Origin of the sequence: Alcaligenes sp. CHO6 (genome assembly GCF_037120595.1) — a bacterium.
Taxonomy (GTDB): domain Bacteria; phylum Pseudomonadota; class Gammaproteobacteria; order Burkholderiales; family Burkholderiaceae_B; genus Alcaligenes; species Alcaligenes ammonioxydans.
The window spans coordinates 1-230,686 of sequence record NZ_JBANCI010000005.1 but is presented as its reverse complement, the minus strand read 5'-3'; the positions used below and the strand labels follow the sequence as shown (position 1 = coordinate 230,686).

The 230,686-nt window shown below is 56.4% G+C and carries 209 protein-coding genes, 2 tRNA genes and 1 pseudogene (1 of these 212 cut by a window edge); 99 read left to right on the top strand and 113 right to left on the bottom strand.

Going from position 1 to position 230,686, the window contains the following annotated elements:
* The 5 genes from zapD to V6936_RS16320 all read left to right on the top strand — a co-directional run.
* Positions 1-720, top strand: the 3' portion of a protein-coding gene (gene zapD, locus V6936_RS16340) for a cell division protein ZapD (protein ID WP_039943397.1). It extends 36 nt beyond the left edge of the window; the window shows 720 of its 756 coding nt (coding positions 37-756); its start codon lies beyond the left edge, outside the window; it ends in the stop codon at positions 718-720.
* A 202-nt stretch (positions 721-922) separates the two neighbouring features.
* Positions 923-2,191, top strand: coding sequence for an efflux RND transporter periplasmic adaptor subunit (locus V6936_RS16335; protein WP_003802031.1), 1,269 nt, complete (start codon positions 923-925; stop codon positions 2,189-2,191).
* 3 nt (positions 2,192-2,194) lie between these two features.
* A complete protein-coding gene (locus tag V6936_RS16330; RefSeq protein WP_336580129.1) occupies positions 2,195-5,281 on the top strand; it encodes a multidrug efflux RND transporter permease subunit in 3,087 nt (1,028 codons plus the stop codon).
* The gene (locus V6936_RS16325) at positions 5,278-8,382 is read left to right on the top strand and encodes an efflux RND transporter permease subunit (protein WP_336580128.1); all 3,105 of its coding nucleotides are present in this window, start codon (positions 5,278-5,280) and stop codon (positions 8,380-8,382) included. The genes V6936_RS16330 and V6936_RS16325 overlap by 4 nt, the downstream gene beginning before the upstream one ends.
* A 6-nt stretch (positions 8,383-8,388) precedes the next feature.
* On the top strand, positions 8,389-9,897 hold the full coding sequence (locus tag V6936_RS16320; protein ID WP_003802023.1) for an efflux transporter outer membrane subunit: 1,509 nt from the start codon (positions 8,389-8,391) through the stop codon (positions 9,895-9,897).
* Between the two features lie 77 nt (positions 9,898-9,974).
* On the opposite strand, the gene V6936_RS16315 is transcribed toward V6936_RS16320, so the two are convergent.
* The 3 genes from V6936_RS16315 to V6936_RS16305 are packed head-to-tail and all read right to left on the bottom strand — an operon-like array spanning position 9,975 to position 12,557.
* Positions 9,975-10,700: a spermidine synthase gene (locus tag V6936_RS16315; protein WP_336580127.1), complete on the bottom strand. Its 726-nt coding sequence runs from the start codon at positions 10,698-10,700 to the stop codon at positions 9,975-9,977.
* Positions 10,697-11,698 (bottom strand): Nudix family hydrolase, encoded by a 1,002-nt coding sequence (locus V6936_RS16310; protein WP_059318229.1) that lies wholly within the window; start codon positions 11,696-11,698, stop codon positions 10,697-10,699. Before V6936_RS16310 ends, V6936_RS16315 begins: the two co-directional genes overlap by 4 nt.
* Entirely contained in the window at positions 11,691-12,557 is an 867-nt protein-coding gene (locus tag V6936_RS16305; protein WP_003802018.1) for an ATP-binding protein, read from the bottom strand. The genes V6936_RS16310 and V6936_RS16305 overlap by 8 nt, the downstream gene beginning before the upstream one ends.
* A 173-nt stretch (positions 12,558-12,730) precedes the next feature.
* Here V6936_RS16305 and ispB point away from each other — a divergent pair, with 173 nt between their 5' ends.
* Both ispB and gltS read left to right on the top strand, forming a co-directional pair.
* Complete coding sequence (ispB, locus tag V6936_RS16300) at positions 12,731-13,696, top strand: octaprenyl diphosphate synthase (RefSeq protein WP_003802015.1); 966 nt, start codon at positions 12,731-12,733, stop codon at positions 13,694-13,696.
* A 253-nt stretch (positions 13,697-13,949) separates the two neighbouring features.
* Complete coding sequence (gltS, locus tag V6936_RS16295; protein WP_003802010.1) at positions 13,950-15,179, top strand: sodium/glutamate symporter; 1,230 nt, start codon at positions 13,950-13,952, stop codon at positions 15,177-15,179.
* Positions 15,180-15,274: 95 nt separating this feature from the next.
* Here gltS and V6936_RS16290 read toward each other — a convergent pair whose 3' ends face one another.
* The 10 genes from V6936_RS16290 to V6936_RS16245 are packed head-to-tail and all read right to left on the bottom strand — an operon-like array spanning position 15,275 to position 25,099.
* Positions 15,275-16,177 (bottom strand): TIGR01777 family oxidoreductase, encoded by a 903-nt coding sequence (locus V6936_RS16290; RefSeq protein WP_059318230.1) that lies wholly within the window; start codon positions 16,175-16,177, stop codon positions 15,275-15,277.
* A 33-nt stretch (positions 16,178-16,210) separates the two neighbouring features.
* Positions 16,211-16,909 carry an SDR family NAD(P)-dependent oxidoreductase gene (locus V6936_RS16285; protein ID WP_131070932.1) on the bottom strand — a complete coding sequence of 233 codons (699 nt, stop codon included), beginning with the start codon at positions 16,907-16,909 and terminating at the stop codon, positions 16,211-16,213.
* Positions 16,910-16,935: 26 nt separating this feature from the next.
* On the bottom strand, positions 16,936-18,495 hold the full coding sequence (locus V6936_RS16280; RefSeq protein WP_131070931.1) for a cryptochrome/photolyase family protein: 1,560 nt from the start codon (positions 18,493-18,495) through the stop codon (positions 16,936-16,938).
* A gap of 12 nt (positions 18,496-18,507) precedes the next feature.
* Positions 18,508-19,299, bottom strand: a complete 792-nt coding sequence (locus V6936_RS16275) for an SDR family NAD(P)-dependent oxidoreductase (RefSeq protein WP_131070930.1) — start codon at positions 19,297-19,299, stop codon at positions 18,508-18,510.
* A gap of 5 nt (positions 19,300-19,304) precedes the next feature.
* A complete protein-coding gene (locus V6936_RS16270) occupies positions 19,305-19,865 on the bottom strand; it encodes a DUF3833 domain-containing protein (RefSeq protein WP_131070929.1) in 561 nt (186 codons plus the stop codon).
* Positions 19,862-21,157, bottom strand: coding sequence for an MFS transporter (locus V6936_RS16265; RefSeq protein ID WP_003801990.1), 1,296 nt, complete (start codon positions 21,155-21,157; stop codon positions 19,862-19,864). Before V6936_RS16265 ends, V6936_RS16270 begins: the two co-directional genes overlap by 4 nt.
* 13 nt (positions 21,158-21,170) lie before the next feature.
* Complete coding sequence (locus tag V6936_RS16260; protein WP_336580126.1) at positions 21,171-21,740, bottom strand: chalcone isomerase family protein; 570 nt, start codon at positions 21,738-21,740, stop codon at positions 21,171-21,173.
* Complete coding sequence (locus V6936_RS16255; RefSeq protein ID WP_131070928.1) at positions 21,733-23,004, bottom strand: SAM-dependent methyltransferase; 1,272 nt, start codon at positions 23,002-23,004, stop codon at positions 21,733-21,735. The genes V6936_RS16260 and V6936_RS16255 overlap by 8 nt, the downstream gene beginning before the upstream one ends.
* Positions 23,001-23,753 carry a DUF1365 domain-containing protein gene (locus V6936_RS16250; protein ID WP_131070927.1) on the bottom strand — a complete coding sequence of 251 codons (753 nt, stop codon included), beginning with the start codon at positions 23,751-23,753 and terminating at the stop codon, positions 23,001-23,003. The genes V6936_RS16255 and V6936_RS16250 overlap by 4 nt, the downstream gene beginning before the upstream one ends.
* The gene (locus V6936_RS16245) at positions 23,750-25,099 is read right to left on the bottom strand and encodes an NAD(P)/FAD-dependent oxidoreductase (RefSeq protein ID WP_131070926.1); all 1,350 of its coding nucleotides are present in this window, start codon (positions 25,097-25,099) and stop codon (positions 23,750-23,752) included. The genes V6936_RS16250 and V6936_RS16245 overlap by 4 nt, the downstream gene beginning before the upstream one ends.
* A gap of 144 nt (positions 25,100-25,243) precedes the next feature.
* Between V6936_RS16245 and V6936_RS16240 the strand changes: the two genes are divergently transcribed.
* A complete protein-coding gene (locus V6936_RS16240; RefSeq protein WP_039943394.1) occupies positions 25,244-25,900 on the top strand; it encodes a TetR/AcrR family transcriptional regulator in 657 nt (218 codons plus the stop codon).
* 141 nt (positions 25,901-26,041) lie between these two features.
* On the opposite strand, the gene V6936_RS16235 is transcribed toward V6936_RS16240, so the two are convergent.
* A complete protein-coding gene (locus V6936_RS16235) occupies positions 26,042-26,512 on the bottom strand; it encodes a nuclear transport factor 2 family protein (protein ID WP_131070925.1) in 471 nt (156 codons plus the stop codon).
* A gap of 174 nt (positions 26,513-26,686) precedes the next feature.
* On the opposite strand from V6936_RS16235, the gene V6936_RS16230 reads away from it, so the two are divergent.
* Positions 26,687-27,490, top strand: coding sequence for a formylglycine-generating enzyme family protein (locus V6936_RS16230; RefSeq protein WP_003801976.1), 804 nt, complete (start codon positions 26,687-26,689; stop codon positions 27,488-27,490).
* A 6-nt stretch (positions 27,491-27,496) separates the two neighbouring features.
* On the opposite strand, the gene V6936_RS16225 is transcribed toward V6936_RS16230, so the two are convergent.
* Both V6936_RS16225 and norR read right to left on the bottom strand, forming a co-directional pair.
* Complete coding sequence (locus V6936_RS16225) at positions 27,497-28,195, bottom strand: Crp/Fnr family transcriptional regulator (protein ID WP_003801973.1); 699 nt, start codon at positions 28,193-28,195, stop codon at positions 27,497-27,499.
* Complete coding sequence (gene norR / locus V6936_RS16220; RefSeq protein ID WP_003801971.1) at positions 28,188-29,729, bottom strand: nitric oxide reductase transcriptional regulator NorR; 1,542 nt, start codon at positions 29,727-29,729, stop codon at positions 28,188-28,190. Before norR ends, V6936_RS16225 begins: the two co-directional genes overlap by 8 nt.
* 531 nt (positions 29,730-30,260) lie before the next feature.
* On the opposite strand from norR, the gene V6936_RS16215 reads away from it, so the two are divergent.
* From V6936_RS16215 to V6936_RS16205, 3 genes are all read left to right on the top strand, one after another.
* Positions 30,261-32,543 (top strand): nitric-oxide reductase large subunit, encoded by a 2,283-nt coding sequence (locus V6936_RS16215; protein WP_003801969.1) that lies wholly within the window; start codon positions 30,261-30,263, stop codon positions 32,541-32,543.
* 206 nt (positions 32,544-32,749) lie between these two features.
* On the top strand, positions 32,750-33,895 hold the full coding sequence (nirK, locus tag V6936_RS16210) for a copper-containing nitrite reductase (protein ID WP_003801966.1): 1,146 nt from the start codon (positions 32,750-32,752) through the stop codon (positions 33,893-33,895).
* 198 nt (positions 33,896-34,093) lie between these two features.
* Positions 34,094-34,423 carry a c-type cytochrome gene (locus tag V6936_RS16205; protein ID WP_003801964.1) on the top strand — a complete coding sequence of 110 codons (330 nt, stop codon included), beginning with the start codon at positions 34,094-34,096 and terminating at the stop codon, positions 34,421-34,423.
* 23 nt (positions 34,424-34,446) lie between these two features.
* On the opposite strand, the gene V6936_RS16200 is transcribed toward V6936_RS16205, so the two are convergent.
* The 3 genes from V6936_RS16200 to V6936_RS16190 all read right to left on the bottom strand — a co-directional run bounded on the left by V6936_RS16200 (position 34,447) and on the right by V6936_RS16190 (position 36,584).
* Complete coding sequence (locus tag V6936_RS16200) at positions 34,447-35,241, bottom strand: exodeoxyribonuclease III (RefSeq protein ID WP_003801962.1); 795 nt, start codon at positions 35,239-35,241, stop codon at positions 34,447-34,449.
* An 81-nt stretch (positions 35,242-35,322) separates the two neighbouring features.
* Positions 35,323-36,123: a DODA-type extradiol aromatic ring-opening family dioxygenase gene (locus V6936_RS16195; protein ID WP_301606000.1), complete on the bottom strand. Its 801-nt coding sequence runs from the start codon at positions 36,121-36,123 to the stop codon at positions 35,323-35,325.
* A 59-nt stretch (positions 36,124-36,182) separates the two neighbouring features.
* Positions 36,183-36,584, bottom strand: a complete 402-nt coding sequence (locus V6936_RS16190; protein ID WP_336580125.1) for a DoxX family protein — start codon at positions 36,582-36,584, stop codon at positions 36,183-36,185.
* Positions 36,585-36,786: 202 nt separating this feature from the next.
* Here V6936_RS16190 and V6936_RS16185 point away from each other — a divergent pair, with 202 nt between their 5' ends.
* On the top strand, positions 36,787-37,677 hold the full coding sequence (locus V6936_RS16185; protein ID WP_336580124.1) for a LysR family transcriptional regulator: 891 nt from the start codon (positions 36,787-36,789) through the stop codon (positions 37,675-37,677).
* Positions 37,678-37,729: 52 nt separating this feature from the next.
* Positions 37,730-38,404, top strand: a complete 675-nt coding sequence (gene pyrE / locus V6936_RS16180) for an orotate phosphoribosyltransferase (RefSeq protein ID WP_003801955.1) — start codon at positions 37,730-37,732, stop codon at positions 38,402-38,404.
* Positions 38,405-38,494: 90 nt separating this feature from the next.
* Here pyrE and gatB read toward each other — a convergent pair whose 3' ends face one another.
* Genes gatB through gatC form a run of 3 tightly spaced genes read right to left on the bottom strand, consistent with a single transcriptional unit; the run spans position 38,495 to position 41,790 of the window.
* On the bottom strand, positions 38,495-39,952 hold the full coding sequence (gene gatB / locus V6936_RS16175) for an Asp-tRNA(Asn)/Glu-tRNA(Gln) amidotransferase subunit GatB (protein WP_003801953.1): 1,458 nt from the start codon (positions 39,950-39,952) through the stop codon (positions 38,495-38,497).
* A complete protein-coding gene (gatA, locus tag V6936_RS16170; RefSeq protein ID WP_003801950.1) occupies positions 39,952-41,472 on the bottom strand; it encodes an Asp-tRNA(Asn)/Glu-tRNA(Gln) amidotransferase subunit GatA in 1,521 nt (506 codons plus the stop codon). Before gatA ends, gatB begins: the two co-directional genes overlap by 1 nt.
* Positions 41,473-41,481: 9 nt before the next feature.
* The gene (gene gatC, locus V6936_RS16165; RefSeq protein ID WP_003801948.1) at positions 41,482-41,790 is read right to left on the bottom strand and encodes an Asp-tRNA(Asn)/Glu-tRNA(Gln) amidotransferase subunit GatC; all 309 of its coding nucleotides are present in this window, start codon (positions 41,788-41,790) and stop codon (positions 41,482-41,484) included.
* A gap of 272 nt (positions 41,791-42,062) precedes the next feature.
* On the opposite strand from gatC, the gene V6936_RS16160 reads away from it, so the two are divergent.
* From V6936_RS16160 to rodA, 5 genes are all read left to right on the top strand, one after another.
* The gene (locus V6936_RS16160; RefSeq protein ID WP_003801946.1) at positions 42,063-43,106 is read left to right on the top strand and encodes a rod shape-determining protein; all 1,044 of its coding nucleotides are present in this window, start codon (positions 42,063-42,065) and stop codon (positions 43,104-43,106) included.
* Between the two features lie 62 nt (positions 43,107-43,168).
* Entirely contained in the window at positions 43,169-44,050 is an 882-nt protein-coding gene (gene mreC, locus V6936_RS16155; RefSeq protein WP_131070922.1) for a rod shape-determining protein MreC, read from the top strand.
* A complete protein-coding gene (gene mreD, locus V6936_RS16150) occupies positions 44,034-44,615 on the top strand; it encodes a rod shape-determining protein MreD (protein WP_081050064.1) in 582 nt (193 codons plus the stop codon). Before mreC ends, mreD begins: the two co-directional genes overlap by 17 nt.
* Positions 44,616-44,629: 14 nt before the next feature.
* Positions 44,630-46,489: a penicillin-binding protein 2 gene (gene mrdA / locus V6936_RS16145; RefSeq protein ID WP_003801940.1), complete on the top strand. Its 1,860-nt coding sequence runs from the start codon at positions 44,630-44,632 to the stop codon at positions 46,487-46,489.
* Positions 46,486-47,628, top strand: coding sequence for a rod shape-determining protein RodA (gene rodA / locus V6936_RS16140; protein WP_003801938.1), 1,143 nt, complete (start codon positions 46,486-46,488; stop codon positions 47,626-47,628). Before mrdA ends, rodA begins: the two co-directional genes overlap by 4 nt.
* Before the next feature lie 63 nt (positions 47,629-47,691).
* Here the strand turns inward: rodA and mutY are convergent, their stop codons facing one another.
* The 3 genes from mutY to V6936_RS16125 are packed head-to-tail and all read right to left on the bottom strand — an operon-like array spanning position 47,692 to position 50,359.
* Entirely contained in the window at positions 47,692-48,783 is a 1,092-nt protein-coding gene (gene mutY / locus V6936_RS16135; protein ID WP_336580123.1) for an A/G-specific adenine glycosylase, read from the bottom strand.
* Complete coding sequence (locus tag V6936_RS16130; RefSeq protein ID WP_003801933.1) at positions 48,783-49,691, bottom strand: cell division protein FtsX; 909 nt, start codon at positions 49,689-49,691, stop codon at positions 48,783-48,785. The genes mutY and V6936_RS16130 overlap by 1 nt, the downstream gene beginning before the upstream one ends.
* Positions 49,688-50,359, bottom strand: a complete 672-nt coding sequence (locus tag V6936_RS16125; protein WP_003801931.1) for a cell division ATP-binding protein FtsE — start codon at positions 50,357-50,359, stop codon at positions 49,688-49,690. The genes V6936_RS16130 and V6936_RS16125 overlap by 4 nt, the downstream gene beginning before the upstream one ends.
* 220 nt (positions 50,360-50,579) lie before the next feature.
* On the opposite strand from V6936_RS16125, the gene V6936_RS16120 reads away from it, so the two are divergent.
* The 6 genes from V6936_RS16120 (at position 50,580) to V6936_RS16095 (ending at position 56,679) form a co-directional block, all read left to right on the top strand.
* A complete protein-coding gene (locus V6936_RS16120; RefSeq protein WP_003801927.1) occupies positions 50,580-51,596 on the top strand; it encodes an amino acid ABC transporter substrate-binding protein in 1,017 nt (338 codons plus the stop codon).
* A gap of 98 nt (positions 51,597-51,694) precedes the next feature.
* Positions 51,695-52,882, top strand: a complete 1,188-nt coding sequence (locus V6936_RS16115) for an amino acid ABC transporter permease (protein WP_131070919.1) — start codon at positions 51,695-51,697, stop codon at positions 52,880-52,882.
* Positions 52,883-53,977, top strand: a complete 1,095-nt coding sequence (locus V6936_RS16110) for an amino acid ABC transporter permease (RefSeq protein WP_336580122.1) — start codon at positions 52,883-52,885, stop codon at positions 53,975-53,977. It abuts the gene before it with no gap.
* A gap of 60 nt (positions 53,978-54,037) precedes the next feature.
* Entirely contained in the window at positions 54,038-54,775 is a 738-nt protein-coding gene (locus V6936_RS16105; RefSeq protein WP_003801924.1) for an amino acid ABC transporter ATP-binding protein, read from the top strand.
* Positions 54,776-54,844: 69 nt separating this feature from the next.
* On the top strand, positions 54,845-55,834 hold the full coding sequence (locus V6936_RS16100; protein WP_003801922.1) for a Bug family tripartite tricarboxylate transporter substrate binding protein: 990 nt from the start codon (positions 54,845-54,847) through the stop codon (positions 55,832-55,834).
* A gap of 266 nt (positions 55,835-56,100) precedes the next feature.
* On the top strand, positions 56,101-56,679 hold the full coding sequence (locus V6936_RS16095; protein WP_003801921.1) for an OmpA family protein: 579 nt from the start codon (positions 56,101-56,103) through the stop codon (positions 56,677-56,679).
* A gap of 1,121 nt (positions 56,680-57,800) precedes the next feature.
* Here the strand turns inward: V6936_RS16095 and thiC are convergent.
* From thiC to V6936_RS16080, 3 genes are all read right to left on the bottom strand, one after another.
* The gene (gene thiC / locus V6936_RS16090; protein WP_131070917.1) at positions 57,801-59,717 is read right to left on the bottom strand and encodes a phosphomethylpyrimidine synthase ThiC; all 1,917 of its coding nucleotides are present in this window, start codon (positions 59,715-59,717) and stop codon (positions 57,801-57,803) included.
* 190 nt (positions 59,718-59,907) lie between these two features.
* The gene (locus V6936_RS16085) at positions 59,908-60,285 is read right to left on the bottom strand and encodes a helix-turn-helix domain-containing protein (protein WP_003801916.1); all 378 of its coding nucleotides are present in this window, start codon (positions 60,283-60,285) and stop codon (positions 59,908-59,910) included.
* 110 nt (positions 60,286-60,395) lie between these two features.
* On the bottom strand, positions 60,396-60,770 hold the full coding sequence (locus V6936_RS16080) for a helix-turn-helix domain-containing protein (RefSeq protein WP_003801914.1): 375 nt from the start codon (positions 60,768-60,770) through the stop codon (positions 60,396-60,398).
* Between the two features lie 112 nt (positions 60,771-60,882).
* Between V6936_RS16080 and V6936_RS16075 the strand changes: the two genes are divergently transcribed.
* Positions 60,883-61,659, top strand: a complete 777-nt coding sequence (locus V6936_RS16075; protein WP_003801912.1) for a response regulator transcription factor — start codon at positions 60,883-60,885, stop codon at positions 61,657-61,659.
* 72 nt (positions 61,660-61,731) lie between these two features.
* Here V6936_RS16075 and V6936_RS16070 read toward each other — a convergent pair whose 3' ends face one another.
* From V6936_RS16070 to rplU, 5 genes are all read right to left on the bottom strand, one after another.
* Positions 61,732-62,985, bottom strand: coding sequence for a D-amino acid dehydrogenase (locus tag V6936_RS16070; RefSeq protein WP_336580121.1), 1,254 nt, complete (start codon positions 62,983-62,985; stop codon positions 61,732-61,734).
* A gap of 129 nt (positions 62,986-63,114) precedes the next feature.
* Entirely contained in the window at positions 63,115-64,272 is a 1,158-nt protein-coding gene (gene proB / locus V6936_RS16065; protein WP_003801907.1) for a glutamate 5-kinase, read from the bottom strand.
* A 133-nt stretch (positions 64,273-64,405) separates the two neighbouring features.
* On the bottom strand, positions 64,406-65,494 hold the full coding sequence (obgE, locus tag V6936_RS16060) for a GTPase ObgE (protein ID WP_003801905.1): 1,089 nt from the start codon (positions 65,492-65,494) through the stop codon (positions 64,406-64,408).
* Positions 65,495-65,778: 284 nt separating this feature from the next.
* Entirely contained in the window at positions 65,779-66,039 is a 261-nt protein-coding gene (gene rpmA / locus V6936_RS16055; protein ID WP_003801903.1) for a 50S ribosomal protein L27, read from the bottom strand.
* Positions 66,040-66,089: 50 nt separating this feature from the next.
* Positions 66,090-66,401: a 50S ribosomal protein L21 gene (gene rplU, locus V6936_RS16050; RefSeq protein WP_003801901.1), complete on the bottom strand. Its 312-nt coding sequence runs from the start codon at positions 66,399-66,401 to the stop codon at positions 66,090-66,092.
* Between the two features lie 395 nt (positions 66,402-66,796).
* Between rplU and V6936_RS16045 the strand changes: the two genes are divergently transcribed.
* On the top strand, positions 66,797-67,000 hold the full coding sequence (locus V6936_RS16045) for a CsbD family protein (RefSeq protein ID WP_003801900.1): 204 nt from the start codon (positions 66,797-66,799) through the stop codon (positions 66,998-67,000).
* Between the two features lie 103 nt (positions 67,001-67,103).
* Positions 67,104-67,265 (top strand): DUF1328 domain-containing protein, encoded by a 162-nt coding sequence (locus V6936_RS16040; RefSeq protein ID WP_003801899.1) that lies wholly within the window; start codon positions 67,104-67,106, stop codon positions 67,263-67,265.
* A 74-nt stretch (positions 67,266-67,339) separates the two neighbouring features.
* Here the strand turns inward: V6936_RS16040 and argJ are convergent, their stop codons facing one another.
* Entirely contained in the window at positions 67,340-68,566 is a 1,227-nt protein-coding gene (argJ, locus tag V6936_RS16035) for a bifunctional glutamate N-acetyltransferase/amino-acid acetyltransferase ArgJ (RefSeq protein ID WP_003801898.1), read from the bottom strand.
* Positions 68,567-68,659: 93 nt separating this feature from the next.
* The gene (locus V6936_RS16030; RefSeq protein ID WP_003801897.1) at positions 68,660-69,190 is read right to left on the bottom strand and encodes a MarR family winged helix-turn-helix transcriptional regulator; all 531 of its coding nucleotides are present in this window, start codon (positions 69,188-69,190) and stop codon (positions 68,660-68,662) included.
* Positions 69,191-69,921: 731 nt separating this feature from the next.
* Here V6936_RS16030 and V6936_RS16025 point away from each other — a divergent pair.
* Positions 69,922-71,571, top strand: a complete 1,650-nt coding sequence (locus tag V6936_RS16025; protein ID WP_059318250.1) for an AMP-binding protein — start codon at positions 69,922-69,924, stop codon at positions 71,569-71,571.
* 52 nt (positions 71,572-71,623) lie between these two features.
* On the opposite strand, the gene hemL is transcribed toward V6936_RS16025, so the two are convergent.
* Genes hemL through V6936_RS16010 form a run of 3 tightly spaced genes read right to left on the bottom strand, consistent with a single transcriptional unit; the run spans position 71,624 to position 74,439 of the window.
* Positions 71,624-72,907, bottom strand: a complete 1,284-nt coding sequence (gene hemL, locus V6936_RS16020; protein ID WP_059318251.1) for a glutamate-1-semialdehyde 2,1-aminomutase — start codon at positions 72,905-72,907, stop codon at positions 71,624-71,626.
* A 43-nt stretch (positions 72,908-72,950) separates the two neighbouring features.
* The gene (thiE, locus tag V6936_RS16015) at positions 72,951-73,637 is read right to left on the bottom strand and encodes a thiamine phosphate synthase (RefSeq protein ID WP_336580120.1); all 687 of its coding nucleotides are present in this window, start codon (positions 73,635-73,637) and stop codon (positions 72,951-72,953) included.
* On the bottom strand, positions 73,630-74,439 hold the full coding sequence (locus tag V6936_RS16010) for a bifunctional hydroxymethylpyrimidine kinase/phosphomethylpyrimidine kinase (RefSeq protein ID WP_003801893.1): 810 nt from the start codon (positions 74,437-74,439) through the stop codon (positions 73,630-73,632). The genes thiE and V6936_RS16010 overlap by 8 nt, the downstream gene beginning before the upstream one ends.
* A 141-nt stretch (positions 74,440-74,580) precedes the next feature.
* Here V6936_RS16010 and V6936_RS16005 point away from each other — a divergent pair, with 141 nt between their 5' ends.
* From V6936_RS16005 to V6936_RS15990, 4 genes are all read left to right on the top strand, one after another.
* Complete coding sequence (locus V6936_RS16005; RefSeq protein WP_003801892.1) at positions 74,581-74,745, top strand: rubredoxin; 165 nt, start codon at positions 74,581-74,583, stop codon at positions 74,743-74,745.
* A gap of 112 nt (positions 74,746-74,857) precedes the next feature.
* Positions 74,858-75,379, top strand: coding sequence for a YqgE/AlgH family protein (locus V6936_RS16000; protein ID WP_003801891.1), 522 nt, complete (start codon positions 74,858-74,860; stop codon positions 75,377-75,379).
* Between the two features lie 16 nt (positions 75,380-75,395).
* Positions 75,396-75,803 (top strand): Holliday junction resolvase RuvX, encoded by a 408-nt coding sequence (gene ruvX, locus V6936_RS15995; RefSeq protein ID WP_003801890.1) that lies wholly within the window; start codon positions 75,396-75,398, stop codon positions 75,801-75,803.
* A gap of 23 nt (positions 75,804-75,826) precedes the next feature.
* The gene (locus V6936_RS15990; RefSeq protein WP_100214841.1) at positions 75,827-76,600 is read left to right on the top strand and encodes a lysophospholipid acyltransferase family protein; all 774 of its coding nucleotides are present in this window, start codon (positions 75,827-75,829) and stop codon (positions 76,598-76,600) included.
* Here the strand turns inward: V6936_RS15990 and V6936_RS15985 are convergent.
* From V6936_RS15985 to mpl, 8 genes are all read right to left on the bottom strand, one after another.
* On the bottom strand, positions 76,597-77,433 hold the full coding sequence (locus V6936_RS15985; RefSeq protein ID WP_003801888.1) for a symmetrical bis(5'-nucleosyl)-tetraphosphatase: 837 nt from the start codon (positions 77,431-77,433) through the stop codon (positions 76,597-76,599). The two genes, V6936_RS15990 and V6936_RS15985, sit on opposite strands and share 4 nt — an antisense overlap.
* A 3-nt stretch (positions 77,434-77,436) precedes the next feature.
* The gene (gene lptG, locus V6936_RS15980; protein ID WP_240209267.1) at positions 77,437-78,597 is read right to left on the bottom strand and encodes an LPS export ABC transporter permease LptG; all 1,161 of its coding nucleotides are present in this window, start codon (positions 78,595-78,597) and stop codon (positions 77,437-77,439) included.
* A gap of 53 nt (positions 78,598-78,650) precedes the next feature.
* Complete coding sequence (gene mtgA, locus V6936_RS15975) at positions 78,651-79,370, bottom strand: monofunctional biosynthetic peptidoglycan transglycosylase (protein WP_059318253.1); 720 nt, start codon at positions 79,368-79,370, stop codon at positions 78,651-78,653.
* 1 nt (position 79,371) lies between these two features.
* Complete coding sequence (gene aroE / locus V6936_RS15970) at positions 79,372-80,223, bottom strand: shikimate dehydrogenase (RefSeq protein ID WP_003801885.1); 852 nt, start codon at positions 80,221-80,223, stop codon at positions 79,372-79,374.
* 106 nt (positions 80,224-80,329) lie between these two features.
* The gene (locus V6936_RS15965) at positions 80,330-81,199 is read right to left on the bottom strand and encodes an energy transducer TonB (protein ID WP_301605994.1); all 870 of its coding nucleotides are present in this window, start codon (positions 81,197-81,199) and stop codon (positions 80,330-80,332) included.
* Positions 81,200-81,204: 5 nt separating this feature from the next.
* Positions 81,205-83,094 carry a ribonuclease catalytic domain-containing protein gene (locus tag V6936_RS15960; RefSeq protein ID WP_301605993.1) on the bottom strand — a complete coding sequence of 630 codons (1,890 nt, stop codon included), beginning with the start codon at positions 83,092-83,094 and terminating at the stop codon, positions 81,205-81,207.
* Between the two features lie 41 nt (positions 83,095-83,135).
* Entirely contained in the window at positions 83,136-83,723 is a 588-nt protein-coding gene (locus V6936_RS15955; protein ID WP_003801882.1) for a YqiA/YcfP family alpha/beta fold hydrolase, read from the bottom strand.
* A 28-nt stretch (positions 83,724-83,751) separates the two neighbouring features.
* Positions 83,752-85,116: a UDP-N-acetylmuramate:L-alanyl-gamma-D-glutamyl-meso-diaminopimelate ligase gene (gene mpl / locus V6936_RS15950; RefSeq protein WP_219235117.1), complete on the bottom strand. Its 1,365-nt coding sequence runs from the start codon at positions 85,114-85,116 to the stop codon at positions 83,752-83,754.
* A gap of 108 nt (positions 85,117-85,224) precedes the next feature.
* On the opposite strand from mpl, the gene V6936_RS15945 reads away from it, so the two are divergent.
* The 8 genes from V6936_RS15945 (at position 85,225) to V6936_RS15910 (ending at position 91,924) form a co-directional block, all read left to right on the top strand.
* The gene (locus V6936_RS15945; RefSeq protein WP_003801880.1) at positions 85,225-85,722 is read left to right on the top strand and encodes a TlpA family protein disulfide reductase; all 498 of its coding nucleotides are present in this window, start codon (positions 85,225-85,227) and stop codon (positions 85,720-85,722) included.
* Between the two features lie 161 nt (positions 85,723-85,883).
* Positions 85,884-86,318, top strand: coding sequence for a type II 3-dehydroquinate dehydratase (gene aroQ / locus V6936_RS15940; protein ID WP_003801879.1), 435 nt, complete (start codon positions 85,884-85,886; stop codon positions 86,316-86,318).
* Positions 86,319-86,404: 86 nt separating this feature from the next.
* Complete coding sequence (gene accB, locus V6936_RS15935; RefSeq protein WP_003801878.1) at positions 86,405-86,851, top strand: acetyl-CoA carboxylase biotin carboxyl carrier protein; 447 nt, start codon at positions 86,405-86,407, stop codon at positions 86,849-86,851.
* A gap of 4 nt (positions 86,852-86,855) precedes the next feature.
* Positions 86,856-88,205 carry an acetyl-CoA carboxylase biotin carboxylase subunit gene (gene accC, locus V6936_RS15930; protein WP_003801877.1) on the top strand — a complete coding sequence of 450 codons (1,350 nt, stop codon included), beginning with the start codon at positions 86,856-86,858 and terminating at the stop codon, positions 88,203-88,205.
* A 96-nt stretch (positions 88,206-88,301) separates the two neighbouring features.
* Entirely contained in the window at positions 88,302-89,222 is a 921-nt protein-coding gene (gene prmA, locus V6936_RS15925; RefSeq protein ID WP_003801876.1) for a 50S ribosomal protein L11 methyltransferase, read from the top strand.
* A 24-nt stretch (positions 89,223-89,246) separates the two neighbouring features.
* Positions 89,247-90,425 carry a zinc-ribbon and DUF3426 domain-containing protein gene (locus tag V6936_RS15920; RefSeq protein WP_336580119.1) on the top strand — a complete coding sequence of 393 codons (1,179 nt, stop codon included), beginning with the start codon at positions 89,247-89,249 and terminating at the stop codon, positions 90,423-90,425.
* Positions 90,426-90,433: 8 nt separating this feature from the next.
* A complete protein-coding gene (locus V6936_RS15915) occupies positions 90,434-91,375 on the top strand; it encodes a carbohydrate kinase family protein (protein ID WP_059318259.1) in 942 nt (313 codons plus the stop codon).
* Positions 91,376-91,432: 57 nt separating this feature from the next.
* Positions 91,433-91,924 (top strand): glycine zipper 2TM domain-containing protein, encoded by a 492-nt coding sequence (locus tag V6936_RS15910; protein ID WP_003801873.1) that lies wholly within the window; start codon positions 91,433-91,435, stop codon positions 91,922-91,924.
* 53 nt (positions 91,925-91,977) lie between these two features.
* Here V6936_RS15910 and V6936_RS15905 read toward each other — a convergent pair whose 3' ends face one another.
* The 3 genes and pseudogenes from V6936_RS15905 to V6936_RS15895 all read right to left on the bottom strand — a co-directional run bounded on the left by V6936_RS15905 (position 91,978) and on the right by V6936_RS15895 (position 94,031).
* Complete coding sequence (locus V6936_RS15905; protein ID WP_407927751.1) at positions 91,978-92,457, bottom strand: methylated-DNA--[protein]-cysteine S-methyltransferase; 480 nt, start codon at positions 92,455-92,457, stop codon at positions 91,978-91,980.
* 135 nt (positions 92,458-92,592) lie between these two features.
* Positions 92,593-93,228 (bottom strand): annotated as a pseudogene (locus tag V6936_RS15900) (DNA-3-methyladenine glycosylase family protein); the annotation flags it as partial.
* Between the two features lie 239 nt (positions 93,229-93,467).
* The gene (locus tag V6936_RS15895) at positions 93,468-94,031 is read right to left on the bottom strand and encodes a YggT family protein (RefSeq protein ID WP_059318260.1); all 564 of its coding nucleotides are present in this window, start codon (positions 94,029-94,031) and stop codon (positions 93,468-93,470) included.
* Between the two features lie 197 nt (positions 94,032-94,228).
* Here V6936_RS15895 and V6936_RS15890 point away from each other — a divergent pair, with 197 nt between their 5' ends.
* The 3 genes from V6936_RS15890 (at position 94,229) to V6936_RS15880 (ending at position 97,393) form a co-directional block, all read left to right on the top strand.
* A complete protein-coding gene (locus V6936_RS15890; protein WP_336580118.1) occupies positions 94,229-95,065 on the top strand; it encodes a hypothetical protein in 837 nt (278 codons plus the stop codon).
* A gap of 645 nt (positions 95,066-95,710) precedes the next feature.
* On the top strand, positions 95,711-96,109 hold the full coding sequence (locus V6936_RS15885) for a hypothetical protein (RefSeq protein ID WP_003801867.1): 399 nt from the start codon (positions 95,711-95,713) through the stop codon (positions 96,107-96,109).
* A 21-nt stretch (positions 96,110-96,130) separates the two neighbouring features.
* Positions 96,131-97,393, top strand: coding sequence for a hypothetical protein (locus V6936_RS15880; RefSeq protein WP_003801865.1), 1,263 nt, complete (start codon positions 96,131-96,133; stop codon positions 97,391-97,393).
* Between the two features lie 147 nt (positions 97,394-97,540).
* Here the strand turns inward: V6936_RS15880 and V6936_RS15875 are convergent, their stop codons facing one another.
* Positions 97,541-101,008, bottom strand: a complete 3,468-nt coding sequence (locus V6936_RS15875; protein WP_336580117.1) for an indolepyruvate ferredoxin oxidoreductase family protein — start codon at positions 101,006-101,008, stop codon at positions 97,541-97,543.
* Positions 101,009-101,120: 112 nt separating this feature from the next.
* Here V6936_RS15875 and V6936_RS15870 point away from each other — a divergent pair, with 112 nt between their 5' ends.
* The 3 genes from V6936_RS15870 (at position 101,121) to V6936_RS15860 (ending at position 102,816) form a co-directional block, all read left to right on the top strand.
* Positions 101,121-101,579 (top strand): Lrp/AsnC family transcriptional regulator, encoded by a 459-nt coding sequence (locus V6936_RS15870; protein WP_003801862.1) that lies wholly within the window; start codon positions 101,121-101,123, stop codon positions 101,577-101,579.
* Between the two features lie 99 nt (positions 101,580-101,678).
* Entirely contained in the window at positions 101,679-102,191 is a 513-nt protein-coding gene (locus tag V6936_RS15865) for a hypothetical protein (RefSeq protein WP_336580116.1), read from the top strand.
* A 76-nt stretch (positions 102,192-102,267) separates the two neighbouring features.
* The gene (locus V6936_RS15860; RefSeq protein ID WP_003801858.1) at positions 102,268-102,816 is read left to right on the top strand and encodes a YaeQ family protein; all 549 of its coding nucleotides are present in this window, start codon (positions 102,268-102,270) and stop codon (positions 102,814-102,816) included.
* A 121-nt stretch (positions 102,817-102,937) separates the two neighbouring features.
* Here V6936_RS15860 and gltX read toward each other — a convergent pair whose 3' ends face one another.
* The 4 genes from gltX to mgtA all read right to left on the bottom strand — a co-directional run bounded on the left by gltX (position 102,938) and on the right by mgtA (position 109,001).
* Positions 102,938-104,347 (bottom strand): glutamate--tRNA ligase, encoded by a 1,410-nt coding sequence (gene gltX, locus V6936_RS15855; protein ID WP_003801856.1) that lies wholly within the window; start codon positions 104,345-104,347, stop codon positions 102,938-102,940.
* Positions 104,348-104,450: 103 nt separating this feature from the next.
* Complete coding sequence (locus V6936_RS15850) at positions 104,451-105,092, bottom strand: response regulator transcription factor (protein ID WP_003801854.1); 642 nt, start codon at positions 105,090-105,092, stop codon at positions 104,451-104,453.
* The gene (locus V6936_RS15845; RefSeq protein WP_336580115.1) at positions 105,089-106,168 is read right to left on the bottom strand and encodes a sensor histidine kinase; all 1,080 of its coding nucleotides are present in this window, start codon (positions 106,166-106,168) and stop codon (positions 105,089-105,091) included. Before V6936_RS15845 ends, V6936_RS15850 begins: the two co-directional genes overlap by 4 nt.
* 130 nt (positions 106,169-106,298) lie before the next feature.
* On the bottom strand, positions 106,299-109,001 hold the full coding sequence (mgtA, locus tag V6936_RS15840) for a magnesium-translocating P-type ATPase (protein ID WP_336580114.1): 2,703 nt from the start codon (positions 108,999-109,001) through the stop codon (positions 106,299-106,301).
* A 745-nt stretch (positions 109,002-109,746) separates the two neighbouring features.
* On the opposite strand from mgtA, the gene V6936_RS15835 reads away from it, so the two are divergent.
* Positions 109,747-112,218: a bifunctional acetate--CoA ligase family protein/GNAT family N-acetyltransferase gene (locus V6936_RS15835; protein ID WP_003801847.1), complete on the top strand. Its 2,472-nt coding sequence runs from the start codon at positions 109,747-109,749 to the stop codon at positions 112,216-112,218.
* Positions 112,219-112,402: 184 nt separating this feature from the next.
* Positions 112,403-114,481 carry a CocE/NonD family hydrolase gene (locus V6936_RS15830; protein WP_336580113.1) on the top strand — a complete coding sequence of 693 codons (2,079 nt, stop codon included), beginning with the start codon at positions 112,403-112,405 and terminating at the stop codon, positions 114,479-114,481.
* A 61-nt stretch (positions 114,482-114,542) separates the two neighbouring features.
* Here V6936_RS15830 and V6936_RS15825 read toward each other — a convergent pair whose 3' ends face one another.
* Together V6936_RS15825 and yjgA are read right to left on the bottom strand one after the other, a co-directional pair.
* On the bottom strand, positions 114,543-115,211 hold the full coding sequence (locus V6936_RS15825; RefSeq protein ID WP_003801843.1) for an alpha/beta hydrolase: 669 nt from the start codon (positions 115,209-115,211) through the stop codon (positions 114,543-114,545).
* Positions 115,208-115,762 carry a ribosome biogenesis factor YjgA gene (yjgA, locus tag V6936_RS15820; RefSeq protein WP_003801841.1) on the bottom strand — a complete coding sequence of 185 codons (555 nt, stop codon included), beginning with the start codon at positions 115,760-115,762 and terminating at the stop codon, positions 115,208-115,210. The genes V6936_RS15825 and yjgA overlap by 4 nt, the downstream gene beginning before the upstream one ends.
* A 67-nt stretch (positions 115,763-115,829) precedes the next feature.
* Here yjgA and pmbA point away from each other — a divergent pair, with 67 nt between their 5' ends.
* The 7 genes from pmbA (at position 115,830) to erpA (ending at position 122,315) form a co-directional block, all read left to right on the top strand.
* Positions 115,830-117,197: a metalloprotease PmbA gene (pmbA, locus tag V6936_RS15815; RefSeq protein ID WP_003801840.1), complete on the top strand. Its 1,368-nt coding sequence runs from the start codon at positions 115,830-115,832 to the stop codon at positions 117,195-117,197.
* Positions 117,198-117,461: 264 nt separating this feature from the next.
* Positions 117,462-118,565, top strand: a complete 1,104-nt coding sequence (locus V6936_RS15810; protein ID WP_003801838.1) for a TRAP transporter substrate-binding protein — start codon at positions 117,462-117,464, stop codon at positions 118,563-118,565.
* A 473-nt stretch (positions 118,566-119,038) separates the two neighbouring features.
* Complete coding sequence (gene rplM / locus V6936_RS15805) at positions 119,039-119,467, top strand: 50S ribosomal protein L13 (RefSeq protein ID WP_003801836.1); 429 nt, start codon at positions 119,039-119,041, stop codon at positions 119,465-119,467.
* Positions 119,468-119,476: 9 nt separating this feature from the next.
* A complete protein-coding gene (gene rpsI, locus V6936_RS15800) occupies positions 119,477-119,869 on the top strand; it encodes a 30S ribosomal protein S9 (RefSeq protein WP_003801832.1) in 393 nt (130 codons plus the stop codon).
* Between the two features lie 159 nt (positions 119,870-120,028).
* Positions 120,029-121,093: an N-acetyl-gamma-glutamyl-phosphate reductase gene (gene argC / locus V6936_RS15795; RefSeq protein ID WP_336580112.1), complete on the top strand. Its 1,065-nt coding sequence runs from the start codon at positions 120,029-120,031 to the stop codon at positions 121,091-121,093.
* Positions 121,094-121,128: 35 nt separating this feature from the next.
* Positions 121,129-121,866 (top strand): DUF6776 family protein, encoded by a 738-nt coding sequence (locus V6936_RS15790; protein WP_003801828.1) that lies wholly within the window; start codon positions 121,129-121,131, stop codon positions 121,864-121,866.
* Positions 121,867-121,946: 80 nt separating this feature from the next.
* Positions 121,947-122,315, top strand: coding sequence for an iron-sulfur cluster insertion protein ErpA (gene erpA / locus V6936_RS15785; protein WP_003801826.1), 369 nt, complete (start codon positions 121,947-121,949; stop codon positions 122,313-122,315).
* Between the two features lie 350 nt (positions 122,316-122,665).
* Here the strand turns inward: erpA and V6936_RS15780 are convergent, their stop codons facing one another.
* Together V6936_RS15780 and V6936_RS15775 are read right to left on the bottom strand one after the other, a co-directional pair.
* On the bottom strand, positions 122,666-123,763 hold the full coding sequence (locus tag V6936_RS15780) for an anhydro-N-acetylmuramic acid kinase (RefSeq protein ID WP_336580111.1): 1,098 nt from the start codon (positions 123,761-123,763) through the stop codon (positions 122,666-122,668).
* A gap of 5 nt (positions 123,764-123,768) precedes the next feature.
* Entirely contained in the window at positions 123,769-125,136 is a 1,368-nt protein-coding gene (locus tag V6936_RS15775; RefSeq protein WP_219235096.1) for a M23 family metallopeptidase, read from the bottom strand.
* A gap of 242 nt (positions 125,137-125,378) precedes the next feature.
* Between V6936_RS15775 and tyrS the strand changes: the two genes are divergently transcribed.
* From tyrS to V6936_RS15745, 6 genes are all read left to right on the top strand, one after another.
* Complete coding sequence (gene tyrS, locus V6936_RS15770; RefSeq protein ID WP_003801820.1) at positions 125,379-126,605, top strand: tyrosine--tRNA ligase; 1,227 nt, start codon at positions 125,379-125,381, stop codon at positions 126,603-126,605.
* 19 nt (positions 126,606-126,624) lie between these two features.
* On the top strand, positions 126,625-127,260 hold the full coding sequence (locus V6936_RS15765; RefSeq protein ID WP_003801818.1) for a YbhB/YbcL family Raf kinase inhibitor-like protein: 636 nt from the start codon (positions 126,625-126,627) through the stop codon (positions 127,258-127,260).
* A 185-nt stretch (positions 127,261-127,445) separates the two neighbouring features.
* A complete protein-coding gene (glyA, locus tag V6936_RS15760; protein WP_003801816.1) occupies positions 127,446-128,696 on the top strand; it encodes a serine hydroxymethyltransferase in 1,251 nt (416 codons plus the stop codon).
* Positions 128,697-128,732: 36 nt separating this feature from the next.
* Positions 128,733-129,194 (top strand): transcriptional regulator NrdR, encoded by a 462-nt coding sequence (nrdR, locus tag V6936_RS15755; RefSeq protein ID WP_336580110.1) that lies wholly within the window; start codon positions 128,733-128,735, stop codon positions 129,192-129,194.
* A 5-nt stretch (positions 129,195-129,199) separates the two neighbouring features.
* Complete coding sequence (gene ribD / locus V6936_RS15750) at positions 129,200-130,348, top strand: bifunctional diaminohydroxyphosphoribosylaminopyrimidine deaminase/5-amino-6-(5-phosphoribosylamino)uracil reductase RibD (RefSeq protein WP_336580109.1); 1,149 nt, start codon at positions 129,200-129,202, stop codon at positions 130,346-130,348.
* A 257-nt stretch (positions 130,349-130,605) separates the two neighbouring features.
* A tRNA-Ser gene (locus tag V6936_RS15745) sits at positions 130,606-130,696 on the top strand.
* 55 nt (positions 130,697-130,751) lie between these two features.
* Here the strand turns inward: V6936_RS15745 and V6936_RS15740 are convergent.
* Positions 130,752-131,957, bottom strand: coding sequence for an Arm DNA-binding domain-containing protein (locus V6936_RS15740; protein WP_336580108.1), 1,206 nt, complete (start codon positions 131,955-131,957; stop codon positions 130,752-130,754).
* Positions 131,958-132,454: 497 nt separating this feature from the next.
* Here V6936_RS15740 and V6936_RS15735 point away from each other — a divergent pair, with 497 nt between their 5' ends.
* A complete protein-coding gene (locus V6936_RS15735; protein WP_336580107.1) occupies positions 132,455-132,733 on the top strand; it encodes a transcriptional regulator in 279 nt (92 codons plus the stop codon).
* 372 nt (positions 132,734-133,105) lie between these two features.
* The gene (locus V6936_RS15730) at positions 133,106-133,975 is read left to right on the top strand and encodes an N-6 DNA methylase (protein WP_336580106.1); all 870 of its coding nucleotides are present in this window, start codon (positions 133,106-133,108) and stop codon (positions 133,973-133,975) included.
* 727 nt (positions 133,976-134,702) lie between these two features.
* On the opposite strand, the gene V6936_RS15725 is transcribed toward V6936_RS15730, so the two are convergent.
* Together V6936_RS15725 and V6936_RS15720 are read right to left on the bottom strand one after the other, a co-directional pair.
* Positions 134,703-136,460: an EAL domain-containing protein gene (locus V6936_RS15725; RefSeq protein ID WP_336580105.1), complete on the bottom strand. Its 1,758-nt coding sequence runs from the start codon at positions 136,458-136,460 to the stop codon at positions 134,703-134,705.
* A 30-nt stretch (positions 136,461-136,490) separates the two neighbouring features.
* Positions 136,491-136,937 (bottom strand): methyl-accepting chemotaxis protein, encoded by a 447-nt coding sequence (locus V6936_RS15720; RefSeq protein ID WP_336580104.1) that lies wholly within the window; start codon positions 136,935-136,937, stop codon positions 136,491-136,493.
* A 373-nt stretch (positions 136,938-137,310) separates the two neighbouring features.
* On the opposite strand from V6936_RS15720, the gene V6936_RS15715 reads away from it, so the two are divergent.
* Positions 137,311-137,733 (top strand): LexA family protein, encoded by a 423-nt coding sequence (locus V6936_RS15715; protein WP_336580103.1) that lies wholly within the window; start codon positions 137,311-137,313, stop codon positions 137,731-137,733.
* Positions 137,703-139,010: a Y-family DNA polymerase gene (locus V6936_RS15710; RefSeq protein WP_336580102.1), complete on the top strand. Its 1,308-nt coding sequence runs from the start codon at positions 137,703-137,705 to the stop codon at positions 139,008-139,010. The genes V6936_RS15715 and V6936_RS15710 overlap by 31 nt, the downstream gene beginning before the upstream one ends.
* A gap of 26 nt (positions 139,011-139,036) precedes the next feature.
* Here V6936_RS15710 and V6936_RS15705 read toward each other — a convergent pair whose 3' ends face one another.
* A complete protein-coding gene (locus V6936_RS15705) occupies positions 139,037-139,312 on the bottom strand; it encodes a hypothetical protein (protein WP_336580101.1) in 276 nt (91 codons plus the stop codon).
* A 782-nt stretch (positions 139,313-140,094) separates the two neighbouring features.
* On the opposite strand from V6936_RS15705, the gene V6936_RS15700 reads away from it, so the two are divergent.
* From V6936_RS15700 to V6936_RS15675, 6 genes are all read left to right on the top strand, one after another.
* Entirely contained in the window at positions 140,095-140,253 is a 159-nt protein-coding gene (locus V6936_RS15700) for a hypothetical protein (RefSeq protein ID WP_336580100.1), read from the top strand.
* A gap of 19 nt (positions 140,254-140,272) precedes the next feature.
* Positions 140,273-142,159, top strand: coding sequence for a ParB/RepB/Spo0J family partition protein (locus tag V6936_RS15695; protein ID WP_336580099.1), 1,887 nt, complete (start codon positions 140,273-140,275; stop codon positions 142,157-142,159).
* Positions 142,160-142,231: 72 nt separating this feature from the next.
* The gene (locus V6936_RS15690; RefSeq protein ID WP_336580098.1) at positions 142,232-142,540 is read left to right on the top strand and encodes a hypothetical protein; all 309 of its coding nucleotides are present in this window, start codon (positions 142,232-142,234) and stop codon (positions 142,538-142,540) included.
* 571 nt (positions 142,541-143,111) lie between these two features.
* On the top strand, positions 143,112-143,600 hold the full coding sequence (gene ssb, locus V6936_RS15685) for a single-stranded DNA-binding protein (protein WP_336580097.1): 489 nt from the start codon (positions 143,112-143,114) through the stop codon (positions 143,598-143,600).
* 121 nt (positions 143,601-143,721) lie between these two features.
* Positions 143,722-144,000, top strand: coding sequence for a type II toxin-antitoxin system RelE/ParE family toxin (locus V6936_RS15680; protein WP_336580096.1), 279 nt, complete (start codon positions 143,722-143,724; stop codon positions 143,998-144,000).
* Between the two features lie 15 nt (positions 144,001-144,015).
* A complete protein-coding gene (locus tag V6936_RS15675; RefSeq protein WP_336580095.1) occupies positions 144,016-144,309 on the top strand; it encodes a HigA family addiction module antitoxin in 294 nt (97 codons plus the stop codon).
* An 84-nt stretch (positions 144,310-144,393) separates the two neighbouring features.
* Here V6936_RS15675 and V6936_RS15670 read toward each other — a convergent pair whose 3' ends face one another.
* The 6 genes from V6936_RS15670 to V6936_RS15645 form a co-directional block, all read right to left on the bottom strand.
* Positions 144,394-144,987 (bottom strand): hypothetical protein, encoded by a 594-nt coding sequence (locus V6936_RS15670; protein WP_336580094.1) that lies wholly within the window; start codon positions 144,985-144,987, stop codon positions 144,394-144,396.
* A gap of 550 nt (positions 144,988-145,537) precedes the next feature.
* Entirely contained in the window at positions 145,538-148,462 is a 2,925-nt protein-coding gene (gene mobF, locus V6936_RS15665; RefSeq protein ID WP_336580093.1) for a MobF family relaxase, read from the bottom strand.
* Positions 148,463-148,500: 38 nt separating this feature from the next.
* Positions 148,501-150,090 carry a helicase HerA-like domain-containing protein gene (locus V6936_RS15660; protein WP_336580092.1) on the bottom strand — a complete coding sequence of 530 codons (1,590 nt, stop codon included), beginning with the start codon at positions 150,088-150,090 and terminating at the stop codon, positions 148,501-148,503.
* A 63-nt stretch (positions 150,091-150,153) separates the two neighbouring features.
* Complete coding sequence (locus tag V6936_RS15655) at positions 150,154-150,588, bottom strand: hypothetical protein (RefSeq protein ID WP_336580091.1); 435 nt, start codon at positions 150,586-150,588, stop codon at positions 150,154-150,156.
* Complete coding sequence (gene stbB / locus V6936_RS15650; protein ID WP_336580090.1) at positions 150,581-151,324, bottom strand: StbB family protein; 744 nt, start codon at positions 151,322-151,324, stop codon at positions 150,581-150,583. Before stbB ends, V6936_RS15655 begins: the two co-directional genes overlap by 8 nt.
* A 42-nt stretch (positions 151,325-151,366) precedes the next feature.
* A complete protein-coding gene (locus V6936_RS15645; protein WP_336580089.1) occupies positions 151,367-151,831 on the bottom strand; it encodes a hypothetical protein in 465 nt (154 codons plus the stop codon).
* Positions 151,832-152,284: 453 nt separating this feature from the next.
* Here V6936_RS15645 and V6936_RS15640 point away from each other — a divergent pair, with 453 nt between their 5' ends.
* Positions 152,285-152,473 (top strand): hypothetical protein, encoded by a 189-nt coding sequence (locus V6936_RS15640; RefSeq protein ID WP_336580088.1) that lies wholly within the window; start codon positions 152,285-152,287, stop codon positions 152,471-152,473.
* On the opposite strand, the gene V6936_RS15635 is transcribed toward V6936_RS15640, so the two are convergent.
* The 18 genes from V6936_RS15635 to V6936_RS15550 form a co-directional block, all read right to left on the bottom strand.
* Positions 152,454-153,425: a TrfA gene (locus tag V6936_RS15635; RefSeq protein ID WP_336580087.1), complete on the bottom strand. Its 972-nt coding sequence runs from the start codon at positions 153,423-153,425 to the stop codon at positions 152,454-152,456. The two genes, V6936_RS15640 and V6936_RS15635, sit on opposite strands and share 20 nt — an antisense overlap.
* A 134-nt stretch (positions 153,426-153,559) precedes the next feature.
* Positions 153,560-153,826 carry a hypothetical protein gene (locus V6936_RS15630; RefSeq protein ID WP_336580086.1) on the bottom strand — a complete coding sequence of 89 codons (267 nt, stop codon included), beginning with the start codon at positions 153,824-153,826 and terminating at the stop codon, positions 153,560-153,562.
* A gap of 20 nt (positions 153,827-153,846) precedes the next feature.
* Positions 153,847-154,848, bottom strand: a complete 1,002-nt coding sequence (gene virB11, locus V6936_RS15625) for a P-type DNA transfer ATPase VirB11 (protein WP_336580085.1) — start codon at positions 154,846-154,848, stop codon at positions 153,847-153,849.
* 7 nt (positions 154,849-154,855) lie between these two features.
* Complete coding sequence (gene virB10 / locus V6936_RS15620) at positions 154,856-155,974, bottom strand: type IV secretion system protein VirB10 (protein WP_336580084.1); 1,119 nt, start codon at positions 155,972-155,974, stop codon at positions 154,856-154,858.
* Positions 155,971-157,092: a TrbG/VirB9 family P-type conjugative transfer protein gene (locus V6936_RS15615; protein ID WP_336580083.1), complete on the bottom strand. Its 1,122-nt coding sequence runs from the start codon at positions 157,090-157,092 to the stop codon at positions 155,971-155,973. The genes virB10 and V6936_RS15615 overlap by 4 nt, the downstream gene beginning before the upstream one ends.
* Positions 157,093-157,111: 19 nt before the next feature.
* Positions 157,112-157,798, bottom strand: coding sequence for a virB8 family protein (locus V6936_RS15610; protein ID WP_336580082.1), 687 nt, complete (start codon positions 157,796-157,798; stop codon positions 157,112-157,114).
* Positions 157,799-158,033: 235 nt separating this feature from the next.
* A complete protein-coding gene (locus tag V6936_RS15605; protein ID WP_336580081.1) occupies positions 158,034-158,975 on the bottom strand; it encodes a type IV secretion system protein in 942 nt (313 codons plus the stop codon).
* 8 nt (positions 158,976-158,983) lie between these two features.
* Positions 158,984-159,670, bottom strand: coding sequence for a type IV secretion system protein (locus V6936_RS15600; RefSeq protein WP_336580080.1), 687 nt, complete (start codon positions 159,668-159,670; stop codon positions 158,984-158,986).
* Between the two features lie 103 nt (positions 159,671-159,773).
* Entirely contained in the window at positions 159,774-160,145 is a 372-nt protein-coding gene (locus tag V6936_RS15595) for a hypothetical protein (RefSeq protein ID WP_336580079.1), read from the bottom strand.
* A gap of 128 nt (positions 160,146-160,273) precedes the next feature.
* Entirely contained in the window at positions 160,274-160,588 is a 315-nt protein-coding gene (locus tag V6936_RS15590) for a hypothetical protein (RefSeq protein WP_336580078.1), read from the bottom strand.
* 201 nt (positions 160,589-160,789) lie between these two features.
* Entirely contained in the window at positions 160,790-163,264 is a 2,475-nt protein-coding gene (locus tag V6936_RS15585; RefSeq protein WP_336580077.1) for a TraG/VirB4 family ATPase, read from the bottom strand.
* Positions 163,265-163,275: 11 nt separating this feature from the next.
* Positions 163,276-163,635 carry a type IV secretion system protein VirB3 gene (locus V6936_RS15580; RefSeq protein ID WP_336580076.1) on the bottom strand — a complete coding sequence of 120 codons (360 nt, stop codon included), beginning with the start codon at positions 163,633-163,635 and terminating at the stop codon, positions 163,276-163,278.
* A 2-nt stretch (positions 163,636-163,637) separates the two neighbouring features.
* On the bottom strand, positions 163,638-163,955 hold the full coding sequence (locus V6936_RS15575) for a conjugal transfer protein (protein ID WP_336580075.1): 318 nt from the start codon (positions 163,953-163,955) through the stop codon (positions 163,638-163,640).
* A gap of 638 nt (positions 163,956-164,593) precedes the next feature.
* On the bottom strand, positions 164,594-164,962 hold the full coding sequence (locus V6936_RS15570) for a hypothetical protein (protein ID WP_336580073.1): 369 nt from the start codon (positions 164,960-164,962) through the stop codon (positions 164,594-164,596).
* A 28-nt stretch (positions 164,963-164,990) separates the two neighbouring features.
* On the bottom strand, positions 164,991-165,653 hold the full coding sequence (locus V6936_RS15565) for a lytic transglycosylase domain-containing protein (RefSeq protein WP_336580072.1): 663 nt from the start codon (positions 165,651-165,653) through the stop codon (positions 164,991-164,993).
* A gap of 9 nt (positions 165,654-165,662) precedes the next feature.
* The gene (locus V6936_RS15560; RefSeq protein ID WP_336580071.1) at positions 165,663-166,340 is read right to left on the bottom strand and encodes a TrbM/KikA/MpfK family conjugal transfer protein; all 678 of its coding nucleotides are present in this window, start codon (positions 166,338-166,340) and stop codon (positions 165,663-165,665) included.
* 90 nt (positions 166,341-166,430) lie between these two features.
* Positions 166,431-166,760: an H-NS histone family protein gene (locus tag V6936_RS15555; RefSeq protein WP_336580070.1), complete on the bottom strand. Its 330-nt coding sequence runs from the start codon at positions 166,758-166,760 to the stop codon at positions 166,431-166,433.
* A gap of 252 nt (positions 166,761-167,012) precedes the next feature.
* Positions 167,013-167,321: a plasmid mobilization protein gene (locus V6936_RS15550; protein ID WP_336580069.1), complete on the bottom strand. Its 309-nt coding sequence runs from the start codon at positions 167,319-167,321 to the stop codon at positions 167,013-167,015.
* Between the two features lie 807 nt (positions 167,322-168,128).
* On the opposite strand from V6936_RS15550, the gene V6936_RS15545 reads away from it, so the two are divergent.
* A complete protein-coding gene (locus V6936_RS15545) occupies positions 168,129-168,791 on the top strand; it encodes a hypothetical protein (protein ID WP_003801808.1) in 663 nt (220 codons plus the stop codon).
* A 159-nt stretch (positions 168,792-168,950) separates the two neighbouring features.
* Here V6936_RS15545 and arsH read toward each other — a convergent pair whose 3' ends face one another.
* The 5 genes from arsH to V6936_RS15520 form a co-directional block, all read right to left on the bottom strand.
* A complete protein-coding gene (arsH, locus tag V6936_RS15540; protein ID WP_059318268.1) occupies positions 168,951-169,685 on the bottom strand; it encodes an arsenical resistance protein ArsH in 735 nt (244 codons plus the stop codon).
* Positions 169,660-170,085 carry an arsenate reductase (glutaredoxin) gene (gene arsC, locus V6936_RS15535; protein WP_003801804.1) on the bottom strand — a complete coding sequence of 142 codons (426 nt, stop codon included), beginning with the start codon at positions 170,083-170,085 and terminating at the stop codon, positions 169,660-169,662. Before arsC ends, arsH begins: the two co-directional genes overlap by 26 nt.
* Positions 170,086-170,107: 22 nt before the next feature.
* Positions 170,108-171,397, bottom strand: a complete 1,290-nt coding sequence (locus V6936_RS15530; protein ID WP_336580068.1) for an arsenic transporter — start codon at positions 171,395-171,397, stop codon at positions 170,108-170,110.
* A gap of 22 nt (positions 171,398-171,419) precedes the next feature.
* Positions 171,420-171,743, bottom strand: coding sequence for an ArsR/SmtB family transcription factor (locus V6936_RS15525; protein WP_336580067.1), 324 nt, complete (start codon positions 171,741-171,743; stop codon positions 171,420-171,422).
* Positions 171,744-172,395: 652 nt separating this feature from the next.
* Positions 172,396-173,253 carry a LysR substrate-binding domain-containing protein gene (locus V6936_RS15520; RefSeq protein WP_059318270.1) on the bottom strand — a complete coding sequence of 286 codons (858 nt, stop codon included), beginning with the start codon at positions 173,251-173,253 and terminating at the stop codon, positions 172,396-172,398.
* Between the two features lie 351 nt (positions 173,254-173,604).
* On the opposite strand from V6936_RS15520, the gene V6936_RS15515 reads away from it, so the two are divergent.
* Entirely contained in the window at positions 173,605-174,222 is a 618-nt protein-coding gene (locus V6936_RS15515; protein WP_003801794.1) for a LysE family translocator, read from the top strand.
* Between the two features lie 252 nt (positions 174,223-174,474).
* Here V6936_RS15515 and V6936_RS15510 read toward each other — a convergent pair whose 3' ends face one another.
* Positions 174,475-176,121 (bottom strand): 3-(methylthio)propionyl-CoA ligase, encoded by a 1,647-nt coding sequence (locus V6936_RS15510; RefSeq protein ID WP_003801793.1) that lies wholly within the window; start codon positions 176,119-176,121, stop codon positions 174,475-174,477.
* A gap of 368 nt (positions 176,122-176,489) precedes the next feature.
* On the opposite strand from V6936_RS15510, the gene V6936_RS15505 reads away from it, so the two are divergent.
* The gene (locus V6936_RS15505) at positions 176,490-180,080 is read left to right on the top strand and encodes a BTAD domain-containing putative transcriptional regulator (protein WP_336580066.1); all 3,591 of its coding nucleotides are present in this window, start codon (positions 176,490-176,492) and stop codon (positions 180,078-180,080) included.
* On the opposite strand, the gene V6936_RS15500 is transcribed toward V6936_RS15505, so the two are convergent.
* Entirely contained in the window at positions 180,077-180,835 is a 759-nt protein-coding gene (locus V6936_RS15500) for a hypothetical protein (protein ID WP_003801789.1), read from the bottom strand. The two genes, V6936_RS15505 and V6936_RS15500, sit on opposite strands and share 4 nt — an antisense overlap.
* Positions 180,836-180,989: 154 nt before the next feature.
* On the opposite strand from V6936_RS15500, the gene V6936_RS15495 reads away from it, so the two are divergent.
* Positions 180,990-182,948: an alkyl/aryl-sulfatase gene (locus V6936_RS15495; protein WP_336580065.1), complete on the top strand. Its 1,959-nt coding sequence runs from the start codon at positions 180,990-180,992 to the stop codon at positions 182,946-182,948.
* Between the two features lie 187 nt (positions 182,949-183,135).
* Positions 183,136-186,462, top strand: coding sequence for an autotransporter outer membrane beta-barrel domain-containing protein (locus tag V6936_RS15490; protein WP_003801787.1), 3,327 nt, complete (start codon positions 183,136-183,138; stop codon positions 186,460-186,462).
* Between the two features lie 122 nt (positions 186,463-186,584).
* On the opposite strand, the gene V6936_RS15485 is transcribed toward V6936_RS15490, so the two are convergent.
* Positions 186,585-187,112, bottom strand: coding sequence for a DUF2478 domain-containing protein (locus V6936_RS15485; RefSeq protein WP_051010430.1), 528 nt, complete (start codon positions 187,110-187,112; stop codon positions 186,585-186,587).
* Between the two features lie 429 nt (positions 187,113-187,541).
* Here V6936_RS15485 and V6936_RS15480 point away from each other — a divergent pair, with 429 nt between their 5' ends.
* Positions 187,542-188,291 carry an IclR family transcriptional regulator gene (locus V6936_RS15480; RefSeq protein ID WP_003801784.1) on the top strand — a complete coding sequence of 250 codons (750 nt, stop codon included), beginning with the start codon at positions 187,542-187,544 and terminating at the stop codon, positions 188,289-188,291.
* 112 nt (positions 188,292-188,403) lie between these two features.
* Here the strand turns inward: V6936_RS15480 and V6936_RS15475 are convergent, their stop codons facing one another.
* Genes V6936_RS15475 through acuI form a run of 3 tightly spaced genes read right to left on the bottom strand, consistent with a single transcriptional unit; the run spans position 188,404 to position 191,341 of the window.
* Positions 188,404-189,156, bottom strand: a complete 753-nt coding sequence (locus tag V6936_RS15475) for an enoyl-CoA hydratase/isomerase family protein (RefSeq protein WP_336580064.1) — start codon at positions 189,154-189,156, stop codon at positions 188,404-188,406.
* Entirely contained in the window at positions 189,153-190,304 is a 1,152-nt protein-coding gene (locus tag V6936_RS15470; RefSeq protein ID WP_003801777.1) for a CaiB/BaiF CoA transferase family protein, read from the bottom strand. Before V6936_RS15470 ends, V6936_RS15475 begins: the two co-directional genes overlap by 4 nt.
* A gap of 50 nt (positions 190,305-190,354) precedes the next feature.
* Positions 190,355-191,341 (bottom strand): acrylyl-CoA reductase (NADPH), encoded by a 987-nt coding sequence (gene acuI, locus V6936_RS15465; protein WP_059318276.1) that lies wholly within the window; start codon positions 191,339-191,341, stop codon positions 190,355-190,357.
* 341 nt (positions 191,342-191,682) lie between these two features.
* On the opposite strand from acuI, the gene V6936_RS15460 reads away from it, so the two are divergent.
* The 4 genes from V6936_RS15460 to V6936_RS15445 are packed head-to-tail and all read left to right on the top strand — an operon-like array spanning position 191,683 to position 196,236.
* Positions 191,683-192,681 carry a Bug family tripartite tricarboxylate transporter substrate binding protein gene (locus tag V6936_RS15460; protein WP_336580063.1) on the top strand — a complete coding sequence of 333 codons (999 nt, stop codon included), beginning with the start codon at positions 191,683-191,685 and terminating at the stop codon, positions 192,679-192,681.
* Positions 192,682-192,715: 34 nt separating this feature from the next.
* Positions 192,716-194,818 (top strand): acetate--CoA ligase family protein, encoded by a 2,103-nt coding sequence (locus tag V6936_RS15455; RefSeq protein WP_336580062.1) that lies wholly within the window; start codon positions 192,716-192,718, stop codon positions 194,816-194,818.
* Between the two features lie 43 nt (positions 194,819-194,861).
* Positions 194,862-195,614 (top strand): enoyl-CoA hydratase/isomerase family protein, encoded by a 753-nt coding sequence (locus tag V6936_RS15450; RefSeq protein WP_131070894.1) that lies wholly within the window; start codon positions 194,862-194,864, stop codon positions 195,612-195,614.
* Between the two features lie 55 nt (positions 195,615-195,669).
* On the top strand, positions 195,670-196,236 hold the full coding sequence (locus V6936_RS15445) for a cysteine dioxygenase (RefSeq protein WP_442892622.1): 567 nt from the start codon (positions 195,670-195,672) through the stop codon (positions 196,234-196,236).
* Between the two features lies 1 nt (position 196,237).
* Here V6936_RS15445 and V6936_RS15440 read toward each other — a convergent pair whose 3' ends face one another.
* From V6936_RS15440 to V6936_RS15420, 5 genes are all read right to left on the bottom strand, one after another.
* On the bottom strand, positions 196,238-196,999 hold the full coding sequence (locus tag V6936_RS15440; RefSeq protein WP_003801766.1) for an alpha/beta hydrolase family protein: 762 nt from the start codon (positions 196,997-196,999) through the stop codon (positions 196,238-196,240).
* Positions 196,996-198,120 (bottom strand): DUF3182 family protein, encoded by a 1,125-nt coding sequence (locus V6936_RS15435; RefSeq protein WP_336580061.1) that lies wholly within the window; start codon positions 198,118-198,120, stop codon positions 196,996-196,998. Before V6936_RS15435 ends, V6936_RS15440 begins: the two co-directional genes overlap by 4 nt.
* 34 nt (positions 198,121-198,154) lie before the next feature.
* Complete coding sequence (gene otsB / locus V6936_RS15430) at positions 198,155-198,946, bottom strand: trehalose-phosphatase (protein WP_336580060.1); 792 nt, start codon at positions 198,944-198,946, stop codon at positions 198,155-198,157.
* Between the two features lies 1 nt (position 198,947).
* Complete coding sequence (locus V6936_RS15425) at positions 198,948-199,919, bottom strand: SDR family oxidoreductase (protein WP_059318281.1); 972 nt, start codon at positions 199,917-199,919, stop codon at positions 198,948-198,950.
* An 85-nt stretch (positions 199,920-200,004) separates the two neighbouring features.
* Entirely contained in the window at positions 200,005-200,184 is a 180-nt protein-coding gene (locus V6936_RS15420) for a KGG domain-containing protein (RefSeq protein ID WP_003801758.1), read from the bottom strand.
* A gap of 139 nt (positions 200,185-200,323) precedes the next feature.
* Between V6936_RS15420 and V6936_RS15415 the strand changes: the two genes are divergently transcribed.
* Positions 200,324-201,391 (top strand): mechanosensitive ion channel family protein, encoded by a 1,068-nt coding sequence (locus V6936_RS15415; RefSeq protein WP_003801756.1) that lies wholly within the window; start codon positions 200,324-200,326, stop codon positions 201,389-201,391.
* Here the strand turns inward: V6936_RS15415 and V6936_RS15410 are convergent.
* Both V6936_RS15410 and rpoN read right to left on the bottom strand, forming a co-directional pair.
* Positions 201,330-202,718: an alpha,alpha-trehalose-phosphate synthase (UDP-forming) gene (locus tag V6936_RS15410; protein WP_039943378.1), complete on the bottom strand. Its 1,389-nt coding sequence runs from the start codon at positions 202,716-202,718 to the stop codon at positions 201,330-201,332. The genes V6936_RS15415 and V6936_RS15410 overlap by 62 nt on opposite strands.
* 62 nt (positions 202,719-202,780) lie before the next feature.
* Positions 202,781-204,157, bottom strand: coding sequence for an RNA polymerase factor sigma-54 (gene rpoN / locus V6936_RS15405; protein ID WP_003801752.1), 1,377 nt, complete (start codon positions 204,155-204,157; stop codon positions 202,781-202,783).
* Between the two features lie 236 nt (positions 204,158-204,393).
* Between rpoN and V6936_RS15400 the strand changes: the two genes are divergently transcribed.
* On the top strand, positions 204,394-204,930 hold the full coding sequence (locus V6936_RS15400; RefSeq protein ID WP_003801751.1) for a DUF4142 domain-containing protein: 537 nt from the start codon (positions 204,394-204,396) through the stop codon (positions 204,928-204,930).
* Between the two features lie 30 nt (positions 204,931-204,960).
* On the opposite strand, the gene V6936_RS15395 is transcribed toward V6936_RS15400, so the two are convergent.
* On the bottom strand, positions 204,961-206,067 hold the full coding sequence (locus V6936_RS15395; RefSeq protein WP_336580059.1) for a sigma-54 interaction domain-containing protein: 1,107 nt from the start codon (positions 206,065-206,067) through the stop codon (positions 204,961-204,963).
* Between the two features lie 284 nt (positions 206,068-206,351).
* Positions 206,352-206,828: a YbaK/EbsC family protein gene (locus V6936_RS15390; RefSeq protein ID WP_131070889.1), complete on the bottom strand. Its 477-nt coding sequence runs from the start codon at positions 206,826-206,828 to the stop codon at positions 206,352-206,354.
* Positions 206,829-206,944: 116 nt separating this feature from the next.
* On the opposite strand from V6936_RS15390, the gene V6936_RS15385 reads away from it, so the two are divergent.
* Positions 206,945-207,364: a DUF411 domain-containing protein gene (locus V6936_RS15385; protein WP_131070888.1), complete on the top strand. Its 420-nt coding sequence runs from the start codon at positions 206,945-206,947 to the stop codon at positions 207,362-207,364.
* 116 nt (positions 207,365-207,480) lie between these two features.
* Positions 207,481-207,864, top strand: a complete 384-nt coding sequence (locus V6936_RS15380) for a DUF4168 domain-containing protein (protein WP_003805547.1) — start codon at positions 207,481-207,483, stop codon at positions 207,862-207,864.
* Between the two features lie 178 nt (positions 207,865-208,042).
* On the opposite strand, the gene V6936_RS15375 is transcribed toward V6936_RS15380, so the two are convergent.
* The gene (locus V6936_RS15375; RefSeq protein WP_059318286.1) at positions 208,043-209,137 is read right to left on the bottom strand and encodes a metal-dependent hydrolase; all 1,095 of its coding nucleotides are present in this window, start codon (positions 209,135-209,137) and stop codon (positions 208,043-208,045) included.
* A 212-nt stretch (positions 209,138-209,349) separates the two neighbouring features.
* On the opposite strand from V6936_RS15375, the gene trhO reads away from it, so the two are divergent.
* Both trhO and V6936_RS15365 read left to right on the top strand, forming a co-directional pair.
* Positions 209,350-210,357: an oxygen-dependent tRNA uridine(34) hydroxylase TrhO gene (gene trhO / locus V6936_RS15370; protein ID WP_003805543.1), complete on the top strand. Its 1,008-nt coding sequence runs from the start codon at positions 209,350-209,352 to the stop codon at positions 210,355-210,357.
* A gap of 147 nt (positions 210,358-210,504) precedes the next feature.
* Positions 210,505-211,188, top strand: coding sequence for a glutathione S-transferase (locus V6936_RS15365; protein WP_003805540.1), 684 nt, complete (start codon positions 210,505-210,507; stop codon positions 211,186-211,188).
* A 224-nt stretch (positions 211,189-211,412) separates the two neighbouring features.
* On the opposite strand, the gene V6936_RS15360 is transcribed toward V6936_RS15365, so the two are convergent.
* Positions 211,413-212,804, bottom strand: a complete 1,392-nt coding sequence (locus tag V6936_RS15360; protein ID WP_003805539.1) for a dicarboxylate/amino acid:cation symporter — start codon at positions 212,802-212,804, stop codon at positions 211,413-211,415.
* Between the two features lie 268 nt (positions 212,805-213,072).
* On the opposite strand from V6936_RS15360, the gene V6936_RS15355 reads away from it, so the two are divergent.
* Both V6936_RS15355 and V6936_RS15350 read left to right on the top strand, forming a co-directional pair.
* Positions 213,073-214,929 carry a sensor histidine kinase gene (locus V6936_RS15355; protein ID WP_230406201.1) on the top strand — a complete coding sequence of 619 codons (1,857 nt, stop codon included), beginning with the start codon at positions 213,073-213,075 and terminating at the stop codon, positions 214,927-214,929.
* A 2-nt stretch (positions 214,930-214,931) separates the two neighbouring features.
* Positions 214,932-216,272, top strand: a complete 1,341-nt coding sequence (locus V6936_RS15350) for a sigma-54-dependent transcriptional regulator (protein ID WP_059318288.1) — start codon at positions 214,932-214,934, stop codon at positions 216,270-216,272.
* A 240-nt stretch (positions 216,273-216,512) separates the two neighbouring features.
* On the opposite strand, the gene fabI is transcribed toward V6936_RS15350, so the two are convergent.
* From fabI to gloB, 3 genes are read right to left on the bottom strand one after another with little or no spacing between them, the layout of a single operon-like run.
* Positions 216,513-217,298, bottom strand: a complete 786-nt coding sequence (fabI, locus tag V6936_RS15345; protein WP_003805533.1) for an enoyl-ACP reductase FabI — start codon at positions 217,296-217,298, stop codon at positions 216,513-216,515.
* A gap of 33 nt (positions 217,299-217,331) precedes the next feature.
* Positions 217,332-218,741, bottom strand: coding sequence for a transglycosylase SLT domain-containing protein (locus tag V6936_RS15340; protein WP_039944112.1), 1,410 nt, complete (start codon positions 218,739-218,741; stop codon positions 217,332-217,334).
* Positions 218,742-218,751: 10 nt separating this feature from the next.
* On the bottom strand, positions 218,752-219,561 hold the full coding sequence (gene gloB / locus V6936_RS15335; RefSeq protein WP_426345855.1) for a hydroxyacylglutathione hydrolase: 810 nt from the start codon (positions 219,559-219,561) through the stop codon (positions 218,752-218,754).
* Positions 219,562-219,584: 23 nt separating this feature from the next.
* On the opposite strand from gloB, the gene V6936_RS15330 reads away from it, so the two are divergent.
* From V6936_RS15330 to V6936_RS15305, 6 genes are all read left to right on the top strand, one after another.
* Positions 219,585-220,346: a class I SAM-dependent methyltransferase gene (locus V6936_RS15330; RefSeq protein ID WP_003805527.1), complete on the top strand. Its 762-nt coding sequence runs from the start codon at positions 219,585-219,587 to the stop codon at positions 220,344-220,346.
* The gene (rnhA, locus tag V6936_RS15325; protein WP_003805526.1) at positions 220,343-220,786 is read left to right on the top strand and encodes a ribonuclease HI; all 444 of its coding nucleotides are present in this window, start codon (positions 220,343-220,345) and stop codon (positions 220,784-220,786) included. Before V6936_RS15330 ends, rnhA begins: the two co-directional genes overlap by 4 nt.
* Before the next feature lie 99 nt (positions 220,787-220,885).
* On the top strand, positions 220,886-221,932 hold the full coding sequence (locus V6936_RS15320) for an efflux RND transporter periplasmic adaptor subunit (protein ID WP_003805523.1): 1,047 nt from the start codon (positions 220,886-220,888) through the stop codon (positions 221,930-221,932).
* A 9-nt stretch (positions 221,933-221,941) separates the two neighbouring features.
* Entirely contained in the window at positions 221,942-225,019 is a 3,078-nt protein-coding gene (locus V6936_RS15315) for an efflux RND transporter permease subunit (protein ID WP_003805520.1), read from the top strand.
* Between the two features lie 77 nt (positions 225,020-225,096).
* Positions 225,097-225,822 carry a DNA polymerase III subunit epsilon gene (gene dnaQ / locus V6936_RS15310; protein WP_003805518.1) on the top strand — a complete coding sequence of 242 codons (726 nt, stop codon included), beginning with the start codon at positions 225,097-225,099 and terminating at the stop codon, positions 225,820-225,822.
* Positions 225,823-225,914: 92 nt separating this feature from the next.
* Positions 225,915-225,989: transfer RNA gene (locus V6936_RS15305), tRNA-Val, on the top strand.
* A 246-nt stretch (positions 225,990-226,235) separates the two neighbouring features.
* Here the strand turns inward: V6936_RS15305 and V6936_RS15300 are convergent.
* Entirely contained in the window at positions 226,236-227,549 is a 1,314-nt protein-coding gene (locus tag V6936_RS15300; RefSeq protein WP_240209216.1) for a short-chain fatty acid transporter, read from the bottom strand.
* A 509-nt stretch (positions 227,550-228,058) separates the two neighbouring features.
* A complete protein-coding gene (locus V6936_RS15295; RefSeq protein WP_003805514.1) occupies positions 228,059-228,619 on the bottom strand; it encodes a MarR family winged helix-turn-helix transcriptional regulator in 561 nt (186 codons plus the stop codon).
* Between the two features lie 291 nt (positions 228,620-228,910).
* On the opposite strand from V6936_RS15295, the gene V6936_RS15290 reads away from it, so the two are divergent.
* Both V6936_RS15290 and V6936_RS15285 read left to right on the top strand, forming a co-directional pair.
* Positions 228,911-229,882: an amidohydrolase family protein gene (locus tag V6936_RS15290; protein ID WP_059318290.1), complete on the top strand. Its 972-nt coding sequence runs from the start codon at positions 228,911-228,913 to the stop codon at positions 229,880-229,882.
* Positions 229,883-229,884: 2 nt separating this feature from the next.
* Positions 229,885-230,686 (top strand): alpha/beta fold hydrolase (locus V6936_RS15285; RefSeq protein WP_336580057.1); only part of this gene is annotated, 802 nt, incomplete at its 3' end.

Sequence of the window (230,686 nt, the reverse complement as noted above, 5' to 3'; positions counted from 1 at the left end):
CGGGCTTTACTGAGAGTCGAATACTTGTTCGATAGGCTGTTTCATTTTTCGGCCAACCAGGATGCGTACTCGCACCAGATCGCAGTAGCGACTTTATTTGATTTGCTGGACATTGCAGATCGAACCGACTTGCGTTCGGCCGTTTTGCAGGATCTGGAACGTCAGCGCGTGGCGCTGGCCGCACTGCGCGAGCACCCTGGGGTGCAGTTGCAGGCACTGGACAAGATGATCGAGCAGATCGTGCGCGCGGCCGCCGACCTGTCTGCCCAAGGGCGGGTGGGACAAGGTTTGCGTGAGAATGAATGGCTGACCAGCTTGCGCGGCCGGGTCGCCGTGCCCGGCGGCACCTCCCCGGTGGATATGCCTTCTTATTATTCCTGGCAACAGCGGCCGGACAAGGATCGCGTTCAGGATTTGCGCCGCTGGTCCGAGTCTTTTTTACCGCTTTATCAAGGCCTGGCCTTGATCTTGCGTCTGCTGCGTCAGTCCGGCGACTCGGCTGACCAGATTGCCCGCGATGGCTCCTATCAGGAGATGCTGGCTGGCAAAACCTTCCAGCTGCTGCGCGTCTGGGTGGATGCGGGGGCGTGCATCTATCCCGAAATGAGCGCGAACCGGTATGTCATCTGGATACGCTTTGTACAGCAAGACAATCAATTAAAACCGCAGGCCGTGACCGTGGATATTCCCTTTCGGCTGGCTCGTTGCAACTTCGGCTGAAAACGCTGTTCATATAAGGTTCAGACAGCCGCTTTTATACTTGCTGTGCCAGCGCGGTCTGGCGTGAGGGACGCTTTGTCGTTTGACCGGTCGGGCTGCCAATATTTTGGCGGCATAATGCCTGTCGTTACAGCGATGGAGACGTTTAAACGCTTCTTTAGACTGTGCGTAGAGACAATTGAGTTTTAGCCGGGGAGTATTCATGTCGGAGTTGAACGCAGGCAGGGGTCGGCGGTCCCGATCTTTCTATGTCTGGGTGGTGGTAGGGCTGCTGGTCACGGCAGGCCTTGTTTATTACGCCCTGTCTTCCTCTTCTGATACCGCCGGCCCTTTGCGGGGGCCGCGCGGCATGATGGGGGCCACGAAAGTTCCGGTTCATGTGTCGACCGTGCAGCAAGGTTTGATCGATCAAACCGTTAATGCGATTGCCACCGTCAAGCCCTTACAAACGGTGGCTGTGCGTGGGCAGGTCGACGGCGTGCTCGAACGCATCTATTTCAACGATGGCCAGCGTGTGAAAGCAGGCGAGCTGCTGGCCGAGATTGACCCGCGCACCTATCAGGTGCAGCTGGATCAGGCTCGCGGACAATTGGCGCAAAATCAGGCCCAGTTAAAAGGGGCGCAACAAGAGCTGCAACGCCACCGCATCCTATTTCAACAAAATTCGATTTCCCGTCAATCTTTGGAGACCAAGGAAACGGCGGTTCAGCAACTGCAGGCGCAGATCAAATCCAATCAGGCTGAGGTGGCGCGTGCCCAGGTTCAATTGGACCGCACGCGCATTACCGCGCCCCTGGAGGGCCGCCTGGGTTTGCGCAAGCTGGACCAGGGCAATCTGGTGTCAGCCGGCAATACCGATGGCATTGTTCTGATTACCCAGATTGACCCCATCGGTGTGGAATTTTCCTTGCCTCAAAACCAGCTAAGTCGCCTGCTGGAGGCCATGAGACAAAGTGAGTCCCCCTTGCGCGTGACCCTGATCGACAGCAAGGGACAGATTTTGTCGGATAAAGGCCGCTTGCAGGCACTGGACAACCAGATCGACATCAATACCGGCACCTTGAAGGTGAAGGCCGAGTTTGAAAATGCCGATGAAACCCTGTTTGCCAATCAGTTTGTCAATGCTCGAGTGTTTCTGGGGCAGGACCAGGGATTGCTCATTCCTTCTCATGCGGTGCAGCGGGGGGCGGTGGGAACCTATGTCTATACCCTGGATGCCGAGGACAAGGTTCATATTCAAGTGGTGGAGCTAGGAACAGCCACCTTGGAGCAAACCCTGGTGACAAGCGGTCTGAAAGAAGGCGATCGCGTTGTGGTAGAAGGCACCGATCGTCTGCGTGAAGGCTCGCAGGTCGAGGTGATGAACCAGGATGGTCAGGCCGTTGAAAAGCCTGTTCAGGCTGATGCCGCCGGCACAGCGCAGAATCCGCGTACGGGTGAGGGTCGCCGTCCACGTCCAGCAAGCGAGTAAGCCGTGAGCATGTCGCGTATTTTTATCCTGCGCCCGGTGGCTACCACCCTGGCGATGGTAGCCCTGCTGGTATCGGGTTTGCTGGCCTATCGTATGCTGCCTGTAGCCGCCTTGCCGCAGGTGGACTATCCCACGATTCAGGTGGTTACCTTGTATCCGGGCGCCAGTCCGGATGTGGTAGCGTCTTTAATTACCTCCCCCCTTGAGCGGCGGTTTGGCAGCATGTCGGGCCTGTCGCAGATGATTTCGTCCAGCTCAGGCGGCGCATCGCGCATTACCTTGCAGTTTGATTTGGGCTTGCCCCTGGATGTGGCTGAGCAAGAAGTGCAGGCGGCCATTAATGCCGCCTCAAATATGTTGCCCAATGATTTGCCGGCCCCCCCCATCTACAACAAGGTCAATCCGGCTGATACCCCGGTCATTTCTCTGGCGGTGACCTCCCCGAATATGCCGTTGCACGAGGTGCGTGATCTTATTGACGTGCGTGTTGCGCAGAAACTGTCACAGGTCACAGGCGTGGGCCTGGTCAGTATTGCCGGGGGGCAGGAGCCTGCCGTACGTATTCAGGCAGATCCCAATGCCCTGGCTGCACGCAATCTGACTCTCAGCCACATCCGGCAGGCAGTCGTTGCCGCCAACGTGAATCAACCCAAAGGGAATCTGGACGGTCCCCAGCGCTCGACCAGCATCGGCGCCAACGAGCAGTTGAAGACGGTGCGGGACTATGAAAACCTGATTGTCAGCTACAAGGACGGCGCAGCCGTACGCCTGGGGGAATTGGCCACGGTGCTGCGGGATGCCCAGGATGTGCGTCAGGCGGCCTGGATGGGCACAGTCCCGGCGATCTTGCTGAATATTCAGCGTCAGCCCGGGGCCAATGTCATTGATGTCGTGGATCAGATTCAGAGTCTGTTGCCCGAGATCCGCCGTTCCTTGCCGGTGGGCGTGGACGTTGAGGTGGCCACGGACCGCACGCAGACCATTCGCGATTCGGTTGACCATGTGCAAAAGGAAATGATGCTGGCCATCGTGCTGGTGGTGTTGGTGACCTTTGTTTTTCTGCGCACCTGGACGGCCACCTTGATACCGAGCGTCGTGGTGCCTATCTCCCTGATCGCCACCTTTGCCATCATGTTGATGTGGGGCTTCAGCGTTAACAATCTGACCCTCATGGCGCTGACTGTGGCCACCGGCTTCGTGGTTGATGATGCGATCGTGATGATCGAGAACATTGCCCGCTACATTGAAAAAGGTGAATCCGCGTTGCAGGCCGCTTTGAAGGGGGCTGCGCAGATTGGCTTTACGCTGCTGTCCTTGACCATTTCCCTGATTGCCGTGTTGATTCCCTTGCTCTTTATGAGTGATGTGATCGGCCGTCTGTTTCGTGAATTTGCCATTACGCTGGCGGTGGCTATTCTGTTGTCCCTGTTCATTTCGCTCACGCTCACGCCCATGATGTGCGCGCGCATGCTCAAGCCCGAGGATGAGCGTCAGTATGGCCGCTTCACGACCTGGCTGGGCGAACAGATGGATCGCATCATTGCCGCGTACGATCGTGGCCTGCGGGTCGTGTTGCGTCACCAGACCTTGACCCTATGGGTGGCGTTGGGCACGGTGCTGATGACAGGGCTGTTGTACCTGGTGGTTCCCAAAGGATTTTTTCCGCAACAGGACACCGGCCTGATCCAGGCGATTACGCAGGGGCCTCAAACCGCGTCGTTCCGTGCCATGGGGGACTTGCAGCAGCAAGCGGTTGCCATCGTCCTTGAAGACCCGGATGTGCAGGCCGTGACCTCCTTTATCGGCGTGGATGGCACCAATGCCACCTTGAATAATGGTCGCCTGCAAATTGCCCTCAAGCCGATCGGCTCGGGCCGTGCCACGGCCGACGAAATCATGGCCCGACTCGATGCGCGCCTGAAGGATATTCCGGGTTTGACGGTTTACCAGCAGTCCATTCAGGAACTGACGGTGGATGACCAGATCAGCCGTAATGTGTATCAGATGGCTTTGTCCGATCCGGAAACGGCGGTGCTGACTCGCTGGATGCCGCGTTGGCTGGAGACGGTCAAAGCCTTGCCGCAGATTAAAGATGCTTCCATGAGCCTGCAGGACAAGGGCTTGCAGGTGCTGCTCGATATCGACCGGGATGCCGCAGCCCGCGTGGGTGTGACCAAGGCCAATATCGACGATGCCCTGTATGACGCTTTTGGTCAGCGTTTGATCTCCACGATCTACACGCAGTCTGCGCAATATCGGGTGGTGCTGGAGGTCAAGGACCAGTATCGCCAGGACCCGCAGGACCTGGAAAATATTTACGTGATGACCACGGCAGGTACGCCGGTGCCCATTACCTCCCTGGCGCGTATCGAGCTGGTGCCAAGCACCTTGTCGGTGGAGCGGCTGGGTCAATTTCCCGCCGTGAATGTGTCCTTTGATGTGGCGGACGGCTATTCCTTGTCCGACGCGATTGAAGCGATTGAAACCGTCCCTGACGAGATCGGCATGCCATCCTCGGTGGACACCCGCTATCTGGGTGCGGCCAAAGCCTTTCATGCGTCCTTGTCCAGCACGCTGTGGCTGATGCTCGCTGCGGTGCTGACCATGTATATCGTGCTGGGGATTTTGTATGAAAGTTACATACACCCCATCACGATTCTGTCTACCTTGCCCTCTGCCGCGATCGGGGCCTTGCTGGCGTTGCTGCTGGCCGGGCGGGATCTGGATATGGTCGGGGTGATCGGGATCATCCTGTTGATTGGCATCGTGAAAAAGAACGCCATCATGATGATCGACTTTGCGCTGGAGGCTCAGCGCGAGCAGGGGGTCAGTCCTCAGGAGGCGATTCATCAGGCGGCTTTACTGCGTTTTCGCCCTATTTTGATGACCACCCTGGCGGCCTTGTTCAGCGCCATCCCCCTGATGCTGGCAACCGGCTCTGGCGCAGAGCTGCGCCAGCCCCTGGGCCTGGTCATGGTGGGGGGGCTGCTGGTCAGTCAGGTGCTGACCTTGTTTACGACTCCCGTGATCTATCTGTTTTTTGATCGCTTTACCCGCCGTGGTGCCAAGTCGGTGCGCGAGTCGACATGAAACGTTTGCTAGGTTTGTTCATTTTTCGTCCAGTGGGCTCCAGCCTGCTGGCGCTGGCGATGGTGCTGGTGGGCGCATTGGCATTGCGCCTCTTGCCGGTATCCTCCTTGCCGGAAATGGATTTTCCGGTGATCGCGATTTCAGCCAACTTGCCAGGCGCCAGCCCTGAGACGATGGCCTCCAGTGTGGCAACGCCGCTGGAGCAGGCCCTCGGTTCCATTTCCGGGATCTCAGAGATGAGTTCGCGCAGCAGCGAAGGCTCCACCCAGATCATGCTGATTTTTGATCTGGATCGAGATATTGAGGGGGCCGCCCGCGATGTGCAGGCTGCCATCAATCAGGCACGGCCCATGCTGCCCTCGGGCATGTCCAGCGTCCCGACCTACGAGAAGGTCAACCCCTCCTCCATGCCCATCATGGTGCTGGCGCTGACGTCGCAAACGGCCAGCAAGGCCCAGCTTTTTGATATGGCCAGCGGCATTGTGCAGCAAAAGCTGGCGCAGATTCCGGGTGTGGGTTCGGTGGATGTGGGGGGCGGTTCCTTGCCGGCGGTGCGGGTTGGCTTGAATCCCAAAGCCCTGGCCTCGGCTGGCATTGCCTTGGATGATGTGCGTGCAGTCATCAATAACGCCAATAGTTTGCGTCCCAACGGGTATCTGGAAAGCGAGCAGGGTCAATGGCAGATCAACTCGGGCAAGCAGTACAACCAGGCACGATTTTTTGAGCCTCTGGTGCTGAAAAACCAGGACGGACAGGTGATCCGTTTGGGCGATGTCGCCAAGGTTGAGGATTCTGTGGAGAACATTCACAGCCTGGGCTATTTGAACAACCAGGAAGCGGTGTTGTTGATTGTGCGTCGTCAGGCGGGCGCCAATATTATCGAGACCGTCAACACCATTCGCGAACGGTTGCCCGATATCGAGGAAATGCTGCCCAGTCAGGCGCAGTTGACGGTCGCACAGGACCGCACGCCCAGTATCCGGGCCACCTTGGAAGAGGCTCAGCTTACCCTGATTATCGCGGTAGCCCTGGTGGTGCTGGTGGTGTTGGTGTTTCTGCGAAATTGGCGGGCCGCCCTGATTCCCGCCATTGCGGTCCCGGCCTCCCTGATCAGTACCTTTGCGTTTATGCATCTGTTCGGCTTTACGCTCAATACCATTTCCCTGATGGCCTTGATCGTGGCGACGGGTTTTGTGGTGGATGATGCGATTGTGGTGCTCGAGAGCATCATGCGTTATTTGGAAAAAGGTCTGTCACCGATGCGGGCGGCCTTGCGCGGGACTCGTGAAGTGGGCTTTACCGTAACGGCCATGAGCTTGTCGCTGGTGGCGGTGTTCATCCCCTTGTGGTTGATCGGGGGGCTGGCAGGGCGGCTGTTCATGGAGTTTGCAGTCACGCTGTGTACGGCCGTTCTGGTGTCGTTGGTGATCTCTCTGATGCTCACTCCGATGATGTCGGCCCGCTTGCTGCGCCCCGGGCAGCAGGAGTCGGAGGGTTCGCATCCAATCAGCCGCTTTTTGGGCTGGATTGGCAATGTCAGCTGGCGGGCGTATCGCCGCTCGTTGCAGTGGGCCCTCAAACATCATCGTCTGATGCTGTTTTCCTTGTTTGCCACCATCGGTCTGAATGTGTATCTGTATACCGTGGTGCCCAAGGGCCTGTTCCCTCAGCAAGATACCGGACAGTTGATGGGTTTTTTCCGGGTGGACAGGGGTACCTCGTTTCAGTCCATGGTGCCCAAGCTGGAGCACTTTCGCTCCATCCTGAATCAGGACCCGGACATTCGCTCGGTTGCGGTGTTTGCCGGGGGCCGGGGCGGCAGTACCTCGTCCTTTATTCTGGTGGAACTCAAGCCCATGGATGAGCGCAAGGCCAGCACGACGGACATCGTCAATCGCCTGCGCGAGCCTTTGTCGACTACGCCGGGTGCACGCATGTTCATGGTGCCGCAACAGGATATCCCGGTAGGCAGCGGAGGAGGGGGGCGTAGCGGCTCCTATGATTACTCCTTGATGGGCAGCGATCTGGAGCTGTTGAAAACCTGGTTGCCCAAGGTGCAGCAGGCCATGGCCGAACTGCCTGAACTGGTGGACGTGGATACCGGTACGGACGATAAGGCGGGCCTGGTTCAGCTGGAGATCGATCGTGATATGGCGTCCCGTCTGGGCATTGACATGGCCATGGTGGCTGGAACGCTGAATAACTCTTTTTCCCAGCGCCAGGTCTCGACAATTTATGGTCGCTTGAACCAGTATTACGTGGTGATGGAAGTGGAGCCGCGTTTTGCCCAGGACCTGGAATCGCTTAAGGAAATCGAAGTGGTGGCCAAGGATGGAACCCGGGTTCCCTTGTCTGCCTTTACCCGCTTTAGTGCGGGAACTGCGCCGCGCAGCATCAACCACACGGGACTGTTGGTGGCCGAGTCTGTCTCTTTCGATTTGGCCGAAGGAGTCACCCTGAGCGAGGCGACAGCAGCAATCGAGCAGGCCATGGCGCGCATTCAATTGCCCACCCGCGAGATTCAGGCCGGATTTGAAGGCAACACGGCCCAGATGCTCGATGCCCTGGCCAAGCAGCCCTTGATGTTTTTGGCGGCTCTGGTGGCTTTGTATATTGTGTTGGGGATGCTCTATGAGAGCTATATGCATCCGCTGACTATCTTGTCGACCTTGCCTTCGGCCGGAATCGGCGCGTTGCTGGCCCTGATGATGACCAGTGGCGAGTTCAACCTGATTGCCATGATCGGGGTGTTTTTGCTGATTGGTATCGTCAAGAAAAACGCCATCATGATGGTGGACTATGCCTTGCAAATGGAGCGTGAGCGCGGCATGGGCTCGCGTGAGGCGATTTATGAGGCCTGCCTGGTACGTTTTCGCCCCATCATGATGACGACCTTGTCTGCCATTTTTGGCGCTATCCCCCTGATTGTGGCCTCTGGGCCCGGTGTCGAGATGCGCCAGCCTTTGGGGGTCACGATTGTGGGCGGGCTGGTGCTCAGTCAGATTCTGACGCTCTATACCACTCCGGTCGTTTATCTTTATCTGGATCGTCTGCGTCATCGTTTCATGCGCCGCAAGAACCAGACAACTTCGACTCTATAAGCTGATATGCCTATTTCCAACGTCCTGATTTTTCCGCGTTTTGCATTGGCAGCCATGGTGATGGCCCTGTCTGCGTGCGCTGTCGGCCCTGACTATCAGCGGCCGCAGGCGCCAGTCGGTGAGCATTTTCGGGAAGCAGTACGCGCGACGGCCTGGAAGCCGGCTGAGCCGGCAGATCTGAATGACCGTGGCCCTTGGTGGGAAAGTCTCAATGACGGGGTGCTGAATGCCTTGATGCAAAGTCTGAACGAGCAGAATTTCACCTTGCAGCAGGCTCAGGCACGGGTGCGTCAGGCCCAGGCCACGGTGTCAGGTACCCGGGCGACACAGTTTCCGCAGGTGGGCAGTTCGGTCGGTACGACACGACGTGGCAGCGGCTCGGGTGCTACCAGCCAAAGCAGCAGTGCGTATGACGCTAGCGTCACAGTGAATTGGGAAGTGGACTTGTGGGGGCGGATCAGCCGTCAGGTGGAAGCGGGCGATGCGAGCCTGCAGGCCAGTGCGGCGGACCTGGCGGCAACGCGGCTGAGTTTGCAATCCCAATTGGCGCAGACCTATTTGCAGTACCGCAGTGCCGAATCCAGTGCGCGGGTGTTGGATGAAACCGTGGCGGCGTATGAGCGTTCCTTGCAAATCAATCAGAATCGCCTGGAGGCTGGTTTTTCGACACCTGCGGATGTAGCCGCTGCCTTGAGTCAGCTTGAAGGGGCACGCACCCAGCGTCTGGCCCTGGATCGCCAGAAGGCCAGCTATCAGCATGCGATGGCGGTTCTGGTCGGACGCCCGCCCTCGCAGTTTGACGTGGTGCCTAATGCGCCTTGGCCGGTGGCCCCGGATATTCCGGTGGGCCTGCCTTCCAGTTTGCTGGAGCGCCGTCCGGATGTCGCGCGCGCCGAGCGTCGCATGGCGCAGGCCAATGCGCAGATCGGGGTGGCCAAGGCCGCCTGGTTTCCCAGTTTGAACCTGAAAGCCAGTGGCGGTTTCAGTAGTAGTGATCTGAGTGAATGGCTGACCGCGCCAGCGCGTGTCTGGTCACTGGGACCGGCCTTTGCCTTGACGTTGCTGGATTTTGGCGCGCGGCGCGCTCAGGTCGAGCAGGCGCAAGCCAGCTATGACGAGCAATTGGCGGGCTATCGCCAGACTGTTCTGGATGCGCTCAAAGAAGTGGAAGATGCCTTGTCCGAGCTTTATGGGCTGGAGCGGGAGCAGGCCAGTCAGGCACGGTCCCTGGCCGCTGCACGGGAGTCCCTGCGTTTGACGCGCAATCAGTTTGATGCTGGCCTGGTGGATTTTCTGAGTCTGGCACAAACTCAGGCAACGGCCTTGTCGGCAGAGCGGCAGGCGCTGGATCTGGAGTCCCAGCGCCTGCGGGCAGCGGTCAAGCTGATGGTGGCACTTGGAGGGGGCTGGGACGCACAAACCGGGTTGACAGCTGAAGAAGTGGCAAAAGCGGGTATGAAGAAAACAGTCGCCGCGCAGCCGGCTGCAAGCGCATCAGGTGCCGCCGCCCAGTGAGGACGTGCGGGTGCCTGCCCGCTGACGGGATCGTTCTTCCAGCTTGCGGATGCCTTGGCGTGCTTGCGAGGGGGGATTTATTCCTGGTCCATCCAGGCGTAGAGTCCCTCTACCCATTCTTCGCCGTCAGCCAAGCCCAAGGTGGCTTGAATCTGATCGGCACGCTCGTATAAATCATCAAAATCAATTTGTGGCGGGTCAACAAACGCCAGCGCGACCAGGTTGCCGTCGTGTGTTTCTGGTAACCAGACTACGGCGGCAAAGCTTTTTTGCAGCGCATGCAGATTGCGAGCATGAACCAGCTCAGAGCCCAGCAGGTTGACCGTCAACAAACCCTGCGGACCCAAGGCTCGCCGACAGGCTAGGTAAAAGTCCTGGCTTTCCAGGGCGGGATGTTCGGCCTGATCGGAGTACACATCCACCTGCAGCACATCCAGTTCGCCATGTAGGGCATCCAGATAGTCCAGTGCGTCGACCGTATGCACGCTCAAACGCTCGTCATCGGGCGGCAGATGGAACAACAGGCGATTGGCTCGCACCACTTCCGGGTTGATTTCCACCGCGTCGATACGCGCTTGTGGAAAATGCTGGTAGCAAAAACGTGTCAGACTGCCTGCGCCTAGCCCGAGCTGGGCAATGCGTTGAGGGGCATGCTGAAACAGCGTCCAGATCATCATCTGTCGGATGTAGTGCAGCTCAAGCTGATCGGGGGCGGCCAGGCGCATGGCCCCCTGCACCCAGGCTGAACCCAGGTGCAGGTAACGGACACCTTCGTGCTCTGAAATGGTGACGTGGGGCGTCATGCCGGGTTGTTGTCCAGCATGTGACGCATGCCGGCAATACCGTGTGCGCCATGCGTGCGTGCGTCGGCCAGGGTATGCGCCGATTGTCCGCCTATGGCAAAGACGGGAAGGCCGGCCTGTTCTGCCAGACGGGCAAAGCGGGCCCAGCCCATGCCGGGTTCGTCGGGATGCGAAGCGGTGTCCAGCACATGACCCAGCACGAGGAAATCTGCCTGGATTTTGCGGGCGATTTCAATATCGCTTTCATTGTGCGTGGACATGCCGATCAGGCCCTTGCTGATCGCGGGAACGCTTGTCAGGGTATCGTGGCATTTGGCGGACAAGGCTTGGGCGTCGCTGGCGCGCAAATGCACGCCATCGGCGTGATCCCACCAACTTTCTGGATGCAGGCTGTTGACCAGGCAGCGGGCCTGATACCGTTGGCACAGCGTGACGACCTGCAGGAACGCCTGATGAAGATGAAATTCGGCATCGGGGCGGGCAGCCCAGGCCGGTTCGCGAAACTGGACCAGGGCCGGTCCCTGTTGCAGGGCCTGCTCCAGCTGTTCAAGGTAGGCGGGCAGGCGGCCTGGTTCTTCAATATGGGTAATCAGGTAGCGTTCGGGCAGCTGCAGCCACTTCATGGGTGGCTCCGTGGCCGGCAGCACAGGCCCTACCTCCAGCGGCCCCTGGGGGTTGACCCAGGCAAGCTCCTGTCCTTCCAGGCATTGGGGCTCGCCCTCCCATTCCCGCACCAGACAAAAAGAGAGTTTGACGAAATTTTTTGGGTATTCGTGGGTGTAGGTGACCCAAGGATGCGCAAGCGTGGTTTCAATTCCGAGCTCTTCGCGCAGTTCCCGTACCAGCGCTTCGAGAACGCTCTCGCCCGCCTCAATCTTGCCGCCCGGCAGTTCCCACCAGCCCGGCCACGGTTTATCGGCCGGGCGTTTTCCCAGCAACACCCGGCCGTCGGGGTTCAATAAAACGCCAACGGCCACTTCCAGCGTGGGTTTAGACATGTCTAGCGGTCCAATCTCTAGCAAATTGACGTGCTACCCGGCCCGAGCGCGAGCCGCGCTCCAGCGCCCATTGCAGGGCTTCCATGCGCGAGCTTTCGATGTGTTCTGCCGGGCAGCCCAATGCGCCCAGCCAGTAGTACACAATGTCCAGGTAGTCGTCTTGTTTAAAGGGGTGAAACGACAACCATAGTCCAAAGCGCTCGGACAGGGATACCTTTTCTTCTACTGCCTCGCCGGGGTGGATCTCACCGTCTGCCGATGTGGAGACCCCCAGGTTCTCTTTCATGTATTCGGGCATCAGATGGCGTCGGTTGGAGGTGGCGTAGATCAGAACATTGTCGCCGGGCGAGGCCACGGAGCCGTCCAGAACGGATTTGAGCGCTTTGTAACCCGCTTCACCTTCTTCGAACGACAGGTCATCGCTGAAGATGATGAAGTGTTCGGGGCGGGAGCTGATCAGGTCGATAATGGTCCCCAGGTCCGCCAGATCGGATTTGTCCACTTCGATCAGACGCAGGCCCTGATCGGCAAACTTGGCCAGCATGGCTTTGACCAGCGAGCTTTTGCCGGTGCCGCGAGCCCCTGTCATCAATACATTATTGGCCGGTTTGCCGTCCAGAAAATGACGGGTGTTGCGCTCAATAATGCTCTTTTGACGTTCAATATGATGCAAATCGTCGGTGCGAATGGTGGCGACGTGCTGCACGCCCTCCAGCCAGCCACGCGAACCATTGTTGCGCCAGCGAAACGCCGTGCAGTCCCAGTCGATAGGGGGGGGAGCAGGCGGCAACCAGGCTTCCAGTTGAGCGAGAACCCGCTCGGCCCGGCTGATCAGGGTACTCAGGTCTTGCGAGCTCAAGACGGTCTCCGATTCAGGTTGAAACGCTTATTATCGCTAATTTGGCACCTTTTTCTGCGATCACTGTTGTGCTTGAGGCGTAACAATGGGCCCAAAGCGATTCAAAATCGTATAATCACCAAGTTACGATTGGCCGACAGCGGCCCCCTCCCTTACTCGTCCGGAATTCTGTTTTGAACCTGTCCACCCTGATTGAACCTATTGCCGACGACATGAAGGCTCTTGATGTCGTCATTCGTGAACGCTTGAATTCGGATGTGGTGCTAATACGCACAATTGGTGAATACATCGTTAGTGCAGGTGGCAAGCGCATGCGTCCTGCGCTGCTGTTGCTGGTAGCCCGCGCGCTGGCCTATCAGGGGAGCACACACCATTTATTGGCGGGCGTGGTGGAGTTTATCCACACGGCCACCCTGCTTCACGACGATGTGGTTGACGAGTCCGATATGCGTCGCGGTCGTCATACCGCCAATGCGGTGTATGGCAATGCAGCCAGCGTACTGGTAGGCGACTATCTGTACTCGCGCTCGTTCGAGATGATGGTGCAGTCCAATTCCATGCCTGCCATGGCCGTGCTCTCGGCAGCCACTACCGTGATCGCTGAAGGCGAGGTTTTGCAGCTGCTGAACGTACATGATCCCGACGTCTCGCTGGAGCGTTACCTGCAGGTGGTGCGTTACAAGACGGCCAAGCTCTTTGAGGCGGCTGCACAGGTAGGTGCGATTGTTGCGGGCGCCTCGCCCGACATGGAAGCGGCCATGGCCGCTTACGGTCGTCATTTGGGTACGGCCTTCCAACTGGTGGACGATGTGCTCGATTACACTGGCGACGCCCAGGCCCTGGGCAAGAACGTAGGCGACGATCTGCGTGAGGGCAAACCGACCATGCCTCTGATCCGTGTCATGGAAGTGGGTACGGCCGAGCAGGTTCAACTCATCAAGTCGGCGATTGAAACCGGCGATGCCGATTTTGCCGCAGTGGCCCGCGCCATCGAACAGACTGATGCGCTCACTTACACCCGTGAAGCGGCCAAGGCCGAAGCACAACTGGCGGTTCAGGCGCTGGCGGATGTGCCCGAGAGCGAATTCAAACAGGTTTTGTTAAGTTTGTGCGCGTTTTCGGTAGAGCGCGACCGCTAAGCCCGCTTCTTTCTCCAACCCGCCTTGTGGCGGGTTTTTTTGTAATAGAGCGGTCTTATTCGTGGGAATTGGCGGCATTAGGCACCTGTTCGTGTTATTTTTCTCGGTTTTACTACGCTGTTGGTGGTCATGCCTTTGCCCCACAAGGACGAAGTAGCGACGATGGACATGCCTATTTGAACAAATTGGTTTGAAGCCTCTGTCAGACACATAGGTACAGGCCCCTTATCCCAAAGATGTAAGGAACGGATAGATGAACATTCAGCTCGATATAGCGCAAACGGTAGGTTTGGCGGCTGTTTTTCTCGTGCTGGGAGAATATATAAAGAATCGTGTTGCTGTGCTGGCCCGATATTTTATTCCCAGCCCCATTATTGGCGGTTTGATTTTTGCTTTGATCGCCTTGGTTGGCCACCAGACCGGTTCGTTTAGCTTTGCGTTCAACGACGATATACGCAACTTCTTGCTGATGGCCTTTTTTACCACCATCGGCTTTTCAGCCAGTTTCGAGCTGCTGAAAAAAGGGGGCGTGGCGGTCGGCTTGTTTTTGGGCTGTGCCGTTGCCCTGATTATTCTGCAGAACGTGATGGGCGTAAGCCTGGCTGCTTTGATGAACGCCAATCCTCTCCTGGGTCTGGCGGCCGGGTCCATCTCCATGACGGGCGGCCACGGTACTTCGGCTGCCTTTGGTCCCTTGCTTGAGCGTGCCGGCGCCGTAGGCGCCTTGCCTGCCGCCATTGCCGCTTCCACCTGGGGGCTGGTGATGGGCTGCGTCATTGGTGGTCCGTTGGGCAAGCGCTTGATGAAGAAATACAAGATCGACGGTCCCGCTCCACACCGTCGCCACCGTCGCCAGCACGAAGGTGCGGATGCCGCTCACCCTACAGAAACCACGGTTAAAGAAGTTGTTCAGACCGACGAGGGCGGTTTTGAGATGCCTGTTTATGCTGTGGTGCTGCTCTCCATCGCGATTGGTGTGGGCAGTGTCATTATCGAATGGCTGAGCGAGCGCGGGATTGTGTTGCCCGCCTATCTGGGAGCCATGCTGGTGGCTGCCATCATCCGCAACGTGATTGACTGGCGTCGCTATCGTCTGCCTGAAAAAGAGTTTGAGATTATCGGCAATGTGTCCCTGGCCTTTTTCCTGGTCATGGCCTTGATGGTGATGAAATTGTGGGAACTGGCCGAGGTGGCCGGGCCGCTGCTGGTCATCCTGATTGCGCAAACGGTGTTGATGTTCTTCTTTGCCAGATATGTGACGTTCAAGGTCATGGGCAAGGATTATGACGCGGTAGTGATGTCGGCCGGGCATTGTGGTTTCGGCATGGGTGCCACGCCTAATGCCATGGCCAATATGCAGGCTTTCACCGAAGATAATGGCCCTTCGCGCAAGGCCTTTTTTGTGATTCCCCTGGTCGGCTCCTTGTTCATCGATTTTTTCAACGCCGTCATCATCACTGGCTTTGTGAACTTCCTGACTTAAGCAGACAAGACGACGGCCGCGCCTATTGGGCGCGGCCGTTTCATAGGGCAGGGTCGTGGGGCAAAATCGCGGCGCTGTCCTTGTACACCGTGCTTTCAGGCTTTGTGAAGCAGATCCCTCAAGGCCTCGGACAGATCAGGGTAGCGCCAGCTGAAACCTGCTTGCTGGGCCCGCAGCGGAATCAGATGTTGCCCGCCGAGCAGCAGAACGGACATCTCTCCCAAGGCCAGACGCAGCGCCCAGGCCGGGGCATGAAACAGTGCTGGCTTGCCTAGCTCCTGAGCCAGGACGCGGGTGAACTCTGCATTGCGCACCGGCTGAGGCGCACACGCGTTATAAGGACCCTCACAGCTCTGGTTGTGCAATAGGTAGTCGATAAGCGCGACCTGGTCTTCAAGGTGTATCCACGGCATCCATTGTTGCCCATCGCCCAGTCTGGCACCCAGTCCCAGCCTGAACGAGGGGAGCAGCCGAGCCAACATCCCGGCGTTTTTGGCCAAGACGGGCGCGGTACGCAGCAAGACCACGCGTACCCCCCATTGGCGAGCTTGTTCGGCCTCTTGCTCCCAGGCCACGCAAAGCTGGCTGCCAAAGTCCTTGTTGCCCGGTGCGCTGGCCTCGGTCAGTTGCTGCTCTCCGCCATCGCCGTACCAGCCTACCGCTGAGCCCGAGATCAAGACGGGGGGCACCGACGCTTGTCGCCCCATCCAGTCCACCAGACGGCGTGTCAGATCGACCCGACTTTGCCATAGAAGCTGGCGCCGTGCCTCAGTCCAGCGTTGATTGGCAATTGGGGCGCCGGCCAGGTTGATGACCGCGTCAAATGGCGCGCTGCCATTGAGCTCGTCCAGCACGGCGATGCCCGTTGCGCCTGGGCACAGTTGGGGGACTTGCTGGGGCTTTCGGCTCCACACCCAGAGTTCGTGGCCGTGTTGTTGCCAGTGTCGGCAAAGGGCCTGTCCAATGAGGCCCGTGCCTCCTGTCAGAAGGATGCGCATGGAATTCTCCGTGTGTGAAGGTGAGCAAAGAACTTACCAAGGCAGTCCCTGACCATTGTAGGCCCAGAAACCACCACTGTCCTTTGGGCTGAGTGTGTCTAGCGTGGCCAGCAACGCGTGCGCCGCATCGGCAGGCGGGCGGCCGATTTGAGCGCCCCGAAAGGGAGCCGACAAGGCTGAGGTAACAGTGCCCGGGTGCAGCGCGGCCAGCACGGCCTGAGGATGGGTGCGTGCCAGCTCGATCGATGCGGTTTTGAGCAGCATGTTCAGCGCCGCCTTGGAGGCCCGGTAGCTGTACCAGCCGCCCAGGCGGTTATCGCCAATGCTGCCTACCTTTGCCGACAGCACAGCCAGGATGCCGCGCTCGTGCTTGGGCAGCAACGGTGCAAAATGGGCCAATACCAGGGCCGGGCCTATCGCGTTGGTGTTAAAGCTGGCCATCAGGTGATCGGCATTCAGATCGGCCAAGCGCTTTTCAGGGCCCCCGGTAGGACCACTGAGCATGCCGGTCGCAAGCACGATGAGATGCCAGGGGCCTTGTGTGCTCAAGGTTCGGGCCGCTGCGGCGATCGTCTGTGGCTGATCGAAGTCCAGGGCGGGTGTGCTGCGCCGGTGCAGGCTAACAAGCTCGCTGCAGCGAGGGTCGGCGGCCAACTGGGCGGCCATGGCACCGCCAATGGCGCCAGAGCCGCCCAGAATAAGAGCATGGTAAGCGGTGGGCAGGGATTGCATGTCAGGCCTCGGTCAATGTGGGGGGCTTACAGAGTGCCCAGGTTCTGGCGCAGCTGCTCTGCGTGGGTGCGCAGAGCAGCTTGTTGTTCGGGAGGCATTTTCTGCCATTGGCGATACATCAATGTCATCCGTCCCTTGTCACCCAGCTCTTGGGCATTGCGGGCAAGGAAGTCCCAGTACAAGGCATTGAAGGGGCAGGCGTGTGGCCCTGTCTTCTGCGTGGGCTTGTAGACACACCCCTGACAGTAGTCGCTCATGCGGTGTAAATAGGCGGCGCTGCTGATATAGGGCTTGGTGGCAATCAGGCCACCGTCGGCATGCTGACTCATGCCCAGGGTATTGGGCAGTTCCACCCATTCGAAAGCGTCAATGTAGATGCCCAGGTACCAGCGGTGGACAGCAGCCGGGTCGAGCCCAGCCAGCAGAGCAAAGTTGCCGATCACCATCAGGCGCTGGATATGGTGAGCATGAGCGCTTTGCAAGGACTGCTGAATGCACTGTTGCAGGCAGCGCATGCGGGTGTTCCCTGTCCAGAACCAGTGCGGCAGCGGCAAGTCGTGCCCGAATGCATTGAGGCTTTCGTAGCCCGGCATGTGGGCCCAGTAGATGCCGCGCACGTATTCGCGCCAACCCAGTATTTGACGTGTAAAGCCTTCCACGGCAGCCAAAGGAGCCTGACCTTCCCGCCAGGCCCGTTCGGCCCGTTCCAGCACCTCAAGCGGGTGGAGCATTTTGACGTTCAGGGAAAACGAGAGCAGGGAGTGAAACAGCCGTGGTGCCTGGCTGGACATGGCATCTTCGTAGTCGCCAAAATGCGGCAGTGCATGGGTGATGAAGGCTTCCAGACAGCTCAGCGCTTCCTGGCGATTCAGTGGCCAGCGAAAGGCGTTGGCCTGGGGGTCGCCGAAGCTGGGCACATCACAACGCTGCAGCTTTTCCCAAAGCACACGGTGGTCGTGGCAGGGCCGCCAGTCAGTGGGTTCAGCCGGTGTGCCACGCCAGGGTTTGCGGTTCTCATGGTCAAAGTTCCACTTGCCACCGACCGGCTGTTCATGATTATCCAGCAGCAACCGGTATCGGCGGCGCATACGGCGATAGAAATGCTCCATCAGCCATTGACGACGACCGCGCATCTGAGTGGCCAGTTCATTACGACTGGTCAGAAAGTGTTCACTATCCACCGCTGAGCAAGTCAGGGCCTGCGTGTCCGCCCACTGTTGCAATTGAGTATCCAGTCGCCATTCGTCAGCGTGTTGCCATTGCACCTGGCGCACACCGTAATGCGCCGCGAGTGCCGTCAGATTGTCGGGGATGGAGTGACGGTTGCTGGGGTCTTCAAATGTCACATAACGCACCCGATGGCCAGCGGCTCGCAACTGCTGCGCAAAGTCGCGCATTGCAGCGAAAATGGCCAGAATTTTCTGTGCATGATGCAAGACGTAATCGGTTTCCTGACGCACCTCCATCAGTACATAAACCACCTGCCTGTCCACCTGCTGGAACCAACTGTGCTGTGGGTTGAGCTGGTCGCCCAGTATCAGGCGCAGCGTGTGGGCGCGGTAGTGCGCGTGGCGTGCTGTCTCCATGTGCGGCTGCGTTTACATTCCAGTGACACGACGTACCGCCGAAAAGTACCAGCTATCGGGCAGGCATCGCATGAGCTTTACCCAGCGGGTAAAACGACGGGGGAAGTTCATTTCAAACTGCCCCTGTTTCCAGCCGTGCAAGATATGACGGGCGGCTTCTTCAGGGGTGATGAGCGCGGGCATTTTGAAGCTGTTTTGGGCGGTCAGCGGGGTGTCTACAAAGCCGGGGTTGATAATGGAAATGCCCAGTCCCAACGGGTGCAGATCCAAATAGAGGTTCTCCGCCAGATTATTCAGTGCGGCTTTGGTGGGCCCATAGGCCAGGGACATTGGCAGCCCGCGGTAGCCCGCCACGCTACCCACCAGGGCCAGGTGGCCGCGTCCGGCCTCAAGCAGCATCGGGATGACCGCATCGAGCAGATGCAGCGCACCCACATAATTGACTGCCAGATGTTTCTGCATCTCCAGAAGATTGAACTCGGTCGCCCGTTGTGGCAGGTACCTGCCTGCGCAATACAGCACCAGATCGGGAGCAATATCGACGCAGGCTTGAACTTTCAGCTTGGCCGCAGCCAGCGTTTCAGGTTCGGTGACATCCAGCGGGACGACGACAAACCCGTTTCGGCCTTTGGCCAGCTCGTGCAGTGCATCGGCGTCTCTGGCCGAGACAATGACCTGCGCGCCTTGCGCATGAAGCGCCTCCGCGGTGGCTCTGCCTATGCCTGATGAGGCACCGACAATCCAGGCGTATTTTCCTTGCCAGTGACTGAGCGGCGGATTGAGTTTTGCGTGTAGCAGTGTCATCACACTTACTCCTTCATGAAGGACAGTGTCACATCCCCCAGATGAATGCCGAATTTGCTCATGGCGGCGCGGTTGAGCATGGTGCGGCCATCCATCAAGTACATCCAGTCATCCATGTTCACGTTCCAGATCTTGCCGTCCACCGGCAGTGCCAGCACGTAATTCCAATGAAAGGCGTTGCCCGCGGTCTGGCCCTGGGCCTGGCCGACCACATCGTCAGCGCGTCCGCTGTAGCGGCCATCACCCAGATGCTTCAAATGCCAGATCCGTTGCTGAGTGGTGCCATCGCTGTAGACAAAATGCTCGTCGAGCACGCCTTCATCGCCCTTCCAGGTGCCCGTCATGCGCACGGTAAAGCGCTTGACCACTTTGCCGGAACGGTCTGTGAACAGGCCGTGGGCCGTCAGGGGGCCGTTGAAATATTGACGCAGGTCCAGTTCGGGGCGTTCCTGGGCATAGTCCTGCACCGTGGGTCCCACGCATCCGGCCAGGGTGCCCATAAGTGTCAGTCCCAGGGCGACGCGCCGCCAGGGCAGGGTTGAGACAAGGCTGTTTGTCAGTTTCATATCAGTCTCCAGGATGAGTGCAGATGCTCGGCGCGCCACAGGCCAGCCCACGCCAATAGTTTGAACAGGCAGGGAAGGCCGCCATAAGCCCAGGCCAACGCCTGCAGGCCAGCCGGGTCGCTTGTGCCGCTCTGGTAACCCAGGGCGGAAAGAAGGGGCAGGCACAGACCGGCTGCCAGGGCCAGGTTGAGCTTGGCAGCACAAGTCCACCAGCCCAGATATCGTCCTTCGCCCGAGCCGCCCTGACCGGATTCATGGATGACACCGGTTAGCAGGGCGCCCGGCAGGGCCAGATCCGCGCCCAGAGCCAGCCCACTTGCCAGGCAGATAACGAGGAAGGCGCCACCGTCGCCGGCATCAAGCCAGGGTGTCAGGGAAAAGGCGACAACGCTTGTCAGCATGCCGGCCCGCCAACTGGGTGCCAGTCCCCAGCGCGAGACAGCCCGTACCCATAAAGGTAGCCCTGCCGCGGCGGCGCCGAAATAGCACAGAAGAAAGAGCGGCTGCATCTCCGGGGCCTGCAGGCGGTCCGCCACGAAAAAGGGCAACAAGGTAGCGGGTATGGCGGCGGCTACGCCGTTGAGCATGAAGACGAATAACAGCCTGCGGAAACTGGCATCAGCCCAGGGCGAGGCGGTTGATGCAGGACTGCTGTGCCCCCGCGCATAACCCATGGGTTGAGCGATAGCGGGCGGCAGGCGATGCAGCCCGAACAGGCCTATGGCCAAGGCTAGAAAAAGCACGACACTGGTCGCATCAAAGCCTAACCAGGTGGGCAATATGCTGGCCAGCAAGACTCCCAGAAGCGTGGCGCCTTCACGCCATGCGGTGACACGCGCACGCCAATTGGGATCACCACCCCAGCGGGTCCCCCAGGCCTGATGCAAGATGCTGACGGCGCTATAGGCCAAGGTGCATACCAGCAGGCTGAGCGCCAGCCAGATCAGCACCTCTTGTGGGCCACCTTCGGGAGGATGCCACAGTGCGGCAAAACCCAAGCCCATGATCAGGCTGCCCAACAAAGCGGCCAGCCAGGCCTGGCCCAGGCCTCGATGCAAAAGACGATCGGCCAGCCTTCCCAGTGCAGGGTCGAGCACCGCGTCAACGGCGCGGGTAGCCAGCAGCACGGCGCCCAGGCCCGCCAGCGGCACCCCGGCCACCGCCGCGTAGTAATGCGGCAGGTTCACATATAAGGGGAGCGACACGAATGCCAGCGGCAGGCCAAGACTTCCATAGGAGAGTCCCGTACGCCAATGCAGCGGCTTTAAGGGGCGGGAGCCTGGGGGGCGCATGGTTGTGCCTTTATCAGCGTTTGCCTAACAGGGCCGTTCGCAAGCCCGGTGCTGAAGTCTGCTCAGACAGCCAGATTCCAAAAAACAGGCGCGCGTACTCGGTGTCCTGAATACGGGCGGTTTCACGTCCATTGTGGAAAAAGCGGACATCGCCGGTTCCGTCCGTCACGCCCAGCAGGCGATCTTGTGCCAGGACATCCGGAAAAGCCTTTTTCATCAGGAGCAGCCATTGGCGAGCCTGCTGCTCGGAGAAACTGCCCACACGCCGCATTTCGGCAACTGAACGCTCGGCAATGGCTTCGCCTTCCAGTTTGCGGTCATAGATCAGCTCCAATGCGAAGGGCTGGCGTGCATACTCTTTGGGCTCGAAGTCCGGCATGGCCCACAGTCGCGCCTCGTAAACCCGCAGTCCAAAAAAGCGCATGGGACCACTGCCAACAAGATGGGCAGAGGGCAGGGTGGAGCGCAGCTCCTGGGGGGCAGCCGCTGCGGTCGCCGAGAGATTAGGGGTCATGGCAATAAGGGTAGGGGCGAGAAGGCTGATGCCCACGATCAGGGCTTGGCGTCGTCGAATATCAGTCATGGTCAGGCCTTCTCAAGGTGAACTGGACTACATCGGTGTTGCCCATATCAAAGGCAGCCTCGCAATAGGCCAGATAAAATCGCCAGATGCGCACAAAGCGCTCGTCAAAGCCCTGGCTGCGGACCGCATCGAGCTTTTGCTCAAAAGCCTGACGCCAGCGTCGGAGTGTTTCGGCGTAATCCTTGCCAAAGCTCATTGTTCGGACCACGGTCAGGCCGGCTCGCTGGGCTTCACGCTCGAAGGCCGTGACACTGGGCAGCAGCCCTCCGGGAAAAATGAATTGCTGGATAAAGTCGGAGGAGTGCAAATAACGGGCAAAAAGGTCTTCGCGCAGGGTGATGGACTGCACGCAGGCATAGCCGCCCGGTTTGAGGCAATCATGCAAAGTCTTGAAGTAGGTGCGCCAGTATTCGTGCCCGACAGCTTCGAACATTTCAATGGACACAATGGCGTCAAAGGGCTGCGCCGCGTGTTCTTTCGCCAGATCCCGGTAGTCCTGATAACGCAGATCAACCTGTTCCTGCAGGCCGGCTTCGTTTATGCGCTGCATGCCCCAGTCAAGCTGTTCGCGTGACAAGGTGACACCTGTCACCTGCGCGCCGAACTCCGTGGCCGCTGTCTGGGCAAGCGCTCCCCAGCCACAGCCAATTTCCAGCAGTCGTTGCCCCGGCTGCAGTCCTGTCTCACGCAGCGCCCGTCTGGTTTTTGCGCGTTGAGCCTGCTCCAGATCAGCCTTGTGCAAGGCCGAGCCGTCAAGACCTTCGAACCAGGCAGCGCTGTAGCTCATGCTTGGGTCCAGCCAGAGTCGATAAAAGTCGTTGCCCAGATCGTAGTGAGCATGAATGTTTTTAGCGCTGCCCGCCCGCGTGTTGCGGTGAAGCATATGGCGCAGTCTGAAGCCCAGTCGAGCCCACCAGTGACCGTACACCAGTTGTTCCAGGTGATCGCGGTTGCGGATGCACAGACGCAGCAAGCCGCTTAGGTCATCGGTGTCCCATTGACCTTCTATATAGCCTTCGGCAAAGCCAATGTCGCCCGAGCTCAGGATGCGGTCCAGCGCCTCCCACTGCCCGATTGCGCAGCGGGCGTCGGGTTCCACTGCATTTTGCTTGGGAAAATGCCGCACTTGCCCATCGGGCAACTGAAGCTCCAACTGGCCATGAGGCAGGTGCGTCAAGAGCTTCAGGACGCGGTTCGCGTGAGGTGACAAGTCGCTGCTTGCTTTTGCGGACTTGCTCAAGAGAGTGGCGGTGCTTGTATTCATCGTGTGACAGAGCGCTTGGGCGCTGGTGGTTTGCGATGGAAGGGAAGCCGCTTCGCCCACAGGCGCAGTGCTTGCCAATGGATGCGAACAATGACCCCCAGGGTCATCAGCGGCGTGCCAAAAAATGCCCTGCGTACGGTAGCCGCATTCAGGGGGTGTAGCGTTCCTTGAACACCTGTGCGTAACAGGGGGCCTGCGTCGTCGTACAGATCGACGAGCGCCAGGTTGGTAGTTTCATTGCGCGAGAATCGAAAGCGATATTCGCCGTGGGTTTCGCAAAACGGGGACACATGAAATTGCTTGCTGGCAACTTGTTCGCAATCCCAGCCCAGATGCGGCCCTGCCAGGAGATAGGCATGACGCTCACCGAAGGTGTTGTTGACTTCGGCCAGAATCGCCGCCAGCGAACCGTCGGCCCGATGGGCGTACCAGAAGCTCACGGGCTTGAAGACATAGCCCAGGACGCGCGGAAAGGTATGCAGCCAGATCTCGCCATCCGCATCCTCAATACCTTCCTGCTCTAACAGAGATTCAAACCAGGCCAGAGCGTCATTACCGCCATTGCCATGATCGCTGTCATGAAAGCTGATCCAGCCGCGTTGGTTGCGGCGCAGGACGGGGACTGGGTGTTCCCGCAGGCTACGCATGGGAAGCAGCAGGAAATAACCAGGGTAATGAAAGGCGTGCTCGACTGGCCGCAGCCGCCGATGCCAGATATGACCAAAGCCAATGAGAGCGGAGGCGCTCATACGGTTTCCTCCTGCCTGAGCTCAGTGTGGGCCGCCTGCGCCGCACGGTTCAGGGCCAGCAAAACCTGGTCAGCGGCGCTCAGACCCGAACGCAAACCGTCCTCGTGAAATCCGTAGCCGCACCAGGCACCGCAGAACCAGGTCCGGCGTTGGCCCTGCAACTTTTCAAGCTGTTGTTGTGCCAGGATGGCGGCATGGTCAAAGACTGGATGGCTGTACGTAATGCGCGCATGTACCTTGTCCGCGGCTATGGGACGGGCCGGATTGAGCGAGACCACGACGGCTTGTTGCCAAGGCAGTGGCTGCAGGCGGTTGATGAGGTAATGCAGGCACACTCCGGTTTCCTCGGAAGCCGCCGAGCTGGCGCGTTCATAATTCCAGGCCGCCCAGGCGGCCTGGCGCTGTGGCAAGACGGCAGTGTCGGTGTGCAATACGGCTTCATTGGCTTGATAACGAATGCTGCCCAGCACGGCACGCTCTGTCTGGGTTGCGTCCTGGCCCAGCAGGCGCAATGCCTGATCACTATGGCAGGCCAGCACGACAGCATCGAACTGCTCGGTACCGTGAGGCATTTCTACCATGACGCTTTGTGCTTCACGTTTAAGGCTGAACACAGGGGTGTTCAATCGGATTTCGTGGCGGCCGTCCTCTTGCAGTCGCCCAATGATGCGGCGTACGTAGCGTTGAGAGCCACCGCGAACGGTGTGCCACTGGGGACGGTTGGTGATCTGGATCAGCCCGTGATTGTGACAAAAGCGAATCAGGGTAGCGACGGGGAAGCGGAGCATTTGATCGGTCGGACAAGACCAGATGCTGCCAATCATGGGCAACAGGTAGTTGTTGCGAAATGTGCTGCCAAAGCCATGCAGATCCAGAAAGGTTTCTATGGGCGTATTGAGTTGTGACTCAAGCTGGCGCTGGGCGATATCCGTTGTCAGACGATTGAAGCGCAAAATTTCCAGCAACATGCCAATAAAGCGTGGGCTGATCAAGTTTCTGCGCTGTGCAAACACGCTGCCTAAAGAGCTACCGCTCCATTCCAGCCCCGGTCTGCCATCAGGGTGGGGAATCTGCACGGAGAAGGACATCTCCGAGGGAGCGGTTTCTACCTCCAGCTCCTTGAACAGCTTTGTGAGCAGGGGATAGGTGCGGTGGTTGAACACCAAAAAACCGGTATCGACCCCGTGGCTAATACCATCCAGGCTGAGCTCGACCGTATTGGCATGTCCGCCGAAATAAGAGTTGGCTTCAATCAGACAGACGCGATGCGTGTCTTGGGAGTGAGCAAGACGATAGGCAGCGGCCAAGCCGGATATGCCCGAACCGATGACAGCGATACGACGCATGGCAGCTCCTTGGGGTGTTGCGCAGGGGGGTTATGAACCGGAAAGATCAAACGGTGAACTCATTAGTTCAAACTATAAACCTTAAATAATATTTTTGCACTATTTGGTATGCAAGATGATCTCATTCGTCCTAAAATAGATCTCATGAACGCTCGATCCTCAATCAAAGAACAAATCCAGCGCGTACGCGTAGAAGCCATCGTGACCGCTGTTAACCGTCTTTTGGCGACCAAAGGCTACGATGCCATGACGGTCGACCAAGTCGCCGCCGAGGCAGGCATGGCCAAGGCCAGCTTATATAAGCTGTTTACATCCAAGGAGGAATTGGCTGCTGCGGCGATGGTGGGCGTGCTCGATCGCGCCCTGGCTTTTGTGGATGAGCTGCGCAAACAGGCTCAGGATGCTGCTGAAGCAGGCCAAGCCATTACGGCGATTGATCAGCTCAAATCCGTGGTGCGCTGGACGATGGATACCCAATTGCAAGGGGAAATGCCGTCGCTGCCCGCGCAGAACTCAAGCCTTAGCGCCTCGCTCCAGTCAAATGATGAGTACATGGATCGCCTGATTGCCTTGAGTAATCGTCTGAGCACCTGGATTATCGAGGCGCAGACGGCAGGCAGCCTGCAATCGGGTCTGCCAGTCGAGCTGGTGCTCTACACCTTGTTTGCGCGTGCATGTGACCCTGTGGTGAGCCTTCTTAAAGAGTCGGGGCAGTACACCCACGAGCAGATCATTGAATGGGTGAGCAGCACCACCTTTGATGGTCTGGCAGGCGCGGGCCGTACGTCCTTGGCACAGTAAGACAGTCTCCGGAATCCGTCCGGCACCCCCTGCCGGACCCCGTGGCCTCGACGCTGCTCTTGTTTCATTGGTGGATGCCTGACTACACGGTGCGCCGAGGCTGCGCACCCTGCCGGTGTTGGGGACGGAGTGTGAGGGGGGCTACTTTTCCGATGTGGACATCGTGCGTCGCAGCCAGCGCATCAATAAACCCAGCAAGGGCAGCTTTTCATAAAGCTCCTCTGCCGCATCCCAATAATCGCGATGATGGGTCACCCGACCTTGTCCGTCAAAGGACAGCGCTGACGCTCCCCTGATGCAGTGTTCAAGATCCGGCTTCCAACGTTTGATGCGGAAGCGGAACTCCCATTCCAGAAAGGCTCGTTGGTCCTGGACGATCTGCTGCGTAATGACAAAGCGTGGCGAGTGCAACGCCGTAAACATGTGCTCGAAGATGCCGCGGATGGCCGCAACGCCCTCTACCTCATTGAAGGGGTCCTTGAAATGGGCGTCAGGCGCATAACAGACCTCCAGCTCGGATAGCCGGTCTGGCGTCAGCCCTTGATAAAGATGGACAAGACGGCGCACTGCCGCCGCCATATCTTCGGAACCTGTGGTCAAGTCAGCATTCATTTTTTTGGCCTGAGGGTTCAAGGAGCCGATGGGAGACCAGCAGTATAAGGCTCAAGGAAGGGGCAGGAACGGGTGAGCGGAGAATTTTGATGCCTTAAGGACGCTGTTTGCCTTGGCGCAAGGACATGAACCACTGGCTACGTTTCAATGGTGGCTGTCTTTTGGGAGTTCACAATGCAAAGCCGTGTAGTGGGAACCGTGCTGTTAGCGGCCATCTTGGCCGGATGCTCGGCTGGCGAGCCCAACAATTCAGCCGCCTTGCCAGAGTTGGTGGAAGTGGCCGGTCCGGCGCGCGAAGTCATGCAGGCTGGTGAGTACTTGCTCGATGGGCGCCTGATTGCGTCCGATACCGTGATGTATGCCCCGGCTCCCAGCTTGAAAGTCATGAAGTATCAAGTCAGCCAGTACGACTACGATCAATGTGTTCGTGCCGAGCGGTGCAAGGCCGCGGATGCGGTGGGCCGGGGACAGGCCAAAGATCGGCCGGTTGTGGGGGTGAGCTGGCAGGACGGGCAGGATTATGCGGCTTGGCTCAGCGAGCGCACCGGCAAGCAGTTCCGCTTGCCGGATTATCTGGAATGGAGTTACTTCGCAGACCAGAAAGTGCCTGAATCGGCCCAGGGCGGGCTGGATGAGAACGAGCAGGCCGCCTTGTGGCTCCAGGAATATCAGGACAGCTATAAGCGCAAGCAGGAGCAGGAGGTGCCGTTGGCGCCCCTGGGCCAGGGTACTGCCAATGCCTATGGCGTGTTTGATGCCGGGGGACAGGTGGCCGAATGGACCAATACCTGTCATGTGCGCGTTCACCGCATCAGCATGCCCCGCGCGGAATCCCGTCTGGAAAACTGCGGCGTCCGCACCTTGGGAGGAGAGCATATCGCGGTGATGCCCGACTTCATCCGTGACCCCAAAACCGGGGCATGTTCGGTCGGCGTGCCCCCGCGCTATCTGGGTCTGCGTCTTGTCACGGAGGACTAAGGGCGCTTAGCCGCGTTCCAGAACGGCTCGGGCAAATTTGTCCAGGTCGGCAATCGTTATCTGCTTGCGCCCTGCCAGGATCAAGCCCTGATGATCCCAGCTACTGACGACACGGCTGGCCGTATACAGGGTGGTCCCAGCCAGATCGGCCAGGTCCTGTCGGGTCACGGGAATGCTCAGGGATGTCCCCTGCGCACCGCTTTGGCCCACCTGGCGAATCAGGCGCAGCAAACTGTGGGCCAGTCGCTGCTCCACTTCCAGACTGTGAATTTCCAGTAGGCGGTCGTCCGCGTCACTCAGACGTTGGGCAACTGTGTCCTGCGCCGAGCTGAGCAGGCAAGGAAAGCGTTGGGTCAGGCTGTCCCAGGACTTTTCTGGCCAGGCCAGGGCGGCGCTGCTCGTGACGCTGATGGCAGTGGCCGGGTAGTTGCGTCGCCGCAGGGCGGGGGCAATGCCAATCACATCGCCGGGCAGGGCGAAACGGACCAGTAACTGGGAGCCATTGGGCATGGTGCGTACGACCTTGATCAAGCCCTGCAGCAGCACAAAAAAATGATCGCTGCTTTGCTCCTGGCGAAAGACCTGGCTGTCCTTGTCATAGTGGATCAGCCGTCCTTCTTGCCAGAGCTGGTCGATGCTGGCCGCGTCCAGGTCAGAGAACAGGGGCAGGCTGGCTAACAAGGAGGGGTAGGAAATGTCAGTCATCACTTAAGCTTTCTGAGCGGGTTTTAAGCCCTAGTTTGCTGGCCAGCTTATGCAGATTGCTGGGGTCCATGCCAAGCTGTCGGGCAGCCTGGCTCCAGTTACCGTCGTTGTCCTGCAGAGCCTGCCGGATCAAGCGTCCTTGCAATTGTTCAACGGACTGACGCAAGGAGGGGTGTGGCACTCCCAGAGATTGCGTGGCCGCTGCCACAGGCTCCAGGGTAGAAGGTAACAAATTGAGATTATCGGCGCTAAGCGTAAATATTTGGTTACGGTCTGGCGTATCGACCAACAGGCGGATGGTGGCACGGCTGATCAGATGTTCCAATTCGCGAACATTGCCTGGCCAATGATAAGCCAGTAAAGCGGCTTCCGCGTCGGGCGAGAGGCGAATGCCACGCAAGCCCAGTCGGGAGCGATTCATTTCCAGAAAATGACCGGCCAGCAGCAGAATGTCTTGATGGCGTTCGCGCAAGGCCGGAATTGTCAGGGGAAAAACGGACAGGCGGTGGTACAGGTCGGCCCGGAAACCGCCTTGTGCAATCTGCTGACTCAGGTCCCGGTTAGTGGCCGCAACAAGCCGCACATTCAGTTTAATGGGGTGGTCGGCCCCCAGGCGCTGGATTTCGCCATTTTGCAACGTACGCAGCAACTTGGCCTGAATCGTCAAAGACAACTCTCCGATTTCGTCCAGAAACAGGGTGCCGCCCTGCGCGGCCTCGAAGCGTCCAGCGCGATGTTCGTGCGCCCCCGAGAAAGCACCTTTGACATGGCCGAAAAGTTCGCTCTCCGCCAACGAATCGGGCAGAGCGGCGCAGTTCACGTAAATCAGGGGGGAGTGGTGGCGAGCCGAGCGTTGATGCAGGCGCTGTGCAAACAGCTCTTTGCCCACGCCTGTCTCGCCTAGCAAGAGAACCGGCAGTTCGGAGGTGGCAACCGTGTCCAGCAGCTGGATGACCTCCAAAAGCGCCTTGCTGTTGCCAATGATGGAAGTCGAGTTGTGGCGCGACAAATAATCAGGGGGCAGGGTAGAGAGCATGCGCAGACTGCGATTTTCCTCTTCCAGTTCGCTGATGCGGATGGCGCTTTCCAGCACCATGCACCAGTGTTTTAGTTCCACCAGCGTGGAGGCAGAAAAGGTTCCGGGGCGCAAGGCATCCAGGGTCAGAATCCCCCAGGCCGCACCTTGGATCTGCAGGGGGATTCCCACGCAATCATGGACCGGCAGCGGCTGACCCAGCTTGTCATCCAGCAGGCCATCGTAGGGGTCGGGCAGACCGCAGTTGGGCTCAAAGCGCGTCAGGCCAGGGGTATGCAAAATGCGTGTCAGCCGGGGATGATCGGCAATGACAAAATGCCGGCCCAAGGTGTCATGACCCAGACCGCTGGCCGCCACAATGCGTAATACGGTGTCGTCCAGCTTCAGCAAACCGGCGGCATCACAGCCGAAATGTCGCGCCAGCAGATGAACCATGCGCTGCAGGCGTAGCGGCCCTGGAATTTCAGTGGCCAAATCGGCAATCATGAGATCTAGCATGGGTGAAAAATACCCTTATGGTGAAAAATACCCGGTTTTCTTAGGGTAGTTTATACCTGGTTTGGAAGCGAACCATTGATCCATATCGTTTTTAAGTTGGCACGGTCTTTGCTTTAAGTGTTTTGTCATACATTTTTAAGGACGATGACATGACCCCCGACTTAGCAGAACATCGCTACACGGCTTGTGCTCCGGTTCGTCCACCGCTTGGCGGCCCGGACGATGCAAACAGGCCGGTTTTTTTTAGACATCGATTCCTTGGCGGGTCCTTAGAGACGCCGGATTCAGTAGGGGATGCTGCCGTTCTGGCTCGCTTGCAACAGCCAGGCAGCGCCTCTGTGGCCAGTCTTCTTAAACAGTTCCGCACCCCGGCAGTGCCCATGGCGCAAGGGGAGACCGGGCTGGATTCTTTTTCAGGCAGTCACTCATCGCGATGGGGCAGTGCCCACTCCGCTTATGACCCCCTGCCCAGGTCCGGCCAGGACCGGGGGAGAACAGGTCGTTTGACACATCAGCGAGACGGAGAACAACATGCGTAGTAGCTACAAGAAACTATGGTGGTCCCTGGTGGCAGTCACCATGGTGACCTTTGCCATTCTCGGTTGGACTGGGGTGGAGGTGTATCGTCAAGCACCTCCGATGCCCGTCAAGGTCCTTACCCCGGATGGACGTGAATTTACATCACAGGAACAGATACATCGCGGCCAGTCTGCCTGGCAGAGCACGGGCGGAATGCAATTGGGATCAATCTGGGGCCACGGAGCCTACCAGGCTCCGGACTGGAGCGCAGACTGGTTGCACCGCGAAGCGCTGGCCTGGCTGGATCTGGCCGCGCAGCAAACCTATTCGCTCAATTACGACCAGCTCACCAGCAGTCAGCAGGCTACCTTGCGTCAGGAATTGCAGGACGAATATCGTCCCAACCGCATTGATGAGGCCACGGGTGTGCTGCAGATCAGCGAGCGGCGTGCCAAGGCCATCGACACGACGGCTCAGTACTATATTGATCTGTTTGGCGACGCCCCTGAGCTCAAGTCCAGTCGTGAAAGCTTTGCCATGAAGGACAACACCTTGCCGGAGCTGCAGCGCCGTCAGGACATGACCCGCTTTTTCTTCTGGCTGTCCTGGGCGACGGTTACCGAGCGTCCCGGCACGACCGTCAGCTATACCAATAACTGGCCGCACGAGCCCTTGGTGGACAACCATCCATCCACGGCCAATATCGTCTGGTCCATTGTCAGTATTGTTTTACTGCTGGCCGGCATCGGCCTGCTGGTCTGGATCTGGGCCTTCACCCACAAAGAGGAGGCCGCGCCGGTTGCACCCGCGACAGACCCGGTGCTGGCGTTTCGTCTGACGCCTTCGCAGCGTGCGCTGAAAAAATACGCCTTTTTGACCGTCGCCCTGTTTGTCATTCAGGTGTTTCTGGGTGGGTTTACCGCACACTACACCGTTGAAGGCCAGATGTTTTACGGCATAGACGTATCGCAGTGGTTCCCTTACTCCTTGACCCGCACCTGGCATATTCAAGCTGCGCTGCTGTGGATTGCCAGCGGCTTTTTAACCGCCGGTCTGTTTCTGGTGCCGTTGATTAACGGTGGCGAGGACCCCAAGTATCAACGCCTGGGCGTAGATGTGCTGTTCGGTGCCCTGGTCGTGCTTTTCATTGGCTCGTTTGCCGGCAACTTCCTTGCCATCAAGAATATCCTGCCTCCTGAACTGAATTTCTGGTTCGGCCACCAAGGCTACGAGTACCTGGACCTGGGTCGTTTCTGGCAAATCATCAAGTTCATCGGTCTGGCTTTCTGGCTCTTGCTGATGTTGCGTGGCATGTGGCCAGCGCTGCGCCGTGACAAGGGCGACAATCATCTGCTGGTGCTCTTGACCATTTCCACCGTGGCAATTGGCCTCTTTTACGGTACGGGCCTGTTCTACGGTGAACATACCAACATCACCATCATGGAGTACTGGCGCTGGTGGGTGGTCCACCTGTGGGTAGAGGGTTTCTTTGAAGTCTTTGCCACCGTTGCCATGGGCTTTATCTTCTTGACCCTGGGCCTGGTCTCCAAACGCAGTGCCACGATTGCCGGACTGGCTGCTGCATCCCTGTTTCTGGTAGGCGGTGTGCCCGGAACCTTGCATCACCTGTATTTCTCCGGCACGACCACGCCCATTATGGCGATTGGCGCATCCTTTAGCGCGTTGGAAGTGGTACCTTTGATCATGCTGGGTTATGAGGCCTTCCACAACTGGAAGATGCAAAAGCAGGCAAGCTGGATGAACGATCTGCGTTGGCCCGTCATGTTCTTTGTGGCCGTGGCATTTTGGAACATGCTCGGTGCCGGTGTATTTGGCTTCCTGATCAATCCGCCGATCTCGCTCTACTACATTCAGGGTCTGAACACCACACCGTTGCATGCCCATGCTGCCTTGTTCGGGGTGTATGGTTTCCTGTCGCTGGGCTTTGTCCTGCTGGTGGTGCGCTATATCTCGCCAGAGGTTCGCTACAACGATCGTCTGATGAGTTGGGGGTTCTGGACATTGAACGGGGGGCTGGTTCTGATGATGTTCGTAAGCTTGCTGCCTGCCGGGATTATCCAGGCCTGGGCCAGCATCTCCGAGGGCATGTGGTACGCACGTAGCGAAGCGTTCATGCAGCAGCCGATTTTGCAGTCCCTGCGCTGGTGGCGCACCTTGGGTGACGTTGTGTTCATTGCCGGTGCTCTGCTCGTATTCCAGCAAGTTCTGGTACGTATCATGGCTGGCCGTCGCAGTGCCGCAGCGCATGCTGCAGGCGCAGTAAAGGCATCCTGATCCTTTGCCAGGATGGACTCTGTTCTTCTGTGAGATTCCGTCTAAGAAAAAAACCGCCTTCGGGCGGTTTTTTTGTTGCTTCTACGAGATGCTTGCGCTGCAGCAAAGAGTGCGAAGTCTGTTTGCGGTCCAATACATTCAGTAACTGTTAGATCTGAAAAACATTTAATCAGCAGGCATTACGCCTGGATCAAACCGGAGGTAGTATGGAACGTCGTCATTTCTTGAAAAGTGCTGGCCTAGGTGTCGCCGCAGGAACCACTTTGTTGGCGGCGCAAGTACAAGCCCGCGAAACAGCCGCCCCCAAAAAGAATGCGCCTTGGCTGGCAGCGCGTACGGAAGATCAGATCGCCAAGCTGGAACGGGTCAAGGTGGATCTGGTTGCGCCTCCCATGGTCCACAAGCACGAGCAGAAAGTCGGTCCCGAGCCACGTGTCGTGGAATTTCGCATGACCATTTCCGAGCGCGAGATCGAGGTCGATCGGGATGGGACCACCATGCACGCCATGATGTTCGATGACTCCATGCCCGGTCCTACCATGGTGGTTCATGAAGGCGACTACCTGGAACTCACGCTGGTGAATCCGGCCACCAACACCATGCCGCACAACATCGACTTTCACGCCTCGACTGGTGCGCTGGGCGGTGCCAAGCTGACCAACGTGAACCCTGGCGAACAAGCCACCTTGCGCTTCAAGGCGGATCGCACCGGTACCTTTGTGTACCACTGCGCTCCCGAGGGCTCGGTAGCCTGGCACGTGGTCCAGGGCATGCATGGCACGGTCATGGTATTGCCACGCGACGGCCTGAAGGACCCGGCAGGCAACGCCTTGCATTACGACCGTGTTTACACGATTGGTGAATTTGATCTCTACATTCCCCGCGACGAAAAGGGCAATTTCAAAAAATATGGTTCCTCGGCTGAAAGCTACGGCGATACGCTGGAAACCATGCGCGGCCTGATTCCCAGCCATGTGGTGTTCAACGGCAAGGTGGGGGCCCTGATGGGCGACGGCGCCATGAAAGCCAAGGTCGGTGAAACCGTGCTGTTCATCCACTCGCAAGCCAACCGCGACACCCGTCCTCACCTGATTGGCGGTCACGGCGACTGGGTCTGGGAGTTGGGCAAGTTTGATGACCCACCTGCCAAGAACCTGGAGACCTGGTTCATTCGTGGTGGTTCTGCTGGTGTGGCACTCTACACCTTCAAGCAGCCCGGTGTGTACGCCTATGTGAACCACAACCTGATCGAGGCGATGGAGCTGGGCGCAGCCGGTCACGTGCTGGTCGAAGGCGAGTGGAACGATGACTTGATGAAGCAAGTCAGCCCTCCCGGCCCGATCAAAGCCTAAGACAGGCAGGCGGGCCCGATGTGCGGAATTGAGATTCTGGTGTACAAAGCAATTTCGCTCGGGATTTTTGGTAGTCAACAGCTAGTGCAGTAATCAAGCAGGCAGCAGGGTGGCAGGCCAAGGGCCGAAGCTACCCTGTTCAAAACACGACGTATCAGCCGGGCATGCGTTCATGCCGACTGTTTAAAGGGTAAACCCATGAGAACCGATAGCCCCGCCACCATGATGTACTCCGCCATGGCCGCTTTGCTTTTGCTGGCTGCCGCGCCTGCAGCCCACGCCGACTCCGACGAGGCTCTGAAACTGTACAAGTCCTCGTGTATGGTCTGTCACGCATCCGGTATGGCCAATGCCCCCCGTCTGGGTGACAAGGCTCGTTGGGAGCCCTTGATCGCCAAAGGTGAAGACGCCTTGATGGAGGTGGTCATCAATGGCAAGGGCGCCATGCCCCCCCGCGGTGCGGCTCCTAAGGCCACTGATGAACAATTGCGCAGTGTGGTGCGCTACATGATTGAAAAAGCCAGTTAGGGCATCGGCCTTGTCTGGGGCATTTACAAGCTCCAGTCGTAATCGATCGTCAGGGGGGCGTGGTCGCTGAAACGTTCTTCTTTATAGATCGTTGCACTGCGCGCCTTGGCGGCAATACCTGGGGTGGCAATTTGATAATCAATGCGCCACCCTACGTTTTTGGCCCAGGCCTGACCACGATTGCTCCACCAGGTGTAGCATTCGTCCGTGGTATCGGGGTGCAGGCTGCGGTAGACATCCACCCAGGCAAGCTCGCCCAGCACTTTGCTCATCCAAGCGCGCTCTTCAGGCAGAAAACCGCTGTTTTTCAGATTGCCTTTCCAGTTTTTCAAATCGGCTTCGTGGTGCGCGATATTCCAGTCACCACAAATAATGAACTCACGGCCTGTTTCGCGGTGCTCTTGCATCAGGCCCGCTATCCACTGTTCAAAATGATCCAGAAAGCGGTACTTGGCCGTTTGGCGCTCATCGCCCGATGAGCCTGAGGGCAGATAGGCGCTGATGACGCTGAGCGTGTTCCAGTCGGCGCGGATGATACGGCCTTCGGCATCAAACTCGTCGCAGGCCATGCCCTGGGCCACGGCTTCTGCTTGGTGGCTCAAATACAGACCGACGCCGCTGTAACCTTTTTTCTGGGCATGGTGAAAGTGGCCGTGATACTGCCCGGGATGGGTCAGATCGGGTGTCAGATCCGGTTCGCTGATCTTGATTTCCTGCATGCAGACAATATGGGGCTTCTGGGCTTGCAGCCAGGCGGGCAGCCCTTTACGAAAAGCAGCCCGAATACCGTTGACGTTTAACGAGGTGACGCGTAACACGTGGCAATTCTCCTTATAGCGTCAGCACTTTAACCCGTAAACTGTCAGCATGTCAGTGGCCGTCAGAGCTTGTTACCGGGTTCAGCCGAAACGGTAGCTGGATACAGTCAGCCCGCCAAAAGCCTGGGTCTCATGGTGAAAGCGGTAAGCCGCATCCCCTTGAGCCGCACCGACGGCGACCATGAGCGGCACCAGATGATCCTCACGCGGGTGGGCAATACGGGCTGCAGGCGCCTGCTCCCAGTCCATCAAAGCTTGACGGCGGGCAGCGGGGTCACGCAGGCTCAGGCTCTGGTCCAGCCAGGTATCAAACCGGGCGGACGGTTCGACCCCGCCTGGTCCCATATTGCGCAGGTTGTGATAGCTCAGGCCGCTGCCGATAATCAGCACATCTTCGTCCCGCAAAGCAGCCAGGGCTTCGCCCATGGCGTAGTGCAGGGCCGGGTCGTAGTTGGCGTGAATGGACAGTTGCACCATCGGCACTTTGGCTTGCGGGTAGATGACATACGCGGGTACGAAAGCGCCGTGGTCAAAGCCACGCTCCCTGTCCAGGCGGGTGGGCAGGCCAGCGGCCTCAAGCAAATTACAGACTTGCTGAGCCAACGCCGGATCGCCCGGTGCCGGATAGTGAATCTCGTAAGTGTGCGATGGAAAACCGTAGTAGTCGTACACCATGCTGGGCTGGGGAGCGGCAGCAACCAGCAGGTTTTCCTGCTGTGCCTCCCAGTGCGCGGAGACCATCAGGATCGCTTTTGGGCTGCGTTCCAATTGGCGCGGAATATCCTGCAAGGCAGCACGCAGTGGGGCGTACATGGTTTGCGCCTCGGGCATCCAGGGCCAAGGGCCGCCGCCGTGCGAAATGAAATAGGTAGGCATCGTCATGATGATCTCCGACCCCTGCCCTGGAGGGGCAGGGTGGGGTAAGGGCTTGGTTAGGGTAATCAGTCGGCGCTGCGACCTGCGTCGATGCTCCAGGGGCCTGGGCCGGCAAAGGCCAGATACAGAAAGACAAAGCAGAACAGAACCGCTGCTTCACCGCCGTTCAGGATTGGAGTGGCAAAGGTGCTGGCGCTGGCGTGACCAATGAAGTAAGCAAACGCGCACAGGCCGGATGCGACAAAGGCTGCAAAGCGGGAAAACAGCCCAAGCACCAGCAAGCCGCCCAGAATCAGCTCCAGGATGCCTGCCACGCCATACAGAGAGGCGATTTGCAGGTTGGCAAACATATCCACTTGGGGGACGCCCAAGATCTTGGCAGTACCGTGTGTCAGCAGTAAATAGCCTGTGACGATGCGCAGCAGGCTAAGGATGCGAGGAGTCCAGCAGGAAGTAAGGGCGTTCATGTGTTTTCCTTTGGAAAGTTGACGGTAGCGGTAAAAAAAGCACCTGGCCCGGGGAGTGCCTGAGATTCGATCTCAGCCTGAAGCTGGTCCCGCCCATTCAAGGCCCAGACAGGCATCGGGTTAGCGCTCGTTCAAGCTTAATCAATTACTATCAGGAAATAAACAGCCCTATTTTCATTAGATACTTTCTTATTAGGAAAGCATGGATACTATTCAGAGCCTGCGGGTGTTTCGTGAAATCGTCGCCGCTGGCAGTTTTGCGGCAGCGGCTCAGCGTCTGGACATGTCAGCGCCGATGGTCAGCAAGCACCTGGCCAACCTGGAAAAACAGTTGGGCGCCCGGCTGCTTCATCGCAGTAGTCGTCGTTTGAGTCTGACCGAGCTGGGGCAGACTTACTTCGATTATTGTTTGCAGGCACTGGACACGCTGGAGCGCGGGCAACAAGCCTTGTCGGGCTCCGCGCATCAGCCGCAAGGAGTGCTGCGGCTGACTGCCCCAGTGTGGTTTGCAAACCGCAAAGTGGCGCAATTGCTACAGGATTATCAAACACGCTTTCCTGAGGTGACGCTGGAGCTGAGCTTGAGCAATCACAAGGTGGATCTGGTGGCGGAAGGATTTGACCTGGCCTTGCGCGTCATGCGCGAACCGGCCCCCCATCAGATCGCCCGCCTGATTTGTCCCACCCCTTTTCATCTAGTGGCCAGCCCTGCGTTTGTGGCCCGATACGGCATGCCCCGTAACTGCGCGTACGTGATGCGTTTGCCTGCCATCAGTCCCAGTTACTTGCAGCAGCCCAGTTTCGAGTTTTTGGGGCCGGACGGGCCGGAGTCCTTACGTCTGAATCCTTTTATGCGTTCTGACAATACGAATCTGACCTATTACTGCGCTTTGGGTGGGGCAGGTTTGGCTTACTTGCCGCAATGGCTGGTGATGGACGACCTGGAGTCCGGTCGCCTGGTTCGTCTCTTGCCCGATTACCGTGAAGAGCTGCAACAACTGCATGCAGTCTATGCCAGCCGGCGCTATTTGACGCCTAAAGTGCGCAGTTTTATCGACTTCTTGCTCGAAGAACTGGCCGAACCTGCCAAGTGATGGCTCACAACACGCTAAAATGCTTTTGTCTCTATCTTTTTCATACTCTGTCATGTCGGCCAATAACGATAATCGTCGCAATTTTGTGCGCTTTTCCCTGGAACAGGGAGTGCTGCGCTTTGGGGAGTTCAAGGTCAAGTCTGGACGCTTGAGCCCTTACTTTTTTAATGCCGGCCTGTTCAATACCGGACGCAGCGTGGGGCAACTGGCCCGCTTTTATGCCCAGGCCCTGCTCGATTCGGGCGTGTCCTTTGACATGTTGTTTGGCCCCGCCTACAAAGGCATTCCATTGGCAGCGGCTACGTCCATCGCCCTTGCCGAGCACCCTCAAATCGGTGAGCGTGACGTGCCCTTTGCCTTTAACCGCAAAGAGGCCAAAGATCACGGTGAAGGCGGCACCCTGGTAGGCGCTCCTTTGCAAGGCAAGGTGGTGATTATTGATGACGTTATTACTGCCGGCACCTCGGTGCGTGAATCCATGCAGATCATCAAGGCGGCTGGTGCGCAACCTGCTGCAGTCTTGATCGCACTGGATCGCATGGAGCGGGCGGGCAATGATCAGGAACTGTCCGCTCATTCGGCAGTTCAGGAAGTAGAGCAGACCTACGGTATTCCAGTCATCAGCATTGCGTCTTTGGCGGACATCATGGCGGTGCTGGCAGATGACACCACGCTGGCCGCTCATGCTCCTCAGGTCAAAGCCTACCGGGATCGTTACGGCGTCTGATCGTCACACGCAGGTTTGTGTCGGTACTGCACAAAAAAACACCAGGCCCAGGCCTGGTGTTTTTGTATCCGCTCAGCACTGCATCCAGATTCAGGCATCCAGCTTTTGCTTGAGCATTTCATTGATCTGCTGCGGATTAGCCTTGCCCTTGGCCACTTTCATGACCTGACCGACCAGGGCATTGAAGGCTTTGGGTTTGCCGGCACGGTGCTGCTCAACGATGCTCGGATTGGCGGCCAGCACCTCATCGACCATGGCGGCAATAGCGCCCACATCGTTGATCTGCTTGAGGCCGCGTGCTTCGATGATGGCATCCACATCGCCATTGAGTTCGCCATCCCATTGCGCGGCAAACACGTCGCGGGCAATCTTGTTGGAGATGGTGCCGTCGGCAATACGGGCAATCAACTGGGCCAGTTGGGCCGGGCTGACTTTGGATTGTTCAATGCCAATTTCCTCGCGGTTCAAGGCGGCGGACAGCTCGCCCAGAATCCAGTTGGCAGCCAGTTTGGCATTGCTCTTGGCGCCTGCTTGCAAAATTGCCTCAAAAAAGTCGGCGGTTGCACGGTCCACGGTCAGTTGCGAGGCGTCGTAGCGACTCAGCTCAAACTCCTGCTCGAAGCGGGCCAGTTTTTGTGCTGGCAGCTCGGGCATGTCCTGACGAACCTGCTCGATCCACTCTTCGCTGATAAACAGGGGGGGAAGATCCGGGTCGGGGAAGTAGCGGTAATCGTGGGCATCTTCCTTGCTGCGCATGCTGCGGGTTTCGTCGCGGTCGGAGTCGTACAGGCGGGTTTCCTGGATGACCTTGCCACCGTCCTCGATCAGTTCGATCTGGCGGCGTGCTTCGTATTGAATGGCACGCTCCAGAAAACGGAAGGAGTTGATGTTCTTCAGCTCACAACGGGTGCCAAATTCTTTCTGGCCTTTGGGACGGACTGACACGTTGGCGTCCACGCGGAACGAGCCTTCTTGCATATTGCCATCGCAAATGCCCAGCCAGACCACCAGGCTGTGCAAGGCGCGGGCGTAGCCCACCGCTTCGGCGGCCGAGCGCATTTCGGGTTCGGACACGATTTCCAGCAGCGGGGTCCCGGCGCGGTTCAGGTCGATCCCGGTACTGGATTCGCCGTGGGGGCCCCGGAAGTTTTCGTGCAGGGATTTGCCGGCGTCCTCTTCCAGATGGGCGCGAGTCAGATTAATGGTCTTTTCTTCGCCGTCCAGCATGAAGCTGATGGTGCCGCCACTGACCACCGGGATTTCCATCTGGCTGATCTGATAGTTCTTGGGCAGATCCGGGTAGAAATAGTTTTTACGCTCGAATACGGAGCGTCGCGCAATGCGTCCGCCCACGGCCAGGCCCAGACGAATCGCCCGTTCAGCTGCGCCACGGTTAAAGACGGGCAAGGCGCCGGGCAACGCCATGTCCACTTCATTGGCTTGTGTATTGGGCAACGCACCAAAACGGGTGCTGCTGCTGGAGAAGATTTTGGATTCGGTCGAGAGCTGGGTGTGGGTTTCCAGCCCGATCACAATTTCCCATTCCATTATTGTTGTCCTGGTTGACGTTGATGCCAGTCGGTGACTTGCTGGAAGCGGTCGGCAAAGGCCAGCAACTGGCCTTCACGGAAGTAGTTGCCAATGATCTGCAGGCCGATGGGTAAGGGGCGTTCGCCCTGACTGAAGCCGCAGGGAACGGACATGGCAGGCAGGCCAGCCAGGCTGACTCCCAGCGTATAGACGTCGCCCAGCCAGTCGGTGGTGGGGTCCTCGATGGTGGCGCCCAGCTTGCGACCCAGAGCGGGCGTGACAGGGCCCAGAATCAGGTCGCACTGCTCAAAGACTTTCTGGAAATCGTCCACAATCATGCGGCGCACGCGTTGAGCTTGCAGATAGTAAGCGTCGTAGTAGCCGTGCGAGAGCACATACGTGCCGACCAGAATGCGGCGCACGACTTCAGGGCCAAAGCCTTCCGAGCGGGAACGCGAGATCATGCTGTTCAGGTCGGTGTACTGGCTGGCGCGGTGGCCAAAACGCACCCCGTCAAAGCGCGACAGGTTGGTCGAGGCTTCAGCAGGGCTGATGACGTAATAGGTGGGAACCGACAGTTCGGTCAAGGGCAGTTGCACCGTGACGCGTTCCGCACCCAGGCTTTCGTAGGTTTTCAGCGCGGCCTCGATCGCATCGGCGATGGCCGGGTCCAGGCCAGGACCGAAGAACTGCGCAGGCACTCCAATGCGCACGCCTTTCAGGGGCTGGCTGCCTTGCGCGTCTTGCTGCGACTGGTGCTGTTCAAATTCCTGACGAATACGGGCTCCAGTATTGGGCTGATCGTCGCAAAATTCCAGGCTGGTGGCGTCTTGCGGGTCAAAACCACACATGGTTTCCAGCAAATCCAGCAAATCGCGCGCGTTGCGGGCGATGGGGCCGGCCTGATCCAGGCTGGAGCCGTACGCGATGATGCCAAAGCGCGAAATCGTGCCATAGGTGGGTTTGATGCCGCTGACGCCGCACAGGGCGGCGGGCTGGCGAATGGAGCCGCCCGTATCGGTGGCGGTTGCCCCGGCGACCAGGCCTGCGGCCACTGCGGCAGCAGAGCCGCCTGAGGAGCCGCCGGGAACCATGGAATGATCCCAGGGGTTGCGCACCGGGCCAAATACCGAGCTTTCATTGCGAGAGCCCATGGCGAACTCGTCACAATTCAGTTTGCCCAGGGAGACTGTGCCGGCTGCCTGCAGCTTGGTGACGACCGTAGCGTCAAAGGGGCTGAGGTAGCCTTGCAGCATTTTGCTGCAGGCGGTGGTCTGCCAGTCCTTGGTGACAAACAGATCCTTGTGTGCGATGGGGATGCCGGTCAGTGGGCCGGCCTTGCCCTGGGCAATCAGTGCGTCTGCGGCATCGGCCTGGGCCAGAGTCAGGTCAGGGTCCTGCTGAACAAAGGCGTTAAGCGCTTTTTGGCGGGCGCTATTGTCCAGCGCATGCTGGGCCAGCTCGCGGGCACTGACGGTTTTGTTGTGCAGAGCGTGGCGTAGCGCTGCAATCGTCGCGAATTCAGGGGTAAAAGACATGGTTTTGCTTTATTCGATGACCGTGGGCACCAGAAACAGGCCATCCTGCTCGGCGGGGGCGTTGCGCATCATGGCCTGGCGGCTTTCGACCGTGCCGGACGGCAGAGCCTTGTCCTCGCGCAGGCGCAGACTGATCTGCTGGCGGGCGGACAAGGGGTGGGCCATTGGCTCAACGCCTTGAGTATCAACGGTTTGCAAAGTCTGGATCAGGCCCAGGATGCGCGTCAAATCGTGCTCGACCTGGGAGGCTTGTTCAGCAGAAAGATCAAGGCGCGCCAGTTGCGCTATACGGGCAACATCCTGTTCAGTGATAGACATGTGGGTGGGTACTGGAAAATGAGTAATAAAAAAAAGCGGAAATCTGTCAGTTAAGGACAGTTTGGCACTTTTACAGCAAATGCGGGGGTTACAGAACTTAACTGACCATTAAAACAGTCCTAATGTAGAGCAATTATAAGTTATCATTGACCGTTTCCTTCCCAGGTATTTTTGAATTCGTTGCCTGGTTCTTGTGCCTGTCGTTCTACGCTTGAGTTCCGCGCCGAATTTACCTGCCTTTTTTCCCCAAACACTTTACACTTTGCGCGCCCATGTTCGGATTCCTACGCAGTTACTTTTCCAGCGATATGGCAATCGACCTCGGTACGGCCAATACCCTTATTTATGTACGCGGCAAGGGTATCGTACTGGATGAACCGTCCGTTGTAGCCATCCGCCATGAGGGCGGACCTAATGGTAAAAAAATCATTCAGGCCGTCGGGCAGGAGGCCAAGCAAATGCTGGGTCGGGTGCCTGGCAATATTGAAGCCATCCGGCCCATGAAAGATGGCGTGATTGCGGACTTTACCGTCACCGAGCAGATGCTCAAGCAGTTCATCCGCATGGTTCACCCACGCAGCATGTTTGCTCCCAGCCCGCGCATTATCGTGTGTGTGCCGTGTGGTTCGACCCAGGTGGAGCGCCGTGCCATCAAAGAATCCGCATTGGGTGCCGGTGCCAGCAAGGTCTATCTGATTGAAGAGCCCATGGCCGCCGCAATCGGTGCGGGCCTGGCGGTCTCTGATGCCAGCGGTTCCATGGTGGTCGATATTGGTGGTGGTACCACCGAAGTGGCCGTCATCTCCCTGGGCGGTATGGTTTACAAGGGTTCGGTGCGTGTTGGTGGCGACAAGTTCGACGAAGCAATTATCAACTACATCCGCCGTAATTACGGAATGCTGATTGGCGAACCCACGGCCGAGCTGATCAAAAAAGAGATTGGCTCTGCTTTCCCCGGCACCGAAATTCGTGAAATTGAAGTCAAGGGTCGCAATTTGTCCGAAGGGGTGCCACGTAGTTTCACCGTTTCGTCCAACGAGATTCTTGAATCGTTGACCGACCCCCTGAATCAAATTGTCTCTGCGGTTAAAACTGCGCTGGAACAAACTCCTCCTGAGCTGGGTGCGGACATTACCGATAAAGGTATTGTCCTGACCGGCGGGGGTGCCCTGGTTCATGACCTGGATCGTCTGTTGCAAGAAGAGACCGGCCTGCCTGTGGTGGTGGCTGAAGATCCTCTGACCTGCGTGGTACGGGGTTGCGGCGAGGCTCTGGAACATCTGGAGCGTCTGGAGTCCGTATTTATTTACGATTGATCTTTGCTTGGGCTCCACGGCGTGGTCTGCCAGTGGAAGGCAAGCGATCGAGTGTTTGAGTAATGCGAGAACAAGGCTCCATCCGGCTATTTAGGCGCGGCTCATCCGCTGAGCTGCGTCTGGCCGCTCTTTTGGTGCTGGCGGTGGGCTTGTTGATTACGGATGCGCGTTTTGCGGTGCTCGAACCGGTGCGGCAGGCTGTCGCTGCTGTTCTGTACCCTTTTCAGCGTGTCATGCTCGCTCCCCGTGATCTGGTCACTTACTTCAGCAGCTGGACGGATGCGGCCTCAACTGCCCGTTCCGAAAAAGAAGCCTTGCAACGCCAGCGTATCGAGCTGGCTCAGCTCTCCACCCATGCCGCCCAGCTGTCTGCCGAAAACGAGCAATTGCGCCGTCTACTGCAGGTGGCTGATGCCGTGACGCAACCGTCGGTAGCCGTGGAAGTGCTGTATGAGCCGCCCAACGGGTATGCCCGCCATCTGATCTTCAACAAAGGCTCTTCCAGCGGCATTCGCCCGGGCATGCCGGTAATTGATGAGGGCGGGGTGGTGGGCCAGGTGGTGCGTGTCACGCGCTTTACCTCAGAGGCGGCCTTGATTACCGACGACAAGGTGTCGGTACCGGTGCAGGTGCTGCGCAACGGCCTGCGTCTGATCGCTTTTGGGGGCAATCCGGGCGGCAAGGTGGAAGTGCGGTACCTGACCAGCGATGTGGATCTGGAGCCCAACGACACCCTGATTACCAGCGGGATCGGGGGCTTGTTTCCTGCCGGCTTGCCCGTGGGTATCGTCAGCAGCATTGAGCGCGATGACGCCTCGGGCTTTGCCCTGGCCTTGGTCACGCCTTTGTCGCATCCTGAGCGCTACCGCCATTTTCTGATTTTGCTGGTGCCCGAGAGCGAGCGCCCGCTTGAACAGGACGAAGCCCATGACGCGCCGCGTTGAGTCCCCCGACACATCCAACCGCACAAACCGGGCGTCCAACCTGAGCAGCCTGCAGCCCATCGACAGCAGCCCCTTCTCGCGCGCGTCCAGCCCCTGGCTGGTCTGGGGATCGATTCTTTTGATGTGGCTGGGCTCCATGTTGCCTTGGCGACTGTTGCCGTTTGCACCGGACCTGCTCATGCTGGTGCTGGCTTTTTGGGCGGTCCATGAGCCACGTCGTGTCCCCATGTCCCTGGCGTTTTTTCTGGGCATTTTGGTTGATGTACACGATGGCAGCCTCTTGGGCGAGCATGCGCTGACCTATATTCTGGTGGTGTACGGCGCCTTGCTGTTACGCAAGCGCATTTTGAATTTCGGCATGTGGACCCACTTTTTGCACATGGCAATCGTCATGCTGCTGGCCCAGTTGCTGGTGCGCGTCCTGCACGCCTGGCTGGTGGGGGAGTGGTCCGGCTGGCAGTGGGCGGGCGGCACTTTGCTGACCGCCGCCCTGTGGCCCCTGGCCGATAGCGTGCTGTTCCTGCCGCAGCGGCGTCTGGACGAGTCCGACTCCGGTTCGTCCTGACGGGATGGGCGGCCATGTTTGAATTCAAAAAAACCTCGCATCAGTTGCGCCAGCGCATTCTGTTTCGTGCGCTGGTTGCGGCTGTTCTGGCTTGCGTTCTGCTCGGGGTGCTGGGCGTGCGCCTATGGTATTTGCAGGTGGTGCGCTATGAAGGTTTTGCTGCCCGAGCCGATCAGAACCGTATTGCCGTCATCCCGATCACTCCCCGACGTGGCGAGATTCTGGACCGCAATGGCGAGGTTCTGGCCCGTAATTATCGCGACTACACCTTGTCGGTGGTACCGGCCAGCCTGACGGAGCCGGTCGATGACATGCTGGATCGTGTCGGGGAACTGGTGGCGCTAAGCCCCCGTGACCGTCGCCGATTCAAGCAGGGTGTGGCACAAAACAGCCGGTATTCCGAAATCTTGCTACGTAATAATCTGAGCGATGATGAAGCCGCCTGGTTTGCGGCTCATGCCTTCAAGTTTCCGGGTGTGAACTTGCAGGCTCGCTGGGTGCGCGAGTATCCGCAGGGCGAGGTAGCGGCGCATGTGCTGGGTTATGTGGGGCGCATTTCGGAGGCCGATCAACAGCGCCTTGAGGAAACGGGTCAAACGGGCAACTATCGCGGCACGCAGGTGATCGGCAAAAAGGGCATTGAGAAAACCTGGGAAAAAACCCTTCATGGCCGGACCGGCATCGAGGAAGTGGAAGTAGCGGCTTCGGGTCGGCCCGTACGCACCTTAAGCCGTGTGGACCCGGTGCCAGGTGCCAGCCTGCGTTTGTCTTTGGATATCGGCCTGCAGAAAATGGCCGAGGGCCTGTTCGCGGGACGCCGGGGTGCTTTGGTAGCCATTGAACCCAGCACCGGCGAGGTGTTGGCCTTCGTTTCGGCCCCTTCGTTTGATCCGAACTTGTTTATTGACGGTATTGACGTGGAGAACTGGCGCAAACTGAATGATTCGCCCGATCACCCACTGATTAATCGTCCCTTGTATGGCACCTACCCCATCGGCTCTACGTACAAGCCCTTTGTGGCTCTGGCTGCTCTTGAGACAGGCAAGCGCAAGGCAAGCGACCGTATTTCCGACCCCGGCTATTTCGAGTTTGGCGGGCAGCGTTTCCGCAATGCAGGGGGGGCGGTGTATGGTTCTACCGATATGCACCGTGCGCTCGTGGTGTCCTCGGATACGTATTTTTATTCCCTGGGGCCGGAAATCGGAGTCGACAATCTGCACGACTTCATGAAACAGTTCGGCTTTGGACAAAAGACCGGGATTGACCTGGACGGTGAGCGGCAAGGCATACTGCCGTCGACTGAGTGGAAGCGTAAGGCCTATCGCAAACCTGCCCAGCAGCGCTGGTATGCCGGAGAAAGTATTTCGGTGGCAGTGGGGCAGGGCTACAACTCTTTTACCGTGTTGCAGCTTGCTCATGCCACCGCGGTGCTGGCCAGCAATGGCATCGTCAGGCCACCGCATTTGGTTACCCAGACCCTGAACCCCCATGATCCGGAAATTGAACAGCCGGTGCGCATTGATGCCAAGCTGATTCCCTTGAAGCAGGCGAATGTGGACGTCATCAAGCGCGCGCTGGTGGATGTCGTGCGTCTGGGAACCGCCCGCCGCGCTTTTGCCGGGGCAGCGTATCAGGCCGCCGGCAAGACAGGGACCGCTCAGGTCTTTAGCTTGCGAGGCGCCAAGTACAACGCCAACGCCATTGATGAACGCTTGCGTGATCACGCCTTGTTCATGTCTTACGCGCCGGCCGACAACCCCAAGATTGCGGTTGCCTTGATTGTGGAGAATGCGGGTTGGGGCGGATCAGTGGCTGCGCCTATTGTGCGCAAGGTTTTTGATTACTGGTTGGTGGAGCGAGGGCAGATGCAATGAAGCGGATTTTGCAACTGGGCCTTCGCGCCGTCTCCGCCTTTGACTGGCCTTTGTTGCTCCTGCTGGTCTTGATGGCCGCGCTGGGCATGACGGTCATGCATTCGGCAGTGGGCGGGACTGACTGGCGTTTTGCCGATCAGGTGCGCAATTTCCTGCTGGCATTTGGGGTAATGTGGGTGGCTGCCCTGATCCCGCCAGCGATGTGGATGAAGCTGGCGCCAGTGGTGTATTCCGTGGGCGTGGTGTTGCTATTGGGTGTGGAGTTTTTTGGCGAAACCAGCAAAGGCGCAACGCGTTGGCTGGACCTGGGGGTGGCGCGGATTCAGCCCTCTGAAATGCTCAAGATTTCCGTTCCTTTGATGCTGGCCTGGTATTTTCACCGTTACCAGCGGCCCAGAATGACCCTGCTGGATTTTCTGGTGGCCGGCATTTTGCTGATGATCCCTTTTTTGCTGATCGTGCGGCAGCCGGATTTGGGAACGGCTTTGCTGGTGTTCGCCGCTGGCTTTTGCGTGATTTATTTTGCGGGCCTGTCCTTCAAGCTGATTGTTCCCATCGTGGTGGTACTGGTGCTGGGCATCAGCGCCTTGCTGTATTACGAAGACTATATTTGCGTGCCCGATCTGGATTGGGTCGTTTTGCACGACTATCAGAAACACCGGGTTTGCACATTGCTGAATCCGGGCAGTGACCGCTTGGGCCGCGGGTTTCACACCATCCAATCCATGATTGCGATTGGTTCGGGAGGCGTGTACGGCAAGGGTTACATGATGGGCACCCAGTCTCATCTGGATTTTGTGCCCGAGCGCACGACCGACTTTATTTTTGCTGTATTTGCAGAAGAGTTCGGGCTTTACGGCGGCATCATGCTGCTGGTCTTGTATGCCCTGCTTATTTTGCGTGGCCTGTCGATTGCCGCAGGAGCGCATACCCAGTTCAGTCGTTTGCTGGCGGGTTCCATGGCCATGATGTTATTTGTCTATGTGTTTGTAAACATAGGCATGGTGACGGGGATTTTGCCCGTGGTGGGTGTGCCTTTGCCCTTCCTGAGTTATGGCGGTACGGCGTTGATGACCCTGGGCGTGGCCTGCGGGATGTTGATGAGTATCAGCAACGATAAACCGGCCCGCCCGGCCTAAGGGCGTTGACGGCGGACTATTGTTGCAGACTTGGCCGGGGGCCAGCCAAGCCCCCGGGCCCTGTCAGCTCAAGATCAATTGCTCACTGTTCTTGCCCTGATACAAACCGAGCAGCAGCTTGCGGACAGGGGCCGGCAAGGCTGTTTGCTCCAGCGATTCATGATCATGCCATTGTTGGCCTGCAGTCGGCTCTGCCAGGAGAGTCTCATCTACGTGCAGCAGCCAGGGCGTGATGTGCAGCTTGAAATGCGAGAACACGTGCTGGAATGAAGCCAGCGCCACAGCTTTCTTACCGGACCAGCGCAGCGCGGCAGCGTGCAGGCTGCTGGCATCGTCAAACTGGGGCAGGGTGAGCAAACCACCCCAGATGCCCTTGTCGGGTCGCTGCTCCAGCAGAACCTGACCATTGAGCTCCAGAATCAATAGATGGGCATAGCGCTCGTCCTGGCGGATACGCTCTTTGGGGCTGGGTAGATCGGACTGCACCTGATGGGTGTGGGCATAGCAGTCGCTTTGCAGTGGGCAGAGGCTGCAGGTGGGCTTGCTGCGGGTACAGCATTGCGAGCCCAGGTCCATCAGGCCTTGTGTGTAGGCGGCCATGTCCAGATCGGCCGGGGCCAGTTCCACCATCTCATCGGCCTTGGCCCATAAGGCATTTTCTACGGCCTTTTTCTGCGTGGGACCATAGATCCCGAAATAGCGTGTAAAAACCCGTTTGACGTTACCGTCCATGATGGGGCTGCGTTCGCCAAAGCAGAATGCAGCGATGGCACAGGCAGTAGAGCGGCCTATGCCTGGCAGGGTGGCTAGATCAGCGGCGGTGGCGGGAAAGCGGCCCCCCCACTTTTCCATGACCTCGCGGGCACAGCGGTGCAAATTGCGGGCGCGGGCGTAGTAGCCCAGGCCTGCCCAGTAAGGCATGACCTCGTCCTGCTCGGCCGCAGCCAAATCCTGAACGGTGGGGAAGCGTTCCAGAAAGCGCGCATAGTAGCCCAGCACCGTGGCTACCTGGGTTTGCTGCAGCATGATTTCGGACAGCCAGACGCGATAAGGATCTTGCGTGTTTTGCCAGGGGAGATGGTGGCGGCCGGAAGTTTTTTGCCAGGCCACCACTTTTTCGGCCAGGTTTTGGGGGCAGGGTTGGGGAAGTGACATCAATATTGGGTACTACGGGTAACAGACCAGCGAGCTGCCAGTGCGCCCAGAATGGCGACCAAAACCGCAGCCGTCAGTAAAAGAGAAAATTCCGGCAGCCGGAGCGTAAATTGCACGCCGTAGCTTTGGGCCAGGCTGGAGAGCGCCTTGTTCAGGGGCGTTAGCGCCAGCAGGGCCAGTCCACACGCCAAGGCGCTGGCCAGCAAGCCTGTCAGCGCGCCCATATATAAAAAGGGGCGGCGCACGAAAGCCTCGGTTGCCCCCACGAGGCGGGCCACGGCAATTTCTTCACGCTGGTTCAAGGCTTGCAGGCGCACCGTATTGAACACGGTGGCAATGACCACCACGCCGACGCCGGCCATCAGAATCCACAAACCGATGCGGATAAAGCTCAGAATCGCGGCAAGGCGTTGCACCCACTCACTGTCGAGCAGCACGCTATCGACTCCCTCACGGCCTTGCAGGGCCTGGGCAAGCGAATCGGCACGCGTCACCAGATCCGGGGTTTCATGCAGCGTCAGCACAATAGCGTGGGGCAAGGGATTGCTGGGTAGCGCGCCCAGGGCTTGTGTCCAACTGGGGTTGCTTTGCAGTTGCTTCAGAGCCTGCTCTTTGCTGACCAGCCGTATGTTGGCCAGATCGCTCTGAAATTCTTTGCCCAATGCCTGGCTGAAGACCTGAGCCTGCTCCAGCGTGCTGTTCTGTTTCATGAACACGGTCATTTCGGGCGAGGTGGGGATTTCGCGCACGACCGGTTGGGCGGCCAGCAGGATGCTGGCACCCAGAACCGGGACAGCCAGGGTCAAGGCAATGACCAGCAGATTGGACAGCGATGAAAAGGGCTGCACTTTGAGGCGACGCAGGGCGACCAGAAAGGCATATTGATGGTGACGCAGCCAGGTTCTCATGCCAGCACTCCTGGGTGATCGGAAAAGCGGCCATCCTGAATCAACAGGGTACGACGGGCGTAGCGGGCCATGAGGTTCAGATCGTGCGAGGCGATCAGGGTTGTGACCCCCACCCGGTTAAAGTCCATTAAGACGTCCATGATACGTTTGGCATTATCGGCGTCCAGATTCGCCGTGGGCTCGTCAGCGATCAAGATGGCTGGCCGATTCACAATGGCGCGCGCAATTGCCAGCCTTTGCTGCTCTCCGCCGGACATTTCCACCGGCTTCAAATCTTCTTTGCCGCGCAGGCCAACTTTTTCCATCGCAGCCCGGGCCCGTGCCTGGGCGATGCGAGGCTCCAGCCCCACGACTGCCAGTGGCAGCAGTACATTGGCCAGGGCGCTGCGATCTTGCAGCAAATGTGTATCTTGCAGCACTACGCCCACCGCACGTCGCAGGTAGGGCCGCGCACGCGCAGGAAGTTTATCCAGCCGGTGCCCGTTGACCTGGACAGAGCCCCGACTGGGCAGCTCCAGACCACCGATCAGGCGCAGCAAAGTGGATTTCCCTGCTCCCGACGGGCCCGACACAAAAATGAATTCGCCGTTATCAATACGGAAATTAATATCGGCGAGAATATTTTTACTGCGGCCATACGATTTAAAAACGTGTTGGAACTCGATCATCGCGACGCACAATTAAAGAGGAGTCTGCTTGGAAAGCCCCCGGCAAAAGAGGGCGGGAGCCCGCATGAAAATGTCGGCGTAGGTCAACGCAATTATCAGGCTGTCAGAGGGAAACCCCCGATTTGTGTTTGTACAGACTGGTTCTACGATTGGACACCACAGCTTAGCTGCAATTGTAATCTGCATCCATTTACCAAAAGTAAACAGGAGGTGATATTCCATGACCTTAGTGAAAACCTTGGCATGTAGTGTTGCGTTGATGGCCCTGGCCGCCAATGCGCAGGCGGGCGAAACACTGGACGCGGTAAAGAAGAAAGGCTTTGTGCAGTGTGGTGTCTCAACGGGTATTGCTGGATTCTCGCTGGCCGACAGCAAGGGGGTCTGGTCTGGCATCGACGTGGATATGTGCAGTGCGATCGCCGCTGCTGTGTTTGGGGATGCGAAAAAATACAAGGTAACGCCTTTGACTACCCAGCAGCGCTTTACGGCCTTGCAATCGGGTGAAGTGGATGTTCTGACTCGTAATACCACCGCGACAATCTCGCGCGATACGACCTTGGGCTTGGTCAGCACTGGCATTAACTACTATGACAGCCAGGGCGTCATGGTGAAAAAGAATCTGGGGGTGAAAAGTGCCAAAGAGCTCGATGGGGCCGCTATTTGCGTACAGCCGGGCACAACCACTGAGCTGAACCTGGCTGATTGGTTCCGCGGTCAGGGGATCAAGTTCAACCCTGTGGTGATCAATAACCCGGAAGAGGCCATGCGCTCTTTCACTTCTGGGCGTTGTGACGGCTTTACCAGTGACAAGTCCCAGTTGGCTGCCGTGCGCGCGGCTCAAACTACACCGGAGGAATTCGACATCTTGCCCGAGGACTTTTCCAAAGAGCCGTTGGGGCCTTTTGTACGCCAGGGCGACGACGACTGGTTTACCTTGGTGCGCTGGACTCTGAATGCGATGCTGGAGGCCGAAGAGTATGGCATTACCAGTGCCAATGTGGATGAAAAGACCAAGAGTGACAATCCTAACGTCCAGCGTATTCTGGGCGTGTCCGGCGAGCTGGGCAAAGGCTTGAAGCTGGATAACAAGTGGGCCTACAACATTATTAAACAGGTCGGCAATTACGGTGAAAGCTTCGAGCGTAACCTGGGTAAATCCACGCCATTGAAGCTCGAGCGCGGTTTGAATGCACAATGGCGCGATGGTGGGGTGATGTACGGCTGGCCAGTGCGTTAAGATTTCGATCTTCACTGTTTGTTGTTGCGTCTGGCTTTGGCCAGACGCGCGCCACCTCGCAGGGCTACGCGTAGTGCTGCATCCATGGGTTTTACGCTATGGCACAAAATAAACCTGCCACACCAGCCACGCCCAGACGGCGCCTGTCCTGGAATGATCCGTTTACGCGCGGCATTATTTATCAGGTGCTGATCTTGGGCGTGCTGGGCTTTTGTGTGTGGTATCTGGTCTCCAATACCTTACACAATCTGGCTGTTCGCAATATCTCCACCGGCTTTGATTTTCTGCATCGAGAGGCAGGCTTTGCCATTGGCGAATCGGACCTGGCCTACTCGCCCTCCGATAGCTACGGGCGGGCCATTCTGGTTGGCCTGGTCAACACGCTTAAAGTCGCGGTCATAGGCATCATTGCCGCCACTGTCTTTGGGACCTTGCTGGGCATTGCGCGGCTCTCCAAGAACTGGTTGGTGTCCCGACTGGCGGGCGCGTATGTGGAAGTGATGCGCAACGTGCCTTTGCTGCTGCAATTGTTCTTCTGGTACGCCCTGATTACCGAAACCCTGCCCGGGCCGCGGCAGGCCTTGAATCCGATGTCTGGCGTGTTTTTATCGAACCGGGGGTTGAAGCTGCCCACCTTGCAGGGCGACGCAATGGACTGGATCTTCGTAGGTCTGGGCATTGCCGTGGTGCTGTGGGTGCTGATGGCACACTGGGCACGGCGTCGTCTGGAGCGAACCGGCGTTCCTTTTCCCACCCTTCGCGTGGGTGTGCTCCTGTTGTTCTTGATACCGGCTCTGGCCTTGTTCATCAGCCCCACGCCCCTGGCCCTGGACCTGCCGCGTTTGCAAGGGTTCAACTTTGTGGGGGGCGTGACCGTGTCGCCCGAGTTTGCCGCCTTGCTGGCCGGTCTGATTACCTATACCTCAGCGTTTGTGGCGGAGGTGGTGCGCTCGGGTATTCAGTCCGTGGGCAAGGGGCAGTGGGAAGCCGCTCAGGCATTGGGCTTGTCCCGTGCGCGCATGATGCGTCTGGTCGTCCTGCCTCAGGCATTGCGTGTGATCGTGCCTCCCATGACCAGCCAGTACCTGAACCTGACCAAAAACAGCTCGCTGGCTGTTGCCATTGGCTATCCCGATATTGTGTCTGTGGTAAATACCACCCTGAACCAGACCGGGCAGGCGATTGAGGGCATTTTGATCATTATGGCGGCCTATTTGACGGTCAGCTTGTCGATCTCGGTCTTCATGAACTGGTACAACAACCGTATTGCCTTGGTGGAGCGCTAAATGAGTCATACGCCTACATCCACCGTAAGCGGGCCGCCCCTTCTACAGACGGGTATTTTGGGCTGGCTGCGTCAGAATCTGTTTTCATCCCCGTTAAATGCGATTTTGACAGTCCTGTCGGCCTGGCTGCTCTTGTTGACGGTGCCCGCCACGATCGACTGGCTGTTCATCAAGGCCAACTTCGATGCGCAAACGGCTCAGGACTGTCGTGCCAGTGCCGGTGCCTGCTGGGCTTTTATTCGGGAAAAGCATCGTCTGATCCTGTTTGGCATCTACCCTTATGACGAGCAGTGGCGCCCTTTGCTGGCGACGATCCTGTTGACCTTGCTGATCGTGTGCAGTTGCATACGCTGGTTCTGGAAGCCCTGGCTACCTTTGTTGTGGCTGGCCGGCCTGACAGTGGTAGGCATTCTGATGTGGGGCGGGGTGCTCGGCCTGAGCTATGTGGAAAACAGCCTGTGGGGCGGCTTGCCGCTGACCCTGATCCTGGCCACCTTCGGTATCGCGTTTGCATTTCCTTTGGGCGTGTTGCTGGCCTTGGGAAGGACGTCCCGCCTGCCTGCTGTCAAGGCTGTGTGCGTGGTCTACATTGAGCTGATTCGCGGTGTGCCGCTGATCAGTCTCTTGTTCATGTCCTCGGTCATGCTGCCTTTGTTCATGCCCGAGGGCTTTAACATCGACAAGTTGCTGCGCGCCCAGATTGCCATCATTTTGTTTGCCGCTGCCTATATTGCCGAAACCGTACGTGGCGGTTTGCAGGCAATTCCCAAAGGGCAATACGAGGGGGCTGCCTCCCTGGGTTTGAGCTATTGGCGCACCATGCGTCAGATCATCTTGCCCCAGGCACTCAAGATCGTGATTCCGCCGCTGGTCGGCATTTTCATTTCCCTGTTCAAGGACACTTCCCTGGTGGTCATTATCGGCATTTTCGATTTGACCCAGGCGGCCAAAGTGGCCCTGGCCGATTCGGCCTGGCGCGGGTTTAGCCGGGAAGCGTATCTGTTCATCGCACTGATTTATTTTGTGTTCTGCTACTCCATCTCTCGCTACAGTCGTTCCCTGGAGCGACGTTTGCAAACGGGTTATGAACGCTGACACAGGCGGCAAAGCCTTGGCTCAAATCCGATGCTTTGCCGGCCAGACAAGGAGTTTTGCATGGCAGACGCCATTATTCAGCTAAAGAACGTCAATAAATGGTATGGGCAGTTTCATGTGCTGCGCGATATCAATCTGGAAGTGGCTGCGGGCGAGCGCATTGTGATTTGCGGACCGTCCGGCTCGGGCAAGTCCACTCTGATCCGGTGCATTAACCGGTTGGAGGAGCATCAGCAAGGCCAGATTATCGTGGCGGGCGAAGAGCTCACCAATGATCTTCGCCAGATCGAGGCCATCCGGCGCGATGTGGGCATGGTGTTCCAGCACTTCAACCTGTTTCCGCACCTGACCGTGATGGAGAATCTGACCCTGGGGCCCATATGGGTACGACGTAAAACCAAGGCACAGGCTCAGGAACTGGCCATGAAGTATCTGGAGCGGGTCCGTATTCCGGAGCAGGCCCACAAGTATCCCGGTCAGCTTTCGGGCGGGCAACAGCAGCGTGTGGCCATAGCCCGCTCCTTGTGCATGGAGCCTAAAATCATGTTGTTCGATGAGCCTACCTCGGCCCTGGACCCTGAAATGGTCAAGGAGGTGCTGGAAGTGATGGTTGAGCTGGCCCACACCGGCATGACCATGTTGTGCGTGACCCACGAGATGGGTTTTGCGCGTAAAGTGGCCGATCGGGTCATTTTTATGGATCAGGGTGAAATCATCGAGCAAAATACGCCTGATGAGTTCTTTGACTCGCCACGTAATGAAAGAACGCGCGAGTTCCTCAGCCAGATCATTCATTAAGATCGATGGCTGCTCTGAATGGGCTGCCTTGCGCAGCCCATATGCATTTTAATTTCAAGGAAAAAAGTGATGTTTCGTGTCTGTAAGTGGCTGCTGGCGGTCTCTGGTGTTGCGGCTGTCATGGCTGCACCTGCCGTGATGGCAGAGGATTCCTACCCCTCCAAACCTATTCAGTTTGTGGTGCCTTACCCGCCAGGTGGTCCACTGGATAGCATGGCGCGCTTGCTGGCCGAACGTGTCAAAGGTGATCTGGGTACGGTCGTGGTGGAGAACAAGTCCGGCGCGGGTGGCAATATTGGTGCCAGCATCGTGGCCAAGGCCGCTCCAGACGGTTACACCCTGATGATGGGAGCGGTGGCAATCAACGCCATCAATCCGTGGTTGTACAAGACGGTGCCCTTTGATCCGGTCAAGAGCTTTGAGCCTATCGCGCTGGTTGCCTCGGTGCCTAATATCCTGATTGTGAATAAGGAGTTTGCCGAGCAGAACAAGATTGCATCCGTGCAGGATCTGATTGCTTACGCCAAAGAGCACCCCGGCCAACTGAATTTTGCGTCTGGCGGCAATGGCAGTGCGGGCCACCTGGCTGGAGAGGTCCTCAATACGCGTGCCGATATCAATTCTGTGCATGTTCCCTATGCCGGCGCCAACCCGGCCAAGACCGCATTGCTGGCAGGCCAAGTCCATTTCATGTTTGACAATCTGGCCTCGGCTGCTCCTCTGATCAAGGCGCAGACTGTCCAGCCTTTGGCAGTGACGACGCTGGAGCGCTCCAGCTTTTTCCCCGACGTGCCCACCATGGAGCAGGCTGGGGTGAAGCCTTTTGACCTGGGTACCTGGTTCGGCGTGTTTGCAACAGGCGGTACACCGCAGCCTGTTCTGGACAAGCTGCATGCCGCTTATGCCAAGGCCTTGATGGATCCGGCCGTGCGGGAAGCACTGGCAACGATGGGCTCTGACGTGCAGCCTGGTACCATGGCTGAGTTCAGTGAGCTTGTCAGCAATGATCTTAAGAAGTACAAAGAAGTCGTTGCCGATTCGGGAGCCGAGTTATTCTAAGCTTTCAAAGGCTTAGCCCTACAGGCAATGAGTGACTGAAGTCGGGATGGCCGCTCGCAAGATCAAGAATTGTTAAAGAAGGCAGTGAAGCCTGTTTTGAAGTACCTGCTTGAGATGCCTCTTGCTAGTATGGGAGGCATCCAAGTGGTCCTGGTACTTAATTTGAGATTACGGAGCCAATAATGACAATTTTCATTCGGTCTGCAAAAGTTGCAGCATGTGCTGGTGTTTTTTCCTTCTTGGCCGCGTGCGGCACGATGGACAATATGAGCACGGGCGGTCGCACCGCCGTTGGAGCCGGTGGCGGCGCTGCAGTGGGGGCGGGTATTGGAGCCTTGATTGGCGATAGCAGCAAGGCGGCCCTGATCGGAGCCGGTATTGGTGCATTGGCTGGCGGGATCGCGGCCTATAACTGGTCCGGTATCAAGAAAGACGTTCAGCAGTCCGGCGCTACCAGCCTGGGCGTGGATGTGACCGAAATGGCTGACGGCAGCTTGCGGGTCAATATTCCAAGCAGCGTCTCGTTTGATACGGGTCGCTATCAGCTGAAACCGGCTTTGCTGCCTGTTCTGGATAGTGTGGCGCGTGCCATGAATCAGCATCCTGAGTTGCGCGCCAAGGCGATTGGTTATACCGATAGCACGGGTTCGGCACAGACCAATCAGACCTTGTCGGTCAACCGCGCCAGTGCTGTGACCAATTATCTGAATCAGCAAGGGGTAGGCCAAGGTCGTTTGATGGTGGAAGGCCGCGGTCCGAACTCGCCTATTGGTGACAATGCGACGGCAGAAGGCCGTGCCATGAACCGTCGCGTGGAGTTGTATCTGTACGCGCCGCAGAAGTAAGTCTCTGCTTGCACCCCTTCGGGGGTGCTGATAAAAGGCCCGGTTTTTAGCCGGGCTTTTTTTTGTGCTCGATCGGGGAGTAATGGAGTTGTAGGGCAGGATCCTCTGTTTGTTGCTTGTTGCTTGTTGCTTGTTGTTAGCTGTGAGTTGTGAGCTGCCAATGGGTGCTTATCTGTTGTCGCTGATGACCTCACCGTTGCTTGGGTGGTAAGGCTGATTATTCAGGAGAACCCGGTAATGAACACGCCCTTGGGGGCGGTGGGGACCCGGAGGGGCTTGAGCACTTGCCGGTGCTGCGCACCGGGCCCCTTGTCGAAGTCATCATCCGGGCGCACTCTGAACTCGCGGGATGGTTCGTCCCCTGGACGAACCACAAGCGTCCCGCTCAAACAGCAGAGTGCTTGCACCCCGGATCATGCCCCCGCCTGCGGCACGTACTCTGAATCGCCCCTCCGGGTCCCCACCGCCCCCAATGGCTCATACCGTGGCTATTCAAGTAATCATGTATTGAGGATCTGGGATCTGGGTCTAAGATCTGAAATCTGAAATCTGAAATCTGAAATCTGAAATCTGAGATCTGAAGCCTGAGGTCTGGGGTCTGGGGTCTGAGGCAAGAGGCAAGAGGTCTGAGGTGAGATGTCAGAGATTCGACGCAGGCCAGGAAAGTGTCACACGTCATCCAGGCATGCAGTTTGAATTATTCAGAAAAAAACGATGGTGAGCCCGTTGAGCTTAGCCTCAGGGGGGGCGGGCGGGTCAGAGGGTTTGCCGCGGTCGGGAGATAACGTAGGGGTGCAAGCATCCTGCTGTTTGAGCCGGAAGCTTGTGCTTGGTCCGGGGGACCAAGTACCCGGCGAGTTCAGGATGCGCCCGTAGCTATCTTCCGACAAGGGCACCGGCGCGCAGCACCGGCAAACACTCAGCCCGGCCCCCCTGAGGCTAAGCTCAACGGGCGTCTCCTGCACCGATGTCTTTTGCATGACAAACCTCGCGTTCCTACAAATGAAGCAACGAATCCCGCAAAAAAGCCCCAGGCAGAAAAAATCCACCCAGGGCTTTACCCCATCAAGGCCTGATCAAACAAAGATCATATTCACCCCAGGCGGGGCCTCAACAAAGCGTCAAGCCTCCTGATACAGCTTGCTGCCCTGCTGCACAAACTGTACTGACATTTCCTTCATCCCATGCTCCACAGCGGACTGCTCATCCAGGCCATTAGCCTTGGCGTAGTCCCGTACATCCTGCGAAATCTTCATACTGCAGAACTTGGGTCCACACATAGAGCAGAAATGTGCCACTTTCATTGAGTCTTTCGGCAAAGTCTCATCGTGGAATTCACGCGCCGTATCCGGGTCCAGCCCCAAGTTGAACTGATCGTCCCAACGGAACTCAAAGCGCGCTTTGGACAGAGCATTGTCGCGGAACGCTGCTGAAGGATGCCCCTTGGCCAGGTCCGCCGCATGGGCGGCGATTTTGTAGGTGATGATGCCGTCCTTGACATCCTTCTTGTTCGGCAAACCCAGATGCTCCTTGGGTGTCACATAACACAGCATGGCCGTGCCTTGCCACGCAATCATGGCGGCCCCCAAACCGGAGGTGATGTGATCGTAACCCGGTGCGATGTCGGTTGCCAAAGGCCCCAGGGTGTAGAACGGGGCTTCATGACAGTGCTCCAGCTGCAACTGCATGTTCTCAGGAATCAAATGCAAGGGCACATGGCCAGGCCCCTCAATCATGACCTGAACATCATGCTTCCAGGCGACCTGGGTCAGCTCACCCAGGGTGCGAAGTTCAGCGAACTGAGCCTGATCATTGGCGTCGTAGCCTGAGCCTGGGCGCAAGCCATCTCCCAGCGAGAAGGCCACATCATATTGCTTCATGATCTCGCAGATGTCTTCGAAATGCTCATACAGAAAGCTCTCGCGGTGATGCGCCAGACACCACTTGGCCATAATGGAGCCTCCCCGCGACACAATGCCTGTCATGCGGCTGGCCGTCATGGGTATAAAGGGTAAACGGACGCCGGCGTGAATCGTGAAGTAATCCACGCCTTGTTCAGCCTGCTCAATCAAGGTGTCGCGGAAAATGTCCCAGCTCAGATCCTCGGCGATGCCACCGACCTTTTCCAGGGCCTGGTAAATGGGTACCGTCCCGACTGGCACGGGTGAGTTGCGGATAATCCACTCGCGCGTTTCGTGGATATTTTTCCCTGTGGACAGATCCATGATCGTGTCTGCTCCCCAGCGGATGGCCCACGTCATCTTCTCGACTTCTTCGCCAATGGTGGAACCCAGAGCCGAGTTGCCGATATTGGCGTTGATTTTCACCAGGAAGTTTCGACCGATAATCATGGGCTCGGTTTCCGGGTGATTGATATTGGCAGGCAAGATGGCGCGCCCACGCGCGATCTCGTCACGTACAAACTCAGGCGTGACCGTTGTGGGCAGGCTGGCACCGAAATTTTGGCCAGGGTGTACTTTGGTGAGGCGACGAGCCATTTCCTCACCTTGTGGCCCACTGGCGCGCAAACTCTCAATGTAGTGCTCGCGTCGCAGATTCTCCCGAATAGCGACGAACTCCATTTCGGGCGTAATGATGCCGCGCCGAGCGTAATGCATTTGCGTCACGTTGGCACCCGAAATACTGCGTCGTGGCTGACGTTTGAGTTCAAAGCGCAGGCTGTCCAGTTCCGGGTCGGCCTGACGCGCCTGACCGTACTGACTGTTGAGTCCAGCCATCAACTCCGTATCGCCGCGCTCGGAAATCCAGGCTTGGCGTAAGGCAGGCAGACCTTTGCGAATATCGATCTGTACCGTGGGGTCCGTATAGGGACCGCTGGTGTCATACACGCTAAGGGGAGGGTTGGGCTCGGCGCCGAAATGGCTGGGCGTATCAGCCAGGGAAATCTCCCGAAACGGCACACGCAGATCAGGCCGTGAGCCAGTTTGATAAATTTTCCGGGAGTTGGGCAAAGGCTGGATTGCAGCCGGGTCGACACTGGCCGCTGTGGCCGTAAAAGAAGGGGTTTTGCTTGTCATTGCAGCTCCAAAAAGAGGGTGGAGCCGATATAGGAAGAAGTGCAGTGCAGGCATTGCACCTGCTGCACACGCTCCCAGCATCGGCATTATCCGTACTGGTACGAGGGTTTATCTCAACCCGCCAAACGGCGAGTACCCCTGCGTGCTGACAAGTATAGGTAGCTTCGGGCTGCTTGTGGACGTATAAGGCTTATTTTCTTTTCATGCCGTTGAGCAAGTGACGGATGGTTTGATCCAGATGATCCCGCTCTTTGGGCGGCAAAGCCACAATTTCGTCTACGGAAAAGCGGTTGAACGGCCAGGTCACAATGGGTGGACCTTCGCCGGAGTCTTGCAAGGTGGCAGCATGTGCTGGACTTAACTCCATCGTGCCCAAGCCACTCTTGAGCCATTGGGCACTGATATTCAGTGCTTTTGCCAGGTCCAGGATTTCGCGCGCGTCACGTCGTGTACCACTCTCGTAATTGGAGATGGCACTTTGGCTGAGGTTGCACAGACGAGCCAGTTCGGCTTGTGAGAAGCCACGTTGCAGGCGGGCGTGACGGAGGCGATCAGAGAAGTGTTTCACAGTACAGATTGTTCATGGAACGACCTGCACGATGGTTTTGTATGGATATGTCGTATGTGATAAAAAGGGTAGGCCGACGAACGATAAAGGTTCGTCCACTCGCGCAAGGGCTAACGCGGTTTCATGCCGTCCAGTAAATGCCGCATGGTGCGATCGAGCAAATCTCGTTCACTCTCTGCCAAGGCCACGACTTCATCAACCGAGAACAGGCGAAAAGGCCAGGAAACGATCGGAGGGCCATCCAAGGGTTCGGACAGCAGGTAGGTGTCATCCGTGAACTCCATTTTGCCAACGCCTTTTCGCAACCACAAAACGCTGACGTTCAACGCGCGGGCCAGATCCAGAATTTCACGGGCATCTCGACGAGTACCGTTTTCGTAATTGGAAATGGCGCTCTGGCTCAATCCGCACAGACGTGCCAAACCAGCCTGAGAAAGACCGCGGTGTTGGCGTGCATGGCGAAGGCGTTCGGAGAAATGTTTCACACAACAGATTGTTGATGTAAAGCCGAACACGATGGTGTTTAGATAAAATCACGTCCGTGATTTATACTGTCCGACATAGTCATCAGATGTCATTATAGTTAAGGTATCAACTATGTCGGTTGCAAATGAACTTGCTGGCGGTCCTGTTGTGCTGTATCTGGCCACTGCCATTGCTGATCGAATCGAACTAGAACAAAAAATTCAGGCACTGGCTGAGCGTGGTTATCGACTTATTTTCTGTCCGGATGTGACGGCCTTGCTGCAGTCAGCCCAGACACGGACGCGCCATGCGGGTACGGTATGCATTGCCTGGTTGGGGGGCGGCTTGGCTGAAATCTGCTCGGCGGCTGTGCGTTTACGGATGCTATGTCCGCAAATCGGAATCCTGATGCAGTCCGAAGCAACGGACTCAGCCATGTTGCAGGCCTTGCATAGCGGGGGGGATCAGTTTTGTCCCAAACAAGCCTCCTTGGAGTTGTTGGCCGCCAGTTTGCACAGTCTGCAACGGCGTCTGATGCAGATCCCCTCTATTCCAGAGCCATCGGCAACCCAGGAGTGGGTATTGGACCAAGAGGGCTGGACCTTGATCTCGCCAGTTGGCATGTCGTTTAGCCTGACCAGTACCGAGCGCGCGTTCATGGTTTGCCTGCTGGCTCGGGAGGATCGTCGTGCCAGCCATTACGAGCTGATGTGTGCTGTGGCCAGCAAAACAGATGTGATCAGTAATCCGCCCAGTGCCCTGCACATTAATCGTTTGGGGGTATTGGTCAGTCGCATGCGGCGCAAGTTCAGCCAGGGCGGGACGACACTGCCCATACGGTCACTTCATAACTGGGGGTATATGTTTGCCGCTAACTGCCAGTTACTGCTCGATGGGGCACGGGACTAGAGAAAAGGCACTGAAAAAGGCTCTGCCGGTCATACCGCTCAGAGCCTTTGACTATGCATTGAGGAGCGCAGCTTAAGCGTAGCGCTGCACCGACAGGTCATCGGCGCGGATGGCAGGCTCCTTGTTGCTGATCAGATCAGCCAGCAGTTGCGCGCTGCCGGTAGCCAAGGTCCATCCCAGCGTTCCGTGGCCCGTGTTCAGGAACAGGTTGGGATAACGGCTGCGTCCCACAATCGGGGTGCTGTCCGGTGTCTTGGGTCGCAGTCCCGTCCAGAAATGCAGGTCTGCGTCGCTGTGATAGCTGCCGGGGAAAAGATCGTTCAACACCATCAGCAGGGTCTGTTCGCGCCGTGGGTTCAACTGCTTGTTAAAACCCACTACCTCGGCCATGCCACCCACACGAATGCGATTGTCAAAGCGCGTCAAAGCAATTTTGTAGCTTTCGTCCAGCAAGGTGGATTGAGGGGCGCGGGAGGCGTCTGCAATTGTGGCGGTAATCGAATAGCCTTTCAGGGGGTAAACCGGGATAGCTTGCAGGTCTTTCATCAAACCGCTCGACCAGGAGCCCAGCGCCACCACATAGGCGTCAGCAGTCAGTAAACCATCGGAGCTTTGCACACCGCTGATTTCCGAGCCGTTGCTGTGAATGCGCTGAATCGTCTGGTTCCAACGGAACTCCACCCCTTCCTGTTCAGCCAGTTCGCTCAATCGACGTGTGAACATCTGGCAGTCGCCAGTCTCGTCCTCAGGGAAACGTAGACCACCGCTCAATTTGTGCTCGACGTGACGGAGCGCCGGTTCAATGGTGTGCAGCTCGGAAGCCGACAGCAACTGATAAGGTACGCCGGCCTCTTTCAACACCTCGATATCGGCGGCGATGTTATCCAATTGTTGTTGTGTACGGAACACTTGCAAGGTGCCTTGGGCCCGATGCTCAAACTGAATATCGGTCTGAGCGCGTAGCTCAGCCATGCAATGGCGGCTGTATTCGGCCAAGCGCACCATGCGCTCTTTATTGATGGCGTAGCGGTCAGCCGTGCAGTTGCGCCACATGGCCAGCAGCCATTTGATTTGGGTGAGCGTCCCATCGGGGCGGATGGTCAGGGGAGGATGCTCGTCGAACATCCATTTGATCGCCTTGCGTGGGATACCTGGCGCAGCCCAAGGGCAGGCATAACCAAAGGAAAGTTGGCCGGCATTGGCAAAGCTGGTTTCCAGAGCGGGCCCAGCCATGCGGTCAATGACCGTGACGCTGTGTCCTTGGCGGGCAAGATAATAAGCGCTGGTTACGCCTTCGACGCCAGCACCTAGCACGAGGATCTTCATACGGTTCCTTGGGCGCATCGCCCGAGAGGGAAAGTGTTGCGATCGGGCGCGGTATAACCGCGCATGCTGTCGCAATTCGATACGTTTTATCCGTCTATTTCAACAGGCGGGCAGGGTAGGGGTCAAGGTTTAGTCCTGATCCGGACTGCTGCGCGGAAACACCATATTGTTACGGTGGATCAGCTCCGTATCGTGTTCGCTGCCCAGCAACTCATTGATCAGGTGACTGGGCTGACCCATGATGCGACGGGTATCGTCCGACGAGTAGTTGATCAGACCGCGAGCATATTCCACGCCATGCTTATCCACGCAAGCGACGACATCGCCACGGTCAAATTCGCCCTCGACATGGGTGACGCCTACCGGCAGCAGACTTTTGTGTCCGTCTACCAGCGCACGTACCGCGCCTTCGTCCAGCGATACACGGCCACGCACGCGCAACTGGTCGACCAGCCAGCGCTGCCGGGCCGAGCGTACCGGCAGGGTGGCACGCAGTTCCGTACCGATGCGCTCCCCTTGGGCCAGACGCGAGAGCACCTGCTTTTCACGGCCCGAGGCAATGATGGTGTGGCCGCCGCTTTGTGCGGCACGCTTGGCAGCCAGAATCTTGGTAATCATGCCGCCAGTGCCGATATTGCTGCCCGAGCCGCCCGCCATCGCCTCCAGCGTCGGGTCACCCGCCTGACCCAGCGAGATGAATTGTGCGTCGGGGTTGCTTCGAGGGTCGGCGCTGTACAGTCCGGCCTGGTCGGTCAGGATAATCAGGGTCTCGGCTTCGATCAGGTTGGTGACCAGCGCGCCCAGGGTATCGTTGTCACCCACGCGGATTTCATCGGTCACCACGGTGTCGTTTTCGTTCACGATGGGGACCACGCCCAGGTCCAGCAAGGTGTTGATGGTGCTGCGTGCATTCAGATAACGGCGGCGGTCTGCCAGATCCTCATGGGTCAGCAGAATCTGGGCAGTGCGCACACCGTGGCGGGCAAAGGCCACTTCATAAGCCTGTATCAGACCCATCTGGCCTACCGCGGCCGCTGCCTGCAACTCATTCATGGCCTTCGGTCGACGCGGCCATCCCAGACGGGCCATGCCCTCGGCAATGGCGCCACTGGAGACCAGCACCAGTTGCTTGCCTTGGGCATGCAGTTGAGCAATCTGGGTCGCCCATTGCTCTACGGCATCCAGGTCAATCCCTTTGCCCTCGTTGGTGACCAGGGAGGAACCTACTTTAATAACCAGTCGGCGCGACTGCGCAACGGCCGATTCAGAATGAGAAGAGTGCTGCATGAGGAGTTCAGAAATCTATCGCTTGGCGAGTAAATAGAGAAAATGCCAGGAGTAGGGCGGCTGAATGGACCGCGTCTTCCGGGCATTTTGGGGTTCAGTCCCAGGGGTGAGACCCTGGGTCTGTGTGGCACGATCAGTCTGGAGCAAACCTCTCGTCGTAAATATGCGTACCGTCGGCAATATCTTGTTCGATATGCTCCTTGCGGCTTTCCTGATCCAGCCAGGTTTGCAGCTGGTAAACCAGATCCTGAGTGCCCACACCGGTCAAGGCCGAGATGCCGAAAACAGGACCTTCCCAATTGAGCTCTTTGAGCAGGCGGGCTTTCAGATCCTCTGGATCGGACACCATGTCCAGCTTGTTCAGAACCAGCCAGCGTGGCTTGGCGTAGAGCTCTTCGCTGTACAGGCGCAGTTCTTCCACAATGGCTCGGGCTTCTGCCGCCACTTTGGCCACAATATCCTCGTCCGGGTCCAGACTGGAGACATCGAGCAGGTGCAACAGGATACGGGTGCGGGTCAGATGGCGCAGGAACAAGTGGCCCAGGCCAGCTCCTTCAGACGCACCTTCGATCAGACCAGGAATATCCGCCACTACAAAGCTGTGGGCTTCGGACGAGCGCACCACGCCCAGGTTGGGGTGCAGAGTGGTGAACGGGTAATCGGCAATGCGTGGCTTGGCGTTGGAGATACGGGTAATCAGGGTTGATTTGCCAGCATTGGGCATACCCAGCAGGCCCACATCGGCCAACACCTTGAGCTCCAGGCGCAGCTTGCGGTGTTCGCCTTCCTTGCCATAGGTAAATTGACGCGGCGCACGGTTCACGCTGGATTTGAAATGCAGGTTGCCCAAACCGCCGGCTCCGCCTTGGGCCAACGTGACCCGTTCGCCGTGGCGCTTCATGTCAAACAGCTGCTCGCCGGTTTCGGCGTCGAAAATCATGGTGCCTACCGGCACACGCAGGGTAATGTCTTCGCCACCCGCCCCATACTGGTCGGACCCACGGCCGTTTTCGCCGTTGCGAGCGCGGTGCAGGCGGGCGTAGCGGTAGTCGATCAAGGTGTTGACGTTACGGTCGGCCTCGGCGTAAATGCTGCCGCCACGTCCACCGTCGCCGCCGTTGGGGCCACCTTTCTCAATAAATTTTTCTCGGCGGAAACTGGCAGCGCCGTTTCCACCTTTGCCTGCGACCACTTCAATGGTCGCTTCGTCTACGAATTTCATGGTGATGAGTTCTGTATAGGTCCAGGGGCCGCAGAACCGTATGGGCTGCTGGTCTGGGAACAGACCATTTTAAACAAAAACCCCAATTGCTTAGTGTATAGGAGATTGGCTTATCTGCCGGTATGTGCGGTGAGAGTGACCGGTTTTTAATCTCTTGCTGTGGCCGTAGGGAGACTGGCCAGGTCGGATAGGCGCGAGGGCAGGGGGGCACGATGGCCGTACATGAAAAAAGCCCTGCCTAAGGCGGCAGGGCTTTTCGTGGCAACTACGCGGTGAGCGAGTGCTTATTCGGCAGCAACGACCGAAACGGTACGCTTGTTCAGTGCACCGGTGATGGAAAATTTAACTTTGCCATCAACCAGAGAGAACAGGGTATGGTCTTTGCCAATGCCCACGTTCACGCCGGGGTGAAACTGAGTGCCGCGCTGACGAACAATAATGCCGCCAGCCGAAATTACCTGACCGCCGTAGACTTTAACGCCCAGACGTTTGGCCTGTGAGTCACGGCCGTTCCGCGTAGAGCCGCCGCCTTTCTTCTGTGCCATTTCTTTAGCTCCTAGATGAAGAAAATACCAGATTCGCTTTCAGCAACAACTTAGGCGTTGATCGCTTCGATGCGGATTTCGGTGTAGTTTTGACGATGGCCTTGCGTTTTGCGGTAGTGCTTGCGACGGCGCATTTTGAAAATCTTGATCTTGTCGTGACGGCCTTGCGCAAGAACAGTAGCTTTGACCACAGCGCCAGCAACGAAAGGAGCACCGATTTGCAGTGCTTCACCTTCGCCGACGGACAGAACCTGGTCAAGCGAAATTTCTTGCCCAATGTCTGCCGGTATCTGTTCTATTTTGAGTTTTTGGCCAGCAGTAATGCGATATTGCTTACCGCCGGTTTTTATAACCGCGTACATAGGGAATCCCTTAAAGAGAGTCAAAAAGGCATGGTGGATAAGGCTAGTTTCAGCCAAAGCCATGCCCTCTAACATAAAAAAATCTTGACACGCAAAATGCCAAGCAAAAAATAATAGGATAAAAAGGCTTTGCTGTCAATGGTTTGGGCCTTCGCCTGTCAGTATTTTGCATCCAATCCTTTCCTCGGTCAGGGGGGAGATGGCCCTGCCGTATTGTCACTGAACCGGCGCAGGCAGGGCAGGGACCCCGATTCACGCAAAATTGTCGCTTGCCCCAAACGCTTACACTTTTCCTCATTCTGTGGCCTTTGGGCCAGAAGGCTTCCGCTAGGGTAGAGGCGTTGCGTTCACAGAGCGTAAGTCATTTATTTTTCGAACCTGATAAGGGGAAGCGTATGAATAAGGACACGATCGAAGGCAAATGGAAACAGCTGGCCGGCAAGGCCCGCAGTGTCTGGGGGGAAATTACGGATGACGACTGGGCCAAGATGAAAGGCGACGCCACCCAATTGGCGGGTCTGGTCCAAGAGCGCTATGGCCGCACCCGCGAAGAGGCGGAGCGTGAAGTAAAAGATTTCTATGACAAGTACGACCGCTAGTGAGGCGGGGCCCGGTTTTTTGTCTGGAACCTGATGATTGAAGCCGTCACGGCCTGCCAGACAAAGTGTTGATCCTGTACGTACTGATGATGAGGAGAATCGTATGCTTTACTATGCCGTAATCTTTTTTATTGTTGCCATTGTCGCGGCTGTGCTGGGTTTTGGAGGTATTGCCGCTGGTGCTGCTTCGATTGCCAAGATCCTGTTTGTCGTGTTCCTGATTCTGGCGGTGCTCTCGCTTATCAAGGGCATGGCCAAGAAATAGAGCAGGCCCGCTTGAGGCGGGCCCGTCTGAAACACCAAGCCGTCTTCGCCCGTCAGGGGAAGACGGTTTTTTTATCAGGAGCGGTAATCGGCGTTAATGGTGACGTACTCGTGCGAGAAGTCGCAGGTGTAGACCGTCTCGCTATGTTGGCCGCGACCCAGGGAGACACGAACCAGAATTTCGGCTTCCTTCATGACGCGCTGACCGTCTTCTTCGCGGTACTCGGGGTTGCGTCCGCCGTCCACCGCTACCAGCACATCCCCCAGCCACAGACGCAGTTTGCTCACGTCCAGATCTGTGATGCCTGCGTAACCAATGGCGCACAGAATGCGGCCCAGGTTCGGATCGGAGGCAAAGAAGGCGGTTTTAACCAGAGGCGAGTGAGCAATGGCGTAAGCCACTTTCAGTGCTTCTTCGCTGGAGCCGGCGTCATCAACCTGAATGGTCATGAACTTGGTGGCGCCTTCGGCGTCACGCACGATTTTCTGGGCCAGTTCGCGCGAGGCGTCCACCAGGGCGTCCAGCAAGGTGTTGTAGTTCGGGTCTGCAATCGACTCTACTGTGACACCGCTTTGGCCGGTTGCCATGATGATGAACGAGTCGTTGGTGGAGGTGTCGCCATCAACCGTAATGCGGTTGAAAGAGCGGTCTGCCGCCAGACGGCACATATCGCGCAACAATTCGGGAGCAATACCGGCATCGGTGGCCAGATAACCCAGCATGGTGGCCATATTTGGGCGAATCATGCCTGCACCCTTGCTGATACCCGTCAGGGTGACCGTTTTGCCCGAGAGCTGGATTTGGCGAGACACGATTTTGGGCTGGGTGTCGGTGGTCATGATGCTGTGGGCAGCATTGAACCAGTTGTTGTCCGACAGATCGCTGACCGCTGCGGGCAGGGCACCCAGCAGGCGATCCATGGGCAACGGCTCCAGAATTACGCCGGTGGAAAAGGGCAGGACCTGCTGAGGCAGAATATTTAACAGACGCGCTGTTTCCTTGCAGGTTTGCTGGGCTTTTTCCAGACCTGCCTGACCGGTACCGGCGTTGGCATTGCCGGTATTGATTACCAGGGCGCGGATGCCATCGTGGGTAGCCAGATGCGCTTCGCACACCTGAACGGGAGCGGCGCGGAAACGGTTGGTGGTAAAGACACCGGCTACGCTGGTGCCAGGGGCCAGTTCAAACACGGTCAGGTCGCGTCGGTTGGCCTTGCGAATACCGGCTTCGGCAATGCCGATTTTGACACCGGCAACGGGGTGAATGTCAGATTCAGAGGGGATGAACAGATTGACGGCCATGACGCGATCCGAAAAACAATGTTAAAGGCGGCTCAAAGCAATAATGATACTTGCTTTGAGCCGCCTGAGCATATCTTTGGTCGCGTGGGGGTGTCAGTTCTCGCGAGAGGCCATTGCCACGTTGTTGCGGGTAATCAGTTTGAGTTCACCCAAGGCTTCAAACAGGTTGACGCGCGCCTTGTCCGACAGGTTGGCAAACATCTCCTGCAGCCATTGCTCGTGGGAAGCTGCCATTTTCTTGAACTGGCGCTTGCCTTTGGGCGTCAGGCGGATCAGGGAGCTGCGGCGGTCGGTGAGTACCTTGATGCGTTCGACCAGACCCTCTTTTTCCAGCTGATCCGTAATGCCTGTGATATTGCCGTTGGTGACCATCAGGTGGCGGGACAGTTCGCTCATTTTCATGCCCGCGGGCTGGCGCTGCAATTGAGCCATCAGGTCAAAACGGGGCAGGGTAGTGGCGTGTTCGGTACGCAGACGACTACGAATTTCGCCTTCAACCAGATTGGTGCAGGCCATCAAGCGTAACCACAGACGGGTGTCGAAGTGGTCATCGCTGTGGGCACGGCTTTCCAAGTCGGGAGCAGCATCGGCGACGGCGGAAGCGGGGATATCGTTCATGATCATAGATAGCTTGCCTTAATGGTGCATGTCCAAAATGTTTAGCTTTGAAGGACGCAGACCGCAGCCATGAGCAAGCTGGGTTAGCTTGGAAGGTATCTTAGGGGCTGGTTCGAAGTTTGACATTGCGACAGATCAAAGTAAATTCGTTTTTAGCTTAAATTAATCAACTTGATTGAAAGCGCAGGTCCAGTTGACAAAGCATTGAGTAATGAAATGCAAATTTCTGTCTGTTATTTACTTTCATGATCACCGCCTTGAATACGGTTGCGCAGACGCTTTGACGCGGCTCCAAGGCTATAAGCTGGCTAAATTCAAGTGATTATTTAGTTGAAGTATAAGACATTTGCATCACGGTAGCCGACGAAAATAATCCGTTTTCCGTTTTTTTTGATACTTTTTTTGTTTCAAAAATAATGTCTACCGTAAATTTTTCTTAATTGAAAAAAAGTGCGGCGTACATGGATTGGTTTTTGGCCAGCCGAAATTTATTATTTATTTTCCTATGCGTGGGTTGCCGCCCGAAGCGAGCTCGAGCGATGTCAGGATACGGGTTTAAATAGTGGGTGAGGATGCGCTACTGCGGATAACCCGTAGTCGGTATGGCTGATGTCGAGAGGTTTTTTTTGCTAATATCCTTTAGAACTAAACAATATAGACCTTGCCAATTTTGGCCGATGCCTTTGATGCAGCAGGGTCTACGCCTGAGTGGGGCGTAATCTACGCAGGAGATAAGGATGGAACGTTCAGCGCACCTTGATACCTTTGCACGCGACAATCTGCCCCCCATGGAGTGGTGGCCAGACATGTTGCTGGAGGGAAATCCGGATGTGGACTACCCCGCGCGTTTCAATTGCGCCGTGGCGCTATTGGGTGAGCAGGTCGCAGCAGGGCATGGTGACCGCGTGGCCATACAGTGGGCTCAGGGCGAGGAAAATCGCAGTCTGACCTACAAAGAGCTGGACGTGCTGACCAATCGTATTGCGCATGTTCTGCTTGAGGACATGAAGCTGGTGCCCGGCAACCGGGTATTGCTGCGCGGCCCCAACAACCCCATGATGGCGGCCTGCTGGCTGGCCAGTATTAAGGCGGGTCTGGTTACCGTCCCCACCATGCCTTTGCTGCGTGCGGTGGAGCTCAAGACCATTTTGGACAAGGCCCAGATTCATGCCGCTCTGTGCGATGAGCGTCTGCGTCAGGAGTTGGAGCATTGCATGGATGCCGCTCATGATTCCTACACCCCTGTCCTGAAGCAACTGCTGTGCTTTAACGATGAGAGCGCCCAGGGTCTGGAGGCCTTGTTGGCTGACAAACCTGAGGATTTCACGGCGTGCGATACGGCGGCTGATGATGTGTGCCTGATTGCGTTCACCAGCGGCACGACCGGTCAGCCCAAGGGTTGCATGCATTTTCATCGTGATGTGCTGGCGATGTGCGATACCTTTTCCCGCCATGTATTGCGTTTGACACCGGATGACGTGGTGTGTGGTACTCCGCCTTTGGCTTTTACCTTTGGTCTGGGTGGTCTGCTTTGCTTTCCACTGCGGGTGGGGGCCTCTACCGTCTTGCTGGAGCGACTGACACCTTCGGACCTGCTGGGCATGATTGACCGCTTTAAGGTGACCATGAGCTTTACGGCGCCTACTTTTTATCGTCAGATGGCCGGTTTGGTGGATCGTTATTCTCTGGCCAGTTTGCGGGCCACCGTATCGGCAGGAGAAGCGTTGCCCGATGCAACCCGCCAGCTCTGGAAGCAGGCCAGCGGCATTGAGATGACCGATGGCATAGGCGGCACGGAGATGATTCACGTGTACGTATCCAGCCCGCCCGAGAAAGTGCGCCCCGGTGCCATTGGTCAGGTGGTGCCTGGGTATGTCGCCACGATTCTGGATGATGATCTGAATCCGGTGCCGGTGGGCACGGTGGGACGTCTGGCGGTCAAAGGCCCCACCGGTTGCAAGTATTTGAACGACGAACGTCAGAAGCAGTTTGTCCAGGGCGGCTGGAACTTCCCGGGTGATACCTTCAAGATGGACGAGGACGGCTACCTTTACTATCAGGCCCGTAACGACGACATGATTGTTTCTTCGGGCTACAACATTGCCGGCCCGGAGGTGGAGGGCACCTTGCTCAAACATGAGGCGGTGGCAGAGTGTGGAGTGGTAGGCGCCGCGGATGAAGAACGGGGCCAGATCGTGCAGGCTTTCATCGTGCTCAAGCCTGGCTTTACGCCCAGCGATGACTTGAAAAAGAAGCTGCAGGATTTTGTGAAAGAGAATGCCGCGCCTTACAAGTACCCACGCGCGATTGAGTTTGTGACTTCTTTGCCTCGGACCGAGACAGGGAAGTTGCAGCGATTTGTGCTGCGCCAAATGGCACAGCATTGATTCTTTCAGGAAAAAAAAGCGGGCTCAGGCCCGCTTTTTTGCATCCGGCGTACTAGTTCTTGAAGGAGGCAAAGACCTCACGGGCGGCTTGCACCGTCGCGTCGGTAATATCGGCGGTATGCTGCACCGACACAAAACCGGCTTCAAAGGCTGAGGGGGCAAAGTACACCCCCTTGTCCAGCATGGCGTGGAAGAACTGCTTGAAGCGTTCGATGTCGCCAGCCGAGACCTCGGCCAGGGACGTAGGAACGTTTTCGCTGAAGTAGATGCCGAACAGGCCGCCCTGATGGTCTGCCGTAAAAGGAACGCCTGCTTCTTGTGCTGCGGTCTTCAGGCCCTGGATCAGGTTGGCTGTGTTGGCTGTGAGGGTGTCATAGAAACCGGGTTGAGCCAGTTTCTTCAAGGTTGCCAGCCCCGCAGCGACAGCAACAGGGTTACCGGATAGGGTGCCTGCCTGGTAAACGCCACCGACGGGAGCCACGCATTGCATGATGTCGCGGCGACCACCAAAAGCGCCTACGGGCATGCCACCACCAATCACTTTAGCCAGTGTGGTCAGGTCAGGACGAATGCCGGTCAGGCCTTGTACGCCTTGCGGGCCCACGCGAAAGCCTGTCATGACCTCGTCAAAAATCAGCACGGCGCCATACTCGGTACACAGCTCGCGCAAGCCTTCCAGGAAACCGGGGGCTGGGCGGACCAGGTTCATATTGCCGGCAAAGGGCTCAACGATAACGCAGGCGATTTCGCTGCCTTTCTGTTTGAAGGCATCGCGCACGGCGTCCAGATCGTTGTAGTCCAGAACCAGGGTGTGACCGACAAACTCGGCCGGCACGCCGGCGGAGGTGGGGTTGCCAAAGGTCAGCAAGCCGGAGCCGGCTTTGACCAGCAGGCTGTCGGCGTGGCCATGGTAGCAGCCTTCGAATTTGATGATGGTGTTGCGGCCGGTAAAGCCACGGGCCAGACGAATGGCGCTCATGGTGGCCTCGGTGCCCGAGCTGACCAGACGAACCTGCTCGATGGATGGCAGCATCTTGGTCAGCGTTTCGGCCAGAACCACTTCGCCTTCGGTGGGCGCCCCATAGGACAGGCCGTGTACGGCAGCGTCCTGTACCGCTTTGATCACGTCCGGATCGGAGTGGCCCAGAATGGCCGGGCCCCAGGAACCCACGTAGTCCGTGTATCGCTGGCCGTCTGCATCCCAGATGTAAGGGCCTTGGGCGCGTTCGATAAAACAAGGTGTGCCACCCACAGAACCGAAGGCGCGGACGGGCGAGTTGACGCCGCCGGGGATGACTTTGCAGGCACGTTCAAAAAGTTCGGAATTACGGGACATGAGGCAAAAATCCAGAGGTAAAAGGTCGGGGCCAGGCAAAAGATCAGCGCATAAAGCGCGAGGGGGCCTGGGCGTGAAAGTAGTCGGTAAAGCGTTGCGCCGTGGCGCGTATATCGCTGGTCTCAAACAGGCTGCTGATAACGGCAACGCTATCGACGCCTGCTTGCAGCAGTTCGGGCATTTTCTCGGGTGTGATGCCGCCGATGGCCACAATGGCGGCACGCCGTCCCTCGTGTTCTTGTTCTTGGCAAAGCTGTCGTGCTTGTCGCAAGGTATCCAGTTCTGCCGGGGGCGCTTCGGGTTTGACGCTGGACGGATACATGGCACCAAAGGCAATGTAGTCTGCATCGTCAGCCAGAGCCTGGCGCGCCAGGTACAGACTGTTGTAGCACGAGCGCCCCAGCAGGGCTTGCGGTCCCAGAGCCTGGCGTGCCTGCCTCAGGTCGCCATCGCTTTTGCCCAGGTGCGCGCCTTGCACATCAAACTCTTGCGCCCAACTCCAGTGATCGTTGACCAAGAGCGGCAGATCCAAAGACAGGCACAGCTTGACCAACTCTTTGAGTTGTTGCTGGCGGATGGGTTCCGGGCCGTTTTTGCGGCGAAACTGCAAGACCTGCAAACCACCCTCGTGAGCGGCGCGCACTGCGTTCAGCAGGCGGGCTGTGTCGTCCCATTCGGGAGTAATGCCGTAAAGACCGGCAGGAAAGCGCAGGGAGGTGGCGTCAGTCATTTTGGGGAGCAACAGGGTTGAACAGGCGGTGGCCCATACCGGGCTGAAAAGTGTCACCGGCACGTTCCTGCAGGTGCAACAAGGCTGATTCTACCGCGTTATCCAGCTCATGACCCTGGGCCAGAAAGCTCAGGCAGGCTGTAGCCAGCAAACTGTCGATATCCTGCTGACGCACGCCACCATCGAGCGGCATGCTGTAATCCAGACGGCCATGATGACCCTGGAAACGGGTGTGCCATTGCCCGGCTGTGCCCGGTACGCCCGTCACCAGCACGGCATTGGCCCCATTGTTCAGCAAGGTTTCCACGGCGTCGGGCGTGTCGCCCAACAGCTCGTCGGCCTGCCAGCGCTCCAGGCTGGGGTGGTCGATCAACAATAAGGAGCTCAGTGGTAAAAGCAGGCGTAAACTGGCGTCCAGGGCGTCGTCCGCGTCCAGCTCGTCCAGGCCAGTGGGCATGGCGCTCAGGTGCAGGACCAAAGGCAGCTCCGGGTAGTCGGAACACAGCTCGGCAACCATGCTGGCGATTTCAGGACTGTAAACGGGGCCGCACTTGATGGCCTGAATGTTCATGTCTTCCAGCAGGCAACGTGCCTGGTCATCGGCGATGTCCTCGGCCAGCGTCTGGATGTTTTCCTGCTGCGCGCTGTCGCGTACCAGCAAGGCGGTGGGCACACTGACGATATGGCAGCCCAGACGGGCACCAGTGAGGGCATCTGCCGGCAGATGGGCGCCGCCACTGGGATCATAAGGGGCCAGCACGAGCGCCAGGGCAGGACTTGAATTTTTGATTTCAGCAGCCATCTTATCTTGGATACACCGGCAGGGCCAGACAAGGCTCTGGATGTCACGGGTTGAGTAATTTAGTAATATGAACCCCATTTTAATGGATTGCCCCGATTTGCACGCGGATCGGACTATGTTTACAAATACAGTAGGAATACTATGCGTACGTGGATGTGCCTGATTTGCGGCTGGATTTATGATGAAGAAACGGGTTTGCCTGAAGAAGGCATTGCACCGGGCACACGTTGGGAAGATGTCCCTCCAAACTGGGTCTGTCCCGAATGCGGCGCTCGTAAGGAAGACTTCGAAATGATCCAGGTGTGATCATTTCAGGTTCCAAGGTGGTTTGTTTTGACGGGAGGTGTGTATGAGTGCCACTAGCCAGTCCCCGCTAATCCAAGAAAGCGCTAATCTTACGCACCACCTGTTACTTGCCATGCCCGGTGTGGTATCGGGCAGCTTGGCCGACACGGTGATTTATGTCTGTGAACATAATGAACAAGGTGCTTTGGGCCTGGTCATCAATCGACCAACAGATCTGAGTCTGGTTGAGCTGTTGTCGCGCATCGAGGTTGATGTGGATAAACGCGCCGATCTGGCCGGAACCTCGGTGTACTTCGGTGGGCCGGTACAGACGGATCGCGGCTTTGTGCTGCATGACTCGGATAAAACCTATACCTCCAGCCTGGGGGTGGGCGATCTGACCCTGACCACATCCCGCGATGTCTTGCAGGATGTGGCACAGGGAAAGGGACCGGTTCACATGCTGGTGACCCTGGGTTATGCCGGATGGGGCGCCGGTCAGCTGGAAAGCGAGATGGCCGATAATGCCTGGCTGAGCATCAAGGCGACTCATGAAATCTTGTTTTCCACGCCTGTTGGGGAGCGGTATGATCGTGCCCTGGCCCTGTTGGGAATCAGTCCTTTTACTCTGACAGGTGCGGCAGGCCATGCCTGAACACGACACACCATCAATGGCCAGCTCGGCACAGACCTTGCTGGCTTTTGACTATGGCCTGAAAAAAATTGGCGTTGCATTGGGCAATACCTTGACGCGTCAGGCCCGGCCTTATACGATTTTGCGGCCCGTTACACGGGAGCAGCGCTTTGCGGCTATTGAGGCTTTACTCAAGGAATGGCAGCCCGATCGGGTTGTGGTCGGCTTGCCTTTGACCCTGGACGGTGGCGAACAGTATGCTTCGCTGCGGTGTCGACGTTTTGCCAACCAGTTGCACGGTCGTTATGGCGTTGCGGTAGACCTGGTCGATGAGCGGGGCTCCAGCATGGAGGCTCAAGAATTGCTGGGCAATAATGACGATGATGATGCCATGGCAGCGTGCGTGATCCTGCAGCGATATCTGGATAGCCTGCCTGCGGTTTGAGCTCTCTACAAGGTTGCAGCCTTTTGATTAGTTTATTTCGTTTTAGTTGGCGTGCTGTCGCTCTGATCGTGTGGATTGTGGTCGGCCTGTTCAGTGTTGGCCTGCTTTTTCCCGTCTTGCGCTCCGGCGGACGCCGTCTGATGGTGCTACGCATGTCCCGCCTGTTGATGACTATTTGCGGTGTGCGCGTCATCCTCCATGGTCACGCGGTTCAGGATCGCTCCGTGCTTTATGTGTCCAACCATATTTCATGGTTGGACATTTTTGTGCTCAACAGCGTGCGCTGCACTTCCTTCATTGCAAAAAGTGATATCCGTCGCTGGCCCGTAATCGGCTGGCTGGTTGCTGGCGCGGGAACGGTGTTCATTGAACGTGGCCAACGTCGGGCCATTCAGATTGTTAGCCAGCAAATGGCGGTTTGTTTCGAACGGGGCGACGCGGTAGGCCTGTTTCCCGAAGGCACCACCTCCACGGGGTGGGAGGTGCGACCGTTTCATGCCAGCTTGTTTGAGACAGCGATCAGCCTGAATGTGGATATTCAGCCTGTGGCGTTGGTGTTTGAGCATCAGGGACGGCGCAGTGAGCGTTTTGCCTTTGTGGGTGAGCAGTCCCTGGTAGGCAACATCTGGGTCCTGCTCAGTGCTCGCCATGTGTCTGTGCACTGCCACTTTCTGGATGTGATGCCCGCGCTCTCCTGCACGCAATGGGGGCGCTCACAAACGGCCCATCAGGCCCGCGAGCGGATACGCGCAGTGGTTTGTCACGAGTCGGCTGCTGACACCGGCCCAGCGCGTTAACCGGGTTTTTTGCTTTCCGGGCAGTGAATCTGAACCAGGTGCCGGTCTTGCAGGCGGACTGCACTGAGTTGTCGGCCCCAGACGCAACCGGTATCCAGGCTGATGAGCGTAGGGGTGTTCAACAAGCCCAGCGTAGACCAATGACCAAAAATGATGGGCACCTGAGCGCAGGCACGTTGCGGTAACTCATACCAGGGCAGCAAGCCTGATTCGGCATCGGGGGCGCCTTTGTGCTTGAAATCCATGTGTCCGGCTGCGTCGCACATGCGCATGCGGGTCAGGGTGCTGACAATGGCGCGTAGCCGGTCGTAGCCTTTGAGCCCTGCTTCCCAGCGATCCGGTTTGTTGCCAAACAGTTCGATGATCGTGTGCTGCCAGTCATCGGCACGCAACAATGTTTCCAGCTCCTGTGCATATTCCAGTGTCTGCTCGGGACTCCAGGCTGGATGAACCCCTGCATGAACCATCAAATGTCCGTGTTCGTAATGGGCCAGGGGCTGATGGCGCAACCAGTCCAGTAGCTCCTGGGCGTCGGGCGCAGCCAGCAAGTCCTGCAGCGTATCTTGCTTGCTGGATTTACGTACCCCGGCGGCAACCGCCAGGCAGTGAATGTCATGGTTACCCAGCACGCAAACAGCGCGCTCCCCCAGGGAGCGAATCAGGCGCAGAGCACCCAGAGAGTCGGGGCCACGGTTGACCAGATCGCCAGCAAACCAGAAAGTGGCCTGGCTGTCAGCGGCCACATCCGGATGGCCGAGCAAGCTGTCCAGGGGGCGGCAGCAGCCCTGAACATCACCAATTGCCCAGATGGCAGGGGAAGTAGCTAAAGACATGGTTTAATGTGTTGCACTGGGTTTGCGACGTCGCCGGTTGTGCCGGTTTTCCATCAGGATAAGAGCGCTCAAGGCCAGCGCCATGGCGATCAGATTCGGTACCAGAGCGGTGACCCAGGGTGCCAGATTGCTGAGCATGGCCACGTTCAAGGCAAGCTGGTTGATCATGAAAAAGCCCACGCCCAGTAAAATGCCGGTAAAGACCTTGGTGCCCACACCGCCATGGCGTGTCTGCATAAAGCCGATGGGTGCGGCAATGGTAATCATGACCAGCAAGGTGAACGGATAGGCAACTTTGCGCCACAGCGCTACAACCTGACGTTTGGTTTGCAGTTTGTTGGCGTCCAGATAACTAATATAGTCCTTCAAATCCAGAATGGACATGCGTTCGGGCGTGACGACGCGCGCGATCAGTCGGTCCGGGGTTAGCGTAGTGGTCAGCGTCAGGGTGGGGCGCTTTTCAATTTTCACCAGCGCTTGCTCAGGGGCTTTGTCCTGGCTCAGGACGGTGTGTGACTGCTCGCTGACATGCGTTTCGGTGACGTCTTGCAAGTCCAGCTGGTTTTTGTGAAATTGCCCGCTCGGTGCCTGCATCATGGCGTTTAAGCGTTGTCCGTCCGAGAAGTCGAACACGCTGACATCACTTACTTTGCCGTCGCCTTGCAGGTTGGCAATGTTGATGATGCGCACTCCACCTTGAGGATTGTTCTCTTTGAACCAATAGCCGCTTTCCAGCCGTCCGCTACCCGACCGTCCCAGCAAGGCCATGCCTTGCTCGCTGGATTTGATCTCGGCCATGGGCGTGACATACTCGGACAGGACAAAAGCACCGGCCACCAGTGGCAAGGTAATGGTCCAGAGCATCATCATCATATGCAGGCCGCTGACCCCCGAGGCGCGCAGAATCACCAGCTCATTGCGTTGGGCAAGGCTGGCCAGGGCCAGGGTGGCGCCAATGAGCAAGCCAATGGGCAGCAGGTCGTACAAACGAGTCGGCAATTCCAGCGCCTGGATGTAGAACAGATTGGCCAGGGTGAATTTGGAGCCGACTTTGTCCAGTTCTTCGATCAGGGCGAAAAAGGTGAACAGGCCCAGCAGTGCAAGCAGCACCACGGCGCTGGAGCGATAGATTTCGGAAGCAAGATAGCGGCGAGCGGTGCGCATGAAAATAGGGCCCAGGAAAGACGTGGCTAGCTTAACAAAAATGCGGATTGCAGTCAGGGAATAGCGACTTGACGCATGCGTTGACTGATGGTGCGAGTGCGCGACTGCAAATAGGCGCTGTTACGGTTTTTGTCATAATAGGCTGGGTTGGGGAGCATGCCTGCCAGCCGGGCGGCCTGCATGGCGCTAAGGGTGGCGGCATCAGTCTTGAAATAGTGGCGCGCCGCCGCCTGGGCTCCAAATACGCCTTCACCCCACTGAGCCACGTTCAGATACAGCTCCAGAATACGCTCCTTGCTCATGACGGTTTCAATCATATAGGTCAGAATCAGTTCCTGTCCTTTGCGCAAATAACTGCGCGACTCTGACAGAAACAGATTTTTGGCCAATTGCTGGGAGATGGTTGAGCCCCCGCGCCGACGGGTCGAGCCTTTTTCTGATTGGCGTCGGTTGTATTCCCACGCTTTACGAATGGCATCCCATTCAACCCCCGAGTGATTCAGGAAGTTCGAGTCTTCGGAGGCGATGACCGCGCGCTTCAGGTTGGCGCTGATCTTGTCGTAAGGCACCCATTGGTAGCGCAGTTTTGCATCGGCATCGGAGCTGCGCAACTGACCTTGCTCTGCCGCCATGAAGGAGGTCATCCGTGGGGGCACCACGCTATACCAGAGCACCATCACAAACAGGGCAATCTGATAGAGCAGAACGGCGGCGGCCAGGGTTAATACGGCCAGGCCGGCCAGTTTCCAGGGATGGACCAGGAGGCGACGCACGTCAGATTTGTCCCAGGTCCTGGCGCAAGGCGGCCAGCACGGGTTCGACATCGGCTTGCAAGCCATGCCAGATCTGAAAGCTGGCGGCAGCTTGGCCCACCAGCATGCCCAGACCATCTCTGCTCTGTGTGGCGCCTGCCTGCTGGGCGGCCCGCATAAAGGCGGTGGGCTCGCTGGCATAAAACATATCGTAGGCCAGCGAGTGGCTGCGGTAGCGGGCATCGGGCAGGTCGGGCAGATTCTGATTGAGACTGGCCGAGGTGGCATTGATGACGATATCCCAGTCACCGCAGTGGTCGTCCAGCCCGCCTGCACTCAGGCGGCGCGAGGCATCCGGGTCCAGAGCCACTACCTGCTCGCGGATTTCATAGGCTTTGGCACTGGTGCGATTGATGATGTGCAGCAGCTCGCAGCCAGCCTCCAGCAAGGGAAACACGACCCCACGTGAGGCGCCGCCCGCACCGATCAGCAAGATGCGCTTGCCCTCCGGGTTGTGGCCAACACGCAGAAGATCCGAACACAAACCCACGCCGTCGGTATTGCATCCATGCAGTTGCCCGTCCTCCAGCCATAGCGTATTGACGGCCCCTGCCATGCGGGCCCGGCGGCTCAGGCGTGGGCCCACCAGTTCGTAGGCTTGTTCCTTGAACGGCAAAGTCACGTTCAGGCCACTGCCCGTTTTGAAGAACTGCTCTACGGTGGAGGCGAAACCATCGAGGGGGGCCAAAATCCGCTCATAGCTCAGGGCCAGATTGAACTGGCTGGCAAATTGGGCATGGATTTGTGGGGAGCGGCTGTGCTCGATGGGGTGACCAATAACGCCGTAGCGCTGGACAGAAGTCGTGTCGGGCATGGTTAAGCGATGCTTGTCGTGTTGTCAGGTGTCAGCACCAAGGCTGAAACCACGTATTTTACCCCAGGGTCTGGCTTCGCTTCTGTTTGCCATGGGCAATACAGCCTTACTGCCCATCCCCACCCTGCATATTGAGTCCGTCACGGGTGAAGTGCCAACTGCGGGTAATCACAAGCACATCTGCGTTCGGGGCCAGTTGTTCGGGCAAGGGCGCAAAGGGGGCGGCCAGCTCCACAATACGTCGTGCCGCCAGATTCAGGGCGGGCTGATCGGAAGGCTGAGTAATCTGAGCGCGCAGCAGGCTGCCATCTCGCCGTATATACACGGTCATTTGGAGCTGGCCGTAGAGCTGTATTCCGTCTTGCCGCGGGTAGTGGTGTGTGCCGGTTTGTTCGATCTTCTCTCGCCACTGGTCCAGGTAGCGCGCTTGTTCACTGGCCTTGGCACTGGGCCCGACATAGTGATAACGCGGCTGGCGCTGCTGCTCCCGAATCTGCTCGCGCAGCATGGCCAACTGACTGTTGTGACGTTGCGGCTCCAGATCCTGATCATCTGGACCGGGCTCCAGTGATGCGCCGATATACTCCGTACGAGGTGTCGAGGGCGGAGCCTTATCGCGGCTCTCCAGTTCGCCCAGCAGACGTTGCTGTTCGGCTTCCAGACTTTGCTGACGGGCCCGCAAGGCTTCAAGGACCAGTCGATTGGGCAGATTGGGGTCGCTCAGCGGCAAAGGATTGCTGGCCTGACCTTGCAGGTGATCCCCGCCGCCATCCAGATTGAGCTGCGCCAGCAACTGGGGACTCAAAGGCACGGAGTCGGTGCTGAAATTGACCAGAGCCACGTCCAGACGGGAGTCGGCAGCCGGGGCGGGTGGCCGGGCAGGCCAGAAAATCAGCACGAGATGAATGAGGGCGGAAAGAGCGATCGCCAGCCACAAATAATCTTTGGGCAGGTTGAGGCGCTCAAGCTTGCTCATGGCTGTCAGTCGGCCGTCGCGACCGAGCGCAAACGGGCCTCTACGGTCAAGGCCAGTTCGTCAAACGACAGCAGATCCAGGGTCACCTCCTGACCTCGCTCCAGCGCCGGCAGGCCAGGAACGTGTAGAACCAGAGGGGCGTTAGTCAAGCGCACCAGATCCTCCTTGATGAAGCTGGCCTGAACTTGCTTGATGTCGTTTTGCTGCAACCAGCGCAGGCACCAGAAACGCTCCAGAGAGGACTGGTAATCCGCCCACTGGGTGTATTGCGATTCAAAGGCGCCAATAATGGCATACAGGTCTGCATCCTTGGGCTGGAAAGGGGCTGCCAGACGTGCCGAGATGCCATGCTGGGCGGCCGCCAGGATTTGTCCTTGATTAATCAGGTCCACATAGCGGCGCAGCGGCGAGGTGGACCAGATGTATTGCGGTACACCAATGGACTCGTGCGGGCCGGGCGTGGTGGACATGCGCGTGCGCATGAATTGCTGGGAACGATAGATACCGGGCACATTATGTTCGGCCAGCAGGCCACCCCAGAGCTGATTGGCCAGGATCATGTATTCGGCCACCAGCAGGCTGAGCGGAGCATTGCGCACACGCGGCACCAGCCGGATGATGGAATTCGGGTCATCGTGCGGGCCTTCCAGTTCAAAGCTGTATTCCACCCGGTTGTTGTTTTCCGGTTTGCCCCGTACAGCCTCGCGCTGGGCCGACAGTTGGCGGGAGAAATTCCACAGCGGACGCAGCCACTGCGCATAAGGCAGCTCGGCGTTTTCGTCGGCCAGGGCCGCTTCGCTGATCAGCGGGTCCAGTTCATGCTGGCGCAGGTTGCCCGCCACGGTGATGCGTTCCAGGCGGGTCTGGTGGGACAGGATTTCACCTGTGCTGATGTCGGCATCCACATACAGGGACAAGGCAGGGCGTGTTTGACCCTGGTCCAGTGAGAAATGCGCGATCAGCTCAGGCGGCAGCATGGGAATCTTGTAGCCTGGCGTGTAAACCGTTGCCATGCGATTGCGGGCGATCTGGTCGATTTCATTGCCACGGCTCATCGCCAAAGACGGTACGGCAATGTGGATACCCACCCGCAGTCGGCCCGGCTCGGGATGCTGGACCGACAAGGCGTCGTCAATCTCAATCGTATTGGCATCGTCCACGGAGTACGCAATGACATCCGCTTCGGGCAGGTCCTGGCCCCAGTTTTGCAGGCAGATTGCCGGAAAGCCAGTGCCTTTGGGGAAATGAGCGGTTAAAAAGCGATGCTGATGCAAGGTCAGGGGGTTGGACCAGGCGCCCAGCGAGAGCAGCAGTTTCTCGGTGCTGACACCCAGTTCCTTCTGGGCTTGATCGAAGGCTTTCCACTCCAGCGTGTTTTTGTCCGGCTGGGTCAGGAAGGTCCCCGCTTTGGCTGCCACTTCGGGTGGCAACTCGCCCTTGATCATCTGCTCGGCCCAGGTTTGAATCTGTTCTTGCTGCAGACGCTTCTTTTCAATGGCGGCCAAAGCGGCTTGCAGGATTTCCGGGGGAGCGGGGCGATACAGTCCCTTGCCCCGACGATGGAAGTAGGCCGGTGCGCTGTGCAGAGCAAAAATGGTGCCGGTTTTTTCGATGGCGCTGGGAGGGTGGCCAAAATACTCCTGGGCCAGTTCGGCCGCCTCAAATTCGTCCTGCGGTGCGCATTCCCACAAGAAATTGATATCCAGCGAGTCGGCCAGGGCCTGGGCTTTTTCCAGCAGCTCTGCAGGGGCTGGCTGATCGAATGTAAACAGAACGCTGTTTTTCTTGATTTTGCTGCGCTTGCCAGACGCGGATTCCACCTGCATGGTGGTATCGCTGTCAGAAAATATTTTTTCTGCTTTGAAATTACCGCTGTCTTCAAAAAGGACGTACATGATTTTCCATCTGGATGGTGCTGGCCATCCGGTAAATAGATTTAAGGTTGTTGCAGGGCAAAGCGCAAAATATCGTCGATCCAGGGGTCGAAGTCGGTCAGACCGTGATCGCCGCCTTCCAGAATCTGCCCTTGACTGCCTTTGTACCAATCCGCCATTTCGCGCCAGTTAAGAACTTCATCGCCTTTGGCGGCCAGCAGATAAAAACGCTGGGGATCGCTTGGGCGTGGGACATGAATGTCGTTGAGCTCATCGACATAGTCGGGCAGGAAATGAAAAGGGTCGGGCGAGTGATAACAGACATGTTCGCCCACCTGGGTGGCCAGATCCCGTCCTGCGTAGACCACCGGGTTGAGCAGTACCGCGCGGCTGTGATAGTGCTGCGCCAGGTGACTGGCATAGTAACCGCCTAGCGAGGAGCCGATCACACATAATTGATCCGTGCTCATGCCTGCCTGCAGTTCGGTATCCACAATGCGTTTACACATGGCAATGGCCTGGGCCGGGCTGGCGGGCAATTGCGGGCAGCGCCACAGGTGCAGCATGTCTCTGTCCTGCAAGGCTTGTTTCAGGCGCTGCGCTTTATAGGACGAAGGCGAGGAACGAAAGCCGTGAAGATAGAGAATCATGGGAGCACCTGCTATATAGATAAGAGGGTCAGCGTGACAGTTGATCCAGCAGGCGCTGATGAATGCCGCCAAAGCTGCCGTTACTCATCACAACAATGGCATCGCCGGGCTGGCTGGCTTGAACAATAGCCTGAACCATTTTATCCAAATCATTCCACGCTGTGGCACGATCCCCTAAAGGGGCCAGGACCTTGGCCGCATCCCAGCCCAGCGCGTGCTTGCCTTGGGTCTCGCCGTAGCAAAATACCAGATCTGCCTCTTCCAGCGAGCCTGGCAGGCGGGCCGCCATGGCGCCCAGCTTCATGGTGTTGGAGCGCGGTTCGAGCACCGCCAGAATCCGGCTTGATTGACCGGTTTGACTGCGCAGGCCGGCGAGGGTGGTGGCAATGGCTGTGGGGTGGTGAGCAAAATCGTCGTAGACCGTAATGTCTTTGACGACACCCCGTACTTCCATGCGACGCTTGATACCGGCAAATTGGCTCAATGCCTGACAAGCCCGCTCAGGCTGTACGCCCACATGGTGGGCGGCAGCAATAGCGGCCAGAGCGTTCAGACGATTGTGCTCGCCTGTCAAGGTCCAGTGGACGATGCCCTGGGGCTGGCCCTTGAAACTTACTTCAAAGGAAGTGGGACTCAGCGCTTTGCTGTCCCAGTCTCCTTCAGGGCCGAACTGCTCGACCGGCGTCCAGCAACCATGTGCCAGGGTTTCATCCAGGCTGGGGGTGTGGGTGGGACGGACAATCAGCCCAGTGGAAGGAATGGTGCGCACCAGGTGGTGAAACTGGGTCTGGATGGCATGCAGATCCGGGAAGATATCGGCATGGTCGTATTCCAGATTGTTCAGAACGGCTGTGCGGGGGCGATAGTGAACAAACTTGGAGCGTTTGTCGAAAAATGCGGTGTCGTACTCGTCGGCCTCGATCACAAACAAGGATTGTCCAGGATTGAAGCGCGCCGAGACGCCCAGACCAGGGGCCACGCCACCGATCAGGAAATTAGGCGACAGATCGGCCTGCTCCAGAATCCAAGCCAGCATGGAGCTGGTGGAAGTCTTGCCGTGTGTGCCTGCCACGGCCAATACGTGCTGCTGGTGCAGGATGTTCTCGCCCAGCCATTGCGGACCGGACGTGTAAGGCAGGCCCTGATCCAAAATGGCCTCCATCAGGGGATTGCCGCGGGTGACCACATTACCCACTATATAGAGATCAGGACACAGTTCGGTTTGCTCTGCGCCAAAGCCCTCGATCAGTGCAATGCCTTGCTCTTCCAGTTGGGTGCTCATGGGCGGGTAAACCCCGGCGTCGCAACCTGTGACCGTATGGCCAGCCGAACGGGCAATCAGGGCCAGACCACCCATGAATGTGCCGCAAATTCCTAGTATGTGTATATGCATGACAATCCTCCGGCCTGTATTCTAGACGACTGTTTGATCTGATGCGTGAGCTTTGGTGAGGGCCGGTGCTATCATCCCTGAATGATATTTTTTCAGGTGTAAGCCGGTATGCGTAGGCGTCTTTTTCTGCGGCAGTCGCTGGTGTGTGCAAGCCTTTTGGCCCTGCATCCTGCCCCATGGGCCAGTTTGCTGCCTTCCGACCCGTTTCTGGCGCAAAGCTTCAAAGATCTTCAGGGCGAGGATCGTGCGCTGTCCGCCTACAGCGGCAAGCCGCTGGTCGTGAATTTCTGGGCAACCTGGTGCGCGCCCTGCGTCAAGGAAATGCCTGACCTGCAAGCCCTGCACGAACGCTATCCCGACGTGCACTTTGTCGGCATCGCGGTGGACTCGCTCGATAACGTCACGGAGTTTCTGGAACGCGTTCCGGTCAGCTACGATATTTTGCTGGCGGGTTCGGCGGGTCTGAAACAGATGCGCAGCGTGGGCAATAAAAAGGGCGGCCTGCCCTTTACGGTCGTGTTTGGCAGCAATGGTCGGATCAGCGAACGGATTTTGGGTCAGATAGATCCCGAAAAGTTGGACGAAGTTATTAAGGCTCAACGCTAACTGGCCGACTTTTTCGCTTAATTTCGTTAAATTTCCGCTCTGTGGGCAGCCTGCCCCAAACGGGATGGAACCAATCCTAACTGTTTGTAAGCCAAGCAGGTTTATGGACAAATGACGTTATTTAGCGTAAAAAGGCGGTCTGTCTTGACGAAAAATCCGCTATGGCGAAACATGTCCTGGTCCTTAACGGGCCCAACCTCAACCTGCTGGGAACACGAGAACCCGATGTCTACGGACACCAGACTCTCGAAGATATCAACAGTGGTTTACGGGTGCTGGCCGATCAGCATGGCGCGCAGTGTCATTTTTTTCAAAGTAACCACGAAGGCGGGCTCGTTGATCGAATTCATCAAGCTCGTGACCAGGGTGTCGATTTCATCCTGATCAATGCTGGGGCCTATACCCATACCAGCGTGGCGATACGGGATGCGCTAGCCGGTGTCGGTATTCCGTTTATTGAAGTTCATCTGTCCAATGTTCACCGTCGTGAGCCGTTCCGCCACCACTCCTATCTTTCTGACACCGCTTGCGGTGTCATTGTGGGTTTAGGGGCGTACGGCTATGAGGCCGCTTTGCGGTTCGCTTTGAATAGTTAGGCGGTTCGTTTCGTTTTTTTGACCAATATTTTTTTAATGCCGTCCTGTCCCAGTCAGTGGCTAGTGCGGCGTTGCGGGAAGTACGCATGGATCTTAGAAAACTCAAAACCCTGATCGATCTGGTCGCCGAGTCTGGCATTGCTGAGCTGGAAATCACCGAAGGTGATGACAAGGTTCGCATTGTTAAATTTTCGCAAAGCTCGGCCGCTCCCGTGGTGTACGCCCCTGAGGCTCCTGTAGCCCAGGTGGTGGCGCCCGCCGGTGCTCCTGCCGCCCCGGCTGCTCCCGCAGCTCCCGAAGGCCACGCCGTCAAGGCTCCGATGGTCGGTACCTTCTATCGTGCCCCCAGCCCGGGCGCCGCTCCGTTTGTGGAAGTGGGCCAGACCGTCAAGGAAGGCGAGCCCCTGTGCATTATCGAGGCCATGAAGCTGCTCAACGAGATCGAAGCCGACAAGTCCGGCGTGATCAAGGAAATCCTGGTTGAAAACGGCGGGCCGGTGGAATACGGTCAGACCTTGTTCATCATCGGTTGATGATATGTTTGAAAAAATCCTAATCGCCAATCGGGGCGAAATTGCCTTGCGTATCCAGCGCGCCTGCCGCGAGATGGGTATCAAGACAGTCGTCGTTTATTCTGAAGCAGATCGTGGTGCCAAATACGTGCGTCTGGCTGACGAGGCCGTATGCATTGGCCCAGCCCAGGCCCGTGACAGCTACCTGAGCATGCCTGCCATCATCTCGGCGGCGGAAGTCACCGATGCGGAAGCCATTCACCCTGGCTACGGCTTTATGGCTGAGAATGCGGACTTCGCTGATCGTGTCGAAAAGAGCGGTTTTGTCTTTATCGGCCCTCGTCCCGAGAACATTCGCACAATGGGCGATAAGGTCATGGCCAAGAAAGCCATGATCGAGGCCGGTGTGCCCGTGGTTCCCGGCTCGGACGGTGCCTTGCCTGACGATCCGGCAGAAATCGTGCGCATTGCTCGCGAAGTGGGTTATCCCGTCATCATCAAGGCCTCGGGCGGTGGTGGTGGTCGCGGCATGCGCGTGGTCTACACCGAAGCGGCCCTGTTGACAGCTGTTGCTACGACGAAAACTGAAGCAGCGGCGGCGTTCAACAATCCCGAGGTCTACATGGAAAAGTACCTCGAGAATCCACGCCACATCGAAATTCAGGTGTTGGCCGATGGCGACCGCAACGCCATCTGGCTGGGTGAGCGCGATTGCTCCATGCAGCGCCGTCACCAGAAAGTGATTGAAGAGGCGCCCGCACCGGGCATTCCGCGTCGCCTGATCGAACGTATCGGTGAGCGCTGTGCCGACGCTTGTCGCCGTATGCGTTATCGTGGCGCGGGCACGTTTGAATTCCTGTATGAAAACGGTGAGTTCTTCTTTATCGAGATGAACACCCGGATTCAGGTCGAGCACACCATCACGGAAATGATTACCGGTATTGATCTGGTGCAAGAGCAGATCAAGGTGGCTGCAGGCGAGAAATTTGTATTGCGCCAGCGTGACATCGAATTCGTGGGTCACTCGATCGAGTGCCGTATCAATGCAGAAGACCCGTTCAATTTCGTCCCAAGCCCTGGTTTGATTACCAAGTGGCACACGCCCGGTGGCCCTGGCGTGCGTATCGACTCGCACGTCTTTACCGGTTACACCGTGCCTCCCTATTACGACTCCATGATTGCCAAGCTGATTACCTATGGCAAGACACGTGAGCAGGCCATCGCCCGTATGGACATTGCCTTGTCCGAAATGGTGGTGGAAGGGATCAAGACGAACGTGGAACTGCACCGGGAATTGATGCAGGACGCCAACTTCAAGGCAGGTGGCACCAGTATTCATTACCTGGAACAAAAGCTGTCCCAACGTAGCAAATAAGGGCAGCAACGGGTCGGGCCGATGGCCTGACCTGACAAGAATGATGATTATGTAAAACAGGGGCAAGCCCCCTGTTTTGCTTTATGGAAACTATGTATGCGTGAACTCTTACTGAGCTGCCAGGAACACGAAGCTGAACGTTTGTCCGATGCCCTGCTGGAAGCGGGCGCCTTGTCGGTGTCGGTGGAAGATGCTGACGGTGATACCGATCAGGAAAAGCCCTTGTTTGGTGAGCCGGGTATTGAGCCGGATGTGTTGGCCTGGGATCGCAATTGGGTGGTGGCGTTGCTGCCCGAGGAGCTTGAGCCGGAAGAGTTGCTGCAACCGCTGTTTGAGGCGGGTGTGCTTGATCGCGACAAGGCCCAGTGGAGCCTGCGCGAAGTGCCTGACGAGGATTGGGTGCGTTTGACCCAGTCCCAGTTCGGTCCCATTCCCGTGGGCGAGCGTATCCTGATTGTGCCTAGCTGGCACAAGGATGATGAGGATCTGCCTCCTGCTCAGGAAGGTGATGACGGACTGGTGCGGATTGAACTGGACCCCGGTCTGGCCTTTGGCACCGGCAGTCATCCAACCACACATTTGTGTCTGGATTGGCTGGCCCACCATGTGCAGGCAGGTCAGACCGTGTTGGATTATGGTTGTGGCTCCGGCATTTTGGCCATTGCCGCCCGCAAGCTGGGTGCCGGTCATACGATTGGTGTGGATATTGACGAGCAGGCCGTGATTGCCACGCGCTACAATGCGCAAGTCAATCAGGTCGAGGTGGAGGGCTTGCTGCCCGACGCGATGCCCGCCGGGCAAACGGATCTGGTTGTAGCCAATATTTTGGCCAATCCCCTGCGTATGCTGGCACCTATGCTGGCCAACCGCGTCAAACCGGGCGGGCATCTGATTTTGTCCGGTATTTACAATTGGCAGGCTGAGGAAATGATCGATGTCTACTCCTCCTATCTGCCCTTGTCGGTCTGGCAGGAACGGGATGGCTGGGTGTGTTTGGCTGGTCAACGCCCGTTGTAAGACGGCAGAACTTAAGGTGAGTTTATGGAGCTAAAGACTCGCTGCCCCCGTTGCGGGACCTCATTTGCAGCTAGTGTGGAAGTGCTGCAGCGCCGCCGGGGCTATATACGCTGTATTCAATGTGCGCATATCTTCGATGGCTTTGAAGAAGTCATTGATGAGCAAGCCCCTGAGCCTACCTATGTTTCTCCCCCTGTGATGGAACCGATCGAGCCGCGTCTGGCGCCTGAGCCGACGGTGTCGGCCCGGCGCGAACAGGTGCAGGCGGTCGATTTGCAGGCTCCCATCCCGGGACCGCGCTTTGTTGAGCACTCCCGTCACGCCCCACCCCGCGATGAAGGCAGTGCCCATGAGTCTTTGCAGGTCCGTAAATTTCCGGACTCCATTCTCGCGCAGGCGCCCGTTACACCGGCTGACCCTGCCGTGATTCGTGCTCGTGCCAGAGCAGGGCGTACGCCGCGCGATGACGGGGAAGCAGCATTTTTTGTGTCTGCTGATCTGACCCCTGAGCAAGAGCGTGGGCATCATATCGGTCAGGCTTCCTGGACATGTGCAGAACCCCAATTCAGTGTTGGTGATCGCGCCAGCACGTTGCGAGCTTCATTTCCCTCCCGTCAGGCTGATGGCACGCATGATAGCGACCATGTGCAGCAGGACTGGCTTATTGAGCCTAACCCTGCCTTGCAGCGTGAGACGCGCTATGAAGGTGAGGCCAGCCTGGGTCAGCGTGTGAGCGCTCTGTTCTGGACCAGTTTGTGCGTATTGGGTGCGCTGCTGTTTGTCGCGCAGTTGATGTATGTCTACCGTGTGCAGATTGTGAGCCAGGTGCCCCTGTTGCGTCCCGTGTTCGAGCGTGCCTGTGAGACGTTGTCCTGCCAGGTTCCCTATGAGCGCCGCCTGGATCAGATCCGGGTGCAGGCTTCGGCTTTGCATAAGGCGCCCAGCCAGCCTGGTCAATCCACCTTGGGCTTTACGCTGCGTAACGACTTTGAGCGTCCCCAGGAGTGGCCCACGCTGGTTCTTGATTTGAAAGATTTTTCCGGAGCTCTGATCGCACGGCGCAATATCACGCCCGACCAGTATCTGGCTCCCGAGCGACGTGAGCCTGCTTTTGCAGCGCGCAGTGAGCTCATGGTGCGCCTGCCTTTGAACACCGGGCAGCTACAAGTTAATGGCTACCAGATTAGCCCTTTTTTTCCATAAGGTAATTTATGACCGAGCGAGTGCTGGTATGTGGTTCGATCGCGTTCGATACGATCGCGGTTTTCGAGGGGTACTTCAAAGATCACATCTTGCCCGACAGCATCAAGACCCTGAGCGTGTCTTTTTTTGTGCCCAGCCTGCGTAAAGAGTGGGGCGGCTGCGCAGGTAATATTTCCTACACCTTGAATATGCTGGGTGGCCAGCCTGTGCCGGTAGGGGCAGTCGGTAGTGATGGCGTGGACTACGTACAGCGTCTCCAGGATCTGGGGATTGACACCAGCATGGTCCGGGTGATGCCAGACATGTTCACCCCTCAGTGCTTCATCACCACCGACCTGGCCGCCAGCCAGATTACTTCTTTTCATCCCGGCGCGATGGTGAGCTCGGCCCAGATTGACCTGTCGGGCCAGGAAGCGGCCTGGGGTATTGTGGCGCCAGATTCCAAAGATGGCATGTTCGCCCATGCGCGCCGTTTGCATGCGCAGGGCACCCCCTTTATCTTCGACCTGGGTCAGGCCATGCCCTTGTTTGCGGGTGAAGACCTGCATGAAATGCTTGAACTGTGTCAAGTTCTTACGGCTAACGAGTATGAGGCCGAAGTGATTGAGCAGCGCACCTCCAAGAGCATGGCCGAGATCGCACAAGGCTTGCAAGCGGCCGTGGTGACGCGTGGCGAGCATGGCAGCACGCTTTATCATCAAGGCCAGACTTATCACATTGCTCCAGTCCCCGTGGAAAATCTGGTTGATCCCACCGGTTGCGGCGACGCGCATCGCGCCGGCCTGTTATATGGACTTACAAAAGGGTGGAGCTGGCAAGAGGCCTGCAGCTTGGGCAACTTGATGGGCAGTATTAAAATTCAAGCTGATGGTCCGCAAAATCATGAATTTAAACGATCTGATATCTCGGCCATGCTAAAACAGCACTATGGTATCGAACGTAGTCTGTAAGAGAGCACTCAGCCGTTTTCTATGATTCGGCCAGCCACGTTTTTTGGAGTAAACCGTATGTACGTTTCTTTTTTCGATCGACCCAAAGTACGTCTGCTGGTAGTGGCGAGCCTGGCGGCGCCCGTGTTCCTGCTGGCCGGTTGTGCCAATAAATCGGCTTCCAGCTCGGTGTACAGCTACGGTCAGGCTCAGCGCGAACAGATCGTGCGTTTAGGTACGGTGGTGTCGGTACGAGCCGTCACCATTCAGGAAGACCAGAACTCGGGCGTGGGTACGGTTGGGGGAGCCGCCTTGGGTGGCGTGGCAGCCAGCAGTATCGGTGGCGGGCGCGGCAGTATTCTGGCCAGTATCGGTGGCGCTATTTTGGGTGGCCTGGTTGGTAATGCCGTAGAGAACCGTATGGGTAAGACCCAGGGTTTGGAGATTACGGTGCAGCTGGACAACGGTGAGACTCGTGTCGTGGCTCAGGAAGCCGATGTACCGTTGTCCGTCGGCCAGCGTGTACGCATGCTCAGCGGTAATGGTCCTACGCGTGTGGTGCCCATGTAAGTGGTGCCCCGTGGCTTCACGTGATAAAGAACCCGGTTCATGGCCGGGTTTTTTTATGCCTGTCTGTGCTGGCTGGCCTGGCGGCGCTCACGCTCAAGCAGGATTTTCTTGCGCTCCAGGCCCCAGCGGTATCCTGCCAGACTCCCGCTTTGTCGCAGAACACGATGGCAGGGAATGGCAACGGCCAATAGGTTGCTGGCACAGGCTTGAGCGACTGCCCGGGCTCCGTTTGGCATGCCCAACCGGACGGCAATGTCGGTATAGCTCATGGTCTGGCCCAGGGGTATCTCGCGCAGCAATGTCCAGACTTGTTGTTGAAAAGCGGTGCCTTGAATGTCCAGAGGCAGGTTCATTTCCTGATCCGGCTCGTCTACCAAGGTTTGTAGGTAGGCCAGTTCTTGCTGGAGCTGCACCTCTGCTTGAATCAGCGTGGCTGCTTTGAACTGATTCTGCAGTTGTTGGAGCATGACTGCGGCGTCATCACCCAAAGAAATTGCGCAAATCCCGCGTTCGCTCCTGGCGACCAGCAACATACCCAGGCTGCACGCGGTGATGCCAAAATGAATCGGCCCGCTTGGGCCTGAGCGACGCCGTGTAATGGCCGGCTTGTCCGCCGGGATATAAACGTGTTCGTCGCTTTGTGAAAAAGCAGTAGCGGCTGCTCGCTTGGGCATGCGCCACAAGTACCAGGAGGCCACGCTTCGATACGGGGCCCAGGCTTGGGCAATCTCACGCAGAGCGCGGGGCGAGGGGGCTTTGTCCAGACGCTTCAGATTGCGGTAGCCTTCACGCACTCCGAAGTCATCTGCAGGCAGGATGTCCTCACGCTCCAGCGTATACATCATCATCATTTCAACCGTCCAGCGTCCGATGCCACGCAAGGTGGTCAGCCGTTCGATGAGTTCTTTCTCGGACATCTGCACGGCACGTGCCTGATCGGGAATGAGGCCATCCAACCGCGCTTGTGCCAGCCCCATGATGCTGGTGGCCTTGGCGCCGGACAAGCCGCAAGCCCGCAGCGTCTCATACGGTGTGGCCAGCACTTCCTCTGGATCTGGGCAATGGCCGTGGGGATAGAGATCAAGCAGACGCTGCAAAATGCGTTCAGCTGCACGGGTATGCAACTGCTGATAGACCACAGAGCGGATAAGTGCCTCGTAAGGGTCGCGTTCTGGGCGTGGCTGGTGAACACAGGGGCCGACATGGGCAATCAGTGCCTGCCAGTCAGGGTCCAGTGCGGCCAGAAATTTTTCGGCCTTGCGATAGCGGCCGTCCAAGTCCGGGTTCGGTAAAAGGCGAGTCATGCCAGTGCTCGGCTGATTGAAGGTAAGACCAGTATAAGGTCCACCTTGGGGGCAGGCACCCTGATTCTTGCTCTTGAATTCATGTCATGAAAACTGGGTGGACTGTGTGTCGGGGGGGCTCCATTGACGGGGCGGGAGGGGGAGTGTTGATGGGGTTGCAGTTGAATGTCCAGGTGCAGGGGAGCAAAAAAAAGCCTGAACATACGTTCAGGCTTCTTCAGACAAGATGGCGTGCCAGCCTAGATAGGTACGAGGCTGAAAGCTGTGCGTGTGATGACCATATTGAGCACCTGTGTCAACAGCAGCAACACTAATGGCGACAGATCCAGGCCACCCAGATCGGGCAAGACGCGGCGGATCGGGTCCAGCAAGGGCGCCGTAATGGAACGCAGCAAAGGCATGCTGGGAGACTGAGGCTGAATCCATGACAGCAAGGCCTGCAGCAGCACCACCCAGAAAATCAGGCTCAAAGTCCAGCGCAGCACGGTAAAGACGGCGGCTAGCAAGAACATGGGGAAGTTGGAGAGCATGGAGACCGAACCGGTCAGCACCATGGCGCTAAGAACAAGGTAAACCAAGGCACTTAGCCAGGCGGCGAACAGGGAGGTCCAGTCCCAATGATTGCCACTTTTGATCACCCGTCGCAAAGGCATGATCAGCCAGTCCGTGACTTTGAACATGGCTTGTGAATAGGGATTGAAGGGGTGGATTCTGAGCGCATAAACCCAGGCACGCAGTAGCAAAATCGTGCCCAGCAGTGACAGAACAATATGGATTAGGAAGAGGGCGACTTCACTGAACATAGTTGCTTGGTATGAATTGATAGAAGAGAGAATTGTCGCATGCAAGTGCGTCAAACCAAAGAGCCACCCGATCGGGGTGGCTCTTTAGGAAAAACGTGCAAACGAGGTGCGCTTAAGGACGCTTGCCGGTTGGGAACGGCCAGGAGCCGGCAGGGTTGATGTCTTCACGACGCGGCTCAGCAGGCGCAGCAGCGGTTTTGGTCGCTTTTCGTGCGGCGGTCTTGTTGCCAACTTTAGCGGCGGTTTTGGACGTTGTACTGGTCTTTGGGGTTTTGGTTTCTGCGGTCACGGATTTAACTTCTTTCTTCTTGGGAGCTACGGATTTTGCTGCACTGGCAGCGGGACTGGCTTTTTTTGCCGCTGTCTTGGCTGCTGCCTTAGTGCCGGTTTTAGCGGCAGGTTTGGCTGTCGCTTTACTGGACGTGGCTTTCTTTGCCACGGATGTGCTTGCCTTGGTGCTGGCCGGTTTTTTGTCGGCAGCCGTGGCAGCAGGTTTGGCAGTTGCTGTTTTAGCAGTGTTTGTCTTGGGAGCGGCCGCTTTTTTGGCGGGCGCTTTTTTGGCTACCGTTTTTTGGGCAACGGCTTTGCTGGCGCTGGTCTTTTTAGCAACTGCTTTTTTGGCGACGGTTTTCACGGCGGCTGGCTTGCTTGTGGCTGTTTTGCTTGCCGCGGGCTTTGCTGCCGTGGTTTTCTTTACCGCTGCTTTTGTCGCAGTTTTCTTGGCTGGGGCGCTGCTTGCCGCTTTGGCAGGCGCTTTCACAGCAGCTTTGCCGGTCTTGGAAGCCGTGGTTTTAGCGGGGGACTTGGAGGCAGCGGTTTTGCTGCTGGGACTGGTCTTGGTAGCAGTAGCGGTTGCGGGTGCTGCGGCTGTTTTGGCTGGCGTTGCTTTTTTGGGGCTGACGGCTTTCTTGCTTGCTGCTTTTGCTGCGCCTTTCTTGGCTGTTGCCATGATCATGCTCCTTGAGAACAAGTCTTTAGTTTGTCCACACCCATTTGTCCTGGCCTGGAAAACTGCAATGGCCTTTTTCAAATGACGCAGGCGTTCAGGGCCAATACCCTATACGCATAGAAGTCTAACGCAAGCCCCTACACAGTCAAGTATTAATCATGTAGCACACGCATATGGCTTTGTTAACCCCGCTTGCTGTCTCCAATAAGTTGCGTTCTGTGCGACTGCCGTTTTGCGCATATGTGTTTTTTCAGACTGAACAAAGGGGCCTTGGCGACAAAACAAAAATTGCTTTTTTCCGTGCTGGTTTTGACCGTTCGACCTGGAGGCAGGAAATGACGTGATGGTTGCGGGCCAGATGGCGTGCTGTGGACGGGGTGCTGTCTTTTCCCGGTTCCGGCATCGACCTACAAGTATCCGGCGGAATCTGGGCGGATAGGTCGAGGGCTGGATCGCTGGAAGGCTTGAATGATTCGGCTCGAGGGGCGTTTTTTAGAACAATGTTTATACGGGGGATTTTGAATAATGACCTGGTTACTTAATGGCGGATTATTCTTAAGCTTATTTATCGTAAGGCAATAAATTAAAAATCGCATTTATGGTAACACGTGGTTCGTAGCTATGATTATTAAGGCTTGCGGCGTATTGGATTTTCTAAATTTGACTGATTTTTACATTTATATTGTTTGAACGATGTTTCTTGTGCCTGGTGTTTTTTAAGGAGTAAACAATGAAAGATCAGTTCAGCAATAACGAAATTGAAAAGTTGTCGCGCGGGGTGGGTCTGGAAACGAGTCCGGCAGACGAGTCTGTACAACTTCTGTCAGGTGGTACGTTTACGGTTCCCAAGCACGGTTCTGTGCAGGCTGCGAAATATAGCACACCAGTTATCCCTGAAATTCATAAGTCTTACTGGATATTCAATGCCGGAAAGGCAAATAAAATAAAAGCTGTTTTTTATTGGTCTCATTCTTTTACCTCCAGCTGGTTTGAATACTCTTCTGTCGAGGTCGGAATAGGAGAGGAAAAGAAGCTGCAGGCTCCGTCCAATTCTCTGTACTACAGCAAAGTTGTTTTGTTCAACGGTACTGATCAGAATGCGACTGTCAGTGTCACGGTGGCTAAATAATCCTGAATTGAGGCGGATGCTATGAAATTGCTTGAGTTAAAGAGCGTATATAGTGAGCAGGAGCAGGAAAGGTTTTATACACGATCTATTTCTTTGGGAGATTGGGACTACTCCGCGATTATTAAAAGCTCGGTCATGTTTGGATTGGGACAGATCCCGGTTGTGGGCAAAGCCTTGTCGACCATCGTGGGTTTGTTCTGGCCAAAAAATGAAAAAGACGTGTGGCAAAAGTCCCTGGATGAGCTAAGGGAGTACATTGACAATCAGATTCTGGCAACAATACAAGGAATTCTGAACGGGGAGCTGCGCGAGATTCAAAAGAAGATGGAGTATGTGGCGAGGTTGCTGGAAGAGTCTCCGGGCTCACCGGAAGCGTGTTCGGAGTATAAGAACCTGCAGTTTTATCTGGTTGGAAAAGACGAAAAGTTTCGTTCTTTTGATGAACTGACCAACTATAAGCTGATGCCCATGTATGCCTCCATGATCTTGCTGCAAGCCAGCTACTGGAAAATGGGCATCGACAAAAAAGATCAAATTGGCTTGTCGAGCATTGACCTGAATAGTTTGAAAAATCACATAGATGATCTCGCAGACTCATCCCGAAACTATATTAATAGAATATATGAAACGGAACTGGATAGAACGTACGAAAATTCCAGGCCTGACGAAGTGGCCAATAATATGTTTGCCGTCCGGGGCTATAGTTTGCTGCATGGCGTCGAGGCGGTGGAGGTCGTAAAAAATATCCGTGATCTGGATTTTGATAAGCGATTCAATATCAATGTGATCAGCTATTCCACGGCGGTTGGGACGATTACGGGGGGAATGATCGCCCAGGCCTTGACTCCGGACAGCGAGATGGCGCAACCCTTATGTCCAGAAGTCTTTGGGCAGCAGGCCAATAGAATCGTCCAGATCATTGGCTATAGCGGGCCAAGAATCAATAGCTTGTTCAGGATAGGCGGTTTGGAAATAATCTATGAAAATGGTGACAGCAGCCTGCTCGGTGAACGGGTGGGCAATCGCGATGTTTTCGACCTGAATGGATCTCTGATTAAGACGGTTGAGATGAGATATCAGGGCCTGATGGATGAGGTCAAGTTCACCTTGTTTGATGGGAGGGTGATGCAGGTGGGTCAAGGCGAAAGCTACTCCGGATATGTGAAATACGAAGTTGAGGGACACTACATTTCGGGTGTGTTTCTAAGTAGGGATCGCGCTACCTATCCAGGCCGAACCTCGACGGCGTCAGTGTCATTCAATATGGTGCCCGCTATTAGCTAAGGGCTGCCTTCATTGCAGGATGATGGGTTTGGCAATCACCCGGGTTTGGCACTTTGCGTCCATGCTCTCGTAATTATCTGAAAAGCAGCAGGCCCTGTCGGTAACAGGGCCTGCTTGCTGTTTTGGTGGGTGAAGACCCGGGTGTGTTTAGGCCAGCGTTTGTGTCAGCGCTTCCGTCGTATTCCCGGTATTGAACAGATGGTGCGATAGTTGGGCAAAACGGGCTTCGTATTTCTTGGCTGACTCCATTTTGACTGGACCGAAGCCGCGCAGTTGCTGGGGCAACTCAGCCAGCTCCAAGGCGGCAGCGTAGTTCGAGTGATTCAGATGCGTGCTCAAGCGCTTGAGCAGGTTCTGGTATTGACGCCAGAGACGACGTTCCATACGGCGTTCATGGGTGTAGCCAAACGGGTCCAGTGGGGTGTTGCGCAGCGCTTTTCCTTTGGCCATCCAGCGCAAAAGGGTAGCGGTACGGGGCCCCAGAGTGATCTTGCGAGGGCGGCCTGTTGACGGGTCCCGGCGTGCCAGCAGCGGGGGGGCAAAGTGAAAGCGCAAGGAGAAGTCTCCTTCGAATTGCTGCTCCAGATCCTGACGGAAAGCAGGGGCGCTGAACAGACGGGCCACCTCGTATTCATCCTTGTAGGCCATGAGCTTGTACAGGCTGCGCGCGGCTTTTTCTGTCAGGACAGGACGCTGACCCGGGCGCAGTTTCTGTTCGGCTTCATGCAGCGCCTCGATGGTATGCGTGAAGCGTTGGGCATAGGCGGCGTTCTGGTACTGCTCCAGGCTGCCAGTGCAGCGCTGCATGATCTGCTCCAGCGTCTCGCGGCGCTGCAAAGTTACTACTTGAGCCGCCGGGGCCAATAGTTTGGCCAGGGCCTGCTCGTCGTGGGCCAGCACACGCCCCAGATGGAAAGCATCCAGGTTGGCTTGGATGGCCACACCGTTCAGACGGATGGCTTGTTCAAGCGCTGCGCTGCTCACAGGCATGGCGCCCTGTTGCCAGGCCATACCCATCAAAAGCATGTTGGACAGCAGGCTGTCGCCAAATAACAGGGTGGCGGCCTGATGCGCATTGAAGGAATGCACCCGGGTTTCGCCGGCGGCGCGCCTTAACTGGTTCAACAGCAGTAGCGCATCCAGAGGCGCATCCGGATCGCGGGTGAATTCGGCCGTGGGTGCCAGATACTCGTTGATGATGGCGTGAGTATGACCTGGGCGCAGGCACGACAGCGCATTAGGGTGGGCGGCGGCCACTACATCACACAAGATGGCCAGATCCGCCTGTCCAGGATCAACACGTACTGCTCCGGTAGCCTTCTGGCTGGCAGACAGGCGGATGTGGCTGATGACCGTGCCGCCTTTTTGTGCCAGACCCGTCATGTCCAGCACGGAGCTGGAGCGCCCCTCCAGGTGTGCAGCCATGGACAACACGGCACCAATGGTGATGACGCCGGTTCCCCCCACGCCTGCAACGATGACATTGCAATCGCGTGCCTGAATGGCAGGTTGGGGCAGGGTGTCCAGCTTGGCCAGCAGTTGCGCCTTCATGTCGGCCTGACCATTTTGATCTCCTCGACGCAAGGCCCCGCCCATCACGGATACGAAGCTGGGGCAAAAGCCCTCCACACAGGAGTAGTCTTTGTTGCAACTGGACTGATCGATCTGACGCTTACGGCCTTCAGGGGTTTCAGCCGGCACCAGCGACAGGCAGTTCGATTGCACCCCGCAATCCCCACAGCCTTCGCAGACTGCTTTGTTGATAAAGAGGCGACGCGCAGGGTCGGGGTACTCGTTCTTTTTACGCCGACGGCGCTTTTCAGCCGCACAGGTCTGGTCGTGAATCAAGATGGTGACGCCGGGAATCTCGCGCAGTTCTCGTTGCAGGCGATCCAGTTCGCGACGATGGTGAACGTCCACACCAGCCGGCAGGCTGACACCCCGATAGCGCTCGGGCTCATCGGTGGTGATGACCACGCGGCGCGCTCCTTCTCCAATGGTTTGCTGGCAAATACGGGGCACGGAGATCGGGCCGTCAACGGGCTGGCCGCCTGTCATGGCAACCGCGTCGTTGAACAGAATCTTGTAGGTAATGTTGGCACCCGCGGCAATGGCCTGACGAATCGCCAGGTAGCCCGAATGAAAATACGTGCCTTCACCCATGTTCTGGAACATGTGTCCGGTCTGGATAAAGGGCGACAGGCCTACCCAGTCCGTGCCTTCGCCCCCCATTTGGGTCAGACCACGGGTTTTGCGGTCCATCCAGGTGGCCATGTAGTGACAACCCACACCGGCCATGGCCTGGCTGCCTTCGGGTACTTTGGTGGAGGTATTGTGCGGACAGCCCGAACAGAAGTAGGGGCGACGGGTCAGGCCATGGGTATCAATGGGTGCCAGATTTTGCTCTGTACAGGCAGGCAACTGCACATTGGCGTGATGACCCAGCCAGCGACGCAGACCAACGGCCACACGGGCCGGGCTGAGCTGACCATCGGCAGGAATCAGCGCCTCATTTTCAATATCGCGCTTGCCTGACACCGTGGGGCGCTGGGCACGATTAAAGAGCAGATTCTTTAACTGGTCTTCAATGATCGGGCCCTTTTCTTCAATGACCAGAACGTGGTCCAGGCCTTCGATAAAGTCTTCCAGCGATTGCGGGTTAACAGGCCAGCTCAGACCAATTTTCAGATGGCGAATGGCCGGTAGATGGTCCAGAGTGCTGAGCTGCTGCAGCGCATCGAGCGTATCCAAGGTGGCCTTGCCGGTGGACACAATGCCAATGCGGGCCTGTGGCGCGGTCTCCAGCATACGGTCCAGACTGTGCTTGCGAGCGAACTCACGCACGCTTTCCAGGCGGGCATCCAGGGTACCCTCCATGGCCGGAGTCAGGAATTTGCTGGGGTCGTAGGGATGTTTGCCGCCTTGCTGGTCAGCCAGGGCCGGCGCCAGATCGTCCAAGGGAGCAATCTCAAAGGAGCGTCCGCTTTCCACGGTTTCGGTAATGGCTTTAAAGGCGACCCAAGAACCGGAGTAACGCGACAAGGCCCAGGCCCAGACGCCAAAGCGCTCGTATTCTTCGACGGAGCTGGGGTTGACCACCGGAATACCCCAGGCGATCAGGGATTGTTCGCTGGCGTGGGGAATGGACGAGGACGAGGCGACGTGGTCATCGCCCACAATCATCAAGACACCGCCGTGCCGGGAGGCACCGGCGGCGTGGCCGTGATGCAAGGCATCGCCCGCACGGTCCACACCCGGGCCTTTGCCATACCACATGGAAAATACGCCATCGACCGTGCGGTCTGCGCGTTCACCGGCCTGTTGGGTGCCCATAATCATGGACGCAGCCAGGTCCTCGTTGATGGCAGGCTGAAAACGGACCTTGGCCTGATCCAGGTGCTTTTGGGCTTTCCACATGATCATGTCCACACCGCCCAGTGGCGAACCACGGTAACCGGAGACAAAACCGGCGGTGTTCAAACCCCGCTCTTTATCCAGGCGAGCCTGGGTCAGCAGCATGCGCACCAAAGCCTGGGTGCCAGTTAAAAAGATGCGCCCTGACTGCGCGGTCAGGTTGTCGCTAAGCTTGTATTGAGTGTCGACGGACTGCGTCATGATGAAACCTCCAGATAGGAGTCATGATAGAGAGTCTGCCCTCGTTTTTTTTTGCGTTATAGTTGCGTGTATTCCCTATTCTTTGAAATGTTTATTTCGAAATTATTCAAATATGGATAAAACTGATTTAAAAATCCTGGACGTCTTGCAGCTCGATGGCCGCGCCTCTGCCCAACAGGTCGCCGAGCAGGTGGGGCTGTCTACGGCACCTGTCTGGCGGCGTATCAAAAACCTGGAGAAAAACAAGGTCATCCAAGGCTATTATGCGCGCGTCGATCGCCGTCAGGTCGGTTTGCAAAGTTGCATGTTCACGCAGATCAGTCTGGACCGGCATTCAGGTGAAATTGTTGACAACTTTATTCGTGCGGTACGTGATGCGCCGGAGATTCTGGAGTGTCATGCGGTGACCGGCGATGCGGATTTTCTGTTGAAAATCATGGTCCCCAGCGCCGAGTCCTACGATGATTTCCTGCATCGTTTCTTGTTTAATATGCCCGGTGTGCGCCAGACTCGCACCATTGTGGCCATGCGTGAAATCAAGAATGTGACCCGCCTGCCTTTACCGCTTTGAAGCAACTTGTTATGGGGTAAGACCAATGCGTTCGGGTAGAATAATCAGGATTCGCCGGCCTGTGGTGGGTCGGTATGTAAGCATGAAGGACGGGGTTTTATGACGAAGGCGAATATCTTGCGACGCTCTTGCTGGGTCGTTGTGCTGGCTACAGTTTTCCTAAGCGCCTGCGCGGTCAAAGCGCCGGCACCCGAGCCTGCTGCCCAGACTGCTGCGGCCAAGCCGGTTCACCCTGCCTGCCAGCCGGCTGCACAAGGGGAACAACTGGCGGGCAACTGGTTGAGCAAGCACCGTCAAAAAGGCGTGGTTGGCGAGTTGCGCACCTTGTTTACCTTGCAGGCAGATGGGTCAATGGCCTACACCGAACAGGTCAAGCGTCCCAACAAGCCCTCGCAAGGTTTGAATGAAAGCGGTTGCTGGGTACGCAAAGGCAATAACCTGCAGATCAATACGCAGGAATCCAATGGTGTCGTGACCGAACCGGGCGACCCGATTTACGAAAACCACTACAACATTGTCAGTCTCACCGCCCGTAATCTGGTGCTGCGCGATCAAGGTGGCAAGGTGTACCGCCTGACCCGAATGTCGCCAGGCTATCGTCTACCGTTTTGAGCCTTATCGGCTTGAGTAATTCCTGGCCGTCCTGGGGGCGGCCCGTTTTTTGTCTGTTTCTTTTGCTGGACGCTTCATGGCCCTGCGCGCAACGATTTATAAAGCTGAACTTAATGTGGCCGATAACGACCGGGCCTACTACGGCAGTCATAGCTTGACGCTGGCCCGCCATCCCTCCGAGACCGAAGAGCGTCTGATGGTGCGTTTGCTGGCATACGGCTTGTATGTGCAGTCTGACGAAGCCTTGAGTTTTTCGCGCGGTCTGAGCGACTCGGATGAGCCGGCCTTGTGGGAGCATGATCTGGGCGGTAATTTGCTGCACTGGCTGGAGGTGGGGCTGCCCGATGATCGACGGCTGATCAAAGCCAGCGGACGTGCCGATAAGGTCACGGTGCTTGCGTATGGCCGCAATGTGCCGGTCTGGTGGGGTGGCATCAAGGACAAGATCAGTCGTGCACGCAATGTGCAGGTTTATGCGCTGGATGTGGCGGGGACTGACGCGCTGGCCGCCATGGCCGAGCGTGGTATGACGATCAATCTGAATGTCCAGGATGGCACTGTCTGGGCCAGCAGCGAGAAAGGTGAGGCTACCATCGAGCTTAGCCTCCTTAACGCGGCGGCTTGAACGAGCCCTAAAAGACAGCGGCCATGCGTCGCGCAGCGCTTTGGTTGAGGCGACAAGAACGGGTTGAAACAAAAAGGGCATCTCGCTTGAGATGCCCTTTTTCATCGATGCCCGCGGTTTTTTACAAACCTGCTAGTCGTCCCAATACTTTATCGCGTCCCACCAATGCCAGCACGGCATCCACGGCAGGCGTTTGCTTCTGGCCTGTTACGGCAACCCGCAAAGGAATGGCCAGTTTGGGCATTTTTACGTTGTGTTCGGCCAGGACCTGCTTGATCAAGGCGGCCAGGTTTTCTGTATTCCATTGCGGCAAGCTGATCGCCTTATTGGCAAAATCGCGCAGCAGGACACGGGCCTCCGGTGTCAGGACCTCCGCCATCAGTTCATCGCTGGCAGGCTCGAAAGGACGGCAGAACAATAAGGCGCCCTCAGCCAGCTGATTCAAGGTCTCGGCACGGTCTTTCAACAAACCCATGATGCCGGGCAGATCCTGGCCATCCGTTTTGCCACCCAGGGCCTCGATACGTGGCGCGACACGTTCGGCCAGATCTGCATTGTCACTGGCCTTGATGTAGTGGGCATTGACCCAGTTCAACTTCTTGGGGTCCCACTGCGAAGCCGACTTGCTCAGACTGCGCGTATCAAACCACTCTACCAACTGCTCGCGAGTGAACAGCTCGTCATCACCATGGCTCCAGCCCAAACGGGCCAGGTAATTGATCATGGCTTCAGGCAGATAACCGTCCTTGTCGTAATCCATGATGCTGACCGCACCATGACGCTTGGACAGCTTCTCGCCATCAGGACCCAGAATCATGGGCACATGACCGTACTCGGGCAAAGTCGCGCCCAGGGCCTGCAAGATCACAATCTGACGAGGGGTGTTGTTGACATGGTCATCGCCGCGGATCACATGTGTGATTGCCATGTCCCAATCGTCTACCACCACGCAGAAGTTATAGGTTGGCGTACCGTCAGGACGGGCAATGACTAGATCGTCCAGTTCGCTATTGTCAAAACTGATGCGGCCCTTGACCATGTCGTCCCAGCTGGTTGCGCCAGCCTGCGGGCTTTTGAAACGCACCACAGGCTTGCGGTCGGCAGGAATGGCCGGCAATTGCTTGCCGGCTTCAGGGCGCCAGGTTCCATCGTAGCGTGGCTTTTGGCCCATGGCCCGCGCTTTTTCGCGCATGGCCTCCACTTCCTCCGGGCTGCTGTAGCAGTAATAAGCATGGCCGTCCTTCAGCAACTGGGCGATGACCTCGCGGTAGCGGTCCATGCGCTGCATCTGGTAGAAAGGGCCTTCGTCTGCATCCAGGCCCAGCCACTGCATGCCATCCAGAATGCCTTGCACCGCCTCGGGGGTGGAACGCTCCAGATCTGTATCTTCAATGCGCAGCACAAAGGTGCCTTGATGATGGCGGGCAAAAGCCCAGGAAAACAGGGCAGTACGCGCGCCGCCCAGATGCAGGTAACCGGTGGGAGAGGGGGCGAAACGGGTGCGGATGACGTTGGAAGTAGACGTGCTCATAACTTGTGTGTGGCCTTGACCTTGTAAAGCCCCCATGCGGGACCGAATCTGTATATTTTAACCCAGTGCGTGAACTAAAAAAGAACTGCCGGCCAGAACGGGCTTACGGCCCTGTCTCCGCATTGAGCTGATCGAATTGCCGCACCAGCTCTGCCAGAGAGCCAGCCTGCATTTTCTGCATGACACGGGCGCGTCGCACTTTGACCGTGACTTCCTTCACATTCAGTTCGGCGGCAATTTGTTTGTTCAGCAAGCCCTGTACCACACGCACAAACACATCACGCTCGCCGGGGTTCAGGCTGTCCCAGCGCTGCTGCAAAGTCAGCCGGGACCTGGCTTGTTCCTTGCGCTGGGCATCGGCTGCCAGGGCGGACTGCACGGCATCAATCAGAGCCTGATCCATAAAAGGCTTGGTCAGGAAGTCCCAGGCCCCCTGTTTGATCGCTTTGACCGCCATATGAATATCACCATGACCGGTCATGAATATGACCGGCATATGCAAACCGCGTGATGCCATCTGTGCATGAAAGTCCGTGCCGCTTTGTTCGGGCATGCGCACATCCAGCACCAGACAGGCGGGCGCATCGGACAGCGGATGAGCCAGAAAATCGCGGGTAGAGGCAAAGCTCAGTGCCTTTACTCCCACACTGGCCAGCAGATCGTCCAGAGCGGCGCGAATTGAAGGGTCATCATCAATGATATAGACCGTGGGCGTGGTCAAAGAAGAGTCCAGGTTGTCTGTCATGGCGCCAAAGGTAAGGTGAAGTGAAAGGCTGCGCCGCCGTCGGTTTGATGGGTGGCCCAGATATGGCCGTTATTGGCATCGATAATCGTGCGGCTGATGGTCAGGCCCAGCCCCAGCCCAGTGGGTTTGGTGGTCCAGAACGTATTAAACAGCTCAGACAATTGGGTGCCGGATAAACCCGGTCCATTGTCTTTAATGGAAAAGAGCACCTTGCCAGTCTGAGGTTTGTCACCGGGCAGGAAGCTGGTTTCTATGCTGATGCACGCGGCGTGGGAACTCGAAGGAGGGCTGAGCGCTTCAATGGCATTGAGCAGCAGATTGGCCATTACTTGCTGAATCTGTACGCGATCCGCATAGACGGGGGGCAAGTCAGTCTGCAAGGCCAGACGCAGGTCAATATGATGGCGTTGCATCTCGCCACTCGACAGGCTGAGCAGTTCGGTCAAGGCCAGGTTCAAATCAAAAGCACTGCTGGCGGGCGCCTCGTTGCGGGTAATGCTGCGCACCCGATCCAGCACATCTTTGGCGCGCTGTGCGTCGTAGACGATTCGCTGTGCGGCAGCTTGGGCTTTCTCTATATTGGGTGGCGAGGCCTCCAGCCAGCGTTGGCAGGCACCGGCGCTGCTGTTGATGGCGGCCAGGGGCTGGCTGACCTCATGGGCAATCGAGGTGCTCAGTTGCCCCAGGGTGGTCAAGCGAGACAGGCGCAGCAAATGTTCACGCGTTTCATGGGCGGCTGCCTGCACGGATTTGAGCTTGAGGCCCAGGTACGCAGTGACTGCAATGGCAACAAGGCTGATTCCGGTATTGATCAGGCCCACTTCGTAATCGCCCGAACGAGTCAGCAGGACACTGACTACGGTCAGCGCCATGCTGATGCCGGTCAGCGCAATGACCAGCCGCGCAGACAGAAAACGAATCGCAATCAGCAGCAGCGGCGTATGAAAGACAGCGGCAGCAATTGCATAGTTGGTCACGGTGTCGGCGATAAAGACCAGCACCATTAAAATGCACAGGCCCACCAGGGCCAAGGCGCGGTAGGTGTTGCTCGACAAGGCGCTAAAGGGTGGTGTCATATCGTTCGTGTCCAGGTCAGGCAGCAGGATCGTGTCCGTCGTGCCGCCATCATATACCCGGGCTTGTGTCTGATTACAGGTCAGGGCCCGGGCTCCCGCCAGGATGGCGAGGAGCCCCGGCCTGTCAGTCTTAGAACCACTGACCAAAGCGGCGGATGTACAGCATTTTCATACCTTGTGCGACCAGGCAGTAAGCCAGCAAGGTGCCGACCAGCCATGGGAAATACTCCCAAGGCAAAGGCTGCAGGCCCACCATGGCACCCACGCCGGAGAAGGGCAGGTAGATGCCAACAGCGGCGATCAGGAAGGTCATCAGCATCACAGGCAGGGCCGCTGTGCTTTGGATGAAGGGGATTTTTTGCGTACGTAGCATGTGAACAACCAGTGTCTGCGAGAGCAAGCCTTCAATAAACCAGCCGGACTGAAACAGCGATTGCACTGCGGGCGTATTTGCCCCAAATACGTACCACATCAAGACAAAGGTGGTGATGTCGAAGATGGACGAGGTCGGCCCGATCCAGATCATGAAGCGGCCAATGTTTTTGGCATCCCATTTGCGGGGCTTGCGCAGAAAATCCTTGTCCATGCGGTCCCAGGGCAAAGCCAGTTGGGAGATATCGTAGAGCAGATTCTGAATCAGCAAGTGGATGGCCAGCATGGGCAGGAAAGGGATGAAGGCGCTGGCCACCAACACGGAGAACACATTGCCAAAGTTGGAGCTGGCCGTCATGTTCAGGTATTTGATGATGTTGCCAAAAGTCTCGCGGCCTTTGATTACGCCTTCTTCCAGAACCAGCAGGCTCTTTTCCAGCAAGATGATGTCCGCCGACTCTTTGGCAATATCCGTGCCGCTATCTACCGAAATGCCCACATCGGCATCACGCAGGGCGGGAGCGTCGTTGATGCCATCGCCCAGAAAACCGACGGTATGACCATTGGCCTGCAGCGCTTTGAGAACACGCGACTTTTGCAGCGGCGTCAGTTTTGCAAATACCGAGTGGCGCTCGACAGCGCAACGCAGATCGGGCTCTTGCATGCGTTCGATATCAGGTCCAAGCAAAGGCTGGCCGGGCTCCAGGCCCACTTCACGGCAGATTTTCGCGGTAATGATTTCGTTGTCGCCGGTCAGGACTTTCACGGCCACACCGTGCTCGGTCAGGGCGGCAATCGCCTGGGCAGCACTTTCCTTTGGTGGGTCCAGAAAGGTCAGCAAGCCTTGCACCGTCATCTGGCACTCATCCTGGGCTTCGTAACGGCTCTTGGCCTGTTCGACAGGAATGCGTCGAGTGGCAATCAGCAAGACACGAAAGCCGTCCGAGTTGTAGCGGTAAGCCATTTTCAGCAGACGGGCCCGCTGCTCGGTGTCCAGTAGGCGGCGCTGGTCACCGTCTTGCAGATGGGTGGCGACGCTGAGCATTTCCTCCACGGCGCCTTTGCAAACCATGAGCTGTTCGCCTTGCGGGTTTTGCACCACGACCGACAGGCGGCGTCGCACAAAATCAAAAGGCAGTTCATCGATCTTGCGATAGGAACCGATTGCTTGCAGGGCAGATGGGGTCTTTTGTGCAAAACGCAGCACGGCCTGGTCCATCAGGTTCTTGACGCCACTTTGGTGCAGGCTATTGAGCAAGGCCAATTCCAGAATGCGTGGGCAGTTACGATCATCCAGACCCAGATGGTGCTCCAGAATAATCCGATCTTGCGTCAGGGTGCCGGTCTTGTCGGTGCATAGTACGTCCATGGCGCCAAAGTTCTGGATCGCGTTCAGGCGTTTGACCACCACCTTGTTCTTGGCCATGGCAACCGCGCCTTTAGCCAGGTTGGAGGACACAATCATGGGCAGCATTTCAGGGGTCAGGCCGACGGCAACGGCCAGTGCGAACAGGAAGGCTTCAGTCCAGTCGCCTTTGGAAAAACCGTTGATCAGCAGCACGACAGGCACCATGACCAGCATGAAGCGAATCAGCAGCCAGCTAACGCTGTTCACGCCCCGGTCAAAAGCAGTCTCGGCGCGCGAACCGACAATAGCTTTGGCCAGCGAGCCAAAGTAGGTTTTCGCGCCGGTGGCCACCACGACTGCCGTGGCCGTACCGCTGACCACGTTGGTGCCCATAAAGCACAGGTTGTTCTGTTCCAGCACGCCGGTCTGGGCACGGGGTGCCGTGGCGCTTTTGCTGCTGACGGCGCTAAAGACATCGTACTTTTCGACCGGCAGGGCTTCACCGGTCAGCGCGGCCTGACTGACGAACAGATCGCGAGACTCGATCAGTCGAAGATCGGCCGGGACCATGTCGCCCGCCGACAGGCGGACGATATCGCCGGGCACGATCTGACTCATGGGGATTTCGCGCAATACGGTCGCGCTGGAGACGGTGGAGCGTCGCAGCACGCTGGCGGTGGTACGCACCATGGCTTTCAGGGCCTGGGCGGCCTTGCCGGAACGATATTCCTGCCAGAAACGCAGCAGGCCGCTCAAGGTGACCATGACCACAATAATCAGCACGCCGGTGTAGTCCGCTGCTTCGCCCGAACGCATGGGCAGGATGATGTCAGTGACGGCGCTGACCGCAGCCAGCACCATCAGCACCGCGATAAAGGGGTTCTTGAAGGCCAGGGCCAGCTGAATCAGGGCGTGGGCGGGTTTGTCCCGTGCGACCTCGTTAGGGCCATATTCGGTCAGGCGGCTCAAGGCCTCGGCATCGGTCAGGCCGTTCAGGTTGGCCTGTACAGCGGCCAGAGTCGTCTCCAGGCTCAGCCCGGTTTCGGTAGCCGTGCGCAGTTTGGCGTCGTGGTCCACTGAGCGCAGTGGCGAACGGTGTTGTTGAATGCTCATGGTAATGCTCCTGGGGTACAGGCGTGACTGTGCCGTCCATTCCGGGGGATGGACGCAGCAGATCCTGCCGACCGGTTTGAGGGTCGGCAGACTACAGGTAAGAACTGGCGAATTGAGTCGGCGTCAGGCCAACGTTTAGTGGCGGCGCAAGATGCAGCGCCTTATTTGCGCTGATGGGGGTTTGTCACTGTTTGCAAGCCAGTGGATTTCTGGTTTGCGGCTAGCCGTGTTGATGCGCCAGGCAAGAGCGGGGCGGCGGTTGGGAACCGCGCGCTCGCGAGGGCAAGGTGTGGCAAGATGCGAGCCCGACGGGGTCAGGGCCCGGATCGGTCCAGTATGAGTAAGGCGATGCATGGTTGACTCCTGATCGTGCTGCGCAAGCCGCTTCAGCAGTCAAACCCGCGGGTTATGTCTGTCTGGTGGGCTTGGGCAGCATCGTTCTTCGACTGCCGTCGTTGGACATAATGTGTTTTTTCCTGTCAGAGAGAACGAAAGGTCCCGCTTTCCGAACGACTGTTATTTTACGTGCTGCAAGCCGCTTTGCGACTGGCTTTGCGAGGTTTTTGCCCAGGCATTGGCGTATGAATCCTATACGAAAGTATATAAATAGCTCGTAGAGGAAAAAAAACGGATGTATGACACAAAACAGATATCGCCAGTCCGGTCTCTTTTATTTGTAGACAGCTGTGCTTAAGATGAGGGAATTGTTTATTTTGGTGTGTGGTCTTCTTATGGCGGAACAATCATGGCAGCCTTAAGGCATCGTCTGACAGCATTGTTTGAGCCCCGTTCGGTATTGGTCGTATCCACATTACCCTTGCCGCTTATCAAGGATGTGCCGGGGCGGCTGGCGGGCCGCATTACCCAGGCCCGTATTACGGCGACCCAGGTTATCGTGCCCGACCGGCTTGAAGGGCTGACAGGTACACAGCGCCTGGATCTGGCGCTGGTCTGTATCGAGCCGGTGCGCTTGCCGCAGGCGCTGGATGCGATTCGCGTCCACAAGCCCCGAGTGGTGCTGCTCTTGCCCTCGAATCTGGCCTCCCGCGATCCCATGGAAGACATGGTGTATGCCCGATCCTGGGCGCGCATCAATAATTGCCTGGTGCTGGGGCCGCGCGCGTTTGGAATACAGCGGCCGCATCTGGGCATCAATTTGAGTCATGAGCCACAAATGGCGCTGGCGGGCCGGGTGGCTCTGGTGTCCCAGTCACGCTCGATTACCTCGGCCTTGATGGACTGGGCTGAAGATGTCAGCCTGGGCTTTTCTGCCATTGTGTCCGTCGGGGACGAGGCCGTGATCGACGTGCCTGAAGTGCTGGAGTATCTGGCCATGGACCCACGCACGGACAGCATCGCCTTGTATCTGGAGCACACACCGGCCTCGCGTCGTTTTACCAGCGCTTTACATGCGGTGGCGGCGGTCAAGCCAGTGGTGGTCTTGAAAGTTGGCGCCCAGCGTCAGCAGGGTGAGGCGCACGAGGCCGTGTTCAATGCCTTGATGCGGCGTGTGGGGGCGGTACGCATACGTTATTTTGTGCAGCTGTTCTCGGCCCTGAAAGTGCTGGTTTACACCCGTCGCCCCAAAGGGCGGCGCATTGCCCTGTTCTCTAACGGCAATGGGGCTGCGCAGATGGCCCTGGATGTGTTAGGGGCGGATGCTGCAGTGACGTGCCCGGAACTGGCACCCTCGACCCAGCGAGCCCTGGATAACCTCCTGGCTCCTGGAGATCAGGTTCAGAACCCGGTGGTGACCTATGTGCCATTGACGCCCATGCGCATTGATTCGGTTATTTCCACCTTGCTCGATGACAAGGATATCGACGGCGTCCTGGTCTTGCTCACGCCCGATCCGCTGGCCGACATGCCGGCCGTATCCCGCGAGCTGGCCATGTTGTCGGCCAGTGCGCGCAAACCCATCATCACTTGCCTGATTGGGGACGCGGATATGCGCCCCTTGCGTCATTTGCTCGATGGCGTGGGCACGCCTGCTTTCCGTACCCCGGATACGGCTGCCAACGCCTTTGACCTGCTGGCTCGTTATCACTACAACCAGCATTTGTCACAGCAAACCCTGCCGCCTTTGCCGCTGGGCACTTTGCCAGAGGTGGAGCCTGCCCGTGAGCTGGTACGGCAGATTCAAAGTGAGCGCCGTGAAGCCAGCGAGCAGGAGTGCCGTGATCTGCTGCGTTATTTCCATGTTCCCGTGATTGATCTGCGGGTGACCCACGATCAAGGCGAGCCCGACCCGGATGTGCCGTTGATGGGGATTCGCTTTGAGACCGATGACAAGCTCGGCCCTTATGCCGTTTTTGGCGCAGCCGATCATGCCGATTGGCTTTCATCGTCTTATCCCGCGGTCGAATTGCCTCCGCTGAACCGGTATCTGGCGCGCCAGCTGGTCGAACGTAGCCCCCTTTGGCGCAAGAGCCTGTCCTCGCAACTGACGCCTTTGGTCCTGACGCAGCTTTTGCAGGTCCTGGAACGCTTGTCGGACTTGATGAGCGAGCTGCCCGGCGTGCGCCGGGTTGTGCTCGATCCCATCATGGCGGGCGAGAACAGCCTGTATATCAAGAGCATCTCAATCTCGCTGAGCAGGCAGTCCATGCTGGTGCTGCCCGAGACGGCGGGCTACCGCCACATGGCGATTCATCCTTATCCGCGTCACATGATCGAGCGGCGCCAGTTCAAGGATGGACAGCGCTGGACCTTGCGGCCTATCCGTCCGGAAGATGCCGAGGCCCTGCAGACGTTCATGCGGGGCTTGTCGGATGAAAGCCGCTACATGCGTTTCGTGTCCATGCTGCGTGAGCTGACCCCACGGATGCTGTCGCGCTACACCCGTATCGACTACGACCGGGAGCTGGCGCTGATTGCAACCGTGCGTTCCCCCAATCCGGACAATCGTAACCATCCCCGTGACGAAATCATTGGCTTTGCCCACTATTTGCGTAACGGTGATGGACGGGGGGCGGAGTATGCGCTGGTCATTGGGGACGCCTGGCAGCGTCGCGGCCTGGGTGTGACCCTGATGGAGGCGTTGATTCAGGCCGCCGCCGAACAGGGCCTGACGTACATTGATGGTTATGTGCTGGCCTCCAATACGCCCATGCAGGCCCTGATGAAGCGGTTGGGCTTCCAGAACGACGCAGACCCGGAAGATCCCAGCATGCGTCGGGTCTGGCTGGATCTGGGTGAGACGCGTCGTTCGGACTAGGCACAGGCATGCCGCTCCTCGTTTAACGGGAAATACCCGTTTAATTGTCCCCTTGATGTCCCGATTCACTCAACGGTGACGGGTCTATGATGCGCTGGTGCTGGCAGCCAGTACGCATGGTGCGGGCTGCTGTCATCTGCATGGAGGATGCCCGCCAACGATGGCATCCCATACCGGGGACATAATGATGCGATTGATGCTGGCTGCCTGGCAGCGATGGATGCTTGGTTTGCTCTTGGTGCTTGGCCTGCTGGGCTGCTCGGGGCAAACAGGGATGACACCAGAGAACAACCATTACGAGTTTTCCATGGAGAACGACTTCCTGGAAATGCGAGATGGCGTACGTTTGGCAGTGACTTATTACCGGCCACTGGCCCGCTCTCCGGATGAGAGCTTTCCGGTCATCCTGGAGATGCTGCCGTATCGCAAGGACGATTTCTTCGCCTTGGGCGACTACGATTACGGCTCCTACTTTGCGAAACGCGGTTATGTGCTGGCCCGGGTCGATGTGCGTGGCACGGGAGGCAGCACCGGGCCGGTTCCTGTCAGCGAATATTCCGCCGCCGAGATTGCCGATGCCCAGGAGCTGATTGATCAGCTCTCCCGCAAGCCCTGGTCCAATGGCAAGGTGGGCATGTACGGCCTGTCCTGGAGCGCATTCAACTCTTTAATGACGGCCCACAGAAAACCGCCGGCGCTCAAGGCGATTATTGCGGCCCATGGTTCGACCGATCTGTTCTACAACGATGTCCACTATATTGACGGCGCCTTGCATATCGACTCGTATGCGCACCAGATCGATACCGATAATGCCATGCCGCAAAGTCCGGATTACCGGATTGACGAGGCCTACTTCAAGAACCGCTTTGATCGTGAACCCTGGATTTTTACCTGGTTACGTCAACAACAGGATGGCGAGTTCTGGCGCGCGCAGTCTCTGGCCTTCAAGCAACAACCTTTGGAGGTCCCGGCCTATTTGATTGGGGGGCTGCTCGATGGCTATCGCGATTTTGCACTGGATGTCAGCCGTACCTCCACGGCGCCCGTCATTGTGGAAATGGGGCCCTGGAACCATGCCTGGCCGGAATACGGCGTACCGGGCCCCAACTATGAATGGCGCCAGAAGGCATTGCGCTGGTGGGATTACTGGCTCAAGGGCATTGACACCGGGATCTTGCAGGAACCCGCTCGCATGGCTTTCATGCGTACCGGTCATGCGCCCGCTACCGATCTGAAAACCGTCCCTGGTTATTGGCGTTGCGATGCGCAGTGGCCGGTGCAAGGGGCCATTACTGAACGTCGGTATCCTCAAGCAGGGCAAGGGCTGTCGCCTGTGCCCGCCGCATCCGGCCTGGCCCAGACCTTGCGTTACAAGGCGGGGGCAGGGCTGGCTGGCGGCGGCTGGTGGGGCGAGCAGACCGGGGATATGGCGGCCGATGATATGCACAGTCTGGTCTATGATTCCGCGCCTTTGACAGAGGCTATGGAAATTATGGGCATGCCCCAGGTGCGCCTGAAAGTGGTAGCCGATGCACCCTTCTACCAATGGAGCGTGCGCCTGGAGGATGTGGCCCCGGACGGGCGCGTTTCACTGGTCAGCGGAGCGGTCATTAATCCTTCGCAGCGGTTTTCGCGCTTGGAGCCTCAAGCCCTGGTGCCGGGAGAACCCACTATCTTGAATACCGCCATTCACTTTACAACGTGGCGCTTCAAACCTGGTCACCGTATCCGCCTTGCAGTGAGTAATGCACAGTTCCCCATGATCTGGCCTAGTCCGACGCCGGGGGCGACCAGTCTGTTTACGGGTGTGGATACCTGGGTGGATTTGCCGGTTGTGCCCCTGCGTGACCAAGGGTCCCAGGCCTGCCGGATGTCACCGCCCCAGGCCAGCGAAGCGGCTCCGTTCGGACGTGTGATTGATTCGGATGGCCCTGTCTTTAGCAGTACCCGTGATGAGGAGACGGGGGATTCGAGTTTTACCGCCAGCAATGAACTCAGTTGGGTCCTGCATGACAATCTGTACCGTTCCCAGGAGCGCTACCGCTGGGAGGTCAATGACGCCCGCCCTGCCCAGGCGCGTTATCAGGGCGAGCGGCGCAACCTCTTTACCATCGAGGGACGGGAGATTGATTTGTTGGCGCGTGCCAGGATCGAGTCCGATGAGTCTTATTTTTATCTCACTTTCACGCGGGAACTGAAAGAGGACGGCATGTTGGTTCGTGAGAAAACCTGGCAGGAGCGAATTGCCCGGATGTATCAGTAATCAGCAAAGGCTGAAAAAAACACCGCTGCAATTGCAGCGGTGTTTTTGTTCCATGGTCCAGTTAGCGCAGGACTTGTCTGAGGAATCCGCCGATGGCGCTGATTTCTTCCGGACAGACTGCGTGGGGCATGGGGTAGACATTCCATTGCACCTGATAGCCCATTGCCTCGAGCTGCTGGCGGCTGGCTTCAGCACGGCTGAGGGGGACGACCGGGTCCATGCTGCCGTGCGCCATGAAAATGGGGGTATTCTGGTTGGCGGGATGACGCTCGGCTTCGACGGCATGGGCCAAAGGCAGGTAGCCCGACAGACAGAGCATGCCCGCCAGACGCTCGGGCAAGCGCAGGCCTGTTTGCAAGGTCATGGCGCAGCCTTGGGAAAAGCCGGCCAGCACAATATTTTCGGTGGGGATACCACGGGCGTTTTCACGGGCGATCAGGTTCTGCACTTCGATCTGTGACTGACGCAGACCACTTTCGTCCTCGCGGCGCACCAGATCCGCCACATAAATGTCGTACCAGGAACGCATGGCCATGCCACCGTTGATGGTGACAGGCTGGATGGGGGCATGCGGGAAAATGAAACGAATGGCCGGAGCGTCTTGCAGGCCCAGCTCGGGCACGATAGGGGCAAAATCATGGCCGTCGGCGCCTAAACCGTGCAGCCAGATAATGGCATGCTGGGGGTTGGCACCGGTTTCAATCTCAATCGACTCAAGCAGAGGGTTCATGCGGACTCCGAAAGATCTACCAAGGTCTTGATGTACTGGTACAGGGCACGGTAGTGTTTGCGCTGCGGGTCCTGGCCTTGTGCCAGTGTGGAATTTTTCTCCGCTTCTTTGCGTGCGGCACGAATCAGGGTGCGCAATTGCTGGATGTCGGCCCCGGAAAACTCATTCATGAATTCGGTCAAAGCGTCGTCATCACGCAACAACAGGTCGCGCAAAGCCTCCAGCCTGTGCATGGCACGGGTTTCTTCTTTGGAGCCATTTTCCCAGACATCCAGTTGTTTCAGGATCGGCTCAGGGTCCACATTGCGCATGAGCTTGCCCACATAGTGGATCTGGCGGCGCCGTCCTTCCCGCGCCGTTGGGCTGATGCGTTTGGCATCCTTGATGGCGGCCAGTAAGGGCTCGCCCAGATCTAACTGTTTGAGTCTGTCGTCCGAGAGCTCAATCAGGCGTTTGCCCAGATCGAGCAGAGCGTGCATCTCGCGTTTTACCTGCGATTTGCTGGGACGGTCGTAACCGTTTTCATCGATTTCAGTGCGTGGACGGGCCATAAGAAGTGAAATAGCAAAGATTGTCGCCAATTGGCTATGATAACCGCCTAACCCTCAAAGAGTAGCAATGAGTCATCCAACTATTTCTCAATTGTCGATCAGTGCCAATCAGTTCCAGTTTTGTGAATTGGTGGACGAGGCGCTGCGGCATGCCAAAAAACTGGGCGCCAGTGATGCTGCCGTCGATATCTCCGAAAACAAGGGCCTGGCGGTCTCCGTGCGTCAGCTGGAACTGGAGACGGTAGAGCAGACGCAAGACCGCTCCTTGGGTGTGACCGTGTTTGCGGGCCAGCGCAGCGGCTCGGCCTCCACCTCCGATTTTTCCGTCAAGGCGCTGCGTGAGACGGTGGAGGCGGCCTGGCATATTGCCCGCTATACCGCTGAAGATCCCTTTGCCGGTTTACCTGAAGCAGACATGCTGGCGCAGCAGTATCCCGATCTGCATTTGCACCATCCCTGGCTGCTGGATGCTGATCAGGCTGCCCGACTGGCTATCCGCGCCGAGCAGGCCGCGCTGGAACTGAGCCCTCTGATCAGCAATTCGGAAGGCGCCTCGGTCGATACGCTGGAAGGACATTTTGTGATGGGCAACAGCCGCGGCTTTCTGGGCGGCTACCCCTACAGCCGTCATTCGCTCAGTGTCAGCCCTATTGCTGGCAAGGGTGACAATATGCACCGCGATTACTGGTACAGCAGCTCGCGCGATCCATCCCGTCTGGCCAGTCCCGAATCGGTCGGGCGTTACGCGGCCGAGCGTACCTTGTCGCGTCTGTCGGCGCGCCGTATTCCTACGGGTCGCTACCCAGTTCTGTTCGAGGCTCCGCTGGCTGTGGGCCTGATCGGCTCTCTGGTGCAGGCCACCAGCGGGTCGGCCCTGTATCGCAAAACCAGTTTTCTGCTCGATTCGCTGGGCAAGACCGTCATGGCCAAGCACATTGATGTGCTGGAGCGCCCGCATCTGGCAGCTGCCATGGGTAGTGCGCCGTTTGATTCGGAAGGCGTGCTCACGGCGGACCGCGACGTGGTGCGTGCTGGCGAGCTGAAAGGCTACTTTTTGTCGTCGTACGCGGGTCGCAAGCTGGGTATGCCGTCCACGGGTAATGCCGGTGGTTCACACAACCTGCTGCTTAGCTCGCGGCTCACCCGCCCTGAGGATGATCTGGATGCCATGCTCAAGAAGATGGACCGCGGCCTGCTGGTGACCGAGCTGATCGGTCAGGGAGTCAATTACCTGACAGGTGATTATTCGCGGGGCGCATTTGGTTACTGGGTGGAAAATGGCCGTATTCAGCATGCGGTGGAGGAAGTGACCATTGCCGGTAATCTGGCTGAGATGTTTGCCCAGATCGTGGCTGTGGGGGCGGACACCTTTGCCGCCGGCTCCAAGCGCACGGGCTCGATTTTGATCGAACAGATGTCGGTAGCCGGCGCCTGATCTGCTTGCTGTGCCAGTGCATGGTCTGTCCTTAACGGTGCCGCAAGCCGCCAGACCGGCGAGGGCGCGGTTTCCCTATGAGGGTTGGGGGGGCGTTTTCGATGAAAGTGCCTGCCCAATGTGCCAGATCAAGGAGCCGACGATCAAAGCCCCGATTTGCGGGATAATCCGGGCTTTCGCAGCCCCCCATTCGGGTCGCGCCAGTGTACTATCCCTAGCATAAAAATATTTCCCGGTTATTGAATCCCCACAAGGAGCTTATTCATGCAGCGTCGCTCGTTTCTGAAAAAGGCAGGTCTTGGTGCGGTCGCCAGTACTGCCGCTATTGCTGCCCCTGCTATTGCCCAGAGCAATCCCAAGGTTAATTGGAAGCTGACATCGACATACGGCCCCGCCACCCCGGCGCTGTTTTCGACCGCTCAGGCGTTTTGCAAGATGGTGGAAGAGGCCTCGGATGGCAACTTCAATATCCGTTTGTACCCGGCCGGTGAAATCGTTCCCGGTTTTGGTGTGATGGATGCGGTCAGCAACGGCACCGTTGAGTGTGGTCAGACAGCTTCGTATTACTACTACGGCAAAGATCCATCGTTCAGCTTTGATACGGCAGTGCCATTTGGGCTGAACGCGCGTCAGATGAATGCCTGGATGCAGGAAGGCAACGGGACGAAACTGCTGCGTGAGTTATTCGCGACCCGTAACATCATCAACTTTTCCTTCGGGAATACCGGCACCCAGATGGGCGGCTGGTACCGTAAGGAAATCAATTCTCTGGAAGACCTGAAAGGTCTGAAGATGCGTACGGCCGGTTTTGCCGGTGAAGTGCTGGCCCGTATGGGTGTGGTGCCTCAGCAAGTGCCGCCGGGCGATATCTACCCATCGCTGGAAAAAGGCACGCTGGATGCCGTGGAATTCGTCGGTCCCGTGGATGACGAAAAGCTGGGCTTTCAGAAAGTGGCCAAATACTACTACTACCCCGGTTGGTGGGAAGGTTCGGCGCAAGTGTCGCTGTACGTTAACGACGCCGCTTTCCAGGCACTGCCCAAGCAATACCAGTCGCTGATTGAAATTGCGTCGCGTGCTGCCGGCGAGCGCATGCTGTGCCAGTACGACGCGCAAAGCCCAGGCGCCTTGCGTCGTCTGATCGCCAGCGGCGCCATTTTGAAAGCCTTCCCGCGTGATGTGATGGATGAGTCCTTCAAAACAGCCAATATCGTGTACAAGGAATTCTGCGACAAGGACCCCATGTTCAAGAAGATTCACGACGATTACATGGGTTTCCGCGATGCGCTTGTGCCTTGGTTCCGCGTGGCCGAAGGCTCCTACGACAACTACCTGGGCATTGCTCTGGCAAACCAGAAAAAAGGCTGATCCCAGTATCTGAGTCCGGGCAGAGCACTCTGTTCGGGCTTGGCAGGTCCAGCTTGTTCACCCCTGTTTCCCGGTTGGAAGCAGGGGTTTTTTTATTGGCTGGTGCTCTGGGGTACGGGGTGGGTCTGATCAGTGGATCTAAAGGTAGGGAGGCTTTTTGGAAGGCGCCGCAAGAGAGTGTTGCGTTGAGGTGGAAAAATACTCGCAGCCTTGCTGGAGCGTGCGCAGAGATGAAACCCGTGCTTTCTTTTTATGAAGCGCGGCCTGGGTGTGGCAAAAAATCGGTGCTTTCGTACAAAACCCTCGTGTTTTCCACTATTTATGTTATTATGGCGAGCTATTTGGCAGAAATGCACGGGCGGAATATAACGTCTTGGCAGGGTCAAATAGAGCTGCCTTGCTTGAAAAAGCGGGTGGACTGTAGGGGTTAGGCATGTTGCCTTGACCCGAAATTTTAATATTTAGGAACCATCATGAAGACCTTCGTGGCCAAGCCGCTTGAAGTCAAACGTGACTGGTTTGTGATTGACGCTAAAGGCAAAGTCCTTGGTCGTGTGGCCAGCGAAGTCGCACGCCGCTTGCGTGGTAAGCACAAACCCGAATATACCCCTCACGTTGATACCGGCGATTACATCATTATCATCAACGCTGCTGACATTGCCGTAACCGGTAACAAGGCACAGGATAAGAAGTACTATCGTCACTCGAACTACCCAGGCGGTATTTACGAAACCAACTTCCAAACCATGCAAGAGCGCTTCCCAGGCCGTGCCATCGAAAAGGCCGTCAAGGGTATGTTGCCAAAGGGCCCTCTGGGCTACGCCATGGCCAAGAAACTGAAGGTTTACGCTGGTGCCGAGCATCCTCATAGTGCTCAACAGCCTAAAACTCTGGACATCTAAGGATAGGTCATGATCGGTAACTGGAATTACGGTACGGGCCGTCGCAAGACCTCCGTCGCTCGTGTCTTCATCAAGAAAGGTTCGGGCCAAATCGTGGTCAACGGCAAGCCTGTTGACGAATACTTTGCTCGCGAAACGGGTCGCATGATTGTGCGTCAGCCTCTGGTGCTGACCAACCATGTTGAATCCTTCGACATCAAGATCAACGTGCATGGCGGTGGCGAAAGCGGCCAGGCCGGTGCTGCCCGTCACGGCATCACCCGCGCTCTGATCGACTACGACGAAACACTGAAGACGGCTCTGAAACAAGCTGGCCTGGTGACTCGTGATGCTCGTGAAGTTGAGCGTAAGAAAGTCGGTCTGCACAAAGCACGTCGCCGCAAACAGTTCAGCAAGCGTTAATTCGCCTCGCGACCTGTTTATGGTGCTCAAAAACCCCGGACCTGTCCGGGGTTTTTGTTTGCGGGCTACATTTGTCCTGCTTTACCGGGTCTGCTGCTTGAGAACAGGCAGGACTACGTTAAGATAGAATTTTTGCTTGTTTCTCTTTCAGGAAAGTTCATGGCTACACATAGCGATACCCGGATCAAGGTAGGGATTGTCGGCGGTACAGGTTACACCGGGGTCGAGTTGCTGCGTCTGTTAAGTCAGCACCCTCAGGTGGAACTGGTCGCCATCACCTCGCGCAAAGAGGATGGCGTGCCGGTTTCGGATATGTATCCGAACTTGCGTGGCCATGTGGATCTGAAATTCTCTACTCCTGAAAATGCCAATCTGGAACAGTGCGACGTGGTGTTCTTTGCCACTCCCCACGGTGTTGCCATGAGCCAGGTCGAGCGTTTGCTGGCTGCAGGCGTGCGTGTGATCGACCTGGCAGCGGACTTTCGTCTGCAAGATACGGACGTGTTCCAGAAGTGGTACAAGATGGAACACAGTTGCCCGGATATTTTGAGCCAATCGGTGTATGGTTTGCCCGAGCTGCGGCGCGACAAGATCTCTCACGCCAAGGTGATCGGTAACCCCGGCTGCTATCCCACTACGGTTCTGCTGGGCTTGGCTCCCTTGCTGGAAGGTGGCAAGGCGCTGGTTGATACTCAGCACCTGATTGCCGATTGCAAATCCGGTGTGTCCGGTGCTGGCAAAGGGGCTTCGGTTCCCAATCTGTTTGCGGAAGCCAGCGACAACTTCAAGGCCTATGGCGTGTCGGGTCACCGTCACCATCCGGAGATTGTGGAGCAGTTGCAGCGTTTGGCCGGCGGCCCGGTTGGTCTGACCTTCGTGCCCCACCTGGTGCCCATGATTCGCGGCATGTTTTCCACGATCTATGCCCGCATCAAGCCTGAGGCGATGGACACGGACTTCCAGGCCCTGTATGAGCAGCGCTACGCGCAGGAAGCGTTTGTGGATGTGTTGCCGGCTGGTACCCTGCCTGAAACCCGTTCGGTGCGCGCTTCCAACCAGCTGCGTATTTCCGTGCAGCGGCCCGGTAACGGCGATCAGCTGATTATTCTGGTGGTGCAGGATAATCTGGTGAAGGGTGCTTCCGGTCAAGCCGTGCAGAATATGAATATCCTGTTCGGCCTGCCAGAACAAACTGGCCTGAATCACGTTGCCATTCTGCCTTAAGGGGAACTTGGTCTTGGTGAACAGGTCAAATATCCATGACTGAATCACCACAAACCACGACTCAGACTGCCGCTCCTTCCCGTGCGCGGGGTGGAGCGTCTGTCATTGCACTGGCGGTATTGGCGGGTATGTTATTGGGTGGCGGTGGCCTATGGCTATACCGCAGCCTGACCCAGCCTGCAGACCAGTCTGAACAAATTCAGTTGGCGATGCAGAATCTGGCACGTAGTCAGCAATCCCTGCAGCAGATTCAAAGCGAATTTGAGGTGCTGCGCGGGCAGTTGGTGTTGGAGGAGAGCACACGCAAGGGGCTGGAAAAATCCTTGCTGTCCACTCAGACCGAACTGGCGCAAACACGCGAACAGCTGGCTTTTTACGAACAGTTGCTGCCCCCTGGCCCCAGTGGTTCCATTACGGTTCGTGCCCTGGAGGTCAGTAAGAGGGGAGATCTGCTGGAGTATAAAGTCCTGTTGCAACGTAACGCCCCGGAAGGGAAGCCATTTTCTGGTCGCCTGCAGTTTCAGCTGACCGGGCGGCAAGACGGAAAAAACGTTAAAATCGATTTAACACCCAGTTCCGGGCCAGATTCGGGGCTGGCAGAGTCGTCTGTAGAACAGACTGATCCTTTGATCTTAAACTTTAACCAGTTTCAGCGCGCTATGGGTTGGCTGGCGTTGCCGCCAGGCTTTGAACCCACCGCCTTGACGCTGAATGTTCTGGAAGGAAGCGTTATCCGCGCTTCTCGCCAGGAAAAAATCGCCCAGCCAGACTAATCACCTTACCCGCGGGTGGTCATGTGCAAGGCGATCACATGATAATTATTCATGCCGGCGGGGGCCGGCAGGAGAACCACATGAGCACTCTTACCGAATCCGTTGATCTGCAAGCCCCTCCTTCCCCACTGATCTTTACCGATTCAGCGGTTGAGAAGGTCCGTGAGCTCCTGATTGAAGAAGGCAGCCCCGAACTGAAGCTGCGCGTCTTCGTGCAAGGTGGTGGCTGTTCCGGCTTCCAGTACGGCTTCACTTTTGACGAACTGGTTAACGACGACGACACCATTATTGATAAAGACGGCGTACAACTGCTGGTTGACGCCATGAGCTTCCAGTACCTGGTGGGCGCAGAGATTGATTACAAAGACGATCTGGACGGTGCTCAGTTCGTTATCCGTAATCCTAATGCGACAACGACCTGCGGCTGCGGCTCTTCCTTCACGATGTAAGAAGGTGGCGTCAGCGCTGACCGGCTTTAGCAGGATTTGTACACAAACACCCCAGACTCTGAATGCAGGGTCTGGGGTGTTTTAGTTGTGCGCGTGAGCATATCGTGTTTGATGAATCTGCGCATTTCCGGGCTCTGTAGCAGGGGCAGGCGAGGTGGATAGCTCCGTGAATGAGGGGAGCGCGGGCGGGAGAACGGGCTTGAGGCTTGGGATGCTTGAAGTTGGGATGGATGAGTGCCTGTCATTTGTTTGTCAGGGTTTCATCTTGCGGGGCTGTGCCTGATCAGATGCTCCAGGGCACTAGCGTTATCGGATTGCCTCTTGTGTCAGGGGCGGGGTGCCAGCGTTTGTCAGGCCGGATAGCAAGCGCCGAGTACGGTTGCGCGACGTGCTCCGGTTACGGCAGGCAGCCCCGCAGGAATACGTTCAACATGTGCATAAGCCAGCCAGGCAAAGGCCAGGGCTTCAATGGACTGCGGGTCCATGCCCAGTTCGGCGCTTGAGCGGATGGGCATGATGAGTTGATCGCCCAGGCGTTTCAGCAAGGCCGGATTGGCCGCGCCGCCGCCACATACAATCAATTCCTGCACCTGAGCGGCGTAAGGCTGGATAGCTTGCGCAATGGTATGCACCGTCAGATCCATCAGGGTGGATTGCACGATGGCCGCTGAAAGCCCACTATTGGGATCAACCAGATCCAGATGCTTTTGCAGCCAAACCAAATTGAACAGATCACGGCCCGTGGATTTAGGGGCGGGCAGCGCAAGCCAGGGTTCGCTTAACAGGCTGGCAAGCAGGGCAGGATCAGACGTCGCGCTATTGGCCCATTGACCGTCCTTGTCATAAGGCTGGCCTTGATGTTTGTTCACCCAGGCATCCAGGAGCATGTTCGCCGGGCCGGTATCAAAGCCAAACACCTCACGCCCCGGCAGTAGCAGGGAAATATTGGCAATCCCGCCCAGATTCAGAATGACGCGGCCGTGCTCGTGACGGAAAAGCGCCTCATGGACGATAGGCACCAAGGGTGCCCCTTGGCCGCCCGCGGCAATATCCCGGCTGCGAAAGTCTGCAATCACATCTATGCCGCAGCGCTCGGCCAGCAGGGCAGGGGCGTTCAGTTGCAGGGTGTAGCCCTGGTCAGGTGCATGGCGGATGGTTTGGCCGTGTACGCCAATCGCGCGTATCAGCTCTTTTTCTGCGCCTTGGGTCCAGGGCAGGCACGCCTGGGCGTAGAGTTCGGTCAGTTGCACAGCGGCAATGCTGGCACGCGCTAGCTCATTGTGTCCCGGGTGTTGCAAAGCCAGCAGCTCGGCTCGCAAAGCGGCCGGCATGGGCAGGCTGCGGGTTTGGTGTATCTGTGCCCCCTGTGTGCCGAAGGAAGCCAGCACGGCATCCACACCGTCCATGCTGGTCCCGGACATGAGTCCGATATACAGGGGGGCTGACATGGGGCTTAACGGCTGGCCAATTGCACGGGCTCAGCGTCCGTATGCAGCAAAGCGAAGCTGTCCTGATAGGAGGCCAGGGTTTGCTGGAACTGCTTGCGTTGGGGGGCATCCAGAACACGCGCGACAGGCAGATCTACCGACAAAGGATCAACGGCTTTTTGCGCAATACGGAATTCGTAGTGCAGGTGCGGGCCCGTTGCCCAGCCCGTCGACCCCACATAGCCGATCAGTTGACCCTGTTCGACACGATCGCCTTTGCGCAGCCCGGCCGCAAAGCGGCTTTGATGAGCGTACAGCGTGGTGAACTGGCCGTGGTGCTTGAGAATGATGGTGTTGCCATAGCCATTTTGACGGCCAATGAACTCAACGGTGCCATCGGCTGTGGCATGAATGGGCGTACCCGATGGGGCCGCGTAGTCCACACCGTTGTGGTCACGCCAGCCGCCATGTACGGGATGGCGACGACCGCCAAATGTGGAGCTGATGCGGGTGAATTTCAGGGCGGTGCGCAGGAAAGCGCCTTTAAGGCTTTGGCCGCTGAAATCGTAGTAGCCGCCGCTGCCGTTTTCGGGCTGGAACCAGGCCGCTTCATGAACTTTGCCCTGATTGATGAACTCCACTGCCAGCAGGCGACCCGAACCTACGTCCTGCCCTTCATGGCCGTAGGATTCGTAGACCACACGGAAGCTGTCGCCTTTGCGCAGGTCTTTCAGAAAGTCAATCTTGCTGCCCATCACATCGGCCATTTGCAGCGTGATGTTGTCGGGGATGCCGGCTTGGTCGCTGGCGCCAAACAGCGAGCTGTTGATGGTGGCCTGGGCGACACGTACCCGGGTCTGGGTCTGGTCGCTTTGCTCCTCAGCGACAAAACCGCCTTGCCCGTCGGGCCGAACTTCCAGCCAACGGGCCTGGCCCTGACCGGATTGCTCGGAATACGGGGTGTGGCGGTAGCGCAGCCATTGCAAATTACCATTGGCATCCAGCGCTGCCTGCACGGTACGACCCGGATAGAGCTTGTAGATTGAGCGCGCCTGCTTGTCGTGAGTCAGAAACTGCAGTAAACCCTCTTCGCTCACCTGCATGCGCTGCAGCAGGGCGGACAGGGTATCGCCACGGCGAATGCGGGTTTCCGTGACGTAGGCTTGTTGATCCTGGGCTTGCAATACCGTCAGATCCGACGGCAGGGTCAAGGCAGTGCGGGCTTGGTAAATCTGGGGCTCGGGGCTGCTGGGCATCACCACGGCCAGGGCGCCGGCGGCGACAAAGGAACCCAGGGCCAGCGTGACCAAACCAGTGCGGATAATGAGGGCTCGGGCGAACCGAGGCTGGTGGATGTTAAGGTGGGAGGAGGAGCGTTTCCCTTTGCTGAACATAAAACCAGAACCTTGTTGGACGTACGGTTTACCGTCCACCCGGTTTGCAGGCGGAGGTCAGTTGTACTGGGCGGACAGAACATTCCAGCCCTGGCGATCTGACCTGCGCGGGAATGATAAAATAGGGTGGTTTACGAAACCTTGCTCATTAATTAAGCACGTCTCGCAATAGCAGGCTATCCTAGCGCATTAGGCTTAATTTTTCGAGCATTTTTACTCATTAGTTTGTCACCAGATTTGTTATGTCATCCCCCTCAGAGCCCCTTTCTCCAGAAGTCCTGGCTGATTTAGCCATCGTCAAACGCGGCTGCGACGAATTGCTCGTCGAATCCGAGTTTGCCCGCAAACTGGCGCGCAGCCATGCAACAGGACAGCCGCTGCGGATCAAGCTGGGTCTGGACCCCACGGCTCCTGACATTCACCTGGGGCACACCGTGGTGCTGAACAAGATGCGCCAGTTGCAGGATCTGGGGCATACCGTTATTTTCCTGATTGGCGATTTCACCTCCACCATTGGCGATCCCAGTGGGCGCAACACCACCCGCCCGCCTTTGACGCCCGAGCAGGTCATTGCCAACGCCAAGACTTATTACGATCAGGCCGCGCTGGTTCTGGACCCTGCCCGCACCGAAGTTCGCTATAACTCGGAATGGTGCGACAAGCTCGGCTCACGTGGCATGATTCAATTGGCTTCCCGTTATACCGTGGCACGCATGATGGAGCGGGACGACTTCACCAAACGCTTTAAGGCCAATCAGCCTATTTCGGTACACGAGTTTTTGTACCCCTTGTTGCAAGGCTACGATTCGGTTCAATTGAAAGCCGATGTGGAATTGGGCGGTACCGACCAGAAATTCAATTTGTTGGTGGGACGTGAATTGCAAAAAGAATATGGGCAGGAGCAGCAATGCATTCTGACCATGCCTTTGCTGGTGGGTTTGGACGGCGTGGAAAAAATGTCCAAATCCAAAGGCAATTACATTGGTATTAGTGAAACGCCGGACTCGATGTTCGGCAAATTGATGTCCATCTCCGATACCTTGATGTGGCGTTATTTCGAGCTCTTGTCGTTCCGTAGTCTGGAAGACATTGCCGGCCTGCAAAAGCAGATCGACCAGGGCCGGAACCCGCGCGAGGTCAAAGTGGAGCTGGCACAGGAGATCGTCACGCGTTTCCACAGCGCCCAGGCTGCGGCCCAGGCACTGGAAACATTTGATGCCCGTTTCCGTCGGGGCGAAATGCCCGAGGACATGCCCGAGGTTACGGTGGCCGGTGAGCTGGCCTTGTTGCGCGTGTTGCGTGAAGCAGGTCTGGTCGCCTCCAGCAGCGAGGCCCAGCGCAATGTGGAGCAGGGCGGCGTACGCATCAATGGTGAGCGTGTGGACGATAAGGGTTTGCAACTGGAGCCGGGCAGCTATGTGCTGCAAGTAGGCAAGCGCAAGTTTGCGCGGGTCACCTTGACCGGCTGATTGATTGTGGAGGTCTGCAATGAAACTGCGTAGTGATTCTTTTCAAGATCAGGGCATCATTCCCGAGCGTCTGGCTTTTTGCCGATACGACGCACAGTCGAGAGTTGCATTGGCTGGTAATGCCAATCCGCATCTGGAATGGTCCGATGTTCCCGAGCAGACCCAATCCTTTGTGGTTATTTGCCACGACCCCGATGTCCCCAGTAAACCGGACGATGTGAACCAGGATGGGCGCGAGGTGCCGGCGGATCTGCCACGGGTGGATTTCTTTCATTGGGTGTTGATCAACATCTCCCCCCAATTGCGAAGTCTGGCCGAAGGTTCGTACTCCAAGGGTATTACGCCACGCGGTAAAGCCGGCCCTTTGGCGCTGGATGATACGCGCCAGGGTGTGAATGACTTTACCAACTGGTTTGCCAGCGATCGCGACATGAACGGTGATTACTTTGGCTACGATGGCCCGTGTCCGCCGTGGAACGACGCCTTGCCACACCGTTATGTCTTTACGGTCTACGCGCTGGACATTGCCGAGCTGCCTCTGGAGGGGCGTTTTAACGGCCAGGATGTACTGCGTGCCATGGAAGGACACATTCTGGCTCGTGCGACCTTGACAGGTCTGTACACCCTGAATCCCCGTTTGATTCAGCAATCCTGATTCCCCGGGGCGGACTATTTGAGTTTTATTCATATTCTCTTGAGTCCGCCCGTTGCCGCCTAACGTTATTTCCGCATTTTATGGGGTTTCTGCCACCGGAGATGTTTGTCTCGGTGGTTTGATGCGCTTCCGCGCTAAAATGTTGCTTTCTTAGTTTGCTACCTACTTTATCCTTAGGAACCCTCATGTTTGACCGTTCTGCGACTCTTGACAAAGTTGATCCCGATCTTTGGGCTGCGATTCAAAGCGAAGATGTGCGCCAGGAGCAGCACATCGAGCTGATCGCCTCGGAAAACTACACCAGCCCTGCCGTGATGCAAGCCCAGGGCACACAACTGACCAATAAATACGCGGAAGGTTACCCTGGCAAACGCTACTACGGCGGTTGTGAGTTCGTGGACGTGGTCGAGCAATTGGCTATTGATCGTTTGAAAGAACTGTTTGGCGCCGAGGCCGCCAACGTCCAGCCCAACTCCGGCTCGCAAGCCAACCAGGGCGTGTACATGGCTGTGCTCAAGCCCGGTGACACTGTGCTGGGTATGAGCCTGGCCGAAGGCGGTCACCTGACCCACGGTTCCCCGGTGAATGCCTCGGGCAAGCTGTACAACTTTGTGTCCTACGGTCTGGACGCCAACGAAGAGCTGGACTACGAGGAACTGGAGCGCTTGGCCAAAGAGCACAAGCCCAAACTGATCGTGGGTGGTGCTTCGGCTTATTCCCTGCGCATTGATTTTGAACGCATGGCGCGCATTGCGCATGAGAACGGTGCCCTGCTCATGGTGGACATCGCTCACTATGCCGGTCTGGTTGCAGGCGGGGTGTACCCCAACCCCGTGCCTCACGCTGACTTCGTGACTTCGACGACGCACAAGTCGCTGCGTGGCCCTCGTGGCGGCGTGATCATGATGAAGGCTGAGCACGAGAAAGCCATCAACTCGGCGATCTTCCCCGGCATTCAAGGCGGCCCCCTGATCCACGTCATTGCGGGTAAAGCCGTGGCGTTCAAGGAAGCGCTGGCCCCCGAGTTCAAGACTTACGCTGCTCAAGTCGTGAAAAACGCCGACGTACTGGCTCGCACCCTGGTCGAGCGCGGTCTGCGCATCGTCTCTGGCCGTACCGAAAGCCACGTCATGCTGGTGGACCTGCGTCCCAAAGGTATTACCGGTAAAGTGGCTGAGGAGGCCCTGGGCAAGGCGCACATCACCGTCAACAAGAACGCCATTCCGAACGACCCTGAGAAGCCCTTTGTCACCAGCGGTGTGCGTCTGGGTACGCCTGCCATGACTACGCGCGGCTTTAAAGAAGCCGAGGCGGAATTGACGGCACATCTGATTGCTGATGTACTTGACAACCCTCACGACGAAGCCGTTTTGGCAGATGTTCGTCGCCGTGTACACGAGCTGACTGCCAAGTTGCCCGTCTACTCCTCCAAGTAATCCAGCCGGAGCGGGCCGCAAGGCCCGCGATTCTGAATGAAGTGTCCGTTCTGCCACCATGCCGATACCCAGGTGATCGATTCCCGAATCACCGAAGAAGGCGACGCCATACGGCGACGTCGTAAATGCTCGGCCTGTGAACGGCGCTTCACAACTTACGAGCGTGCTGAACTGAGCTTGCCCGTTGTGGCCAAGCGCAATGGCACCCGTATGGATTTTGACCCCGCCCGCTTTCGGGCGAGCATGGGCGTTGCGTTGCGCAAACGCTCCATCCCCATGGCGCAAGTCGATGCTGCCGTGCAGCGCATCGAAGAAAAACTTCAACTGACTGGCGAGCGTGAAGTCTCCTCGGAGACTATCGGTGAACTGGTCATGGCCGAACTCAAGCAGTTGGATCAGGTGGCGTATGTGCGTTTTGCCTCGGTCTACAAGAGTTTTAAGGACATCCGCGAGTTTGTAGAGGCGATCGACGAAATGAACGATCCCGACCGCGGCTAAGGCTTATGGTCGAACAAGAAGACGTCGTCTGGATGCGGCAGGCTCTGAAGCTGGCCGAGCAATCCCTTTATATCAGTGCCCCCAATCCCCGAGTCGCCTGTCTGATTGTGCGCGACGGCCAGTTGTTGGCTTCAGGCTCCACACAGCAGGCTGGTGGACCTCATGCAGAAGTGATGGCGTTGCGACAGGCGGCAGAGCGAGGCGTGAACGTGGCCGGCGCGACGTTTTATGTCACCCTGGAGCCTTGCAGCCATCATGGGCGTACGCCTCCTTGTGCGGATGCGCTGGTCAAGGCGGGAGCTGGGCGCGTGGTCTTTTCCATGTACGACCCTAACCCTTTGGTGGCAGGCAACGGCGTCTCACGCTTGCGTCAGGCGGGCATCTCTGTGGATGGCCCTGTGTGCGTCGAGCAGGCGCTGGCGATCAACGCCGGATTTTTTGCTCGTATGACACGCGCACGCCCCTGGTTATGGATGAAGATGGCCGCCTCACTGGATGGTCGCAGTGCCTTGCCGGATGGACGATCTCAATGGATTACCGGACCGCAGGCCCGTGATGATGGTCACCACTGGCGCGCTCGCAGTTGCGTTGTCTTGACCGGCATCGGTACGGTGAACGCGGATAATCCCTTGATGAATGTGCGGGCGGTTTCCACTCCCCGGCCGCCTATCAAAGCCGTGCTCGACACCCATTTGCGCCTTGACCCCAAGGCTGCCTTGCTGGATGGCACCTTGTGTTGGGTATTCAGCCATCGTCGCGATCCTGAGCGTGAGGCTGAGTTGGCAGACCGCAATGCTCAGGTTATTCCCATGCCTTTGCACGAGGGCCAGGTGGATGTGCGTGCCATTCTGGATTGGATGGCCGAACAACAGATTAATGAAGTTCATGCAGAGGCGGGAGCACGACTTTCGGGGGCATTGATTGATGCTGGCGTGGTAGACCAACTGCTGATGTATCTGGCCCCTAAAATTTTGGGGCAGGGCCGCGGTGTGGCGGACATTACGGCTTTGTCGGGCCTGGAGGATGTCGAACCTTTCGAGTTCACCGACGTGCGTCTGCTGGGGGCTGACCTGCGTATTCTTGCTCGTCAGCGTGATCACTGGGATGCTTTGTTGCGTGCGGTGGGCGGGGCTTATCCTCCCGATTCGGAATAAGCCGTTTCCCCCCAAGTCGGTGTGCTCAGGCGTATGAGCAAGAAGCCGATGAAAGCGGAGCGACAGACTCAAGTGCCCGTATCGCTCGCTCAATAGTGTCACTTTGCCTGGGCCTTGAGCGTGAGCCACCTCTCCAGTACGGCCTTGCCAACAATTCGTCCAAGAAAAAATTGAATGCTTGCGTTACAAGGACAAGTGCTGCTATTATTATGGACTTGGCATTAGCAGCTTCACATTGCTTGGCCAAAGAATAATTAGGACAGGTGGCCGAGTGGTTGAAGGCGCACGCCTGGAAAGCGTGTATACGTTTATAGCGTATCGGGGGTTCGAATCCCCCTCTGTCCGCCAAAATTTTTATGTAAATCAAATAGTTAGCAGTAGTTGGATGTCATAATAAAGACACTCATTTGTTAGCTGATTTGCATATGCCTTGGCATTTGCCAGGTGAGTGGGTATTGGTAAGGCCAGTGCCAAAAATGGCTTCTGCCTTGTGGCCAGCGTTCTCATCTGCATCTGGCATCCATTTGGCATATATTTTTGCAATCATCGTCCAGTCACGATGACCCATTTGCTTCGCAACCCACATTGGATGTTCTCCAGCGCTTACCATCATTGAGGCATACGTGTGCCGTGTTTGATAGGGCCAACGGTAGCGAACGCCTGCAGCTTTCAATATTCTTATCCAGGCATCTCTGATCTGCTGATCGCCTGTCCATCGTTGACCTGTCCCTGGGTTGATAAATATGGGATCGCCTTTTAAGAACGTATGAGGCCGTTGAGCTTGTAGTGCTTCTAATGTTGGCTTTAAGATTTTTATTTCTCTAAGTCCTGAAGCCGTCTTTGTGCTTTCTGCTTGACCTTTAGACGCCTGAGTCATGGCGCGACGAACTCTTATGTATCCGCGCACAAAGTCAATATCGCCCCAATTTAAAGCGATAAGTTCACTGGTGCGAACTCCTGTCCAAAAAGCAAACTTGATCTGATTTGCCATTGATTTAGAGCATTTTGCCAAGATGGACTGTTGTTCCTCTATGGTGAAAGGGTCTATATCTTCTTCTTCTTTGACCTGGACCTTGCGTTGGTAGCAATAATCGGTCATGAAATTGATATCTAACAGTTCATCATCTACGGCATCAGAAAGTGCCTTGCGGATCACACTTTGTATATTTGCTAATCGCTTATTGCCACATCCCATCCCCTCAAGCCATTCTTTTACGTCTTTTCGGCGCCATTGAGGTAAGAGCAGATTGCCAAATTTCGGGATTACTAGATTGTCGACAACCTTGCGGTAGCCTTCATAACTAGACGCTTTTAATATTGGTTTTTGTGATTTCAACCATCTAGTTAAATACTCTTCTACATATTCAGTCTGACCGCTAGATGTTAAAAAGAACTTCGCTCTTGGGCTGTCAGGAAAGTGGTTGTGATACTCAAATGTGCCCTGATCAATAGCATGGATGATCGCGGCCCGTTGTTGCTCCACACGCTTTAAATTTGCGGGTGTCGGTTTAAGTTGTATGTTTTCTCTACATCGAATGCCTTGATACTGAAAAGTAATCTGGATGCTGCTTTTTGATGCGGGCTTGACACCGCTACCATTCCTACTCATGTGCTATTACCATGAAACTGAACCAAGCCACAGGATGTTGGCTTAAGGTTTACGAGCTTTGGGTAAGATCTGACACCTGGTGTCGGGTTCTACCCAAAACCAGCTTAAACCTTCGCAATTTGATAAAAGGTTTGCCCCCTAATTAAGGGGGGCTGAGTATAATTTCGACTAAAGTTAGTAATTATTTAGCAGAGGATTACCCGCCATCCTCACGAGGGATTGTCTCACGACAAATCCGGCGTCCAGAGATCTGGATCGTCAGTGCTTGTCCTGCTTAACGCTCACTCTACGAGCCTAGGAGGCACTGATTTTTCACGCGCTTTGTCTTCTGCCGCCGTGTATCGTTGGGCAGCCGTGCAGTCCTTACCAAAAGGTAGGGCAACGGTATTTATCAAACTTCGGTTGTTAAGGAACGTGCTATACATCAGCAATTGGATGTATTATTAGTCAATGACTTAGTAAAGTCAACAGCTACCTGACCGTTATATTTATTATTTATGAACCATGATCACCCTAATTCTTCCGACAATCTCGAATTGGATGCGCCATATCATGTAAAGCGCGCTATCAAAATTGTTGGTAATGGAGCGCTCTTAGCTGAAAAACTGGGTGTCACTGCAGTGACTATCAGCGACTGGGCATCCGGAAAACGCCCTGTGCCAATTATTCGATGTGTTGAGATCGAAGAATTGACCTGTAATGAAGTGACTCGAAAACAGTTGCGTCCAGAAGATTGGTATCAAATTTGGCCAGACTTACGCGATAAAAAAGCATAATCATAAAGCATTTTTATTATTTCTTCGGTAGTGCCCTTTGATTTGGCTTGTTATGCTTTGTGTTAATTATGGTAAATAACCCGGCCCCAGGTCGGGTTTTTATTTGTCTGGTTACTTGTATTGCCAAGGATTGAGGTTTATTTCTGTGGCGTTGTATGGCTGATACCTTCTCTTTCGGGCGCGTCTAATCAAGCCGTAGCGGTGGAGGGCGTACCTGCATACCCGGTTAGTGTGCCACATCGTTCTCGCGTTCAAGTGCTGCACGCCGCAAGCGGCGCTTGCGGCCTGTTGGCCGTCTTCGACACTTGAGCGCTGCGCTGCGACGTGTCTTCTGGTTCCGGGCAGTTCCGCCCCAGCAACCGGAGAGACCGTATGGCTACTAAAGCACAACAGCATAAATTTGTTAATACAGCCGATGAGCATCAACAGCAAATAATCAAACTTTTGCGAGAGGTAGCGCGTTACCGAGGCCTGGATCAAACATGGTCCGACTGGGTAGAAATGGGTGCTATCGCTATAGCCAATGCTGTCGATAAATCGCAGTTCGAGTCACGCGAAAAGCGTTACCTAGACATTGTGGCGCAGTATCAAAAAGAAGATGTGAACCTTTTGGTAAGGGCATTTGCGCATCTGGTGCAGTGCTGGGAACAACGCGTCACATCAGGCGAATTTGGTGACGTGTTGGGTTCAACTTTTATGATGATGGACATGGGCAACGCTAGTACTGGTCAGTTCTTTACGCCGTACGAAGTGTCTCGATTGATGGCTGGCATCATAATGAGCGACCATGCCGCGCACCACCAGGCGCAGTTGCAACGGCGGGGGTTCATCACGTTGCAAGAGCCGGCTTGCGGTGCTGGTGGGATGGTTGTTGCTGCAATACACGCATTGGTTGACTCAAGGATTAATTACCAGCAAGCGCTGCATGTCACAGCCATCGATATTGATCGGCGTTGTGTCCATATGACATACCTGCAGCTGGCGTTGCTACATGTGCCCGCAATTATCTTACAGGGAAATGCGCTCTCGCTTGAGGTTTTTGAGACCTGGTATACACCAGCCCATATTTTGGGTGGCTGGTCATCTCGTTTGCGTGAGCAAAGAGCCGTTGGTAATGTCGATCAGCTGCTGATGCCTGAAATAAAGCATGCGGGAGGTGAATCGAGTCTGATGGAGCCAGTACAGCATGTGGTGCGGGCTATTCAAAAAGGGGTGGAGGTAGGGCAGATGAGCCTATTCTAGGCTCTTCGATGGTGGGGGCTTGCAATAGCCCCTACTGATACCTGTGCTTACGTTACTGCCTGCTCATTTTTAGTTATTGTGTATTCCAGTGATGCTGACACTCAGTTCCAGAGATTGTGGCCCATTCATGCTGGAGATTCTGACCATCCTTTCCAGTGATTGTGATCCACCGCGCTGATGGTTTTGACCGGCAAGAGTTGGGACGAATCGTACCTGTGCTGCACCCATGCAATCGCGCGCTCAGCGTGCTAGGCGGTGTTCTCATTTGATGCCGAAGGTGCCGCCAGTATCTCGCCGCTTTTTGTAGTTGGGATTTGTCGGTATTGGCTGCGTGATGATCACTGGCAATGAATCGAGGTGTTATTGATGGGCAAATTCAGTGACAGTGACTGGCGGCCAGAGATAGTTGAGGTCTTTATCGAGACGGTGTTCTTCTGAATTGCCCGAATCGGCCCTCTCTGGCACGACACTCCAGAAGCCTATGACCGTTGGCACCGTATGTATGTGCGGTATAGCCGCTAGTAATGCAAAGGAGTGTGATTGGCCTGATTGAGAACGTTCCCTGTAAAGTTGCTCGTGGCCTGCTCATAACAAGGCCAAGCTTGTTATGAGCCTCTTCCCAGATACTCTTCAAGGGGCCGCCGATTAAGACTTCAAGGCGGGCGATCAATAGGATCATGTCCAGTGAGGCGTACTGGGGCCGGTGCAACGGCAAGTGTTTGCCCTGCTAACGCCGCTCCCGCAACCACTCAATTAGTTCAGGTAGTGGCATCGGCCTGGCAAACCAGAAACCTTGCCCTTGAGAGCATCCTGCCTCCCGCAGGAAGGCTAGCTGCTCCTCCGTTTCAACCCCCTCAGCCACCGTGCGCATGCTGAGTCCTTTGGCCATACCGAGAATGGCCTGCACGATAGCTTGATCGCTACGGCTTTCAAAAAGACCAGAAACGAACGATCGATCGATCTTCAGCTTCTCAAACCGCAACTTTTTCAAGCGGTTCAACGACGAAAAGCCGATGCCAAAATCATCCATTGCCAAACGGATACCGGCCTCATGCAGTTCATCCGAGGTCTGCAATACCTGGGCCGAAGAGTTCATTGCCACACTTTCGGTGATCTCAAGCTCCAAACGCTCAGCCGGCAGTCCAGTGCTGACAAGTAACTGATGAACCAGCGCGCAGAATCCGGCTTCACTGAACAACGCGGCACAGATGTTGACCGCTACCACCACATCCAGCAGGCCCGTTTCGATTAGCGTCATATTGTCTTTGCACGCCTGGCGAATGACCCAGCGTCCAATAGTCGGCATCAGGCCGTATTCCAGTGCTACAGGAATAAACTGATCAGGTGCCACCAGGCCATTAACGCCATCACGCCAACGCAGCAAGGCCTCCATGCCGCACGGCTGCAAGGTCTGCATATCGAACTGCAACTGGTAATGCAACTCGAACTGCTCTAGCGAAATGGCCTTGCGCAAGCGACTGAGCAGGCGATAGACCTGCTCGGATCGTTCACGTAACGCTTGATCGAATAGGCGAATACAGCCGCCTCCTTCCACCTTGGCCTGATACATGGCGATATCAGCTTCATTCATCACCTCATCGGCTGTCAGACCGTCATCGGGGTACAGGCTGATGCCGATACTTGCGCCAACACTCAGTGCCCGATTATCAATGACGAATGGCTCCTTCAGCGCCTCCATCAACCGTGCGGCGATGTGGGAGGCTGTTTCCCCTTTGGAATCTAGAATGATAGAGACGACGAACTCGTCTCCCCCCACCCGACCTAATAAATCACTATCGCGCAAGGTTTTCTGAAAGCGCTCAGCTGTTAGCTTGAGCAAGCGGTCGCCAACCTTATGACCATGGTTGTCGTTGATCTGCTTGAAACCGTCCAGATCGATGAACAACACCGCAATGTTCCGCCCACTGGTCTGACAAGCCTCAATGGCTCTGGACAGCCCTTCAATAAACTCACGTCGATTGGCACACCCGGTAAGCCCGTCGTATTTGGCCAGAAAGGCAATGTGCTCGGTGAACTTGCGGCGCTCACTGATGTCGTGGCAGATGCCGACGAATAACTGCTGGCCATCCTGACTGAACTCACTGACGCTCAAATGCAGCGGAAAGCAGCTGCCATCTTTGCGCTGGCCCGTGACCTCTCGGCCAATGCCGATGATCTTGCGCTCACCGCTGGAGCAATAGTTGTTTAAATAACTGTCGTGCTCCTGGGCATACGGTGCTGGCATCAGCATGGAGATGTTCTTGCCGAGCATCTCGTCCGAACTGAAGCCGAAAAGCGTTTGTGTAGACTGGTTAACCGCCTGGAGAATACCGCGTGCGTTGATGACCATGATGGCATCTACAGCGGCATTGAAAATGGCACCGGCAAGCGCTGACTCCAGGCCATCCCATGTATTCGGTTCCGCCCCGTCAGGCACCTGATTGTTCTCTCCCGGTTTTCTCATTTCAGTTACCGAAGCGCTCAACCAGTGCATGCATGGCATGTGATGTCTGTTTCAAGTCGTTGCCCACCTGCGCGGACTCTCCCGCCAGCTCGGCATTATGTCATGGATCAAGCCAACGGCGCTACTGATTCCTTGCAGCGCCTCCTGGGTAGCGATCACCTGCTGCACACCGGCGGCGGCCTCTTGGGTGCCGGCCTGGGCTATCGTCACCGCGTTCTGCGCCCCCGCCAACAGTGTCTTGATGATGTCCTGAATAGCCTTGGTCGACTCCTGGGTCTTCGATGCCAAGGCTCGTACTTCATCTGCCACCACGGCAAAGCCCCGGCCCTGTTCACCGGCCCGTGCCGCCTCGATGGCCGCATTCAAGGCTAGCAAGTTGGTATGCTCGGCAATTGCCCGAATCATGCCCGCCGCCTGTTCAATAGTTTGAGTGTCGCGCGCCAATGCCTCCACCGAATCGCTAATCCCGGACACCGTATGTGCCAAGTTCTCGATCACGTCGCGTGTCTTGCCAGCCTCGGCAGAGCCGTTACGAGCCAGTGTATTAGCCCGCTGCGCCTCATCTGCGGTGCGATGAACATGTGCTGATACCTCGGCAATCGAGGCCTCGAATCAATATTTTACCTGTCTTGTCGCCCATCATTTCAATTTGACCTCAATTTGATTAAATAGGTTTTCAATATGAAAGCATGTTGTTTATAGCAGTGTAAGAGCTGAACGTTGAAAGCACAATATCGCATTGATATTTCTATATAAAAATCGGGCTTAAGAAACGAGTCAAAGATAAGAGCTGGTCAAAATGTAGCAGTGACATTTACCTAGTATCCTGCTAAATTGCTGTTTATTTATACAGTATTCAGGCATTGACAGTATGCTACCTATCCCTCTTTCACAGTTGCCGATCTACGTCTGGGCAACACCTGCAACGGTTCAGTGTGGCTTTCCCAGCCCGGCTGAAGATCATGCGCAAAAACGCCTTGACTTGAACGAGCTGCTGATTCACCAGCCAGATGCCACTTTCTTTATGCGCGTGCGCGGCCCCTCCATGCGGGATGCTGGGATAGATGACGGGGACTACGTGGTGATAGACAGGTCGCTGGAGGCAAAGCACGGCAACATTGTGTTGGCCGTAATCGACGGTGAGTTCACGATCAAGCGCCTATTTCGTCGCGCTGGCCGCGTGAAGCTTCAAGCCGCGAATCCGACATTTGCTGATATCGAGTTTCGTGATGGACAAGAATTGATCGTTTGGGGGGTAGTAACATGGACGCTCAAAGGCCTGTTACCCGCATAGCACTCATCGATGGGAACTCGTTCTATTGTTCCTGTGAACGTGCCATGCGCCCAGCATATGAAGCGCGTCCGTTAGTTGTGCTTTCTAACAACGATGGCTGTGCCATCGCCAGGACACAAGAGGCCAAGGACTTGGGTATTAAGATGGGTGCGCCCTGGTTCCAGATCAAGCACTTAGCCGACACACACGGCCTGATCGCACTGTCTGCGAATTTCAACCTGTATGGCGACTTGAGCAACAGGATGATGAACGTGATCGGCCAGTTCTCCCCGCTCCAGGAGATTTACTCAATTGATGAATCCTTTCTGGATCTGACTGGTGTACCTGGCACAGGCCGAGAAATCGGCAGCGAAATTCGTCGGCGCGTCCGTCAATGGGTAGGCATCCCCACATGCGTAGGCATAGGCCCAACAAAGACGTTGGCCAAGCTGGCTAACCACCTGGCCAAAAAAATGCCACGCTTACAAGGCGTGTGCGATTTGTCCGGGTTGCCCACGGCTGACCTGATGCGTGCAATTCGGCATGTGCCGATTGATGAGGTGTGGGGTGTGGGCAGGAAGCTGGCGCCCAAGCTCCAGGCGCTCAACATCCATACGGCCGCTGACTTGGCCCGGGCTGACTGGCGCGTGATTCGAGACAAATTTTCGATTGTCGTGGCCAAGACTTGTAGGGAGCTTTTCGGAGAGAGCTGCATTGAATGGGAAGATGTGCCAGCAGACAAGCAACAAATCATGTGCTCACGCTCGTTCGGTAGGCCTGTTCTAGCACTGCAAGACATCGAGCAAGCAATCAGCACTTTCACCAGCCGCGCCGCTGAGAAGTTGCGGGCCCAGCAGAGTGTGACAGCGTCAATTCTCGTGTTCATCCGCACAAGCTATTTTCGCAACGACCCACAGTATTCCGGCAGTACGGTAGCACGCTTATTAACGCCGACGGACAGTACAGCCAACCTAGTGCAAGCAGCATTGCAGGGCTTGCATAAAATCTATCGCGAAGGCTTTAAATACTCAAAAGCCGGTGTTTGCTTATTAGATCTCGCTACACAGCGGCAAACGGATGCACAGCGCTGCTTATTTTCGTCTGGCCCCGCAGCCGATGGTACCGACAGATCTGCGCTTATGTCGGTACTGGATAGCATCAATCAGAGGTACGGCCGCAGCACAATTGCAGCGGCCAGTTCATTCGCGCCAGAGGATGCCTTATGGAGAATGAAGCAAGAAAGAATGACACCGGCATACACCACAGACTGGAATCAAATTGTGGATATCTGGAAGTAAAGATGCCTGGTTGAAGCGGGCGTGGGTTAATGAATAGTTTGCTGTAATAAGAACGTAGCGATTGCCATAATCATGCCTCCTGCAAAATACATTGCAGCATACAACGCATAAGGTGGTGGTTTAACTCCTTCCAAGGCCTTGGCTATCACAGGATCTGAGATCGGGGTATTACGGAGCTGCAAAAGCCGTACCGCACGATAAGTATGAAATAAGCCAGCGGTAATAAAACCTGCGGTGATAAGCAAACTAACGGGTAGCAACCACCACATGGAAGTTGCTAAAAGTTGAATAATCGCGTCCATTCTTATCCTCTTGATCAATGACCACTTAATTATCTGTCGTTGAGCTCAACAAGTTCCATATAACCCTTTTAGTTCCGACCGTATTAGGGCTTGCGCGCTTTGCTTGCAAGGGCCGCGATGCGGCCTAGTTGGTGTGCTGCGCACAAAAGGCGCTCGCCGCGCGGCTGTGTTGCGTCCTCTCATCGCTGGGCTCCCGCGAATCCGGTCTCGTTAGTCCGTCGCCCCAACAACGCCGACCGTACCACTCCAGGCCCGCACTCCAAGGGCTTTCGCGGCATAAACCGCTCGCTTCGCTCCCTATTTATTCCACGGTCCCTTTCCGTTTGTCCTTGCGTGGTTCGGCACGGCAAGGGCGACGAACTAACGAGACCGGCGGCACACACCGCAAGCCGAAATGTAGAACGCAACACATATCTACAAATCGGGCTCGGAATCTTCGATCCCGGTCAGCGGTAAATCCTTGGAATGATTAAAGGGGTGACTCATGCAAGCAAAGAAAACTCGGCATAAGGGGTACATCGTAACCGTGAAAGACGGTGAAGAAACTACCGAAACTCACTATGTTGTCAAACCCAATGGAACTGTTCTTTTTAGCTCTGGACACGACCCACTAGACCCTCGTTTTGGCCCCCGAAATAGCGACGATTGGGGCCAGTCATCAACATTGCCTGAATGTGCGGTGTTTGTAGGTTTTTTTTATATACACACGGCATAAAGAAGCCCCTGTCTGGCTGCAACCAGAGTAGGGGCAAGCATCACACAACCTTGAAGGAGTTCACGTAATGCATATTGATCTTATCAAATTAGCACAAGAATGGCGAGAAGCTCATGCTGCAGCGACACCCTATCGTTTGCCAGCGTTGACCGTTGCCCAGTTGGGACGATTGTCCGCATTGCTTTCGGACGCATTGCCTGTAACTGGCAATTCGACGGTTCATTGATTCAGTGGGAGTAGACACCATGAAACAAAAGGCTATTCAACTTGACCCGCGCAAACTGGTTATCTCTGAGCAGTATCAAGCTCGCAAAACTGCCAGTCAGACTCCATTGCCACAACTCGCTGACTCGATTGCCACTGTCGGCTTACTTCATGCCCTGGCTGTAGTCAAAAGTAAAAAACGTGGTTTTCATGAAGTTGTTGCAGGGGGACGGCGTTTGCAGGCAATCCATCTTTTGCTAGACGATGGCCGTTGGCCGGAAGGGCAATCGGTCGCCGGCACTCTCTACGAAGAAGAAGACGCCTTGCTTGTGTCGATCACTGAGAACGTACAGCGTGAGCAGATGCATCCTGCAGACGAGTTTGAAGCATTCGCTGAGCTGATCGAACAAGGCAAAACCATTGAAGATGTGGCTGCCGCATTCGGTGTCACGGCAACCGTTGTGCGACGTCGTTTGCAGTTAGGGCGAGTGGCACCCGCATTGATGCAAGCATATCGTGACAATGAACTGTCACTGGATGCGTTGATGGCGTATGCAATGACGGACAATCAAGAGCGTCAAGTGCAGGTCTATTCCAATTTGGATACATGGGACCGCAAGAACCCCCGTGTTATTCGCGGCATGATTGAAGAAGCTATGACCGCTAATCACCGGCTAGTGCATTTTATCGGCCTTGACGCCTATCAAGCGGCTGGCGGCGGTGTGACGCGAGATTTGTTTGCTGATGAAGATGACCTGAACGGTATCTATCTAATTGATAGAGCTTTGGTTGATCGATTGGCGCTAAGCAAGTTGCAAGAAACTGCTGCCAGTTTGGCAGCGCAGGGCTGGGCCTGGGTTGACGTGACTCTTGATACTGAACCGATCAGCAGTCGCTATGGTCGTGTTTATCCAGAGCCCGCTGATCTGACGCCGGAGCAGCAGGCGAGGGTTACCCAATTGGAATCCCAAGAAAAATCGCTGATGCACGAGATAGCGATTCTTGAAGACGAAGAAGAAAAAGCTGATGAAGATGAATGGCGCGCATTGAATCAGCAGCTTGACGAGTTGCAAGAACAAATCAGTGAGCTTGAAAACCAGTGTGAAGCCTATACCGACAGCCAGAAAAAAGTAGCAGGTTGCATTGTTCGCTTGGATTACCAAGGTGTACTGGACATAGTTGAAGGGTTGATTCGCCCAGAAGATCGGGCGCAAGCTCAGGAGCAGCAACAAGACGTTGAGGGAGTAGGGCGTGTGTCCCTGCCTACAGTGAAGACCCGCCCAACCCATTCAGAACGGTTAGTGCGTCAGTTGACCGCCAATAAAACGGCCATTGTGCAAGCCGCACTGGCCAACAACCCCAATGTGGCACTTGCTGTGCTAGTAGCTCAACTGGCGCGTCGTCATTATGGCGCTGGCTATTACAGCCATGCTGGTTTTGGGTTGGGTATTTCGATCAATTGTGAGCCTTTGGCAGCAGACGCTCCAGATTTACCGGAAAGTCGTGCTGGGCAAGAGTTAGCACGTATGGAGCAGCATTGGGGGGATTTGATTACCCCCGGCAATGAGGGTGGTGAGTTGACCTGGGCGCTGGCTCAAGATACCGAGACTTTGCTTGAGTTGTTGGCGTATTTGTTGGCGACTACTGTACAAGGGATTCAGCACCAAGAATCCAGCAAGGCGAACGCACTTGATCAGTTAGCAGGATTGCTGAGCATCAAGATGCCCGATTGGTGGAGCGCTACAGGTGAAACCTACCTAAGCCATGTATCGAAAGATCGATTGGTGGAAGTCGTTGCCGAAGTGGTTTCGCCCGAACAAGCCGCATCGTTGGTACGGATGAAGAAAAAAGAGGCAATTGACGCCGCAGAGAAAGCGCTTGAGGGTACTAATTGGCTGCCATCCATCATGGCTATTAAACAGAACTGAGCACGAGGGAAGCTACCCCAAAACGGGGTAGCTCATTGACGGTAAAACAACTTATCCAACGGAGTTACGGAAATGAACACTACGAAAAAATTTTGGAAAATTAATTCAGTAAACATCTGCGCTAATCTGGTGGTTCTGTTGCTTAGCATTGCTGGGCTTGATCATTACATGCGCTACGACCCGTCAGATGCCGTATACGTATCTATTATCGCGTTGCTTGGCCCCTACCCGTACCTTGTAGGAATCGCTCTGAGCATAAGTGTGCTTGCTTTTACCTATCTCAAAGCGGATTCGTGCTCCCGTCAGTCTTTTGTAACCGCTGGAGCTGTGTTTACGGGGCTTCTTGCCGGGCTGGTGTTTTCAAATTTGCTTATTTCATAAGCCAGCAGTGGTAAATCAGGCTGCTAGCGTCTTGATGGTTGGCGCTGGCAGTCTTAATACACTGATTAGGTCAGGATGCACGCCAGTCGGTCCTGGCTCTACTACACCGCATGTGGCTCCACCGACCCCCTACTGGTAACTATCCTTCATACCACTTGTCTTATTGATGCCTGCGCGCTTTGCTTGCAAGGGCCGCGATGCGGCCTAGTTGGTGTGCTGCGCACAAAAGGCGCTCGCCGCGCGGCTGTGTTGCGTCCTCTCATCGCTGGGCTCCCGCGAATCCGGTCTCGTTAGTCCGTCGCCCCAACAACGCCGACCGTACCACTCCAGGCCCGCACTCCAAGGGCTTTCGCGGCATAAACCGCTCGCTTCGCTCCCTATTTATTCCACGGTCCCTTTCCGTTTGTCCTTGCGTGGTTCGGCACGGCAAGGGCGACGAACTAACGAGACCGGCGGCACACACCGCAAGCCGAAATGTAGAACGCAACACATATCTACAAATCGGGCTCGGAATCTTCGATCCCGGTCAGCGGTAAATCCTTTGGTGAATTGATTTTTGGGAGCAGTCATCATGGCATCGGTAAACAAAGTGATCTTGGTCGGCAATCTTGGACGTGACCCCGAAGTACGCTATAGCGCGGAAGGGGCTGCTATCTGCAATATTTCCATTGCCACGACTTCGCAGTGGAAAGATCGTACCTCCGGCGAGCGCCGCGAGGAAACGGAATGGCACCGTGTGGTGTTCTACAACCGCCTTGCTGAAATCGCGGGAGAGTTCCTGCGCAAAGGACGCCCTGTGTACGTAGAGGGTCGTTTGCGCACCCGTAAATGGGCAGGCGATGATGGCCAAGACCGCTTCACGACGGAAATCGTGGCCGAACAAATGCAGATGTTGGGTGGTGGTCGTGGTGGAGAGGGCGTCAGCGAAACGCCAGAATCGCAGCCGCAGGGTAAGCCAGCAGGCAAACGTCCCACTAAGCACGCAGAAACAAAAGCGAAGCCCGAGACACCGCCACCGTCTGACAATCTGGCCGATATGGATGACGATATTCCGTTCTAGCGGTCAGCTGGGATGGTGAAGGTCTAGCGTAATATGGCCTCGCCATCCCAAGGCCAGAACATTACAAAGGAAATGCTCATGCGTGCTTGCAACGTGCAACGATACACGATACAATTTATTTATGATTAAGGGATTCCGGCATAAGGGTCTTGAAGCCCTCTACGTCAACGACATAACCAAGGGCGTTCAAGCTGCACACGCTCCAAAATTGAGGCGCATTTTGGGTGCATTAGATGCAGCAGTAAGCCCCGACGACTTGAACATCCCATCCTTTCGCCTACATCCGCTGAAAGGAGAGTTAAAGGGGTATTGGTCTATCACGGTCAACGGCAATTGGCGGGTAATTTTCCGCTTTGTTGGCACCGATGTTGAACTGGTCGATTACGTGGACTACCACTGATTAGGAGTACCGAATATGATGAAGAACCCTCCACACCCAGGCGAAATTTTGCGAGAAGATGTAATCGTAGAGCTGGGGTTGTCGGTAACAGAAACTGCTCAGCGTCTTGGAATGTCGCGTGTAGCATTTTCCCGAGTTCTGAATGGCAAAGCGGCTGTTAGCCCCGACCTGGCTATTAGGCTGGAACGTGCAGGTGTCAGTACCGCCCGTGCTTGGTTGTCCATGCAATCGAATTATGATTTGGCTCAAGCCTTGAAACATCCCCAACCTGCGATTCAGGCTTTATTTCCAGCTACCGCTCATGCGTAAAAAGCTTTAGCAAAGAGGTGAGCACCAAAACGCCAAAGGCCACCCAAGGGGTGGCCTTTGTTGTTTCTAATAGCTAGGATGGGCTTAGCGTTCTAGTTCAGGGCCATCTGATTTCACTTCCAAATTTTGTGGCTCTATGTTTCTCAGTCTACCCGCGTAAGCAGGTGTCAATAATTGATTAACTCGCTCAAAGTCCGACTGCGGCACTTGTGCATTCTCTATATTTCTGCCGATAAAAAGGTCTGTACGATGGTCTTCCAGCCCTTTGATGTAGCCTTCGAGGACGTCTGGATTTTTCAGCTCTGCAACTGTCATCTCTTGAGCCTTCAAGCCTGCTGAATAGCCACGATCATAGGATTGAAAGCCCTCTGCCTCCTCATGCTCACGTACCGGAAGCTCAAAGTCACGTTGCTCTTCCATTGCGTGATCGTTTGACGTCAGTTTTTTTAGTGACATCTCGGCATCAAAAATCTTTGTATTGATGTGCTCACGTTCAGCCGGCTGGCGCTGGAGCCCCAGTTTGACCATGGCATCACGAAATAATCGGGGCCCATCCATGGCTCTGACTCGCCTTTGCTGTTCGACCGCATGGGACTTTTCAGCTTGTCGCCGTCGTTCGTGCTCATCAATTGAGTTGCGCTTGGTGTTGCCATCCTCATTCTTGAATTTCCTTTCCATCGTCGTGAATCTCCTATTACTCGCAGTTTTTTGCACTGCATGGTGAAGCCCTCATCAGAGCGATAAAGGCGTGACAATCTGGCCGCACTGTCTAACAGCAGCGGTCAAATCGGAGTTAGTGGAATAGTGTGTTTCCCCGGCTAAGCCGGGGCCCCATCAGAGTGACGCTGCCTGGTCTGGTGACCAGGCAAGAGACCAAAAGTCCCACAACGAGCTGGCGCTCTTTGTGGCCCTTAAGGTCTCACACAAGACGCACCCCTGCAGGGGTGCCGAAAGCCGCATGAATGCGGGCTTTCAAAAAGTTGGCGACATTAGCCAGTGTGGACCAAATAGAGCAACAGAATCATCCGTAAGCCAGTAAATACACCATTTCAATGGGCTACAGATGTGGAGCTTTGACGTGTAGACATGAGCTAAAAACAAGCCAATTGCCAGTTTATGGACAATCGTTAGACTATTAGCCCCCACTGACTGGACAATCAATAGACAAATCATTGACCGTCAATAGACAGATCATTGACAAACCCTTGACAATAAATTGTCAAACTCATCAAATCTCCAGCTCGGCATGCTGTTTCTCTGGTTTCGTGTGGTCAAGTGTGTGTGACTTGGCCTTGTTACGGGGGGCCAGCAAGTCATGAGCCAGCCCTTTGTAGGCCTTTCTATTGACTGCTTTGGGTAGTAGCGTGGCGTTATCTGTGAAGACGGTGACCTCATGCCGTTCACGCGAAATACTCACGTAATAGGTGTCCTGGGCCGTGGTGCGTGAAAAACTTTCCGCGTTGTAAAGCACGCGATCGCAGGTCAGCCCTTGGGCACTATGGGCAGTCGTCGCGTAGGCGTGATCCAGGTGCAGAGGTTGATCAGCGGATAAGGTGACGGCTCGGCCATTGGCTGCAATGGTAACTGAGTCTTGCGCAATACCGAGTACTTCATAGCGCTCGCCATTGGCCAGGTCGAGCTCAGCATTGTTGCGAGTGACCCGAACCATGTCGCCTACGGATACTTCTGCGGTGTGCTGGTGATAGACCGATAGCGTGCTCATGGTTTTCGGGATTACTTCTATGGGTTGCGCTTCCTGGCCAGGATCGGGGCGCAAGGGTAAAACGATCAGCCTATCGGTGGAGCGGTTGCATTCGACGACCTCATACAGCTGACCTCGTTTCATCCCGTTCTTGTAATCGCGCTCGGGCTGGACGATATCACCGACCGTGTAATATTTAACGCAGCGACGCTCAGCTCGGGTAGTGTCGTGACGGGAGAGCAGGCGGTATTGCCGTCCTTTACCGCTCAGACCTTTGAGCTCATGCACTCGTCGGTTCAGGGCCTGACGAGAGAGGTTGGTTCCAGTGACAATGAGCGTATTAGCTTGTGCAGAATCAGACAGGTTCACATACTCGCGTGCGATCGCTTCATAGCGAGGACTGCTATCGCGTATTTGGGTGCCGTCATCCATTTTTGTGATGCGATCGTCAATCTGCACGACATGATCTTCCAGGACCTTGAGCGATGCGCTGGCTTTGCCAATGGCGGCTAGTTCGACCGCTTGTTTAAGGGTGTCACTTTTCTGGCGCTGAATATCACCCATGAGAGCGGTTTTCATGCCTTGTTCTTGCAGCAGTGCAAATGCCCGACCGGCCTCGACTGCCTTTGTCTGGCCAGTGTCTCCGAGTAACACGATGCGAGCGCCGCTGGGCTGCAATCGGTGTAGCAATTTTTGCATCTCGCGCACCGGAATAACCCCCGCCTCGTCAATGACGACGACCGTTTTTTCTCCCAGCTTGCTGTCCAGGCGCTCGGTTTCGGTGGCCGTAGTCATCGAGGCGACCGTATTCGCTTCAATGCCGTCTTGGCGCAGATTGGCGACCTGTGCACCGTAAGGAGCCAGGGCGATCATGCGATATCCACGTGCCTCTAACAAAGCCTTGGTTTCTTGTAATGCGTATGATTTTCCCGTTCCGGCCAATCCTTGCACACCCACTACCTGGTCTTGGCCTGACAGCATTAGTTCGATGGCACTGCGCTGGCCAGGAGTGAGGGTGGTGTCGGTTAACTCCGCATGTAAATGATCACGCGCGAGCACAGGCGCTACCTTGCCGCGCCCCGCGTGCATCATGGACACGATATCGCGTTCACTGCGCAATGCTGTCTGAGTCGCAAAGAGTGGTTCAGTGGGTGTTAATCGACCGACATCGATGGCCTGGTCGACTTGTTGCAGAGCTTGTTCAATGGCGATGCCGCGCAGTTGGACGAGCTCTTGCGCCCAGGCCTGACGGGTGCGCGGTTTAGCTTCATGGTCAGAGCTGCTGCGGTAATGAAATGCCCTAGCTACCAACTTGTTTTGCTCGACCAGTCGGTTTAAAGACTGCCGCAATTGCTCTGCGCTGACAGCACCTTCCCCATGCAACAGTGCGTGACTGAGCAATGCGGACTGGCTCATGACTGTTTCGCGTTCGGACAAATGTTTGATCGCCCAGATCATCGCGGTATCGGCAATGCGTTGACGCGCCTCGGGCTCAGGCGAGTGGAGATTAAGGCTGGCCAGATCCTTGGCGCGTTCTTTTGAGGCGTGCAGATTGCTCTGGAAGTCGATGCCAATGCCCTTGGCTTGTGCTGACCAGTCTGCTTGAAGCTGGTCGCGGGTGAACTCCTGGGTTTTGGCCTTGCGTGTGGCCAGAACGGCCATCTGGCGTTGTGCATGAGAGGCGGCGTGACCGTCCAGGCCCGCGTCGGCAAGTCGCTGGTGCATCTGCGCACTGCGTTTACTAAAGTGCTCGATCTGGTCACGTGAGATATGTTCCAGTTCGATGTGGCTCTTTTCAAAGCGTAGATCATAGCCAATGGCAGTTAACTCTTTTGCCAATTCAGCCATGTAGATCGAGTCCAGGAGCGGGCGGGATTGAACCAGTAAATCATTATTCAGCGCGGCCCAACTGCCGTCCTTGCGCTGTGTCAAGTTCATGATGACGGCGTGTGTGTGGAGCTGTGGGTCCGGAGGGGAGTTGTCTGTGGCTCTGGCCGTTTCGTGTCGAAATTTACTGATGATCAGATTGCCGGTGTTTTCCACGTGTGATTTACCACGTATGGTTTGGCGGGATTGCGCGAAATGCTGCTCTGCATAGGCCAATGCGCGTTCCACAGCGCGGTCATGGGCGAGAATGATGCGCTCATCACCACCGATCAAGGCTTGCAATGAAACACTTTTGGGCGCTGAAATCGTCAGATCCAGGCCTGAGCGGGCCTGTGAGTCGTGACGAATGCTACTGCCAGCATTAACGCCATGGCCGAACTCACCGCGCAACATCGCATGAAAGCGCTGGGTATCGACTACCCCGGAAGCCCCAAGCATATGGGCACCCTTGCCTTGCCAGATGGCTGCCTGGCCATCACGGCTATAGTAGTCATCGGCCTGGTCGCCATAGTAGTGCGTATGCTTGGCGGCTGCAGAGCGATGTAGAACTTCTTTAGTAATCATGATGTGTTTCCTGCTTACAAGACAAGGGAAGGACATTACTAAGCGGCAGCCGTGTCTTGTGTTGAACGGGGAATGCGCTTGAGTTGGCTCGATTCAATGAACGGCTCAATGACTTTAGGAAAGGGTTCAAACTGCAACTTAAACCGTGAAATCGGGTACTTACCGGCAAAGGCGACATAGCCGCTTAAGTCATCAAAGGCCTGAATCTGCGCAGCGGTGACCACCCGCTCTGTGACCGGCGTATTTTGATCATTGGTATTGCGATCACCCACGGAGCGAGAGACGCTATATCTATGACGCTCTACCTCATGCTCACCCAAGCTCTTGCTCAGATCCTCAGCAGTTTCATGGTCAGTACGAGATCCACCGAGCACCAGCAAGTTACGATAACTAGCACGAATCGTTTGGGCCTTTTTCTCGCCGTAGATGTAGTCCAACTGGGACGTGCTTTGTAAGCCTGCGACGATACGCAGTCCTTTTTTACGGCCCTTGGTCAGCCCATCTTCCAATGAAGGTAGGGCGTCCAGGCTGGCCAACTCGTCGATGAACAACCACCAGCGCCGCTTTGAATCCTCGGGCAATGACAGAACAGCCGTAATGAACACATCAGCCCAAGAGGAGACCAATGGCTTCATTGCTGTCACCATGTCTTCACGCCAGTTGATGAACAAATTTCCACCATCGGGATCATCAATCCAGTCACGAATCGAGAATGAGCCGGATTTCATGCTGGTGTGCTCGGACAGCTTGTTCGACAGTACGAAGCGGGCACTGGATAGCGCTTTGCTAGCTTCAGATGAGCCGACAAACAGCGACTCAGCCAATGTACCTTCCAGGTAGTCCTTGAGCTTGGCAGGGTCTTCAATCGTACACAGCCGAAACAGCTCGTCGATATGTGCTTTGTCAGGTGTGACGGTATAGAGTTTTTTAGCAGTCTCACGCAGCAACAAACGTCCGTAATCGTTCCATTCCTCTGCGCTCTTGTCTTGGCTCATCGGTACCATCGAATGGGAGAGGCGTTTCCAATCGTACTCTGCCCTAATTTCATTGAAGAATGCCCAGCCTGGTGAACGAGCATCGTACGGATTGAGGATGATGTCTCCCGGTTTCCAGAACTTGCTGAGCAAATCGCCATCGGGATCGATCACAAACATTCGGTCCCCACGTTTTTTCACGGACTTGGCCATTCTGCGTAATACCACGGATTTACCACTGCCTGTAGCACCTCCGATAAGGGTGTGGAGGTTTTCTACTTTGAGCGGCATTGGTACAGAAGCCACGTCCACCTGTAGGTGTAATCGGTCCGTACATTGCGAACGTAGCTTGGCAATAGGGACGACTTTCGTGCCCCGGATATGTCGTGTGAAACGGTCGCCTTCAAAACCGGCCGTGCGTTTAAACATTTTGCTCAATGCAACGACGGCAACCAATGAAAAGACAAATCCAATGACAGGGGGAACATAGAGGACGGGGTACTGGACGGTTGCTGTCAGCAAATGCCAGGTGGTGCGTGCGTCCCAACGATTGACTGCCACCCCGCTGGCCAGGCTCGCGGCTGTTATCCATGCCAGCAGCGGGAATGCAACAATTAACAATACCGACAAGCGTCGTCTCGTAATCGGTGACATAAAAAAATCCTTGAAAAGATATGCCCTAGGGTTCAGCCCCAGGGCATAGGCATACAGACGTGTTTATGAGGTAAGAAAGCGGAACAAAAGTACGGTGGCTCCTGCCCCGGCACTAGCCCCAACCAGCAAGGCAAAAATTGCCATCTTGCGTGCCGAGGCATGGGCAAATCTGGCATATCGAGCGGTGTCAGCACTGATTAGCTTCAACTCCGCGCGGATGGGTGAGAGACTGCTTTGCACGTTGTGCACCACTTGATCGGTCAGTTCGATACTGGCGCGATCGAGCACGGCTCCCAGGGTGTTGGCCAAATCTTCGGGTAAGTCTTGCAACTGCTTATTGGCAGCGGAAAATGCCTCGATACCGGCTACAAGCGCCGTGACTGTTTCGCGCAGTTTGTCGTTAGTGCGCTCTGTACGTTCAATCAGCCCGGCTACATCACCCAGAGTCTCTTGGTACAACAGATCCAACTTTGTCCGCGCTGTTTTTTCCTCACTCATGCGAAGCTCCGTTGGTGGAAGGCAGTACATCCCCGAATAGGGCCTGAAATGCACGGTCAAGCTGACGATCTACAGGGCGTGCCAGTGCTTTTAACGTGTGCATGTCCGACAGGTGTGAGATGCGTTTACGATCTTTTGGGTCTGCCTCGCGCAAGAGCTGGCGATAGTCATTTTGATCGGCCAGTATCGACGCGATAGTGATGCGTTTATCGGCCAGTAGCTCGAACACCTCGTTTTCGAAAATGACGGCGTTTGGATTAGCGATGAATTCGCCGGTTTTCTTGGCGTAGGTCAGCAGTGCAAGAAACTCTTCATTCACATCGCTTTCTACGCGGTTGAACAGCACGCGTATCCGATTGGCAGGCACGCCCAGGTCGCTCAATGCGGCAACGGTCTTTATGGTCTCTCGCTGTGCTTTGCCCGTCGGGACGACCGGCAACACAAATTGGTCAATTTCTTCATGGGATAAGTCGTAGCGGGACATGTGCGCCAAAAATTCCTCGATGTTCGATGCTCCGACGTCCACGATCGCATCGTCTAGCGTGAGCAAACCGCGGAACAGTTTGCCAAACTGCATCCCGCGAAGCTGATCAACATCCAGCCCTAGATCTTGCGCTGTTTCATTGGTCGATTCGATAGCGAAAATCTGTGCATGATTCAAACGCGGGGCCAACAGATGCGATGCTACGACGGTTTTACCGACCGAGCCGGTGTAGTTCAAAACGGCGATTTTCATGAAAGATTTCCTTCAGGTTGTGAGAGTGAGTCAAAGGTGGTGTTAAGAGGTTTTCGGCTTGGCCCGCATAGCACGGCCTTCTTCGCGCAGCGCATCCAGGTCAATGTTCATGTCGCGGTATTTGCGCAAGTCAGCGGGTGACTCAATGGCATTAGGACGGCCTTGCACCGCTTCGGTGCGAAGGACTGGAGCTTTGACCGGAGTGGTTGACGTGATAGGCGGTGCAGGCACGCCAAGGGATGGCTTGGTCAAGATTGGAACCTCGGTTGTGGATGTGTGAGGTTTCTTCGACTGACGCAGGCGCCATAAGGCTTTAGAAAAAAAGGAATGCGAAATCGGGATTCCCGCCGCGTTCAAATCATCGACGACCGCGGCATATGACGATCCGTTGGCCAGCCGCTGTTCGATCAGTGGCAGCAGTAAACGAACGCGTGCTGTGACCGTGGCTCGCGGGTCAGCAACGGCCAATGCTCGACGAAATTGCTCGACGAATTGGTCAACTTGCATGGATTGGGTTCCTGGTTGTGCTGGAAAGCAAATGCCACTTTCCAGGTTGAAGACAGAAGCGCGGCTTGTCGCGCTGGGGGAGCCGCGCCCGGATACGGGCGTGGGGGGCAAGGCCCACGGGGAAGGGTCGAGGCCGCAGTCCGACCCTGGGAGGACTGGACAGGGAACCCGGCAGGGGTTCCGCGGCCAAGGGGTACATCCATCCCCGCCCGTCAGGGTGGGGACTAATGTTCTTTTGGGGTCTACCTTTCCCCCACGCGACTAGCGTGGGGGACTGACGTGATACAGACCTCGATCACTAGGTCTGGGCTTGGAATGGGAGAAATGTTGCAACGGATAAATGTTTCACAATTGTAACTTTCAATGAGTCCAAATATCGAGTTATCCACAGCCCTATATGGTAGAAAGAAGGTAGAAATAAGGTAGAGGTGTAACAGAGGCTCTGAAACCCTCGTGGATAAAGGCTTTCAGAAATGTAACCGCGACGCTATTACGATAAAGCGCGACGCTATTACGATAAAGCGCGACGCTATTACGACGGAGCGCGATGCCATTACGATGCTGGAAATTGGTTATCCACAGGCTCAGCTTGGTGAAAAAGTGACTATCAAGCGCGATGGTATTACGATGTTAGTGGGCTAATTAAGATTAGCTTATAGGCAAATTGAGTCTCATCGCTGACTCGATTCCAAACAGCTTGTTCCACGCCCCGTCGACTTGTTTCGATACGAGGCGAGAGGATTAGACCGAGTTCTGCCAACTCATTAATCGCTCGTTCCAGCGCCTGTTTGAAGTCACGCATCCGGCCTGCGTATTGGGCACGTTCTTTGAGGATTTGCAGGCTGTAGCGCTGTTCAGCATCCTTTGAAGTGCCGATTAAGCGCTGTAGGCTTTTGGACAGCGCATAGCGCATGTTTAACCGGGTATTCCAATCGATCAAGGTAAATTCACGGTTGCCAAAAATCTGGGTCCATCGTGGGTCCACGTACAGCGTATATTCATTGAGCTCATCGTCATAATCAAAGCCTCCTAGCATGGCCAGAACTCGGCTGGAAGGATGGTTGCCGAAGCTGTATTTCAAACTACCATTTGTCCTTTTTGCCTCGATCGATAGCGTAAATCTGGCCAGGTCTTTCATTGCATTATGTAGCCACTGATAGCTGGCGCCACTCGTATTTCGACCAAGTGCCCGTAAAAAATCGGCTCGGTTGACGACAGGCTGTTGGCCAGATGGACAAGTCATCTGCAAGTACATGGCATGCATCCATACATCGGCATGGTCTTCGCACAGTTGCTTGCCAGAGCCTTTGATAACAACTCGCTCGTTACATAGGAACAGAGCATCATCGTGCATCTTGCGATGGCCACGTGCAATTGGTGCGAAGACACTACTACGAGCGATGTAGTTAGGCATTGCTCGTATATTTTCGCTAATGCCTGGAAGGAAAATGCGTTTGAAAGCAGGTTTGTTTGTCTGTTGGTACTTGAGAGGTTCCTGTGAGTGTTGTGTCGCTGTTCGCGTGCTGGCTGTTTTGGCTAAACGGCTCAGAGCATCGTTTAATCGGTTGGCAGAGTGCTGGGTTGGCGAAGGCATGGCAATCCAAATAGCTTAGGCACAGGGCCGCTGCCGCTTGGATGGGCGCCCCTGTGCCATTCAATAAAAAAACCGCTTCATGCACATACGGCGTGCGTAGCGGTTAATCGTTGCAGAGGGGCTGGTACAAACGTTCAGCGATAAACTGAAAGTTCGTTACCCAATTTGAGACTACGGCGCGGTTGCAGACCGGGTAGGTCATGCTCTTCAAAGAACTCTCGCCGTGCGCGTAGCCATTCTTTATAGCGCCACCCGCACCGCTCATCCCACGGGTAGCTGGCATCAATGTCAGATGCGATTTGTTGTAGATTTTTTCGTTCGGCTCGGCCGTTGTTGTAAATGTCAGCCATTAAGTTATAAGAAAAGACGGCATAACCGACACCTTGATAGGGCTCGACCATGGTGTTCTCCATTTATAAGGTTAAAGGCCAGGGCGACGATTGCGCGGATCAAAGAACACTTCTTCGAGTTCGAAGTTTCTGTAAAACGCCACGACGTTAATCGTGTTCCGCAAGGACATGCGGATTGTCTCCAGATCCAGCTGGCCGCCCGTAGGCGATTGTTTGATCAAGGCGATCACTCGATCAATGGTTTCCAGTGAACTGTTTGAGTGAATCGTTGTGACCGAGCCTGGATGACCAGTGTTTAACGCTGTCATGTATTCCCAGGCCTCTGAGCCGCGTAGCTCGGCCAGGAAGATACGGTCCGGTGACAAACGCATGCAGGCTTCTACGCACTCCGTTGCTGATACACGCCCTTGCCCTTTGCCATAAAACAGGTTCACCACGTTACGGTGGTTGGGCAATAGCAACTCATGCACGTCTTCGATCGTAATCAAACGCTCATTGACCGGAACCCGTTCAATCAGTGATCGTGCAAACGTGGTTTTGCCTGAGTTGGTGGGTCCGGCCACAATGATGTTGTATCGGGCCTGAACGGCTTCATGCAGAAACGCAGTGAATTTTCGCTGCTGTTTTAGCTCTAGCAGATATTGATCAATTGGCGTGAGCCCTTGATCATCAAGCAATTCCAGACTGTCACGGACATTATCAAAGGCCCCATCAGCTTCTAGCTCTTCCAATGTTTTAACGAGCTTTGTGTGCTTGCGTATATTGATAATGAACGTGCCCTCTGGGCAAGCGGGTGGCTGCACCACTTGTCCTCGCTCACCATCTGGTAAGCGCACCACCATGATTGGCGTCAAATCTAGGCCGTTATAGACGGCCAAGCTCAATACCAAGCCTTTCAGATTAGATACCGTGAGATCAGGGCACGTATGCTCATGCCAAGTACCGCGTTGACGCACAAAGACAAACTCAGGTCGCACAATCGCTAACTCGGTAATGGTGGTGTCGTTTAAAAATGGACTCAACGGTTGCAACTCAGCTCGTGCTGCGAAACCCGAATCAAGAAGTTGGTTCATGATGCTTCTATTGCAGCTCTTCGATTGATCGGGAGTAAGTGGGTTTGAGTTCATAGACTTTACTGAAATCCAGATCGCGAGCGACCATGATGCCTACACGTTCGCCCTGGTTTTTATAGAGGGTTGGAGGGATGTCTAAGGAATGCTCAAGAATCTTGGCCACCACTTCCTGACCACCTTCACGGGTGTTGTCGAATCGGATGTTTCCATCTCCTTTGTTGCCCTGGTTGGATGCCCAACTACCCAAATCCCCCAGTAAACTGAGCAAAATGGCATTGCCCAGTCGATCCCAGAAGTGATGGTCAATGGCACCATCGACCCCGGCTTCGCCCAGTGAACCAGTACCAGGTGAGCCTAGATTAAGAATGACCCCGTTTGGGGTTTCCAGACGGTGCCAAGTTACAAAAGCGCGTGGCTGACCTTGAACAATCCCACCGCTTTGATAGCCAACAAATTTGGTCCCGGCATCGATCAGCACGACTTTGCCATTCGCGCTCATCACATCTCGGGTGGCATTGCAGGTCAGCATGCCAGCCTGGGCGGTGACCAGTCGGGTTTGCATGACACAATCGATCATCGTGCCTTGAGTGATAAGGAAGTTGCGGTTCCCGAGTTGCCCGGCCACCGACGGTGCCAGTTCGAGCGGACGCAGCTGATTGGCCAAGGGACCCGCATCGCTATTGACCGAGACAGAAGTCGCGTTTTGTGGGCTTGTCTGCTGTCCTTCATTACTTTGCGCTCGCAAAGGGCTACGCAAACGTCGAGAGTCGACACCATTGATCACCTTGGGCAGCATAGGGATAATCGGATCGACCAATGATTCGCTAGAAGTCGTTTGTTCAGGTGGAGGGGGCTCCACACTGGGGGGGAGTGCCTGCCGCGTTTTGACCTCAGGTAACTGAAGCAAGTTGCTGATACCGCTGACGGATAAGTCATCTTCGCCATCGGATGCTTCATCACTGTTTGCCAGCCAGCGCCAGCTTACAAAGCTGATGATGCCAATGGCGATCAGCATGCATAGCCACAAAAAACCTTTCGCACCTGGTGGCAGTGGTCGTCGTGCGCCACTTAATTCAATAGGCCCGCGATCCTCAATGCTGGTGGTGTCCTTGTCGGTACTGCTCATTTCAAAAACTCCTTCGTGGTGAAGGTGTGAATGGATTCCCCTTGCTGTGATTGCCAGGCAGACGCTGTGCTGTCGATTACCAGCATGTTGTCTCGTTGAATTGTGGTCTTGGCTTGGAAAGGCAAGCCCGACTCGTCAAGAGGCTGAACTAGTGGTAGGGGGCCAGGAGCAAACTTCATCCAGGTCTGTCCGTCTTGCACTTTGAGCTGACTGGGCGTCAACTCATTGGCTTGTGGATTTACCGTTGATGAAACGGAATAAGTCACCTCTTTCGCGGTGGGCTCGACGACGGGTGGTGGCAAGCTGGCTGGTTCGACTCCATTGATAACGCGTTGGACCGATGGTGAAACAGTGCCGGTATACGGTTTTGGTGGTGTTTGGCCAAATTCAGAGTTATGAATGGCCACAACCCGGTTTCCCAATCGGATATGCCAACGTTTGCTGGTTCGATGCAAGACCATCGTTCGGTGATCTGCCATGTGATAGTTCGTCAGGACTTCCTGCCCATCCTCTGTGACCCGGTATACGACCGGGATTTCAGCAGACGGGGCAAATTGCAGCCAAGTCTGCTGCCCATCGTCCCAAGCATGAACAGGGGCCAAATCTAAGTCACCGCTTTTTGTATACGCTTGCCAGTTTATCGGCTGACCAGCTCGCGCAAAGGCGTTTTGAACATACTGTTGACGCGCCTCTTGGCGCGTCTGAACGGCGTCACTGTCTGGGTACCGCATGACCAGCTTGTAGAGCGTGCGGTTTGTAGTACGGTCGTTGTGATACGTGATTCGAAACGTATAATTACGTCGATCAGTAATCAGGATCAAATTGCCGTCGGCTTGCTCCATCATCGGTTTGAAAAAAACGTAATTATCATGAGCGGTGAAGTCATAGGCTTCACTGTCACCGAAGACGTGGAACTGATACTCTTCACCTTTCTCAAGCTCAATCATGGTTGCCACTCCAATCACCGCATCGAGTTGTATGACATTTGCAGGGTCGAACTGTGCGTATCGCACGCGGTGATCGGAGGCAGAGCGTTGGGGCTCATTTAAGGCAGCAGCGGGCATAACGACCGTGCACGCTAACGCCACCGCCAGTGCCGTTTGGGCAAATCGGTTCATGGGAACTCCTTCTTCGGATTTAACGTGATAGATCGACGGCTAGGTCGTAGCGGTTTACCTGGAAACCAAGGGGATTACGACGCGCAACTGATTCATCCAATGGCACGTTGATGTATCCATAGGCGATAGTGGCAATCATGTGTTGCTCGCGCTCATTTCGGCCTGTAGCAACTTCACGTTGAGTCGTACTGAATCGGACTGTAGCCGTTTGATTGGCACCCAAAGTGATCGAATGCACTTGAACATCAAGATTTGCCAACTGGCCCAATCGTTCTGTCGGTGCGTTTGGTCCAACATATCGTTTGCCATATTGCGCTTGAATTGGTGGCGAAGATAGCAATGCGCAGGTATCGAACTGTTCTTGAATCGTGTACCAGTTATACCCTTCGCAGCTACGTACATACGTATTGAGAAAATACTTGTCGACACGTTCACCGTAGGTTTCGAGTGGGTCACCCAGGCGGCTGACGTGTTCAATGGAACCCGTCGCATCGTTGACACGCACCACATACATCTCAGGAGGTTGTTTCAAAGGTGCTAGTGCTGTCACTGCCAGTACACTGGCCAGTGCCATCACGCACATAAAAAAACAAACTCGCCACGCCAGACGCCGACTGGAGACTAACTCTTTGGTTAGGTCGCGCTCCAGACCACGGTTCTTTTCAAGCTCCTGGGCGACATTAAAAGTTTCCAAGTGCTTACTCATGAACAACTCCAGATGCTTGCAATGGGGCAGTTGCGTTGACAGGAACCTGGGGTGAGTCAGCCGGTTGAGGTGCTTGGGGTGGGGTAAAGGCGCAACCAGCTAACACGATGACCAGGGCCATCGTGGTAAGAGAGACTTTCATGGGAAAACAACTCCTGGCCCACTTACGACTTAACGTAGAGGGCTGAATAAAAATTGAGAAAGATTTCAGATGGGATGTAAAGCCGACGACGGGTTATCGACCAAGAAGTTTGCGTACAAGATGACCGGCTCTTAGCGCTGTCATAGTCCCGCGCATAGCGCTACCGACGCCGAATTGAGCGCCAAAACCACCCGACAAACCTTGTGCAATGCCGGGAATCATGATCATGACAAAAATACTAGCTAAGGCAACTAGGAGTTGGGCTGTAACAAGTGGGAGTACAGAATATGTTCCATTGCCAATAAGTTGGATCATCATTTTGACATAGGCTATGTTGATTTGAATGAGAACCCCAAAGAGAAGTCCTGCCAACAGCGCCAGAAAAACAAAATTTAAAGCCTGTGCAATCCAACTATTAAACATGCCCTCTGTGCGATCGAATGCTAATGCTGAGATAAATATTGGCCCTGTGGCTACGATTAACGCCATTCCAACTTTAACGACTATCATCAAAATGGCAATCACAGCACCTACAGCCATTGCATTAACATGAATCCCAGTTTTCATTAACCACAAGACAATGTCCTCTGAGCTAGGTAGGTACCCTGTGTCTCTTTTATCAATCTCATCCGCTGCCTCTTTTGAGCTTAAGCGAAGTTGATCAATTTCAGTAGCAACAGTCGTTTTTCCAGCCACTACAGAGACCATGTCATCTGGTAGGGAAAGCATCGTATTTGCGATATTTGTTTGGTAAAACCCTCCTGCCGTTGCGACACTGGCAATTATTGCGATACGGATATACTTCCAAACTAACTCAGTAACAGTCATGTTTCCATGACCGCGCATAATAGCCATTGTGTAAAACAAAAACTGAATGGTTAAACCGATAATAATGATGGGTGCAATAGCATGGGTCAGTTGCTCAATCGGCTTAGCAACCGCAGAACTTAACACCACATCCACTTGCTTCATCAACCATTCGGCGATTCTGTCAGCATTCTCTGGTTGAGAAATTTGGGACGAATTAAAGGCCATGATCGCTCCTATTCACTGGCGGCCTGGCTCTTTCCCAACCACCCTCCATAAATCACGTCTGCTCGTTTTCGCAATAATTCACGCTCTGCTGCAAACTGTTGTTTTGCTAATTCCACCCTGGTCTGGTCAGCTTGAATGTTTGCTTGTTCAACAGCAATACGTGCTTGTAGCTCCGCAATCTCTTTGGGATTTGTCGTTTGGTTGATCTGGGCCTGCAAGCCATCAATCGTTTCAAGACGTTTTGTCATTGCGTTATAGGCTTGCTCTGACATTGCCCTCTGTGTCGCAGCTAGGCGAACACCTTTTTCACGGAGCGCTTCTGGATCTCGTGAAAAATCGACTGAGGAATTTACATCAGCGGTAATGTTGTGAACTGCTCCTGAAAGTGCTGTATTTTGCCCATCAAGCCTGTCTATGAGTGCAGCAGCATCCGATGGTAGAGACGCCCGAATTGCTTGTTGTACGGACGGATTGTTTAGAACATATCCGAAGCCGGAGGACTTGGTTAGAGCGTCTAATTGTGCCCGTGTTTGATTAAGTTGTGCTCGTGCTGTCTCCAGCTGATCAAGCAAAGCGTTTAGTTGAGGGATTGAGTTAACGTCTAGCGTGGGAATACCACCAGCTGCTTGGACTAATGGTGTGGTCAAGCATGTAGCCAGCAAAACGCTGACCACACGCGCACGAATGCGTGTCATCGCATGACTCCTAAAGTGTTTTACTTAGTGTGCTGATCTGCACGAGACGATTAGCAGCCGTGATGGCTGCTATCTAAAAGGAAGAGCTAGATCTAAATTGAAGTTAGTCAGAAGTTAGGCTTTTATATTCACTCTCACTGATTTTTTTAAAAGGTTTGTATCGTCCATCCGAGTCAGTCAAATGTTTGTTGGACTTATCGTAGGTAAGTTGCCATTTGTCTGAGATTGTCATGACGCCATTTTCCCTTGCTTTAGCTGGGAAGTTGTGTTGACGATACGTGCCAGAAATCGTGGAGATTTGTCTTACTCTTACTACTAGATTAGGCCCGTCTTCGGTCACGTGAAGCGTTGCAGGACGTTCGTTCTTTTGCTCTAACCAGTATCCTACGAAGGGAGCATTAAGATTGTCTTGACATCCTGAAAGAAAAGTTAGGCTTACAGCTCCTAATGCACTCAGGAAATGGCGTCGATTCATGGAAGGCTCCTTGTAAAGTAGGTTAGATTTGGTAATGCCAGGCCCATGATAAGCAAAAGTCGTCAAAGATGTAGCCTTTCACGCCAATTTACTAAAAGTATTATTCAACAGGTGAAATTGACGAAAGGCTAAAGATTAGGAGCTTCTTTGTCAGGATAGAACGTCGTCAATCCGTTACCAAAATCAGCTAAGCAAACAAAGTCGATGCCGTCTTGCATGGGTATAAATTCAAAATTAATAGCCCCTTTAGCTTTCGCTAAAGACTCATGTCGCACACGAGTTTTCTCCATTTCTTCAACCTGTTGCTTTAGTTTGCAAGCCTGCTCGAAAGTGTCGAACTTGCAAGGGACTCCGTTTTTCTCAACTAACGCTCTGCCATTCACATGTACTTCGTATGATTGTTCTACACCCTCGCCGTTGAGTGTGGGTACTATCTTCACCATGTTCATTCCTTGACTTTAACCGGGACAATCCCCGCGCAAGCGTCCTGTGGGCGCAAGGCACTTGCTGCTGGTGCTGTTCCATCTACAATTTTGCAAAGCTACCGCCGTTCATGTAAGTGTTTCGTATTTCATCCCTTTCAAGAGGCGTGACGATCCCCGCCCAAGCACCCTGTAGTACAGGGGCTTGGTGCAGGTGGCACGTTATTGACTGATAAGTTCGGCTTTTTTCTTGACCGCTTGCTCGTCTGCACGGGCTTGTTTGACCCGCTGGACATACAGTGGCAGCCAGTCAGTAGGATCGTCACCAACTTCGGCGATGGCCTGTCTTGCAATAACGGCCATATCTGAGCTGCCCGAGAAAACAAGCAAGGCCTCTTTGCATGAGGAAAGATCCAGTTCTGCTACAGTCACGCTTGAGCCTTGCTTAATAACGAACTGACGGCTTTTTTCACCAAGCTGCTTTACGAGCTCAAACTCCTGAGCCGTTAACCCAAAATCCTTCATGTAGGTTTCACGTTTGGCGCGTGGGTTTGGTAGAAAAATCAGGGTGCCAGACTGCTGGATAATGGAGGGGCCAATCGGGTTGTTGGCAATGGCTTCTGGTTCTTGAGTCGAGAAGCACAAGATGCCATTTTTCTTACGAATTGTGCGGCAATCGTCCTGCATATCATCTTGGAAATGTTTATCTTCCAATGGGTGCTGACATTCATCGATCAAGTTCATGATGCGTCGCCCATCATGCATAGCCTGGCTGCGGTGACGTAGGTACAAGGTCACTGCTCCACGTACGTAGTCGTCATCAAGAATTTCTGTCAGGTCAAAACCGAAAATCGGATTATGTCCGGGTGGCGCCTCCAGATTTAACCGATCCGACGGGTTATCAAATACCCATCCATATTCATTGCCTCGACACCAGGCCATCAATCGGTCTTTGACTGAAGGGCGTCCTTCTTCCCCATCAGTTTTCATAGGATTTGTCAGGTACTGGCAAAGTAGGGTAACGCCTCGATATTGCATGTCGATACTGTCACGACACATTTGTTCGATCGCATTGAAAATCTGCTTCTTATCAAAGGTCGTGACAATCTCGCCGGACAAGCCTGCCAAGTGCGTCACCAATTTACGCATAAATGCCTTGTTTCCGGGCGTGGGCTCTTGTTGGAAGGGGTTCCAGCCCGTAGGAATACCCAGACGTAGCGTGAAGTATTGCCCGCGCAACGCCAGTGTCAAAACATGCAATCCCTCGTCTTTATCGAGAATCAGGGCGGTGGCACCAAATTTTTGTGCCTGGGTTAAGAGCATTCCTTGAAGTACCGTTTTCCCGGTCCCGATGTACCCAATAATGAGGGTGTTGCCAGGCATGCGTTCGCCTGTCGAATCTACCTCTTCCAAGGAAGAGTGGTAGTTGAAGAAATAGGGATCACCCGTGACCGAACGCAACATCGTCACAGCTGGCCCCCACGGGTTTCCTGTTGCTTTGCCAGTGAGCTGATTATGAAAACTGTTGTAGCAAAGAAAATTCTCACTTGTAATCGCTTCGGGGCGAGGTCGCCAATTCCAGTTGCAAGGCAACTGCGACCAGAAACCGGCTTCGAGTGCCTTTTCAAGAGGTTTGATCGTTAGTCCTCGGTCAGCCATTTTGGCTACCATGTTGGACATCGAGCGACGAAGCCCGGCAGGTTCGTCTCCCCACACCAGTATGGTTGCGTGATGATCTCCTAATCCGAGCTCACCAGTTTCCAACTTTTCAATGAGATTCTTCAACTGCTTAAGCTGACGAGGCGCATCGTCATTGGAATCACGCATGAGCCTTGAATGTTTTTTAACCAGTTTCTTGGCTGCTGCGCCGGTGTAGCTACCCCAAGATTGAGTGATGATAAATTCGTGAGGGCTGGACAGAATGGGGTCCAGGTGTCCAGGACGTAATTGCCCTGGGCTACGAAATAATTCCAACATGCCAAATTTTCGCGTGTTCTCGAGCGTACGCAGTTCACCGAGCTCACCGTATCGTGAAAAAATGGGGCGGGCACTGGGTAGGCTATCCCACATGTAGCCATCGGTCACAGGTACCGGCAGGCGTTGACCAGTGAGTAAGAAAGCTAAAAATTCACCAGGTTCACTAAACGCAAAGCCGTTACGATCAACGATCTTTAGCAATTCGGCATCGTATCGATGAAGTCCAGCCATCACAGCACGGATGGCGCTTTGCAGGTCCTCAATTGACTCTTCTTGCCAGGCTAGCAAGCGCTGTGCATCGGCCTTCTCAAAAGAAGCGACCGTTCCCAACAATGCATCTTGAACCGGATGAATCGAGATCGTGAGAAACAGTTCATTAATCTTGAGGCCCCGTTTGTTGAACGTGGCCCGGTATTGATCATCGAACTGTTGAGCAAAGGGTTGCGGAAATGTACTGTCGGGATACTCACTCACATGACGACCAATAATGTGGGTGTACAAGCCCAATTTGCCCAGCGGTAAGCCTCGTATGACGTTATGCAAGGCTTCAACCCAGTCATATTGCTCTTCGAGGCTAGCGGCCATTGCAGAGCGGCCGCTGACTTTGATGATGGCCAGGTATTCATTGTTTTTGGCCTTGATTATTTCATCCGTAACGTGATGAGAATAGGGCACATAGTGCGAGACCGGACGCTCCTTCAAAGTCAGGGCGGCGCTCATAAGGGACTCCTTTATTGTTTACGCCAGGGACGGCGTGATGAGTAAGAAGTGGGTGCGTAGCTGGAGCCATTCCAGAATTTTTTATTGCCGTTCTTGAACCGTGTTTTCAGTTCTAACCACCAAATCTGGAAAGCTTTGTCATCCGATTTTGTGATGGCCGCGAACAGGGGTATTAGGATGAAAACAGCAACCCACATGTAAAGACCAATGAACATGGCTGAGATGGCCACACCGGCTAAAGTGCCAAGGAAAATCATGGTGGGAACACCCATGAAAGTCGCTTTGCGACTAAGCCCGTTGAAGACAGGATAGTGATAGGGCTTTAATTCAATCGTGTCGTCATCATCGTCATGATCAGTGCTTTTTGCCATGGCTACTTCCAGAACAAAACAACCATTTCGGCTACCGAACCGGCCCCAAGAACACCAATGCCCCAACGAATCGCGTCGTCTTTACGCATTACTTCTGCGGCATACAGTACCCAGATAACCAGGCCGACAACCACGCAAGCGATCGGCAAGATGATGTACAGGTTGTCTCGAAATGTTTCCAACGAGGTGCGGGCTTTGGTAAGACCGCCCACTTGAGCGTGAGCAACGCCCGTAGTGAGCATCGCCAGTACAGCCGTTTGATACAGATGGCGAACAAGACGGTGTTGTGTCACACGAGCCAGGTATTGCTTGATGAACATGCATAACTCCTGCGCCAGATGTCGATTGACACTGGCATTGATGGTTGAAAAAAGTGGGAATGGTGCTCGATTGAGCGTTGACTACAGAGCGATGAAAAAGTGGCCGAATGCTGTAGGCCGAAGTGCGGCAAACTCGGTATCCGTCAACGCGAGTGCACGCTGATATTGCTCTTGCAGGCAGTGAAGTTGAGTTGTTGGAACAAAAAGATAAGAATAGATTTCAGACATACGGGTTATCGCGGTATCTGTTGACGGAGGAGTTGGGTTAACAGCTCAACGTTCAACGCTGTTTTCCCTGCCCCCATGTGTCCAGTAAGGAGCGAGTGTCCAGAACCCAGATCACCTTTGACGTTCATTGCCGTCAACGGTCGGTGGTAAGGGTTGGAAAGATTGGGATGGGCGAAATTGATAGGCATACGTACTCCTGCCTCTGACGTCTTGCGACATAAGGCATTGCAATGGTTAAGTAGGGAAAACGAGCTCGAATGAGCTTTAGAGAAATAGTGAGATTGCTGGGGCACTTAGACTCAAAGAGGCTAGCCTCTCTGAACTCTCCACCCTCGCTGGCGGGAGCCTCGGGAGCAGACGGCTTCGGGCCGATGGCCCTCTCTGCTACTCCCGGGCGCAGCGTAGGGGCGCTACTTTCGCGTCAAGGGGCCGTGTCCTCGCCACTGCTTATAACAACGTCGCCGAAGTTGCTCAAAGTACTCGCGGTGCTTTACTAATAGCGAGAATAGTCCGTAGGCAAAGCCGTACAAGATCCCCAAGCTCACCCAATCGGCCTCAATAAGCTGGTCTAGCAAGTAATTGATATTCATATCATTAAGCGCTTTGTTGATTTCATGGCTTTTTCCTCGGCTTAGCATGAAACCAATGATGGGCAAGCCAAGAAACACGCACAGGCCTACAAAAGAGCTCCAAATTAAAGAAGTGATTGCAAAAAGGGTGCGACTGAAGCGACTTTGTTTATTGACGGGTGAAGGAGTTTTTTTAGGGATCAGTATCATAAGGTATCCTGTAGAACATTCAGATTGATCAGGCAGAGGGTTGCACCACTACCACTGGCGTGACTTCGTTTGGTTCAGATGGTGCTGAGGTACTATCCTCAGTTTTCTTGAAACCGTCGGTAACTTGGTTTCTCGCAAAACCATCCGGTTTTCCTGTTCTTTTAGTGCTGGGCTGCTGCGGTTCTGTTGTTACAACCACAGCCTCATTTTTAATGGTTTTGATTGCCGGCACTTTCACTCCAGCCTGTGCGAGGACTTTCTCGACATAACCATTGGTGAAGCCTCGCTCGAAGTTACCTGTGTTGTAGCAAGATAAGGCTGAACGCAAAGCCCGTTGTTCATAGGCTGTTTGTCGTAAGGCTCGCTGATAACAATCAGTCAGAACGGTTTGAGCAGCTTTCAGGTTCGTGCACGGGTCAAAGACGGTTTCTGTTGTCAATCCTAGCCAAGACCAGTTCCGAACATTGATTTGGCCAAGACCCGCATCAAAATCAATGCCACGGTCAATAAGATCGTTGGCGATCTGTGCTGCTTGTTCGTAGTCAGTTGGCTGTTTCTTCAGCCGTTTGCCTTTGTTGATGCCGATCGCAAAAACCTGGGCAGTTGATTCATGGCGTACCAGGGCCGATAACGTTGTTTCGTGAATGTTGGGGGCACATGTGGCGGCCAACAGCGCAAATTCTGCAAACACGGCTTTCTCTCAATGATTGTTCCCAGTACCTGCGGAGTTGTCGATCTTGTGACGAGGGTCTTCAAACGAGTAGTGCCAGTTTCTGGCCCAACTCCCGTTATGCTCTGCTTCCCATTTGGCTTGGGCTTGCTCGTATTCACGAGCGGGTACCCAATAGCCACCACTATTAGGGTTGCCGACATACTTGATCGATAAATCGTAAGTCCAGGCATGATCGTTGTAGACCACACAGTAGTAAGGTAGCTTGGTCAAGGTGACTGTCTTGACAACGGAAAGATCCCGAATGCCAGGCAGGCTTAAACTGCTCATCCCGACCATGCGGTAGCGATATACATCCTTCCCATAAGTCGCGTTAAGGTAGTCAGCATCACATTTCCCGGCTCCCCGTGAGATTGCATCCATCCGGGAGGACATACCCGGTGAATTTCCTGCAGGACACATTCCCAAGAAAGAGCGGCGGGCATCAATTGTCGCTTCCCAATCGAGCATACCTTTTGCGTATTTACGGATGTCAAAGTAATGGTTAAGGGAGGCGGCACATTCGCCCGGTTGTAGGCTGCTTGATAAACACAGCACTGCTTCGCAGGCCAAAGCAGGCATGCCGGTGAGAACCTCAGAGGAATGCGCATACGAAGATGACGCGCAGGCCAAAGCCAGCGCGCCCAATGTAATGGGGAGCCGTTTCATCGTAATTCCAAAAAAAAGACAGTCTAAGACCGGGTGACTAATAAAAAAACTGAGGACAGTTTGGAAAGATCGGGTGTCAACAGGTCATGCTTAATCGCTGCTAGCGTCAGCAACTCGGTATTGTTCGCGTGAGTTGCCAGCGCTTTCAAGGCGTGTAATCCAAAGTGGAGGGCGACCCCTTCCGGTCCAGGTGGAACCGTCTGGGTGCCGGTACTTAACAGCGCTGATAGATCGTGTTGCAGCTTGAGGACGCAAAAAAGCTTGCTTCAACTCATCAAGACTTATCTCATTGTCGTGCATGGTACGAACAATCTTACTGATGAGGTTTTTGCTTGTTTGTCGCTTTAGCTGTTCTGCCCGGCGCTTCAAGCGAGTGATCTCATTGTTGATCGCTGTAAGCGATTCAAGTTTGGTTGTCATTGTTATCTCTTGTCGGTATCTATAGTTAACGATTAAGCCATTTCCAGATAGTTGAAAAAAACTTGAAGACCAAAGCAGAAAGAACAAACCAGTGGAAAATGTATCCTCCAAACACGACAAGTTTGATTATCCAATGCTCGCCTGAGTGTGGGACTGCGTCCCATGCGGACATGAGAACTAGTGCTGACAAGATCCCAAGTAGAAATGCGCGTCGCACAGGTTTGCTCGGTTTGGCGATTTGTGACTCCATGATTAGGCCTCAATTTGTAATGGTTGATATCCAAGCATTGACATGTGTTGGTGTGCCTCTTCGACCTTCGTCATGGGCACGATCTGCCTTAGCAGTAACAGGCTTTCGATGCTCGCTTTTTGATGCTCAGCCAATACCTCGATGGCATGACGCAGAGCTACTACCTCTGTTTGAATGGAGTGTGCGTTCGTTAGTAAACGGCGGGCATATTCTGAGGGAGTAATGCCTGCCAGTGCGGCCGCTTCACTAAAATTCTGTTTTTGAGAGGGTGTGATGCGTACACGCAGTAATTCCGTCAGAGCTTCTGCCATTGATTTACCCTAGAAAGTAAAGAGCCAGAAAATCAAAGACAGTCTTAAGACACGCATGTTCTCAAGACTGGCTTTAAACTTGAAATGTTAGGGGGTTCGAATCCCCCTCTGTCCGCCAAGAATTAGATCTGAAAACCCGCCCAGCGCATCGCTCGGCGGGTTTTTTATTGTCTGTAGGGTTTGAAACGGGACCTAGTCTTGCATTCACGGGCTTGAAAGGGGTGGGGGGCGGGGCGTTGGGAGTGCCCGTCTGTCTGATGCGCTGATAAACAGGTAGCCGGAAGGGTGAAGCTGCTGCTCTTTTTGCATTTGTTTTGCTGACATAGGCAAACGGTTTTGCTCTGATTTTTTTCTGATGCTTATGGCCCGACAGGCGTGGTGGGATTGCGAGGCCCTGCAGCAAAGCGATCAGACCACGTTCAAGTCACGGGGTTTTGACGTTAATTATGTAGAAATATTATTAATTTTTTTTGCTGCTGCTTTGTGATTATTTTTGTTTTCCATTCAATGTGTTTTGTTGATGGGTTTTCACATTTTTGGATTTATAAAAGAGCTCAAAAAACGGTATAGTGTCGTCTTTGCGGATACGCCGTATCCGGTACCGCTTGATCTGTGCGATGAGCATTATTTAGCCGTCTATCTGTATGGTTTTTTTGAATTTTTAAAATTAAAAGTCTATAGACTATTCAGAGCTCTCTTCATGTTTGTCGCTTATCCTGCTTTCGGATTGTTGACTGGTACGTTTCATTTCTCACACTGATCTTGGTTTTTAAGAATTGGGGTTCAGCCCAATTAAGGACTCTACTTATGTCGCATTATTTTAAAGCTCTTGCCATCTCTAGCGTCATCGGTATGCTGGCAACCGGGGCACAGGCCGCAACGGTGAAGGAAGTGTTCAATGGGGAAATGCTGGGTACGAATCAGCGGTACTTTGAATCGATTGCCGGGATACCGCGCCAGTCTTATGGAGACTCACATGTTTTCCGCGTGCAAGGGTGCGACATCACAGCCACCATCAACAATGGTGCAGTGGCTTCATTGAGTATGGAACTGGGCGGCCAATGCCAGGCCAATTTGGGCACATTTATCGGCGATTATGCGCCGCCGGCAGGGCAGACATTAACGCCGGGAGCCTTTGAAGAGTCTTCGGGCGGAGGCCTGAGCTATCTTGCCGATTGCCTGTCTCTCTGCGGCAATGCCGCTGATCCCTCGGTCTATGCCTTGTGGGAAGGGCCCCGGGCGGCGGGGTTTATGGAAGTGATGCTGGAGGTGGTTCTGGTAGACGGTGATGCGCTGGATGCGGCCAGCCTCTGGCAAGACCATATGACTAAAGCGGCGGGAGAGGATTTTGTCATGGACACACGCTTTAATTGTGACCGGCGCTTTGATGCTGAGGCGCATCAAGCATTTAAAGACGTCAAAGTGACTGCGGTAACGATAGGCCACGGCTTGAGCACGCCTGGCTGCTAAGGTCATTGCGGCTATAAGCTGTGACTCTGGCCCTCGAAGCCGGATGGTTTCGAGGGCTTGGTTCATGACGTGAATCGCTCAGCCCCGTGTACCTTATCGTTAACAGGGCCAGGCAAGGCCGTGAAAAGCGAAATGGCGCTGTTCAGGCGGTGTCACCTTTTAAATGCTTCTTTGATTCACCCGCCTGGATAATTCCTGCGCCGTTTCCTTGCGTTCGCTGTACCTATCCACCAGATAAGCAGCGCAGTCGCGCGTCAGCAAGGTGAACTTCACCAATTCTTCCATCACATCCACCACCCGTTCATAGTAGGACGAGGGCTTCATGCGGCCTTCTTCGTCAAACTCCAAAAAGGCTTTGGCGACCGAAGACTGGTTGGGGATGGTGATCAGACGCATCCAGCGGCCCAGCACCCGCATCTGGTTCAACGCATTAAATGACTGGGAGCCACCAGATACTTGCATCAGCGCCAGTGTTTTGCCTTGAGTCGGGCGAATCGCGCCAATACTTAACGGTATCCAGTCAATTTGTGCTTTCAGGACGCTAGTCATGGCGCCGTGTCGTTCGGGCGAGGTCCAGACCATGCCTTCAGCCCACTGCACTAACTGACGCAGCTCCTGTACTTTGGGGTGGTCATCTGTCGCGCCCTCAGGCAGGGGCAGGCCCTGTGGGTCGAAAACCCTGGTTTCTGCTCCCATTGCTTCCAATAGTCGTGCGGCTTCCCAGGTCAAAAAGCGGCTGTAGGATCGTTCCCTCAAGGAACCGTACAACAGCAGGATGCGAGGTGGGTGGGTTGCACGGTCCTTGGGCAGCAGTTCTGCCAGATCCGGGACTCTGAACGCTTGTTCGTCCAGATGGGCTAAGTCAGCTTTATTCAATTCTTTGTCCGTGTTCATCAATGATGGCTTGGCCGTCCTCTTTGCGAAAGGCTCCTTGTTGTGGTCGTGGAAGTATTTCCAGTACCTGTTCCGAAGGGCGGCACAAACGTGTGCCCCGTGGTGTGACGACAATGGGCCGGTTGATCAGAATGGGATGCTCCAGCATGAAGTCAATGAGTTGTTCATCAGTCCACGTAGGATCGCCTAAATGCAGTTCTTCATAGGGCGTTCCTTTCTGTCGCAGAATCTCGCGCACGCTCAGACCGCAATCTCGAATCAGTTGAATCAGGGTATCGCGCTCGGGCGGCGTTTTCAGATACTCGATGATGGTGGGTTCTTGTCCGCTATTGCGAATCAGGGCCAGTGTATTTCTGGAAGTGCCGCAAGCGGGGTTGTGATAGATGATGATGTCTGTCATGGCGTTGTTTCGTGTGAGCGGCTCAGGCGACGAGATCGAGGCGTAGTGCCAGAGCGGCAAGGGTAATCAGCAAGACGGGGGTAGTCAGAATGACCCCTACCTTGAAGTAATAGGCCCAACTGAGGGTGGTGCCTTTACGCGCCAGCACATGCAGCCATAAGAGGGTAGCCAGACTGCCTATCGGCGTGAACTTGGGGCCCAGGTCGCTGCCGATGACGTTGGCATATATCATGGCTTCTTTGACGGCGCCTTGGGCGCTGGAGGCGTCAATGGACAGGGCGGTGACCAGTACAGTGGGCATATTGTTCATGATTGAGGACAGGACGGCGGATAGCATGCCGGTCCCCATCGCTGCGCCCCACACGCCAGCCTCAGCAAATTTGTCCAGCAATAAAGCCAGATAGTCTGTTAGCCCTGCATTGCGCAGCCCATATACCACCAGATACATGCCCAGCGAGAACACGACAATTTGCCAGGGCGCGCCCTGCAGCACTTTTTTGGTGTTGATAGTCGTGCCGCGGGCGGCAACGGCCAGCAGGATGAGCGCACCGGTGGCGGCAATTGCACTAATGGGAATACCCAAGGGCTCCAGCGCAAAAAAACCGGTCAGCAGTAAAGCCAGGATGAGCCAGCCAGCCCTGAAAGTGGCGATGTCCTTGATGGCCTGCGAGGGTTGTCGTAATTGCTCCAGGTGATAGCGGACGGGGATGTCGCGCCGGAAATACAGTATCAGGACAATCAGGCTGCTCAGCACGGACACGAGATTGACGGGCGCCATGACCCAGGCATAGTCCGTGAAGCCCAGTTTGAAGTAGTCCGCAGAGACGATGTTCACCAGGTTGGAGACAACCAGCGGCAAACTGGCGGTGTCGGCGATAAAACCCGCTGCCATGACAAATGCCAGGGTGGCAGGGGCCGAGAAGCCCAATGCCAGCAACATGGCCATGACGATAGGTGTCAGTATCAGGGCTGCCCCATCATTGGCAAACAAGGCCGAAACCGCTGCGCCCAGAATCACGATAAAGGCAAAAAGCCGGCGTCCATTGCCAGCTCCCCAGCGTGCCACGTGAAGGGCGGCCCATTCAAAAAAGCCCGCCTCATCCAGCAACAGGCTGATGATGATAATGGCCACAAAGGTGGCAGTGGCGTTCCAGACAATATTCCAGACCAGGGCCAGATCTGTCCATTGCACTACCCCGAGCAACAAGGCCGCGGCAGCCCCCAGGGAGGCGCTCCAGCCTATACCCAGGCCTTTGGGTTGCCAGATGACAAGCGTCAAGGTGGTGATGAAAATCAGTATTGCAGCAAGCATGGTGTAGCGTTCCGAGGCCGGTTTAGCATTGCCGGCACGCGTCTGGCGCGGTGCCGCAATCCTCGCCCTGACAGCAGTTCTCGGTCAGGTAGGCGAGCAAGTCGTTCATGGTGGAAAAGGTGGCGCTGTACAACAGATTGCGACCTTGACGCTCGGCGTGAATCAGTCCGGCATGGCTGAGCTCTTTCAAGTGAAAGGACAAAGCATTGGGCGCAATCCCCAATTGTTCGGCCAGGGAGCCCGGCGTCAGCCCAGATGGGCCGGTGACGACCAGGGCGCGAAACACCCGGAGGCGGGCTTCATGGGCCAGAGCGGCCAGAGAGCGGATAACGTGAGATTCTTCCATAGGGCGATAATACAATAATTCAACAATCATTGAACTAAATATTTATGTTTGTTTTTTGGAGACTTCAGACTCCAGACTACGGATGCTTTTGAGGCATGAAGACAATCGCTACGGTATTGGTCAAGCTCAGGGCCAAGACCCCAGCCAGGGCTGAGGTCAGGACAGGGAACACCTGCCAACTCGGAAGCGAGCGCAGACCGCGACCAGGAGCCGGATCAAGATTGAGGCCAAGATCTGAGCAGGGGCCGTCACCAAGGCCGAGGCCACGACCGAAGCCAAGGCCATCGCGAGCGCTCAGTTTCGGGGGGCGGGTCAAGGCAACGATAGACGCAGACACCACACTAATAGCCATAGCCATAGCCATAGCCATAGCCATGGCAACAATCGTCACAACAGCAATAGCAGCAGGGACCAGCGCCGAAGAGATACCAACGGCCAGGACAGAGACCACAGCAAGCGCAATGAGAGCAACAGCAAGGATAGCAACAAGGGCAACAGCAGCGTTCAGAACAACGATCTGTACGATCTCACCGCATGAGCGGCATGAGCGGCATGAGCGGCATGAGCGGCATGAGCGGCATGAGCAGTCGAGGGCCCAGCAACTGGGTGCATGGTGTGATTTGCCAGCCGAGCCGAGCCGAGCCGAGCAATGCTAGGCGGTCAGTTGTTCACTTAACCAGTCGGCAAACACTTCTGCGCGAGGATTCTGATCCAGAGTCTGGGGAGAGAGCAGGTAGTACGCCGAGCCGTCCGGAATAAAGCCCTGCGGGGCGATGAGCTGACCGCTTTTCAGTTCGTCTTCCACCATTAAACGCGACACCAGGGCTATGCCTTGTCCGGACATGGCGGCCTGAATGCATAAATAAAAATGTTCCAGCTCCAGCTTGTTGGCAGCGTGGAGAGATTGGCCGCTCAGCCGCTCCCAGGTGGCCCAGGCTTGAGGGCGGGAACTGCTCTGTATGAGCACCTGCTGGCCCGCCTCCTCGTTGTAGGGGTAATGGGGCTGGCAAACGGGCCCGATCGTTTCCTCGCACAACCTCAAGCCGCAGACCGAGTCCGCCCAATGAAAGTCATCACGACGGATGGCGAGATCCACGCCCATTTGAGCAAAGTTTACCGGCCCTCCCGCTGTAATCAAATGCACGGTGATGGTGGGATGCAGCGCATGGAAATTGCCCAGGCGGGGAATCAGCCACTTCATGGCGATGGTGGGCTCACAGGATACGGCCAGGGCATGCTCACGCTGAGTGTGCTGCAACTGACGGACCACATCCTCCAGACGCTCAAACATGGGGGTGGTGACGTGTAGTAGCTGGCGGCCTGCCGGTGTCAGAAATACGGCCCGATTTCGTCTTTCAAACAGTTCCACGCCTAACGATTCTTCCAACGCCCGAATCTGGCGGCTGACTGCACCATGAGTGACATGCAGCAGTTGGGCTGCCTGCACAAAACTGCCTGCCTGAGCCGCGGTGTCGAAGTAGCGGAAGGCCGTGAGGTTGGGAAGATGCATAGTCAATGAAAACTCACAGAAAAGGCGCAGAATTTATCGTTTTTAAATTAGCACCGGATTATCAATAATGAAATTCTGTGTCAGCTAGTTAAATAAAAGGTTATGGGGAGTTTATTTCATCGTTTAAAAATTCGCGCTGTTTTCATAAAGAATAACAAGAACGATGGATATTCGATGAATACATGCGTCGCCAGGAAGGATTCTCCCTGTCTGAGGCAAGCAGTTTTTGCCGATGGACAGAACGAGCTCAGCGTGGCCAACCCATTCGTAGAGTGTAGGACGAACCCCTGCTTTTGGCGGGCGGCAATCTAGCTTGTCACCCCGATTTCATCAAACTTAGGCTTGTTAGAAATGTATGAACTCTTGGCAGTTGCCACTATCACTCTTTTGGCGGTGGTCAGCCCTGGACCTGACTTTGCCCTGGTCACGCGCAATGGCTATGGTTTTGGACGCAAGATCGCCTTGATCTCGGCCCTGGGTATCGCGGTCGGTGTGCAGGTGCATGTACTCTATACCGTGTTCGGGCTGGCAATTTTGATTACGCAGTCGCCTGGTGTGTTTTGGCTGATGAAGGGGGCGGGTGCCCTGTACGTGATGTACCTGGGTTACCGGACTTTTCATAACGCCGCTGGGCTGACGGTAGGGGAGGTAACGGGAAATACGCCCAGCGCCTGGCAAGCTTTTGGTATGGGTTTCCTGACCAATGCTCTGAATCCTAAAACCATGTTGTTTGTTGTGGCCACGTTCACACAGTGTGTGCAGCCAAACGCGCCCTTGTGGCTGAATTTGGCCTATGGTTTGCTGATGTCTTTGCTCCATTGGGTCTGGTTTAGCATCGTGGCCCTGGCATTTTCAACGATGCATTTGCGTACCCTTTTGCTGGCTCGACAAGGGATCTTGGACAGAGGGATTGGGGCGGCCTTGTTTGGCTTGGGGGCCTCGCTACTGTTTGCCAACGCGGTGTCATAAAGAGGCATGCTGACGCTACGGGCGCAGGCCGGATGTCAGCATGCTTTGCCCGTCTGGTCTCCCAGACGGCGTTGTCAGTACAATTAAAAAATTAATGGGTTTTGTTTTTTATTAAAAGAAGAGTATTTAATATGGCTATTGATATTAAAAATATAAAACAATAAAAAATAAAATAATGAAAATTGGTGTAAAAATAATGGAAGGCATCCGTGCCGCGGTCCCCGCCTTACGCCTTCGCGGCACGCCTGTTCCTTAATTTGCCTTTTTGTCGGCCGCCAATTTGTCCAGTTCCTCTTGTATCAGCTTGCGAATGGCGGTTTTCAAGAGCTTGCCGGTTGCCGTGTGGGGCAGTTCGTCCACCACGATCAGATCGTCAGGAATGCTCCATTTGGAGACTTGCTCGGTATATAACTCGATCATGTCCTGCTTGGTGAAGGTGGCGTCGTCTTGCAATTGCACGACCAGGACTGGCCGTTCGCCCCAGCGCTCGTCGGGTCTGGCCACCACGGCCGCTTCCTTGATGGCCGGATGAGCCTGGGCAATGTTTTCCAGTTCGATCGAGCTGATCCATTCGCCACCGGATTTCACCACGTCCTTGCTCCGGTCCACGATCTGGATGAAGCCGTCCTGATCAATAGTGACTACATCGCCCGTATTGAACCAGCCATCTTCGGTGTGGGCAGAGGTATCCGTGCTATTGAAGTAGGCGCTGGCAATCCATGGGCCGCGCACCAGCATGGCACCGAACATCTTGCCGTCACGAGCAATAGGCTGACCATCATCGCCGTCCACGCGGAACTCGACGCCAAACAGAGGACGACCTTGTTTGGCCAGCAACTTGAGTTTCTCCTTGTCAGGCAAAGCCTCGTGTTTAGGCAACAAGGCCGCCGCCAGACCGACGGGGCTGGTTTCCGTCATACCCCAGGCGTGGCGCACTTGGACGCCCAGCTTCTGGAAGCGGCTGATCATGACCGGAGGAGCTGATGAGCCGCCGATCACCAGACGTTGCAAGCTACTGAAGGTTTTGCCATTGGCCTGCATCCAGTCCAGCAGCCCCAGCCAGACGGTGGGTACGCCGGCCGTCATGGTGACCCCTTCCTTCTCAAACAGCGTGTACAGGCTGGCGCCGTCCAGTTTCGGGCCCGGCAAGACCAGCTTGGCGCCCACCATCAAGGCGGCGTAGGGCAGACCCCAGGCATTGACGTGGAACATGGGCACGATGGGGGTGATGGTGTCGTTGGCCGACAGACACAGGGCGTCGGGCAGGCTCAGGGCAAAGGCGTGCAAGATGGTGGAGCGATGGCTGTAGAGCACCCCTTTGGGTTTGCCCGTGGTACCGGAGGTGTAGCACAGGCCCGATGCTGTATTTTCGTCGAATACGGGCCACTCGAAATGGTCGGATTCGGCCGCAATCAGGGTCTCATAGCAGCGCAGATTGGGCAGCAGGTCGGATTGGGGCATGTGTGCCTCGTCCGTCATGATGACCACGGCTTTCAGTGTGGACAACTGGGGGGCCAAGGTCTCCAGAATCGGCATAAACGTCAGGTCGGCGAACAGGACGCTATCAGCGGCATGTTCGATGATGTAGGCAATTTGATCCTGAAACAGACGTGGGTTGATGGTATGACACACCAGCCCCGACCCGGAAACACCGTAATACAGCTCCAGATGGCGATAGCCATTCCAGGCCAGGGTTGCGACACGGTCACCGTGTTTCAGTCCCATGTTCTGGAGTGCATTGGCCAGCTTCTGACTGCGTTTGGACAGGTCGCTATAGGTGTACCGGTGTACCGGGCCTTCAACGGTTTGGGAGACGATCTCTGTGTCTGCGTGATAGTTCGCTGCATGACGCAGTATGGATGACACTAACAGCGGGGTATTCATCATCATGCCAAGCATGGTTTCCATCCTCCCTGGGAGTCAATCAAACGGAATTGACAGGCCGGCCTGACAGCATGGGATGTGGGCAGCAAATGGATGAATGGTTACCACTGACTGTCATGGCCTCTTCAAGAACAGTAGCCTAAAACTCACAGATGCGTCTATGTGGTCGTTTGAGGGTGTTTGCGCCATCCCAAGGCTTGCCCAGAAGCGAGGAGATGGGGAAATTTCTAGACACAATCAACACTCTTTTGATTGAACAAAGAAGGGCGTTGAGTACAATCGGCAGCTAATTACAGCTTTTTTTAGACATAGTGTCGGATTTGCTGTCAATTTGACACGAGAGAGGCTGGGCGCAAAGAGCCCTGTGCTCGGAGCATCGTTCAATGATCGTGCTAGGTTTGCTGGGCCCATTTCGCTTTACGGTCGATCAGGTGGATCGCACCGCATCGCTGAGCTATGACAAGGTCAAACTGCTGGCGGCGGTGCTGTGCCTGGCGAACGGCAAAGTGCTGCATCGTGAGCGGCTGGCACATATGCTGTGGCCGGATCTGGCACGCGACAAGGCGCTATCACGCTTGCGTCATGCCTTGCATGTGTTGCGCAAGGCCTTGGGCGAGCAGGCTGTTTGCCTGGTCGCCCACGCCGAAGGCGCCATGGCGTTCAAGCCTGAATGTGTGCAGGTGGATGTGCTGGAATTCATGCAGGCCGATGCCGCGCAGAACGCGTGTCTGTTGCAGCGCTTGAGCCTGTATGGCGGTCGTTTTCTGGACGCGATTCCATCCCCCGATGCCGAAGCGTTCATTTCCTGGCGACGAAGCTGGGAAGATCGCCTCACCCTGGAGTTGTTCAGCGTGCGTGCCCGTCTGTTCGAGCAGGTTTTGCAGGCCCATCAGTGGGATCAGGCGCTTGCACTGGCGCAGGATTGGGTGCTGCAGGCCCCCGAGCAGGAGGTCTACCATCGCCTTTTGATCCGTGCCTTGATGCAAAGAGGAGACAGGCAGGCCGCCTTGCAAGCGTATGCCCATTGTGAGCAGGCTTTGCGTCAGTACCTGGGAGTACGCCCGGACCCTGAAACACGCCGTCTGGCTGAAGCCCAATGGCCGGTGGCCGCAAGCCATGCCCCCCCAACGTCCACCCAGAGTCATCGCACGGTTGCTACGCTGGCCTTGGCCTTGTCCTGGCTGCCTGCCGATGACTCTGAGGTGCATCTGGATGGGGAGCTGATGTCGGATCAGGCTGTGTCTTATCTGGAATCCTGGCACGAGCAATTGCTTGATATTTTGCGTGCGCACGGTGCATGGATAAGCCAGTCCAGCGGGTCTACGTTGCTGGCCCACTTTGCTTGGCCACATGCACAGTCCGAGCCGGTGAATCGGGCGGTTGAGCTGGCCTGTGTGATTCGTGCCTTGCGAACACCACCGGGGATCTGCATCGGTCAGGTCGTGCACGTCAGCTTGGCTTTAGTGGACGAACAGCAGGTCAATACACATAGTCTGTTCGGGCAACTGGTCATGCCTTTGGTGTGGAAGGCCAGGCATGGTGAGATTCTGTTGAGCGCTCAGGCTGTTGCTCGGATGGCGGATTGGCAGATCAAGCAGCATCGTGGCCCGGAGGGGGTGTGTTTCAGTTTGGGAGAGGGGAAATGGATGAATGACCCTCTTTACGGCTGCCAGCCCGAGTTCGAGCAGTTGGTGGCGCAATGGCAGCAGTGCAGCCGCCTGTCCCGCAAGGCCGCGTACCGAATTCATGGTGATCTGGGGTCGGGCAAATCCCGTTTAGCCCAAGCCTTGCACAGCTACATTGTGCGCGATGGTGGGCAGCCCTTGCTGATTGATTTTTCGCGCCAGGACGTACTGCAAGGCGTGCGCGAGATGATGCAGGCTCGTCTGGATGACGGCATTGGCACCCAGGACTTGCCGCTGGCCTTAAGTCAGTGCCTGCGCGACTGGTTTGGCCTGTCTGATCCCCATTGGGATCAGGTGCTGCAAGAGGCGCATCGTCAAAAAACGGAAGGCTTTCCAGGGGTGCCCGATCCGTGCCATTTGCTGCTAGCGGCGGTGCAGGCCTTTACCAGTCAGAGCCGGCCCGTGCTGGTGATTCTGGATCATGTGGATGCGCTGGATACCGGCTGTCAAAACAGCTTGGCGGCTATATGGAGTGCGGTTCAAAAGCAGCCGGCCGGAGTCTTGCTAGTGATCTTGTCACGTCAGAGCCTATTGGCGTTGGACTTTGCCCAGAGTATGACCTTGCGCCGCTTAACCGGGTCGGAGGTGGGCAAGGCGATCGGTTTTTATGCACGCGGCAAGCGCCTTTCCTCGGAGGCGAATGCGCAGATTCGTGCTCAGTGTTTGAGCAATCCCATGCTGATTAAAGACATGCTGCATTTACAGCGCTTTGGCATGCCGTTCAATTATGTGCCCCGTCTGGCAGACCGCTTGCTGCTGGATCTGGAGCAACTGGATGCGGATCGCCGCTGCGTGTTGTTGATGATGGTGTTGTGGGAACGCGCCACGCCTACGGGTTTGGCGCAGGCCTGTAATTTGCCTTTGAGCGTCGTAGAGCAATCCAGGATCAGCCTGTTGGACAAAGGCTTGTTGCAGCAAGACAGCGAGGGCCGAATTGTATGCGCCCCTTTGATGCGTTCCGCCTTGCGTCGTTTGATTGCTAAGGAAGAAAGCAAAGTCCTGTACGGTAAGCTTGCCCATAGCCTGATTCAAATGCAGCAGGCAGAAGAAGAAATAGCCGCTTGTCTGGTACAGGCCCAAAGCGCACAAGCGGCCATTTGGTGGCGCAAGGCCATTGATACGTCGCTGCGCAGCGGCGATAGCCTGCAGGCGGCACAACAGTTGTCGCAGGTCTTGAGCAGCTTGCAGTACATGAGCGATGTGCAGTTGCGCCGTCAGTACGAGCGCGACAGCTATGTCACCTTGGGGGCGCTGGAGATCAGTCGTGGTGGGCCTGCTGCCATACCCGTGTCGCGAGCGTACGCGCAGGCGGCCGGACGCAGCGAGGGCGGCGAGGAGGATCTGCCCGTGCTATGGGGGCAATGGGTGATGCTGCACGGCGCAGGCAGGCTGCCGGAAAGTCTGGCTCACGCCAAGCAGTTGCAGGAACACTCCCGGCGTCAGGGCCATAGCGCCTGGTATGGTTGGGGCCTGTACGCCGAAGCGCAATACCTGTTCTGGAAAGGCCGTGTGCAACCAGCCGAGCTGGCCCTGGACGAGGCGCTGCGTGCGCTGGCTTACGAACAGCCCGTTCCGGCCATGGATACGGCCCTGGGTCATCATTGTCCGGCTTTGGTGCATAGCCTGTTGGGCTTGACTCAGGTGTTGCAGGGGCGCTTTGAGCAGGGTGTGGCCAGTGCCCGCCATGCCCAGTTTCTGGCCAGTCAAAGTCAGTCGCGCATTTCGGCGGTAATTGCTGAAATTCAGATGCTGCGCATTCTGTATTTGCAAGGTGATCTGGAGGTGCTGACGGAACGTAGTCAGGCTTTGCTGTCCACGTTGCAGCCTGTCTTGCCGGACAGTGTCTGGTGTGCGGTTGCCGAGACCTATGTGCTGTATTGCCGCCTGGTCAAAGGTGAGGAGACTAGGTCTGAGCTGGCCCGTTTGCTTGGTTTGCTGCCTGAGTTTGCGCGCAGCATGCCGTTGGCGACGGATGCTTTTCTGTGTATTTTGGCCCGCTGCCATCTGGCCCAAGGGGAAATTGAACGTGCCAGCCAAGCCCTGGATCAAGTCTGCCAGATAGGGCAGGAGCGGGCTTCTACCCTGTATCTGCCAGAGCTTGACTGCTTGAGGGGGGATCTGGCCTGGGTCAGTGCGGATAGAGACCAGGCGCAGGTTTGCTGGGCTCAGGCCCAGCAAGAAGTCTTGCGCAGCGGCCTGTACGCCTATGAAGGTTGGCTCAGGCAACGACGCGAGCACCTCCCCGATCTGGCGGAACGTCGTGTGTGGGTTCAGCGCCACCCCGGTTAGAACTGGACGTTGATACCCGCAAAAATTTGCCACACTGGTGCGCCTGCGCCTTTCTTATCGACAGAGTATTGCGGTTCGATAAAGGCGTTGATCACGCTCTTGCCAGGTTTGAATACTTTGCCCAGACCCAGGCCCACGGGAATGTGATGGGTATGGTTTTGCAGGTCAAAGGTCCACACCCCGCTCGAGCGCAAGTAAAAACCATTAGGCAGGTTATAGAACAGGGCGGGCTGGAAGGTGGCCGTCTTGACCCTCTCGCGGTCCGAGTCTCCGGCAAAGGATTGCTGAAAAGTCAGCAGTCCGCCTGCCAGCCCCCAGTCCCTGCTGGCAACCAAGGCTGCGGCACTGCCAATTTGCCATTTGCCTTGTCCCAGCCAATCGTTCGACGCCGTAGGCATCACCAGCAAGGGGCCGATGCCATAGGAAAAACTACCAGCGTTTTTCATGAATACATCCATGAACGTGATGTCGCCCAAGCCAGATTTGCTGCCCAGACGATCGTGGTGCAAGGCCACAATCGGTACATTCAAACGCCACAGCTGCGGCAGACCAAAGGTCTTGTTGGGCAGGACGGCACGCAGCACGGTCTGATTTGCCCACGCATTCTCGAGCTTGTACAGCTCGGGTACGTAGTAGTCGTGCAAGCTGACCATGGGCCGGGGGCTTAACGGGTTATTGGCGTCGTTCTGGGACTGGGCCAGGGCCCCCGAGCTGATCAGGCTGGTGGCCAACAGGCCAAATATTGTCTTTTGCATATGCATACCTCCTCGAAAAACTGAAGGTAGGAAGGCGGCGTTGAAAAAGCATTTAAAGCGGGCCACTGTGGCAAAGTCGCCGTTTGGGCTATCGGGTCCGCTTTGCTCGCAGAATGAGACGCTTGTTGAAAAAGCCCATCAGGAGGAGCGTGCCATGGCACATGCAGCAATAAGAACAGTCATGCTGGCGGCAGTAGTCAGTGCGGGTTTGGTTCAGGCACAGGCCGCGCCTGCCACGCAGGCAACTCAGGAGCGCCATGCTCAGTGGATGAAAACACTCCCGTTTGATGATACCCAGGACTTCAAGAACGCCCAGCGCGGTTTGATTTATCGCGAGCCCAGCCTGCAGATCAAAGGCGTGAACGGCAATGTGGTGTGGGATCTGGATTCTTACAAGGCCTTTATCAAGCCAGATAGCGTTGCTCCCAGCACGGTGCATCCCGGTTTGTGGCGCATGTCGCAGTTGAATTTGCTCGATGGTGTGTACAAGGTGACGGACAATATTTATCAGGTGCGCGGCTATGACTTGTCCAACATCACCTTTGTACGCGGCACAAGCGGCTGGATTGTGTTTGATGTGGGTACTTCTACCGAAACGGCCGCTGCTGCGTATGCCTTGTTGCAAAAACATGTGCAGGCCGCCCCTATCAAGGCGATTATTTACAGTCATTCCCACATAGACCATTACGCCGGAGTCAAGGGACTGGTGGATCAGGCTGCGGTGGACTCAGGACAGGTGCAGATCATTGCGCCAGAAGGTTTTGTGGAGCATGCCATCAGCGAGGGGGTGATTGCAGGCAATGCCATGAAGCGTCGTGCGACTTATATGTATGGGGCCTTCTTGCCGCGCGGCCCGGAGCATAGCGTAGGCTCGGGGCTGGGCATGACCAATCCGCTGGGTTCGGTCTCCTTGATTGCACCGACGCGTTCGATATCAAGATCCGGTGAAACACTGGTGGTTGATGGCGTTGAAATGGTCATGCAACTGACACCGGGCACTGAAGCTCCGGTAGAGATGAATACCTATCTGCCACAATTCAAAGCCATGTGGATGGCCGAGAACACGACCAACACCATGCACAATATTCTGTCCTTGCGCGGTACACAGGTGCGGGATGCCAGGCAATGGGCCAACTACATCAATGAAACCATTGACCTGTTTGGCGACAGCACGGAGGTGAAGTTTCAGGCGCACCACTGGCCTGTGTGGGGCAAGGAGCAGGTCCACGATTACCTTGTCAAGCAGCGTGATTTGTACAAGTACATTCACGATCGCAGTGTGAACCTGATGAACAAGGGCTATACCGGCGAAGAAATTGCCGAGCTGATCGAGCTGCCCGAGTCTTTGCAGAAAGACTGGGCAACGCGCGGTTATTACGGCTCACTTAAACACAATGCACGGGCGGTGTATCAGTACTACATGGGCTGGTACGACGGCAATCCCTCCAGTCTGGATGTCTTGCCACCAACGGCAGCAGGGGCGAAGTATGTGGAATACATAGGGCGTGATCGGCTCCTGCAAAAAGCAAATGAAGACTTTGATCGCGGTGAGTATAGATGGGTTGCCATGGTGGTGAAGCATTTGGTCTTTGCCGATGCGAAAGATGCAGAAGCACGCCAATTGCTGGCCAATAGCTACGAGCAACTGGGTTATCAGGCCGAGTCCGGGCCGTGGCGGTCCATCTATCTGCAAGGGGCCCTGGAGCTGCGCAAGGGTGCGCCGGATCTACCTGTGCCTCCCAACAATAATGCCGATCTGCTCGCTGCCCTGACCCCAGAGATGATGTTTGACTTGATGGCCGTGCGTCTGGACGACGAGAAGGCCAAAGACAAGGAGCTGACTGTTGCTTTTCATTTTGTGGATATGGACACGACGTATACCGTCAGCATTGGCAATTCGGTGCTTAATTACAGTACGCGCCCCGGTTTGCCGGCTCAAGCCACCATGTCAGTCAGTCTGGCGGATTTCAAGCTGATTCAAGGCAAGATGCTGGACTGGAAAACGGCCATGAAAACGGATCGCGCCAAGCTTCAAGGTCTGGGCCGTAAGTTTCAGGAATTTGGAGGTCTGTTTGAGGAGCCTGGCTTGTGGTTCAACATCGTGACGCCTTGAGGACGGTGCTCAGGACCGCGTGGCTTGACCGAGTGTTTGTTGCGATGCGACGACAAGGGTCTTTGGCGGGTATGGATTAAACGTTTTCTGTGCATTATTTGCATTAAGGTGCTGGCTTGAGGGCGGCCTGTGGTGGGTTTATGGCCAGGGACGCCTTGTGCCACACTCAAGCCAGGAACCTTTGTTTATGTCCGCGACCTTGAAATCCCTGTTCAGTGCTGGTGTCTTGCTGGCAGCGTCGGTGAGCGCTCAAGCCTATCAGTCTGAAACGATCCATAACAAGAAAGGGGAGGCTGTATTTGAACTACGCATTTACGGTACGCAGGATGGCTCCTACTCTATCGATGATCCGGTCAATGGGCCACGATCCGTTTTTGATCTGGACGATAATGCGCATGCGAAAATTCGAGGCGCCTTAAGTCGCTGGGCAGAAATCGTCTCTTTGAAGCCGGGGCATGTGCCCGCCATTATCAATATTGGCACAGTAGGCGGTCAGGATGCTCGGGCGGGGACCACGGTGACGCCTGACCCAGACTCCGCAGGCTCGCTTTACCTGCTTCTGCCTCAGGCTGCCTTACTCAATAAGCTGGACAGCGATCAACTTAAGCACCCTCTTGCCGAGGTTGTGGTGGGAACCATCGATTTTGATACCGCTGCGCTTCGGCCCAGCCAACTTCCCCTGAATGCCCAGGCAGATTATGCGGCTGTCATGTTCCATGAGTTTGGCCATACGATGGGAATGATTGGTGTGGCCGTGGACGCCTGGGGACTAGGGTCGGATACGCCGTACATCCGTCCGGTTTTGACGTCATGGGCGCAGGGTTTGCGCGATGACAATGGCAATGCGGCCCGGCCCGGACAGGCGGTGCTGTGCTCGATGTGCAATAACGCTTACGACCCAGACGCGTTTGACTTGCGCAAGGACCAGGGCTATTTCACGGGCCAGCATGTGCAGGAAGTCATGGACGGCGCCATGCCCGGCATACCGGTGCGGATTTTGGGCTATGTAAATACGCAGCCATTCGGGGTGGATACGGATTATATGGCGCATTCAGAGCTGCGCAACAGCTTGATGAGCCACCAGTCTTATCGCAATTACACCACGATGATGGAAGCGGAGCTGGCATCCTTGCAGGATATGGGCTTGAAGATCGACCGACGTAATTTCTATGGCTATTCTGTCTACGGCGATGGGCTCACATTGACGAGCAAAAATGGTTTTTTTGCTCGAAACAGCGAAGGGACGGCTTATCTGCCGGGCCAATACAACCAGGCTACTCAAGGCGTGGGGTTGCATATTTATGGGGAGCGCAACACCCTGACCCAGGCGGCTGATTTGTTAAGTGCCGGTCCCGGCGGAGTCGGTGTGCGCGTGGATGGCAGCGAAAACACACTCATCATTCCCGAAAGTACCCGTATTCACGCGCAAGGCTGGTATGGCCGCGGCCTGCAGTTCAGCTATGGTCGCGAACACACGATTGTGCAGCGGGGCGAAGTACGCGCTGAGGGAGAGGACGGCGTTGCCGCGCTGTTTGACTTCGGTCATAACGCCATGGGCAGTTTTGCAGATGGTATTGAGGGAGGTGACTATCGTGGCTCCTGGTTGGTGAATTTCCGGGGCACCCTGGTTGCCGCCGAGGAATTACCCTTGGCTTTGCAGGGCGCGCTGATCAAGGACTACCACCTGTCCGGCCTGTTGTCGGGCAGGAAAGCGGCCATTCAGATTTCCGACAATGCACAGGTTGAAAATATCAATGTCCTGCAGGGGGCCCGGATTCAGGGCGATATCCTGTCTGACTATTCCACTCGCCAAAGCAATGGCGAGCTGTTTGTTACCCATGTGAATTTTGGGCAGAAAGCCGATGATCAAGGGCGCGCCACGAGGCAGGCCGATCCTGATTTCCGTCTGCGCTACGAGGGTAATATTCAGGGTGTCGATAATCTGGCCGTCGTGATTGCGGGCGGGGAAAGCTCGCTCAATGGCCAGCATCAATTGCATGGTCTGCGTGTGGATGCAGGCGCCACGCTCAGCGGCAACAGCAGTTACGTCATCAATCCGGAAGGCAACTTCAGTAACCACGGTACCTTGAGTCCGGGTAATTCATTTGGTCAGATGACGATTCAAGGCGATTTCATTCAGGCCCCCGAAGGCCGGGTGTTGATTGAAGCGGACACGCGTCAGCATGATCGGATCGAGGTGCAGGGGCTGGCTCAACTGGCTGGTGAACTGAAAGTGCAGTTGCAGCCGGACTGGTATGCCGATGGTTGGTCCCTGAGCCAGAACACGGTCTTTCAGGCCACACAGACTCAGGGTGGATTTGATCTGCTGACAGCCAGCCTGAACTCGCCCAGCCTGCGTGTTCAGGTCAATAACGGCGGTTGGTCGGTTAGCCGTGACGCGGCGGCTTACTCGCCCTATGCAGTCAATCCTAATGCGGGTGCCGTGGGCCGCAGTCTGGAGCAGGCTTCTACTGACAATCAGCGTCCCTTGGCGTCTGTCTACCAGGCGCTAGACTTTTCCAGCGCGGATGGCAGCCAGATCGGTGACGCACTCAATCAGCTCAGTGCCGGCGCGTACGGGGCGCAATTGGCTGCCAGCTTGCGCAGAGAGCAACTGGTGTCCGAGCAACTGCGTCAGCGACCTGGTCTGGGCAAGGATGGATGGCAAACCTTTATTCAGCCTTTTGGGGGCCGTTACCACTGGCAGTTAAGTGCTAATGAGGTCGACCATCGCAGTCAGACTTACGGGGTGGTGTTCGGCGCGGAGCATCGCGCTGCTGGCAGCGATTGGAGCCTGGGCGCTCATGCAACTGCCAATGAGCAGAGTTTGAATATAGATGCCCCTTATCAGGGCAAGAGCACGCTGACGGGTTTGGGCGCCGGCGTCCATGCCTTGTATCGTGCCGATGCTCGCGAGGGTTGGCAAGGTCTGGCGCAAGTCCGTGTGGGTTTGGAGCAGGGCAAGCTGAACCGACGCATCGCGTTTTCTGATTATCAAGCGAACCCCAAGTCCGACTGGACCGGTCACACCTTTGCAGCGGGCATCCAGACAGCCTATAACTGGCCCTTGGGCGAGGCTGGCAGCATAGGTCCCGTTCTGGCTCTGGATTACCTGCGTTACAGCCGTCCCGGTTTCAGTGAGCAAGGCGATGCAGGCAGCCGCTTGCAGCTGGATTCGACCCGTGCCCAGTCCTTGCAAGCCTCGCTGGGTCTGGCGGTCAGCCAGGCTTGGGAGCTGAAACAGGGTCGTCGTTTGCAGGCCGAAGTGTCCGCGTCCTGGGAGCAGGCTTTGTTAGGTCGCAAGCAGACGCAGTACGCACGGTTTGAAGCCTCACCCCAGACGGGTTTTGATGGTCGCTATGCGCGGGTCGACAGTCATGCGCTGGCCTTGCGCGCAGGATTGACGCTGCAAAGCTCGGAGCGTTTGCGTGTGGGGGTGTCGGCGGGAACCCGTTTACTGGGCAATAGCCGGGCGGATATCTCGGGCAATGTGTCGCTGAACTGGGCGTTCTAGGCCTTGTTAGTCGTCATTTTGAACGCTTGCTGTCTGTGTGTGTCCCGTCAGCTTGCCTGGCTGGCGGAGCGACTCCGGCAGTCAGGCAAGCTCGCTCAACGTAGTCCGGTCAGGCGTCCGGTTCAGGCGGCCTGACGGCTGCTCTCGAACCAGTTCCACAGCGCCTGATGCTCGGGCTCCAGTTCCACCGCCAGGCCCCCTGTGAACGCGCGCCATGCAGGCAGGTAGGTATGAGACACAACAGTCAGTACCGGGTAGCCTTTATCGATCAAGGCCAGGATTTCGTCGTTAAAACCTTGACCATCGGCTTCCATAATTCCAAAACGATTCACAATCACCAGATCGGCATGACTGTCCAGCGCCTGTCGTAGCACTTCGCTGGCGTGCAGCAAGGCGCCAATATCCAGGCGACAGGCGCTGGATTCGGTTCCCAGATTCTGAGTGATGGGGTAGAGAGTGCCTTTGTCCAGATCCTGCACGGTGCGCAGGCTGTGATCTCCCTTCTGGATGGCGGGGCCTTGCACCAGGCCGTAGACACGGTAATGTTGAGCGCGCAGCGCCTGTATGAATTCCAGCAGCAGGGCATCAGCACTGCCTTTGCCCGCATGTACGATGGCGGCAAGGGCAACGGGCGTAGAAGGGGTGTCCATCAGGGTTGAGCTCCGGTCTGCTTTTTGATTCATGGCATAAAGACTCTTTTTACACGCTTTCGGCAAAGGCTGGGAAGCGGCAAGTGAGATTGTGTTTTGGGTAATGCTTGGCCTATTTTGAGGGCACGCAGAGGGCGTCCATGTGTAATTGATACCCCGGGCTTCTCGCGTGACAGGCTGCAACCTGTCAGCCCACCGACACGTTTGCCATCTTGCAGGTCAATCTGTCAGGGGAGAGTGAGTGGGATAATAGTCCGCCAGCCAGCCCTCAATCCTGCGGACAGGCGCGTGCCAGGTGCAATGCTTTAGATGAACAGGCAAAGGTCGAGCAGTCTGTTTTGTTTTTGAGTCAGTTCCCCCACTCTCACAGGCAGAAGTCCGGTTCCATGAGACAATTCATGCACTTTTAGTGATGGATGGGATATTCGATTGGACAAGACTTTTGTTAAGGGCCTGGTGCTCCTGGAAGCCCTGGCCAAGCACGAACGAGGCTCGGGCGTGACCGAGCTGGCCAATCAACTGATGCTCAATAAAAGCAATGTGCATCGTTTGCTGCAGGCGCTGGTTCATCAAGGCTTTGCGCGCAAGAACGAAGACACCGGACGCTATGAGCTGACCATGAAGCTCTGGGAGCTGGGCTCGGGCCTGGCCAACCGGCTGGATGTGCGGACGGAGGCCTTGCCCTTCATGAAAGAGCTGGCCGAGCAGACTCAGGAAACCGTCCACCTCTCGCTGCTCGATGGGGTAGAGGTGCTGTATATCGAAAAGATGGACAGTCCGCAGCCGGTGCGAGCCTACACCACCGTGGGCGGACGCTCGCCTGCGCAGTGCGTGGCCACGGGCAAGGCTCTGCTGGCCTGGGCCAGTGAAGACACGCTCAATCTTCTCAAGAACCGCCTCAAGCCCTATACCCCCCGTAGCCTGGTCAAGTTTGGTGATCTGCGTCGCGAGCTGGAGCAGGTGCGCGAGCAAGGGTTTGCACTCAATCGTGGCGAATGGCGTGAACAGGTCGTGGGCGCGGCCGCGCCTATTTACGATAGCCGTGGAATGGTGGTGGCGGCTTTGGGGATTTCCGGGCCTGCGGAACGGCTGGAGGAGGCCCGCTTGGTGCAGGCCGGTAAAACACTGGTGACGGCCGCCGCGCAGATCTCGCGCCGATTAGGGTATAGCGGTCGCTAAACCGCTGTAGCGGATAGGTTCCGGGCTGGATGAAGCAGCCCGGCTTTGAGCGGTTGTCACAGTTTGGAGCTTGCCCCGGTTTTCTGGGACAGTTCAATTCAAACCAAAGAACTCAAGACGTCGCGGCCTGCCTGAAGGCCGCAATTCTTTGTTTGATACCGGGTGCGGACGCAGAGCGCACCAAGGCCGCCATATCCCGATCAACCTGTTGTGGGCAGCCGGTTAACTGATGCAGATAGGCGCGACTGGTTGCGTCCAGCAAGCCTGCTGTCTGTTGCGCTTGCTCGATGACAGCAGGCCATGTGTCAGGCTCTTGTATCCCTTCAATAAAACCCAGTTGCTCTGCTTTGGCAGCATCAAACACCTGGCTGCCTGCCAGGAGCTGATGAGCCTGCTGGCCGCCAATCAAGGCCGCCAGTCTGCCGGTTCCCAGTGCCAGGCCAAATTGCAGTCCAGGCATGCGAAAGCGAGCATCCGCGCTGGCGACGCGTTGACGGCAGACCGCAATCAAATCCACGCCTGCCCCAAAGTTTTGCCCATGCGCCAGGGCCAAGGTGGCGCATGGTGTGTGAGCCAGCAGCTGCAGAAGGGTTTCGATGCGGATAAATCGCAGTACCAGATCCCCTTCGCTTTGCTGCTCGTAGTCGCTGAAGTCAAAACCCGCACTGAAGTTGCGGCCTTCCCCGCGCAGAATCAATAAATCGGGCTGGGCCTGTTCTGCGGCCTGCACGGCCGCGATCAAGGCTTCTACCAGCTCGGCTGACAAGGCATTGCGCTTGTCAGGGCGGTTCAGTGTCAGGGTCCAGACTTTATCCTGGCAGTCCACGTTCAGGCTGGGGCTGCTGCTGCCGTACCGCGCGGTCATGGGGTGACTCCGTGCAGGATGCTGTCGTTGTGCTCGCCCAGCGCGGGTGGTGCCAGACGGACGGGCAAGCCCACCCCATTGATACGCAGGGGCGAGACAAAGGTGCGGGTTTCGGTATCCGTACCCGGCAGGCGGATGTTTTGCACCCATTGCATGTGCTCGACTTGCGGGTCGCGCAAGACGTCGGAATAGCGGTTGATGGGGCTGCACGGTACGCCCTGGGCACGGAATTGAGCCAGCCAGTGTTCGGAGTCGTGTTGCGCAAAAATGGCTTCCAGCAGTTCACGCAAGGCATCTTGATGTTTGGCGCGCAAGGTGGTGCTGGTAAAACGCTCGTCCTCGGTCAGATCAGGGCGTTCAACGACCTGACAGACAGATCGCCATAGTGCATCGTTGCCCGCTGCCATGGCGAAGTAACCGCCTTTGCACTGGAATGCCTGATAGGGAGCATTGCGTGGGTGAGCGGAGCCCAGCTTGTCCGGATCGCGGCCGCTGCCAAAATATTCCGAGGTTTGCAGCGCAGCGATGGCCAGCGTAGTACCCAGCATGGGGACGTCGATATGCGCGCCCTGACCGGTGGCGCGTGCTTGCGGCAGGGCGGCGCTGATGGCAAAAGCGGCATATAAACCGGCAGCAAAGTCTGCCAGCGGCACACCACACTTGACCGGGGCGCCGCCGGCTTCGCCCGTTACGCTCATCACGCCGCTCATGGCCTGGATGGTCAGGTCAAAGCCGCCTTCCTGCGAGCGCGGACCGCTTTGCCCGTAGGCCGAAATCGAGCAATACAGCAGCCTGGGATTCAGGGCCTTCAGGCTTTCATAATCCAGCCCTAAACGCTGCATGACGCCGGGCCGGTTGTTCTCCAGCAAGACGTCGGCATCCAGTACCAGCTGGCGTGCCTTGGCCACATCATCGGGGTTTTTCAGATCCAGCGTTACTGAACGCTTGTTGCGGTTTAGCGAAGCAAAGTTCTCGCTATAGCCCTGGTTGATGGGTGGCCAGCTTCGCAAGGTGTCACCCCCTTTGGGGTGCTCGATCTTGATGACGTCGGCCCCCATATCGGCCAATAACATACCGCAGTACGGGCCAGCGGCCACATTGCAAAATTCCAGTATCCGAACCCCGTTCAGGGGCAATGTCGTATCCATGAATCAGCTCCAGAGCGTGACAGGTAAAGGGGGGGGGGGCCGACCCGGCCTTAAGCGTTGACATCAACCACGATGCGGCCGCGTACCTTGCCTTCCAGTAGCTGACCGGCCTGATCAATGGCTTGGGAAAGCGTGATGGTGCTGGCACCGATGCGCTCCAGGGCTTCAATAGACAAATGCTTGGCCAGCAAGTCCCAAGCCGCCAAACGCTCGGGTTTGGGGCAATGCACGCTATCCACACCAATCAACTGCACGCCGCGCAGAATGAAGGGGGCCACGGAAGCAGGGAAGTCCATGCCTTGAGCCAGACCACAAGCGGCCACGGCGCCCAAGTACTGCGTGCCCGCGCACACATTGGCCAGGGTGTGGCTGCCCACGCTGTCGATGGCACCGGCCCAGCGTTCTTTGCCAAGCGGCTTGCCGGGTTCGCTCAAGGTGTTGCGGTCCACAATTTCGCTGGCGCCCAGCGCCTTCAGATAGCTTTCTTCTTGAGGGCGGCCCGTGCTGGCCATCACGGTGTAGCCCAGGGCATGGAGCAGGGCTACGCTGACACTGCCTACGCCACCCGCGGCTCCCGTAACCAGAATCGGGCCCTTGTCGGGCGTGACGCCCTGGCGCTGTAAGGCACGTACGCACAGGGCGGCGGTGTAGCCCGCGGTACCAATCATCATGGCTTGCTGGGTGGAGAAGGCTTCGGGCAGGGGGATCAGCCAATCGCCCTTGACGCGTGCCTGCTGGGCCAGGCCACCCCAATGCACTTCACCCAGGCCCCAGCCGTTAAGCACTACCTTCTGGCCGGGCTTGAAATTCGGGTCGCTGCTGTCAGTGACGGTACCGGCGAAGTCGATGCCGGGCACCATGGGGAACTGACGCACTACCGGCGATTTGCCCGTCATGGCCAAACCGTCTTTGAAGTTCAGGGTGGAGTAGTCGATGCGAACCGTGACCTGGCCTTCGGGCAGGGCGGACTCGTCCAGGGTTTGCAGGCTGGCTTTGTATTGGCCGTCGGTTTTGTCGATGACAATGGCAGAGAACATAAATGAATTCCTTCGATCAGTTAAGAGTTTTGTTCTGATATTTGGAACATCGTTCTTCAAAATGACATAAAAAAAAGCAGTATTTTCATTTTATCCAGAAGCGCGTTGCGGTCAAGCCTAAAGCACCAGGATCAACAGACTGGGGAAATCCCGAGGGGGATTAATAGTTGACACTTGAAATCAAATCTCCCTATATTTGAGCCGTTGTCCTCAGTTGCTTGTGTTGTTGCTGTCTGTTGTATTCAAGCCGTTTACGCGGCATTTTTAATATCAAAAACAAGAACAGCGTTCTATATATTGGAACAAAAGAGGGTTGCTCCCTCACACAGGAGGCAAGGATCATGTCCAGTTCTTTTTTTTCGCCCACCGGGTTGCTACGTACTTTGCTGGTCTCGGGGCTGGCTGCAGTCAGCAGTTTTTCTGTACCGGCGGCCAGTGCGGCTGACGCCTACCCCAGCCGTGAAGTGACCTTTGTGGTTCCTTATCCCCCCGGCGGCAACAGTGACAACCTGGCGCGAGTATTTGCCGACCGCCTGCGCGTCAAGCTGGGCGTGCCTGTCGTTATTGAGAACCGACCCGGCGGCACCACTTCGCTGGGGACGTCGATGGTGGGGCGCGCCAAACCTGATGGCTATACCTTGTTGCTGGCGACCAGCACGGCCTTTACCGTGTTGCCCTATATACGCGATGTGCCTTATGACCCGGTAAACGGTTTTGAGTTTGTCGGCAGTCTGGCTGGCTATCTTCCCATCATGACGGTACGCAATGACCTGCCCGTCTCCAACCTGAAAGAGTTTGTGGAACTGGCGCGCAAAGAGCCCGGCACCCTGACCTATGGCTCGGCCGGTATTGCGTCTGGAGGCCACTTGGCAGGAGAGATTCTGGAAAATGCCCAGAAGCTGGACCTGCTGCACGTCCCCTTCAAAGGCTCGGCAGATACCATGACGGCCCTCATGGGCAATCACATTGACTTCTTTATCGATGGGGTGGGGCTGGAGCTGGTGAAAAGTGGCAAGGCCAAAGCCTTGGTGACGTACGCCAGCGTGCGTCATCCAGAACTGCCGGACGTGCCCACTCCTCAGGAAGCGGGCTTTGATCTGGCCCTGCCTTTTGAGGGGTTCTGGGGACTGGCTGTACCGGCAGGCACACCTGACGATGTCATGAACAAGCTGGCCAAGGCCACCGAAGAAATTCTGGCCGAACCGCAAACGCAGGAACGCTTCCACCGTATCAGTGTCAGCGCCAGCTGGAAAGATGGCGATGCCTATGCGAAGGATCTGGAAAAGAGCCGGGCTTATTACAGCGAGCTGCTCAAGACTATCAAGATGAGCGATAACTAAACGCTCACGGAACCACCAACAGGAGACAAACGTGATGGAAACCGTCACTTGCGCCAGCACGCTGGACGCTTTGCTGGACCCGGCATCCATAGCTTTGGTCGGCGCCTCGGAAGATCAGTCCAAGTTTGGCGGGCGACTGTTTCGCATGCTGCTCAAGCACGGGTATGGCGGCAAGGTCCTGCCCATCAATCCCAGTCGCAGCAGTCTGTTTGGTTTGCCCGCTGTGCCCGGTCTGGCTGCGCTGGACAGCGCCCCGGATCTGGCCGTGTTTACGGTGGGGGCCGATACCGTTCTGGAGCAGGCGCAGATGGCGGCTCAAATGGGAGTGCGTGGTCTGCTGGTGATCTCGGCGGGCTTTGCTGATGCAGGTGAGCGCGGGCTGGAGCGCGAGCAGGCGCTGCTGCGCATTTGCCGGGAGTCGGGCATGCGTCTGATCGGACCCAACTGCCTGGGCATGATCAGCCCCAGCCGCAAGCTGGTGTTGTGTTCGTCGCCGGTGCTGGACAGGGATAGCCTGCCCGAGCGTCCGATTGGTTTTGTCAGTCAAAGCGGTGCCTTGATGACCACCTACTTTGATCGTGCATGGGCGATGGGCGGCGGCTTTACCTATGGCTTCTCGGTAGGTAACCAGGCAGATCTGGACTTGTGCGACTTTGTGGATTTCTTGATTGATGATCCCAAGACGCAGGTGATCTGTACCTATATCGAAGGCATCAAGGATGCACAGGCCTTGCGCCATACGGCTCGCCGGGCGCAGGCCGCGGGCAAGCCCTGGCTGGCCGTCAAGGCCGGGCGCTCCAGTGCGGGCAAGGCAGCCGCCTTTTCGCATACCGCCAGTGTCGCCGGGGACCATGATGTGTTTGCCAGTGTCTGCCGCGATGAAGGCATCAGCCTGATGGACGATATGGGAGCCATGCTTCTGTTGGCAAACAGCATGGTGCGCTTTACCAGCAACACGATTTCCAAAGTTGCGATTGTGACGCCCTCGGGCGGCGGCGGAGCCCTGGCCGCAGATGCCTTGGCAGAGCAGGGCGTGGAGCTGTCCGGCTTTTCTGCTTCTACCCAGCATGCCTTGGCTGTCCACTACCCGGCCGGGCAGGCGGATAACCCGGTGGATCTGGGCGCCCGTCTGACCCAGGATTGCACCGAAGTGGCCCGCGCCACTTTGGATGCCCTGATGCAGGATCAGCAAAGCGATGCGGTATTGATTACGGCCTCCATGTGTCCGCAGGAATGGATGGCGGCTCTGATTGAAAAAATCATCCATCCCGAACCGCACTGGGCCAAGCCCGTCATGGTGGCGTTTGATGCCGGTGCAACATCCGAGCCTTTGCGGCAGAAGCTGGCCCAGCACGGCCATGCGTATGCCAGCTCCAGTCTGGAAGCGGCCCTGGCCTTGTCAGCCTGGAAACGACATGGGCAGTTCGTGCCGCGTCAGGTAGCGATGCGCCCCAGTGCCTGCCAGGCTCCTAGTGTGATGCCGCGTGGTGTTCTTAATGAAGATCAGTCCAAACGATTGCTGGCGCATTACGGCTTGCCGGTGAATCTGGGCCAGGTATGTGAGGACGTGGAACAGGCCGTGGCGCAGGCCGAGCAGATGGGTTACCCGGTGGTGATGAAGATTGTCTCTCCCGACATTGTTCATAAAACCGAAGCGGGCGGGGTGGCGCTGGATGTGGCCGACGAGGCTGGCTTGCGACGGGATTTTGCCCGGCTCTACGCGAATGCCAAAGCCTATAAGGCGGATGCCCGTCTGGAAGGTGTTTTGGTGCAGGCCATGGCCAAAGGCGATGTGGAGCTGTTGATCGGAGCACGTCAGGATGCGCAGTTTGGCCCGGTGGTGGTGTTTGGGGCGGGCGGCATTTTGGTGGAAATGCTCTCGGATCGGGTGATTGCCGCCGCTCCTTTGACTCTGGCTGATGCGGATCGACTCTTGTCTACTTTGATGATCGACAAGCTGTTGCAGGGATACCGGGGGCGCATGCTGGATCGGGCCGGGGTGCTCGATGCGATTGTGCGTGTCAGCTTCCTGGCTCACGACCTGCGCGACACCGAGTTTGAACTGGATATCAACCCATTGATCGTGGCGGCCACCCGTTGTCACGCCGTCGATGCCCGCCTGTCCATAGGCGCATAAAACCAAGATCGATTCTTTTAAAAATACCCAGGAGGAGTAAACCATGTCGGATTATCAGTGCATTCTTGTCGAAAACCACGATGACGGTGTGTCAATCTTTACGATCAATCGTCCTGATCGCCGCAATGCCTTGAGCGCCACGGTGGTCAAGGAGCTGCAGCAGGCGTTTTTGGTTTTTGATGAGGACCCCACACGTCGTGTAGCCGTGCTGACCGGGGCAGGTAATGACGCTTTTTCTGCCGGTGCCGATATTAATGAGTGGCCCGAGTTGTGGCGTGCCATCCCCACGGTAGGCTTTGAAACCGACAAGCCCATTATTGCGGCTGTCAGTGGCTGGTGCGTGGGTGGGGCCCTGGTGATGGCGATGATGACGGATTTGTTGGTGGCCTCCGAGAGCGCCAAGTTCTCCTACCCGGAAGCCAAGCTGGGCTTTACGGGCGGCATTATCTCCGGCCTGGCCTCGCGCATTCCGCATCATGCCGCCATGGAAGTGATTCTGTTGTGCCGTACCTTGGAAGCCCGTCGTGCTTATGATCTGGGTTTTGCCAATGAGGTGGTGCCGGTCGGTGAGCAAGTTCAGGCTGCCGTGCGCATGGCTCAGGATCTGGCCAAGATGTCGCCCCGTGTTTTGCAGACCCTCAAGCGCTTTATCAATAATGAGGTGCTGACTCGGGGGCCGTCCGAGCAAATGGCGCGCACCATGAGCCAACTGAAGGCGATCGAGGATAGTTATGATGCCAAGGAAGGGATGAACGCGTTCAAGGAAAAACGTGCCCCGGTGTATCTGAACAAATAAGAACTGATTCACGAATTGGGCCGCAAGGCCCAGGCAACTATGGAGACATCCCCTTATGCACCCCCGTTTTGAGCGCTTTATCCAAGGGATGAATGAATTGACCGCCCGCCCCGCCGTCGGCGAGGAGGATATCTTGCGTGAGGGCCGCGTCCTGCTGGGCGAACTGGTGGCCCAGGACGATTGGCTGGCCCCGGCATATACCCAGCCCCATCCACAGTTCTATCAACAGTACTTGCTGTATTGCTGTCCACAGGAGCGCTTTTCCGTGGTCAGTTTTGTGTGGGGCCCCGGCCAGAAAACGCCCATCCACGACCATACTGTGTGGGGCTTGATTGGCATGTTGCGTGGTGCCGAACGATCCCGGCCTTTTGACCGTGATCCTCAGACCGGCCAGATGACAGAAGAAGATACGCAGATTCTGGAGCCGGGCGTGGTGGAAGTGGTGTCACCCACGGTGGGCGATATACACGAGGTCTCCAATGTCTATGACGACCAGGTGTCCATCAGCATTCACGTTTATGGCGCGGATATCGGCAAGGTACGCCGCCATGTGTTTGATCCGCAGACCGGGCAGGCCAAGGAGTTCGTCTCCGGGTATGCCAACCGGCCTGCAGTGGTCTGATTTACGCGATGTCCTTGGGCAGGTGGCCGATGCGTGCGCCAATAATCATTTCCTGAATCCAGCGATACAGCAGCACAGAGTAATTGCGCTGGGCGACTTTTTCGTCCAGCGCATGGTTGCTTTCCTTGAGCACACGATGAGTCAGAGAGTTGGCCTGGCTGAATGCTTGTCGGTAGGTCAGCAAGGTCTGGCGAGGAATCAGTTCGTCATGCTCGGCTTCAAAAAGCATGACGTCGCCGGTGAATTTCGAGCAGGCATGCAGCGCCCGGTTGTCCTGCGGGGTATGGCTTTGCAGGCGGTAATCCTGAAGCAAGCTGCGTTTGAGCTGATCTTTTGGGGCTAGCCAGTCCTCATCCGGGTAGAGCGCCGGGGCAAGCAGACTGAGCCAGCGGACCGCCCGAAATTCACTGAGCAGGCAGGCCAGGTACGCCCCATAGCTGTGGCCGACAATAGCAATGGAATTGGCATCGACCATGGGATGACTGGCCAAGGTATCAAAGGCGGCGCAGATATCCTGAAAATTCTGTTCACGACTGACTCTTTGGCGTTCCTGGTCGCTGGCATTGTGTCCCGCCAGATCAAACGTCATGCAGATGCAGCCCATGCCGGCAATGGTGTGGGCCCGTTTAAGGTCAAATCGTTGACTGCCGCCCCATCCGTGTACGAACAGAATTCCCGGTATGGGGGACTGGGGCACCAGCAAGCGAGCGTCGAGCTGCTGGTGCGCAACCTTGATGGTGGTCTTGAATATGTCAGTGCTCATGAGGACAAGGGACCTCCAAAGCGTGCCAGATAGCCATTGCCGAGTTGCTGCAAACTGTACAGGTGGGGGGATTGCCGCACTAGATCGGGATCGTCCATATAGCGTTCCCGTGTCCAGGCGTGCGTGTGGCCTTGCTCGGGATGATTTTGCAGGCTGCGCATGGCCAGTATTTCGGCAATGGAAGCGCCTCCGCAGCGCCAGGAATGTTCGAGTACCGCAGCCTGATAGTTGCCCCGTGCATCGCGCCCGACAATGACATCGTAGTTGCGACGTGAGGCATACAGAGAAGGGTAGGCCTGCGTAATCCTGCTTTCATAGTTCATCGCAAGATCGATCAGATATTGAATGCGTTGCATCCCCGAGAGCTGCAGCAAGGCATCAAATCCGCCTCGGACCATGAGTAGGGTGGTGCCGCCGTAAACCGATTCCTGCTGTCGGTTGTGGGTCTGATGCTGTTGACCGATATAGGAAAACAGGTGTTCGCCAATTTGTGTCTGACCAACGCTGAAGGTCTGGCTCTCGAGCAGGTTTTCCTCCAGAACCAGGCCATGTTCAACCTGCTCCTGCCAGGGAGGGAGTGCCAGCAGCTCTTCCAGTTGCTGGCGGCTGTAGACGACCCGCTGGCCTTCGCCTGCACTGGCGCGGGCCAGCTTGATCCGTATGCCGGTATGACCCGCCTGATCCAGCAGGCTCATCGCACGCAAGGCGTCGGGAATCGAGAAGGCGCTGTAGCCGGGTAGCACCGTAGGACCCAAGGCCTTTGCCAGATCATTGTTCCAGCCCGCGGGCCGGTCCATGTCGGACTGTGCGAGTGGGTGAGCCACTGTTTTGTAGGCCAGAAAATCATGCGGGACCACGCCCCCATACAGTTGGGCTGCGCAATGGATGCCTAAACGTTTGGCTTGATCTAGGTTCAGGGTTTGGGCGGGCAGGTAAAAGGCGTCGCGGACCTCTCCCTCCAGTTGGTCTTCATAGGCCATGTAGATATGGGACAGGTCCAGAAACTGCGCCAGTTCCCTGGCCATGAACTGCAGACCTTGAACTGTGCCACAGTCACAACCGCTGACCGGAAGGCTGATCTGCAACGATGTCGTAGATCGGGGAATGGCGATTGTGCTCATAGTCCATCCTTTGAAAATGAGGTGGGTTGCTCACTTAAGGAGCAGCGGTTTGACTGTCCTTTGAGCGTAGGGGGGCAGCAGAGAAGAAACGGGTTTCCAGCAAACTGGTTTGCAAAAGCCTGAGCAGATCGGCGGGTTGGGGCAGACAAAGCTGGGCCGCACTCGCGGGTTCGGGGGGGCCTATACGGATGCTTACGCCGCCTTGTTGATTGACAAAACGAAAGGCCGCCTCGTCGGTGAGGTCGTCACCCGCCATGATGGGTTTGCGATCGGCAAACGGGGGCAGACTGTGCGCGCGGGCCAGAGCCTGGCCTTTGTCCACGCCGGCCGGACGCAACTCGATCACACAATGGCCGCGGATCAGCTCAAAGCCCGGATAGTCCGAACACAGCATGTTCAGCTCGCTGTGGAGCATATCGCCCAATTGCGGGCATTGCCGAAAGTGGACCGCTAGGCCGTGCGATTTGCGTTCCATCCAGACAAGGGGGTGGGGGTGGATCAGCGTGGCTGCTGCACGCGACAGGCTGTGATGCTGCGCCGCATTGAGAGGTGTGTGCCAGCATTTCTGCCCGTCTGCATCATGCATGGCTGCGCCATGGCTGCTTATCATCGCCAGCGGCAGTCTGCAGCAGGCCTGTTGCAGGCTGGCGTAATCCCGTCCCGAGACCAACGCCACGGCGCCTTGGCAGGCGGCGTGCAGGTTCAGCAGCAGCTCGGCGGTGCCAGAGGCCAGCGCCACCTGTTCGGGGCGCTCGGCCAGGGGCACCAGCGTACCATCCAGGTCCAGATACAAAGCGGCCTGTTCCAGTTCGATCGCGCGGTTCATGTCAGGTTCCTGGGTAGCCTGTGATGGGGAGCACCATCCCGGTGATGTAGCTGGCTGTAATGGGGCTGGCCAGATACACATAGGCTGGGGCCAGTTCCTCGGGCTGGGCCGGGCGTCCAAATACGGTTTGCGCCCCGAAGTCAGGGATTTCCTCGGCAGGAGCGTCTGCCGGATTCAAGGGGGTCCAGACAGGGCCAGGGGCCACCGCGTTCACGCGTATGCCCTTGGGCGCAAGATTGGCCGCCAGTGAATAGGTAAAGGCAATGATGGCCCCCTTGGTGCTGGCGTAATCCAGCAAATGGGCAGCACCGCGCAAGGCGGTCACCGAACTCGTATTGATGATGGCATCGCCCGCATGCAAATGCGGCAGGCAGGCTTGGGCCATATAAATGTAGCCGTAGATATTGGTGCGGAATGTTTCGTCCAGGCGCTCGGGCGTCAAATCCAGCAGGGATTGGGCGTGTTCTTGAAAGCCGGCATTGTTGACCAGAATATTGAGCTTGCCAAAGCGATCCAGGACCTGCTCGATCGCCTGACGACAAAACTCGGCATCTTTGACATCACCGCGCAGGGTCAGGCATTGCCTGCCTTCCGCCTCCACGGCCTGGCGTGTCGTTTGGGCATCCTCGTCCTCATGAAGATAAATAATGGTTACATCCGCACCTTCGCGCGCATAAAGCACGGCAACGGCTCGTCCTATGCCGGAGTCGCCTCCCGTCACGATGGCCACCTTGCCTTCCAGCTTGCCGCTGCCCTTATAGTGAGCGGCCTCATAACGAGGAGCGGGATCGAGATCACTTTCGTGGCCGGGCTTTTCCAGGTGTTGTTGGGGCAGGGGGGGAGTGGGGTAATCGCTGCCCGGGTGGCTTTTATCATGCGTGATGGGCTCGTTCTGGCCGACCCCGTTCTTGTCCTTCTGATCCTGCTGTTCTTGCAGGTGACGTTGCTCGTTCACTGTTTGACGCGTTGTCATGATGGCTCCTGAAATAGACAAAGAATGGGACAGGGCGCGGCGGCCCTGGTGGGTGCGCCGCGTCCAACTGGGGCTTGGCTAAGGCTTAGCGTCGCTGCTCCTGGGTGGCCTTGCCACCTTTGGCGCCGGCCTTGCGGGCCTCTTGCGGGGTGAACTCGTGCGCGGCGCGGCCGCCTTCGGCGGCAATCTCGCGCTGCTTCTTGTCGTTCATCGAGGCAAAACCGCGCTGATCCTGGCGATCCTGATTGTCTGTGTGTTTGGTCATAACACGCTCCTTGATTGAATGAACGCCAATCCCGTGATTGATCAGGACTCATCCAGCACAAAGCGTGCCTGGTCCGCCTGGTTTGGCAGGGGCACACAATTTGCTGCACGGGCTCAGGACTTGAGTCAGGAGAGCGAACATGATGGCAATGAGCGGATGGGCATGGCTGCTGATAGTGGCGGCTGGATGGACATCGCTGTGGCTGTTGCACTATCTGGGCGGCAAGCTGATTGTGCGTCTGGTTCCGGCTGAACACTTTCTGGGCCTGTTGTGCGCCCGCATTGTGTGGCCGTCCCGCGTTTTTCTGCTGGCCGTCTTTTTGCGGTTTTGTATTCCTCTGGCGCCCATCACGGCCAAGTGGCAGGCCTATCTGATTGTCGGCGACATGATGGTGCTGATTGTGTGCACCACCTGGATGCTGATGAGCGCAGTAGAGGCTTTGTTCCAGCTGGTTGTCGCCCGTCATCCCTTGAACGTGACGGATAATCTGCGCTCGCGGCAGATCTACACACAGGCACGTGTGCTGGCGCGCAGCACGCATTTTTTGCTGGTTCTTCTGGGGGTGTCGTTTGCCCTGCTGGTGTTGCCGGGGGCACGTCAGATAGGGACCAGTCTGCTGGCCTCGGCGGGGGTGGCCGGTCTGGTCGCCGGGATCGCCGCACGACCTGTGTTGGGCAACTTTATTGCGGGTTTGCAGATTGCTTTTACGCAACCCATCCGGATTGACGATGTGGTGATTGTGGAAGGGGAATGGGGGCGGATTGAGGAAATTACAGCGACGTATGTCGTCGTTCGCGTGTGGGACGAGCGCCGCCTGATAGTGCCTTTGCAATGGTTTGTCGAGACGGTTTTCCAGAACTGGACCCGACGCAGTGCGTCCTTGCTGGGTACGGTATTTCTGTGGGTGGATTACTCCGTCAATATGCAGGGCCTGAATACGGCTTTCAAAGCATTATGCGAGTCCTCCGAGCTCTGGGACCGTCGCGTGCAGGTCTTGCAGGTGATCGATACCAATGAGTGGGGCATGCAACTGCGTTTTCTGGTTAGCGCTGCGGACTCGGGGCGTCTGTTTGATTTGCGCTGTCTGCTGCGCGAGGGTCTGGTGGCCTATCTCGCGCAGCATCAGCCGCAGGCTTTCGTGCGGGTCAGGATGCTGGAAGCTCAGCCATCGCCGACTCAGCCTGTTGATGTGGCGCCTGACCGCTAAGATCGCCAAGAAACTGCTGGCACCATTGCCCCAGATCCTGTTGGCGTAGTTGCATCAACAAAGTCTGGTGGCGATGGCGACGCTCGGCTAAGGACATGTTCAGCGCCTCATACAGGCAGTGAGCGGTGCCTTCTATATCAAAGGGATTGACCGCCAGATAGCCGTCCTGTAGCGATTGGGCCGCTCCTGCAAAGGTGGACAGGACCAGCACGCCTGGGTTGGCTGGGTCCTGGGCGGCGATATATTCCTTGGCGACCAGATTCATGCCATCGCGCATGGGCGCGATAAATCCTACTCGTGCGCGGCGCAGCATGCGCATCAGCTGGGGGGCGGGAAAGGCACGGTTCATATAGACAATCGGGCTCCAGCCGGGCGTGGCGAACTGGCCATTGATCAGTCCGGCCAGACTTTCCAGCTCTTCGCGCATGAGCTGATAGTCGTGAATATCGCTACGGGTGGAGGGAGCAATCTGTACATAAGTGGCTTGACCGTGCAGCGTGGGGTAGCGACGCAGCAACGCATCAAATGTGCGCAAACGATGGGCCAGTCCCTTGCTGTAGTCCAGTCTGTCCACACTGATAACGGTTTCAGCGCCATTGAGCGGCTCTTCAGCGGCACCCTCGTGCGCCCAGGAGGACGCACTGGCCAGGGACTGAATCAGGTCCACATCCACCCCGATCGGATAAACGCCCGTACGTGTTCGGCTGTTCCCGGCGCGCGGTGGCGTGGCCTGCAGTCCTGCTTGCAGAGCGCTGTGGTCGCTGGGGCTTTGAACGCCGATCAGGTCATATTGATGCAGCATGCTCATCCAGGACTCATGTCTAGGGATGGCACGCAACACTTCCGGGCAGGGAAAGGGGGTATGCAAAAACAGTCCCATTGCCTGTGGCATCCCCTGTTCCCGGCAAAAATGCGCCAGGGGCATCAAGTGATAGTCGTGTATCCAGATCAGATCATCGGGCCCGGCAATCTGACTGAGGAACGTGGCCATTTGCCGGTTCACTTCCAGATACTGCTGGAAGTGATGTGTCTGAAAGTCCATCAGGTCCAGCCGGTAATGAAATGCCGGCCACAGGCAGGTGTTGGCGTACCCGCAGTAAAACTGCTCATATTGCTCCTGGCTGAAGGAAAAAGTGACTGCCTGGTAGCGGCCACGATCCTCGGTATGCAAGGTTCCCGCTGCCGGATCACATTGTCCGTTCCAGCCCAGCCATACGCCTTGGATATCTCGCTGACGCAGCAACTGGTCAACCGCCACTGCCAGTCCGCCGGTGCATGGCTGTTTTGCGCTGGCGACCCGTACCGATACCACGATGATTTTGCTCATGCTGATTCTCGCTGGTTGGTTAAAGGATGTACCCTGAGGAATCAGCAAATTGCGTACCCGTGCTAGTTTGCCGCCCTCTGCAAATGGGCGCCCAGCGCACGCAGACGGGCCCGTTGCTGGCGTTCGCGGGCATTGGGAATGCCTAGTTGCAAGCGGTACTTGGTCACGGTTCTTTTGGATAGCTCCACGCTGTTATTACGTAATGCTTGATGCAGCTCCACATCGCTCAGGGGAGTGTCGCCCGATTCGCTGGCAATCAGACGGCGAATTTGTTCCTTGACCAGTGCCGTGGAACAACTGCCGCCAAAATCCGTTTCCAGCTCACCTGAGAAAAAGTGACGGAAACTCAATGTGCCAAAAGGCGTGCTCATGAATTTGTTGGCGGTGGCGCGGGATATGGTGGACGGATGCAACGCCAGCTCTTTGGCCAGATCGTTGATGCGCATGGGTTGCAGGGCTTGTTCACCCAGCTCGAAAAACAGAGCTTGCCGCTGCACGATCTGTTCAGCCACCCGACAAATGGTGCTGCGGCGCATGGCCAGCCCCTCGGCCAGCCAGCGTGCTCGGGTTAACGTTTGCTGTAACTGTCGATCCTGGCGGGCGCGGGCCTGCTGTTCCAATGCGGCTGCGTAGTCTTGCTGGACCCGCACGCGTGGAAGGCTGCGTGGGTCTGCCACGATACGCCAGCGATTGCCTTCTTTATGGACATGTACATCAGGAACGATAGCCTGTTGAGGGCAAGGCAAATAAGCTCGCCCAGGCTTTGGGTCCAAGCTTTGCAGCTCGCGCAGCGCTTGTTCAAACACGGAGACAGACAGGCCCAGCCTTTGACGGGCACTTTTCCAGTTGCCCTGCGCCAGGCAGTCCAGTTCGGTGGCAATCAGTTTGAGCAGAGCACGCGTGACCGTCGGGTTAAGGTGTTTGCGGGCCTGGACTTGCAGTGCAAGGGCCTCTGAAACAGAGCGCGCTGCCGTGCCTGGCAGTGACAAGGCCTGCACCAGGGCCAGAGCGGTTTCCCATTCTTGCAAGGAGACCGCCTCACAGTTGGCAGGGAGCAGGTCCTCGAAGCGATCCTGCAGATAGCCGTTGTCATCCAGTGCATTGACAATAAGAGCGCATAAGGCTTGGCAACGTTCGCTGGCCCGGCTCAGCCGCACGTTCTCCATGATTTGTTCGTCCCGGCTGCGCAGGCTGCTGTTGATATCACCGGGGGCTGAGAAGTCATTGCTGTGACTGGAACGGGGCGGTGTGACCCCTTCCCGCACGGTATAGTCCAGTTCGGCCTCTGCCGTAGTCTCCAACAGAGGATTGTCCTGCAGACTTTCATGCAGTAGCGTCTGTAGCTCTTGCACGGAGAGCTGCAGAATGTGGGCAGATTGTTGCAGGCGCTGCGAGAGAGTGTGCTGCATCTGTAACTGTGGAACCAGCTCTAGCTTCATTTCTCGTCTCCTGGGTTATAGGGGGCCAAATGGATCATTTCCTGCAATCACCAACGAGGGCGTCAGGGCCTTTGCGCTATCTATGTAGCAAGTTTTGTGCCTGTCGCCTTGCTCCTTGACGGCGGTACGTTTTTTGCTATGTCAGGAGCCGGGCTTCTCTTGCCAGACAGGTCCTGTGCTTGGGCATGGGAGGTCAGATTCTTTTTAGCGGACCTGTTTTCCTTCGGAGGTGTGTGATGCGACTGAAACAGATGGCGTGTTTGGCGGTAGCGGCTGGCGTGGTGATGGGCTTGTGTGTGCGTAGCTCGTATGCAAGAGGGTTGGCCGCGACAGACAAGGGCTTTATGAAGGACGCCGCGCAAGCGGGGCATCTTGAGCTTCAGGCTGCCCGACTGGCCCTGCAACGCAGCAGTAATGAGCGGGTGGCCGATTTTGCCACCATGATGATTCAGGATCATGAGCAGCTTGCCCAGGAACTGGCAGCGCTGGCCAAAGCCCGTCACGTGGAACTGCCTGCCACGCCCACGTTGATGCAGCGGGGCAAGCTCGCTTTTCTGCAGGAAGCCAAGGGCGAGCAGTTCGATGCAGACTATGCGAATGAGGTGGCACTCAAGGCGCATGAAACTACGATCAAGCTGTTTGAGGATTACATTGAAAAAGGCAGAGACAGGGAACTGATGGGATTTGCTCAGGATGCCTTGCCTTTGCTCAGGCAGCATTTGCAGCATGCTCATGTGCTGGCAGACTCCATGAAACCTGCCCTGGCTCAGTAAGTGGAGCTGTCAGGGCGGCACGTGCAGCGTTTACGGCAAGGGGTCCGAATCCAGATTGATGTCGATCTGATCCTGATTACTCATGACATAGCTGCGCAGCAGAACATTTCGTAGCTGACGGATATTGCCTGGCCAGTGGTAGTGCTCGATCTTTTTCACACTGGCCAGGCTCAGACTTCGGTTTTGCTGATGTTCTTCATTCATCTGTTCGATGAAATGTTGGGCAATCAGCACCGCATCGTCGCCCCGATCCCGAAGGGGCGGAATCAGAATGGGAAAAACGCCCAGTCGGTAATACAGGTCCTCGCGCAGCTTTTTTTCTTCAATCGCCCGCATGGGGCTGCGGTTGGTGGCAGCAATGATTCGTGCGTCGTGTTTGATGAGCTGGTCACCGCCTACTTTCATGTATTCACCGTTTTCCAAGGCTCGCAGCAGCTTGGTTTGTGCTTCTATGGACATTTCGGTGATCTCGTCCAGAAACAGCGTGCCTTTGTCGGCCAGCTCAAAATAGCCCTGACGATGGCGATCGGCGCCGGTAAAGCTGCCTTTTTCGTGGCCGAATAGCTCGCTTTCTATCAGTTGTTCTGAAATGGCCGAACAGTTGATGGGCACGTAAGCTTGTTGGCGACGCGAACTGCAGCGATGAACTGCGCGTGCGGCCAGCTCCTTGCCCGTTCCACTCTCTCCAATCAGCAAGACGGGCAGTTCAGTGCGGCTTACTTTGCTCAGTTGGGTATAGAGTTTTTCCATCGGAGCGGAGCGGCCCACAAACTCGCCAAAATCGTAATGCTGTTCCGTCTGGCACGCCCAGGGGCCGGGGGCCTCATTGCGGTACTTGGACTTTAACTGTTCCAGCAAGGTGCGAAGCTGGGCATGGTCATGGCGCTCCGAGCCGCTCAAGGCTGGCAAAGTGTAGCTTTCCACTGCATCCAGACCTACCCGACGGCTGAGATCCTGAGCCTGTAAGGCGCTGATATTGGGCCCAAAAAGCAGGGCGTCCGGTATTTTCTGATGGTAACGGATCAGAGCTTCATCAGGTGTCCGGGCGGTGATGGCAGAAAAATTCATTTGCCGCGCCAGTGCCAGGAAAGTGCTGTTAAGTGCGGTATCTGTCTCCAGCAGTAATAGGTGGGGCATCGTTTTCCTCTGTAAACAAGTCAAGCCAGGATTCAGGGCTGATGTTTCATCCTAGACACGATCCTGTTCATGTCCGTTACCAGATATGGCAGGGCGGAAAGTATGTCCCTTGGGCAAAGGGCCGGTGGACGCGCCCTTGTGCCAAAGTGAGCCAGGCTCATTTTGTGTGCCTGGACATGCTCACATTCAACTTACACATCTGTTTACTGGTTCGGACCCGGGTTTTATGGCTGGACACGAGCAGTTGACAAGGTGCATGGCGAAAGAGGAATGAGCGGGCCGGATCAGACGCTGGCCTGGGGGGCCTGCGTAACGTCAATCCACTGGGCGCGGGTCAGCTCGGCCAGGCGTTGGGGGGTAATGCGTACAGCAGAGTTGATCGAACCGGCCGCAGGCAATACGGTATCGAAGTCCTGCAAGGACAGGTCGCAGTAGATATCGAGCGCCGTAGCCAGACCAAAGGGGCATACCCCGCCCACCGGATGGCCCGTCAGGGCTTCAGTGTTGGCCAGATCCAGCATTTTGACGCGTGTGCCAAAAACGTTGCGCAGTTTCTTATTGTCCAGACGGGCGTCGCCCCGGGCGACCAGCAAAACCACTTTATCGCCCGCTTTCAGACTGAGTGTCTTGGCGATCTGCCCGGGCTCGACCTGATGGACCTGCGCGGCCAGCGCGACTGTTGCCGTGCTTTCTGTGGTTTCAATAATCTGGATATCAGCAGCGTATTCGCTCAAGAACTGTTTGACGGAATCAAGACTCATGATGATCGGAACGAAATAGGATGTTTTGTTAAACTTTTTTGCTGGGGCCTAGTCTTAGCCAAGTGCATGTGTGTGTCAACCAGAGCGCCCTGGCGCTGCAAAACAGGAATGTAATTGTGATTAAACCCTTATTGTTGTCGGCCGGCTTGATGGCCTTCAGTTCCCTGGCCCTGGCACAGGCGCCTGCCGTGACGGTTTACCAAGACCCCAATTGCGGCTGTTGCGAGGGTTGGGCCCAGCACATGAGCGAGGCAGGCTTCGAGGTCAAATCCGTCAAGACCCAGGCCATGTGGCAGGTCAAGCAGCAACTTGGCGTACCAGCCGAGCTGGCTTCTTGCCATACTGCGGTGGTGGAACAGACTGGCCAGCGGGTGGAGGGCCATGTGCCGGCCCATGTCGTCAAACGGATGATGAGCGACGCCAGCATCCGTGGCCTGGCCGCACCGGGCATGCCTGCCAATTCGCCCGGAATGGGTGAGCTGGATGGCAACTTGATCACAGTCGATTTCAAGGGCCGGCCTTACTCGCGCGACTGATCGTAGTCAGTAAACGGGTGGCATGCAGATACACGAAACTACATTGAGAAACTTGTAAGCTGCTGCCGCTCTTGTCATGATGACCGTTCATTGACTCTGTTCAGGAGGTTCCATCTATGCAGCCCTCAGTTAAAGCTTTTCTCGCTGCTACCGCAGTCGCATTTGGCATGTACAGCCCTTTTGCGATGGCCCAGGGCAATGCGGCTCCGGCCAACTCGGCAGCCCCGGCGGCTACCCAGATTGTTAAACCTACGGATTCTCAACTGGAGCAGTATGCGCGCACCTATAAAAAGGTCGCCCAGACTGCTTCGGAATATCAGCCGCGTCTGGATGCGGCCAAAAGTGATGCAGAGCGTCAGGCCATCGTTCAGGAAGCCGACCAGCGTCTGGTTGGTGTTGTGACCTCCAATGGCATGGATCTGGCCGATTACAACGGTATCAGCCTGGCCATTCAGCAGGACCCTGCTTTGCGTCAGCGCGTGGAAGGAATGCTGAAATAAGGTTGTTGATGCTCGGGTTTGGCAGAGCGCCGGGTGTTATTGTGTAGTGACCGTAGTGGGTAAATTTAAACCCCTGAGCCGTACCAGGCCCGGGGGTTTTTTTGCGCACCTCTACGCGGGCAAGAGGCATGCCCTGTCCGGCTCAGCTCACAGCCTGACGCCTGGCCAAAGCGAGTGCCTAATCAAAGTCTGCCGGCGCGCGTGGAATAGGGACACCGGCATCAATGCGTTGGGCCCACTCTTGCAGGGGCAGGGCAGGTACAGGCTCCCAGATGCGGCGCAGCACGGGCTTAAGGAGCGCCATATTGTGGCCGCCGGCCCAGCGATAGGGGATCACGGGCAGCCAGGAGTCTGGAGCAATCCGTTCCGCCACCACAAAGCGAAAGCTGTATTGGCCTGGGCCCAGGCTCATGCGGACATCACTGACCACCAGAAGGTCGTCAATAACGTCATAGCGCAGCCAGTTATCCGAGAACCAGCGCAGTTGCTCCAATTGTGTCAAAGGAGGAAACAATTGGGTGTAGTCGCTGTTCAGGGGCAGGCAGAGTGATTCGTACCGGTGCCCTTTGGGCGCGCGCAGGTGATCGAGCAGCCCCACCACCACCTCACATTCCTGGTCTTGCGCATCGCGTACCAACACTCGCCAAAGCAGGATGTTCATGGGTTGCGCGGCGGAATATACCCGTTGGATGCTGACCCCTTGCTCTTTCAATTGTGCCGTGGCTTGATGTTCGGCCCAGAACTTGGCTCCCACCGAGGCGGCCAGATACACACTGCTCAATAGCAGGGCCCAGTTGCAGGCTCGCGGCGTGATGGCGGCAGGGCCTCGTATCAAGCCAATGAGTGTTGCGATCAGCAGGGGGGCGGTATAGAGTGGGTCAATAATGAAAATGCTGGACCAGGTGGCTGGAGTGGCCGGCAGGGGCCACAGTAACTGGGTGCCGTAACTGGTAAAGGCATCGAGCAGGGGATGGGTAATCAAACTTAGCCCGACGGCCAGCCCTAGTCGCCCTGCTGACACGCGCGCCTGTGCAAACAGCAGTTTCCAGAGGATCGCGACCAGCAGGGTGGCCGCGCTCAGGACAAATAAAGAGTGCGAGAACCCCCGATGGCTGACCATGGCCGTAATCGGGTCGCCATATTGGATAAAGACATCCAGATCAGGCAGGGTGGCGATGATGGCACCGGACAGGACCGCCTTGCGACCATACTGACGCCCCAGAAGGGAGCCGCAAATGCTGGCGCCCAGAACGGCTTGTGTTACGGAATCCATAGCTCTCGTACGAAGAAAAACAGGGCCGGGGCCTGATGCGGCCTGCCGGCTTTAGCGTTATGATTTTAAAGTTGAATGCCCGGTCTTCCCTGTTTTTTTTGACAGGGCTCAAAGGCTCCAAGGGTATCAGTGGCGTATAGTGTACGATGGCCCGCGCTGTCCTACTGCCTGCGGGCCGCGCCATCGCTTCTATCCAGAGAATTCGTTTACCTATGTCTACCTACCTGATCGCGGCTTTATATAAGTTCGTGGAATTGCCCGATTTTGCCCAGATGCGTGATCCCCTGTTTGCCTTTTGTGAGCAGCACCAGGTCAAAGGCACGCTGTTGCTGGCACGCGAAGGAATTAACGGCACGATTGCCGGACCTGAGGAGGGTGTTCGTGCTGTCTTGGCGTACCTGAATTCGGATGCGCGCATTGCCGGTCTGGTCCATAAAGAGTCCTACGCCGACAAGGCCCCGTTTTATCGCCTCAAGGTCAAGCTCAAGAAAGAGATCGTCACACTGGGTGTGCCGGATTTGAAAACGGCCGAGATGGTGGGTGAGTACGTCGCCCCCGAAAACTGGAACGCCCTGATCAGCGATCCGGATGTGGTGGTCGTGGACACGCGTAATGATTACGAAGTGGGCATCGGGACGTTTAGCCGGGCCATCAATCCCAAAACCCAGAGCTTTACGGAGTTTCCGCAGTGGGTTGCCGAACAGTCCAAGGAAGGTGGCGTTTTACACGGCAAGCCCCGTGTGGCCATGTTCTGTACGGGCGGTATCCGCTGTGAGAAATCCACCGCTTTCATGCGCTCGCAGGGTTTTGAACAGGTCTATCACTTGCAAGGTGGTATTCTGAAGTATCTGGAAGAAATTCCGGCAGAGGAAAGCCTGTGGGATGGCGACTGCTTTGTGTTTGACGAGCGTGTGTCGGTCCGGCATGGGCTGGAGCCGGGTGATTACGATTTTTGCCGCGCCTGCCGCATGCCCATCAGTGAAGAGGAAAAGCAGTCAGCCCAATTTGAAGAGGGCGTCAGTTGCCCTTACTGTCACGGCCACAGCTCGCCCGAACAGATCGAGCGGTTTCGGGAGCGCCAGAAGCAGGTGGCTCTGGCTCGCGAACGCGAAGAGCGCCATATTGGCGTCAGCATGGATGAATTGGCAGAGCGCCGCGAAGCCGCCCGTCGCAAGGCCGAGGAGCAGCGCCTGCTGGCCCAGCAGGGCAAGGACCTCTAGCCTGTATCGGGCTGCTGTGTTACCTCTATCAGCTTGATTCTGGCCTTGGGCTGTTAACAAGTCGCCCTTCTTCCCTGGAAGGGCGACTTGTACACGCACCATCGCGCTAAGTCCGCGCTCATGCGCGGCTTTCCATCGGTATCGAGCATGTCCTTATCTGATTTACCCATTTTGTATTCTTTTCGCCGCTGCCCCTACGCCATGCGCGCACGGCTGGCGATTGCGGCCAGCGGCGTGTCTTGCCAGTTGCGCGAGGTCGTGCTGCGCGACAAACCGGACGCCCTGCGTCTGGCCTCTCCCAAAGCAACCGTGCCTGTGCTGGTCCTGCCTGATGGCAGGGTGATTGATGAAAGCCTGGATATCATGCGCTGGGCCTTGGCGATTCACGATCCCTGCCATTATTTACAGCCCGGACAGGGTCTGCACGAGCAGATGGAGGCCTTGATTGCTGCCAACGACGGCCCGTTCAAGAAGCATCTGGACTGTTATAAGTACCCGGATCGTCATACGGATGATGAGCAGTTCACGGAGGCGACGCGTTTCTCGGCCCTGCATCGGGCGCAAGCCAGTGAAATACTGATGGGCCTTAATGCCCGTATCGAGCAAGAGGGCTATCTGGTGGGTAAGACGCCTTGTCTGGCTGATCTGGCCATTGCCCCTTTTGTGCGGCAATTCGCTCAGGTGGATCGAGCTTGGTTCGACGCCCAGCCGTGGGCAGCCTTGTCGAGCTGGCTCGTGAATTTTCAATCCAGCACTTTGTTTGCGAGCATCATGGGCAAGTATCCCGCTTGGACGCCGGACAGCGAAATGGTGCTTTTTCCGGCAGGCTGACTGCCTGACTGACTCACTCTGTTTAGCAGTCCCTGCGGCCTTGTACTTGATGACTGCGTGTCTTAACACCTCGCCGGGCTCTTCTGCGTGGGTTTCGAGGCTTAATGACGAGTGAAAAGCAAAGCGACCCGCACGGCGAGGCAACTGCGACCACTCCGGCATGGGCCAGTAAAAAATGCCGGTTTTCAAGGGAAAACCGGCCTTTCTTGTCGCTGCGGGCGGAATCAGACCGCAACGCTGGCGCGAGGTTCGCTGCTTTCTTGAGCTGGAATCTCCTGGCCACCTCGTTGATGGAGGGTGACGCTGGTATCGAGGGGGGGCAGTTCCCCATTCATGGCGCTGTTGAGCTGATCGGTATTTAGCTCTCCTTCCCAGCGGGCGACCACAATGGTGGCTACGGCATTGCCCACCAGATTAGTCAGGGCGCGGCACTCGGACATAAAGCGGTCAATACCCAGGATCAGAGTCATGCCGGCAATAGGCACCGCGGGCACCACGGACAAGGTGGCCGCCAGTGTAATGAAACCGGCGCCGGTCACGCCAGCCGCTCCTTTGGAACTGAGCATGGCGACCAGCAAGAGTAGCACCTGCTCTTGCAAGCTCAGGGGAATATCGCAGGCCTGGGCAATGAACAGGGCAGCCATGGTCATGTAGATATTGGTCCCATCCAGATTGAAGGAATAGCCGGTAGGCACCACCAGGCCCACGACCGACTTGGCACACCCGGCCCGTTCCATTTTCTGCATCAGAGTGGGCAGAGCCGCTTCGGAGGAACTGGTGCCCAGTACGAGCAGCAGTTCTTCGCGGATGTAGCGGATCAGCTTGGTGATGGAAAATCCGTTGTAGCGGGCTACGGCCCCCAGAATGACCAGTACAAAAAGCACGGATGTCACGTAGAAGGTCACCACCAGCAGCGCCAGACTGGAGACCGACTCAATCCCATATTTGCCGATGGTAAAGGCAATGGCGCCGAAAGCGCCCACAGGGGCGGCCTTCATCAAGATGGCGACCAGCTTGAAGACCGGTGCCATCAAAGCCTGAAGGAACTTGAGCACTGGCTTGCCGTGGTCGCCCACGGCGGCCAGAGCGATGCCAAAGAGCACGGCCACGAACAGCACCTGCAAAATGTCACCCCCCGTAAAAGGGCTGATGAGGGTGGCCGGGATGATGTTCATCAAAAAGCCCGTCAGGGTGCTGTCATGGGCCTGCTGGACGTAGCCTTTGATGGCGCTGGAGTCCAGCGAGGCCGGGTCAATGTGCATTCCGTGGCCCGGTTGCACGATATTGCTCACCACCATGCCCACAATCAGGGCCAGGGTGGAGAAGGTCAGAAAGTAAATCATGGCCTTGCCGACCACCCGTCCCACCTTTTGAAGGTCCGTCATGGCGGCAATGCCGGTGGCGACCGTCAGGAAAATAACCGGTGCAATAATCATCTTGACCAGCTTGATGAATGCGTCGCCCAAGGGCTTCATGCTCTCGCCCAAGGACGGATAAAAATGACCCAGCAATATCCCGATGGTGATGGCGATGATGACCTGAACGTACAAAATTCGATACCACTTGATTTTGACAATCTGCGGTACCGGATGCTCTCCTGTGCTTATATCCATCATGATGTCGTCTCCGTGACTTGATGTAGCCGACCTGGCAGTCAGCTGGTGACCTGCTTGGAATTGTGTGTGGGCAGGCGGTTTACGCTCGCCGGAATCCGTGTTCCGGCCCATAAGCTCTTAGCTAAAGCAACATCCGTGCCAATCTGTTCGTAAACAGGAAGTCAGCAAATAAGCGGCTTGCGGGCAGGAGACTTCCCCGCTTTCTGTTTATGTGTGCGAAAATCCGCACAACGATTATGATTTTTTGGCGAAATTTCGCACGGATTTTATGAATTCCATTCCGGTTTCTTCGGGATTGCGGCGGCGCTTCAGGCTCGAATGGCTGTTTTTGCTGAGCGTGGCCGTGGTGCTGGGCCTGTTCGCTTTCTGGCGCTCGGCTGATTTGGGCACGGCCCGTTTGCTCACACAAAGCGAACAGCGGCTCGACTCCCTGATGCGTGGCAATGCGGGCTGGATTCAGACCATCCGTGACAAATTCCGCACATTGTCATTTGCCCTGGCGCAGGACGAGGCCTTGCGTCAGTACCTCATGGGCAACCCCGCCTATGGCGATGCCCAGGCACTGAACCGCAAGTTCGAGCAGTTGGCCGAGGACACCGGCGCACCGGTGCTGTATTTGCTGGATATTCATTCGCAGACGCTGGTCTCGAGCAATTGGCAGGCGCCCGACAGCTTTGTGGGCAATCACTATGGCTTTCGCCCTTATTTCACCAAAGCCCTGGAGCAGGGGCACGCTGAATACTTTGCTTTGGGAACCTCCAGCGGCAAGGCCGGGCTGTATATTTCCCGAATGGTGCAGGGGCAGGACGGCAAGGCCGTCGGCGTGGTGGTGATCAAGCTGGTGTTTGATCTGCTGGAAAAAGAGTGGGAAGGCTATGGCGACCGCATGTTTGTCAGCGATCCGAATGGCGTGATCTTGCTCAGTGGTGAGCCGGACTGGCGTTTGCACAGTCTGGATCAGGCCGCGCCCGAACAACTGGCCCAGCTGCGAGCCAGCCGGCAGTTTGGCAGCGAAGCTCTGGAGCCGGTGGGGCTGCGCATGTCGAACTCTGGAAACCGGGCCTCGTTCTGGACCTTGGGGCAGGAGCGGTTCTTGCATGTACAGCAAGCGGTGATGGGCAGCGACTGGACGCTACATGCGATGGCACCCATGGACGCCGCCTTGCGGACGCAGGCCTTTCAGTCCCGTCTGACCGTTATGGGCTTGTTGTGTGCGGCTCTGGTGCTGGCTGCCCTGGGCTTGCAGCGCAGTCAGCAGCGCCGTGAAACCCAGGCGCGTCAGGCCTTGTTGCGCGACGCTCTGGAGGAGGCCGTGGAGTCGCGCACCGCTCAGTTGCAGGTGGCGCGTCGTCGCCTGGAGCAGGAGATGCAGGCCTTGCAGGAGGCCCGCTCGCGTGCGCGCGATTTGCGAGAGCAGTTGGAGCAGGCCGAAAAATTGTCGTTTCTGGGGCAGGTGACGGCAGGAGTGGCCCACGAAATCAATCAGCCGGTGGCCGCCATTGAAGTCTACGCTGATAACACCTTGCGCCTGCTGGAGCAGGGGCAGACTGAGACCGCTCGCCAGAACCTGAGTCGCATCCAGGCGCTGACCCAGCGTATTGGCAGCATCACATCCCAGCTTTGTCATTACGCTCGCAAGCCGCAGGAGCAGGAAGGGCCCGTGCTGGTGCGGTCAGCAGTCGAGAGCGCCTGGCAGTTGCTGGAACATCGGGCGCGGGCGCAAGCGGTGGCGCTGGAGCAGGAGGGCATGAGCGAGCCCGTACAGGTATGGGCCTTGCCGGTCCGCCTGGAGCAGGTGCTGGTGAATTTGTTGCGTAATGCGCTCGATGCTCTTGAGGGGCGTTCTCAGGGACGTATTCGTATCGAGGTGATGAACGAGACGCGACATGTGCGCATCGTGGTGTCCGACAACGGGCCAGGCCTAAGTGCGGAAATTCGCCAGCGCCTGTTCACCCCCTTTAGTTCCAGCCGGCACCAAGGACTGGGATTGGGCCTGGTGATCTCGCACGATATTGTGGCGGCCCTCGGTGGCCGTCTGGAAGAAGGGCCGTCGCGTTTGGGCGGGGCCACGTTTCACATTGTGCTGCGGAATGCTGACAGCAAGCAGGACCAGGGAGAGGGTTGAAAATGGAAGTCGCGTTTGTTGATGATGATGCCGATCTGCGTGCTGCCGTTGTGCAAAGTCTGGAGCTGGCAGGCTTGAAGGTAATGGCTTTTGCCAGTGCTCAGGAGGCGTTGAGTCGCTTGCCCACGGATTATCCTGGGGTGGTGGTAACCGATATCCGGATGCCCGGGATGGATGGTCTGGCGCTGATGCGCGCCTTGCATGCCCGCGACCCGGATCAGCCTGTCGTTCTGATTACCGGCCATGGCGACATTGATATGGCCGTACAAGCCATGCGCGACGGTGCGTTTGATTTCCTGAGCAAACCTTACCAGGCAGAACGATTGTTGACAGTGATTCGCCATGCCGCCATGCAACGCAGTCTGGTCTTGCAGAACCGGGCCTTGCGCGAGGAGCTGGACGAGGATGGTCAGGGCCCGGCGCTTCTGGGCAATTCGGAGGTGATGATCAATCTGCGCGCTACGCTGCGCCACCTGGCCCAGTCCGATGTGGATGTGCTGGTGGAGGGGGAGACGGGAACGGGCAAAGAGGTTGTGGCCATGCTGCTGCATCGCTGGAGCGCTCGAGCTCAGCATCGGTTTGTGGCGCTCAATTGCGGAGCCTTGCCCGAAACCATTATTGAAAGCGAGTTGTTTGGTCATGAGGCGGGCGCTTTTACCGGTGCTCAGCGCAGACGGGTAGGCAGTGTGGAGCATGCTCATCAGGGCACTCTGTTTCTGGATGAGATTGAAAGCATGCCCATGATTGCGCAGGTACGCTTGCTGCGCGTGCTGGAAACCCGTTGCGTGACGCCTTTGGGCACCAATGAAGAGCACCCGGTCGATATTCGGGTAGTGGCCGCCAGCAAGGTGGATTTGTCCGATCCCGGACAACGTGCGAACTTCCGGGCGGATTTGTACTATCGCTTAAATGTGGTGACCTTGCGCCTGCCGCCGCTCCGAGAGCGCAAAGAAGATATTCCCATGCTGTTCGCGCATTTCGCTGCGCTCGCCGCCAAAAAATACGGCATGGCGCAAAAGATTCCCGATGCACACAGCCTGGCTTATATGCAGTCCCATCACTGGCCGGGAAATGTGCGCGAACTGGCGCATTTTGCACAGCGTGAGGTGTTGGGCGTGCAGCCTGTGCTCGCCAGGGAGGGGGTGGGAGAGGAGTTAAGTCTGCCCGCCCGCATGGAACAATTCGAGGCGCAGCAGATCCGGCAGGCCCTGGCACGTCATCGGGGTGATATCAAAGCGACACTGCAGGATCTGCGCATCCCGCGCAAAACCTTTTATGACAAGCTGCAGCGTCACGGTATTTCACGCAGCGATTTTGTGGAAGAGGGCCTGCCACAGAGCTGATTCTTCCGGTGGTGGCAAAGGCTTGTCTTTGACAGAGGTGCAGGCTGACGTGGTCGATGCTGCAGGCCGCCGTGGTTTTATTGTGTTTATTGATCGGGGAAGCTTTGCCGTAGCAAGGGGGCAAAGAGCGTGTGCGGGCCGACTTGTCCCGCGCAGCCGCAGGGTTCCTTAGCGGCGCAGTCACATAAAAATAGCGGCCAAGGCCGCTATTTTTTTATCGTACTGCCAGGCGGTGAAACCTTACTCCTGCATGCCGGGAACGATGCAGTTAAAGCCGGCGTCAACGTGCGTGATTTCGCCCGTGATGCCGCTGGCCAGTTCGGACATCAGGAAGGAGGCCACATTGCCCACTTCTTCGATGGTAACGTTGCGCTGCAGGGGGGCGTGGGTTTCGACGAACTTCAGGATGGTGGAGAAGTCCTTGATGCCGCTGGCAGCCAGGGTCTTGATGGGACCGGCCGAGATGGCATTGGCACGAATGCCGTACTCGCCCAGAGCGACGGCCAGGTAGCGCACGGACGCTTCCAAAGCGGCTTTGGCCACGCCCATTGTGTTGTAGTTGGGGATGGCCTTCTCGGCGCCCAGATAGGTCAGCGTCAGTACCGAACTCTTGCGACCCTTGAGCAAGGGCAGGGCGGCTTTTGCCAGCGCCGGGAAGCTATAGGCGGAAATGTCGTGAGCCACGCGGAACGACTCACGCGACAGACCATCCAGAAAATTGCCGGCAATGGCTTCACGAGGAGCAAAGCCGATGGAGTGAACCAGGCCGTCCAGACCGTCCCAGCGCTCGCCCAGCGAGGCCATGGCTTGTTCAATCTGCGCGTCTTCAGACACGTCACAGGGCAAGACGATATCCGTGCCCAGTTCCTGGGCGAAGCCTTCAACGCGTTCTTTAAACCGCTCGCCCACATAGGTCAGGGCAATATCAGCACCTTGTTGGCGACATGCTTGCGCAATCCCGTAAGCAATGGAGCGGTTCGAGAGAACGCCTGTGACCAGGATGCGTTTTCCTTGCAGGAAACCCATGCTGAAAATCCTTTATGTAATTAGTGGGTGGACTTAGCCACGAATATTGGAACCGGGAACACGCAAACGTGTGCCCCTGGAAAGAGAGTTGCCTTTGAGATTGTTCAGGCGTCGCAGTTCAGCCACCGAGGTGTCGTACCGTTTGGCCAAAGCGTAGAGTGTATCGCCCTGGCGGACTGTGTGGGTACGGACATTGGCTCCGCGGCGCAACACAACCGTGTCGCTCTTGCGGTTGACGCTGGCCGTTTGCGCGCGCGCCTGGCGGGCACTCTGGGCAACAGGAGCGGCCGGTGTATTGGTCAGGGAGGCCAACTGCAGACTGCCTTCACCCAAGGTCGTGCTGGGGACCAGCAGTGTCTGGGCGACCGCTTTGCTGCGTTTGCTGCTCAAGCCGTTAATGGAACGCAGTTGCGACAGGGTAATGCCGTGTCGCTGGGCGATGGACAAATAGCTTTCGCCGCGTTTGGCCTGGTAGGCTTTCCAGTTGCTGAGCTTGCCTTGGTAGGCTGCCAGATTGGCTTTGAAGATGTCTACTTTGTTGGCGGGCAACAGCAAGGTGCCGCGTTCGGCCGGAATGGTGGGGCGATTGTGGGCAGCATTCAATGCCTTGAACTCGTCCACGGAAATCTCGGCCAGTTCGGCCGCCAGGGCGACGTCAATGTCCTTGTTCTTGCGCACCGCAGTGAAATAGGGCGTATTGCTCACGGGAGGCAAGGTGATGCCGTAGCGCTCGGGGTTGGCCACAATATTTTTGATGGCCTGCAGCTTGGGGACGTAATTGCGCGTTTCGTCCGGCATTTTCAGTGATAAGTAATCAACGTCCAGGTTGGCTTGTTCGTTGCGTTCCATGGCGCGTCGTACTGACCCTTCGCCCCAGTTGTAGGAGGCCAGTGCCAGATACCAGTCACCCTGAAACTCGTACAGATACGACAGATAATCCAGGGCAGCACGGGTGGACTCGACCGGGTCACGGCGCTGGTCTACCCACCAGTTTTGCTCCAGCTTGTATTGCGTGCCGGTGCTGGGAATGAACTGCCACAGACCCGAAGCATGAGAGCGCGAATAGGCGACCGGGTTATAGGCGCTTTCCACAAAAGGCAGCAGCGCCAGTTCCGAGGGCAGACCCCGGGCATCGAGTTCGTCCATGATGTGATAAAGGTAGCGCGAGGCGCGCTGGCTCATGGTGCGGATGGACTCGGGGTGGGAGGCGTAATAATTGGTCCAGTAATCGACCAGGTCGGTATGCAGATTGGGGATGGCAAAGCCCCGGCGCATACGGTCCCAGGCATCTTTTGGGGGGTGGGTCAGATCAATCGTGCGAGACGTATCGGCGGCAATGCTGGTGGAGGTTTTGGCGGCTTTTTGGGGGCTGACCTTGGGGCCTGTGGCGCAACCTGCCAGCACGAAAGCGCATAGCAGCGCAAAAAGTCTCATTAGGTTCATTGCGGAATCTTCAGAAATTGTTTTTCCAGTCGCGCAGGCTGGCAAATACCTCGACAGGATTATTCAGAGGCCGGGCGGCATACTGCTCGGCAGCCTTGATAACAGCAGTCGTCTCGCAACGCAGAAACGGATTGGTAGCCAATTCTGTTTTCAGGGTGGAGGGCACCGTGGGCAAGTTCTGCTGACGCTTGAGCTTATCCTGTTCCCAACGTTCATGCAGGTGGGGACTGTCTGGCTCTACCTGCAAAGCCCAGCGTAAATTGGATAAGGTGTATTCGTGCGCACAGCAGATCAGGGTGTCCGCAGGCAGTGTCGCCAACTTGCCCAAGGAGTCCATCATTTGAGCCGGGGTGCCTTCAAAAAGACGTCCGCAACCGGCGGCAAACAAGGTATCACCACAGAAAACAAAGGGCTGTTTTACCTCATTTTTACCAAAGTACGCAACGTGTCCGGCAGTGTGACCGGGGATATCCAGCACCTCCAGCGTCAGTTCCAGGGTGGGCAAATCGACTTTGTCGGACTGTCCCACACGCACGTCACAGACGGGCAGACGCTCGTGGGCCGGGCCCCATACGCGTGCAGGATGCTTTGCCAGGATATCCTTGACACCGCCAACATGGTCACCATGGTGGTGTGTCAGTAAAATGGCATCCAGTTGTAAGGATTCGCGCGCCAGCCATTCCAATACCGGGGCGGCCTGGCCGGGGTCCACAACCAGAGCGTGACCGGCTCGAGCCAAAGCCCATATATAGTTGTCATTTAGAGCAGGAAGTGGAATCAGGCGAACATCGCTTGGCACAGGCCAGGTAAATGCATTCATCATGGTAGAGGGGGAAAGCGCCAGTGGAGCAGACTTTGAATGATCAATTTGCCCAGTGGTTGGAAACCGTACCGGGGCGATATGTGCGGGCCTGGGAACAAGCCGCGATTGATGCGGAGGTGGTCAACACCTTCGGGTATCATGCCATACAAATCGGATTGCCGCATTGGGACCTCCTGGCGCAAAGTCGGGTCTGTTTCAAGGTGTGTACCGCTCAGGCCGGCGTCTTGCCTGCCGATCAGAAAAATCTGGTTTATGCCCAACCTGAACATCTGCCTTTCGATACGCAAAGCATCGATCTGCTGATTTTGCCCCATACGCTGGAAAGCGCCAGTGATCCACATCAGGTGTTGCGCGAGGCCGAGCGTGTGCTGGTGCCTGAGGGGCGCATTATCCTGACAGGCTTCAATCCCGTCAGCCTCTGGGGAGTTCATGACTGGATACCGGGTCTGGATCGGGGTACGCCCACCCTGCCTGGCGATGTCATCTTTCCTTGGCGCTTGCGCGATTGGTTGAAACTCCTGTCCTTTGATGTGCAAAGCGCGCAGATGGGTTGTTATGCCCCCTTGTGCCGTCAGCAGGCCTGGCTGGATCGCTGGGGCTGGATGGAGCGCAGCGGTGCACGCTGGTGGAGCTTTGCCGGGGCGGTTTACATGGTGGGTGCCGTCAAGCGCACACCCGCCCTGCGCCTGGTCGGCCCCAAATGGAAGAAAAATCGTCGACGTGTGCGTCGGCCTATGGTGGTTGCCGGACGCGCTGCCGATGAAGGAATAAGCAAGACATGAGTGATGTTGTTGAGATCTGGACAGACGGGGCCTGCAAGGGCAACCCGGGTTTGGGTGGCTGGGGGGCTTTGCTGCGCCACGGTGGGCGCGAGAAAGCGATCTGTGGTGGCGAGGCCAATACCACCAATAACCGTATGGAACTGATGGCCGTGATCGAGGCCTTGAAAGCCCTGAAACGTCCTTGCCAGGTGCGGGTGCATACGGATTCGCAGTATGTGCAAAAAGGCATGAACGAATGGTTGCCGGGCTGGAAGGCCCGTGGCTGGCGCACGGCAGATAAGAAGCCTGTCAAAAATGCCGATTTGTGGCAGGAGCTGGAACAGCAGGCAGCCAAGCATGAGCTGACCTGGCTGTGGGTGCGCGGTCACGCAGGCGATCCCGGTAATGAACGGGCAGATCAGCTGGCCAATGAAGGGGTGGAAATCGCCAGGCAGTTATAAGATCGTGCGCAGATTCCCGGCCTGCAGATAGTACTATTAGCCACTCGTCATATTTTGTCAGACTGCTGTGCCGGCCTGACCGGTCAGGATAAGCCGCCCATGATTTCCACGCTGCGCCTCACGATTTTTCCCTTGTTTTTTGCGCTGTTCCTGAGCAGTACGCCAGGCTGGGCGCAGTCCGGAGCCACGCGAGTAGAAGTGCTGCCTGTGCGACAAAGCGAATTGATTCGTGATGTAGCCGCGGTAGGGACCTTGGTGGCCAGGGAATCGGTCATGCTGCGCCCCGAGATTAGCGGTCGCATTTCAGCCATCAGTTTTGAGGAAGGCCAGCCCGTCAGCAAGGGGCAACTGCTGGTTCAACTGGACCCAGCCATGGCGCAGGCACAATTGAATCAGGCTCAGGCCAATTTGAATCTGGCCAGTAGTCAGCATCAGCGCTCTGCCCAACTGAGCCGTCAAGGCTTTATCAGCCAGCAGGCCAAAGATGAGTCAGGCAGTCGCCTGGCCGTGCAGCAGGCCGAAGTGCAACTGGCACGGGTACAGTTGGACAAGACCCGTATCCGTGCCCCTTTCGATGGAGTCACGGGTTTGCGCAACGTGTCTGTGGGCGATTACGTGGGGCCGGGCACCGATCTGGTGCGACTGGAGGCGATCTCCAGTCTGAACGTGGACTTTCGCATTCCCGAACAATATCTGGCCGATGTGAAACCGGGCATGCCCGTTGAACTGGGTTTTGACGCTTTTCCAGGCCAGACCCGCAAAGGCTCGGTACTGGCAGTCAGCCCGGTGGTGGATGCCGCCGGCCGTTCGATTCTGCTGCGGGCGCAGGTACCCAACGAGGACGGCGCCTTGCGCCCCGGCCTGTTCAGTCGGGTCCGGCTGGAACTGTCGCGTTATCAGGCCTTGATGGTGCCGGAAACGGCATTGGCGCCTGCTGGTCAGGACCAGTACGTCTACGTGGTCAACGATGGTCGGGCAGAGCGTCGTCAGGTGCAGGTGGGCGTGCGAGAGCAAGGCTGGGTACAGGTGACGGGCAATCTGCAAGCGGGAGACAGCGTGTTGGTGGCGGGGCTGCAAAAGGTGCGTGATGGTGTGCCCGTCGACATTCAGGAAGTGATTGACGTGCAAGCACAGCCGCAGCAATAGGACAGGATCATGGTGCTTTCCGATTTATGTATCCGCCGTCCGGTATTTGCCACGGTGCTGTCCTTGGTGATCGTGCTGGTCGGTTTCATTGCTTATGAACGTCTGACGGTACGCGAGTACCCTGCCATTGATGAGCCCGTGGTGTCTGTCATCACCAATTACAAGGGCGCGTCGCCGGAGGTAATTGAATCTCAGGTGACCAAGCCGCTGGAAGATCAACTGTCGGGGATTGAGGGCGTCAATGTGATGACCTCGCGTAGCCGCTCCGAGCGCAGCCTGATCAATATCAAGTTCAATCTGGACCGGGCCCCGGATGCGGCTGCGGCCGATGTGCGCGACAAGGTCTCGCGCGCTCGACGCTTTCTGCCTGACGAAGTGGACGAGCCCATCATCAACAAGGTGGAGGCCGACTCCACTCCCATTATTTATGTGGGGGTCGACACGGGCAACTACAGCATGCTGGAGGCCTCGGACTACATCAACCGGTATATCAAGACGCGTTTGTCCGTTCTGCCCGGTGCGGCCGAAGTCCGGGTGTTTGGCGAGCGGCTGCCTGCCATGCGTATCGATCTGGACCGAACCCGCCTGGCGGCCTATCAGTTGACGGTACAGGACGTGGAAGATGCGCTGCGCAAACAGAACGTGCTGATCCCGGCAGGACGCATCGAGTCGGATGCGCGCGAATTTTCGGTGGTGTCATCGACCGACCTGGAAACGCCCGAGGAGTTTCGCGACATCATCATCAGTCAGGCGGCCGGCTACCCGGTACGTATCTCCGATATTGCCGAGGTGCGGATCGGGCCTGCCGAAGAACGGGTGCTGGCCCGTTTCAATGGACAAAACAGTTTGAATATTGGCGTGACCAAGCAGTCCACGGCCAACCCGCTGGATCTGTCCAAGTCGGTGCGCGCGGAAGTTGAGCGCATCAATGAAAGTCTGCCGGGCAATATGAAGCTGACCGTGGCTTACGACAGCTCCATCTTTATTCAGGAATCCATTGATTCGGTGTACACCACGATTGCCGAGGCCATCTTGCTGGTGGTGCTGGTGATTGTGTTCTTTCTGCGCAGTTTCCGCGCCAGCCTCATTCCCATCGTGACAATTCCGATCTCCTTGATCGGGGCGTTTGCCATCATGTACATGCTGGGTTTTTCCATCAATACCCTGACCTTGCTGGCGATGGTGCTGGCCATTGGTCTGGTGGTGGACGATGCAATTGTGGTGTTGGAAAACGTGTATCGGCATATCGAAGAAGGCAAAACTGCCATGCAGGCTGCTTTTTTAGGTGTGCGTGAGATTGCTTTTGCCGTGATTGCCATGACGCTGACCCTGGTGGCGGTGTATGCGCCGCTGGCATTTGCCACTGGACGCACGGGACGGCTGTTCATTGAGTTTGCCCTGACGCTGGCGGCTGCCGTGCTGGTATCGGGCTTTGTGGCCCTGACTCTGACCCCCATGATGTGCTCGCGTATGTTGCGCCCTCAGGGGGCAAAAGTAGGCCGTGTCAGTCAGGGGATCGAGAACTTTCTGGTCTGGCTCACGCGAACTTACCGCCGGGCCTTGATCCGGGCCCTGCGCTGGCGCTGGCTGGTTTTGCTGATCGGCGTTGCCGTAGCGGCCAGCAGTGCCTTGCTGTTTACGGTTATTAAAAGCGAACTGGCCCCGGTTGAGGATCGTGGCGTGATCTTCGGCATTGTGAGTTCGCCCGAAGGCGCTACATTGGACTACACCTTGCACAATGTGGAGCGAGTCGAAGCCTTGTATCGCGACATCCCGGAAACCGAGGGCTATCAGTCCATTATTGGTTTTCCCACCGTGACAGACTCGTTTGCCATCTTGCGTCTGAAACCCTGGCAGGAGCGCTCGCGCACTCAGCAGTCGATCGCGCGTGAACTGCAGCCGCATTTCTCGGCCATCCCCGGCGCACGGGCCTTTCCCACCAACCCGCCTTCCCTGGGGCAGCGGGCCACTTCCAAACCCGTGGAGTTTGTCATCATGAGTCAGGCTCCCTATCCGGAGCTGGCTCGAATTGTGGACGGCTTTCTGGCGGAGCTGAAGGATTATCCGGGACTGTTGAATGTGGATACGGACTTACGCCTGAACACGCCTGAAATCCGCATTGATGTGGATCGCGACAAGCTGGCCGATACGGGCGTTTCGGTAGAGGTCGTGGGCCGCACCCTAGAGTCCATGCTGGGCGGGCGTCAGGTGACCCGTTACAAGAGTGATGGTGAACAGTACGATGTGATCGTGCAGGTAGATAAACAGGCTCGCTCCAGCCCGCAGAATATCCTGGATATTTATGTTCGCACCAAGGACGGCGGCATGGTTCAGGCATCCAATTTCCTGAAAGTTCGCGAAAGCGTGTCCCCTCAATCGCTGAACCACTTCAATCGTTTGCGTGCCGTGATTGTGGAGGCCTCGGTGGCTCCTGGCTATGCCTTGGGAGAGGTGCTCGAACACATGAATGAGGTGGCGCGCAAGACGCTGCCCGAAACCGTGCAGACCGATCTGGACGGACAATCGCGTGAGTTCCGGGACTCCTCGGGCAGTATCTATCTGGTGTTTCTGATGGCGCTGGCCTTCATTTACCTGGTGCTGGCTGCCCAGTTCGAAAGCTGGCGCAATCCGCTCATCATCATGCTGTCCGTGCCTCTGTCCATGACAGGCGCTTTGCTGGCTCTGTGGCTCTCAGGCGGAACCTTGTCCATTTATAGTCAGATTGGCTTGATTACTCTGGTGGGCCTGATTACCAAGCATGGCATTTTGATCGTGGAATTTGCCACCCAGCAGCGCGAGGCCGGAGCCAGTTTGTACAATGCCGTAGTGCGGGCCTGCGAGATGCGGCTGCGTCCCATCCTGATGACGACCGGCGCGATGGTGCTGGGGGTGTTGCCCCTGGCCTATGCCACCGGAGCGGGGGCTGAATCGCGTCAGCAGATCGGCTGGGTGCTGGTCGGCGGTTTGACGTTGGGTACCGTGTTAACCCTGTTTGTGGTGCCTGTTGCCTATACGCTGATAGCAGGGCGCAAAGCGGGGCAGGACGAGCAGCTTGAGCTGATTGATAAGCCCCAGGCCTCTCTCTAAACTGAGGGTCGGGGCGGCTACGGGGCGTCTGTCCAGCCAAGGCTTTATGCCGTGATCGACTATTGTAGGAAAAGTGAATGCGTCAAATTATTCTGGATACTGAAACCACCGGTCTGGAGCCGCGTGAAGGACACCGTATCGTTGAAGTGGGTGGGGTGGAGCTGTTCAACCGCAAATTGACTGGCCGCCATTTGCACCTGTATCTGAACCCGGATCGGGACTCCGATCCCGAAGCGCTGGCCATTCATGGTTTGACCACCGAGTTTTTGGCCGGGCATCCACGTTTCAAGGATGTGGTCGACCAAGTGCTGGATTTTGTGCAGGATGCAGAGGTCATTATTCATAATGCCTCGTTCGACACGCGCTTTCTGGATGCCGAACTGGAACGAGTCGGTAAAGGGCCTTTCTCGGAGTATTGCGCCAGCATCACCGACTCCTTGCTGGTGGCCCGGGAAATGCACCCCGGCAAGCGTAACTCCCTGGATGCCTTGTGCGAGCGCTACGGTATTTCCAACTCTCACCGCACCTTGCACGGCGCTTTGCTGGACTCGGAATTGCTGGCCGATGTCTGGCTGGCCATGACGCGGGGTCAGGATGCCTTGTTGATGGACTTTGACGAGTCCGATGGGCAAGGAGGACAGGGCAGCGATTTGAGCCTGGGCAAGTTTGATCCCAGCGTGTTGAAAGTGCTGCGCGCTTCGCCAGCCGATCAGGCCGAGCATGAAAAATACATGGACCTGCTGGAAAAGCAGAACAAAAAGCCACCCATGTGGCGCGAGATGCTCCAGCCAGTTACCGAATAATTATTCAGGAAAAATAGCAGGCCAAACCTTGTTAATCAGGCAAGGCCATGCTATAGTCTTTTTCTTCGCAGTTTGCAGCTCTTGCAAGCTACGGGCGGTTAACTCAGTGGTAGAGTGCCACCTTCACACGGTGGAAGTCACAAGTTCGAACCTTGTACCGCCCACCATCTTCGCTTTTCTTTATTTCCCCCCTTTGCTATCGAACATTGCCCTTATTGCGGCGGCGTGCCTGCGTCCTTGTCCGGCCTGTGTCCGCTGAGGTGGGCTGAGTTCAGGTCGTCGGTTGCCAACAGCCGATGGTTGAGGTGAGCAGTGCTGGCCCGTGCTTGAAAACAAAAACGCCCAGTGACGCATCACTGGGCGTTTTTTGTTCAGTCAGGCCTTGATGTTAGATCAAGGCAGACTGCCTGGCGTTACAGCCAGGTCAGACCGATCGAGATCACGATGCCCGAGACAATCAGTTGAATCAGGCAAAAGCCCATGATGTCTTTGGCTTTCAGGCCCGCAATTGCCAGCACTGGCAGAGCCCAGAAGGGTTGCAGCATGTTAGTCCAGGAATCGCCCCAGGCAACGGCCATGGCAGTACGCGCCATATCGGCGTCCAAGGCCTGGGTGGCAGCAATTACAACCGGGCTTTGTACCGCCCACTGTCCACCGCCCGAAGGTACAAAAATATTGACCAGACCGGCGCTCATGAAGGTCCAGAAGGGCAGGGTGGTGGCGGTTGCAAAGGACACCATCCATTCGGACAAGCTGGCCGCCAGACCGGAATCAATCATGATTGCCATGATGCCGGCGTAAAAGGGGAACTGGATCACAATACCGGCACCGCCACGAATGGCCTCGTCCAGACTTTTGAGTAGACGTCGAGGGGTACCGTGCAGCAGGATGGCCAGAATCAGAAAGGTGAAATTGATCACGTTCAGGTTCAGAGTGGCCCCACGCAGCACGTAGTAATCAAACAGGTACGCCAGGCCCGCCACACCAATCACGATTGAGATCAGGCGACTGTTTTCCAGTCGATCTGCGGGACGGTCCGTGGTTTGTTTGACATCATCGGGCGCATCTTCCAGCAGGTTTGGGTCTACATAAATGCTTTCCTTGTCGCTGGGCAGCATCAGGCGATTGACGAGCGGGACCAGAATGAACAAGGCGATCACGATCGCCAGGTTGAAGAAGGCAAAGATAGTGTCTGATGTACTGATAATGCCAATTTTGTCTTCGGAGAAATGTCCCGAGGTGGCAATGGTCAGCGGTACGGAACCGGCCAGGCCGCCGTGCCAGACCAGAAAACCCGAGTACGCACTGGCAACCAGCAGACGGTAATCAACGCGAACCTGACGCGCCAGCTCCTTGGCAAACAAGGCGCCGACGACTAGGCCGAAACCCCAGTTGATCCAGCTGGCGGCCAGCGAAACCAGGGTGACCAGAATAATGGCCGAGCCGGCAGAGCGGGCCAGAGAGGCAAGTCCCCGCAACCAGCTTTTCACCAAGGGTGTGCTGGCCAGCATGTGTCCAGTCAGCAAAACCAGCAGCATTTGCATGGCAAAGGTCAACAGTCCCCAAAAACCGTTGCCCCAGTACTGGATGATCTCCATCGGAGAGCGTTGCTCGAAAGCCATGGCGGCAATGCCGGCAATCAAGGTGAGCAGGATGACGAAAATATACGGATCGGGAAGATAGCGTTCAACCAGGCGGACCGAACCGCGCGTCATGGCTTTAAACATAGAGTGTGCTCCTGTGGACTTGCGCCAGTATTTGCGCGGGTCCAGATGTTTTGAGAGTGTATGGATGCCTGTTGGTCGGGCATCTTGCTGACAGCATTCCGATAAGAATGCTCAGTACGGCCGTATTGTTGGCGAGATGTCGCTCATTGTGAAGACGGGAAAACCTGCACCCTCATGTTCTGGACCCTTGTTCTCTTACGCTATGTGCTTTACTATATAACGGTGTTTTCGAAAGAACCGTCACTCATCGCTCGATGATGGGTTCTGTTTACGGGCCCCTGGGGCCCGTTTTTTTTTGCCATGAAATGTGTGGTGTTGCCATTGGGCTTTCTCTCGGGCGCAACCCATAGAGAAATGGGATGAGACAAGCGCCCAGACTTCTTGCTGCCGCAGGCTTTTTTGTTGTGCATGAGATCGTGGCGGCAGTTGGAGCCAGTCTCCGACTGCCAGCGCACACGGTTGAATTACCGGTTTGATATGCGCGAGGGGCCTGGGGCCCCCCGAACTTCTCACATGTTCTTCAGCGCAGCACGACCATACTGATTGTTGTGCTCCACCACGCGCGTCAGCATGGTCATAAACGTCTGACGCTGTTTGGCGGTCAGTGGGTCCAGCAGTCGCTCTTGTGCCCGGTTCATGCCGCTACTGATTTCCTTCATGGCCGCCAGACCGGCTTCGGTGATGTACGTTTGGCGGGAACGGCGGTCCTCGGGGTTGATGCGTCGCCCCAGCAAGCCTTTTTCTTCCAGCCTGCGGATGACATCGGCGGAGGTAGTGCGATCCAGGCCTAGCTCGTAACCAATCGTGGTCTGATCCAGCCAGGGGGAGCCCATCAACACCGACAGGACTCCGTGCTGGACAGGCGTGAGGTCGCTTTTGCACTCCTCGTAGAACATGGCGTAGTGAATCTGGTTAAGACGGCGAACCAGAAAACCGGGCCGGGACCACAGTTTGCGTCGATACAGCTCGGCATTTTCTTCTTCCACTGGACCCAGGATTTCGGCCTCGTCGGCTTCCAGTCGTTCTTCTTGCTTTAGCTCGGCGTGATTCTTCATGGATAAGTCAGTCATCGATTGAGTGGCCTTCAGCCTGTTGCCCAGAAAGGCAGCACACTGAAAGCGGGACGACCTGCAAAGGGTACGGCTGCAAGGTCGGCGTCTACAAGGAAAGCAGGGCTACGCTAAGGTGAACAAAAGCCCTGATTTCTGATTTGTAGTCATTTCTACAGGCGCTGTCCACGCCCCAAAGTATATGTGATTTCCCGACTTGCTGAAAACAATAATAATCAGCATACTGATAGATATTGTTGGGGGGTCAAACGATTGACCTTATGTAAATCAATAATTTAGGGAATATTTACGGTGAAACGTATTAAAAAAATAGCACTGGAGGAGCACTTCAACGCCGTGGGCTTTGAGGATTATTCCAAGGCCTTTGTCAAACATATCGACAGTGCCGACGCGCGCGAATTGATGGCCCGTTTGCAGGACTTTGACGCGCAGCGTCTGGAAGTGATGGACCGCGCTGGCATCGAGTATGTCGTGCTGTCCCAGACCGGTCCTGGCGTGCAGGTGGAAAAAGACGTGTCAGTGGCAATCGCGCGCGCTCGTCAGAATAATGATTTCCTGGCACAGCAAATTGCACACCACCCCGATCGTCTGGGTGGTTTTGCCACTTTGCCCATGCAGGACCCGGCAGCCGCCGCGCAGGAGTTGACGCGTGCCGTGCAGGATTTGGGTCTGAAAGGGGCCCTGGTCAACGGTCACACCCATGGCGTGTATTACGACAGCCGCGAATATGACGCGTTTTGGGAAACCGTGCAGAAGCTGGATGTGCCCTTCTACCTGCATCCCTTTGATGCCTATGAAATGCCACACGCTTATTCCGGCCACCCGGAGCTGATGGGCGCAACCTGGGGGTGGGGGGTAGAGACCGGTACCCACGCATTGCGCATGTTGTTCGGTGGTGTGTTTGACCGCTGCCCGGAAGTGAAGCTGGTGCTGGGGCATATGGGCGAAGGCCTGCCATTTCAGCGCTGGCGCTACGACAGCCGTTTTGCGGTCTACCCACACGGTGTCACCCTGAAGCGCAAGCCGTCCGAGTACATCGGCAGCAATATTCTGATCACCACTTCTGGTGTCTGTTCCGCCCCGACCCTGATGGGCGCGATTGGTGAAATGGGCGCCGAGGCCGTGTTGTTCTCCGTGGACTACCCATATGAATCCACCGAGCTGGCTGCCGATTTCATCGAGTCAGCGCCGATGGATGACAAGACCCGCGAGCTGGTGTGTTACGGCAACGCGGCTCGTCTGTTCAAGCTGGACCGGAGCTAAGGATGAGCACATTTTTGTATGGCGGCCATGTTCACGCCAATGGCATTCGTCAGCACTATTTGCGCTACGGTGGGTGGGCCGACGGTCGCGATCAGCGTCCTGCGGTCATCATTGTTCCCGGCATTACCAGCCCGGCGGTGACCTGGGGTTTTGTGGGCGAGCAGTTCGGCCAGCACTTTGACACCTATATTCAGGACGTGCGTGGCCGTGGTTTGAGCGAAGCGGCCGAAGGCATGGACTACAGCCTGGATGCGCAGGCCGATGACCTGATTGCCTTGGCCCAGGCACTGGGCCTGAAGGACTACATCGTGGTCGGTCATTCGATGGGCGCGCGCATAGGCTTGCGTGCCGCGCACAAGAACAGCGAAGGTTTGAACCGTCTGGTGATGGTGGACCCGCCCGTCTCCGGCCCTGGTCGTCGGGCCTACCCGGCCAAGCTGCCCTGGTACGTGGATTCCATGGCGATGGCCCGCAAAGGGTGTACCGCAGAAGACATGCGTGCCTTTTGCCCGACCTGGACGGAAGAACAATTGCAATTGCGCGCCCAGTGGCTGCACACCTGCCACGAGCCGGCGATTCTGGCCAGCTTTGAAGGTTTCCACACCGACGATATCCACGTGGACTTCCCGCATTTGACGGTGCCCGCCTTGTTGATGACGGCCGAGCGTGGAGACGTGGTGCGTGATGAAGATGTAGCCGAGATTGAGCAGTTGGCCCCGGGCGTTCAGCACGTACGCGTGCCCAATGCCGGTCACATGATCCCTTGGGATAACGAAGCAGGCTTTTACGAAGCCTTCGGTGATT

Coding starts and splice junctions, on each gene's coding strand:
- aroE (WP_003801885.1), bottom strand. CDS start 80,223: ATGCCCGACACGACTTCTGTCCAGCGCTACGGCGTTATTGGTCACCCC.
- V6936_RS15645 (WP_336580089.1), bottom strand. CDS start 151,831: ATGCAAGTTGACCAATTCGTCGAGCAATTTCGTCGAGCATTGGCCGTT.
- V6936_RS15870 (WP_003801862.1), top strand. CDS start 101,121: ATGGATAAAACTGATTTAAAAATCCTGGACGTCTTGCAGCTCGATGGC.
- V6936_RS16190 (WP_336580125.1), bottom strand. CDS start 36,584: ATGAACGCCCTTACTTCCTGCTGGACTCCTCGCATCCTTAGCCTGCTG.
- V6936_RS15590 (WP_336580078.1), bottom strand. CDS start 160,588: ATGGTGAAGATAGTACCCACACTCAACGGCGAGGGTGTAGAACAATCA.
- V6936_RS16010 (WP_003801893.1), bottom strand. CDS start 74,439: ATGGCTGCTGAAATCAAAAATTCAAGTCCTGCCCTGGCGCTCGTGCTG.
- V6936_RS15780 (WP_336580111.1), bottom strand. CDS start 123,763: ATGTCAGCCCCCCTGTATATCGGACTCATGTCCGGGACCAGCATGGAC.
- V6936_RS15615 (WP_336580083.1), bottom strand. CDS start 157,092: ATGAACCGATTTGCCCAAACGGCACTGGCGGTGGCGTTAGCGTGCACG.
- V6936_RS15515 (WP_003801794.1), top strand. CDS start 173,605: ATGTATGAACTCTTGGCAGTTGCCACTATCACTCTTTTGGCGGTGGTC.
- V6936_RS15965 (WP_301605994.1), bottom strand. CDS start 81,199: ATGAGCAAGCTTGAGCGCCTCAACCTGCCCAAAGATTATTTGTGGCTG.
- V6936_RS16285 (WP_131070932.1), bottom strand. CDS start 16,909: ATGCAATCCCTGCCCACCGCTTACCATGCTCTTATTCTGGGCGGCTCT.
- V6936_RS16075 (WP_003801912.1), top strand. CDS start 60,883: ATGTCGGTTGCAAATGAACTTGCTGGCGGTCCTGTTGTGCTGTATCTG.
- rplU (WP_003801901.1), bottom strand. CDS start 66,401: ATGTACGCGGTTATAAAAACCGGCGGTAAGCAATATCGCATTACTGCT.
- V6936_RS15570 (WP_336580073.1), bottom strand. CDS start 164,962: ATGATACTGATCCCTAAAAAAACTCCTTCACCCGTCAATAAACAAAGT.
- gltS (WP_003802010.1), top strand. CDS start 13,950: ATGAACATTCAGCTCGATATAGCGCAAACGGTAGGTTTGGCGGCTGTT.
- V6936_RS15600 (WP_336580080.1), bottom strand. CDS start 159,670: ATGACACGCATTCGTGCGCGTGTGGTCAGCGTTTTGCTGGCTACATGC.
- pyrE (WP_003801955.1), top strand. CDS start 37,730: ATGTCGGCCAATAACGATAATCGTCGCAATTTTGTGCGCTTTTCCCTG.
- V6936_RS15460 (WP_336580063.1), top strand. CDS start 191,683: ATGTCCAGTTCTTTTTTTTCGCCCACCGGGTTGCTACGTACTTTGCTG.
- V6936_RS15435 (WP_336580061.1), bottom strand. CDS start 198,120: ATGAGCACAATCGCCATTCCCCGATCTACGACATCGTTGCAGATCAGC.
- V6936_RS16255 (WP_131070928.1), bottom strand. CDS start 23,004: ATGAATACAAGCACCGCCACTCTCTTGAGCAAGTCCGCAAAAGCAAGC.
- V6936_RS15880 (WP_003801865.1), top strand. CDS start 96,131: ATGAAATTGCTTGAGTTAAAGAGCGTATATAGTGAGCAGGAGCAGGAA.
- V6936_RS15525 (WP_336580067.1), bottom strand. CDS start 171,743: ATGGAAGAATCTCACGTTATCCGCTCTCTGGCCGCTCTGGCCCATGAA.
- V6936_RS15300 (WP_240209216.1), bottom strand. CDS start 227,549: ATGTTTAAAGCCATGACGCGCGGTTCGGTCCGCCTGGTTGAACGCTAT.
- rnhA (WP_003805526.1), top strand. CDS start 220,343: ATGAGTGATGTTGTTGAGATCTGGACAGACGGGGCCTGCAAGGGCAAC.
- V6936_RS15910 (WP_003801873.1), top strand. CDS start 91,433: ATGTACGTTTCTTTTTTCGATCGACCCAAAGTACGTCTGCTGGTAGTG.
- V6936_RS16245 (WP_131070926.1), bottom strand. CDS start 25,099: ATGCGTCGTATCGCTGTCATCGGTTCGGGCATATCCGGCTTGGCCGCT.
- V6936_RS15915 (WP_059318259.1), top strand. CDS start 90,434: ATGACCGAGCGAGTGCTGGTATGTGGTTCGATCGCGTTCGATACGATC.
- V6936_RS16025 (WP_059318250.1), top strand. CDS start 69,922: ATGGAACGTTCAGCGCACCTTGATACCTTTGCACGCGACAATCTGCCC.
- V6936_RS16325 (WP_336580128.1), top strand. CDS start 5,278: ATGAAACGTTTGCTAGGTTTGTTCATTTTTCGTCCAGTGGGCTCCAGC.
- gatB (WP_003801953.1), bottom strand. CDS start 39,952: ATGGAATGGGAAATTGTGATCGGGCTGGAAACCCACACCCAGCTCTCG.
- gatA (WP_003801950.1), bottom strand. CDS start 41,472: ATGTCTTTTACCCCTGAATTCGCGACGATTGCAGCGCTACGCCACGCT.
- V6936_RS16095 (WP_003801921.1), top strand. CDS start 56,101: ATGAGCACGGGCGGTCGCACCGCCGTTGGAGCCGGTGGCGGCGCTGCA.
- gloB (WP_426345855.1), bottom strand. CDS start 219,561: ATGAATGCATTTACCTGGCCTGTGCCAAGCGATGTTCGCCTGATTCCA.
- V6936_RS16265 (WP_003801990.1), bottom strand. CDS start 21,157: ATGCGCCCCCCAGGCTCCCGCCCCTTAAAGCCGCTGCATTGGCGTACG.
- arsH (WP_059318268.1), bottom strand. CDS start 169,685: ATGAACACGGACAAAGAATTGAATAAAGCTGACTTAGCCCATCTGGAC.
- V6936_RS15610 (WP_336580082.1), bottom strand. CDS start 157,798: ATGAGTAAGCACTTGGAAACTTTTAATGTCGCCCAGGAGCTTGAAAAG.
- obgE (WP_003801905.1), bottom strand. CDS start 65,494: ATGAAATTCGTAGACGAAGCGACCATTGAAGTGGTCGCAGGCAAAGGT.
- gltX (WP_003801856.1), bottom strand. CDS start 104,347: ATGAGCACGTCTACTTCCAACGTCATCCGCACCCGTTTCGCCCCCTCT.
- V6936_RS16310 (WP_059318229.1), bottom strand. CDS start 11,698: ATGTCTAAACCCACGCTGGAAGTGGCCGTTGGCGTTTTATTGAACCCC.
- V6936_RS15810 (WP_003801838.1), top strand. CDS start 117,462: ATGCAGCGTCGCTCGTTTCTGAAAAAGGCAGGTCTTGGTGCGGTCGCC.
- V6936_RS16000 (WP_003801891.1), top strand. CDS start 74,858: ATGCCCGGTGTGGTATCGGGCAGCTTGGCCGACACGGTGATTTATGTC.
- acuI (WP_059318276.1), bottom strand. CDS start 191,341: ATGTTCTCTGCCATTGTCATCGACAAAACCGACGGCCAATACAAAGCC.
- V6936_RS16260 (WP_336580126.1), bottom strand. CDS start 21,740: ATGACTGATATTCGACGACGCCAAGCCCTGATCGTGGGCATCAGCCTT.
- accC (WP_003801877.1), top strand. CDS start 86,856: ATGTTTGAAAAAATCCTAATCGCCAATCGGGGCGAAATTGCCTTGCGT.
- V6936_RS15485 (WP_051010430.1), bottom strand. CDS start 187,112: ATGGACACCCCTTCTACGCCCGTTGCCCTTGCCGCCATCGTACATGCG.
- V6936_RS16290 (WP_059318230.1), bottom strand. CDS start 16,177: ATGCGCATCCTTCTGACAGGAGGCACGGGCCTCATTGGACAGGCCCTT.
- thiE (WP_336580120.1), bottom strand. CDS start 73,637: ATGACTGACGCCACCTCCCTGCGCTTTCCTGCCGGTCTTTACGGCATT.
- V6936_RS15295 (WP_003805514.1), bottom strand. CDS start 228,619: ATGACTGACTTATCCATGAAGAATCACGCCGAGCTAAAGCAAGAAGAA.
- pmbA (WP_003801840.1), top strand. CDS start 115,830: ATGAGTCATCCAACTATTTCTCAATTGTCGATCAGTGCCAATCAGTTC.
- V6936_RS16235 (WP_131070925.1), bottom strand. CDS start 26,512: ATGAATGCTGACTTGACCACAGGTTCCGAAGATATGGCGGCGGCAGTG.
- V6936_RS15450 (WP_131070894.1), top strand. CDS start 194,862: ATGTCGGATTATCAGTGCATTCTTGTCGAAAACCACGATGACGGTGTG.
- V6936_RS15585 (WP_336580077.1), bottom strand. CDS start 163,264: ATGAGCGCCGCCCTGACTTTGAAGGAGCGTCCGGTCTCGCACTATGTG.
- V6936_RS15895 (WP_059318260.1), bottom strand. CDS start 94,031: ATGTTCAGTGAAGTCGCCCTCTTCCTAATCCATATTGTTCTGTCACTG.
- V6936_RS16230 (WP_003801976.1), top strand. CDS start 26,687: ATGCAAAGCCGTGTAGTGGGAACCGTGCTGTTAGCGGCCATCTTGGCC.
- mpl (WP_219235117.1), bottom strand. CDS start 85,116: ATGCATATACACATACTAGGAATTTGCGGCACATTCATGGGTGGTCTG.
- V6936_RS15905 (WP_407927751.1), bottom strand. CDS start 92,457: ATGTTGCTGGTCGCCAGGAGCGAACGCGGGATTTGCGCAATTTCTTTG.
- V6936_RS15445 (WP_442892622.1), top strand. CDS start 195,670: ATGCACCCCCGTTTTGAGCGCTTTATCCAAGGGATGAATGAATTGACC.
- V6936_RS15945 (WP_003801880.1), top strand. CDS start 85,225: ATGCGTAGGCGTCTTTTTCTGCGGCAGTCGCTGGTGTGTGCAAGCCTT.
- V6936_RS15690 (WP_336580098.1), top strand. CDS start 142,232: ATGAACACTACGAAAAAATTTTGGAAAATTAATTCAGTAAACATCTGC.
- proB (WP_003801907.1), bottom strand. CDS start 64,272: ATGCAGCACTCTTCTCATTCTGAATCGGCCGTTGCGCAGTCGCGCCGA.
- prmA (WP_003801876.1), top strand. CDS start 88,302: ATGCGTGAACTCTTACTGAGCTGCCAGGAACACGAAGCTGAACGTTTG.
- V6936_RS16100 (WP_003801922.1), top strand. CDS start 54,845: ATGTTTCGTGTCTGTAAGTGGCTGCTGGCGGTCTCTGGTGTTGCGGCT.
- V6936_RS15705 (WP_336580101.1), bottom strand. CDS start 139,312: ATGGACGCGATTATTCAACTTTTAGCAACTTCCATGTGGTGGTTGCTA.
- norR (WP_003801971.1), bottom strand. CDS start 29,729: ATGCTAGATCTCATGATTGCCGATTTGGCCACTGAAATTCCAGGGCCG.
- ribD (WP_336580109.1), top strand. CDS start 129,200: ATGGTCGAACAAGAAGACGTCGTCTGGATGCGGCAGGCTCTGAAGCTG.
- rplM (WP_003801836.1), top strand. CDS start 119,039: ATGAAGACCTTCGTGGCCAAGCCGCTTGAAGTCAAACGTGACTGGTTT.
- V6936_RS16160 (WP_003801946.1), top strand. CDS start 42,063: ATGTTCGGATTCCTACGCAGTTACTTTTCCAGCGATATGGCAATCGAC.
- V6936_RS15825 (WP_003801843.1), bottom strand. CDS start 115,211: ATGAACCCTCTGCTTGAGTCGATTGAGATTGAAACCGGTGCCAACCCC.
- V6936_RS16130 (WP_003801933.1), bottom strand. CDS start 49,691: ATGAGAACCTGGCTGCGTCACCATCAATATGCCTTTCTGGTCGCCCTG.
- V6936_RS16205 (WP_003801964.1), top strand. CDS start 34,094: ATGAGAACCGATAGCCCCGCCACCATGATGTACTCCGCCATGGCCGCT.
- V6936_RS16320 (WP_003802023.1), top strand. CDS start 8,389: ATGCCTATTTCCAACGTCCTGATTTTTCCGCGTTTTGCATTGGCAGCC.
- V6936_RS16105 (WP_003801924.1), top strand. CDS start 54,038: ATGGCAGACGCCATTATTCAGCTAAAGAACGTCAATAAATGGTATGGG.
- V6936_RS16280 (WP_131070931.1), bottom strand. CDS start 18,495: ATGGAGACAGCACGCCACGCGCACTACCGCGCCCACACGCTGCGCCTG.
- V6936_RS15985 (WP_003801888.1), bottom strand. CDS start 77,433: ATGTCTTTAGCTACTTCCCCTGCCATCTGGGCAATTGGTGATGTTCAG.
- glyA (WP_003801816.1), top strand. CDS start 127,446: ATGTTTGACCGTTCTGCGACTCTTGACAAAGTTGATCCCGATCTTTGG.
- V6936_RS16335 (WP_003802031.1), top strand. CDS start 923: ATGTCGGAGTTGAACGCAGGCAGGGGTCGGCGGTCCCGATCTTTCTAT.
- V6936_RS15410 (WP_039943378.1), bottom strand. CDS start 202,718: ATGAGCAAAATCATCGTGGTATCGGTACGGGTCGCCAGCGCAAAACAG.
- V6936_RS15500 (WP_003801789.1), bottom strand. CDS start 180,835: ATGCAAAAGACAATATTTGGCCTGTTGGCCACCAGCCTGATCAGCTCG.
- V6936_RS15545 (WP_003801808.1), top strand. CDS start 168,129: ATGTCGCATTATTTTAAAGCTCTTGCCATCTCTAGCGTCATCGGTATG.
- V6936_RS16115 (WP_131070919.1), top strand. CDS start 51,695: ATGGCACAAAATAAACCTGCCACACCAGCCACGCCCAGACGGCGCCTG.
- V6936_RS15955 (WP_003801882.1), bottom strand. CDS start 83,723: ATGATTCTCTATCTTCACGGCTTTCGTTCCTCGCCTTCGTCCTATAAA.
- V6936_RS15835 (WP_003801847.1), top strand. CDS start 109,747: ATGGCAGCCTTAAGGCATCGTCTGACAGCATTGTTTGAGCCCCGTTCG.
- V6936_RS15605 (WP_336580081.1), bottom strand. CDS start 158,975: ATGGCCTTTAATTCGTCCCAAATTTCTCAACCAGAGAATGCTGACAGA.
- V6936_RS15670 (WP_336580094.1), bottom strand. CDS start 144,987: ATGGAAAGGAAATTCAAGAATGAGGATGGCAACACCAAGCGCAACTCA.
- aroQ (WP_003801879.1), top strand. CDS start 85,884: ATGGCGAAACATGTCCTGGTCCTTAACGGGCCCAACCTCAACCTGCTG.
- V6936_RS15875 (WP_336580117.1), bottom strand. CDS start 101,008: ATGACGCAGTCCGTCGACACTCAATACAAGCTTAGCGACAACCTGACC.
- V6936_RS15575 (WP_336580075.1), bottom strand. CDS start 163,955: ATGTTCATCAAGCAATACCTGGCTCGTGTGACACAACACCGTCTTGTT.
- V6936_RS15455 (WP_336580062.1), top strand. CDS start 192,716: ATGGAAACCGTCACTTGCGCCAGCACGCTGGACGCTTTGCTGGACCCG.
- V6936_RS15510 (WP_003801793.1), bottom strand. CDS start 176,121: ATGCTTGGCATGATGATGAATACCCCGCTGTTAGTGTCATCCATACTG.
- V6936_RS15830 (WP_336580113.1), top strand. CDS start 112,403: ATGATGCGATTGATGCTGGCTGCCTGGCAGCGATGGATGCTTGGTTTG.
- V6936_RS16045 (WP_003801900.1), top strand. CDS start 66,797: ATGAATAAGGACACGATCGAAGGCAAATGGAAACAGCTGGCCGGCAAG.
- argJ (WP_003801898.1), bottom strand. CDS start 68,566: ATGGCCGTCAATCTGTTCATCCCCTCTGAATCTGACATTCACCCCGTT.
- arsC (WP_003801804.1), bottom strand. CDS start 170,085: ATGACAGACATCATCATCTATCACAACCCCGCTTGCGGCACTTCCAGA.
- V6936_RS16110 (WP_336580122.1), top strand. CDS start 52,883: ATGAGTCATACGCCTACATCCACCGTAAGCGGGCCGCCCCTTCTACAG.
- V6936_RS15630 (WP_336580086.1), bottom strand. CDS start 153,826: ATGGTCGAGCCCTATCAAGGTGTCGGTTATGCCGTCTTTTCTTATAAC.
- V6936_RS15415 (WP_003801756.1), top strand. CDS start 200,324: ATGATGGCAATGAGCGGATGGGCATGGCTGCTGATAGTGGCGGCTGGA.
- V6936_RS15765 (WP_003801818.1), top strand. CDS start 126,625: ATGAAACTGCGTAGTGATTCTTTTCAAGATCAGGGCATCATTCCCGAG.
- stbB (WP_336580090.1), bottom strand. CDS start 151,324: ATGAAAATCGCCGTTTTGAACTACACCGGCTCGGTCGGTAAAACCGTC.
- V6936_RS16240 (WP_039943394.1), top strand. CDS start 25,244: ATGAACGCTCGATCCTCAATCAAAGAACAAATCCAGCGCGTACGCGTA.
- V6936_RS15920 (WP_336580119.1), top strand. CDS start 89,247: ATGGAGCTAAAGACTCGCTGCCCCCGTTGCGGGACCTCATTTGCAGCT.
- V6936_RS16185 (WP_336580124.1), top strand. CDS start 36,787: ATGGATACTATTCAGAGCCTGCGGGTGTTTCGTGAAATCGTCGCCGCT.
- V6936_RS15580 (WP_336580076.1), bottom strand. CDS start 163,635: ATGGCAAAAAGCACTGATCATGACGATGATGACGACACGATTGAATTA.
- rpoN (WP_003801752.1), bottom strand. CDS start 204,157: ATGAAGCTAGAGCTGGTTCCACAGTTACAGATGCAGCACACTCTCTCG.
- virB10 (WP_336580084.1), bottom strand. CDS start 155,974: ATGAGCAGTACCGACAAGGACACCACCAGCATTGAGGATCGCGGGCCT.
- V6936_RS16125 (WP_003801931.1), bottom strand. CDS start 50,359: ATGATCGAGTTCCAACACGTTTTTAAATCGTATGGCCGCAGTAAAAAT.
- V6936_RS15655 (WP_336580091.1), bottom strand. CDS start 150,588: ATGAGTGAGGAAAAAACAGCGCGGACAAAGTTGGATCTGTTGTACCAA.
- V6936_RS15775 (WP_219235096.1), bottom strand. CDS start 125,136: ATGTTCAGCAAAGGGAAACGCTCCTCCTCCCACCTTAACATCCACCAG.
- V6936_RS15635 (WP_336580087.1), bottom strand. CDS start 153,425: ATGCCTTCGCCAACCCAGCACTCTGCCAACCGATTAAACGATGCTCTG.
- trhO (WP_003805543.1), top strand. CDS start 209,350: ATGTCTACCTACCTGATCGCGGCTTTATATAAGTTCGTGGAATTGCCC.
- V6936_RS15710 (WP_336580102.1), top strand. CDS start 137,703: ATGGACGCTCAAAGGCCTGTTACCCGCATAGCACTCATCGATGGGAAC.
- ssb (WP_336580097.1), top strand. CDS start 143,112: ATGGCATCGGTAAACAAAGTGATCTTGGTCGGCAATCTTGGACGTGAC.
- rodA (WP_003801938.1), top strand. CDS start 46,486: ATGAAGCGGATTTTGCAACTGGGCCTTCGCGCCGTCTCCGCCTTTGAC.
- V6936_RS15735 (WP_336580107.1), top strand. CDS start 132,455: ATGAACCATGATCACCCTAATTCTTCCGACAATCTCGAATTGGATGCG.
- ruvX (WP_003801890.1), top strand. CDS start 75,396: ATGGCCAGCTCGGCACAGACCTTGCTGGCTTTTGACTATGGCCTGAAA.
- V6936_RS15885 (WP_003801867.1), top strand. CDS start 95,711: ATGAAAGATCAGTTCAGCAATAACGAAATTGAAAAGTTGTCGCGCGGG.
- V6936_RS15400 (WP_003801751.1), top strand. CDS start 204,394: ATGCGACTGAAACAGATGGCGTGTTTGGCGGTAGCGGCTGGCGTGGTG.
- hemL (WP_059318251.1), bottom strand. CDS start 72,907: ATGTCCCGTAATTCCGAACTTTTTGAACGTGCCTGCAAAGTCATCCCC.
- V6936_RS15850 (WP_003801854.1), bottom strand. CDS start 105,092: ATGACAGACAACCTGGACTCTTCTTTGACCACGCCCACGGTCTATATC.
- yjgA (WP_003801841.1), bottom strand. CDS start 115,762: ATGGCCCGTCCACGCACTGAAATCGATGAAAACGGTTACGACCGTCCC.
- V6936_RS15320 (WP_003805523.1), top strand. CDS start 220,886: ATGATTTCCACGCTGCGCCTCACGATTTTTCCCTTGTTTTTTGCGCTG.
- V6936_RS15380 (WP_003805547.1), top strand. CDS start 207,481: ATGCAGCCCTCAGTTAAAGCTTTTCTCGCTGCTACCGCAGTCGCATTT.
- V6936_RS15495 (WP_336580065.1), top strand. CDS start 180,990: ATGGCACATGCAGCAATAAGAACAGTCATGCTGGCGGCAGTAGTCAGT.
- tyrS (WP_003801820.1), top strand. CDS start 125,379: ATGTCATCCCCCTCAGAGCCCCTTTCTCCAGAAGTCCTGGCTGATTTA.
- V6936_RS16215 (WP_003801969.1), top strand. CDS start 30,261: ATGCGTAGTAGCTACAAGAAACTATGGTGGTCCCTGGTGGCAGTCACC.
- virB11 (WP_336580085.1), bottom strand. CDS start 154,848: ATGAACCAACTTCTTGATTCGGGTTTCGCAGCACGAGCTGAGTTGCAA.
- V6936_RS16120 (WP_003801927.1), top strand. CDS start 50,580: ATGACCTTAGTGAAAACCTTGGCATGTAGTGTTGCGTTGATGGCCCTG.
- V6936_RS15395 (WP_336580059.1), bottom strand. CDS start 206,067: ATGCCCCACCTATTACTGCTGGAGACAGATACCGCACTTAACAGCACT.
- V6936_RS15360 (WP_003805539.1), bottom strand. CDS start 212,804: ATGATGGATATAAGCACAGGAGAGCATCCGGTACCGCAGATTGTCAAA.
- thiC (WP_131070917.1), bottom strand. CDS start 59,717: ATGACAAGCAAAACCCCTTCTTTTACGGCCACAGCGGCCAGTGTCGAC.
- V6936_RS15715 (WP_336580103.1), top strand. CDS start 137,311: ATGCTACCTATCCCTCTTTCACAGTTGCCGATCTACGTCTGGGCAACA.
- mreD (WP_081050064.1), top strand. CDS start 44,034: ATGACGCGCCGCGTTGAGTCCCCCGACACATCCAACCGCACAAACCGG.
- V6936_RS15960 (WP_301605993.1), bottom strand. CDS start 83,094: ATGTACGTCCTTTTTGAAGACAGCGGTAATTTCAAAGCAGAAAAAATA.
- V6936_RS16275 (WP_131070930.1), bottom strand. CDS start 19,299: ATGACACTGCTACACGCAAAACTCAATCCGCCGCTCAGTCACTGGCAA.
- V6936_RS16070 (WP_336580121.1), bottom strand. CDS start 62,985: ATGAAGATCCTCGTGCTAGGTGCTGGCGTCGAAGGCGTAACCAGCGCT.
- V6936_RS15680 (WP_336580096.1), top strand. CDS start 143,722: ATGATTAAGGGATTCCGGCATAAGGGTCTTGAAGCCCTCTACGTCAAC.
- rpmA (WP_003801903.1), bottom strand. CDS start 66,039: ATGGCACAGAAGAAAGGCGGCGGCTCTACGCGGAACGGCCGTGACTCA.
- V6936_RS15660 (WP_336580092.1), bottom strand. CDS start 150,090: ATGTCACCGATTACGAGACGACGCTTGTCGGTATTGTTAATTGTTGCA.
- V6936_RS15505 (WP_336580066.1), top strand. CDS start 176,490: ATGATCGTGCTAGGTTTGCTGGGCCCATTTCGCTTTACGGTCGATCAG.
- V6936_RS15595 (WP_336580079.1), bottom strand. CDS start 160,145: ATGAATCGACGCCATTTCCTGAGTGCATTAGGAGCTGTAAGCCTAACT.
- V6936_RS15560 (WP_336580071.1), bottom strand. CDS start 166,340: ATGAAACGGCTCCCCATTACATTGGGCGCGCTGGCTTTGGCCTGCGCG.
- mutY (WP_336580123.1), bottom strand. CDS start 48,783: ATGTCACTTCCCCAACCCTGCCCCCAAAACCTGGCCGAAAAAGTGGTG.
- V6936_RS16195 (WP_301606000.1), bottom strand. CDS start 36,123: ATGACGATGCCTACCTATTTCATTTCGCACGGCGGCGGCCCTTGGCCC.
- rpsI (WP_003801832.1), top strand. CDS start 119,477: ATGATCGGTAACTGGAATTACGGTACGGGCCGTCGCAAGACCTCCGTC.
- dnaQ (WP_003805518.1), top strand. CDS start 225,097: ATGCGTCAAATTATTCTGGATACTGAAACCACCGGTCTGGAGCCGCGT.
- V6936_RS15470 (WP_003801777.1), bottom strand. CDS start 190,304: ATGGATACGACATTGCCCCTGAACGGGGTTCGGATACTGGAATTTTGC.
- mrdA (WP_003801940.1), top strand. CDS start 44,630: ATGTTTGAATTCAAAAAAACCTCGCATCAGTTGCGCCAGCGCATTCTG.
- V6936_RS15340 (WP_039944112.1), bottom strand. CDS start 218,741: ATGAACCTAATGAGACTTTTTGCGCTGCTATGCGCTTTCGTGCTGGCA.
- V6936_RS15790 (WP_003801828.1), top strand. CDS start 121,129: ATGACTGAATCACCACAAACCACGACTCAGACTGCCGCTCCTTCCCGT.
- V6936_RS16005 (WP_003801892.1), top strand. CDS start 74,581: ATGCGTACGTGGATGTGCCTGATTTGCGGCTGGATTTATGATGAAGAA.
- accB (WP_003801878.1), top strand. CDS start 86,405: ATGGATCTTAGAAAACTCAAAACCCTGATCGATCTGGTCGCCGAGTCT.
- V6936_RS15530 (WP_336580068.1), bottom strand. CDS start 171,397: ATGCTTGCTGCAATACTGATTTTCATCACCACCTTGACGCTTGTCATC.
- V6936_RS16250 (WP_131070927.1), bottom strand. CDS start 23,753: ATGAGCGCCTCCGCTCTCATTGGCTTTGGTCATATCTGGCATCGGCGG.
- V6936_RS15355 (WP_230406201.1), top strand. CDS start 213,073: ATGAATTCCATTCCGGTTTCTTCGGGATTGCGGCGGCGCTTCAGGCTC.
- V6936_RS16225 (WP_003801973.1), bottom strand. CDS start 28,195: ATGACTGACATTTCCTACCCCTCCTTGTTAGCCAGCCTGCCCCTGTTC.
- V6936_RS15555 (WP_336580070.1), bottom strand. CDS start 166,760: ATGACAACCAAACTTGAATCGCTTACAGCGATCAACAATGAGATCACT.
- V6936_RS15520 (WP_059318270.1), bottom strand. CDS start 173,253: ATGCATCTTCCCAACCTCACGGCCTTCCGCTACTTCGACACCGCGGCT.
- V6936_RS15865 (WP_336580116.1), top strand. CDS start 101,679: ATGACGAAGGCGAATATCTTGCGACGCTCTTGCTGGGTCGTTGTGCTG.
- V6936_RS15475 (WP_336580064.1), bottom strand. CDS start 189,156: ATGACCGCGCGGTACGGCAGCAGCAGCCCCAGCCTGAACGTGGACTGC.
- V6936_RS15740 (WP_336580108.1), bottom strand. CDS start 131,957: ATGAGTAGGAATGGTAGCGGTGTCAAGCCCGCATCAAAAAGCAGCATC.
- V6936_RS15420 (WP_003801758.1), bottom strand. CDS start 200,184: ATGACCAAACACACAGACAATCAGGATCGCCAGGATCAGCGCGGTTTT.
- V6936_RS16030 (WP_003801897.1), bottom strand. CDS start 69,190: ATGATCATGAACGATATCCCCGCTTCCGCCGTCGCCGATGCTGCTCCC.
- V6936_RS15490 (WP_003801787.1), top strand. CDS start 183,136: ATGTCCGCGACCTTGAAATCCCTGTTCAGTGCTGGTGTCTTGCTGGCA.
- V6936_RS16315 (WP_336580127.1), bottom strand. CDS start 10,700: ATGACGCCCCACGTCACCATTTCAGAGCACGAAGGTGTCCGTTACCTG.
- V6936_RS15700 (WP_336580100.1), top strand. CDS start 140,095: ATGCATATTGATCTTATCAAATTAGCACAAGAATGGCGAGAAGCTCAT.
- nrdR (WP_336580110.1), top strand. CDS start 128,733: ATGAAGTGTCCGTTCTGCCACCATGCCGATACCCAGGTGATCGATTCC.
- V6936_RS15365 (WP_003805540.1), top strand. CDS start 210,505: ATGTCCTTATCTGATTTACCCATTTTGTATTCTTTTCGCCGCTGCCCC.
- argC (WP_336580112.1), top strand. CDS start 120,029: ATGGCTACACATAGCGATACCCGGATCAAGGTAGGGATTGTCGGCGGT.
- V6936_RS15550 (WP_336580069.1), bottom strand. CDS start 167,321: ATGGCAGAAGCTCTGACGGAATTACTGCGTGTACGCATCACACCCTCT.
- lptG (WP_240209267.1), bottom strand. CDS start 78,597: ATGCGCACCGCTCGCCGCTATCTTGCTTCCGAAATCTATCGCTCCAGC.
- erpA (WP_003801826.1), top strand. CDS start 121,947: ATGAGCACTCTTACCGAATCCGTTGATCTGCAAGCCCCTCCTTCCCCA.
- V6936_RS16270 (WP_131070929.1), bottom strand. CDS start 19,865: ATGAAACTGACAAACAGCCTTGTCTCAACCCTGCCCTGGCGGCGCGTC.
- mgtA (WP_336580114.1), bottom strand. CDS start 109,001: ATGAGCATTCAACAACACCGTTCGCCACTGCGCTCAGTGGACCACGAC.
- mreC (WP_131070922.1), top strand. CDS start 43,169: ATGCGAGAACAAGGCTCCATCCGGCTATTTAGGCGCGGCTCATCCGCT.
- V6936_RS15860 (WP_003801858.1), top strand. CDS start 102,268: ATGGCCCTGCGCGCAACGATTTATAAAGCTGAACTTAATGTGGCCGAT.
- V6936_RS15425 (WP_059318281.1), bottom strand. CDS start 199,919: ATGACAACGCGTCAAACAGTGAACGAGCAACGTCACCTGCAAGAACAG.
- gatC (WP_003801948.1), bottom strand. CDS start 41,790: ATGTCTATCACTGAACAGGATGTTGCCCGTATAGCGCAACTGGCGCGC.
- V6936_RS15350 (WP_059318288.1), top strand. CDS start 214,932: ATGGAAGTCGCGTTTGTTGATGATGATGCCGATCTGCGTGCTGCCGTT.
- V6936_RS16040 (WP_003801899.1), top strand. CDS start 67,104: ATGCTTTACTATGCCGTAATCTTTTTTATTGTTGCCATTGTCGCGGCT.
- nirK (WP_003801966.1), top strand. CDS start 32,750: ATGGAACGTCGTCATTTCTTGAAAAGTGCTGGCCTAGGTGTCGCCGCA.
- V6936_RS15315 (WP_003805520.1), top strand. CDS start 221,942: ATGGTGCTTTCCGATTTATGTATCCGCCGTCCGGTATTTGCCACGGTG.
- V6936_RS15845 (WP_336580115.1), bottom strand. CDS start 106,168: ATGACACCACCCTTTAGCGCCTTGTCGAGCAACACCTACCGCGCCTTG.
- fabI (WP_003805533.1), bottom strand. CDS start 217,298: ATGGGTTTCCTGCAAGGAAAACGCATCCTGGTCACAGGCGTTCTCTCG.
- V6936_RS15675 (WP_336580095.1), top strand. CDS start 144,016: ATGATGAAGAACCCTCCACACCCAGGCGAAATTTTGCGAGAAGATGTA.
- V6936_RS15730 (WP_336580106.1), top strand. CDS start 133,106: ATGGCTACTAAAGCACAACAGCATAAATTTGTTAATACAGCCGATGAG.
- V6936_RS15375 (WP_059318286.1), bottom strand. CDS start 209,137: ATGGATTCCGTAACACAAGCCGTTCTGGGCGCCAGCATTTGCGGCTCC.
- mobF (WP_336580093.1), bottom strand. CDS start 148,462: ATGATTACTAAAGAAGTTCTACATCGCTCTGCAGCCGCCAAGCATACG.
- otsB (WP_336580060.1), bottom strand. CDS start 198,946: ATGAACCGCGCGATCGAACTGGAACAGGCCGCTTTGTATCTGGACCTG.
- V6936_RS15390 (WP_131070889.1), bottom strand. CDS start 206,828: ATGAGTCTTGATTCCGTCAAACAGTTCTTGAGCGAATACGCTGCTGAT.
- V6936_RS15695 (WP_336580099.1), top strand. CDS start 140,273: ATGAAACAAAAGGCTATTCAACTTGACCCGCGCAAACTGGTTATCTCT.
- V6936_RS15440 (WP_003801766.1), bottom strand. CDS start 196,999: ATGAGCACTGACATATTCAAGACCACCATCAAGGTTGCGCACCAGCAG.